This is a genomic window from Ekhidna sp. ABH4_415 (assembly GCF_056161305.1).
The window spans coordinates 230,685-461,370 of record NZ_JBSWYW010000001.1 but is presented as its reverse complement, the minus strand read 5'-3'; the positions used below and the strand labels follow the sequence as shown (position 1 = coordinate 461,370).

Annotated in this window: 203 protein-coding genes and 4 tRNA genes (2 of these 207 only partly in view); 92 read left to right on the top strand and 115 right to left on the bottom strand. The window is 41.6% G+C overall.

Going from position 1 to position 230,686, the window contains the following annotated elements; genetic code table 11:
- A protein-coding gene (locus ACXAH9_RS02050; protein WP_474893220.1) for an SDR family oxidoreductase crosses the window boundary here: on the top strand, window positions 1-708 show its 3' portion. The gene continues 90 nt to the left of window position 1, outside the view; 708 of the gene's 798 nt are visible here — the last part of the coding sequence; its start codon lies beyond the left edge, outside the window; its stop codon occupies window positions 706-708.
- Here ACXAH9_RS02050 and ACXAH9_RS02045 read toward each other — a convergent pair.
- A complete protein-coding gene (locus ACXAH9_RS02045) occupies window positions 701-1,417 on the bottom strand; it encodes an SH3 domain-containing protein (protein ID WP_474893219.1) in 717 nt (238 codons plus the stop codon). The genes ACXAH9_RS02050 and ACXAH9_RS02045 overlap by 8 nt on opposite strands.
- Window positions 1,418-1,512: 95 nt before the next feature.
- Here ACXAH9_RS02045 and ACXAH9_RS02040 point away from each other — a divergent pair.
- Window positions 1,513-1,585 (top strand) — tRNA-Lys (locus tag ACXAH9_RS02040).
- 172 nt (window positions 1,586-1,757) lie between these two features.
- Here ACXAH9_RS02040 and ACXAH9_RS02035 read toward each other — a convergent pair.
- From ACXAH9_RS02035 to ACXAH9_RS02025, 3 genes are all read right to left on the bottom strand, one after another.
- The gene (locus ACXAH9_RS02035) at window positions 1,758-3,404 is read right to left on the bottom strand and encodes a PAS domain-containing sensor histidine kinase (RefSeq protein ID WP_474893218.1); all 1,647 of its coding nucleotides are present in this window, start codon (window positions 3,402-3,404) and stop codon (window positions 1,758-1,760) included.
- Window positions 3,405-3,519: 115 nt separating this feature from the next.
- Window positions 3,520-5,181 carry a sensor histidine kinase gene (locus tag ACXAH9_RS02030; protein ID WP_474893217.1) on the bottom strand — a complete coding sequence of 554 codons (1,662 nt, stop codon included), beginning with the start codon at window positions 5,179-5,181 and terminating at the stop codon, window positions 3,520-3,522.
- 24 nt (window positions 5,182-5,205) lie between these two features.
- Entirely contained in the window at window positions 5,206-5,580 is a 375-nt protein-coding gene (locus ACXAH9_RS02025) for a response regulator (protein ID WP_474893216.1), read from the bottom strand.
- A gap of 130 nt (window positions 5,581-5,710) precedes the next feature.
- On the opposite strand from ACXAH9_RS02025, the gene ACXAH9_RS02020 reads away from it, so the two are divergent.
- A complete protein-coding gene (locus ACXAH9_RS02020; protein ID WP_474893215.1) occupies window positions 5,711-6,178 on the top strand; it encodes a hypothetical protein in 468 nt (155 codons plus the stop codon).
- Here ACXAH9_RS02020 and ACXAH9_RS02015 read toward each other — a convergent pair whose 3' ends face one another.
- The 6 genes from ACXAH9_RS02015 to ACXAH9_RS01990 form a co-directional block, all read right to left on the bottom strand.
- Window positions 6,179-7,285, bottom strand: a complete 1,107-nt coding sequence (locus tag ACXAH9_RS02015; protein WP_474893214.1) for an AI-2E family transporter — start codon at window positions 7,283-7,285, stop codon at window positions 6,179-6,181.
- A 169-nt stretch (window positions 7,286-7,454) separates the two neighbouring features.
- Window positions 7,455-7,536: transfer RNA gene (locus ACXAH9_RS02010), tRNA-Leu, on the bottom strand.
- Between the two features lie 154 nt (window positions 7,537-7,690).
- Window positions 7,691-11,149, bottom strand: a complete 3,459-nt coding sequence (locus tag ACXAH9_RS02005) for a CHAT domain-containing protein (RefSeq protein WP_474893213.1) — start codon at window positions 11,147-11,149, stop codon at window positions 7,691-7,693.
- Window positions 11,133-13,196, bottom strand: coding sequence for a hypothetical protein (locus ACXAH9_RS02000; RefSeq protein ID WP_474893212.1), 2,064 nt, complete (start codon window positions 13,194-13,196; stop codon window positions 11,133-11,135). The genes ACXAH9_RS02005 and ACXAH9_RS02000 overlap by 17 nt, the downstream gene beginning before the upstream one ends.
- A 1-nt stretch (window position 13,197) precedes the next feature.
- Entirely contained in the window at window positions 13,198-15,213 is a 2,016-nt protein-coding gene (locus ACXAH9_RS01995; RefSeq protein WP_474893211.1) for an OmpA family protein, read from the bottom strand.
- 152 nt (window positions 15,214-15,365) lie between these two features.
- Window positions 15,366-16,370 carry an SRPBCC family protein gene (locus ACXAH9_RS01990; protein WP_474893210.1) on the bottom strand — a complete coding sequence of 335 codons (1,005 nt, stop codon included), beginning with the start codon at window positions 16,368-16,370 and terminating at the stop codon, window positions 15,366-15,368.
- A gap of 42 nt (window positions 16,371-16,412) precedes the next feature.
- On the opposite strand from ACXAH9_RS01990, the gene ACXAH9_RS01985 reads away from it, so the two are divergent.
- From ACXAH9_RS01985 to ACXAH9_RS01975, 3 genes are all read left to right on the top strand, one after another.
- A complete protein-coding gene (locus tag ACXAH9_RS01985) occupies window positions 16,413-16,808 on the top strand; it encodes an RDD family protein (protein WP_474893209.1) in 396 nt (131 codons plus the stop codon).
- Window positions 16,809-16,886: 78 nt separating this feature from the next.
- Window positions 16,887-17,480 carry a TIGR00645 family protein gene (locus ACXAH9_RS01980; RefSeq protein WP_474893208.1) on the top strand — a complete coding sequence of 198 codons (594 nt, stop codon included), beginning with the start codon at window positions 16,887-16,889 and terminating at the stop codon, window positions 17,478-17,480.
- Window positions 17,481-17,816: 336 nt separating this feature from the next.
- Window positions 17,817-17,900, top strand: a tRNA-Leu gene (locus ACXAH9_RS01975).
- 4 nt (window positions 17,901-17,904) lie between these two features.
- Here the strand turns inward: ACXAH9_RS01975 and egtD are convergent.
- Together egtD and egtB are read right to left on the bottom strand one after the other, a co-directional pair.
- Window positions 17,905-18,855 (bottom strand): L-histidine N(alpha)-methyltransferase, encoded by a 951-nt coding sequence (gene egtD, locus ACXAH9_RS01970; RefSeq protein ID WP_474893207.1) that lies wholly within the window; start codon window positions 18,853-18,855, stop codon window positions 17,905-17,907.
- Window positions 18,856-18,862: 7 nt separating this feature from the next.
- Entirely contained in the window at window positions 18,863-20,122 is a 1,260-nt protein-coding gene (gene egtB / locus ACXAH9_RS01965; protein ID WP_474893206.1) for an ergothioneine biosynthesis protein EgtB, read from the bottom strand.
- Between the two features lie 227 nt (window positions 20,123-20,349).
- On the opposite strand from egtB, the gene ACXAH9_RS01960 reads away from it, so the two are divergent.
- The 3 genes from ACXAH9_RS01960 to ACXAH9_RS01950 all read left to right on the top strand — a co-directional run bounded on the left by ACXAH9_RS01960 (window position 20,350) and on the right by ACXAH9_RS01950 (window position 22,446).
- The gene (locus ACXAH9_RS01960) at window positions 20,350-21,027 is read left to right on the top strand and encodes a hypothetical protein (RefSeq protein ID WP_474893205.1); all 678 of its coding nucleotides are present in this window, start codon (window positions 20,350-20,352) and stop codon (window positions 21,025-21,027) included.
- Entirely contained in the window at window positions 21,024-21,521 is a 498-nt protein-coding gene (locus tag ACXAH9_RS01955; RefSeq protein ID WP_474893204.1) for a CAP domain-containing protein, read from the top strand. The genes ACXAH9_RS01960 and ACXAH9_RS01955 overlap by 4 nt, the downstream gene beginning before the upstream one ends.
- 235 nt (window positions 21,522-21,756) lie before the next feature.
- Entirely contained in the window at window positions 21,757-22,446 is a 690-nt protein-coding gene (locus ACXAH9_RS01950; protein WP_474893203.1) for a head GIN domain-containing protein, read from the top strand.
- A 57-nt stretch (window positions 22,447-22,503) separates the two neighbouring features.
- Here ACXAH9_RS01950 and ACXAH9_RS01945 read toward each other — a convergent pair whose 3' ends face one another.
- Both ACXAH9_RS01945 and ACXAH9_RS01940 read right to left on the bottom strand, forming a co-directional pair.
- Window positions 22,504-22,947, bottom strand: coding sequence for a hypothetical protein (locus ACXAH9_RS01945; protein ID WP_474893202.1), 444 nt, complete (start codon window positions 22,945-22,947; stop codon window positions 22,504-22,506).
- Window positions 22,944-24,221, bottom strand: coding sequence for a metal-dependent hydrolase family protein (locus ACXAH9_RS01940; protein WP_474893201.1), 1,278 nt, complete (start codon window positions 24,219-24,221; stop codon window positions 22,944-22,946). Before ACXAH9_RS01940 ends, ACXAH9_RS01945 begins: the two co-directional genes overlap by 4 nt.
- A 102-nt stretch (window positions 24,222-24,323) precedes the next feature.
- Here ACXAH9_RS01940 and ACXAH9_RS01935 point away from each other — a divergent pair, with 102 nt between their 5' ends.
- Window positions 24,324-25,061, top strand: a complete 738-nt coding sequence (locus tag ACXAH9_RS01935) for a DUF3667 domain-containing protein (protein ID WP_474893200.1) — start codon at window positions 24,324-24,326, stop codon at window positions 25,059-25,061.
- Here the strand turns inward: ACXAH9_RS01935 and ACXAH9_RS01930 are convergent, their stop codons facing one another.
- Together ACXAH9_RS01930 and ettA are read right to left on the bottom strand one after the other, a co-directional pair.
- Window positions 25,062-25,622 carry a DUF4440 domain-containing protein gene (locus ACXAH9_RS01930; RefSeq protein WP_474893199.1) on the bottom strand — a complete coding sequence of 187 codons (561 nt, stop codon included), beginning with the start codon at window positions 25,620-25,622 and terminating at the stop codon, window positions 25,062-25,064.
- 44 nt (window positions 25,623-25,666) lie between these two features.
- Complete coding sequence (gene ettA, locus ACXAH9_RS01925; protein ID WP_474893198.1) at window positions 25,667-27,349, bottom strand: energy-dependent translational throttle protein EttA; 1,683 nt, start codon at window positions 27,347-27,349, stop codon at window positions 25,667-25,669.
- A gap of 56 nt (window positions 27,350-27,405) precedes the next feature.
- On the opposite strand from ettA, the gene ACXAH9_RS01920 reads away from it, so the two are divergent.
- Complete coding sequence (locus ACXAH9_RS01920; protein ID WP_474893197.1) at window positions 27,406-28,605, top strand: DUF349 domain-containing protein; 1,200 nt, start codon at window positions 27,406-27,408, stop codon at window positions 28,603-28,605.
- Between the two features lie 142 nt (window positions 28,606-28,747).
- Complete coding sequence (locus tag ACXAH9_RS01915; RefSeq protein ID WP_089356648.1) at window positions 28,748-28,969, top strand: DUF2795 domain-containing protein; 222 nt, start codon at window positions 28,748-28,750, stop codon at window positions 28,967-28,969.
- Window positions 28,970-29,071: 102 nt separating this feature from the next.
- Here ACXAH9_RS01915 and ACXAH9_RS01910 read toward each other — a convergent pair whose 3' ends face one another.
- Window positions 29,072-29,713, bottom strand: coding sequence for a 2-C-methyl-D-erythritol 4-phosphate cytidylyltransferase (locus tag ACXAH9_RS01910; protein ID WP_474893196.1), 642 nt, complete (start codon window positions 29,711-29,713; stop codon window positions 29,072-29,074).
- Window positions 29,714-29,717: 4 nt separating this feature from the next.
- Window positions 29,718-30,764 (bottom strand): tRNA preQ1(34) S-adenosylmethionine ribosyltransferase-isomerase QueA, encoded by a 1,047-nt coding sequence (queA, locus tag ACXAH9_RS01905; protein ID WP_474893195.1) that lies wholly within the window; start codon window positions 30,762-30,764, stop codon window positions 29,718-29,720.
- A gap of 196 nt (window positions 30,765-30,960) precedes the next feature.
- Here queA and ACXAH9_RS01900 point away from each other — a divergent pair, with 196 nt between their 5' ends.
- Window positions 30,961-32,217, top strand: a complete 1,257-nt coding sequence (locus tag ACXAH9_RS01900) for an ABC transporter permease (protein ID WP_474893194.1) — start codon at window positions 30,961-30,963, stop codon at window positions 32,215-32,217.
- Between the two features lie 4 nt (window positions 32,218-32,221).
- Here the strand turns inward: ACXAH9_RS01900 and ACXAH9_RS01895 are convergent, their stop codons facing one another.
- The gene (locus ACXAH9_RS01895) at window positions 32,222-32,764 is read right to left on the bottom strand and encodes a dihydrofolate reductase family protein (RefSeq protein ID WP_474893193.1); all 543 of its coding nucleotides are present in this window, start codon (window positions 32,762-32,764) and stop codon (window positions 32,222-32,224) included.
- Window positions 32,765-33,208: 444 nt separating this feature from the next.
- On the bottom strand, window positions 33,209-34,204 hold the full coding sequence (gene recA, locus ACXAH9_RS01890; protein ID WP_474893192.1) for a recombinase RecA: 996 nt from the start codon (window positions 34,202-34,204) through the stop codon (window positions 33,209-33,211).
- Between the two features lie 240 nt (window positions 34,205-34,444).
- Here recA and ACXAH9_RS01885 point away from each other — a divergent pair, with 240 nt between their 5' ends.
- Window positions 34,445-34,669: a hypothetical protein gene (locus ACXAH9_RS01885; RefSeq protein WP_474893191.1), complete on the top strand. Its 225-nt coding sequence runs from the start codon at window positions 34,445-34,447 to the stop codon at window positions 34,667-34,669.
- Between the two features lie 164 nt (window positions 34,670-34,833).
- A complete protein-coding gene (locus ACXAH9_RS01880; protein ID WP_474893190.1) occupies window positions 34,834-35,451 on the top strand; it encodes a SiaB family protein kinase in 618 nt (205 codons plus the stop codon).
- Here ACXAH9_RS01880 and ACXAH9_RS01875 read toward each other — a convergent pair.
- Window positions 35,448-35,861 carry a hypothetical protein gene (locus ACXAH9_RS01875; protein WP_474893189.1) on the bottom strand — a complete coding sequence of 138 codons (414 nt, stop codon included), beginning with the start codon at window positions 35,859-35,861 and terminating at the stop codon, window positions 35,448-35,450. The two genes, ACXAH9_RS01880 and ACXAH9_RS01875, sit on opposite strands and share 4 nt — an antisense overlap.
- A 72-nt stretch (window positions 35,862-35,933) precedes the next feature.
- Between ACXAH9_RS01875 and ACXAH9_RS01870 the strand changes: the two genes are divergently transcribed.
- The gene (locus ACXAH9_RS01870; protein WP_474893188.1) at window positions 35,934-36,950 is read left to right on the top strand and encodes an aminopeptidase; all 1,017 of its coding nucleotides are present in this window, start codon (window positions 35,934-35,936) and stop codon (window positions 36,948-36,950) included.
- 56 nt (window positions 36,951-37,006) lie between these two features.
- On the opposite strand, the gene ACXAH9_RS01865 is transcribed toward ACXAH9_RS01870, so the two are convergent.
- Window positions 37,007-38,530, bottom strand: a complete 1,524-nt coding sequence (locus ACXAH9_RS01865; RefSeq protein ID WP_474893187.1) for a S8 family peptidase — start codon at window positions 38,528-38,530, stop codon at window positions 37,007-37,009.
- Window positions 38,531-38,855: 325 nt separating this feature from the next.
- On the opposite strand from ACXAH9_RS01865, the gene ACXAH9_RS01860 reads away from it, so the two are divergent.
- The 7 genes from ACXAH9_RS01860 (at window position 38,856) to tsf (ending at window position 43,978) form a co-directional block, all read left to right on the top strand.
- Entirely contained in the window at window positions 38,856-39,542 is a 687-nt protein-coding gene (locus ACXAH9_RS01860; protein WP_474893186.1) for a response regulator transcription factor, read from the top strand.
- 14 nt (window positions 39,543-39,556) lie between these two features.
- Window positions 39,557-40,636 carry a sensor histidine kinase gene (locus tag ACXAH9_RS01855; RefSeq protein ID WP_474893185.1) on the top strand — a complete coding sequence of 360 codons (1,080 nt, stop codon included), beginning with the start codon at window positions 39,557-39,559 and terminating at the stop codon, window positions 40,634-40,636.
- The gene (locus ACXAH9_RS01850) at window positions 40,629-41,351 is read left to right on the top strand and encodes an RluA family pseudouridine synthase (protein ID WP_474893184.1); all 723 of its coding nucleotides are present in this window, start codon (window positions 40,629-40,631) and stop codon (window positions 41,349-41,351) included. Before ACXAH9_RS01855 ends, ACXAH9_RS01850 begins: the two co-directional genes overlap by 8 nt.
- 90 nt (window positions 41,352-41,441) lie before the next feature.
- Window positions 41,442-41,885: a 50S ribosomal protein L13 gene (gene rplM, locus ACXAH9_RS01845; RefSeq protein WP_474893183.1), complete on the top strand. Its 444-nt coding sequence runs from the start codon at window positions 41,442-41,444 to the stop codon at window positions 41,883-41,885.
- A 6-nt stretch (window positions 41,886-41,891) separates the two neighbouring features.
- Window positions 41,892-42,278: a 30S ribosomal protein S9 gene (gene rpsI, locus ACXAH9_RS01840; RefSeq protein ID WP_349565033.1), complete on the top strand. Its 387-nt coding sequence runs from the start codon at window positions 41,892-41,894 to the stop codon at window positions 42,276-42,278.
- 7 nt (window positions 42,279-42,285) lie between these two features.
- A complete protein-coding gene (gene rpsB, locus ACXAH9_RS01835; RefSeq protein WP_474893182.1) occupies window positions 42,286-43,053 on the top strand; it encodes a 30S ribosomal protein S2 in 768 nt (255 codons plus the stop codon).
- 94 nt (window positions 43,054-43,147) lie between these two features.
- Window positions 43,148-43,978 (top strand): translation elongation factor Ts, encoded by an 831-nt coding sequence (gene tsf / locus ACXAH9_RS01830; RefSeq protein WP_474893181.1) that lies wholly within the window; start codon window positions 43,148-43,150, stop codon window positions 43,976-43,978.
- A gap of 367 nt (window positions 43,979-44,345) precedes the next feature.
- Here the strand turns inward: tsf and ACXAH9_RS01825 are convergent, their stop codons facing one another.
- Window positions 44,346-45,803, bottom strand: a complete 1,458-nt coding sequence (locus ACXAH9_RS01825) for a hypothetical protein (protein WP_474893180.1) — start codon at window positions 45,801-45,803, stop codon at window positions 44,346-44,348.
- Window positions 45,804-46,035: 232 nt separating this feature from the next.
- Here ACXAH9_RS01825 and ACXAH9_RS01820 point away from each other — a divergent pair, with 232 nt between their 5' ends.
- The 9 genes from ACXAH9_RS01820 (at window position 46,036) to ilvA (ending at window position 56,768) form a co-directional block, all read left to right on the top strand.
- Window positions 46,036-47,190: a 2-isopropylmalate synthase gene (locus ACXAH9_RS01820; protein ID WP_474893179.1), complete on the top strand. Its 1,155-nt coding sequence runs from the start codon at window positions 46,036-46,038 to the stop codon at window positions 47,188-47,190.
- Window positions 47,190-48,554, top strand: a complete 1,365-nt coding sequence (gene leuC / locus ACXAH9_RS01815; RefSeq protein ID WP_474893178.1) for a 3-isopropylmalate dehydratase large subunit — start codon at window positions 47,190-47,192, stop codon at window positions 48,552-48,554. The genes ACXAH9_RS01820 and leuC overlap by 1 nt, the downstream gene beginning before the upstream one ends.
- Window positions 48,554-49,129: a 3-isopropylmalate dehydratase small subunit gene (gene leuD / locus ACXAH9_RS01810; protein WP_350206413.1), complete on the top strand. Its 576-nt coding sequence runs from the start codon at window positions 48,554-48,556 to the stop codon at window positions 49,127-49,129. The genes leuC and leuD overlap by 1 nt, the downstream gene beginning before the upstream one ends.
- Window positions 49,126-50,247 carry a 3-isopropylmalate dehydrogenase gene (gene leuB, locus ACXAH9_RS01805; RefSeq protein WP_474893177.1) on the top strand — a complete coding sequence of 374 codons (1,122 nt, stop codon included), beginning with the start codon at window positions 49,126-49,128 and terminating at the stop codon, window positions 50,245-50,247. The genes leuD and leuB overlap by 4 nt, the downstream gene beginning before the upstream one ends.
- A 175-nt stretch (window positions 50,248-50,422) precedes the next feature.
- A complete protein-coding gene (gene ilvD, locus ACXAH9_RS01800; protein ID WP_474893176.1) occupies window positions 50,423-52,096 on the top strand; it encodes a dihydroxy-acid dehydratase in 1,674 nt (557 codons plus the stop codon).
- A gap of 25 nt (window positions 52,097-52,121) precedes the next feature.
- Window positions 52,122-53,852, top strand: coding sequence for a biosynthetic-type acetolactate synthase large subunit (gene ilvB, locus ACXAH9_RS01795; RefSeq protein ID WP_474893175.1), 1,731 nt, complete (start codon window positions 52,122-52,124; stop codon window positions 53,850-53,852).
- On the top strand, window positions 53,852-54,409 hold the full coding sequence (gene ilvN / locus ACXAH9_RS01790; RefSeq protein ID WP_474893174.1) for an acetolactate synthase small subunit: 558 nt from the start codon (window positions 53,852-53,854) through the stop codon (window positions 54,407-54,409). Before ilvB ends, ilvN begins: the two co-directional genes overlap by 1 nt.
- A 47-nt stretch (window positions 54,410-54,456) precedes the next feature.
- Window positions 54,457-55,503: a ketol-acid reductoisomerase gene (gene ilvC / locus ACXAH9_RS01785; RefSeq protein WP_474893173.1), complete on the top strand. Its 1,047-nt coding sequence runs from the start codon at window positions 54,457-54,459 to the stop codon at window positions 55,501-55,503.
- A gap of 2 nt (window positions 55,504-55,505) precedes the next feature.
- A complete protein-coding gene (gene ilvA / locus ACXAH9_RS01780) occupies window positions 55,506-56,768 on the top strand; it encodes a threonine ammonia-lyase (RefSeq protein WP_474893172.1) in 1,263 nt (420 codons plus the stop codon).
- Between the two features lie 10 nt (window positions 56,769-56,778).
- Here ilvA and ACXAH9_RS01775 read toward each other — a convergent pair whose 3' ends face one another.
- Window positions 56,779-57,729 carry a zinc dependent phospholipase C family protein gene (locus tag ACXAH9_RS01775; protein ID WP_474893171.1) on the bottom strand — a complete coding sequence of 317 codons (951 nt, stop codon included), beginning with the start codon at window positions 57,727-57,729 and terminating at the stop codon, window positions 56,779-56,781.
- Window positions 57,730-57,789: 60 nt separating this feature from the next.
- Between ACXAH9_RS01775 and ACXAH9_RS01770 the strand changes: the two genes are divergently transcribed.
- Complete coding sequence (locus ACXAH9_RS01770) at window positions 57,790-58,512, top strand: hypothetical protein (protein ID WP_474893170.1); 723 nt, start codon at window positions 57,790-57,792, stop codon at window positions 58,510-58,512.
- Here the strand turns inward: ACXAH9_RS01770 and ACXAH9_RS01765 are convergent.
- Together ACXAH9_RS01765 and ACXAH9_RS01760 are read right to left on the bottom strand one after the other, a co-directional pair.
- Window positions 58,509-59,219, bottom strand: coding sequence for a ZIP family metal transporter (locus ACXAH9_RS01765; protein WP_474893169.1), 711 nt, complete (start codon window positions 59,217-59,219; stop codon window positions 58,509-58,511). The two genes, ACXAH9_RS01770 and ACXAH9_RS01765, sit on opposite strands and share 4 nt — an antisense overlap.
- A 50-nt stretch (window positions 59,220-59,269) precedes the next feature.
- Complete coding sequence (locus ACXAH9_RS01760) at window positions 59,270-60,298, bottom strand: FAD:protein FMN transferase (protein ID WP_474893168.1); 1,029 nt, start codon at window positions 60,296-60,298, stop codon at window positions 59,270-59,272.
- A 68-nt stretch (window positions 60,299-60,366) separates the two neighbouring features.
- On the opposite strand from ACXAH9_RS01760, the gene ruvB reads away from it, so the two are divergent.
- The 4 genes from ruvB (at window position 60,367) to ACXAH9_RS01740 (ending at window position 67,680) form a co-directional block, all read left to right on the top strand.
- Window positions 60,367-61,392 (top strand): Holliday junction branch migration DNA helicase RuvB, encoded by a 1,026-nt coding sequence (gene ruvB, locus ACXAH9_RS01755; protein WP_474893167.1) that lies wholly within the window; start codon window positions 60,367-60,369, stop codon window positions 61,390-61,392.
- A gap of 41 nt (window positions 61,393-61,433) precedes the next feature.
- Entirely contained in the window at window positions 61,434-62,021 is a 588-nt protein-coding gene (locus tag ACXAH9_RS01750; protein WP_474893166.1) for a superoxide dismutase family protein, read from the top strand.
- A 237-nt stretch (window positions 62,022-62,258) separates the two neighbouring features.
- Window positions 62,259-65,729 carry a ligand-binding sensor domain-containing protein gene (locus ACXAH9_RS01745; RefSeq protein ID WP_474893165.1) on the top strand — a complete coding sequence of 1,157 codons (3,471 nt, stop codon included), beginning with the start codon at window positions 62,259-62,261 and terminating at the stop codon, window positions 65,727-65,729.
- The gene (locus ACXAH9_RS01740) at window positions 65,716-67,680 is read left to right on the top strand and encodes a response regulator (RefSeq protein WP_474893164.1); all 1,965 of its coding nucleotides are present in this window, start codon (window positions 65,716-65,718) and stop codon (window positions 67,678-67,680) included. Before ACXAH9_RS01745 ends, ACXAH9_RS01740 begins: the two co-directional genes overlap by 14 nt.
- Before the next feature lie 132 nt (window positions 67,681-67,812).
- Here the strand turns inward: ACXAH9_RS01740 and ACXAH9_RS01735 are convergent, their stop codons facing one another.
- Window positions 67,813-67,953 (bottom strand): hypothetical protein, encoded by a 141-nt coding sequence (locus ACXAH9_RS01735; protein WP_474893163.1) that lies wholly within the window; start codon window positions 67,951-67,953, stop codon window positions 67,813-67,815.
- 133 nt (window positions 67,954-68,086) lie between these two features.
- Here ACXAH9_RS01735 and queG point away from each other — a divergent pair, with 133 nt between their 5' ends.
- The 5 genes from queG (at window position 68,087) to ACXAH9_RS01710 (ending at window position 75,052) form a co-directional block, all read left to right on the top strand.
- Entirely contained in the window at window positions 68,087-69,013 is a 927-nt protein-coding gene (gene queG / locus ACXAH9_RS01730) for a tRNA epoxyqueuosine(34) reductase QueG (protein ID WP_474893162.1), read from the top strand.
- A gap of 15 nt (window positions 69,014-69,028) precedes the next feature.
- Entirely contained in the window at window positions 69,029-69,631 is a 603-nt protein-coding gene (locus tag ACXAH9_RS01725; RefSeq protein ID WP_474893161.1) for a trimeric intracellular cation channel family protein, read from the top strand.
- A 46-nt stretch (window positions 69,632-69,677) separates the two neighbouring features.
- Entirely contained in the window at window positions 69,678-71,795 is a 2,118-nt protein-coding gene (locus tag ACXAH9_RS01720) for a M3 family metallopeptidase (protein WP_474893160.1), read from the top strand.
- Between the two features lie 228 nt (window positions 71,796-72,023).
- A complete protein-coding gene (locus ACXAH9_RS01715; RefSeq protein WP_474893159.1) occupies window positions 72,024-74,468 on the top strand; it encodes a zinc-dependent metalloprotease in 2,445 nt (814 codons plus the stop codon).
- Window positions 74,469-74,557: 89 nt separating this feature from the next.
- Window positions 74,558-75,052, top strand: coding sequence for a phosphoglycerate mutase family protein (locus ACXAH9_RS01710; RefSeq protein ID WP_474893158.1), 495 nt, complete (start codon window positions 74,558-74,560; stop codon window positions 75,050-75,052).
- Between the two features lie 65 nt (window positions 75,053-75,117).
- On the opposite strand, the gene ACXAH9_RS01705 is transcribed toward ACXAH9_RS01710, so the two are convergent.
- The gene (locus ACXAH9_RS01705) at window positions 75,118-76,230 is read right to left on the bottom strand and encodes a THUMP domain-containing class I SAM-dependent RNA methyltransferase (RefSeq protein WP_474893157.1); all 1,113 of its coding nucleotides are present in this window, start codon (window positions 76,228-76,230) and stop codon (window positions 75,118-75,120) included.
- A gap of 134 nt (window positions 76,231-76,364) precedes the next feature.
- Between ACXAH9_RS01705 and ACXAH9_RS01700 the strand changes: the two genes are divergently transcribed.
- Complete coding sequence (locus ACXAH9_RS01700; protein WP_474893156.1) at window positions 76,365-78,668, top strand: ATP-binding protein; 2,304 nt, start codon at window positions 76,365-76,367, stop codon at window positions 78,666-78,668.
- A gap of 501 nt (window positions 78,669-79,169) precedes the next feature.
- Here ACXAH9_RS01700 and dnaK read toward each other — a convergent pair.
- The 3 genes from dnaK to ACXAH9_RS01685 all read right to left on the bottom strand — a co-directional run bounded on the left by dnaK (window position 79,170) and on the right by ACXAH9_RS01685 (window position 83,343).
- Complete coding sequence (gene dnaK, locus ACXAH9_RS01695; protein ID WP_474893155.1) at window positions 79,170-81,101, bottom strand: molecular chaperone DnaK; 1,932 nt, start codon at window positions 81,099-81,101, stop codon at window positions 79,170-79,172.
- Window positions 81,102-81,539: 438 nt separating this feature from the next.
- Window positions 81,540-81,734, bottom strand: a complete 195-nt coding sequence (locus tag ACXAH9_RS01690; protein ID WP_474893154.1) for a hypothetical protein — start codon at window positions 81,732-81,734, stop codon at window positions 81,540-81,542.
- Window positions 81,735-81,738: 4 nt separating this feature from the next.
- A complete protein-coding gene (locus tag ACXAH9_RS01685) occupies window positions 81,739-83,343 on the bottom strand; it encodes a class I SAM-dependent methyltransferase (RefSeq protein WP_474893153.1) in 1,605 nt (534 codons plus the stop codon).
- A 113-nt stretch (window positions 83,344-83,456) separates the two neighbouring features.
- Here ACXAH9_RS01685 and ACXAH9_RS01680 point away from each other — a divergent pair, with 113 nt between their 5' ends.
- The 4 genes from ACXAH9_RS01680 to ACXAH9_RS01665 are packed head-to-tail and all read left to right on the top strand — an operon-like array spanning window position 83,457 to window position 87,003.
- Complete coding sequence (locus tag ACXAH9_RS01680; RefSeq protein ID WP_474893152.1) at window positions 83,457-85,037, top strand: peptide chain release factor 3; 1,581 nt, start codon at window positions 83,457-83,459, stop codon at window positions 85,035-85,037.
- A 22-nt stretch (window positions 85,038-85,059) separates the two neighbouring features.
- Complete coding sequence (locus tag ACXAH9_RS01675; protein ID WP_474893151.1) at window positions 85,060-85,743, top strand: RluA family pseudouridine synthase; 684 nt, start codon at window positions 85,060-85,062, stop codon at window positions 85,741-85,743.
- A complete protein-coding gene (locus ACXAH9_RS01670) occupies window positions 85,740-86,051 on the top strand; it encodes a DUF6787 family protein (protein WP_474893150.1) in 312 nt (103 codons plus the stop codon). The genes ACXAH9_RS01675 and ACXAH9_RS01670 overlap by 4 nt, the downstream gene beginning before the upstream one ends.
- Complete coding sequence (locus ACXAH9_RS01665) at window positions 86,035-87,003, top strand: aminodeoxychorismate synthase component I (RefSeq protein WP_474893149.1); 969 nt, start codon at window positions 86,035-86,037, stop codon at window positions 87,001-87,003. Before ACXAH9_RS01670 ends, ACXAH9_RS01665 begins: the two co-directional genes overlap by 17 nt.
- A 69-nt stretch (window positions 87,004-87,072) precedes the next feature.
- Here the strand turns inward: ACXAH9_RS01665 and ACXAH9_RS01660 are convergent, their stop codons facing one another.
- Window positions 87,073-90,327, bottom strand: a complete 3,255-nt coding sequence (locus ACXAH9_RS01660) for a WD40/YVTN/BNR-like repeat-containing protein (protein ID WP_474893148.1) — start codon at window positions 90,325-90,327, stop codon at window positions 87,073-87,075.
- A gap of 242 nt (window positions 90,328-90,569) precedes the next feature.
- On the opposite strand from ACXAH9_RS01660, the gene ACXAH9_RS01655 reads away from it, so the two are divergent.
- On the top strand, window positions 90,570-91,670 hold the full coding sequence (locus ACXAH9_RS01655; protein ID WP_474893147.1) for a fatty acid desaturase family protein: 1,101 nt from the start codon (window positions 90,570-90,572) through the stop codon (window positions 91,668-91,670).
- A gap of 138 nt (window positions 91,671-91,808) precedes the next feature.
- Here ACXAH9_RS01655 and ACXAH9_RS01650 read toward each other — a convergent pair whose 3' ends face one another.
- Window positions 91,809-94,721, bottom strand: coding sequence for a CHAT domain-containing protein (locus tag ACXAH9_RS01650; RefSeq protein ID WP_474893146.1), 2,913 nt, complete (start codon window positions 94,719-94,721; stop codon window positions 91,809-91,811).
- 51 nt (window positions 94,722-94,772) lie between these two features.
- On the opposite strand from ACXAH9_RS01650, the gene ACXAH9_RS01645 reads away from it, so the two are divergent.
- Window positions 94,773-95,384: an aminotransferase class IV gene (locus ACXAH9_RS01645; RefSeq protein WP_474893145.1), complete on the top strand. Its 612-nt coding sequence runs from the start codon at window positions 94,773-94,775 to the stop codon at window positions 95,382-95,384.
- On the opposite strand, the gene ACXAH9_RS01640 is transcribed toward ACXAH9_RS01645, so the two are convergent.
- The 3 genes from ACXAH9_RS01640 to atpD all read right to left on the bottom strand — a co-directional run bounded on the left by ACXAH9_RS01640 (window position 95,356) and on the right by atpD (window position 98,598).
- Complete coding sequence (locus tag ACXAH9_RS01640) at window positions 95,356-96,612, bottom strand: CHASE2 domain-containing protein (protein WP_474893144.1); 1,257 nt, start codon at window positions 96,610-96,612, stop codon at window positions 95,356-95,358. The two genes, ACXAH9_RS01645 and ACXAH9_RS01640, sit on opposite strands and share 29 nt — an antisense overlap.
- Window positions 96,613-96,718: 106 nt before the next feature.
- Window positions 96,719-96,970: an ATP synthase F1 subunit epsilon gene (atpC, locus tag ACXAH9_RS01635; protein WP_474893143.1), complete on the bottom strand. Its 252-nt coding sequence runs from the start codon at window positions 96,968-96,970 to the stop codon at window positions 96,719-96,721.
- 119 nt (window positions 96,971-97,089) lie between these two features.
- Window positions 97,090-98,598: a F0F1 ATP synthase subunit beta gene (atpD, locus tag ACXAH9_RS01630; protein WP_474893142.1), complete on the bottom strand. Its 1,509-nt coding sequence runs from the start codon at window positions 98,596-98,598 to the stop codon at window positions 97,090-97,092.
- A 149-nt stretch (window positions 98,599-98,747) separates the two neighbouring features.
- Here atpD and ACXAH9_RS01625 point away from each other — a divergent pair, with 149 nt between their 5' ends.
- The gene (locus ACXAH9_RS01625) at window positions 98,748-100,751 is read left to right on the top strand and encodes an amidohydrolase family protein (protein ID WP_474893141.1); all 2,004 of its coding nucleotides are present in this window, start codon (window positions 98,748-98,750) and stop codon (window positions 100,749-100,751) included.
- Here the strand turns inward: ACXAH9_RS01625 and ACXAH9_RS01620 are convergent, their stop codons facing one another.
- Genes ACXAH9_RS01620 through ACXAH9_RS01610 form a run of 3 tightly spaced genes read right to left on the bottom strand, consistent with a single transcriptional unit; the run spans window position 100,752 to window position 104,265 of the window.
- On the bottom strand, window positions 100,752-101,960 hold the full coding sequence (locus ACXAH9_RS01620) for a sensor histidine kinase (RefSeq protein ID WP_474893140.1): 1,209 nt from the start codon (window positions 101,958-101,960) through the stop codon (window positions 100,752-100,754).
- A gap of 45 nt (window positions 101,961-102,005) precedes the next feature.
- Entirely contained in the window at window positions 102,006-103,322 is a 1,317-nt protein-coding gene (locus tag ACXAH9_RS01615) for an ABC transporter permease (RefSeq protein WP_474893139.1), read from the bottom strand.
- Window positions 103,323-103,344: 22 nt separating this feature from the next.
- Window positions 103,345-104,265: an ABC transporter ATP-binding protein gene (locus ACXAH9_RS01610; protein ID WP_474893138.1), complete on the bottom strand. Its 921-nt coding sequence runs from the start codon at window positions 104,263-104,265 to the stop codon at window positions 103,345-103,347.
- Between the two features lie 280 nt (window positions 104,266-104,545).
- Between ACXAH9_RS01610 and ACXAH9_RS01605 the strand changes: the two genes are divergently transcribed.
- Genes ACXAH9_RS01605 through ACXAH9_RS01595 form a run of 3 tightly spaced genes read left to right on the top strand, consistent with a single transcriptional unit; the run spans window position 104,546 to window position 108,006 of the window.
- Complete coding sequence (locus ACXAH9_RS01605) at window positions 104,546-105,121, top strand: lysophospholipid acyltransferase family protein (RefSeq protein WP_474893137.1); 576 nt, start codon at window positions 104,546-104,548, stop codon at window positions 105,119-105,121.
- A 12-nt stretch (window positions 105,122-105,133) separates the two neighbouring features.
- Window positions 105,134-105,424, top strand: coding sequence for an Asp-tRNA(Asn)/Glu-tRNA(Gln) amidotransferase subunit GatC (gene gatC, locus ACXAH9_RS01600; protein WP_474893136.1), 291 nt, complete (start codon window positions 105,134-105,136; stop codon window positions 105,422-105,424).
- Window positions 105,425-105,480: 56 nt separating this feature from the next.
- The gene (locus ACXAH9_RS01595; protein ID WP_474893135.1) at window positions 105,481-108,006 is read left to right on the top strand and encodes a hypothetical protein; all 2,526 of its coding nucleotides are present in this window, start codon (window positions 105,481-105,483) and stop codon (window positions 108,004-108,006) included.
- Window positions 108,007-108,088: 82 nt separating this feature from the next.
- Here the strand turns inward: ACXAH9_RS01595 and ACXAH9_RS01590 are convergent, their stop codons facing one another.
- The 16 genes from ACXAH9_RS01590 to ACXAH9_RS01515 form a co-directional block, all read right to left on the bottom strand.
- A complete protein-coding gene (locus ACXAH9_RS01590; RefSeq protein ID WP_474893134.1) occupies window positions 108,089-108,766 on the bottom strand; it encodes an energy transducer TonB in 678 nt (225 codons plus the stop codon).
- Window positions 108,767-108,873: 107 nt separating this feature from the next.
- Window positions 108,874-109,248, bottom strand: a complete 375-nt coding sequence (gene gcvH, locus ACXAH9_RS01585; protein WP_349565147.1) for a glycine cleavage system protein GcvH — start codon at window positions 109,246-109,248, stop codon at window positions 108,874-108,876.
- A 55-nt stretch (window positions 109,249-109,303) separates the two neighbouring features.
- Window positions 109,304-116,401: a T9SS outer membrane translocon Sov/SprA gene (sov, locus tag ACXAH9_RS01580; protein ID WP_474893133.1), complete on the bottom strand. Its 7,098-nt coding sequence runs from the start codon at window positions 116,399-116,401 to the stop codon at window positions 109,304-109,306.
- Between the two features lie 27 nt (window positions 116,402-116,428).
- Complete coding sequence (gene ruvA / locus ACXAH9_RS01575; RefSeq protein WP_474893132.1) at window positions 116,429-117,022, bottom strand: Holliday junction branch migration protein RuvA; 594 nt, start codon at window positions 117,020-117,022, stop codon at window positions 116,429-116,431.
- Window positions 117,019-119,301, bottom strand: coding sequence for an NADP-dependent malic enzyme (locus ACXAH9_RS01570; RefSeq protein WP_474893131.1), 2,283 nt, complete (start codon window positions 119,299-119,301; stop codon window positions 117,019-117,021). The genes ruvA and ACXAH9_RS01570 overlap by 4 nt, the downstream gene beginning before the upstream one ends.
- A gap of 85 nt (window positions 119,302-119,386) precedes the next feature.
- The gene (locus ACXAH9_RS01565) at window positions 119,387-120,475 is read right to left on the bottom strand and encodes a DUF4837 family protein (RefSeq protein WP_474893130.1); all 1,089 of its coding nucleotides are present in this window, start codon (window positions 120,473-120,475) and stop codon (window positions 119,387-119,389) included.
- An 88-nt stretch (window positions 120,476-120,563) separates the two neighbouring features.
- Window positions 120,564-121,925 (bottom strand): lytic transglycosylase domain-containing protein, encoded by a 1,362-nt coding sequence (locus ACXAH9_RS01560; protein ID WP_474893129.1) that lies wholly within the window; start codon window positions 121,923-121,925, stop codon window positions 120,564-120,566.
- Between the two features lie 3 nt (window positions 121,926-121,928).
- Window positions 121,929-123,362, bottom strand: a complete 1,434-nt coding sequence (gene gatA, locus ACXAH9_RS01555; RefSeq protein WP_474893128.1) for an Asp-tRNA(Asn)/Glu-tRNA(Gln) amidotransferase subunit GatA — start codon at window positions 123,360-123,362, stop codon at window positions 121,929-121,931.
- A gap of 2 nt (window positions 123,363-123,364) precedes the next feature.
- Window positions 123,365-123,565, bottom strand: coding sequence for a Sec-independent protein translocase subunit TatA/TatB (locus ACXAH9_RS01550; protein ID WP_349565161.1), 201 nt, complete (start codon window positions 123,563-123,565; stop codon window positions 123,365-123,367).
- 70 nt (window positions 123,566-123,635) lie between these two features.
- Window positions 123,636-124,829, bottom strand: coding sequence for a murein hydrolase activator EnvC family protein (locus ACXAH9_RS01545; protein ID WP_474893127.1), 1,194 nt, complete (start codon window positions 124,827-124,829; stop codon window positions 123,636-123,638).
- Window positions 124,816-125,559 carry a lipoprotein insertase outer membrane protein LolB1 gene (lolB1, locus tag ACXAH9_RS01540; protein ID WP_474893126.1) on the bottom strand — a complete coding sequence of 248 codons (744 nt, stop codon included), beginning with the start codon at window positions 125,557-125,559 and terminating at the stop codon, window positions 124,816-124,818. The genes ACXAH9_RS01545 and lolB1 overlap by 14 nt, the downstream gene beginning before the upstream one ends.
- Window positions 125,552-127,255, bottom strand: coding sequence for a tetratricopeptide repeat protein (locus ACXAH9_RS01535; RefSeq protein ID WP_474893125.1), 1,704 nt, complete (start codon window positions 127,253-127,255; stop codon window positions 125,552-125,554). The genes lolB1 and ACXAH9_RS01535 overlap by 8 nt, the downstream gene beginning before the upstream one ends.
- A gap of 5 nt (window positions 127,256-127,260) precedes the next feature.
- Window positions 127,261-128,259 carry a sugar phosphate nucleotidyltransferase gene (locus ACXAH9_RS01530; RefSeq protein WP_474893124.1) on the bottom strand — a complete coding sequence of 333 codons (999 nt, stop codon included), beginning with the start codon at window positions 128,257-128,259 and terminating at the stop codon, window positions 127,261-127,263.
- 20 nt (window positions 128,260-128,279) lie between these two features.
- Window positions 128,280-129,752: an oligosaccharide flippase family protein gene (locus ACXAH9_RS01525; protein WP_474893123.1), complete on the bottom strand. Its 1,473-nt coding sequence runs from the start codon at window positions 129,750-129,752 to the stop codon at window positions 128,280-128,282.
- Between the two features lie 3 nt (window positions 129,753-129,755).
- Complete coding sequence (locus tag ACXAH9_RS01520) at window positions 129,756-130,544, bottom strand: enoyl-CoA hydratase/isomerase family protein (protein ID WP_474893122.1); 789 nt, start codon at window positions 130,542-130,544, stop codon at window positions 129,756-129,758.
- A gap of 45 nt (window positions 130,545-130,589) precedes the next feature.
- Window positions 130,590-131,540, bottom strand: coding sequence for an NAD-dependent epimerase/dehydratase family protein (locus tag ACXAH9_RS01515; RefSeq protein WP_474893121.1), 951 nt, complete (start codon window positions 131,538-131,540; stop codon window positions 130,590-130,592).
- Window positions 131,541-131,622: 82 nt separating this feature from the next.
- On the opposite strand from ACXAH9_RS01515, the gene ACXAH9_RS01510 reads away from it, so the two are divergent.
- Both ACXAH9_RS01510 and kbl read left to right on the top strand, forming a co-directional pair.
- Window positions 131,623-131,877 (top strand): hypothetical protein, encoded by a 255-nt coding sequence (locus ACXAH9_RS01510; RefSeq protein WP_474893120.1) that lies wholly within the window; start codon window positions 131,623-131,625, stop codon window positions 131,875-131,877.
- A gap of 1 nt (window position 131,878) precedes the next feature.
- Window positions 131,879-133,069: a glycine C-acetyltransferase gene (gene kbl / locus ACXAH9_RS01505; protein WP_474893119.1), complete on the top strand. Its 1,191-nt coding sequence runs from the start codon at window positions 131,879-131,881 to the stop codon at window positions 133,067-133,069.
- Window positions 133,070-133,109: 40 nt separating this feature from the next.
- On the opposite strand, the gene cdaA is transcribed toward kbl, so the two are convergent.
- The gene (cdaA, locus tag ACXAH9_RS01500) at window positions 133,110-133,985 is read right to left on the bottom strand and encodes a diadenylate cyclase CdaA (RefSeq protein WP_474893118.1); all 876 of its coding nucleotides are present in this window, start codon (window positions 133,983-133,985) and stop codon (window positions 133,110-133,112) included.
- The gene (gene folP, locus ACXAH9_RS01495) at window positions 133,982-134,815 is read right to left on the bottom strand and encodes a dihydropteroate synthase (RefSeq protein WP_474893117.1); all 834 of its coding nucleotides are present in this window, start codon (window positions 134,813-134,815) and stop codon (window positions 133,982-133,984) included. Before folP ends, cdaA begins: the two co-directional genes overlap by 4 nt.
- Before the next feature lie 98 nt (window positions 134,816-134,913).
- On the opposite strand from folP, the gene ACXAH9_RS01490 reads away from it, so the two are divergent.
- From ACXAH9_RS01490 to ACXAH9_RS01480, 3 genes are read left to right on the top strand one after another with little or no spacing between them, the layout of a single operon-like run.
- On the top strand, window positions 134,914-135,462 hold the full coding sequence (locus ACXAH9_RS01490; protein ID WP_474893116.1) for a DUF1599 domain-containing protein: 549 nt from the start codon (window positions 134,914-134,916) through the stop codon (window positions 135,460-135,462).
- A complete protein-coding gene (locus ACXAH9_RS01485; protein ID WP_474893115.1) occupies window positions 135,459-136,559 on the top strand; it encodes a BT_3928 family protein in 1,101 nt (366 codons plus the stop codon). The genes ACXAH9_RS01490 and ACXAH9_RS01485 overlap by 4 nt, the downstream gene beginning before the upstream one ends.
- Window positions 136,556-137,023 carry a shikimate kinase gene (locus tag ACXAH9_RS01480; protein ID WP_474893114.1) on the top strand — a complete coding sequence of 156 codons (468 nt, stop codon included), beginning with the start codon at window positions 136,556-136,558 and terminating at the stop codon, window positions 137,021-137,023. The genes ACXAH9_RS01485 and ACXAH9_RS01480 overlap by 4 nt, the downstream gene beginning before the upstream one ends.
- Here ACXAH9_RS01480 and ACXAH9_RS01475 read toward each other — a convergent pair.
- The 3 genes from ACXAH9_RS01475 to ACXAH9_RS01465 are packed head-to-tail and all read right to left on the bottom strand — an operon-like array spanning window position 137,020 to window position 140,204.
- Window positions 137,020-137,400 (bottom strand): hypothetical protein, encoded by a 381-nt coding sequence (locus tag ACXAH9_RS01475; RefSeq protein ID WP_474893113.1) that lies wholly within the window; start codon window positions 137,398-137,400, stop codon window positions 137,020-137,022. The genes ACXAH9_RS01480 and ACXAH9_RS01475 overlap by 4 nt on opposite strands.
- A 55-nt stretch (window positions 137,401-137,455) precedes the next feature.
- Window positions 137,456-138,988 carry an OmpP1/FadL family transporter gene (locus ACXAH9_RS01470; RefSeq protein ID WP_474893112.1) on the bottom strand — a complete coding sequence of 511 codons (1,533 nt, stop codon included), beginning with the start codon at window positions 138,986-138,988 and terminating at the stop codon, window positions 137,456-137,458.
- Window positions 138,989-139,007: 19 nt separating this feature from the next.
- Window positions 139,008-140,204 carry a hypothetical protein gene (locus ACXAH9_RS01465; RefSeq protein ID WP_474893111.1) on the bottom strand — a complete coding sequence of 399 codons (1,197 nt, stop codon included), beginning with the start codon at window positions 140,202-140,204 and terminating at the stop codon, window positions 139,008-139,010.
- 126 nt (window positions 140,205-140,330) lie between these two features.
- Here ACXAH9_RS01465 and proS point away from each other — a divergent pair, with 126 nt between their 5' ends.
- Genes proS through floA form a run of 3 tightly spaced genes read left to right on the top strand, consistent with a single transcriptional unit; the run spans window position 140,331 to window position 143,304 of the window.
- Entirely contained in the window at window positions 140,331-141,800 is a 1,470-nt protein-coding gene (gene proS, locus ACXAH9_RS01460; protein ID WP_474893110.1) for a proline--tRNA ligase, read from the top strand.
- Window positions 141,801-142,271 carry an NfeD family protein gene (locus ACXAH9_RS01455; protein ID WP_474893109.1) on the top strand — a complete coding sequence of 157 codons (471 nt, stop codon included), beginning with the start codon at window positions 141,801-141,803 and terminating at the stop codon, window positions 142,269-142,271.
- Window positions 142,272-142,275: 4 nt separating this feature from the next.
- Window positions 142,276-143,304, top strand: coding sequence for a flotillin-like protein FloA (floA, locus tag ACXAH9_RS01450; protein ID WP_349565199.1), 1,029 nt, complete (start codon window positions 142,276-142,278; stop codon window positions 143,302-143,304).
- Between the two features lie 51 nt (window positions 143,305-143,355).
- Here floA and ACXAH9_RS01445 read toward each other — a convergent pair whose 3' ends face one another.
- The 11 genes from ACXAH9_RS01445 to ACXAH9_RS01395 form a co-directional block, all read right to left on the bottom strand.
- Window positions 143,356-143,910 (bottom strand): YfiT family bacillithiol transferase, encoded by a 555-nt coding sequence (locus tag ACXAH9_RS01445; protein WP_474893108.1) that lies wholly within the window; start codon window positions 143,908-143,910, stop codon window positions 143,356-143,358.
- Between the two features lie 10 nt (window positions 143,911-143,920).
- A complete protein-coding gene (locus ACXAH9_RS01440) occupies window positions 143,921-144,430 on the bottom strand; it encodes a DUF2480 family protein (protein ID WP_474893107.1) in 510 nt (169 codons plus the stop codon).
- Between the two features lie 3 nt (window positions 144,431-144,433).
- Window positions 144,434-145,114, bottom strand: a complete 681-nt coding sequence (tsaB, locus tag ACXAH9_RS01435) for a tRNA (adenosine(37)-N6)-threonylcarbamoyltransferase complex dimerization subunit type 1 TsaB (protein ID WP_474893106.1) — start codon at window positions 145,112-145,114, stop codon at window positions 144,434-144,436.
- Between the two features lies 1 nt (window position 145,115).
- Window positions 145,116-146,774 (bottom strand): S41 family peptidase, encoded by a 1,659-nt coding sequence (locus ACXAH9_RS01430; protein WP_474893105.1) that lies wholly within the window; start codon window positions 146,772-146,774, stop codon window positions 145,116-145,118.
- A 6-nt stretch (window positions 146,775-146,780) separates the two neighbouring features.
- A complete protein-coding gene (gene rnpA / locus ACXAH9_RS01425) occupies window positions 146,781-147,161 on the bottom strand; it encodes a ribonuclease P protein component (RefSeq protein ID WP_474893104.1) in 381 nt (126 codons plus the stop codon).
- Window positions 147,162-147,172: 11 nt separating this feature from the next.
- Window positions 147,173-147,328: a 50S ribosomal protein L34 gene (gene rpmH, locus ACXAH9_RS01420; RefSeq protein WP_349565211.1), complete on the bottom strand. Its 156-nt coding sequence runs from the start codon at window positions 147,326-147,328 to the stop codon at window positions 147,173-147,175.
- Between the two features lie 436 nt (window positions 147,329-147,764).
- Complete coding sequence (locus tag ACXAH9_RS01415) at window positions 147,765-149,840, bottom strand: M16 family metallopeptidase (protein ID WP_474893103.1); 2,076 nt, start codon at window positions 149,838-149,840, stop codon at window positions 147,765-147,767.
- A 21-nt stretch (window positions 149,841-149,861) separates the two neighbouring features.
- Entirely contained in the window at window positions 149,862-151,211 is a 1,350-nt protein-coding gene (locus ACXAH9_RS01410; protein WP_474893102.1) for a M16 family metallopeptidase, read from the bottom strand.
- Window positions 151,212-151,252: 41 nt separating this feature from the next.
- On the bottom strand, window positions 151,253-152,251 hold the full coding sequence (locus tag ACXAH9_RS01405) for an adenosine kinase (RefSeq protein ID WP_474893101.1): 999 nt from the start codon (window positions 152,249-152,251) through the stop codon (window positions 151,253-151,255).
- Window positions 152,248-153,132, bottom strand: a complete 885-nt coding sequence (locus ACXAH9_RS01400) for a glycerophosphodiester phosphodiesterase family protein (protein ID WP_474893100.1) — start codon at window positions 153,130-153,132, stop codon at window positions 152,248-152,250. Before ACXAH9_RS01400 ends, ACXAH9_RS01405 begins: the two co-directional genes overlap by 4 nt.
- Window positions 153,129-154,208, bottom strand: coding sequence for a metallophosphoesterase family protein (locus ACXAH9_RS01395; protein ID WP_474893099.1), 1,080 nt, complete (start codon window positions 154,206-154,208; stop codon window positions 153,129-153,131). Before ACXAH9_RS01395 ends, ACXAH9_RS01400 begins: the two co-directional genes overlap by 4 nt.
- Window positions 154,209-154,364: 156 nt before the next feature.
- On the opposite strand from ACXAH9_RS01395, the gene ACXAH9_RS01390 reads away from it, so the two are divergent.
- A complete protein-coding gene (locus ACXAH9_RS01390) occupies window positions 154,365-154,742 on the top strand; it encodes a hypothetical protein (RefSeq protein WP_474893098.1) in 378 nt (125 codons plus the stop codon).
- A gap of 53 nt (window positions 154,743-154,795) precedes the next feature.
- Here the strand turns inward: ACXAH9_RS01390 and ACXAH9_RS01385 are convergent, their stop codons facing one another.
- The 5 genes from ACXAH9_RS01385 to ACXAH9_RS01365 form a co-directional block, all read right to left on the bottom strand.
- Entirely contained in the window at window positions 154,796-155,491 is a 696-nt protein-coding gene (locus ACXAH9_RS01385; RefSeq protein ID WP_474893097.1) for a hypothetical protein, read from the bottom strand.
- Between the two features lie 287 nt (window positions 155,492-155,778).
- Entirely contained in the window at window positions 155,779-157,578 is a 1,800-nt protein-coding gene (locus ACXAH9_RS01380; protein ID WP_474893096.1) for an OmpL47-type beta-barrel domain-containing protein, read from the bottom strand.
- A gap of 512 nt (window positions 157,579-158,090) precedes the next feature.
- Window positions 158,091-158,165, bottom strand: a tRNA-Val gene (locus tag ACXAH9_RS01375).
- A gap of 66 nt (window positions 158,166-158,231) precedes the next feature.
- Window positions 158,232-158,891: a DUF2461 domain-containing protein gene (locus ACXAH9_RS01370; protein WP_474893095.1), complete on the bottom strand. Its 660-nt coding sequence runs from the start codon at window positions 158,889-158,891 to the stop codon at window positions 158,232-158,234.
- Window positions 158,891-160,153, bottom strand: coding sequence for a UDP-N-acetylmuramoyl-tripeptide--D-alanyl-D-alanine ligase (locus ACXAH9_RS01365; protein WP_474893094.1), 1,263 nt, complete (start codon window positions 160,151-160,153; stop codon window positions 158,891-158,893). Before ACXAH9_RS01365 ends, ACXAH9_RS01370 begins: the two co-directional genes overlap by 1 nt.
- Before the next feature lie 64 nt (window positions 160,154-160,217).
- On the opposite strand from ACXAH9_RS01365, the gene ACXAH9_RS01360 reads away from it, so the two are divergent.
- A complete protein-coding gene (locus ACXAH9_RS01360; RefSeq protein ID WP_474893093.1) occupies window positions 160,218-160,388 on the top strand; it encodes a hypothetical protein in 171 nt (56 codons plus the stop codon).
- Here ACXAH9_RS01360 and recR read toward each other — a convergent pair whose 3' ends face one another.
- Both recR and ACXAH9_RS01350 read right to left on the bottom strand, forming a co-directional pair.
- Window positions 160,389-160,997 (bottom strand): recombination mediator RecR, encoded by a 609-nt coding sequence (recR, locus tag ACXAH9_RS01355; protein WP_474893092.1) that lies wholly within the window; start codon window positions 160,995-160,997, stop codon window positions 160,389-160,391.
- Between the two features lie 3 nt (window positions 160,998-161,000).
- Entirely contained in the window at window positions 161,001-161,288 is a 288-nt protein-coding gene (locus tag ACXAH9_RS01350) for an ATP-dependent Clp protease adaptor ClpS (RefSeq protein WP_474893091.1), read from the bottom strand.
- A gap of 87 nt (window positions 161,289-161,375) precedes the next feature.
- On the opposite strand from ACXAH9_RS01350, the gene ACXAH9_RS01345 reads away from it, so the two are divergent.
- A complete protein-coding gene (locus ACXAH9_RS01345) occupies window positions 161,376-162,818 on the top strand; it encodes a sodium:solute symporter (protein ID WP_474893090.1) in 1,443 nt (480 codons plus the stop codon).
- Here ACXAH9_RS01345 and ACXAH9_RS01340 read toward each other — a convergent pair.
- Window positions 162,807-163,139 carry an MGMT family protein gene (locus ACXAH9_RS01340; protein WP_474893089.1) on the bottom strand — a complete coding sequence of 111 codons (333 nt, stop codon included), beginning with the start codon at window positions 163,137-163,139 and terminating at the stop codon, window positions 162,807-162,809. The two genes, ACXAH9_RS01345 and ACXAH9_RS01340, sit on opposite strands and share 12 nt — an antisense overlap.
- Before the next feature lie 2 nt (window positions 163,140-163,141).
- Window positions 163,142-163,558 (bottom strand): hypothetical protein, encoded by a 417-nt coding sequence (locus ACXAH9_RS01335; protein WP_474893088.1) that lies wholly within the window; start codon window positions 163,556-163,558, stop codon window positions 163,142-163,144.
- Between the two features lie 100 nt (window positions 163,559-163,658).
- Between ACXAH9_RS01335 and ACXAH9_RS01330 the strand changes: the two genes are divergently transcribed.
- From ACXAH9_RS01330 to ACXAH9_RS01305, 6 genes are all read left to right on the top strand, one after another.
- Window positions 163,659-164,372 (top strand): ABC transporter ATP-binding protein, encoded by a 714-nt coding sequence (locus tag ACXAH9_RS01330; protein WP_474893087.1) that lies wholly within the window; start codon window positions 163,659-163,661, stop codon window positions 164,370-164,372.
- Window positions 164,369-164,929 carry a cob(I)yrinic acid a,c-diamide adenosyltransferase gene (locus ACXAH9_RS01325; protein ID WP_474893086.1) on the top strand — a complete coding sequence of 187 codons (561 nt, stop codon included), beginning with the start codon at window positions 164,369-164,371 and terminating at the stop codon, window positions 164,927-164,929. The genes ACXAH9_RS01330 and ACXAH9_RS01325 overlap by 4 nt, the downstream gene beginning before the upstream one ends.
- A gap of 33 nt (window positions 164,930-164,962) precedes the next feature.
- Window positions 164,963-166,030: a branched-chain amino acid aminotransferase gene (locus tag ACXAH9_RS01320; RefSeq protein ID WP_474893085.1), complete on the top strand. Its 1,068-nt coding sequence runs from the start codon at window positions 164,963-164,965 to the stop codon at window positions 166,028-166,030.
- Between the two features lie 229 nt (window positions 166,031-166,259).
- Window positions 166,260-167,340, top strand: a protein-coding gene (prfB, locus tag ACXAH9_RS01315; RefSeq protein ID WP_474893084.1) for a peptide chain release factor 2 whose coding sequence is annotated in 2 segments (ribosomal slippage) — window positions 166,260-166,319 and window positions 166,321-167,340 — 1,080 coding nt in all. Because the reading frame shifts where the segments join, the coding sequence is not laid out codon by codon here.
- A 202-nt stretch (window positions 167,341-167,542) separates the two neighbouring features.
- Window positions 167,543-168,685, top strand: a complete 1,143-nt coding sequence (locus ACXAH9_RS01310) for an MFS transporter (protein WP_474893083.1) — start codon at window positions 167,543-167,545, stop codon at window positions 168,683-168,685.
- Between the two features lies 1 nt (window position 168,686).
- A complete protein-coding gene (locus ACXAH9_RS01305) occupies window positions 168,687-169,340 on the top strand; it encodes a lysoplasmalogenase (RefSeq protein WP_474893082.1) in 654 nt (217 codons plus the stop codon).
- A gap of 183 nt (window positions 169,341-169,523) precedes the next feature.
- Here the strand turns inward: ACXAH9_RS01305 and ACXAH9_RS01300 are convergent, their stop codons facing one another.
- The 5 genes from ACXAH9_RS01300 to ACXAH9_RS01280 form a co-directional block, all read right to left on the bottom strand.
- Entirely contained in the window at window positions 169,524-170,414 is an 891-nt protein-coding gene (locus ACXAH9_RS01300) for a hypothetical protein (RefSeq protein ID WP_474893081.1), read from the bottom strand.
- 190 nt (window positions 170,415-170,604) lie between these two features.
- Window positions 170,605-171,723 carry a molecular chaperone DnaJ gene (gene dnaJ, locus ACXAH9_RS01295; RefSeq protein WP_474893080.1) on the bottom strand — a complete coding sequence of 373 codons (1,119 nt, stop codon included), beginning with the start codon at window positions 171,721-171,723 and terminating at the stop codon, window positions 170,605-170,607.
- Between the two features lies 1 nt (window position 171,724).
- Window positions 171,725-172,309, bottom strand: coding sequence for a nucleotide exchange factor GrpE (locus tag ACXAH9_RS01290; RefSeq protein ID WP_474893079.1), 585 nt, complete (start codon window positions 172,307-172,309; stop codon window positions 171,725-171,727).
- 71 nt (window positions 172,310-172,380) lie between these two features.
- Window positions 172,381-173,367, bottom strand: coding sequence for a GTPase ObgE (gene obgE / locus ACXAH9_RS01285; RefSeq protein ID WP_474893078.1), 987 nt, complete (start codon window positions 173,365-173,367; stop codon window positions 172,381-172,383).
- Between the two features lie 6 nt (window positions 173,368-173,373).
- A complete protein-coding gene (locus tag ACXAH9_RS01280) occupies window positions 173,374-173,949 on the bottom strand; it encodes an adenylate kinase (protein WP_474893077.1) in 576 nt (191 codons plus the stop codon).
- 92 nt (window positions 173,950-174,041) lie between these two features.
- Here ACXAH9_RS01280 and ACXAH9_RS01275 point away from each other — a divergent pair, with 92 nt between their 5' ends.
- Window positions 174,042-174,491: a hypothetical protein gene (locus ACXAH9_RS01275; protein WP_474893076.1), complete on the top strand. Its 450-nt coding sequence runs from the start codon at window positions 174,042-174,044 to the stop codon at window positions 174,489-174,491.
- Here ACXAH9_RS01275 and sdaAA read toward each other — a convergent pair.
- Window positions 174,488-175,396, bottom strand: coding sequence for an L-serine ammonia-lyase, iron-sulfur-dependent, subunit alpha (gene sdaAA / locus ACXAH9_RS01270; protein WP_349565265.1), 909 nt, complete (start codon window positions 175,394-175,396; stop codon window positions 174,488-174,490). The two genes, ACXAH9_RS01275 and sdaAA, sit on opposite strands and share 4 nt — an antisense overlap.
- Window positions 175,397-175,476: 80 nt before the next feature.
- Here sdaAA and hemE point away from each other — a divergent pair, with 80 nt between their 5' ends.
- Window positions 175,477-176,499: a uroporphyrinogen decarboxylase gene (gene hemE, locus ACXAH9_RS01265; RefSeq protein WP_474893075.1), complete on the top strand. Its 1,023-nt coding sequence runs from the start codon at window positions 175,477-175,479 to the stop codon at window positions 176,497-176,499.
- On the opposite strand, the gene ACXAH9_RS01260 is transcribed toward hemE, so the two are convergent.
- The 7 genes from ACXAH9_RS01260 to ACXAH9_RS01230 form a co-directional block, all read right to left on the bottom strand.
- Window positions 176,493-178,832, bottom strand: coding sequence for a response regulator (locus ACXAH9_RS01260; protein ID WP_474893074.1), 2,340 nt, complete (start codon window positions 178,830-178,832; stop codon window positions 176,493-176,495). The genes hemE and ACXAH9_RS01260 overlap by 7 nt on opposite strands.
- A gap of 17 nt (window positions 178,833-178,849) precedes the next feature.
- Window positions 178,850-179,848, bottom strand: coding sequence for a bifunctional heptose 7-phosphate kinase/heptose 1-phosphate adenyltransferase (locus ACXAH9_RS01255; RefSeq protein WP_474893073.1), 999 nt, complete (start codon window positions 179,846-179,848; stop codon window positions 178,850-178,852).
- Window positions 179,849-179,850: 2 nt separating this feature from the next.
- The gene (locus tag ACXAH9_RS01250; RefSeq protein WP_474893072.1) at window positions 179,851-181,047 is read right to left on the bottom strand and encodes a pyridoxal phosphate-dependent aminotransferase; all 1,197 of its coding nucleotides are present in this window, start codon (window positions 181,045-181,047) and stop codon (window positions 179,851-179,853) included.
- 87 nt (window positions 181,048-181,134) lie between these two features.
- Entirely contained in the window at window positions 181,135-182,343 is a 1,209-nt protein-coding gene (gene porV, locus ACXAH9_RS01245; RefSeq protein WP_474893071.1) for a type IX secretion system outer membrane channel protein PorV, read from the bottom strand.
- Window positions 182,344-182,440: 97 nt separating this feature from the next.
- On the bottom strand, window positions 182,441-185,779 hold the full coding sequence (gene porU, locus ACXAH9_RS01240; protein ID WP_474893070.1) for a type IX secretion system sortase PorU: 3,339 nt from the start codon (window positions 185,777-185,779) through the stop codon (window positions 182,441-182,443).
- A 34-nt stretch (window positions 185,780-185,813) separates the two neighbouring features.
- On the bottom strand, window positions 185,814-186,470 hold the full coding sequence (gene pssA / locus ACXAH9_RS01235; protein ID WP_474893069.1) for a CDP-diacylglycerol--serine O-phosphatidyltransferase: 657 nt from the start codon (window positions 186,468-186,470) through the stop codon (window positions 185,814-185,816).
- Window positions 186,467-187,105 (bottom strand): MBL fold metallo-hydrolase, encoded by a 639-nt coding sequence (locus ACXAH9_RS01230; RefSeq protein WP_474893068.1) that lies wholly within the window; start codon window positions 187,103-187,105, stop codon window positions 186,467-186,469. The genes pssA and ACXAH9_RS01230 overlap by 4 nt, the downstream gene beginning before the upstream one ends.
- Before the next feature lie 38 nt (window positions 187,106-187,143).
- Here ACXAH9_RS01230 and ACXAH9_RS01225 point away from each other — a divergent pair, with 38 nt between their 5' ends.
- The 3 genes from ACXAH9_RS01225 to ACXAH9_RS01215 are packed head-to-tail and all read left to right on the top strand — an operon-like array spanning window position 187,144 to window position 192,283.
- Window positions 187,144-188,187: an NAD(P)/FAD-dependent oxidoreductase gene (locus tag ACXAH9_RS01225; protein ID WP_474893067.1), complete on the top strand. Its 1,044-nt coding sequence runs from the start codon at window positions 187,144-187,146 to the stop codon at window positions 188,185-188,187.
- Complete coding sequence (locus ACXAH9_RS01220; protein WP_474893066.1) at window positions 188,168-191,386, top strand: TolB family protein; 3,219 nt, start codon at window positions 188,168-188,170, stop codon at window positions 191,384-191,386. The genes ACXAH9_RS01225 and ACXAH9_RS01220 overlap by 20 nt, the downstream gene beginning before the upstream one ends.
- A 21-nt stretch (window positions 191,387-191,407) precedes the next feature.
- The gene (locus tag ACXAH9_RS01215) at window positions 191,408-192,283 is read left to right on the top strand and encodes a YicC/YloC family endoribonuclease (RefSeq protein ID WP_474893065.1); all 876 of its coding nucleotides are present in this window, start codon (window positions 191,408-191,410) and stop codon (window positions 192,281-192,283) included.
- A gap of 47 nt (window positions 192,284-192,330) precedes the next feature.
- On the opposite strand, the gene ACXAH9_RS01210 is transcribed toward ACXAH9_RS01215, so the two are convergent.
- Window positions 192,331-192,849, bottom strand: a complete 519-nt coding sequence (locus ACXAH9_RS01210; protein WP_474893064.1) for a DUF2911 domain-containing protein — start codon at window positions 192,847-192,849, stop codon at window positions 192,331-192,333.
- A 208-nt stretch (window positions 192,850-193,057) separates the two neighbouring features.
- Here ACXAH9_RS01210 and ACXAH9_RS01205 point away from each other — a divergent pair, with 208 nt between their 5' ends.
- Both ACXAH9_RS01205 and ACXAH9_RS01200 read left to right on the top strand, forming a co-directional pair.
- Entirely contained in the window at window positions 193,058-193,621 is a 564-nt protein-coding gene (locus tag ACXAH9_RS01205) for a hypothetical protein (protein WP_474893063.1), read from the top strand.
- On the top strand, window positions 193,621-193,950 hold the full coding sequence (locus tag ACXAH9_RS01200; protein ID WP_474893062.1) for a nucleotide pyrophosphohydrolase: 330 nt from the start codon (window positions 193,621-193,623) through the stop codon (window positions 193,948-193,950). The genes ACXAH9_RS01205 and ACXAH9_RS01200 overlap by 1 nt, the downstream gene beginning before the upstream one ends.
- 89 nt (window positions 193,951-194,039) lie before the next feature.
- On the opposite strand, the gene ACXAH9_RS01195 is transcribed toward ACXAH9_RS01200, so the two are convergent.
- From ACXAH9_RS01195 to ACXAH9_RS01140, 12 genes are all read right to left on the bottom strand, one after another.
- On the bottom strand, window positions 194,040-194,258 hold the full coding sequence (locus tag ACXAH9_RS01195; protein WP_474893061.1) for a hypothetical protein: 219 nt from the start codon (window positions 194,256-194,258) through the stop codon (window positions 194,040-194,042).
- Window positions 194,255-195,073 (bottom strand): hypothetical protein, encoded by an 819-nt coding sequence (locus ACXAH9_RS01190; RefSeq protein ID WP_474893060.1) that lies wholly within the window; start codon window positions 195,071-195,073, stop codon window positions 194,255-194,257. The genes ACXAH9_RS01195 and ACXAH9_RS01190 overlap by 4 nt, the downstream gene beginning before the upstream one ends.
- 4 nt (window positions 195,074-195,077) lie before the next feature.
- The gene (locus ACXAH9_RS01185) at window positions 195,078-195,779 is read right to left on the bottom strand and encodes a 2-phosphosulfolactate phosphatase (protein WP_474893059.1); all 702 of its coding nucleotides are present in this window, start codon (window positions 195,777-195,779) and stop codon (window positions 195,078-195,080) included.
- Window positions 195,776-196,099 (bottom strand): type II toxin-antitoxin system PemK/MazF family toxin, encoded by a 324-nt coding sequence (locus ACXAH9_RS01180; protein ID WP_474893058.1) that lies wholly within the window; start codon window positions 196,097-196,099, stop codon window positions 195,776-195,778. The genes ACXAH9_RS01185 and ACXAH9_RS01180 overlap by 4 nt, the downstream gene beginning before the upstream one ends.
- A complete protein-coding gene (locus ACXAH9_RS01175; RefSeq protein ID WP_474893057.1) occupies window positions 196,096-196,479 on the bottom strand; it encodes a hypothetical protein in 384 nt (127 codons plus the stop codon). The genes ACXAH9_RS01180 and ACXAH9_RS01175 overlap by 4 nt, the downstream gene beginning before the upstream one ends.
- 61 nt (window positions 196,480-196,540) lie before the next feature.
- Window positions 196,541-197,623, bottom strand: coding sequence for a glycine cleavage system aminomethyltransferase GcvT (gene gcvT, locus ACXAH9_RS01170; protein ID WP_474893056.1), 1,083 nt, complete (start codon window positions 197,621-197,623; stop codon window positions 196,541-196,543).
- 5 nt (window positions 197,624-197,628) lie between these two features.
- Window positions 197,629-198,405, bottom strand: coding sequence for an exodeoxyribonuclease III (locus ACXAH9_RS01165; protein ID WP_474893055.1), 777 nt, complete (start codon window positions 198,403-198,405; stop codon window positions 197,629-197,631).
- 73 nt (window positions 198,406-198,478) lie between these two features.
- Window positions 198,479-198,811 (bottom strand): tRNA-binding protein, encoded by a 333-nt coding sequence (locus tag ACXAH9_RS01160; protein ID WP_474893054.1) that lies wholly within the window; start codon window positions 198,809-198,811, stop codon window positions 198,479-198,481.
- On the bottom strand, window positions 198,808-199,473 hold the full coding sequence (locus ACXAH9_RS01155) for a hypothetical protein (protein WP_474893053.1): 666 nt from the start codon (window positions 199,471-199,473) through the stop codon (window positions 198,808-198,810). The genes ACXAH9_RS01160 and ACXAH9_RS01155 overlap by 4 nt, the downstream gene beginning before the upstream one ends.
- A gap of 37 nt (window positions 199,474-199,510) precedes the next feature.
- On the bottom strand, window positions 199,511-200,383 hold the full coding sequence (locus ACXAH9_RS01150; protein WP_348280047.1) for a sigma-70 family RNA polymerase sigma factor: 873 nt from the start codon (window positions 200,381-200,383) through the stop codon (window positions 199,511-199,513).
- A 174-nt stretch (window positions 200,384-200,557) separates the two neighbouring features.
- A complete protein-coding gene (locus ACXAH9_RS01145; protein WP_474893052.1) occupies window positions 200,558-203,185 on the bottom strand; it encodes an ABC transporter permease in 2,628 nt (875 codons plus the stop codon).
- Window positions 203,185-203,514, bottom strand: a complete 330-nt coding sequence (locus ACXAH9_RS01140; RefSeq protein ID WP_421764160.1) for a PadR family transcriptional regulator — start codon at window positions 203,512-203,514, stop codon at window positions 203,185-203,187. The genes ACXAH9_RS01145 and ACXAH9_RS01140 overlap by 1 nt, the downstream gene beginning before the upstream one ends.
- 128 nt (window positions 203,515-203,642) lie before the next feature.
- Between ACXAH9_RS01140 and ACXAH9_RS01135 the strand changes: the two genes are divergently transcribed.
- The 3 genes from ACXAH9_RS01135 (at window position 203,643) to ACXAH9_RS01125 (ending at window position 207,576) form a co-directional block, all read left to right on the top strand.
- Window positions 203,643-203,987 (top strand): PadR family transcriptional regulator, encoded by a 345-nt coding sequence (locus ACXAH9_RS01135; protein ID WP_474893051.1) that lies wholly within the window; start codon window positions 203,643-203,645, stop codon window positions 203,985-203,987.
- Window positions 203,984-206,590: an ABC transporter permease gene (locus ACXAH9_RS01130; RefSeq protein ID WP_474893050.1), complete on the top strand. Its 2,607-nt coding sequence runs from the start codon at window positions 203,984-203,986 to the stop codon at window positions 206,588-206,590. Before ACXAH9_RS01135 ends, ACXAH9_RS01130 begins: the two co-directional genes overlap by 4 nt.
- 107 nt (window positions 206,591-206,697) lie before the next feature.
- Window positions 206,698-207,576 carry a hypothetical protein gene (locus ACXAH9_RS01125; protein ID WP_474893049.1) on the top strand — a complete coding sequence of 293 codons (879 nt, stop codon included), beginning with the start codon at window positions 206,698-206,700 and terminating at the stop codon, window positions 207,574-207,576.
- Between the two features lie 12 nt (window positions 207,577-207,588).
- Here the strand turns inward: ACXAH9_RS01125 and ACXAH9_RS01120 are convergent, their stop codons facing one another.
- Complete coding sequence (locus tag ACXAH9_RS01120) at window positions 207,589-208,233, bottom strand: DUF6503 family protein (RefSeq protein WP_474893048.1); 645 nt, start codon at window positions 208,231-208,233, stop codon at window positions 207,589-207,591.
- Window positions 208,234-208,427: 194 nt separating this feature from the next.
- Between ACXAH9_RS01120 and ACXAH9_RS01115 the strand changes: the two genes are divergently transcribed.
- The 3 genes from ACXAH9_RS01115 to ACXAH9_RS01105 all read left to right on the top strand — a co-directional run bounded on the left by ACXAH9_RS01115 (window position 208,428) and on the right by ACXAH9_RS01105 (window position 211,948).
- Complete coding sequence (locus tag ACXAH9_RS01115) at window positions 208,428-208,787, top strand: hypothetical protein (RefSeq protein WP_474893047.1); 360 nt, start codon at window positions 208,428-208,430, stop codon at window positions 208,785-208,787.
- 237 nt (window positions 208,788-209,024) lie between these two features.
- A complete protein-coding gene (locus tag ACXAH9_RS01110; protein WP_474893046.1) occupies window positions 209,025-209,351 on the top strand; it encodes a PadR family transcriptional regulator in 327 nt (108 codons plus the stop codon).
- Window positions 209,348-211,948, top strand: a complete 2,601-nt coding sequence (locus tag ACXAH9_RS01105; protein WP_474893045.1) for an ABC transporter permease — start codon at window positions 209,348-209,350, stop codon at window positions 211,946-211,948. The genes ACXAH9_RS01110 and ACXAH9_RS01105 overlap by 4 nt, the downstream gene beginning before the upstream one ends.
- On the opposite strand, the gene ACXAH9_RS01100 is transcribed toward ACXAH9_RS01105, so the two are convergent.
- A complete protein-coding gene (locus ACXAH9_RS01100; RefSeq protein WP_474893044.1) occupies window positions 211,926-213,161 on the bottom strand; it encodes a TCR/Tet family MFS transporter in 1,236 nt (411 codons plus the stop codon). The genes ACXAH9_RS01105 and ACXAH9_RS01100 overlap by 23 nt on opposite strands.
- Before the next feature lie 52 nt (window positions 213,162-213,213).
- Window positions 213,214-214,524 carry an MATE family efflux transporter gene (locus ACXAH9_RS01095; protein ID WP_474893043.1) on the bottom strand — a complete coding sequence of 437 codons (1,311 nt, stop codon included), beginning with the start codon at window positions 214,522-214,524 and terminating at the stop codon, window positions 213,214-213,216.
- 89 nt (window positions 214,525-214,613) lie between these two features.
- Here ACXAH9_RS01095 and ACXAH9_RS01090 point away from each other — a divergent pair, with 89 nt between their 5' ends.
- From ACXAH9_RS01090 to ACXAH9_RS01080, 3 genes are all read left to right on the top strand, one after another.
- Window positions 214,614-215,441 (top strand): polysaccharide deacetylase family protein, encoded by an 828-nt coding sequence (locus tag ACXAH9_RS01090; protein ID WP_474893042.1) that lies wholly within the window; start codon window positions 214,614-214,616, stop codon window positions 215,439-215,441.
- Window positions 215,442-215,567: 126 nt separating this feature from the next.
- Complete coding sequence (locus tag ACXAH9_RS01085; RefSeq protein WP_474893041.1) at window positions 215,568-216,122, top strand: hypothetical protein; 555 nt, start codon at window positions 215,568-215,570, stop codon at window positions 216,120-216,122.
- Between the two features lie 18 nt (window positions 216,123-216,140).
- A complete protein-coding gene (locus ACXAH9_RS01080) occupies window positions 216,141-218,027 on the top strand; it encodes an ATP-binding protein (protein ID WP_474893040.1) in 1,887 nt (628 codons plus the stop codon).
- A gap of 4 nt (window positions 218,028-218,031) precedes the next feature.
- Here the strand turns inward: ACXAH9_RS01080 and ACXAH9_RS01075 are convergent, their stop codons facing one another.
- A complete protein-coding gene (locus ACXAH9_RS01075) occupies window positions 218,032-218,580 on the bottom strand; it encodes an NUDIX domain-containing protein (protein WP_474893039.1) in 549 nt (182 codons plus the stop codon).
- 116 nt (window positions 218,581-218,696) lie between these two features.
- Entirely contained in the window at window positions 218,697-219,632 is a 936-nt protein-coding gene (locus tag ACXAH9_RS01070) for a hypothetical protein (RefSeq protein WP_474893038.1), read from the bottom strand.
- Between the two features lie 61 nt (window positions 219,633-219,693).
- On the opposite strand from ACXAH9_RS01070, the gene ACXAH9_RS01065 reads away from it, so the two are divergent.
- The 3 genes from ACXAH9_RS01065 to ACXAH9_RS01055 all read left to right on the top strand — a co-directional run bounded on the left by ACXAH9_RS01065 (window position 219,694) and on the right by ACXAH9_RS01055 (window position 224,370).
- Window positions 219,694-221,565, top strand: a complete 1,872-nt coding sequence (locus ACXAH9_RS01065; protein ID WP_474893037.1) for an ABC-F family ATP-binding cassette domain-containing protein — start codon at window positions 219,694-219,696, stop codon at window positions 221,563-221,565.
- 236 nt (window positions 221,566-221,801) lie between these two features.
- Window positions 221,802-224,024 carry a TonB-dependent receptor gene (locus ACXAH9_RS01060; protein ID WP_474893036.1) on the top strand — a complete coding sequence of 741 codons (2,223 nt, stop codon included), beginning with the start codon at window positions 221,802-221,804 and terminating at the stop codon, window positions 224,022-224,024.
- A 67-nt stretch (window positions 224,025-224,091) separates the two neighbouring features.
- The gene (locus ACXAH9_RS01055; protein ID WP_349565355.1) at window positions 224,092-224,370 is read left to right on the top strand and encodes a hypothetical protein; all 279 of its coding nucleotides are present in this window, start codon (window positions 224,092-224,094) and stop codon (window positions 224,368-224,370) included.
- Between the two features lie 3 nt (window positions 224,371-224,373).
- On the opposite strand, the gene ACXAH9_RS01050 is transcribed toward ACXAH9_RS01055, so the two are convergent.
- From ACXAH9_RS01050 to ACXAH9_RS01035, 4 genes are all read right to left on the bottom strand, one after another.
- On the bottom strand, window positions 224,374-225,363 hold the full coding sequence (locus ACXAH9_RS01050) for an aldo/keto reductase (protein WP_474893035.1): 990 nt from the start codon (window positions 225,361-225,363) through the stop codon (window positions 224,374-224,376).
- A gap of 1 nt (window position 225,364) precedes the next feature.
- A complete protein-coding gene (locus tag ACXAH9_RS01045; protein WP_474893034.1) occupies window positions 225,365-225,943 on the bottom strand; it encodes a hypothetical protein in 579 nt (192 codons plus the stop codon).
- 191 nt (window positions 225,944-226,134) lie between these two features.
- The gene (locus tag ACXAH9_RS01040) at window positions 226,135-226,752 is read right to left on the bottom strand and encodes a hypothetical protein (RefSeq protein ID WP_474893033.1); all 618 of its coding nucleotides are present in this window, start codon (window positions 226,750-226,752) and stop codon (window positions 226,135-226,137) included.
- A 118-nt stretch (window positions 226,753-226,870) separates the two neighbouring features.
- Window positions 226,871-228,697 (bottom strand): vWA domain-containing protein, encoded by a 1,827-nt coding sequence (locus ACXAH9_RS01035; RefSeq protein WP_474893032.1) that lies wholly within the window; start codon window positions 228,695-228,697, stop codon window positions 226,871-226,873.
- 252 nt (window positions 228,698-228,949) lie between these two features.
- Here ACXAH9_RS01035 and ACXAH9_RS01030 point away from each other — a divergent pair, with 252 nt between their 5' ends.
- The 3 genes in view from ACXAH9_RS01030 to ACXAH9_RS01020 are tightly spaced (at most 12 nt apart) and all read left to right on the top strand, a layout consistent with a single transcriptional unit that may run on beyond the window.
- Window positions 228,950-229,513: an RNA polymerase sigma factor gene (locus ACXAH9_RS01030; RefSeq protein ID WP_474893031.1), complete on the top strand. Its 564-nt coding sequence runs from the start codon at window positions 228,950-228,952 to the stop codon at window positions 229,511-229,513.
- Window positions 229,500-230,579: an energy transducer TonB gene (locus ACXAH9_RS01025; RefSeq protein ID WP_474893030.1), complete on the top strand. Its 1,080-nt coding sequence runs from the start codon at window positions 229,500-229,502 to the stop codon at window positions 230,577-230,579. Before ACXAH9_RS01030 ends, ACXAH9_RS01025 begins: the two co-directional genes overlap by 14 nt.
- A gap of 12 nt (window positions 230,580-230,591) precedes the next feature.
- Window positions 230,592-230,686, top strand: partial view of a hypothetical protein gene (locus ACXAH9_RS01020; RefSeq protein WP_474893029.1) — the 5' portion only. 460 nt of this gene lie beyond the right edge of the window; the window shows 95 of its 555 coding nt (coding positions 1-95); its start codon is at window positions 230,592-230,594; its stop codon lies beyond the right edge, outside the window.

Here is a 230,686-nt window from a genome sequence, read left to right as displayed (position 1 = left end):
TTTACTGGAAGGAATGGAGAACGAATGGCGCAAGTGGCAGAAGAACTTGGTGAACGGCCACACTTGGCATTGGAACTAGACGCTGCAGGAAAAGAGGACAATAAAAAAATGGTGGATGAAACCATCAAAAAATTCGGCCGGATCGATGTGCTCGTTTGTAATGCAGGAATCTCTATGCGGGCCCTTTTCGAAGATGTGGAGCTGGAGGTGTTCGAAAAACTGATGGACATTAATTTTTATGGAGCCATCTACGCTACAAAATTTGCTCTTCCTCACTTGCTCGAAAGCAAAGGAACAATCATAGCTATATCTTCAATTAACGGCTGGCGTTCCACTCCGGCAAGGTCTGCTTATTCCTCATCCAAGTTTGCGATGCAGGGATTTTTTGAAGCACTGAGAACCGAGGTGATGACACGAGGTGTGCATGTGCTTGTGGTATGTCCGGGGTTTACCAGCTCAAACATCCGAAACGCTGCTTTGACGGCAGATGGAAAAGCTCAGGGAGAGTCTCCTCGTAATGAAAAGAAAATGATGACCTCAGAGGAAGTGGCTGAACGAACATTCAAAGCTGCTAAGAAGAAAAAACGTGACTTGATCTTAACGTTTGAAGGAAAAATGGCGGTGTTGCTTAACAAATTTATTCCTTCCAGGCTAGACCGCATGATTTACAACATGATGAAAAAGGAACCGGATAATCCACTTAAATAACCTTTATCCTTCCTCGTCTCACATACGCCTCCTGCCCTTCCCACTGCACCTTGGTCCAGACGTCATTCTGATCAAGCACCTTCACTTTATGGCCCTTTGAAAGGATTTCTAAAGGTTCAGCTCCTGCAGAAGGTCCTGATCTTAATAAGGTGTTATTAGAAACGATAATACCACGTGTCGTTCCAGATATATTATTGATCGCAAAAATCATGACCACAACTATTATTTGAATAATTCCTGCAGCTATCGGCTTTTCATCTTCTTTTGCCTTTCGGATGACGTATGCCAACAGTAGCAGAGAAACTGCTAAGAGAAGTAACGTGAACTGAATGCGGTACTTTTCCAATAGCGACAGGAAATAATGTGTGTCATTGTATTGGTAACCTTTCAGGTCATTTGCCTCTGCAAGCTCCTCAATTTTACCAACTACATTTCGGTCTGCAGATAATTGATAGTATTTATCCAAATAGAAGAGCGCTTCTGCATAATCATTCAGGCCGTCCTGAATAAATGCCATCTTTAACAACATTGCCGGTGAAGCTTGACCTGAGTCATAAATTTTTTCGTAGAGGCTTAAAGCCTCTGTGTATTTCTGCTGACTAAACAGAGAATCTGCCTGATTTAAACGCGGATTTTGAGCATTTAAATCAACAATTGTGCAACAGAATAAAATTCCTAGAAATAATCTCACCTTTATTCGGTTAATCATGTGGTAAAATTGATTAAGATTTCTATTTTTGCATCCGCAATTTAAGGCAAGGGTCTTGAATTGCACTTCTTTTTATACAAAAGGAGAATTAAAATGACTGGCTAGCTCAGTTGGTAGAGCAACGCCCTTTTAAGGCGTGGGTCCTGGGTTCGAGCCCCAGGCCAGTCACTTTAAAAGCCTCAACATATGTTGGGGCTTTTTTTGTTGTATTTTGATTGAAGCGAGAAGCCTGTCCCGAACTTGTTTCAGGAAGCCCTGCCTGTCGGCAGGAAGGCCCAGGCCAGTCAAACGCAAAAACCTATATCATAAAAAAGCCCCAGTAAATACTGAGGCTTCTTATTTAATCCGTAGCTGATTTTGGAATCTTAATCTCTACTGTCGTGCCTTTGTTTGGCTCACTCGTCAAAGACACATCACAATTATTTTTTTCTAAAAGCCCCAGACTTAAACTGAGACCGAGACCGGCACCCATTTCCTGATCTGTGCCAACTTTCGATTTCTGAATTTCTTTATTTATAATCGATTGAATTCGGCCGGAAGACATCCCTACGCCGGAATCCACGATACTGACAATCGTTTCAGTCTCATTCTGATCACTGAAGACTTGCACCTTACCGCCACCATTGGTGTACTTGATCGCATTGTGAATCAAATTTCTAATGGCCACCTTAAAATGGTTCTCATCGATCCAGGCTTCCATATCTTTCGGTGTATCTATTCGAAAATCGATGTTTTTACGCATAATCAACGTGTGAAATAAATCCGCATTTTCCTTAACCACCTCACTTATATTAACTTTAGCTGGGTATGCATTGATACCTCCTAGTTGCATACGTGCCCACTCCAATAGCTCATCTACAGTGCCAGTTAAGCTTTCAAGTCGCTTTTTCAGACTTTCCTGATATTCTAAAAATTGTTCTTTTGAGATTACGTCATCGTGATTCAGATTCAAGATGCTATGAAACAGATTAAGCGGACTTTTAATATCATGAGCTATAATTGAGAATAGCTTATCCTTCGTTTCGTTAGCCACCTTCAGTGCCCGATGTGCCTTTACTAGCTCTGTTACATCGTCCACACAAATTGCTATGGATTCTAACTCTCCGTCAGAATTGAGAATGGGTTCATACTTACCATTTGCTGAGATGGTAGACCCATCAGGAAGATTGGTTTCTTCCAAAAATGAAACCTGCTTTTTTTCAGCTATTGCCTCTTGAAACATCGGTTCATGCTTATCAAAAATTTGCTGAGGTAAAATCTCTGCCCTATTCCTTCCCAGAAGCTCACGACGAGAATACCCAAAGCGTATAGCGTAATTGTGATTAGCCAAAATGAAATTCCCTTCCTTATCAACCAGAGCCATAAGCAGAGGAGCATTATCCAGCAATGACCTGAGTGTCTGCTCATGCTGATCCGATCGATCAAATGCTTTGATCAAAATAGATCGAAAAACATAGAGGAATAAATAAAGTATGGAAGCAACAACCAGATTGTTGACTATTATTAACCCATAGTTGCTGCCAAACTCCATCCCTTGGCTATTAAGAATTATTATTTTAAGGGTAATGAATCCAGCAAAGATGAGCCAGAAAGCCAGATGTTTTTTTACTCCATCTACTAAAAACATGGATATTGCCATTGCAGCAAACAGCATATTTTCTGCATCAACATAGACACCTTCCACCACATATATTAAAACCGCACATATGATCATTACAACACCCACGATTATGAAATAGCCCTTAGAAAATGGAATCTTGCCGTAACTATTAAATACAAGAGAAAGTGAAAGAATAATGCTTGCTATCAGACAAAGCAGCGGCTGAATAACCAATCCAAAGGTCATTGTAATGGCTCCCAGCAACAGGCTTGTACACACACAGAAAACAATGAGATAATTGAAAAGCGCTATTCGACGCTTTTCAAGCGGGGTTTGAGCATAGCTCATACCTATTCTTAATAATTTCTTAAACGAGAAGGGTTCCATGGTGAAATCTGATTGAAAGCTGGCTTCCAGAATAGTAAATAAGAAAAACACCTAAAAGGTAACCACCTATTGGTTGCTTAATAGAATCAATCGATGAGATGGCTATTTTTGTAGTTTAATTCTTGGAAAGGGTTTGTGTACGCTTATCGCTTACCTGCATCTTAATGACAACTTCCGTTCCCTTTCCTGGCTTGCTATCAATCTCTACTTTGCAATTGTTTTTCTCCAGCAATTCCAAACTCAAGCTAAGTCCCAATCCGGTACCCAATTCACCATCTGTTCCACTTCTCGACGGCTGAAGTTCTTTCTCTAGGATAGATTTTACCTGGTCTATATCCATTCCTACTCCTGAATCTTTTATTTTCAAGATGACCGACCCATTTTTTTGACTGCCGATCAAATGAATATTTCCTCCGGAGGGAGTAAATTTCAGCGCATTATGAAGGATGTTTCGCACTCCGATTTTCAAATGATTGCTATCAACCCATGCTTTGATTTCAGGCTCAATTTCTGAGTGAACGGAAATTTTTTTATGATCGATCAGCTCCTTATACAGATCAAGGTTTAACTGCACCACTTCCCCAATGTCAGTAGCAACAGGGAGTGAGTTCACTCCATCTAATTGTGTACGTGCCCAATCTAACAGCGTATTAACAGTTCCTTTTAGTTCAGAAAGTTTCTCTTTAATTCTTTTCTGGTGCTTCTGGAAATCCTGTGGAGACATCTCAATTTGCTGTGAAACGTCCAGAAGACCATCAAATAAGTCAAGTGGTCCACGAATGTCATGCGCAACAATGGAAAATAGCTTATCCTTTGTTGAGTTAGCTGTAGCAAGCTTGATTTTCGCTACCTCCAGTTTAGTTACATCACTTACAAAAACTGATACACCCAATATTTCTCCGCTTTCAGAATAAACTGGCATATATTTCCCGCCGGCATAAAAGGAGCTACCATCTGGCATTTTCGTATGTTCCAAAAATTCGGGACTCTCTCCGTTCAATGCTTGCTCGACAAGTGGTAAATGGGTCTTGAGAATATTAGGTGGAAGTACATCTTTAACGCTGGACCCAATGATCTTTTCTCTATCCATACCAAACGATTTCTCATAATTGAGATTTACCATCCGATAACGCAGATCCGTATCCACTAAGCCAATATAAAGCGGAACATTGTCTATCATGGAGTATAGCAGTTCATCTTTTTCTTTAAGCCGAACGAATGATCGTAAAAGTGATTTTCTAAATGCTTCAGAAAAAAGAAATATTATGAGGCAGAGAATGGAAACATTTTGAATAGTTAGGTAAAAGTTCAAATCGTATGGCTGACCAGAAAAATCCTGCTTCACAAACTTCAACCAAATCAAAAATCCATAAATAAATAAAAAGCCAACGTATCTAAACTTACCATCATACAGTAGATAGTTGACAGCCATAAAAGCAACCAGTATATTCTCAACCTCATTATATCTGCCTTGTTTCAGAGCCACAAATGATGTTATTGTAAGCAATGACACTGTAAGGCCTAAAAAATATGTACGTGCCAGTACATAATATCTGAGATGGTTGAAATAGACAACCAACAGAAATAGAAGACCTCCTGAAAGTGTTATTATAAATTGAGGAAACAGCCCCTCAAAAATGATAAGAACTGTAACGGAAAGTGATATTAAGCTGCTTACCAGTGCAAGACTGTTGACGAACAATACCCGTCTGTAGTCCAGAGGATTCTCCAACCCCTCTAGGCCAGCGTGGTTAATCTTTCTAAAAATGCTCTTCATGCCGCAGGCGCTACCTGCCGGATCCTAATGACCCATTAATTTAATGCATTTATGAATGGCATTTACTAATTGATCGGAGTTTTTGAGTGGCTTTTGTATAAAGGAGACATAATCTACCTCATAATTATCCATTACTTCCTGAGGATGACTGGATATCACAATAGTCTTTGGCTTATGATCACTGATCTCCAGTACTTCCGGTCCCTCTAGCCCGGAAATATTAATATCAAGCAACAAAATGTCTGGCTTATCCATATCGATACGCTTTGCTGCTTCGAGGGTGTTGTCACAGCTGCCAAGCAATTCTACTTCCGCCACTTTTTTAACAACAACTTTTAGTATCTCTACAAAAGCCGGATCATCTTCAATGATTAAGCATGTATACTTCGGGTCGCTCAAGGTTAGATTATTTTTCTTTAATTATAGCGTGATAAAAATAGGGCTTTTTCGCGGACGAAAAAATTGATCAGTGTGATGCAAAGAAAACATCAATACAATTCTTTTTATCTTAAAAGTCTAAATAAGTACCATGGAACAGCCACTTGCCCTGCGGTTTGAAAGAATTGTAAACGAAAACCTCCCTAAGCGCAAAGAAATGATTAGGGTTTTAAAAGAAAACGCCATGCCCGCAGACCTTTTTTATAAAAAAGGTAATGGAGTAAAATCCATACTGGAAAAAACAGGCCGTCTCACAGATTTTAAGGGTATTTACGGATTTTTAGAGGGGGGTAAACTCATATACATAGACGAGTCATCCTATGTAATCAGACGGCTAGTAAGACAATTTAAAGGCAACAGTAAATACCAGCTTAAACTGGCTACACTTATGGTGGCAACTCATCAACCTTCTGATCCCTCCTATTCCACAGCTAGCGCTTTAAAAAAAATGAAGGAAATGAAAATTATCTTTATGGATGTGCCCGATGATCTGGAGCGTCAGATTACAACTTTATATCTTCAGTGCCAGTTTGAATGCAGGTATAACAGGTTTGATTAATTACTTTTTGATCTTACTCAATACCTTTTCAATCACGCCTTTTTCCTCTTCCATTCGCTGCACTTCGGTGATCCGCTCACCAATGAGTGATGCCACAGGTTCCAGTTCTTCATAATGACTGCAAATGACCTTCAGCATTGCCACCATAGGCAGAAAGAGTATCATTCCAGCTATCCCCCAAAGCACACCTCCTGCGAACAAAGAGAAAATTGAGAAAAGTGCATTGATCTGCATATTCCCTCCTACAATCTTGGGGTTTAAAAAATTACCCTCTACAAATTGAATAATCCAAAAAATTAGAATAACCCCCAAAGGATACCAGTAGCTATCAAAAGCAATGAATGCATAGATGGTCGGAATTAGTCCCCCAAGTGTTGTACCTACGTATGGAATAATGGCCAACAATGCTGCCAGAAATCCGAAAAAGAACGCATAGTCCATGCCCAGAATCAAAAGGCCTACGGTATTTAGGATGCCAAGCACCAAGATCAACAATAGCATACCTGTAAAGTATTGCTGACCTACCTGCTGCACCTCCCTCAGCATATTAATATATGATCCACGTTTTTTCTTATGTGCAAATCGAGTAAGTGCTTCCGTAAGGTGCTCACTATAAAAAAGTATAAGAAAGGTGTAGATACTGGCAAGCACCAAAAAAGAAAAAAATGAACCAGTAACGCTCACCGTATCCGAAATGATGAGAAAACTACTGTCTGAAAACAGGTGAGAAAGACGATCGAGGATCGTTTCCGTTTCTATGTCTGGTATAATTTGAACCTTATCATTTAGGAATTTGACAGACGTTTCTAATGTTTCCTTCAGCTTGTCCAGGAAATTGGAATACTGACTGGCCATATTGATGATTTGAGCTGAAAAAAGCACTAAAACCCCTGAAAAAAGAATGAATACACCCGCCATGGTCAGGATAATTCCAAGCACTTTTTTGACCCCTTTTTTGCTCAACCATTTGACCATGGGATAAAGGATAAAAGCAAAGAGCATCGCAAAGCAAATGGGCACCAGAATAACCTTGGCAAAATGCATGATGGCCACAATCCCTACAATGGATGCAATGGCATAAAAGAATTTGCTTAAAGAAATATTCATATCAGGTGATTTGCGCGTTAAAGTTAAGATCGATAGCAAGAAACCGAAGCATGAATGTAGCAAAACAAAAATTTCCTCATCAGTGAATGGTTTCTCTCGACACGGTGAGCAGACTATCGTTGCAGCACACTCACAAAAAAACCCTCCTCTTTACTAGAGAAGGGTTTCGTACCTGAGGCCGGAATCGAACCGGCACTCCTTGCGGAACACGAGTTTGAGTCGTGCGCGTCTACCAGTTCCGCCACTCAGGCATTAATTCCTTAAACGTTTGGTAAACGGTGGGCAAAAGTATTTAAACAATGATAAGATTGCAATAAGAGTTGAACCAATAATCGATCTGCTTACACTTTCATTGCAGCTAATATAATAACCCATCCCTAACCCCTTCCAAAGAGGGGAATTTAGTTATCCACCCAGCATTACGAATGCACCCCAATAAATTGGATCTTTGTATTTCTTTTTGATTTTTCGCTGAGCATCTAAAAATGCCTCGCGTTTATTCCCATTCTTGAGGTAATCCTTATAAAACATTGTCATGAGATCGCGAGTGGCTTCATCATCTACCTTCCAGAGAGACATAACGACCGCTTTCGCACCGCCTACGAAAAAAGCACGCTGCAAACCATATATTCCTTCTCCTGATGCAATTTCTCCAAGGCCTGTTTCACACGCTGAAAGCACGACCATCTCCAAATCGTTCAGTCCAAGGTTCATGATTTCATAAGCTGTGAGAACGCCATCTTCATCACTACTCTGAAGTGCATTACTCACCCCTGCTAGCAGTAACCCTGAACTCAGCATCGGATCTTCACTGGGAGCCTTTTCATCTTCCATAAAAAAACCATGTGTCGCTATGTGTACCAATTCCCGATTCAGGTGTTCTTTAACAGCTCCTTCTTTGGCCTCATCCCTCAGTAATACTTTGCTCTGAGTGCCGGACTTTTCCATCAGTTTGTTGATCTCGTTGATCTCCTCCTCTGTACCCGGTAAATCTGAAACATTAGTAATCATGGAAAAGCCGCGTGTGGTGCCTGTGAATCCATTAGACTCCCCAATCTTGTAAGAGGGACGACCTACAAGCAAAACATTGTTTATCTCATCTACCTGGCTTCCTGAAAAATCAAGATTTAAGATGTCTTTGGTAGAACTTAACTGCACAACTTCTAGCTCATCGATTAGGTACTTTTTCGTGGAAGGATCATAAAGGGTGTTTAAACTGATCTTATGATAAATTCCATCAGGAGCATAGAATATCTTTGCTATTCCCCTGCCAGTGAGGTGACTGTTTATTTTTCTCCAGTACGTATCGAAGGATTTAGGATCATCTACCTTGAACTTGATGGCATTTTTGTATACAGAGAAAGCCTGTTTCTCAAAATCACTGCCTTTACCGAGCACTATTAAATCCGGATAATCAGAATCAGGTGTGCCAATCAACGCAGTGTAAATGCCCTCATCGTTAATTTCGGTACGGATGATTTCTACGGTAGCCTCACCTGGTTGTAATTTTTGTGTGATTTGATCGAATGTGGGAACCGAACCGCCAAAGGAACCGTCAAACTCAGCAGACCTTCTTGAAAGCTCCTTTTCAAGGTCATTGGTTTTTCGTAAAAGGCTATCCAAACGGGTTTTACTTTTTTCTTTCAGATCACTTTTCAAAGACTGTAAATCAGCGATCTGTTTCCTGGCAACAGTCCATTCAGAAAACAAATTGATAAGATTCTGATCTTCACTGTTGAAGATCTGTTCACGTACTTTTTTGGTAGAATTAAGCAACATGCCTTTAGTACTTAGCTCCAGGTTGTACCACTCCTCCACCACGTCTGGCTTAATACTTCCTTCCTCATTTGTAGATCGCGCAACTACATACCCCTTGAAGTTATTCAGCAACTTCTGCTTTTCTTCTACAAAAGTCTTTTTCTCGGATTCTGATAAGTATGTAAAGGACTCGTTAATTTCTTTAACCTGTGCGTCTGCCAGGGAAAGTAAGAGCGGTTCAGCCAGTTCATACTGTTCCGTTTTGGTATACAGATTTGCCAGGTTGTTAACCGTGCGGATGTATCCGGGATGCGATTCAGCGTAATACTTTTCGTAAAAACCCTTAGCCTCAAGCATAGTTGCCATCGCTTCCTCTCTCCGATCCATCAGATCGTACAATAATCCAAGGTTAGATAGCGCTGATAAATACTGCGGATGATCTTCCGGAACAGTATATTTAAAAATGGAGATCGCCTCTTCATAATCTTTCAGGGCAAGATCGAATACTTCGTTTTTTTGATAATAAACCCCTCGATTGCTTAACAAATTGGCATAAGCCGGATGATCCTTACCAGAAGAATTGCTTTGCCATTTAATTGCCTGATTTAATAAGACCAAAATGGAGTCATTTTGAGCATCTGATCTTGTCAGAATATTAGCCAAATTGGTAGCAAGTGCAATTCGCAAGCCTGATTCTTCTTCATACGATATTCGCAGCGCTTTTCGGTAATTGGATTCGGCATTATTATAATTGGCTAGTGCCTCATATAATGCGCCCAGACTATTTAGTATAGACGCATACTCAGTTGTTTTTTGTAAGTCATTTGCAATAAGAAGGTTTCTAGCCTGAGTTAAGTATTTGTCGGCATCTTTGAAGTTTTGAAGCAGGTATCGTTGATTTCCCAAAGACTGATAAGCTACCGCAAGCTTTTCTGGCTCAGTATTTTCATTCGATTCTAAATCAGAGATGTAGTTGCTAAACAATTCATCTGCTCGCTCAAAACGGCCCATTTCGGTGTGAAGATTACCCAACTCTAGCACCGTTTTAGTATAACTCGCGCTATCAGTCATGTTTTGAGAGCGATGGTTTATCAAGGATTTACTTAACGTATTTAGCTGCTTATACTTTTCTCCACTAGCCCCATAAAGTGCAGATTGCTCCAGTAAAATATCAACATATTTTGGAGTTGTTTTAAATGCCTCCTCTGCTTTGGAATAGTATTTTGCTGCATCCTCGTATCTATATAGCAAGACAGCAAGTCTGGCACTATTCAGGTTGAATTCTGACATTTCTATGCCGGTATCGGCACACTTGGAGGGGTTTTGATCACACCAGGAAATCAGCTCACTGGCACTCTCCAGGGCTTTCACGTAATCTTTTTGATGAACAAAAACATTGTAAAAGTCTTTTAAAAAAAATGGGTACTCTTCCTTTTGAGCCATGTATGGCTTCAGATCATTGTAGAAAACTGCAGCTTTTCGATACCTCTCAGAAGTCATTAAAAGCGCGCTGTAATTTTCGATGACATGGAGATAAAAGGATGTTTTATTATCACCCAGCAGGCCAATCAACTCGTCATAGTTTTCAATCGCCTCTTCAATCGCACCTAGTTTCCCCTGAACATAGGCTAGATCATCTAACGACCGTGCATACAGCTCGTCGGGCTGCCCAATCGCTGAACGATGTGTGTTTACCGTCTCCAGCAAGACTTCACGCGAACGTTCAGTCGAATCACAATTGAGATAGTAAATGCCGAGATTCCGTTTCGCAGAAAGAGTAATAGGATCGCCTACACCATAGACCTCCGTTCGAAGCGCAACATCTTCTTTGCTACGCAGAATGGTGTTTTCACAATCGCCAAGCTGTGAGGCAATAAACGCCAGCTTGGAAGAAAAAAAGAGCTGTACCGTGTCCTGTTCTATCAGAGAGGTATTTGCCAGAGACTCCTTTAATTCAATCAGACTACTGCTAGCCACTTCAAAGGCACCATCAGCAATCAGTGCTTCAATACGATCAACCTCTGAATTGAAATCTACCTGTTGCTGGGCCATGACCAAACCAATGCTGATTATTCCAATCAATACCCAACTAAAAAACTTTTTCATATTCAATTTCCCCTTCATAGTTAATCAAAGCATACACAATTTCGTCCTCAGCGAATGCACTTTGAGAAAGTACAGTAATGTACTCATTGTCATTTTTAACGATCGCCGGATCTTCCAGATCATTGCTGAAATTGTATGAGAGTTCTTGTGTAATCGATCCATCTGGTTCACTATAAACTGACGCTAGTAATTGTGAACCCTCAGGTGTCTTTTTAAGCGTAAAAAACCATAAACTCTGTTCCTGACGGAACATCCCTACATACTCTCCTTCTAAGCTGATGGTCGTTGATGACTCAATTTTTCCATTGAAATTCACTTTGGAAAGTGTGTAACCAGCGCCTCCTTTCTGCAAGACAGTAGCTACTCCCTGAAGCTGATTTACAAGTACGTTTTGAATAGGATCGCTACTTCGAAGCGTAGTGGAAAAATAGGGTGTTCCGCTTTTTGACAACTGAGTAAGCCAGCTTCGGCCTTCACTTCCACCGATGATATAGCTGCTATCACCAACAATCTTGAAGAATGAAATCGCTGAGTTTTTGGTCGGCTCGAATTCCCATAATTTTTGATAGTCTTCCTCCATTGGCATGGCTCCCACGAGTAGGTTTTTATCATCCACTTTGCCTAAAAGTAAGTGCAAACTACCATTCAACGGCAAATTCCTTTGCACACAAAAGCCTCCTTCCGGAAGTGACCCGGGAATTAAAAAAACACTGTCTATTTCAAAGCATTCTGTCAGAGAGTCTGTTTTGAATCGTTGTTGATTGATGCTTTTCATGAGCCCATTCAACTCTGCCTTAAAAGACTGAATGTTTTCCTGTTCTTGCTCAGCTGCAAATACATGACTCCCATTCTCTCCAGGGATCATATCATCAAAAAACCATTGGAAGGAGGCCTGCCCATGCCCGGAAGTAACAATAGCGTCATTTAAACTATCCGCCTCATCAAATGAAGTATATAGGTTTTGGTAAATCCTTGCTTTCCTGGAAAGGAAATCATCTGTTGGTGGTTCGTCCAGTGCATTACAAACCCGTTCATAAACAAGCTTATTGCCGTATTCCAATTTTGCTATTAGATATTTGAAGATATCTATCAAAACCGATTCATTATCATACTTAGTGATCAGGTTGATGATGCGCTGAAACTTCAGATCATCAAGCTCTGCCTGTATACAATCCTCTCCACTAATCATCTCCTCATTTGTGGCTATGAAAAATTTGTAGGCAGTAATGATTTCCTCATGCAGCCCATCCACTTCCTCCTTCAAAAGTTCGAGGAATCGATCCGACCACTCTTTGTAATCCCACACTTCAATATCATCCGCAAGGAAATTGGCCGGTGTAATACCATTCATTCGAAAGTGATCGATTTTTAGTTTTATGATATTGACTTTCCGCTTTTTCTTATAAGGAAGCTTTTGATAGATATCCCTGTAGATGTCAATATGATACATGGACGAATCAAAGCTGACACCAACTGCTTTTACTGCTGATTTCAGCGAATCATCCGCTTTTAGAAAAAGCTGTCTCAGATTGTCTGCACTGGTATTAATATCTATAAATCCTTCTCGAGCTTTGAGGTAATGGTAAACAGCACGATCATAGTTCGAAATCAACTCTTCATAGTATTCGGCATAATTCACCACGTCCTCATAACTTTTTTCCACTTTTCTCTTACCCATCACTGTGACGGAATCCTTATCAGGTAAATCCGGAACATCGTACCAGTCTGGAAAACGTGATATTTCTCTTTCGTCGAGGTAATTGCTCGCCAGACCAAAATTTGTTTTAGCATTATAGATTCTCTGTCTTGAGGCCACCCGATCCACTATTGGGTCGAGTGATGAGAAGTTTTCCAACTCCAGCTTAGCTAGTTGGTAGTAGACATTAGCAAACTCTACATTCTCTTGTTGAAATTGAATGAGCTGATCATAGAAAGTTTCACGATCAACCGTCGATTTCTCCTTTATAATTTTTCTAAAAGCACCTGTTTGTCCAATAGAAGAAGCAACTGAAGCTAATAGAAGTATTATCGTTAATGACTTTTTCATATTAGTTCGTTGCTAGAATTTTAAACTCCACACGCCTGTTTTTAGCCATATTTTCCTCCGTATCATTCGGAACTATAGGTTGAGATTCTCCATAGCCAATCGCTACCAACCGATCTTTGCTTATCGCATTATCCTGTAAGTATTGCAACACCGAATTAGCCCTCAAATTAGAAAGCTGAAGGTTGTACTTTTCAGCTCCCGCATTATCCGTATGAGCTGAAATTTCTACTTTATACTGATCGTTCTCCTTTAAATAATCGACAAGCTTGTCCAACTCTTCATACGAATCTGCATTCAACTCATAGGAATTGTAGGCGAAAGTGATATTGTTCAACACAAGTGAGATATTTTCCACAGACTGAAGTGTGGCACTAACTTCTTTCACCTCCTCTTCTTTGGATAGGTCCAATTCTGCTGAATAGTAGCTATACCCCTCGGCAGAAGTACTTATTTCGTAAACTTCTCCATCCCTCAGTTGTAGGGTCACTTTTCCATCTTTTACTGTTCGTTTCGTTTTCTCATTTCTGGTCACATTGTATACGGTAATCTCCAGACCCAAATTATTTCCGGATTCATCTGAAAAGGATAATGAAACGTCCTTAAGCTTTCGTTTCAATTCAATATCAAAATCGAAGAAGTCAAAAATTACCTCTTCATCGAAAGGCAGATTAAGTGTGTCCTGAAAATAGTTTTCAGAGTTGAAAATAATATTGAGCTCTTTTCCCAGTGAAATATCTGTTTCCTCACCTCGTGTTATTTCTATGGTCTCTAAAAAATTAAAGTCCGAGTCATATAAAGAGATTTTGGCTTCTATTGGAAAATAGAACTCTTCATCAAAAACATTGAACGTTACATCCACACTAGGGAATAGCTCAAAATTACTTTCCAGTGTCTCTCCTTTTGTCTCAATTAGCTTTGACTGTGCTGAATACTGATCTTTATAAGCCAGTAAAGAATACTGTTCGTCGGCAGGTACAAATACCTGATAATAGCCACGTTCATCACTTTGTGTTTCCTGATAGATTTTGGTGGTATATGGATTGATCACCTGTATCCCCGCCTCTAGTGAGTTCCCATCCAGGTCCGTTACAATGCCAGATACAATCGTCATCGATGATGGATGAAAGGACCGTGCTATACTTTTGGATAAAACCCTTGATTCTATTCTATCCTGTCCTTTGGTAAAAACACCGGAACTGTAATACAGGGTGCTATCCCTATCCAATGAAGGAGAAACCAGATCTTCGTCTCCAATGACAGAGGTAATTGCTTTAGGATTGTACCGGAATAACCCATCTATACGTGCCCAGAATATTGAAAACTGCTTGCGAGCGATGCGTTTTCCTTCCTCATCCGTAACGTCTTCATACGATGAATAGAAGAATGTTTTATTATCCCGCGAATAATACGGTGTACAAACACACCCAGTATTGTATGAAGGGGGTAAAAGTTCCGGTTCAGACCATGATCCGGACTCTGTAAGCTCCGAATAGAAAAGCTGTCCACAGAACTCATCTGTCTTTGCTTCGGGTGGGAAGGGTCGGGTAAATAAAATTCTTTTCTCATCAGCAGAAAAGGCCGGGCCTAGCTCATCAACTTCTGAGTTTATTCCTATTTCTAACAACTGAGGAGCCGACCATGATCCATTGTCTAGCTCTGAAAAGTAAATATCATAATCAGACTTAGCGGAAGTCTTGGCTGAAAAATAGAGTTTTGTATTGTCAAAGTTCAGTTGTGGATACTGAATATTGAAATCTGCAACGTCTGCATTATCAAATATTTGAGTAGGCTTATCCCAGGCAGATGAATCAGTATTGTATTCAGCTATGTAGGCTTTAAAGCTTCCAAAATAATTAGCCATAAAGACCATTTTGGTGCCATCGTAGCTCACTTTAGCATGTTTTACGACAGCTCCGGTATTGACATTCTTGAACTCTTGACCGTACCCCTGAAAAAGGCATATTGATACTGTCAGGCCAATGAAAGACAATCTCCTAAGAGAATTTTTTGATGGCATGGTTAGCATTAGGTTTCAATCGGAAAGGTAAAAAATTGAATGGCATTTTGCACTACCCCTATTGTGGTATTTTGGTTATTCGTACTTTATAATGCACATAAAAAAAGACCTCCACGAGAGAGGTCAATTTTCTTTTCAGTTAACAAAAACTGCTATTTCACTGGGTAATAGACATTTGTCATCCATTTACTGGTGTCAGGTTCAGACATTGGGTCCGTAATGTATTCCTCCCACGGCTGTCCATTCCTTTCAAACATGTAATAAGATATGTATGTATTAAGGTCTTCATGCGCATCACCAATGTTATCATAATTTCCATAATACACTGTCTTTAATACCTGACCTTCGTAAGTCTGACCGCTCACTAATTCTCCATCAACTTCCATAACCTCAGCTACAGGTATCGCGCAAATCATCTCTGCATTTTGCTCGTCGTAGCTAATATTGATAGATATTGGTGATCCCTGCACCTCTATATTATTTACACTCAAATAAGTCATCACCTTACCGTAGGCTTCACCCATGGCCTCTCCTATTGCAGTTGGGTCAGAAGATGAGGATGCTTCTACACCAATATAAGGTTGAGTTTGCGCTTCTATCTGCTCAATATCATAAGTAAAGTCAGGACGAGATTCTAAACGGTTTTTTAGTTTGAATAGCGTGCGCTCAAACATGGGCCCGAGCATGCTCTCCATCATCAAGGCAAAAAATTTAGAAGTCCCGCTTATTTCTACCCAATCATATGTGTAAGTAAGATATGTAACCCCGTCCTCCTCATTCATTATCCATGAAACTGTAGATTTTGCGGGAAAACCTTCAAATTCCATTTTAGAAGTCACCAGCATGTTTTCGTCCGATTCAATGATCTCAATACTCCCTTTCCCAAGAGACGGATCCTCACTATCCCAATTATATTTCGCACCAACACCAGTGGCAGGCCCTTCAATGATGACCTTAGCTGTGGTGTCTACTTCTGACCATGCGGAGAATTCATCAAAGGTTTGAAAGCTATTTACTTCCCTGAAAACAGCTTCAACGGGAGCGTTTATAGAAACCTTACGTTCCAAATGAATTTCGGATGGACCAAAAACAATAATACCTAATCCAATAACCAGCACTACCAGAAGAATAACGCCAAAAATTTTTAAAATTTTCATAGTTAGATTGTTCAAGTTTGTGATTCAATAAAGATAAATCATTTGAAAGGGATAAATAAATATGCGGGCTTCTGGCCAAGACTCCTTGCTCACAACATCGATTTACTTCCTATTCTACTCCTCTTTTATGGTGTTTCTTTTATTATTCCAAGTTCGGATTACGACTACCTGATCATCAGTGGAATTTATTTTGGATATCATATTTTTTTTGAAGCTTCTGGTATGCAGGCTACACCGGGGAAAAGATGGGTCAAAATTCATGTAGATAGCCTCAAGCCGGGCTCGCCACGTTTCATTCAAACATTGATTCGAAATATTTCGAAGGTGCTCTCGCTTCTACTCTTTTTTGGAGGATTCCTTTTGATCTTTTTTAATAGTGAAAGACGTGCTTTACATGACTATATCGGTGGCACAGTGGTATTATTTGACGAAGATTGACTTAATTTCGCACTGTGAAAGGTCTTCCTTCCAATTATCATTTATATTTCAGGTTAAATTTTAATCGGTCTAAGTACTATGAGTAACGAAAACACCCCAATTAAGCGGTTTGAAAGCTTTTTCGAAGGATTTATCTTCTGGAGCCGATGGGTGCAAGCACCCCTTTACACAGGGCTAATTATTGCTTCCTTCTTTTACTTATACAAGTTTTTTGAGGAGCTACTTTACATGGTGAAATACACAACCATGTGGAATGAAACTAAGATGATGCTTAGTGTACTTGGACTGGTGGATATTTCTATGGTGATGAACCTTGTTGTCATGGTGACGATTGGAGGATATTCCATATTCACTAGTAGAATAGATGTAGACATGCACGATGACAAGCCGTTATGGCTGGAAGGTCTGGATGCGGGTCAGCTGAAAATTAAGCTGGCTACTTCTCTGGCATCTATATCCGGGGTATACCTTTTGAAAACATTCATTGACTACAGAAACGAAGTACAGAAAACATCTCCTGAAGGGATTGTAATCGAGATCGTCATACACATGGTATTCATTGTTTCGGCATTGTTGCTATCTCAAACAGAAAAAATTACGCACAGTTATCATGCTTCTCATGCTCCAAATGCTCATGGAGAAGAGGATAGCCAGGATACACACGACCACTAGGTAGTGGTTAAAAAAATATAGAAGCCGGAAGGTATCTTCCGGCTTTTTTATTTCCTATTGGATTGGTTTTATCGCCAAAAAGTTATTTTTGCGATCCCTTATGTGCACGTGGCGCCCGCCCGCAAGAACTTCCGTTCGGACGGGAATTGGGAGCATCAGTCACATTGAAATAAAGATTTGCCCAGGTGCTGAAACTGGTAGATAGGCATGGGCGGTTCGCCGCTCCGATGAGGGCCATGTGTTCGTATGGACGTGCGGGTTCGCCATTTTCATCAACTCCCACCTAAAATTTAAATTGTAAGTTTGGCCTGAAAGGCTATTTTTGCAGACCCAAATGCGCACGTGGTGGAATTGGTAGACACGCCATCTTGAGGGGGTGGTGGGAGCAATCCCGTGGAAGTTCGAATCTTCTCGTGCGCACTTTTCACTTCTCCCAAAGAACATCCGCAAACCAGTTATCAGAATCGAAGAAAGTCTTTTGGGGGATAAATCCGGCAGCAGAAGCCAATTCCTTTAATTGCTTTTGGTCGTATTTTTTTGATATTTCCATAAAGATCGCTTCCCATGCATTGAAGTGAATTTCTTCATCCATGATGGTTACTGCTTGTTCAACTTTGCTGATCAGGTAGCTTCTGCACTCCCCTGTATGCGGGTTGTAGTATGGATAATGTAAGAATTGATTGCGATCAAAGTTTGCTTCCAGTTCAACATTGATTCGGTCCAGTAAATTAAGATTGAACTCCCGGGTAACTCCCTGCTCATCATTGTAAGCATTCAGAATAATAGCAGGATCTTTTTTAAGATCAACACCCATAAATAAAAGATCTCCTTCTTTTAGGAATTCCTGAAGCTTTGTAAGAAAACTAACGGCCTCCTTTTCACTGAAATTACCCACATTAGATCCGAGAAAGAATACGATATCCTTCTCCGGGCTTTCGGCTATTTCAGCCAAGGCATCAAAGTAGTCCCCTTCATAAGGCTCAATCTTTAACCCAGGTATTTCCGCTTTCAGGTTACCTTCCAAAATCTCCAGCACATTGCCGGAAATGTCCACAGGGGTATAGGTGAAGTCTACTTTTGCTTCCATGAAGTGCTTCAGCAGTACTTTGGTTTTAAGTCCATCACCTGCTCCCAGCTCAATGATGCGAAAAGGTTCAGTTCCATTAATGGCCTCCAAAATTGCTTGTTTGTGTGTTTGGAAAATTTCGAGCTCCTTTCTTGTGAGGTAGTACTCGTCCAGGTGCATGATCTGTTGAAATAGCTCATCCCCTCTTGCATCATAAAAGTACTTTGAAGGTAAATATTTGTTATCAGCCTGCAGTCCTTCGAATACATCCTCTGCCAGGGGTGTTAGGGTCGTTAGTTCTTTAGTCATGTGAGTATCAAATATGCTTTGCTAAACGAATGCCCGAAAACATCCATCGCAGATGTGGATGAAAAAAATTACGATAAGTTGATCTAATATGGTTTTTTGATGTGCCAAAAGAACCTCCTCTTAGCACCATTTGGTTCACCATAAATTTTCCATTGTACTCTCCAAGAGCTCCTTCAGGAGGATTGTAATACGGATAAGCTGTGTATGGACTGGAGGTCCACTCCCAAACATTCCCGAAAAAATCAAAATCAGAAGTTTGGACAGGCCTGAATTGATGAGCATCTACAAAGTTGGTTTCAGGCAAGACATTAGGAGAGTATTTGTTACATGCAACCTCCCACTCCTGCTCTGTTGGTAGCCTACAACCCTTCCATCGGGCAAATGCATCGGCCTCATAATATGAGATATGACAGAGCGGATCACCCTCACCTACACGCTCATAGCCATCCAACGTGTAATGCCACCATTCACCTCCATCTTCCTGATGCCAGTAGCGTGGTGCTTTAATTTCATTTCCATTGACCCAATCCCAGGCCTCAGAAAGCCAAAGCATATGATCCCGATAGCCACCGGCTTTCATAAACTCCATATACTCCCCATTGGTAATCAGACCTGAGGCAATCTGGTACTCATGAAGGAACACGTTATGTCGGCCTTCCTCATTATCGAAATGGAAGCCCTTCCCTTCAAAACCTATCTCATAGAGACCTTCATCCACATTTAACCATTCTTTATGTGCATCGACCGTCTTTACTTTTCTTTCTTTTTTTCTGTATGGCGGATAGAGTGGATTGTCTCCCAATATGCGCTTGATGTCGTATAAAAATAACTCCTGATGCTGTTGTTCATGATTGCATCCAAGCACAATCACCTCACTTACTCCTTTTGAAAGCTCATTCATATCCAGGAACTGGTTCATTGCCTGATCGACATAAGCGCGATACTCAAAGACTTCTTTGACAGTCGGTCGTGTCAGTTGTCCACGGTTGGCCCGGGTCCATCGCTCTCCGGCCGAGATATAGTAGCTATTAAAAAGGAAAGGAAACTTTGGATGGAACTCTTCGTAATCACTCACATTCGGCTTCAAAACAAAGGTTTCGAAAAACCAGGTGGTGTGTCCAAGATGCCATTTAAGAGGACTCACATCCATCACTGGCTGAACCACAAAATCTTCAATCTCTAAAGGTTCGCACAAGTCTTGAGTATGAGCCCTGACGCTCTTATAAAGCTCTGAGAGATCGGTTTTAGTAGAAATTGTCGATTGCAAAACGATTTCGGGATTTTCTTCAATTTATAAATCTTAGTAACACAATCCACGAAAAAAAGTCTTTTCTTAAAAAAAGAAACCCCATCCCGCATTCACGAGACAGGGCCCTCAACTAACCAAAAAAGACTAGAACATGCTGTTCTATTTTGCTACGAAATAAGGGAATCAAAATCCCTGCCAGTTAGTTTATCGTATAGTGTTAAAGAATCTTAAAAAAAGAAGTACGTATGCAAACAATGCTACCAACAGATGGTGGCCCCATTTACGCCGAAACAGATCTTACCGCCTTTATTTCTGAGCCCTGGAATGCCATTTCATCGCTGGCTATTGTTTTGCCAGCCATCTATTGGGCATTTAAACTCAAATGGCGAATAAAAGAATTTTTGTTCCTGTATTACCTCATGCCACTGCTCTTTCTAGGGGGAACGGGAAGCTTACTCTTTCATGCGTTCAGGTCATCACCATTTTTGTTGTGGATGGATGTTTTACCAACAGCCATCGTTACCCTTTCGGTGAGTGTCTACTTCTGGGATAAAATTTTGCCCAGAAGGTGGCAGGTTGCATCGGTAGTCATCCCTTTTACATTCATTCGATTTGCAGTATTCGATTTTTACAGCGGTCAATTCGCTCTAAACCTGAACTATTTAATAACCGGATTTCTGATATTCTTTCCAATCCTTTTTTATCTATCAAAACAGCGATATAACCATTTTTCTTCCATACTTGTCTCAGTCATTTTCCTGTCACTCAGTCTGGTGATGCGACGGGTAGATTATTCTTTTGCCGAATGGATTCCCATGGGCTCGCATTTCTTGTGGCACATCTTTAGTGGCATTGGTGCGTTTTATCTAGCAAAGTACCTGTACCTGATCCGTAAGGATGAACTTGAAACTAAAATTTTATGAAAACATTCTTTCTAATTCTAAGTCTGTTGTGGATTTTTCCAAACCACACCGATGATCAGACAGCACTGACCGGAGAAGAAATCCAGATGATTCTGGACAGGCATAATTACTGGCGTAAAGATGTAGGTGTGACGCAGAAACTGGAATGGTCGGAAGAAATGGCTGCACTGGCTGCTGACTGGGCTAAAAAACTGAAAAGAAAAGGATGCGGCTGGGAACATCGGCCGGATAATAAATTTGGAGAAAACCTATTTAAAGGAACAGCCGGTGCATTTGATGCTGCCTATGTAGTAGATGCCTGGGCCAGTGAAAAAGCGGATTACAATTACAATAAGAACAAGTGTAAATCAGGGAAAATGTGTGGCCACTACACCCAAATCGTATGGAACACTACGAAAAAGGTGGGTTGTGCCAAAATCACCTGTGATGGAATGGATATCTGGGTGTGTAATTATGATCCTCCGGGTAACTGGGTGGGCGAAAAACCGTATTAAGAAAGAGAATTATATACCTAATTCGAACGATTATTAGGTATTTTGATCCTAAAACTATTGTGTTATGATCTCATGTAGATACATTAGTGTATCAGCAATGTAAAATGTTAATCTTCTCATAATAGATATACTGCTGAATAGAGGAAGCCCGATTCATTTCGGGCTTTTTTTTTGAAGTTTGCTCTAGCAAAAAGCAACCATTCAAAGATGATCATGTCTTTAGCTTAAAATACTTATGAAAGCACTACTAACGCTATTCCTGTCATCAACAATCATGTTCACCTCTCTTGGTCAAAAAAGAGAGGTGGATGTCGGGAACTTTTCAGCACTCTCCCTGGGTATTGCAGCCAATCTTTATCTAAAGCAAGGATCAAGCACGCGTGTGGAAATCGAATGCGATGATGACACCTTTGAAGACATTGAATTTGAAGTAAGAGGTGACCGGTTGGTAATCAAAAAGGAAGGAAGCTGGAGCTGGGGCAGTGGATGGAGAAAATCAGAAGTGACCATTTATGTTACGATGGACAAAATTGAGGGCTTGTCCGTAAGTGGAAGTGGAAACATTGAAGGAAAAGGAAAATTACGAACGGAAGATGTCCGACTTTCCGTGAGTGGATCAGGTGATATGGATCTGGAAATGGAGAGCGATGAGTTGGACATGCGCATCTCCGGGTCGGGCAGCATCCGATTGAATGGAACGGCAGAAGAAGCTGAAGCAAGAATCAGTGGATCGGGAAGGATTAAAGCTGAGGATTTAACAGTTAAAACATTTGAGGCTCGGATCAGTGGCTCAGGTAGCTGCTACATCACAGCAATTGACGAAATCGATGCAAGCATTTCTGGAAGTGGAAGTGTGTATTATGCCGGTGATCCAAAAAGAGTAATCAGCAATTCATCCGGAAGTGGGAAGGTGAGGAAGATGTGAGAGATTGAGAATGGATAATTGAAAATGAAGAATCAGAGCCCGGGAAACCGGGCTTTTTTAGTATTCTATAATTTGATTTTTAGTTTTAAAATGTGAAAAAATACGGAGAACCAACAACAGAATTGATACGAAAAGTATAGCAAAATACCACTCCCACCCATCATCTGAAGGGTTTACAATTCTTTTTGGGTCACTATTGTCTACAAAAAAGAGGACTGATTGTCTTTCTCTTAGGTAATTATCTACCTCATCTCTATTTCTTAACGAGATTTCTTCTTTTTTCTGGTATCCCATCCCTCTAACATAGTATGTGTAGTGAAGCTTGATAAAAAGCTCATTTTCTCCTCCTCTAATCCTATCCCATGGCCCCTCATAATTTGTCAGTATACCTTCTACTCTAACCCGATCAGTAAATCTTAATTCAAGGTAATTAGAGCCAGAAAAAAGAATTATAAAGAGTAATCCGATGGTTCTTACTGAAAAGAAAAATCCTATTCTCAATTCTTATAAACCTTCCCCTCTTTCATCACAAACTTCACATCCTTCATTACTTCGATATCTTCCAGTGGATTTCCGGGTACAGCCACAATATCAGCTAAATATCCTGCTTTCAATGTTCCTATTTGATCTCCCATCCCAAGCAATTTTGCTGGCACAGAAGTAGCAGAAATGATCGCTTCCATTGCCGGCATGCCGCCTTCCACCATGTAGGTAAACTCTCTCGCATTTTCTCCATGCTTAAATACACCGGCATCTGTTCCAAACACAATCGGAACGCCTTTTTTATATGCTCTGGAAAATGTGCCCTGAATTTTCGGTCCGATGACCCTGGCCTTTTCTGCAACAACTTTCGGGTAATAGCCAGGCTTTTTGGCGTTTTCTGCAACTTCCATTCCTGCCGTAATCGTAGGCACTAGGTAAGCATTCTTTTGAATCATCAAATCCATCGTCGCGTCACTCATGTAAGTTCCGTGCTCTATGGTTTTTACTCCATTTGCTACAGCCCGCCTCATGCCTTCATCTCCATGTGCATGTGCAGCCACATGAAAGCCTAAATCAGAAGCAGCATCTACGATCGCTTTGATTTCTTCTTCCTGAAAATGAGCACCATCCCCATCTTTTGCCACACTTAGCACGCCTCCGGTTGCAGTGATCTTTATAAGATCAGCACCATTCTTATACCGCTGACGCACGGCTTTTCTGGCGTCTTCCACACTATTGACTACTCCTTCTTTCGGTCCGGGATCACCCATCAGATCATCTCGGTACCCGTTCGTTGGGTCACCATGACCACCCGTTATCGAAAGTCCCTTTTCTGAAGTAAATATCCTTGGCCCATCGATCAATCCCTTAGCGATAGCATCCCTGAGAGAAACATTAACACCACTTCCACCCACATCTCGTACGGTAGTAAAACCTGCCATTAACGTTCTCCTGGCAATATCCACAGATAAGAATGCCTTATCGGCAGGATTGTCAGTAAATACTCTGATGTATCTGTCAGGACTGGTCTCCCCTTCAATATGCACATGCATGTCTATCCATCCGGGCATTACTGTATGACTCTTGAGGTCGATTACCTGATCACCATCGTCAGGATCTGTATAGCCATTTTCAATGGCTGTGATCTGCTTTCCTTCCACGATAATGGACTTTTCGGTCATCACCTTTTTGGACACGCCATCAATGACTTTGCCAGCGTGGAGAATGGTTCGCTGAGCCGGCAAGGTGAGCACTAGCGATAAGAAAAATAAGGTTAGGAATATGTTTTTCATAGCGAAATTTTTTAAGGCACTTTAATTTCCATTAGGCACCAAATAAACCATTTTTATTTAAATTATGTAAAAAGTGTTTTGTCTGCTGACTCAAAATCCAAGTTGCAATGCAAGAATTGCGGTACTGTCGCATCAGGCAAATACTGTCCAAATTGTGGTCAAAAAACCAATACCGATCGGTTTCAATGGAAACACATCGGCCATCAAATTCTAGACTCCATTGACTTTGATCGTGGCTTTGTCTATACGCTTTATTTACTACTTAGAAGGCCCGGAAGCGCAGTTAGAGATTTTATTCATGGAAGTAGAGTCAGATTCGCAAACCCATTTAAATTATTCCTGATAATTGGGGCTTTTACAAATTTTCTTACCTATGAGTTTGATACATTTTCACATTTTATAGTTGATGTATCTGAATTGGAGGATTTGAAAGGATATTATGGCTATTCAACTAAATATTTTTCCTTTTTTACATTCACTGCTATCCCCTTGTTCAGTGTATGTAGTTGGCTGATCTTCTTGAAAAGATCCTACAACCTAATTGAACATTACATCCTCAATTTATACATCGGCGTAGGGCAATTTCTTGTCTTAATTGTGTTCATTCCCGTCATTTATTACTTTCCTTACGATGGAATAATTGTATTTTATGGTTTCGTAAATGCTGCATACAATACATGGGTTCTTATCGTATTCTTTCACGCCTTTAACGTCAGAAGAATAATTAAAATAGTATTCGCCATAGCCATTCCCTCAGTGACTGTCTTTTACTACAACTACTTAATATACAGGCTATCTCCTCAAGCTTTGTGGGAATTTCTGGACAGAATCCTGGCGTAGCTATTTCTTTTTGGTTTTCCTTCCGATGATTAAACCAATCAATAGAAAAACTAAGACACCAACACCTCCTCCGATAAAGAGGAATTTCTTTGGAAGCATTGCTATCTCTTCAGAATAAGGTGAAAAATGTCCGTGTATTACCTGCCAATTGCCATCTTCCTCAGCATATACTTCTGTACAATTCCACTGAAGTGTAATTCCATTAAAATCCTGAACGATTTGATAGGTGAGAACAGAAAGGTTGTCCGAATGCTGAAAAGTTGGATTCATTATTTCGTAGGTAGCTGCGGTGTTTCTATCAGCGAAAACCTTTGCTAATTCATCTTTCGATTCGATCCGTCTTCCATTCGTTCCGGGATCAAAATAGGTGATTTCATCAGCATAAATAGCCACATAACCCTCCGACTTTCCTTCATACCACTCCTTAACTGCATTATCCATAATGGAGAGGATTATTGCTTCACGCTCATCATAACTCACCACTGAAACGACGGCAAGAGAGTCCTGAGCATAAAGAGATGATAGAATAAAGAGAGAAGTGAGGGTTAGGATAGCTTTCATGATGATTAGGGTTTCAATAAAGATAAAACCTAATCCTCAGATTATCAACCCATTAACTTTTTGTACTTGATTCGCTTTGGAGCTTCATCTCCCAGTCGTTTCTTCCTGTTTTCTTCGTATTCGCTGAAATTTCCTTCAAACCAATACGCTTGCGAGTTGCCTTCGAACGCCAATATATGGGTTGCAATACGATCCAGGAACCAACGGTCGTGACTAATGACTACCGCACAGCCTCCAAAGTTTTCCAACGCCTCCTCCAGTGCCCGGAGGGTATTCACATCCAAATCATTCGTTGGCTCATCTAGTAGGATCAGGTTAGCGCCACGCTTCAGAGTCAGAGCTAAATGCACCCTGTTTCGCTCACCTCCTGATAAGGCGCTCACCTTTTTGCCTTGATCCTGACCTGAAAAGTTGAACTTACTCACATAAGCACGTGCATTCATTTCTTTCCCACCCAGATCTATGATTTCATTTCCTTCAGAAATCACTTCGAACACCGACTTGTTGGGATCTAACTGATCATGCTCCTGATCTACATAGCTCATTACTACCGTCTCGCCAACTTCAAACGTTCCCTTATCCGGCTCTTCCTGACCAGTGATCATTTTAAATAAGGTGGACTTACCAGCACCATTTGGTCCGATCACCCCAACGATACCTCCTTGCGGTAGGCTGAAAGAAAGATCTTCATAGAGCAACCTATCCCCATATGCTTTAGAAACCCCTTTAGCTTCAATCACCTTCGATCCCAATCGAGGGCCAGGTGGAATATACAGCTCCAGGTTCTTTTCTTTTTCCTTTGCTTCTTCACCCAATAGCTTATCATATGCACTCAAACGTGCCTTGGCTTTGGCTTGTCTGCCTTTCGGACTCATTCGCACCCATTCTAACTCACGTTGAAGGGTTTTTTGACGTTTGGATTCCTGCTTGTCTTCCTGAGACAGTCTTTTCTCTTTCTGTTCCAGCCAGCTGCTATAGTTTCCTTTCCATGGTATACCTTCCCCACGATCCAGTTCCAAAATCCATCCAGCTACATTATCCAGAAAGTACCTATCGTGAGTAACCGCTATTACCGTACCTTCATATTGCTGCAGGTGTTGCTCCAGCCAAAGCACTGATTCTGCATCCAGATGGTTGGTGGGCTCATCCAAAAGCAAAACATCCGGTTGCTCAAGTAATAGCCGGCAAAGTGCTACCCTTCTTTTCTCCCCTCCTGAAAGATTCTTAATGACTGCATCTTCAGGTGGAGTACGAAGGGCATCCATAGCCCGCTCCAGTTTATGATCTATTTCCCATGCACCAGTAGCATCCAACTTCTCCTGGATCTGTCCCTGCTTCTCGATCAACTTATTCATCTTATCAGGGTCATCCAGTACCTCCTGATCCGTAAACTTGGCGTTCACTTCTTCGTACTGCTTCAGCAGATCATTGATTTCTTTCACGCCCTCACGAACTACTTCAATCACCGTTTTTTCGGGATCAAGTTCCGGCTCCTGCTCCAACATCCCCACCGAATATCCATCTGAAAACGCTACATCACCCTGATAATCTGTGTCTTTTCCTGCAATAATTCGTAACAATGATGATTTTCCTGCGCCATTTAGTCCCAAGACGCCTATTTTAGCACCATAGAAAAATGACAAATAAATATTCTTAAGTACTTGTTTCTGCGGAGGGTAGATTTTGTTTACCCCCGACATTGAGAAGATGATCTTTTCGTCTGACATGCTTAAGTTTGATTAGAAATCGAATATACCACGCAATTTAAGAATTACTCTCACCCTTGGACATCTTAGAGGTACCATTTGGATTTATAAAAGACGACAAAGTTTTTCAGAAGGGCTGGAGCGGAAACGCTGACCGGGAGATCGGAGAAGTTCGTGATGGAGACACTGAAAAGTCCGTGCAGTTTTTTCAGGAAAGATTTGCTGATCTTGAAAAGAAAATCAAGGAGGTGACAGAGAAAATTGACTCGACTGAAAACAAGGGCTCATTCTTAATGAAGCTGGTTCACCTCCGGGAGCACCTTCCCCAGCACGACGGACTGGGTGATTATCAGGTTTTACATGATCTGATTATAAAATATGAAAATCTGGTCAGAGACATCATTCAAAAAAATCGTGTTAGAAATACCGAAATCAAAACAGCGCTGCTGGAAGAGGGTAAAGAGATCGTCGAGATCGTGAATTGGAAAGAGGCAACCGAAAAAGTAAATGACCTGAAAAGTCGTTGGATTAAAACCGGAAGTGCGGAAGAAGATAAAAACGAAGAGCTGGAAGAGGCTTTCTGGGCGCTGGTTAAAGAATTTTTTGACCGAAAGAAGCAATTCTTTGAAGACAAACAAAAACTAATTGAACACCGAAAGAGGCAATACGAGGAGTTAGTAGAGGAAGCAAAGAAGCTGGCTGACCTTCATGGACAGGAGCGCTTTAATAAAGTAAAAGACCTGAAGGAGCGGTGGAAGGAAACCGGTGGAATACCCGCTGAATTTTATAAACCACTTCATACGGAATTCAATAGATGCCTAAAAGGCAAGTCCTTTAGACCCGCATTTGACTATTCCGAAATACTGCAAAAGCTGGAAGCAATCAAGGCAGACAAAGAAGAATTTAACAAGGAGGAGCTTGACAAAATAAAGAAAGGATTATACCTGCAAAAGGGTAGAAACCCAGACAAACAAAAATGCCTCGACCTCATTCAACTACTCAATGAGCGTACATTTGTCATTAAGCTTACACAGAAGAGATTTCCTGATTTTGCAAAGCTGGAAGCTGATAAAAAGAAAAGTATCCGTAAGAGTATCATTAATGACCTGATCTCCCGTGACCAGGAAGATTTGAAGATTTATGAAGAAAATTCAGCTCATTTTTCTTCAACCGATGGTAAAATGAACAAAATAGTTGAAAATAAGATTAGAAGTCAAAAGCGTAAGATTGAGATCAAGTCAAAATTGCTCGACTGGGTCGATTCAGAAGAATTTTAATTTTTTTAGCAACTTTTTCTTGCGTTTTAGTGTAAGAAAATTACCTTTCGATAAAGGAATTTTTTCTTAGGGCTCGTATAAAATATAATAATATATATTTGCGCGCATTATTAGAATAGGACTTATAAACTGAGGCTAGAATATGTACTGGACACTAGAACTTGCATCTTATTTAGAAGACGCCCCATGGCCTGCCACCAAGGATGAACTTATTGATTACTCAATCAGATCCGGAGCGCCGCTGGAAGTAGTAGAAAACTTGCAGGAGCTAGAGGATGATGGACAGCCATTCGAAAACATTGAAGAGATTTGGCCTGACTATCCAACGAAGGAGGATTTCTTCTTCAACGAAGACGAATACTAAAAAGAAAAAACATTGAAAAGAAGAGCCCTGTATTCAGGGCTTTTTTTGTAACTGACAGCAGTTCAATTAGCATTACTGTAACATACCTAAGATTGGAACTGATTATTTGAGATCCTCTGGAGTAGTGATCTTAATGTTTTCGTAACTCCCATTGATAAGGCTTACGACATTTCCTGCTACCTCAAACACACTTGCGTCATCTGTAAATACTCCAACTCCGGCCTTTTTATAGGCATCCTTCAGCCTTTTCACATGGAATGTTTGTGGTGTTTGTACAAGCACATAGTTAGAGCGATCACGTGCTATGGAGGTTGTCCCTTTCAACTCCCTTATGGAGTCCTTTAACGATACCACAGCTACTCCTGACCCATGTTTTTCTGCAGCATCAAAGGAATCTCGAATGGTATCAATAGAGACAAAAGGCCTAACCGCATCATGAATGGCAACCAGTCCATCTTCAGGGATAAGGCCAAGACCTGATAAAACAGAAGCGCTTCGGGTAATTCCTCCGGTAGTAACCTGAATGTTTGCTTCTGGAAAATATTGAAACCGGATGGCTTCCCATTGTTTGATGTGAGCTTCAGGAAGCACTACAATTACACCAATATTTTGGTCGTATGCGAAAAACTTCCGTATGGATTGAACGATTATGGGTATCCCATCAATTGGCAGAAATTGCTTAGGCACATCGCTTTTCATACGTGTGCCCTTGCCTCCAGCCACTATGACGGCATATTTTTTCAAACCATTAAATAATCAGCATCGCATCTCCGTAGCTGAAGAAACGATACTTCTCTTTGATGGCTATTTGGTAAGCCTCCTGAATTAATTCATATCCACCAAAAGCAGATGCCATCATCAAAAGAGTAGATTCCGGCAGATGAAAGTTGGTGATCAGTGCGTCACAGATTTTGAATTCATACGGAGGGAAGATGAACTTGTCTGTCCAGCCAGAATTTTCTTTCAACAATCCATTCGCAGAGACAGATGATTCCAGCGTCTTCATTGCAGTAGTTCCCACTGCACAGATCTTCGATCTTTCGGACAGGGCTCTGTTCACTCTGTCAGCGGTTGGTTTTTCCACCCAGTAATTTTCAGAATCCATTTTGTGCTTGGTCAGATCTTCCACATCCACCGGACGGAAAGTACCTAATCCAACATGAAGGGTAATTGGAGCAATGTCTATCCCAATCAGCTCCAGACGCTTCATCAGCTGAGGAGTAAAATGCATACCGGCTGTTGGAGCCGCTACAGCACCCACATTCTTAGCATAAATCGTCTGAAACCGCTCACGATCTTCAGGCTCTGCAGAACGCTTAATTTCTTTTGGCAGTGGGGTTTCTCCCAAAGCATCGATCATTTTATAAAACTGCTCGTGATCTCCGTCAAACAGGAATCGGATGGTACGACCTCTGCTTGTAGTATTGTCAATCACCTCGGCAACCAACTCTCCATCACCGAAGTAGAGCTTGTTTCCTACTCGGATTTTCCGAGCCGGATCTACCAACACATCCCACAATTTCATTTCGCTGTTTAGCTCGCGAAGCAGGAAAACTTCAATCTTAGCTCCCGTCTTCTCTTTATTTCCATAGAGACGTGCCGGAAATACCTTTGTATCATTTATCACAAAAACATCATCCTCTTTAAAATAGTCGACAACATCTTTAAATGTTTTGTGTTCAATCTCACCCGTGTCCTTGTGGACAACCATTAATCGGGAATCGTCACGGTTTTCAGTTGGATGTAGGGCAATAAGACTTGATGGTAGGTCGAATTTGAATTCGGATAATTTCATTCCCATAGGAAAAAGGATCTATTTTAATGATCAAAAGAGCGCAAAATTAGCAAATATGTTTCACGTTTGTAACGTATCCTGCGTGAAACTCGTCAACTTACCTATTAACCGTTTGGAAAGCGCATTGACCGATCGCTATTTTGTTGAAAAAAGAGGATTCCAATTCGCTACTTTTGTTTTGAGATAATCTACACACGTGAAAGTATTCAAATTAATCATCGAGAGTTTCCGGTTTGCCTGGGGGGCATTGAAACAAAATATCCTGAGAACCACTCTGTCTTTACTGGGAGTAACCATCGGGATATTCGCGATTATCGCGGTATTTACCTTGGTAGATTCCCTCGAGCGAAGCATAAAAGACAGCCTCAGCTTTCTGGATGCCAATAATTTGGATATCGGAAGATTTCCTTACGAATTTGGACCAGACATCCCCTGGTGGGAGTACTTAAAAAGACCATACTCAAATTATGAGGAATATGAGTTTTTAAGAGAAAATCTCAAGAACGCGGAAGCCGCTACCATTTTTGCTAGTGCTCGAACCACTATTAAATATGGGAGCAGTAGCTTTAACGGAGCGGCAATAGTAGGAGTGGCTCATTCACATAACGATGTGTATGATATGAGCGCTGATGTTGAGAAAGGAAGATATTTTACAATGGCTGAATCTTTTACAGCAAAGAATGTAACAATGATTGGCTACACTATTGCCAAGGATCTTTTTCCACGTGGTGATGCAATCGGAAAGAAAATAAAAATTAAAGGCCTTAAGTATGTAGTTATTGCAGTTTTCAAGGAAGAAGGTGAGGGGCTTTTTGGAGATACAGGTAATGATGAAGTGGTTGTGATTCCATTTAAATCATTCCAGAAAATCTACTATATGGGAAGAAATCGCGGAGTGGAACCTCAAATAAGTGTAAAAGGTAAAGACACTGATTTTGGCTTGGTTGAATTGGAGGCTGAAATTACCGGATTAATGCGATCCAAAAGAGGTCTTGGACCAAAGGATAAGAATAATTTCTCAGTGAACCGGCAGGATGCAATTATGAATATCATCGGATCTACGTTCGATGTGATTGGGGTGGCTGGCTGGGCAATCGGAGGCTTTTCCATTCTGGTAGGTGGATTTGGTATTGCCAATATCATGTTCGTGTCCGTTCGGGAGCGAACCAACATTATCGGCATTCAAAAATCACTGGGTGCCAAAAACTACTTTATCCTGTTTCAATTTCTATTTGAAGCCATCTTCCTCAGTCTGATTGGTGGTGGCGTTGGATTATTACTGGTATGGCTACTGTCCCTGGTCAGCTTGGGTAACCTGGACCTGGTCCTGACATTAGGTAATGTAGTGCTGGGGCTTGGGGTAGCAGGCATCATCGGCGTAATCTCCGGAATTGTGCCAGCATTGATGGCTGCCAGAATGGATCCTGTGATTGCGATCCGGACGACCGGGTAATAGTTCAGTCTCTGTCTCTCACATAGTGATTCTGGACCAGATGATTCAGGTGAATTTTAGAATCAACCAGTTTAAATTTCAATTGCTTAGGTAGATCTCCAAAGAGCGGAATACCTCCACCAAGGAGGATGGGTATCTGTGTCAGGATCATTTCATCGACCAGGTCTTTTTTTAGAAACTGCTGCACGGTCATTCCGCCATCAATATACAGGCGATGATAACCCTGCTGGTGAATGGTAGCTAAAACATCAGATAACTCCCCTCTCACTAAAAAAGCTTTTCCATCATATTTCCTGGGCAGCTCCATTAGTGAATTGCTCAAGACAAATACCGGTTTTTGATAGGGCCATTCCACATTAAAACCATCAACCACTTCAAAGGTATTTCTGCCCATCACCAACGCATCAATGCGATCCATGTATTCATAATACCCCATGGCATCCCCATCCGGATTGGGGACCATATCCAGCCAGTCCAGCCCACCGTCTTTATCTGCGATGTAGCCATCCAGGCTGACACCTAAGTAGATGCTGTTTTTGGGATGCATGCGATGCTAAAGCTAAAGAAACCCGCCGCAAATAACACAAAACCGTTTTTTGTATATTTGAAATGAACTTTGTTCAATTTATTAAAACAGAACAGAAAAATGGCAAGATTCTTAAAAGGCAATCAGGTCAATTCAGAACTCGAAAATATTATTGATTTAGCAAATGAATTTTTGGTGATAATCTCACCATTCATAAAACTACATGACCGATTCAGAGATGCACTAAAACCGAAATTGGAAGACCATAACTTCGAAATAGTTATTGTCAGCCCTCGTTGATGTTGTCACCAACGAAATTGTCACTTCATGCGGTTGGTCACAAGACCAACCTAGGCGTGAATGGAGAGCTTATCCCACATGGGATAAATTAAAATAATCCTTCAAATACAAAAAAGGCAAGCCTTCCAGCTCACCTTTTCATTAAAAACGATCAAGGATTGTTTCTTAGCTGTTCAGCTTCTCCTTTATTTTTTGTTCCAGCTCCTCCATGAGCTCCGGGTTGTCTTCTATCAATGCTTTTACAGCATCCCTACCTTGTCCCAGTTTGTTGCCATCATAAGAAAACCACGAGCCTGACTTCTGCACCACGTCCAGCTCTACCCCTATATCGATGATCTCGCCGCTCTTACTGATGCCTTTGCCGTACATGATATCAAATTCCACCATTTTGAATGGAGGAGCCACTTTATTCTTTACCACTTTCACTCGTGTGCGATTACCCATCACATTATCTGCTGATTCTTTGATTTGTCCAATGCGCCTGATATCCAAGCGAACAGATGCATAAAATTTAAGCGCATTACCTCCGGTGGTTGTTTCAGGATTTCCAAACATCACCCCGATCTTCTCACGAAGCTGGTTGATGAAAATACACGAACAGCCGGTCTTATTAATAGTACCTGTCAGTTTTCTCAGCGCCTGTGACATCAATCGTGCCTGCAAGCCCATCTTGCTATCACCCATCTCTCCTTCTAGTTCGCCTCTTGGGACCAATGCTGCCACCGAGTCAATCACAATGATATCCAGTGCGCCTGATCGGATCAGGTGCTCGGCAATCTCCAGCGCCTGCTCCCCATTGTCCGGCTGGGAGATTAAAAGGTTTTCCGTGTCAATACCCAGTTTTTCTGCATAGGTTTTGTCAAACGCATGCTCCGCATCAATGATGGCGGCCATCCCTCCTGCTCGCTGCGCTTCGGCGATACAGTGCATCGCCAACGTGGTTTTACCGGAAGATTCCGGTCCATACACCTCAATGATTCGTCCACGAGGGATACCCCCCACGCCAAGTGCCATATCCAGGCTCAGAGATCCGGTAGAGATGGTCGGAACATCCATTACCTTCTCGTCGCTCAATTTCATCACGGTCCCTTTACCGTAGGTTTTTTCCAGCTTGTCAATGGTGATCTGGAGGGCTTTCAGTTTGTCTTGTGATTCGGCCATATATGCGTTGGGTCTATTTTTAAAATCAGACAAAATTACTCTTTTCACCCCGACCTAAAAAGTATTTTGCTAAAAATATTAGGAAAAAGGAATTCTTTCCAAATTATCAGAAATTAGTCATTATACTTATCCATTCCTACGCACTTACACTGATTATCTAAAAAATCGAGCCATCCATCGAAGGCCCCCAACCCAGATAGATATTTTGAGTTTTATTTAAGCAAATAAACCACCAGATATATGACAAACGCTTTACTCATCAAAAACGAAGGATTAATGTATTCGGTCTCATTCCCGTCCAGGACTTCCCTGATAGATTTCATTGAAACAGACATCCAGCATACCCGATCCTCTTTTGACCACAAGGTGATGATCTATGAAGATCACCTGCACGCATTGAGGGCTTGGGCTGATGCTAAAAACCTGGAGACCTTAGAGTTTACTCCTACTCAAATCAGCGCATAAATATTTAATTACTCTTTACTGCATCCCTCTTATACTGGATAGCTAAAGAGCATTTATTACCAATTCAATCTATTAAGGGTGAATAGATTCAAAAAAATGCGCACCCCTTCCATCTCCAACCCTTCTTCATTATCTTGTCCGCCCATCAACCCAAACATGAATTAATGGACAACACTGGTTATGAAAAAGCCTATAATCAATTAAAGCACATGAAAACCCTCATCTCTTTCAAAAAGATGATGACGGAAAGTGATTTAAATGTGGTTTATATGGGTAACGTGACCCAGTCTACCATTGAGGGTGTTACTGAAATGATCTCTGAGGATTTAAGCGCTCGTAATGAGAATAAGCGGGTAAAAAAGCGGGTATACCATGTAATGATGGAATCTCTACAGAATATTTGCAAACATGCAGATAGCCAGTCGGATGAAGAGTCACATTCATTGGAACAAGGGCTGGTTAAGCAGGGGATTTTCCTGATCGGACATAATGAGCAAGAGCACTTCATTACCACGGGAAATAGTATTGACATGAAAAGTGTCATCCCTCTAAGAGAGATACTTGACAACATCAATTCATTAGATGCCACCGGGATTAAAAAGCTCTATTTTGAGGCCATGGAGAACTCCGAATTGGGAGAAACAGGTGGTGCAGGCCTTGGCTTTATAGATATGGCTAAAAAGACGGGTACGAAATACGAATACTACTTTGAGCCAGAAAATGAAAGTAGCTGCTTTTTTGTTCTGACCATGCGTGTGGCAAAGGATACGGAGAAAGCTTAAGCCGTTTCGTTTCCATTGGCCATCTGCTCTTCTTTCGGTACATAATGAATCGCATAAATCATATACCCGCCTAGTGCCGTTCCAATTGGAAATTTAAATAACAGTAGTACCGCAGGAACAATAGCAAACTTCTTACCCCATGTTTGTTGTGTAGCAAGGCCATAACCGGATATAATAAATACCACTAAAGCAAGCGTTTGGAGGATAGGCAACATGTAAAGCAAATTCTGCGGAGGGTGAATTTCCATAAACATGACATCAAAATGCCTGATCTCGTGCCATAGATCACTGTGACTGATCATATCCACGAAAAAGAAGGTAGATATGGATAATGGCACAAAAATGAGGCCAATGACAATAAATATTTTACCAATGATACGCAGGTTGTTATCGTGATTTTTTAAGTCCATGAGTGAAAGTGGTTAGTTTCATTACTATGCATTACAAGGTATCTTACGATAAACAATAAATAAAGTTGTGGCATGATTAAAAAAGTGAGTTGGGGAGTTCTTATCATGATTATCATACTGATGGTGGTATTTTGGGATACGGTCACCTATGGGTTTCAGCAGGCCAAAGGGCAACTAAGCATCACTTTTAATACAGTTCCTGTAGAAGACGTATTGAATGATACAACTGTTGCTGACAGTATCAAACAGAAAATCACCATTATACAGGAGGCTCGAACATTTGCTTTTGAAGAGTTGGAGCTAGAAAGATCCGAGAATTATACCTCCTTTTATGATCAACATGGTGAGGTAAGCCTTTGGAATCTTTCCGCCTCACAACCCTATGCGTTAGAACCCAAGCTGTGGACGTTCCCATTGCTGGGATCCTTTCCTTACAAAGGATTCTTTGATTTGGATCGGGCAAAAACAGAAATGACTGAACTGAAAGAGGATGAATATGATGTGCGTATTCGTCCTGTCAGTGGCTGGTCTACTTTGGGCTGGACGAATGACCCCATCCTTTCAAATATGCTGGAGCGGCCTGAAGGAGCGCTGGTAGAATTGATTATTCATGAACTCACACATTCAACCATATTTGTCAAAGATCAAATAGAACTCAATGAAAACCTGGCTTCTTTCATTGGTGAACGTGGTGCTGTCTTGTTTCTAAATGAGAAGTATGGTAGAAATTCTGCTCCTTATTTCGATTACATACTGGCCGAAGATGACAGTCGGACCTTCAGAAATCAGATGCTGCTTGCTACTCAAATGCTTGACTCCCTTTATCAATCTCTGGATGGAATGAATGACTCGGTTAAATCAGTTCAAAAGCACATCATGATCGATCGAATCATGGGCTCCATTGACACGCTGCACTTTCACGACCCCAGATACTATAAAATATTCCAAACCGGCAGGCCCAACAATGCCTACTTCATGTCCTATCTCAGATATTACTCCGCCAAGGATTCGTTGGAGAATCTCTTAACCAGGGATTATGCAAACGATCTGAAGTTATTTATTCAGGGAATGAAAGATTATCATGAATAAAAAAACGTCAGAACAAAGTTCTGACGCTTTATTAGGTGAGGGAATTAATAAACTTTTTAGTAATTGACAGCCGCTGCAGCATCCAGTGTACCCCATCCAAAAGATGAACTTCTACTTGGATAAAGGTCAGCCGTTTGTTTCATTTTGTTCAAAACCTGATCGCGGGTCATGCTCGGGTTTTTCGCCCAAACGAGTGCAGCAATCCCTGCTGCAGTGGCAGTTGCCACAGACGACCCTCCTACTGTGGAGGGTTGGTTCCCACTCATCGCAAGGGAAAGTGGATGATTATTTGATCCAGTTCTTTCCATGATCACGGTAAAGTCCACTTTGCTTCCGGAGTGACACACATCACACCGGGTATATCCGCTTTCTTTGATGCCTGTAACCGCTACCGTTTCGCTCATAGATGCCGGGAAGATCACTCCGTACCAATTGGTCCAGCTGGTAGAAGTACCCGCCGCAGCAAAAATCAGTTTGCCTCTTCCATAGGCATACCTTACCGCATCAGCTACTTTGGAGTTTGAAAACACATCTCCAATAGACATACTAATGATTTTTACATCACTCCTGTTACCCAGGTAAACAAGTGCATCTGCTACTCCTGTTTTTTCCTTTCCTCCATTGATTACTACATCTCCGGTTCCTCGTACAGCCACCAGGTTCGAATTATATGCAACACCGACAGATGATCCGTCCGTACTTCTCGGTGCGGCCATCACACCTGCCATAGCAGTTCCGTGTCCACAATCATCATCCGGACCATCAGGACTGGCCCACCACCACCAGGAGCTTACATAAAAGCCGTATTTATGTACATATCGACTACTGGAGTAGCCGGAGTTGAAGTTACTGTTTAGGTTATCCTGATATGGCGAAATACCAGTATCAATCAATCCTATGCCGATACCACTACCTGTGCTCGAACTCCAGGCATTCACCACATTGTTGGCATATAGGTGCCATGAGGCTTTCGACCCTGGAGAAATGTTTACATAATCACTTGAAGGCAACCCATAGTCAGGATCATTGCTGCAGCCTTTGCTGCTCTCTGTCCTTCCCCCATCGGTAGTTGGAAAGTCCACCTCATACCCCAGGGGTTCCACATACCTCACAGTAGGCAAGGATCTCAGGTATTTTACTACCTCCAGGCTGGTAACCTCTACCTCGATGAATGGAAGCACTTCATGCTTTCGAAGGCTTAAGTCTTCTTCATTAAACTCCTGATTTTCTTGTTCCAGAATCCGAACCACATCATTAATGATATCATTCGATGTGGCAACCCATGCTTCTTGTTGAATGTCTATTTCAGAAATTCTACCATTGACATTGGTTTCACCTGCTGGCTGGTATCCGATGGTAAGAATTTTGTCACTGTGAATTAATGCGCTCCAGATCATTTCGTCGGATGCTTCACTCCAGTTAAATTCATCATCATCTTGTAGTGAGCCAATGATGGTGTCGTCAATTTCAGATTTTGCGATGGGGTCTTGTTGTTTGATTGTTGGCTCTATTTCTGATTCATTGTTACATGCCAGCAATAGAAATCCCAGCAACACCAAGCTAATTTTAGTGTGTTTCATTACGATTAGGTTAAAGTTATAAAACATGAAACCCTACAGACAAAATGGTATGCATGCAGAGTATTTATTTTCTAATTTAATTAAAATTTACGATTTACTCATAATCATATTTGGTCTTTAGTGGTAAATACCAAATTCATCTGCCATTTAATTTCAGCTTTACCAAATTGTTACCATTTTAACATACAGTTGATTTCTGAGTAATTTTGAATAATGTTGAATGAGTTGGTTCAAAGCAGCTGAATTCCGGATAGATATAGCTGTGGGGTTACCAAGATGTAAAGAATGATTTAAGTAAAAGTTACCGAGACAACCACTCTAGAAAATGGCTAAAAACAATCAAAAAATTCTTGTAGTAGATGATGAAGCAGACATCCTGGAATTGTTGAAGTATAATCTGAGTAAGGAAGGGTATGATGTTAAAACCGCCAGCGATGGAATCAAAGGCGTAGAGATAGCGAAAAGCTTTGTTCCTGACCTGATACTACTGGACATCATGATGCCCAAGCAAGATGGAGTGGAGACTTGCCGCCAAATCAGGGAGCTACCTGAAATGGCCAACACCTTCGTGATTTTTCTTACGGCCCGGTCCGAAGAGTATTCCGAAGTTGCCGCGTTTGATATGGGTGCCGATGACTACATCACCAAGCCGATCAAGCCTCGTGCACTTGTAAGCAGAATCAACGCACTCTTTAGAAGAGAGTCTAAAAAGAAAAAGGAATCCAATACGATAACTATTGGCGACCTGGTGGTAGACCGAACCAGCTACACCGTGAAGAATGGTGAAGAAAAAATATCACTTCCTAAGAAGGAATTCGAACTGCTCTATTTTCTGGCGCAAAATCCAGGCAAAGTATTCAGCAGGGATGAACTTCTTCAAAACATCTGGGGAACCGATGTGTATGTACTTGCCCGAACCGTAGACGTACACATCAGAAAGGTTCGAGAGAAGATCGGGAACGACCATATTATAACCGTGAAAGGCGTAGGATACAAATTCGACGCTAATTAACTATAATTCGCTTTATGCAATTTAATTCCCGTGCGATAGCGTTATTGTTGGCGTTGTGTGTGGCGACCATTACCACTGCGTTCTTGTATTTGGTGCCAAACACAACTACCACTTCTATAGTGATTGCCTTTCTATTGTCATTTTCTTCAACTTACATTTTAGTTCGCCTCGTTCTTGAGTTTCTTTTTTTCCGTCAGATTGAGACCATTTATGAGTCCTTGAAAAAATTGAAAGAAAGCGAAATCACCTTAAGGGGTCGACTCTCATCGGTGAACCCACTAAAAAGAATTAATAGAGAGATTTCAAGTTTTGCCAAGAGCAAGGAGCGGGAAATTGAAGAGCTAAAGGAACGTGAAAATTTCAGAAGGGAGTTTATTGCTGATGTTTCACACGAACTTAAAACTCCCATTTTCGCAGCACAAGGATTTGTTCATACGCTGTTAGATGGTGCAATCAACGACAAAGAAGTTCGAAAGAAGTTCCTGAAAAAAGCTGCTAAAAGCCTCGATGCGCTTGATTTATTGGTGCAGGATATTCTAACCATTTCACAGATAGAGTCTGGTGAAATTAAAATGCATTTCGAGAATTTTGATATGCGTGGTATGTGTGCTGAAATTCTGGAGCAACTGGAAGATAAGGCAGACAAAAAAGGAGTAGAGTTGAAGATGTCCAAGAAATACAAAGACCCTATCATTGTTAGAGGAGACTACCGTCGCATCTATCAGGTCATGCTCAACCTGATTTCAAATGCAATCAAATACACAAAAAAAGGAGGGCAAGCGAGGATCGGGTTTAAAGAGGTAGATGATAACAAAATTCAAATCATCGTAAATGATACTGGTCGGGGTATCCCGGAATCAGATATTTCGCGTATTTTCGAGCGATTTTATCGGGTGGACAAGAGTAGATCCAGGGAAAAAGGAGGAACAGGCCTGGGATTGTCCATAGTGAAGCACATCCTGGAAAGCCATAAATCGGAAATCTTAGTAGAGAGTGAATACAAAGTGGGTTCCAAATTTTACTTTGAGCTTGAAAAAGCCAATTACATAGACAAGGTGGACGAAGGATGGGAAGAGGAAGAAGACTATGCATAAAAATCTCAAAAACATCTCGTTCAGTGATCTGATCATCACTGAGAATGACAATTACATTCTTGTAAATAAACCCCCATTTATTGCCAGCCTGGACGATCGAGTTGACAGCAAGAACTTACTGAGCCTTGCGAAAGCAGTAAATGAAGATTACCAAATCTGCCATCGACTGGATAAAGAAACCTCTGGCGTAGTTGTTTTTGCTAAAAATGCTGAGGCTTATCGCCACTTTGCCATCCAGCTGGAAAACAGGGAAGTAAAGAAAGTTTATCATGCAGTGATCAATGGGCTTCACAAATTCGAGGATTTTGAAGCTGATGAACCACTTTATACCACCTCTACAAAATCGCGCGTAGATTTTAAAACCGGAAAGCCGGCATTTACTTTGATCACCACATTAGAGGTTTTTAAAAAGCACACCCTGTTAAAATGCTTTCCGGTAACAGGCCGTATGCATCAAATTCGTGCGCATTTGGCCCATCACGAGGCACCCATCGTTAATGATCCTGCCTATGGAGGAGACCCGGCCTACCTGTCTGAGTTGAAAAGAAATTATAATTATAAAAAGTGGGAAGAAGAGAATCCCATGATTAATCGTGTAGCTTTGCATTCACATCAGGTAGCATTTCGGGATTTGGATGAGCAGGTGATTGAGGTAGAAGCGGCATATCCCAAAGATTTCTCCGTGTTAATCAAGCTCTTAAGGAAATTTAATTAGAGAGACGGGTTTGTTTTCTCAAATGAAACTTCTATTTTTGTGTCCCTTTTTCGAGAGGACAGATTTTGACATCATAAAATCAATATAAAATTGGATACTAACAGCTTTAAAACTGTATCATTAAACAGTGCAACTGTAGAGAAGAATTGGGTCATCGTAGACGCTGATTCTCAGATACTTGGAAGAATGGCAAGTGAGGTTGCTAAAATGATTCGAGGCAAGCACAAGCCATCGTACACTCCTCACGTAGATTGTGGAGATAACGTAATTGTGATCAATGCTGACAAAATCAGATTGACCGGAAGTAAGTGGACAGACAAACAATATGTTCGTCACACTGGCTATCCTGGGGGTCAGCGTATCGAAACGCCAAAGAGCATTAAGGCCAAGTCCTCTACTATTTTAATTGAAAAAGCAGTGAAAGGCATGCTACCAATCAACAGATTGGGACGACAGCTTTTCAAGAACTTATATGTATATGAGGGTGCAGAACACCCACATGCAGCTCAAAAACCAAAAGAAGTAAAACTATAAACCTGAATGGACAGAATTAATACCATAGGAAGGAGAAAGACCTCAGTAGCTCGTATTTATATGACGAGTGGGAAAGGTGAAATAACCGTAAACGGCAAGGAGCTTAAAACCTTCTTTCCTTCCGAAATTCTTCAAACCATCGTGAAGCAGCCACTTGCAAAAGTGGAGCAGGATGGAAATTTCGATATTGACATAAACGTAACCGGCGGTGGACCTTCCGGACAAGCGGAAGCCGCCCGATTGGCTATTGCTCGTGCACTTACTGAAGTAGATGCAGAGTTTAGAGGCCCGCTTAAGTCTGAAGGATTCCTTACCAGGGACTCCCGAATGGTGGAACGTAAGAAGCCAGGTCGAAGAAAAGCAAGAAGAAGATTCCAGTTCAGTAAACGATAATTTTGAGATGCAAAAACTAGAACATAAAGATCTATTAGATGCAGGTGTTCACTTCGGACACCTTACCAGAAAGTGGAATCCTGCCATGGCTCCATACATTTTCATGGAGAAAAATGGCATCCACATTATCGACCTTCACAAAACATTGGCTTGCCTTGAAGATGCAACTGAAGCAATGAAAGCAGTAGTACGGTCAGGGCGAAAAGTAATGTTCGTGGCTACTAAAAAGCAGGCTAAAGAGGTAGTGGAGCAAGAAGCACAGCGACTTAACATGCCATACGTGACTGAGAGATGGCAAGGTGGTATGCTTACCAATTTTGCAACGATCAGAAAGTCATTGAAGAAAATGGCAGGTATTGAGAAGTTGATGAAAGAAGAGGCTTACCAAAACATGGCAAAGCGTGAGCGATTGATGGTCAGTCGTGCGAAAGCAAAGCTGGAAAAAGTATTAGGCGGTATCTCTGACCTAAATAGACTTCCTGCAGCACTTTTCGTGATCGACATTAAACGTGAGCACATTGCAGTTGCTGAAGCACAGAAATTAAACATCCCTGTTTTCGGGATTGTTGATACAAACTCTGACCCGACGAAGATCGACTACCCTATTCCAGGCAATGACGATGCATACAAATCAATCAAATTGATCACTAGCTATGTAGGTCAGGCGCTGGAAGAAGGATTGTCCGAGCGTAAGAAAGACAAAGAGGAGCAAGCTCAGGCTGAAGAGCAGGCAGCTAAAAAAGCAGCTGACGAAAAGTCTGAGGTAGCAGAGTAAATCTAAAGACCATAAAATCTTAACATAAAGATTGAACATTGATGGTATCGGTGTTCAATTTTTGTTTGTAGAAAAATTAAAACCAAGAAATAAGATGGCTATTACAGCACAAGACGTAAACAAACTAAGGCAAATGACTGGTGCCGGCATGATGGATTGCAAAAAGGCATTGACAGAAGCAGAGGGCGATTTTGATAAAGCAGTAGAGCTTTTGAGAAAAAAAGGGCAGAAAGTATCTGCTTCCAGAGCAGACAGAGAAACTTCTGAGGGTGTTGTATTTGCCAAAACCAACGACGCTGGAACAGAGGGTGCTTTGATCGCATTCACTTGCGAGACTGATTTCGTTGCTAAAAACGATGAGTTCATTCAGCTAGGAAATCAGATTGCAGAGGCAGCATTCGCAGAGAAGCCAGCAAACGCTGAAGCACTCAATGCACTTAGCCTTGGTGATTTGTCTGTAGGTGAAAAGATTGTTGAACTAACAGGTAAGATTGGAGAAAAGCTTGAAGTGAAAGCTTTTGAAATCCTTACAGGCGAGGCAGTAGTTCCATACATCCACATGAATGGTAAGCTTGGAGTACTGGTAGCATTGAAAAATGCAAACGGCACAGACGTAGAAGAAGCTGGTAAAGATGTAGCAATGCAAATCGCAGCGATGAACCCGGTGGCAGTTGACAAAGATGGCGTAGATCCGGCTATCGTTGAGAAAGAGATTGAAATAGGGAAAGATCAGGCAAGACAGGAAGGTAAGCCAGAAGAAATCATCGAGAAGATTGCATTGGGTAAGCTGAATAAATTCTACAAAGAGAATACGCTTCTTAGTCAGGCATTCGTAAAAGACAATAAGCAATCAATCGCTCAATATTTGGATTCAGTATCCAAAGGATTGACTGTTTCTGAATTCAAGCGAGTTTCTATTGGATAAGTGAGATTTCCATTCGATATAAGAAGCCACCTAGCTGTTTAGGTGGCTTTTTTTGTGCATTAATCCCTATAGTTCATAAGCATTATACCTACGTGTATCTAAGAGTTAGCCCCATTCTTAAATAGACTGGATATTGAGACTTTTACATAAAAGGAATGTTATGGACAAACAGGTGAATTTTATAGATCCGGCCATACTCACCCGCAAATTCGTTAGAACCGGAACATTAGTAAGAATAGCATCGCTTGGGATAGCTTATTTAGCACTCCTAGCAATGTCTCTATAGGGTCTTTTCAACCAGCAAGACCTGACAAGCCAAGGAGAACTATGCCTTGGCTTTTTTTATTTATTTCCCTGAAGGCCATTTTTAGCCCATTTTAGCCAATTTTTTCTCTTTGATTATTTGTTCCACTGGTCTTCCTGTAATCTTACTTTCAAGCCAGGAAATCAAATCCAGATACAATAACGATCTGCGTTCGTATTTGTCTTCAAGAATCTCGAGCAACTCTTCTTTCAATATTTTGAAATCATGCTCAAGCTTTTTTCGGTCCATGAATACTGAGTTCTTTAAGAAATTGAAAATCGCCGAATGCACACGCTGATAATCACTCAGTTTCAACAAGAATCGATAGGTGGACTTAATCTGGAAGTCAATCAAATCATCATTGCCAAGTTCATAATGCGAAATCAAATTCAGAATGCGAGCAAAACATTGAATATCTTCTTTCAATGCAATGCTCGGGTGGTTTATAATAATGTTCAAATGCTTTATTGCACCTGAGAAATCTGCACTTCCAAATTTCAGACTGGCAATCTTATAGTGGAAGACCATGATTCTGTGAATATCTAAGCGGCCCTCAAAAGGCTTCATTTTTTGGAGAAATTCATCCGAATACCTGGCTCCCTCTGTAAACCTTCCTTCTATGATGTACGAATTGAGGTTGGCCGTTTCTAGATAGATGAAAGACTGAATCACCTGATTCTCATTGAATCTATGCTGATGTTTAGAAGTGAATTCCTTAAGTTTTTTATAATTTCCAATGAATCGGTTAACATCGTCACAATAGAAAAGTGCTGCAAGCACATTATGTAAACCTCGAATATACATCTCAGGCTCACTCTCTAACAGGGCTTCATTCTTCTCATAAACCTGACACCATTTTTGAGCATATGCATAGCACCTGACAAAGTCTTGCGATATGTAGTAGAACCAAACGTAACATTGGTATTTGTAAATAGTATCTTCGAATTCAGTATTCGTAGAAACCGGTAAGCTCTCATTGAACATCGCCGCAAGCTTCTTCTGCTGCTCCTCGCTTTTACTATGACCAAACTTCAGGTAATAGTCATATAGCTTGAGCGATAAATCCGACCATGCACCTTCAAAGTAAAACCGACTTCTGAGCAATGAGGATTCATCAGTCAATTCATCGGCTCGTTGAGAGTGACTCCTGGTCACATATCTTCCCTCGATCTTTTTCTCAAATTCTACGATCTCCAGTCTTAGAATGTCCATTTTAAACGTACTGGCGATCTGTTTAGCTTTTGCCAATTGAGCCAGGCTTTGAACATAGAGTCCTTTCTTGTGCAACAACTCAGCATAGCTAATGTGATCCTTAATCCGAATACGTGGATCATCAGATTGTAGCAACCGCAAACTCACCAAAACCTGTTCATACAACCGTGCTTTGTGATTGGAAAGTGTATTGGCTTTCAACTTTGGGAAAGCTTCCTGAATTTTCTCATCATTCCAATGAGAAAGCTTATCGATCACATCAAATAATCTGATGGAGATCAGCTCTTTATCCGTCGTGTTCCTTTTCACATACAGCTTAAAATTTCGTTTTTCAGCCTTTGACAGCCGTTTAATGAGCTCGAATAATTGATATGATAATTGCTTGACCAAGTGAATCTACAAGATATTAAGTGATTGATTTTTAATGTGTTATTACTAAAAAAGCTGACTTGAACAGATGAATAATCAAAATATAAGGTTTCATCAAACCTCTCCTAGCGACCACATTTGTTCACGCACGTAAAAATAGCACTAAGTTGAAATGAGCAAACTTCACATTTTTGATACCACATTAAGAGACGGTGAACAAGTACCGGGCTGCCAGTTAAAAAGTGAAGAAAAGCTTGAAATTGCTTTCCAGCTTGAGAGCCTTGGTGTTGACATTATAGAAGCTGGATTTCCGGTCTCAAGTCCTGAAGATTTTAAGTCTGTGGAGCTCGTATCCCAGCACATCAAAGAATCAACCATCTGTGGACTCACCCGTGCTGTTGAAGAAGATATTGATGTTGCGGCAAGAGCGCTTAAAGATGCTGCCAACCCAAGAATTCACACCGGGATAGGGACTTCAGAATTTCATGTGAAATATAAACTGAACACTACCAACGATGACATCATCAAACGGGGTGCTCATGCTGTGAAATATGCCAGAAACCTGGTTTCAGAGGTTGAGTTTTATGCCGAAGATGCCGGCAGAACAGACAATCAATTCCTTGCTCGGGTAGTTGAAGCGGCAATAGATGCCGGAGCTACTATCATCAACATACCGGATACCACCGGCTACTGCCTGCCGGAGCAATTCGCAGAAAAAATAACCTACCTGGTGAATAATGTTCCAAACATTGATAAAGCCATTCTGTCTACACACTGTCATAACGACCTGGGTTTGGCAACAGCCAACAGCATTGCCGGAGTGATGGCAGGCGCCAGGCAGGTGGAATGCACGATCAACGGAATTGGGGAACGTGCCGGAAACACTTCATTGGAAGAGGTCGTGATGATCATCAACCAGCATCAACACATCAATTTGACACACAAGATCGACACCACGCAAATTACTTCAATGAGTAAAACGGTATCATCCATGATGAATATGCCTGTTCAGCCAAATAAAGCAATCGTTGGATCTAATGCGTTTTCGCACTCTTCCGGAATCCATCAGGACGGGGTGATCAAGAAGCGAGAAACCTATGAAATCATTGATCCGGCTACTGTAGGAGCCGCAGGATCAGAAATAATACTGACTGCCAGAAGCGGTAAGGCAGCATTGAACTACCATGCAAAAAAATTGGGGTACGAATTGGAACCGGAAGGCCTGAAAATTGCCTACAAGGAATTTTTAGAAGTGGCCGATCAGGTCAAAAATGTAGGACCTGGTCATTTGCATAAAATATTCAAAACCATCAAGGCTTACGCATAATGTCAAAGACGCTATTCGATAAAATATGGGATACGCATGTGGTGAAACACATAGCTGATGGTTTGGATGTCCTTTACATTGATCAGCACTTCTTACATGAAGTCACCAGCCCTCAGGCTTTTGATGGTCTTAGAAAAAGAGGAGTCGACGTGTTTCGACCGATGCAGTGTGTAGCCACAGCCGACCACAATGTGCCAACTAAAAATCAAGACCAACCGATCAAAGATCCTTTATCTGCCAATCAGGTAAACTCGTTGATCAAAAACTGTGAGGAGTTTGGAATCGAATTATATGGGATTGGGCATGAAAATCAAGGCATTGTTCACATCATTGGTCCGGATCTTGGCATTACTCAGCCCGGTATGACCATCGTATGTGGCGATAGTCACACTTCTACTCACGGTGCGTTTGGGACGATCGCATTTGGTATCGGCACCTCGCAGGTTGAGCAGGTACTTGCCGCACAGAGTCTGGTACTCTCCCGACCTAAAACCATGAAAATTGAGGTGAATGGGAAACTGAATAAAGGAGTTACTGCAAAAGATGTTGTGTTGTATATCATAGCCCAGCTGGGCACTGAAGGTGCTACCGGCTATTTTGTAGAGTATAGCGGGAATGTTTTTCGAAATTTCACCATGGAAGAACGCATGACCGTTTGCAATATGAGCATCGAAATGGGTGCCAGAGGAGGCCTGGTTGGCATTGATCAAACAACCATTGATTATGTCACCAGCAGGGTCAATATTCCTAAAGAAAAAATATTTACCTGGCTGTCGCTTAACACGGATGAAGATGCAGTCTTCGATAAAACAGTAAAGCTTGATGCCGCAGACATTCATCCATTGGTCACTTGTGGTACAGCTCCTGATACCGGCATCCGATTATCGGATCGAATGAGTGCCTCAAAGCACATTACCAAAAAGGCGCTGGGTTACATGCAATTTGATCAGGATGACCAAATATCTGATCAGTCTGTGGATTATGTATTCATCGGTAGTTGCACGAATGGAAGAATTGAGGACCTACGTGCTGTCGCGAATCTGGTGAAAGGCAGAAAAAAAGCTGATCACGTGAATGTTTGGGTAGTTCCCGGATCGATGAAGGTTCGCTCTCAGGCCATTGAGGAAAACCTGGATAAAATATTTGAAGAATCAGGCTTTGAGTTTCGTGAGCCCGGCTGCAGTGCCTGCCTGGCTATGAATGAAGATAAGATTCCAGCAGGATCGCTCTGTATATCCACGTCTAACAGAAACTTTGAAGGAAGGCAGGGCGAAGGAGCTCGAACAGTATTAGCCAGTCCGCTTACTGCTGCAGCTTCTGCTATTACAGGAAAAATTACTGATCCAACCCTATTTCTAAACTGATGGAGATTCGATCAAAAGCCATACCGCTACCTATTGATAATATTGATACAGATCAGATCATCCCAGCTAAATTTTTGAAGCAAACGGACCGACTCGGGTACGGAAAGAACTTATTTTATGCATGGAGATATCTGGCAGATGGAAGTCCAAATCCGGATTTTGAATTAAACAAACCAGCCAGAAAAGATGCTGAGATCCTTATTGCAGGGAACAACTTCGGATGTGGCTCCAGCAGAGAGCATGCTGCCTGGGCAGTTGCAGGTTTTGGAATCAAAGTGATTTTATCTACGCAATTCGCCGATATTTTTAAAGGCAATGCTTACAACAACGGCATCCTTCCAATTGAGCTGGATGAGCACTCGATAGCTGCGATCACCCAGTTGGTCTTAGATCAGCCGGAAACTGAAATTGAAGTATCCCTCCTGGATCAGTTGGTTAAAGTTTCCACTCTTAATCTGGAAAAGAGCTTTCACATTTCTCCATTTAAAAAAGAGTGTCTGCTGAATGGAGTAGATGAAACTGACTACCTGATAAAGCTTAGAGATCAAGTTGAACAATTTGAACAACAGAGATGAAAAAAAATATAACCATACTACCCGGTGATGGAATCGGTCCTGAGGTCGTTTCACAGGCAACTAAGGTCATACACGCCATCAATGCTTATTTTGGCCATGACTTCATCCTGAAGCACGGACTGATTGGAGCCAATGCCATTGATGAGACGGGCTCTCCCCTTCCTGATGAAACACTTGATTTATGCTTGAATAGTGATGCTATCCTGCTGGGATCCATAGGCGATCCGAAATACGACAATGATCCAAATCTGAAAGTCAGACCGGAACAAGGATTACTCAAATTGCGGAAATCCCTACAGCTTTTTTCGAATATTCGGCCGGTTAAAACCTATGATATCCTAAAAGGGGTTTCTCCGCTTAAGGAGCATTTGCTGGAAAATGTGGACATGGTGATCTATCGGGAACTTACTGGTGGTATTTATTTCGGTGATAAAGTACTGTCAGATGATGGCTCGCATGCACATGATTCGTGTGATTATACGACGCACGAAATCAGTCGAATTGCTTATCAGGCATTTGAAGCTGCCACTCTTAGAAGAAAGAAGCTCACCCTGATTGATAAGGCAAATGTGCTGGAAACATCCAGGTTGTGGAGGCGTGTCATACAGGATATCAGCAAAGAATACCCTGAAGTAGAAGTAGAATATATGTATGTGGATAATGCCGCCATGCAAATGATGCTCAATCCCGGAAACTTTGATGTGGTGTTAACCGAAAATATGTTTGGTGACATCATCTCGGATCTATCAAGTGTGATCACCGGCTCGCTGGGAATGCTACCATCCTCTTCAGTAGGAACTAAATCTGCTCTATTCGAGCCAATTCATGGTTCATATCCACAAGCAAGCGGAAAAGATATCGCAAACCCGATGGCGACCATCCTTTCGGTTGCTATGATGTACGAACACTTCGAGCTTTATGAAGAAGCTAATACGATCCGAAAAGCTGTGGATTGGGCGCTGGAACATAAGGTAGCTACAGAAGACATCTTGAAAGACAAAAATGAAGCAAGCCCATGTTCGAAGGTTGGAGATTCAATTGCGTGGTTTATCGAAGAAGGTGGAAAAATGGAAATGAATAAGGATTCAATAAACCTTTCACTAAATTGCATTATCTAACAACACAATATCGAGGGAGAAACACCGAACGTGCAAAACATCATAGTCAATATCGTCTCTATTCTTAACGTCATTATCATTTACGATATGCGCTGAGGAGACTATTGATAAATAAAAATATTCAAGAACCCTTCTCAGCATCTGAGAGGGGTTTTTTTTATGTCAAAACGGAACAATGTCAGAATTAAATAAATACAGCAAAACGATCACACAGGATCCATCCCAGCCGGGTTCCCAGGCACAGCTATACGCTTTGGGCCTTTCTGAAAAGGATCTTAAAAAAGGACAGGTGGGCATTGTCAGCACTGGATTTGAGGGCAACCCGTGCAATATGCACTTAAACATTCTGGCTCATCAAGTCAAGAAAAGTGTAAATGAGGCTGACCTACTGGGTCTGATTTTTCATACCATCGGAGTGAGTGATGGGATGTCCAACGGAACAGTAGGCATGAAGTATTCATTGGTGTCTAGAGACATTATTGCTGATTCCATTGAAACAGTAGCCAATGCACAGTTTTATGATGCGGTTGTGCCTGTGGTGGGTTGTGATAAAAACATGCCGGGCTCCATCATAGCATTGGGTAGACTAAACAGACCGGGACTGATGGTCTATGGTGGCACGGTAAAACCCGGGAAGTGGAAAGGGAAAAAGCTGAACATCGTCTCTGCTTTCGAGGCGTATGGTCAAAAGCTTGGAAAAAATATTTCCGATGAAGATTATAATGGCATCATAAAAAATGCAATTCCTGGTCCGGGAGCTTGTGGGGGCATGTATACCGCTAATACCATGTCTTCAGCGATTGAGGCACTAGGGATGAGCCTGCCTACATCCTCCTCTAATCCTGCAGTAAGTGACGATAAAAACCGAGAAACGTATCAGGTAGGACTTGCAATCAAACACTTGCTAAAAGAAGATATCCGACCTTCTGATATCATGACCAGGGAGGCATTTGATAACTCCCTCCGTCTGATCATGGTGCTAGGTGGCTCTACCAATGCTGTGTTGCATATGATTGCCATGGCAAAATCCGTTGGTGTTTCTCTAAGCATAGATGATTTTCAAAGGATATCAGATTCCACTCCTTTTCTGGCTGATCTCAAGCCTAGTGGGGAATATCTGATGGAGGATCTGCATGATGTAGGTGGCATTCCGGGTGTAATGAAGATGATGCTGAAAGCAGGTTATCTAAATGGTGACTGTCTCACAGTAACAGGTAAGACCATCGCTGAGAATCTCGAAGGCTTTGGTGAGTTAAAGCCCAATCAAACAATCATCCATGACTTCAGCAATCCGATAAAAAAATCCGGACATCTTCAAATCCTGAAAGGGAACCTGGCACCCCAAGGAGCTGTCGCGAAGATCACTGGTAAAGAAGGAGAATACTTTGAAGGTCCTGCCAGATGCTATGATGATGAGTTTGCTGCTATTGAAGGAATCGGCAAAGAAGTCAAGCCGGGAGAAGTCATTGTCATTCGATACTCCGGCCCGAAAGGTGGTCCCGGAATGCCGGAAATGCTAAAACCAACCGGAGCAGTGATGGGTGCGGGATTGGGAAAAGATGTGGCTTTGATAACCGACGGCAGGTTCTCAGGCGGATCTCATGGGTTTGTGGTGGGGCACATCACCCCGGAAGCTCAGGAAGGAGGTCCACTGGCTTTAATAGAAGACGGGGACATCATCGCCATTGATGCAAAAAAGAATACGATAAGCGTAAAGCTGACGGATGAAGTGCTTGCAAAACGTAAGGCCGCCTGGACTCAACCTGCCTATAAGGCCATAAAAGGCGTGCTAAAAAAATATATCAACTCTGTGAATACAGCCTCCGAAGGTTGCACAACAGATGAATGAATGGTTCAACGATAAATAATGGAGTATGGAAGCTTCGACATTAGAATTTGCAGTAAAATCGAAAGAGACTGAAACGATCCTTGGATCTGAGGCAGTACTAAAGTGCTTGTTAGCTGAAGGAGTTGATACCATTTTTGGATACCCGGGTGGTGCTATCATGCCAATCTATGATTCCCTGTTTGGTTATGATGACCAAATCAAACACTACATGGCAAGGCATGAGCAGGGAGCTATTCATGCTGCACAAGGATATGCCAGAGCTTCTGGAAAAACCGGGGTTTGCTTTGCTACCTCAGGTCCGGGAGCAACCAACCTCATTACCGGTCTCGCCGATGCGCAGATTGACTCAACTCCTCTCGTATGCATTACCGGCCAGGTAGCCAGTCACCTTTTAGGCAGTGACGCATTTCAGGAAACCGATGTAATTGGCATCTCTATGCCAGTGACCAAATGGAATTTTCAGGTGACTAAAGCAAATGAAATTCCAGTGGCACTTGCTCGTGCTTTTTACATTGCTCAGCAAGGAAGACCGGGCCCTGTAGTAATCGACATCACAAAAGATGCCCAACAAGAACTTTTCGAATATTCCTATGAAAAGTGTGCGCACATTAGAAGCTATGCTCCTTATCCAAAGTTGAATCATGAAGCTATCGGAAAAGCTGCTGCATTAATCAACGAAGCAAAAAAACCATTCTTGATTTTTGGGCAAGGTGTGACACTATCCGGTGCTGAAAAGGAACTTAAGAATTTCATTGAAAAAGGACACATACCAGCCGCCTCCACACTGCTGGGGCTTTCTGCATTATCAACTAAACATCCTTTGTACGTGGGATACACTGGTATGCACGGTAACTATGGACCCAATCTCAAGACCAATGAATGTGACGTCCTCATTGCCGTGGGCATGCGTTTCGATGACCGGGTGACAGGAGACCTGGAGACCTACGCCAAAAACTCGAAGGTGATTCACATTGAGCTGGATGAGGCAGAGATAGACAAGAACGTAAAGACAGATGTAGCCATTCACGCAGATGCAAAAGAAGCGCTTGAGGCATTGCTCCCAATGGTAAAACAAGCAGATCATTCTGAATGGCTAGCTGAATTTAAGGCCTGTGAAAAAATCGAAGATGAAAAAGTAGTTGCAAAGGCGATTACTCCCTCGACAGATAAAATGACTATGGCTGAGGTTATCAGTAAACTTTCTGATAAGACCAATGGAAAATCCATGGTTTTGACCGACGTGGGTCAGCATCAGATGATGACCAGCAGGTACTACCGATTTGATCAGGAAAGAAGCCATATCACTTCCGGAGGATTAGGAACCATGGGCTTCTGTCTTCCCGCTGCTATCGGGGCGAAAATAGGTGCGCCGGATCGTGAAGTGATTGCCATCATTGGGGATGGTGGATTCCAGATGACCCTGCAGGAAATGGCACTCATCATGGAGTATCAAATCCCTGTGAAGATCATGATTCTTAATAATGAGTTTTTGGGAATGGTACGACAGTGGCAGCAGCTCTTTTTTGACAAAAGGTATTCATTCACCAAGATGGAAAACCCTGATTTCATCAAGCTATCAGAGGCCTACAATATACCTGCCCAAAAAGTGGTCGATAGGAAGGAGCTTGAACAGGCCTTTGAAAATTGGCTGGGAACTTCGGGCCCTAGCCTGCTGGAAGTGGTGGTAGAAAAAGAAGAAAATGTATTTCCAATGGTTCCCACGGGGAGCTGTGTTTCTAAAATACGCTTAGAGTGATGAGTATGGAAGATTATACGATATCGGTATTGACTGAAGACAAACCCGGCTTGCTAAACAAGCTAACGATCATCTTCAATCGAAGGAAAATAAACATCCAAAGCTTGAATGTATCCACAACTGAAATACCAGGCGTCAGCAGGTACACTCTTGTAGTTCATGGTGAAAAATCTACGCTGGACAAAGTTGTAAGCCAAATCAGAAAATTGATTGACGTGCTGGGCGCATTCATTTATGACAAAAATGAGATCTACTATCAAGAGATAGCGCTCTACAAACTTTCACTGGATTCTTTCAGGGAGAATGCTTCGATTGAACAATTGCTAAGAAAATATGGGGCAAAAATACTCGCGATTGAAGATGATCAGATTGTACTCGAGAAAACGGGGGCGCAAGAGGATACTCATCAATTGTATGAGGCACTCGAACCTTACGGGATATTGGAATTTGTGAGGTCTGGAAGGGTCGCCTTATCTAAGTCAAAAAGAAAGACTGAGGCATTTATCCATGAGCTTGAAACTGCAAAATCCCGAAACCTCAGTATCAAAGAATTTTAGGAAATCTAAAACAGAAACAAAGTACTAACAGAATAAACGTAATTAAAATGGCAAAAATTGATTTTGGAGGAACGATAGAAGAAGTCGTAACCAGAGAAGAATTCCCACTTAGTAAGGCACAAGAAACACTGAAAGATGAAACCATCGCGGTGATCGGATATGGTGTCCAAGGACCGGGTCAGGCATTAAACCTGAAAGACAATGGCTTCAACGTCATAGTCGGTCAGCGGAAAGGAGGCAGCTCTTGGGACAAAGCTGTTTCAGATGGATTTGTAGAAGGAAAGGATCTTTTTGAGATCGAAGAAGCATGTGAGAAAGGTACCATCATCCAATACCTGCTTTCTGATGCCGGACAGATAGCTCAGTGGCCTACCGTTAAAAAACACCTGACACCAGGGAAAGCACTCTACTTTTCGCACGGATTTGGAGTTACCTATCACGATCAAACGGGGATTATACCCCCTGCAGACGTGGATGTAATCCTCGTAGCTCCTAAAGGCTCGGGAACCTCGCTCAGAAGATTATTTGTGGCTGGGAAAGGCCTAAATTCCTCGTTTGCCATCCATCAGGATGCCACAGCAAAAGCAAGAGATCGTGTGATAGCACTGGGTATTGGCGTGGGGTCCGGCTACCTTTTTGAGACAGACTTTAAAAAAGAGGTATACAGTGACCTTACCGGCGAGCGGGGTAGCCTCATGGGAGCGATCCAGGGACTCTTTGCAGCGCAGTATGACCTCCTTAGAAAGAAAGGCCACTCTCCTTCTGAAGCTTTCAATGAAACGGTGGAAGAGGCAACTCAGTCACTTTACCCATTGGTAGCAGAAAATGGCATGGATTGGATGTATGCCAATTGCTCCACCACAGCTCAAAGAGGAGCGCTGGATTGGTGGAAAAAATTCAGAGATGCCGTATCTCCGGTTTTTGAAGACCTCTATGACAGTGTGGCTAGCGCGAATGAAGCTCGCATCACCATTGAAGCAAATGAAAAATCGGATTACCGGAAAGGGCTTGAAAACGAGCTTGATGAATTACGAAAATCTGAAATGTGGCAAGCAGGCGCTGCGGTTAGAAGCCTGCGTCCGGAAAATAGCTAGGTATGCAAGTAAGTCAGCGTTATCATCCATCGGTTGAAAAAGTGAGAGAAGCGGCATCTTCCATTCGGGAGGTGGTTAGCTTCACTCCTTTGATGCCCAACCTCCATCTTTCCTCCGTTTTTGGTGCACACATCCAAATGAAACGGGAAGATCTCCAGTTGGTTCGGTCATATAAAATCAGGGGTGCACTCAACAAAATGAAGTCACTCTCCGCTTCCGAATTAAAAAATGGAGTCGTCTGTGCCAGCGCAGGGAATCACGCGCAGGGAGTCGCTCATTCATGCGCCATCCTTGAATGCAAGGGGGTCATTTACATGCCGGCCACCACACCTCGTCAAAAAATTACACAGGTAAAAATGTTTGGTAAGGAGTTCGTGGACGTGCGACTGGAAGGGGACACTTTTGATAATGCCAAGGCTCATGCGCTGATTTTTGCCCAAACCAATAAAGCCACTTTTATCCATCCGTTTGATGATCCTGAAATCATAGAAGGACAGGCTACCGTAGCGTTGGAACTACTTGAGCAGACAAATGAACCGATCGATTATCTGATCATCCCGGTAGGAGGCGGAGGAATGGCTGCCGGGGTAGGAAGTGTTTTCAAAACCCTTTCTCCAAATACCAGGATAATAGGTGTGGAACCTGCAGGCGCACCCTCAATGACCACCTCACTGAAAGAAGGGAAAAACGTGTCACTTGATTCCATTGAGAAATTTGTGGACGGAGCAGCAGTACAAAAAGTGGGCGATCTCAACTTCGACATCTGCAAGAAAGTAATTGATAAGATGGTGACCGTGCCTGAGGGAAAAGTCTGTGAAACAATCCTTTCATTGTATAATCGCGATGCAATCGTTGTGGAGCCTGCCGGAGCTCTTGCACTTTCAGCACTGGATCAATTGTCGGATGAAATTACTGGCAAGAATGTGGTTTGCATTGTGAGCGGAAGCAACAACGACATCACACGAACGGAAGAGATCAAAGAACGAGCGCTGCTTTATAAGGGGTTGAAACACTACTTTGTGGTTCGTTTTCCTCAAAGAGCCGGAGCACTGAAAGAATTTGTAGCAGAAATCCTGGGACCTTCCGATGACATCACTCACTTTGAGTATACCAAAAAGAATTCCCGGGAGACAGGATCGGCTGTGGTGGGAATTGAACTCAAGGAAAAAAGTAACCTTGATCCTTTAATATGCAGAATGAAAGAACGGAAGTTTTTTGGCGAATACTTGAACCACAAAGAAGATTTGCTCAACATTCTGATTTAACCATCAAGCGCTACTCCCCAATCCCAGCCTCATGGTTGCGAAGCTTCATGTTAGGATCTACCACAAAAGTGGAGTCTGGAAATTCCACATCAGAAAGTATATCTGACAGGTTGGGCTGTCCGGCCTTTACCCAACAGCTAAACCAGAAGTCGCCCACCATTTTAATGGATGCCCGCATACGTCGCTCCACCATTCCATTTAGTTTACGGTGATAGTCTTTGGAAAAATCGTAAGAATACGTTCGAATGGTGGTATTGCCACGCTCCTCATATCCATACTTCTTTGATTCCGGGTATCTTTTTGTCAGTTGCTTCTCAAAAAGCAGAACCGAATCAAGTGCTTCATGCGCCTTAACTACTGCATCCCACGCATAAAGCTGCAAATTCTCAACGTATTCAGCTTTCCCCGTAAGCAGGTCATAATCGTCTGAAAAAAGCTCTGGTAACCGTGACTCCCAGAATCCATGAATGCCGTATTGACCTGTGAATTGGCCGTTGTAGTTTTCAGTGGTATGGAGCGGCACATTAGCATCAGCGATGTAGTGTCCCATATCAGAGGAGAGCCTTAAAATCTGATCTGCATTTTTCTCCTGAAACGCCTTGATCAGCCAGTATGTCATTCGATTGATGTGGTAGGGGACAATGCCGTATGCTTGCAGCGTATCCTCCGTATACATCTCTACCGCCTCGTCCCAATAGCGAGGCATTTTATAAACAGCCGAATCTCCATAAACATCTATGTCAATGTAGTGTCGTGCGGCCTCTTCTTTTACTGCGTACCTCCGCATGTCGGGATTGACCGCTTTCTCGGTGATGTACTGGATGTTTTGCTTGTAAAAACCAATCATTTCGGGCGGAAGCGTAAATACTGCCAATCGGTTAATCTTTCGATGAGCAAAGAATCCCCAGCTTTGAGAAAAGACTGGAAGTATGAATGCAATCGTCAGGAGAAAAATTCTCATGTATTGAAATTAGAAAAAAATGAATAGCTTAAATCGCTAATCAGAAATTAAGTTTTAAAGATGTACAGACTTTTCCTCCTTTTTGTTTTGGTCTTACTTGGTTGCAAATCCGATAGCCCTTTCACCGAAAAAGCATGCAACGAATCAGCTGGATACATGGTTTTCAAACCATGCAGAGAACTTACTTACCTGGCTAAATTCTGGGATAGTGAAAATAATTTAATATCAGAAAGTCGTGTTTGGATCATGGCAACTGGGAATACCTGGGAATTTTCTGACAGACAAAATGAGCTGCTTATCGCCTATGAATTTGATAGCTTGGATGTTGATCGAATCAATGAATATGCTATAAACAAAGGCCTAAATGATCGGTTATGGCAAAAACAAGAGGCGACTGGGGTAATCGAAAATGAAAATCGAATTTGGATGCATCCATTTAGATCAAATCAATTCAGCTTCACCGAAGTAGCACCATTCCCGAGCATAAGATTACCAATAGAGCCCGGCGTACAATGGTCAAGTACTTTAAGCATCCACGATGGCTGGGGGGATTGGTCTAATTCAGTTTTGTCAAATAACTATGAGATTTTGGACTATGAAGAAATTGAAACACCTTATGGTGAGTTGGAAGCATGGCATGTAAGCTCTTACACGTCAGCACCTTTTGGTACTTCAACACATAATTTTTGGTTTCATCCGGATATAGGTTTTGTGAAAATGATGATCCATAACTATGCTGGACAGACTATGCAAATAGAGCTAATCAACGTAAAAGACAGCTAAATCATAAACTCCACCAGGATAGCCAACACTGCTCCCAGCAAGCTGATGAGTATTTTATTCAGGCCGAAGTGGTGGTCAGGGCTGGCCTCCACGAAAATTGTAGTGGAAATGTGCAGGAAACTTCCACAAACGATCGCAAACACAATCAAAAGTGAATCAGCTGAGAGGAGCAAAAGATCACTTAAAAGTAAACCTGCCGGTGATGCCAGACTAAACAATATCAGCAAGTAAATGGCCTTTTTGCCAAGTCCCTGCATGGTGGCCATTAATGCGAAGGCCGCAGGCATTTTATGTAATACAATTCCCAGCAGAAGTGAATAGGATTCATGCTTTTCATGAAAAGGAGAATCATGCGTAAGCAACGTCCCTTCAAGTAAACTATGGACCACCAACGCAATAACGATAGAGGCTCTTCCGCTGGTAGAAACTGCCTTGTGTTTATGCACATGACCATGCTCTACTCCGGAAGAAAAGTATTCCAAAAACTGTTGCAAGAAAAAGCCGATGAGAACATACAAGCCAATCGTAGATGGGTTGCTGCTAATGGAGAACAGCTCCGGAATGATGTGTATAATGGTAATCGCAAAGAGGTAAGAGCCTGCAAAAATGAGCGGCAGACGTAGGTTTTTCTGTACACCTGGAATGAGGTTTAGACTCAGTCCACCCAGTAGCGTACATGCAATAAGAATGATAATGGTTAAAAGCATGAATGATTAGGTTTTGCTTTCATAGGGCTTAAAACTAAATACCCGTTATTTTAATTCCCCTTCGCATTATTCATTTCCAAAAATGGTCGAATCCCTCCTGAAACAAAACTTTCAATCCCGTTTTCTGAACGATAAATAAAAATGGCATCCAGATTCTGAGCCTTCAGAATTTCTTTGGAATATTCCAGCCCAAGTACCATGAAGGCAGTGGCGTACGCATCTGCCGTCATACAATCTGATGCAAATACTGATGCACTTAATAAATTATGTTTCGCCGAGTATCCGGTCCGTGGATCAATGATGTGAGCGAAAATCTGCCCGTCTTTTTCATAATAGTTGCGATAGTTACCGGAGGTAGCAAGCGATAGATCTTTCAATCTTACTATTGCCATAAGCTTTTGTTCGTTGGATTGAACCGTTGGATCCTCAATGCCAAGTGCCCAAGGCTTGTCCTGATCATTTTTACCTCTGCATCTCACCTCTCCACCTATTTCGACCATGTAGTTTTCAATTCCCCTTTCTTCCAGCAATTCAGCCACTACATCCACCGCATAGCCTTTGGCTATGGCGCTAAAATCCAGCTGAAAATTTGACGGAAGTGACACGTTTTCTTCATCAAAGCTCACCTGCCCAAATCCAATCACCCCTTTCAAGGAATCTACTTTTGCAGCGTCCAGATTCGGAATGCTTTTATCCGGACCGAAACCCCAGGCCTGAACCAACGGACCAATGCTTGGGTCAAACGTTCCTCCTGTTTGCTCAAAAACCTTTTTACTGGCCTTCAGTACCGGGTAAAAAAATTTTGATTCGTAAGACAGTGCCCCTGTTTCATTTAACCTTGAAATTTCAGAATCTGAAATGTATGTAGAGAGGCTTTGATTAAAATCCACCAATTCCTGCGAAATCATTGCATCCAGATCTTCCACCGCACTCGCTACATATTTCACATTGTATACGATGGTACCCATGGTTTGCCCCTGAATGTGGTGTAATCTGGGGCTATCCTTTCTTAGGTACGAGAGAAGAACAAAGCCCACCGCCAGGCTTATTCCGAAAATAATGAGACGCTTTTTTTTCATTGCAATAATGTTGAAGGCAAAACTAAATCAATCGGGTTCAATCCCATTGTAGTTTATATTTGAGGTCAATGCGAGAAGACTACTTACAAGCGGATGGTGAGGGGATGGAATCCTCAGAAAAAGAAATAGAAAAGGCACTACGACCCCTCGCCTTTTCTGATTTTACAGGACAGAAAAAAGTAGTAGAAAATCTAAAAATCTTTGTTGAAGCTGCTAAGCAGCGAACCGAGCCCCTGGATCATGTACTGCTTCACGGTCCTCCCGGCCTTGGTAAAACCACGCTTTCTTTCATTATTGCCAATGAGCTGCGATCAAACATCAAGGTCACTTCCGGACCCGTGCTGGACAAGGCAAGTGAATTAGCCGGCCTCCTCACCAACCTTGAGCCTCACGATGTACTGTTCATTGATGAAATCCATCGGCTGAATCCGGTTGTTGAGGAATACCTCTACTCTGCCATGGAGGATTATCGAATTGACATCATGCTGGACTCAGGCCCAAATGCCCGTTCAGTTCAGATTGAGCTGAATCCATTTACATTGATTGGTGCAACCACACGATCAGGCCTGCTCACCTCCCCCCTTCGCGCACGTTTTGGCATCAATGCACGTCTGGAATACTATGATGCAAAACTGCTGACCAAAATTGTGGGACGATCAGCAGATATCCTCAATTCCATCATCGATGAAGAGGCTGCTTTTGAGATTGCACGAAGAAGCCGGGGCACCCCCCGTATTGCTAACAATCTGCTAAGAAGAACCAGGGATTTTGCGCAGATCAAAGGAGATGGAGCCATCACACTGGATATTTCAAAAGTGGCGCTTAAAGCGCTGGATGTGGATGATCATGGATTGGATGAAATGGATAACCGCATTTTATCTACCATCATCAATAAATTTAAAGGTGGCCCAGTGGGTCTGGGCACAATAGCCACCGCCTGTGGCGAAGAGTCCGAGACCATCGAGGAAGTCTACGAACCATTTTTAATCCAGGAAGGATACATCAAACGAACCTCCAGAGGTAGAGAAGCCACTGAGCTTGCCTATAAACATTTAGGAATTTTGCCTCCCTCGCAAACCGGATCATTGTTTTAGTGGTTTAATTTTTGTGGGTTGTTAATTCAAAAACTACTTCAATGAGAGCATTTGCTTTTCTTTTCACTTTGATACTGTTCTCCGGATGTGACAAGGAGAAAGATCCAGGGCCTAAAACATTCGCAGCAGCAGACATTTACTGGGTTAGCTCTGAGAATGGAGAAGTTTATGAAAAGGGAGAATGGATGGGTAATGCCTCTTTTGTCTATCAGGATGGAGTGACCATCTTAGAAGTGCAAGTATCAGGAATGGAGCCCAACACTTCTCATGCTATGCACCTCCATCAGGGAACACTTGAGGAACCCGGAAGGCATTGGAATCAAGGGAAATTTGTTGCTTTCTGCGATACAAAGAGCCTTGGGGAATTTTGGCTAAAACCCTTTGCAGGAGACGTTGGGAATATTTCTGTTGATGAAGACGGAAATGGTATATTCAAATTGAAAACTGATCTCTGGAGCTTAGGAACAGAAAACGAATCCGATATCACAGGAACCATATTATTCATTCATCAAAATTTTGAAGATTTCGGAAACGAATGCGACCCCAATCACGATCATGACCATGGAGGACATATGAATCCAAAGATTGCTGGTGGAGCTATAATTTTAAATGAACAAGTTCTCCAATAGATCAACTGAAAGCGATAATATTGCTCGCCGCAATCAAACCTAAAAGGATTGCATAAAGCACTGCTATCAGAACTTTCCCTAAATACGTTTCATTTTGAGAATTCATAAAACACACTTTTGGCTTTAAATGCAAAAAGGAGTAATACGCTGAATTCATTCTTGCTGAAAGGCTTACATTTTCTGCATTTTTATTAATCTTTTCCAGAACTTGTGTTCGTAATTACGTAAGTCCTACTTATGCACCTTTCTGCAAGGCACATATTGACAGCAATCTTTTACTCAATTTTATCGGGTGTAGCTGCACAGCATGCAAGCGATCTATACTCATTTACATTCGAGACATATCAAAAATCTGACGGACTTAATCAAAGTAGCACCAATGCAATGTTTCAAGACAGTGAGGATATGTTGTGGATTGCTAATTTTGGAGGAGCCAATAACTTCGATGGATATCAGTTTAAATCTTTCGTCAATGTATTTGGGGATTCTACAACCCTCTCGGATGATGTGGTGTGGACTTTTGAAGAAGATGAAAGAAATAATTTATGGTTAGGCACTAAGAATGGAATAAATCTCTTCCACAGAAAAAGTCAAACGTTTAGTGCCTTCAACCCTGTAGACAGGTCATCCATCTTATCTGTAAAAGCTATTAAGTCTATTGGTAACGAACAGCTTCTTGTAGGAACAGAGGGTGAAGGTCTCTTTGTTTTCAATACCAATGATCATTCGTTTGAACCGTTTTCTGAAATCAATAATTCCAAAATCACATCCATAGCTGAATCTACAAAATCATACTGGATAGGAACTGAAAACGATGGGTTGTATGAAATTGATAAAACAACTCATAGACATATAAGTCATTTAGAAAGTGGTGGCCTTGATGCTATTTTCATTCAAACATTGCACGTAGATAATGACAAAACTTTGTGGATAGGTACGGATAAGGACGGACTTTACATGAAAGCTCTTGATTTTGACGAGTTCAAATCTGCTTCAGAGGTATTTGAAACTCATCAATTAGGCAATCGAATTCAAGCAATAGCATCAGATGATGAAGATCGAATTTGGATAGGAAGTGCTACCGAAGGACTGACGATTTATGATAAGGTCAAAAAAATGTGTTATCACTTCAAACATCAGATTGGGAGTTCCAGATCAATTGCTGATAATAACATCAGCAGTATATACATTGGTGCAAACAACGCTGTTTACATTGGGTATTTTCAAAAAGGGTTCGATAAGGTGGTTGAAACGCCATTTAGGATTATTGAGGCCATCCCAATTGACCCAAACACCTTATCACACAACAATGTTTACAGCCTCTTACATGATAGTAAAGGTAGATTTTGGGCGGGAACCTATGGGGGAGGCCTCAACTTACAATCATCAGAAGATCCAGCAAAGTTTACACATTTTAAGCATAACCCAACTGATCCAACATCGATAAGCCATAATTGGATTCGATATATTTATGAGGATTCTAACAATCAAATTTGGATAGGAACCTGGGGTGGTGGTCTAAACCGATTCATTGAAAAAGATCAGACTTTCAGACGATACATGCATAATCCAAAAGACCCTTCTAGCCTCAGCATGAATACGGTAGAGTCCATTTTTGAGGACTCAAACGGAAAAATCTGGATTGCTACATATGGTGAGGGTGTTAATATTTATCAGCCTGAATCTGATAATTTCAAACATATTAATCACCAACCCAATGATCCCAATTCTTTATCAGACGATCATATTACCGCTTTTTTTGAAGATGAATCTGGAAATATTTGGATAAGCACCTACGGAGGGGGATTAAACAAATACAATCCTCAAACCGGCGTTTTTACTCATTTTATCCCCAATCCAAATGATCCGAAAAGTCTCAATGATTTCAAAGTGCTCTTTATTTATAACGACCCGTCAAAAGAATTTTTCTGGCTCACAACTCTTGGCGGGGGGTTAAACAAGGTATACCCCGACAAAGGCGAATTTCACCACTTCACTACTAATGAGGGGCTTCCCAATAATACCACCATTGGCATGCTACAAGCGTCTGATAATAGCTATTGGATTAGCACCAACAATGGCTTGTCCCATTTTTTTCCGAAAGAAGAAAGATTTGTGAACTACTCCTCCGCAAACGGTCTTGGTAGTGACGATTTTAACCTAGCCGGATTTAGTAAAGACACTTCCGGCTACCTGTATTTTGGAGGCAAACAAGGTATAACATACTTTCACCCAGATGAAGTTAGAATTTCCCAGCTATTTCCACGGAATAGTGTTACCTCTGTAAAAATTAATAATCTGCCTGTTGATATCGCTGAGGCGGTGGAAATCAAGTTTAGGGACAGACTAAACGTACAATTTGCGGCAATAAACCCAACATCTGTAAAGAAGATTCAATACGCTTATCAATTCGATGGTGATACCAGCTGGTTTCCTATGGCATCAGATCGAACACTGGAGTTAATTTCTTTGGAACCAGGAGATCATACCTTTAAAATCAGGTCAACCAACAGTGATGGTATATGGAATCCAGAACCACTTATTTTCACAGTCAATGTCATTCCTCCCTGGTATAAGACCTCTACCTTTAAGTTGATTTCATTCATGCTATTAATAGGTGCTATGGTAGGTTATGGTAGGTTTAGAAGTAGAAATTTATACAGGCAACAAAAGGCACTCAAAAGGCTTGTAGATGAGCGAACTAAAACGATTGAAAAGAAGAACCATGATCTTCAAAAAGCATATGATAAGTACAAAGAACTTGAGCAATTCAAGGAATCATTAGTGGGTATGGTAGCACATGACCTAAAAAATCCACTAACGTCCATCATTAGTAGGGTAAACGGTGAAAAAAGTAATGATTTAGAACAAATCAAGCGCTCCGGAAATCACATGCTTACTTTGATCGAAAACATGCTGGATGTCCTTCGTTTTGAGAAATCAAAAATGGTATTGAGCATCAGTGATTTCTCTGTAGCTCAGATAGTTAATGAGGTCATAGAAGAATTAAAACCAATTGCCGATGAGCAGGGCATTCAATTGATCAACAAAATAAATCGTGAATACATTGTACGTGCGGACCAGCAACTCATCCATCGTGTTTTGAACAATCTCATCTCAAATGCCATTAAATATTCTCATTTCAATTGCACCGTTGAAGTTTTAGCAAAACCATCTGATGGCAGACTAAAGGTTTCTGTAAAGGATTACGGGGAAGGAATTCCCCCACAAGATCTCAAGAAGATATTTGAACAATTTGAACAATCTGAAGCTAGATCCTTTGGTGGTGCTACTTCAACCGGGCTGGGATTATCTTTTTGCAAGCTTGCTATTCATGCACATGAACAAAAAATGGAAGTTGAATCCACTAAAGGTGAAGGCAGCATTTTTTCTTTCAAATTACCAATTGTGAGCAAGGGAAAGTCAATTCCACGTGAACAATTAAGCAGTCAATTATACTTTAATTTTAAAGATGCCGATTATCTAGTCTGGAAAGAAGTGGAAGAGAGAATAAACGAATTACAAGTGTATGAGGCAGGGAAGTGGTCTGAATTAGTTGATTTACTAATCGAAAAGAGTAGCAGCACTAAACCAATAGGTGATCAAATAATGCAACTGGTAACTCAATACGATCAAAATGGGATAAATTCATTCAAAGAAGAATTATCAAAATTTCTTGCCTCCACATCAGCACATGAATCAAATTGAGCCAAATACAAGTATTCTGGTCATTGATGACAAACCTGACAATCTTAAGATTATTATCAATGAGCTTAAGGAGTTAGGATTGCATAAGCATGCGCTTACGGCTCCCAATGGCAAGATTGGGCTGGAATTAGCCAAGAAGCACATTCCTCAATTAATCCTTACAGACTGGGAAATGCCTGAGATGGATGGTTATGAGCTGGTAGAAGTCATAAAAGCCGATGAATTACTAGCTCATATTCCAATTATTATGGTCACGGCTGCAATGAAAAACCCAGAAAATTTATCGGAATCTTTTACAGCTGGTGTACACGATTTCCTATCCAAACCATTTAATAAACTGGAATTTCAGGCCCGTATTAAAAATGTCCTTCGTCTGTCAGAAACGGAAAGAAGCTTAAGAGCTAGTTACAAGAAATTATCTGAGCTGGACAAAGCCAAATCCACATTTTTTGCCAACGTTTCGCATGACCTGAAAAACCCCATCGCAATCATATTGGGGTTGACTGACATGCTTTTGGTCGAGCACGAAGATGTACTCCCTCTTGACACCATTGATAAGCTTAGAGCCATTCAACGTTTTAGTAAAACCCTCAATAATCTTTCTACGGAAATTCGTGAATTGATTCGACTGGATGAGGGCCTGCTTAAACTCAACCGTACCAAATGCTATGTCAATGAGTTTATAGCGGATTTTTTTACTATTTACAAACCAATAGCAGAAGCAAAAGACGTATCTCTTAAATTTACGACATCACTCGATGATACCGATTGGGCTTTGATAGACACCTGGCACTTTGAAAAGGTCCTCTATAATCTATTATCCAATGCTTTTGAATATGCTCCAGCTGAAACCACTATTGAAATGGTATGCAATAAAGATGAGCAAAATCTTTACCTGTCCATTTTAGATGAGGGGCCTGGATTAGACCCATCACAACTTGATCAAATGTTTAACCGGTATTATACAAGTGATTCAATTAACAACAAAAGAGAGGGTTTAGGAATTGGACTGGCTATTGCAAAAGAAATTGTAACACTGCATGGAGGATCCATAGCTGTTCAAAACCGGAAAAAACAGGGAGCTAAATTTTCCATTAGCATTCCACTGGTTGCAGACTTACTACCCAAAGAAGGTGAGGCTGTAGAAAGATGGCTGAATGAATCGGTGATAACGCTATCTAAGGAAACCGAATCAGCTGAAACAATGCCCATGGATAAAGATATGAAGTCCGTTTTAATCGTCGACGATAATCCGGATATCAGATTGCTGATTTCAGAACTCTTGAGAAAGGAGTACCGCATTTATGAAGCTCGAAATGGTGCGGAAGCAATGAGCAAGCTTCAAGAGCGTGAAATAGACCTCATCATCACGGACCTTTCCATGCCTGTAATGGATGGGTTTGAATTCATCGAGCAGTTTCATGAGACTCGCTACAAAGACATTCCGTGTCTTATAGTATCAAGTAGAGCTGACAAAGATCAGCTTCATAAAGCCCTGGATCGTGGAGTAGAGTTTGTATTGCCCAAGCCTTTTGATGCAAAAGAGCTTCGAGCACGAGTAAAAAATTTGATTGAAAGATCAGATGGGGGTAGCAGCATTTCCACAACTTTCTCACACTTTGATCCTGAGGCGACACGAAAAGAAATGGTCAGACAACTAGAGACCCTGGTGGTTAAAAATATTGACAATCCGATGTTGGGCATCCAGAATCTTGCCAATGAAATAGCTGTGAGCCAACGGAAATTGTTTAAGGTTTTAAAGGACGCACTGGATATTACCCCTCTTGAGTTTATCAAACAAATAAGGTTCCAATACGCAGAGGAGTTGATAAAGCTGCGAAAAGTAGGATCATTATCTGATGCCGCTAAAGCCATTGGCATGACCAATGTCACCAACTTCAAAAAACAATACGAACGATTCCTAGGCCAAGAACCTAAATTGTCTGAATAAAAAAAGTCCCGACACACCACTGCCGGGACACCATCACGCAAGGCTAGCCTTGCCTATCACCATTGTTTTTAACAACTGGACAATTCCAGTGTCAAGGGAGTATAAACTCCTAACCAACTACTATCCTAAATCTTAATATGCTGCCTGAATCAAGGTATGCAAGCCATAAGTTACAATTGCATAGTAGCCAAGCACAGTAGCTGTTGCAATTACATTGTTCATCTCCTTGATGTTGATTTCTGCTTCCTTTTGTTTAGTATACACTCGATTCATTTTATTTTCTTTTTAATTTCTAATACAAACTTCGAGTAATGGGGTTTTCAAATCCTGCACAGATACTTCTAATTCTTGCACTACACTTTAAGCGCCTTCCATACAACCATTTTTTGCATACTACATTTGCTTTGTGGGTACTTTAAACCGGGAAGAATTTGTAAAGAAACTAGCCTATGATACGGGGTTTTCCTTTTGTGGCATCTCCAAAGCTGAGTTTCTGGAAGAGGAAGCTCCAAAGTTAGAAGAGTGGCTAAGTCGAGGATATCAAGGGAAAATGAGATACCTCGAAAACCATTTTGATAAACGACTGGATCCTACAAAACTGGTACCGGGTGCAAAATCAGTAGTCTCGCTGGTTTACAATTATTATCCCGAAAAAATCCACCAATCGGTGGATAAACCCAAAATTGCAAAGTACGCTTACGGACAGGATTATCACTTTGTAATAAAAGACAAGCTGAAGACCTTCATGAGTCGGATTCAAGAAGAGATAGGTGAGGTAGATGGACGTGTGTTTGTGGATTCTGCTCCTGTACATGAGCGTGCCTGGGCAGCAAAGAGTGGTTTAGGATGGGTTGGTAAAAATACATTGCTTCTTAACCGCGAGATGGGCAGCTTCTTCTTTCTGGCTGAGCTCATCATTGATCTGGAACTAGAACCTGATGGACCCATGAAAGACTATTGCGGAACATGCACAGCTTGCCAGGATGCCTGCCCAACTGGTGCCATCCCCGAACCTTATGTAGTGGATGGAAGTCGTTGCATTTCGTATTTGACCATTGAATTGAAAGATGAAATTCCCTCTGAGTTCAAAGACAACATGGAAGGCTGGGCCTTTGGGTGCGATATCTGCCAGGATGTGTGCCCCTGGAACCGATTCTCAAAATCGCATAATGAACCGGCTTTCAAGCCTCAAGGCTGGGAAGAATTTTCAAATCAGGAATGGCAAGAAATGACGAGAGAGGTATTTCAAAAAGTGTTCAAAAAATCCGCAGTTAAAAGAACCAAGTTTGAGGGACTCACAAGAAATATTCAGTTTCTAAAATCAGACACTTAGAAGTACTTTCGCCTTGTGACTATCCTCTATTTCATCGATATCGTTGGGACGATGGTATTTGCCATCTCAGGGGCACTTGCCGGTCGAGACAAGAAACTGGATTTCTTTGGTATTGCTGCTGTTGGACTTATCACCGCGATTGGTGGTGGGACCGTTCGGGATGTTCTGTTAGGCAGCACTCCTGTTGGCTGGATGAATGACCTCATGTATTTGATCATGATTGGTTCCGGTATTTTGATCTCTCTCCTGTTTGGTAAAGCTGTATTGAAACTACGCAGAACTTTCTTCATGTTCGACACCATTGGTATCGCTGTATTTACAGTCCTCGGGCTTCAAAAAGCACTGACTATTGGGGTACACCCTGTCATCGCAATCATGATGGGAATGGTGTCGGCCGTATTTGGTGGAGTAATACGTGATATTGTCTGCAATGAAATTCCCCTGATTTTTAGAAAGGAAATCTATGCGCTCACCTGTCTGTGCGGTGGCATTCTTTATGTCATACTTCAGCGATCCGGCTTGGAACAAGGCTTGAATATTCTTATCACAGTAATTTTCATTGCTTCATTCAGAATACTGGCCGTGAAATTCAAGTGGAAATTGCCGGACATTTCATGAGAGTAAAGCCTTTCACTAAATTTAACCTTCAACCAAAAACCAAAATATGAAAAAGTTCATTTATGGATTAGCTGGTTTTATTATAATCAGCTGTCAACCTCAATCTGAAAATACAGACATGCAAACAGATAATCCATTCTATCAGGAATGGGATACCCCATATGGTGTACCTCCTTTTGATCAAATCAAGGATGAGCATTACATGCAGGCCTTTGAAGACGGCATGCAGCAACAACTCGAAGAAGTTGCAGCAATTGCCAGTAATGAAGAAGAACCAACATTTGAAAACACCATTGAAGCCTTTGAGAAGTCTGGCGAACTTTTGACCAAAGTAGGTGGCGTATTCTTCAATTTGTCTTCTGCGCACACAAACGACTCCATACAAGGAATATCGCGAGTGATCAGTCCAAAACTCTCAGCTCATAGTGACAATATTTTTCTTAATGGTGATTTCTATGCACGAGTAAAAGCATTATATGACCAGCGTGAAGAACTCGGTCTTACCGTAGAACAAGCCAAACTATTGGAAAACTACCACACCCGATTCGTTCGTGCAGGTGCTGCACTAAGTACAGAAGATCAGTCGAAAATGCGTGAGTTAAACGGGCAGATGTCCTCACTTTCAGTGAAATTCGGCGAGAATGTTCTGAAAGAAGACAACAAGTTTGAGATGCTCATTGAGAATGAGGAAGATCTTGATGGTCTTTCTGATAACATCATTAATGCAGCTCGAGAAGCAGCACAGGAGAGAGGATACAATGAAGGATGGCTTTTTACCCCACACAAGCCGAGCATGATCCCATTCATCACATACTCCAACAACCGCGCACTAAGAAAACAACTAAAAGAAGGGTACATCTATCGCGGCGATAATGACGATGAGCTGGACAATAAAGAGCTGGCACGAAAGCTGTCAAACGTTAGGCTTAAGAAAGCCAACCTGCTAGGCTATGAAACGTGGGCAGATTACATCCTGGCTGAGCGTATGCTCAATTCACCCGATAAGGTTTACAACCTATTAGATAAAGTTTGGCCAGCAGCTCTGGAAGCTGCCAAGAAAGAACGTGATATGATGGCTCAAATGGCCGCCAATGAGGGGCAGAATATTGAGATCGGCCCATGGGACTGGTGGTACTATGCGGAAAAGATCAAAATGGAGCAGTACAACCTTGATGAAAATGAAATCCGTCCCTACCTAAAGGTTGACAATGTGATCAACGGTACGTTTACATTAGCCAATAAGCTTTTCGGATTGACTTTCGAAGAGCAAGATGACATCCCTAAATATCATGAGGATGTACGTACCTACACGGTAAAAAATGAAAACGGAGAATTAATCGGCATCTATCTTTCTGATTGGTTTTATCGTGGAAGCAAACGAGGCGGAGCATGGATGAACACGTTTCGTGATCAAAGCAATATGGGTGGTGAACGAGTTATTCCTATTGTGACAAACGTTGGAAACTTTACCAAACCAACGGGCGATACACCTTCACTTCTGTCTCAGGATGAAGCAAATACGTTATTTCACGAGTTTGGTCATGCATTGCATGGACTGCTTTCTGAATGCACCTACCCATCCATCTCAGGTACATCCACTCCAAGGGACTTTGTAGAGTTTCCTTCTCAGGTGATGGAAAACTGGGTGTTTGAACCGGAGATGTTAGAGTTATATGCTTTCCACTATGAAACTGGGGAAGTGATGCCGACAGAGCTTGTAGAGAAGATAAAAAATGCCGGTAAGTTCAACCAGGGTTTTTCAACAGTTGAGTACATGGCTGCAGCTTATTTAGACATGGCCTACCATACAATCACCAAGCCTATTGAAGGAGATGCTGATGCATTTGAAAAAGCGGCAATGGATGAAATCGGATTAATCGATGCGATTGTACCTCGATATAGAACCGGATATTTCAGACATGCATTCTCCAGTCCGGAAGGATATTCATCCGGATACTACAGTTACCTGAATTCTGAAGTAATGGATGCAGATGCATTCGGGGCATTCAAGGAAAACGGCCTATTCGATAAGGAGACAGCCAATGCCTACAAAGAGCACATCCTATCCAAGGGTGGCACAAGAGACGCCATGGAAATGTATGTAAACTTTAGAGGCAGAGAACCAAAATTTGAAGCAATCCTCGAAAGAAGAGGGTTTAATTAAGCTTTTTTTAACCGCAGAGTAAAACTGAGTTTCACTTATAGAACTCTGTAGTTTTAGCAAGTCGTCCTACCACTATGAGTGGTGAGACGACTTTTTTTATTGATAACGCTCAAAATGGCCTAATTTTCTTGTACTCTTCGTAGTTAAAGCCTACCGCTCAAGTAATAACTTATCCAATTCCTTCGGTTGATAGTTAAGTTGCTATTCGAAAACTAAATCTAAAAGAAGATGAGACAGACACTTGTGCTCTTAACTGCACTTACATTTTTAGGTCTATCCACAGACCTTATCGCACAAAAAAAGAAAAAAAAGAAGGGTGACGATACCGAACAGGAAGCACCTAAGAAGAAAAAGAATGGACTCAAAGACTATAGCGAAGTAATTACAGATGAGGCCATTTCGGATGAAGGTCTGATCACCTCTCATCAGGTAGGTGACGATTTCTACTTTGAAATCGCTGCGAACTTGTTGGAAAAAGAAATCCTGATCGTTTCCCGAATTGCCGGACATGTGAAGGGACTGAATTTTGGTGGAGCAGGGATGAAGTCTCGTCCACAGCAGGTAATTCGCTTTCAGAAAATGGGTGGAAAGATTTTGATGCGCTCAGTTTCTTACAACAATGTAGCAGACGAAAATGAGCCCATTTACACCTCAGTGAAAAACAACAATTTCGAACCTGTCATAGAGTCATTTTCACTCGAGACAATGAAAGAAGATTCTTCAGCATATGTGATAAAAGTAACTGACTTTTTCTCAAGCGACATCCCAATGATTGGAGGGCTGAGAGATTCTGAGCGAAAACGATTCAAAATAAAGGGTATTGACAAGTCGCGATCACTCATTACCTCAGTAAAGTCTTTCCCGGACAATGTTGAGGTTCGGCATATCCTTACTTACAAAGGGGATGAACTCCCTGCTAACGGACTCACAGAAACACTTTCTATTGAAATGAATCAGTCAATGATCTTGCTCCCTGAAGATCCGATGATTCCACGCTATCATGATGAACGTGTTGGCTTCTTTTCACTAAGACAAATAGACTACAGCTCGGACGAGCAAAAAGCAGCACAACGAAGGTTTATCACTAAATGGAGATTAGAGCCAAGCGATTGGGATGCCTACAATAAAGGAGAATTAGTTGAGCCCGTCAAACCAATTGTTTATTACATAGACCCAGCAACACCAGAAAAATGGAGAAAGTATATCAAGCAAGGAGTTGAAGACTGGCAGATAGCTTTTGAAGCAGCAGGATTCAAAAATGCGATCCTTGCTAAGGATCCTCCAAGCAAAGAAGAAGATCCGGAATGGAGTCCGGAAGATGTGAGGTACTCTGTGATTCGGTATATCGCCACAGACATTCAAAACGCCCAAGGACCTCACGTTCATGATCCGCGAACAGGTGAGATTCTAGAAAGTGACATTCTCTGGTATCACAACGTTATGAATCTGCTAAGAAACTGGTACTTCATTCAAACTGCTGCGGTAAATCCTGAAGCTCAAAAAACCAAGTTCGATGATAATTTGATGGGTGAACTCATTCGATTCGTAGCAGCCCATGAGGTGGGACACACTTTGGGATATCCTCATAACATGGGATCATCTCCTGCATACACAGTGGATCAATTGAGAGATAAAGCTTTCACCGACACCCATGGAGTTGCTCCATCCATTATGGATTATGCACGATTTAATTATGTAGCTCAGCCGGAAGACGGGATCACGAACTTTTTCCCAAGGGTTGGTGAGTATGACTTATGGGTTACTCAGTATGGTTATAAGCCAATCCCAAATGTAGACTCTCCGGATGATGAAGAAGACATCCTCAATGCGTGGATTAAGGAGAAAGGCGATGATCCAATTTACCGATATGGCCGTCAACGATGGATACCAGTTGATCCAACTGCCCAAACAGAGGACATTGGGCATGACTCCATGCTTGCAAGCGAACTAGGCATTAGAAATCTAAAGCGAATTGTAGATAAGCTGATGGATTGGACCACCGAAAAGGGTGAAAACTATGAGGAATTAGAGGAATTGTATGGTCAGGTTGTCAATCAATTCAATCGCTATAATGGACATGTGGTCTCAAATGTGGGGGGTGTTTATGAATACTACAAAACCGCCGACCAGGATGGAGCTGTCTATACACATGTGGAGAAAGACAAGCAGGAAAGAGCAGTGAAGTTCCTCAATGAACAACTTTTCGCAACGCCTAACTGGTTGGTAGATGCTGAAATTCTTGGGAGAATTCAGCAAGATGGTCTGGTAGAAAGAATGCGAAGCATCCAGGTCCGAATTCTCAACCGACTGACTATGGAAGACATGCTAATGCGTATGATAGAAAATGAGGCACTCAATGGAAATGATGCGTATTCATTGGCAGGAATGTTTACTGACATGCGACAAGGTATCTGGAGTGAACTGTATAACGGAAGAAAAATTGATACTTACCGTAGAAATCTTCAAAAGGAGCATATCAACAGACTGGGTGAGCTTATGAACCTGGAAGAGGAAAAATACGCCAACTCAGACATCCCTTCCGTAGCAATGGCCACCCTTACCAGATTGGAACGAGATGTGAAAAGTGGACTGGCTCGTCAAAATGATTCAACATCCAGATTCCATTTGCAGGATATTCAAAAACGTATTGATGCGATTTTGAATCCGAAGTAATTGATATTAAAAACTGCAGAGAAAACAGAGAATTCCTCTGAGCTCTCTGTGGTTTTTTCTTTGAGTGCTTTGTGGTTAAATTTCTGCACATGAAAAAGCTCCTCATTACTACCTTCCTTTTTGCGTATGCAATTATTTCTTTCTCGCAAGACCAAACAACGTTCATCCTTGTACGTCACGCAGAAAAAGCTGATGATGGAACCCGCAATCCACCGTTAAATGAAATGGGGAAGGAACGAGCAAACTACCTTTCTGATTTACTGAGCCGACAAGAAATAGATGGGCTCTATTCCACACCATTCAAAAGAACTATGGAAACGCTCCAACCCATTGCTGATCAGCAGGGACTTGAGATAAAGAATTACGATCCATTTGCCAAAGGGGAGTGGCTCCAGACCATTGTTGAAAAACACGGTAATGGAACCGTGATTATCTCTGGTCATTCCAACACTATTCCAGCATTGGCTAATGCACTATTGGGAGAAGAGAAATTTGAGCAATGGGATGAAAGTGATTACTCAAACCTGATCATTATTGTGGCAACCGAAGTAGGGAAAGGGAAGTTGGTGAGGTTGAAATTTTAGACCCTGAATTAAATTCAGGGTGATATATTATAAAACTAGTCATGCTGAACTTGTTTCAGCATCTATCAATACAACTCATATTTACAAAAGTCACATTCCAGCTTTCCATTATAAAGCTTAATACGCTCAGAATCTTTCAAACCAATTTGCTTCAATGCCTGCTTATTTGAGCTGATCAGCCACGCATCATAGCCAACAAAATTTTGCTTGAATGCATCTCCCATCGTTTTATAAAATTCGAGAATATCGTCTCCTATTCTCTCTCCATAGGGAGGATTGGTAATGATCATTCCCTGATCATTGATCGGCTTGAAATCCCGAAAGTCCATCGTTTTGATTTTCACTTCTCTTCTCAAACCGATTTTACCTAGTGCTTTCCTCGCAAGTGTTACCGCGCTATCATCGATATCAATACCTGTGATATCCATGCTGGGCTTTCGCATCTTGTTTTGTTCTTCTGTTTTTACATTATTGAAGAGAATAGGACTGTACTCCGGCCAGGTTCTAAAGCCGAAATCCTTCCTTTTAAGATTAGGTGCCATATTCATGGCAATCATGGCTGCCTCTGTGAGAATGGTACCACTTCCACACATCGGATCAACTAATGGTGATTTCTTATCCCAACCGGATAGCATAATCATTCCAGCTGCCAAAACCTCATTCATAGGTGCTCTGTGACCTTCTTCACGATATCCACGCTGGTTCAATGGTTCACCTGAGCTATCCATGGAAACAGTGAAATAGTCATTCGCACAGTGAATGTTAAAAAGCACATCCGGCTTATCGGTATCAATATTTGGCCGTCTTCGATATTTGTTTCGAAACTGATCCACGATCGCATCCTTGGACTTATAGCCCACATATTTTGAGTGAGTGAATATCTCAGAGAAGACCACCGTATCAATGGCGAATGTTTGATCCACATCTAAAAAATTAGACCAATCAAACTCCATCATTTTATCGTAAAGTTGTTTCTCTGTTTTCGCCTGGAAAGTATGGATAGGTACCAATATTTTCAATGCGGTCCGAAGTGCCAGGTTTGCTCGGTACAAAAAGGCCGGATTGCCCTCGCATTTAACCCCTCGGGTAATCTTTTCGATCTTCTCTCCTCCCAGTGCCTCTACCTCTTTTGCCAGAATATCCTCAAATCCGAAAAGTGTTTTGATGGTTAATTTCATAGGCTGCAAAAATACTTCTTTCAACCTTGTTGATGATCGGTCAGATCACTTCATTTCATCATTATTTCCTTCTGGATGCTAAAGAATATTTACTAAAAAAATGACTAATTCTTCCTATTGGCTTAAATTAAAGTATGCTATGGAGATCAATTGTTTGGTTTTTGATCCTACTTTCCTATGGGTTTACATTTGGCCACAGTCCCGTTTCAGGCCAACTGGATCTTTCCGATCATGATTTTTCAGATGAGCCTTCTATTTCATTAAATGGTGAATGGTTCTTCTACCCGTATCAATTTTTAGACCCTGCTAATCCTCAAGGAAAAGACCCAATAATTCTCAATGTACCTAAGCGATGGGATCAAAGTGGATTATCAGCGATGAGTTATGGCACATATACGCTCACCATATACAAAAACACAGATATCCCCATGGCTCTGAAAGTGCCTGATCTTTTTAGTGCCTACCATCTGTACGTAAATGGCGAGTTGCTAGCCAAAATGGGAACCCCTGGAAAGAATGCAGAGGAGGAAAAACCAGACAGACTCCACAACTTCGTATCGCTTGCTCACATTCAGAGTGACACCCTACAAGTGGTGATTCACATTTCCAACTTTGTTCACAGCAAGGGTGGGCTTGGTTCATCGATTACATTTGGCACACTGGAGCGGTTGATGGATAAAAAATTCATCAACGACGTGTATGATGTTTTTATGGCCGGCTGCCTGATCATGGGTGCATTTTTCTTTTTTGGACTATTCCTCTATGGCCAGCATGAGAAGATGGTACTCTACTTTTCCCTTTTTTGCTTGGTTTATGCGTACAGAATCATCGGCTGGGGTAATTATGTTTTGTATGATCTGGTGGACATGCCCTATCGCTTAGGGATGACCATCGAGTACAGTACGTTTTACCTTACCGCATTCTTCTTTTGCCTATACCTTAAGCATCTTTTTCCAAAAGACACCCCGATAAAAGTCGCCAACTTTTTCATCATGCTCTCTCTGGCTTGGGCACTGATGACATTACTACCAGTTCGCATATTTACCCAGCTAAACGATTCGTTTCTATTGCTCCTTCTTCTTGGGATGGGATTTGCCTTTTTTGTTTTTATCCGTGCCGTTTTAAGAAGAAGACGAGGAGCCGTTTTTTCTCTATACAGTACCATGGGAATCATCGTCGTTTTCTGCATGAAAACACTGGCCTACCTCAATGTGCTTGAAGAAATTTTATGGGTATCAATGCTGGGGCAGTTGGTTTTTTTCCTGTTTCAGGCACTGATACTTTCACAGCATTTTACCGAATCATGGAGACGTTCGAAAAAAGAAGCGGAAAACGCTGCAAAGTTTAAGTCTGATTTCTTGTCTATCATGAGCCATGAGATTCGAACACCGCTGAATTCTGTTATCGGAACAACATACCACCTCATTGGTGAGAAGCCGCGCAAGGATCAGTTGGAAGAACTGAATAACCTAAAAAATTCATCAGAATATCTTCTGACACTGATAAATAATGTCCTGGACTATAGCAAAATAGATGCAGGAAAACTGGAGTTGGAGCTTTCCAATGTGGAGTTAAAAACCTATTGTTTGAATATTTTCAATGTATTTAAACCTATAGCTGAAGAGAAAAAGATTGCATTCATTTTTCATTATGATAAAAAGCTCCCTGATGTTGTTCAGTTGGATAAAACACGTGTAAATCAAATCCTGACCAACCTGCTTGGAAATGCAATAAAATTTACTGAGAAAGGCAGTGTAAATTTCCATGTCTCAAAAGGATTAGCTGAAGGGTCGAAAGTGGAGGTAATCTTTAAAATAGAAGACACAGGCATAGGCATCAGCGATGACCTGATGGGTCGTATTTTCCAATCGTTTCAGCAAGGCAGCACCTCCACGACGCGTAAATATGGAGGCACTGGTCTTGGATTATCTATCACAAAACAGCTTGTAGAGCAGATGGGATCGAACATTCATCTCACCAGTGAACCCGGTAAAGGGTCTGTTTTTTACTTCTCACTGGATCTTGAAGTGAAGAAAAAAGTGGAAAGAATACGAGAAGAGGAAATTCAGAGCTTGAAAGGGTATAAGGTATTGTTAGTAGAGGATAATGAAATGAATGTTTTAATAGCGAAACGTCTATTAGAAAAATGGGAGATGGATGTGACGGTTGCAAAAAATGGAAAAGAAGCGCTCCAAATCATCGATGAGCAACCTTTTGACATAGTGTTGATGGATTTACAGATGCCCGTAATGGATGGATATGAAGCGACTAAACACCTTAGGAAAAAAGGTTTCAAGCCTCCGATTCTTGCTCTGACAGCTTCTGCCATGTTTGAGAAAGCTACCAAAATGAATAAAACAGGGTTGAACGGGGTGGTCACTAAACCATTCAACCCTCATGACCTTTTCGATGCGATTAGTAGTCACTTGAGGAAGTGACGTACGATCTGAGCGAGTGCTGGACTATAGGCTCAGGATACTTCTCTATTCTATGGAATTAGATATTTAGAGCCTCGTCCTATTTTCCATTGTGTCATGCTGACGAAGGAAGCATCTTTACATTTTAGATGTCATTCCTGAGACTGACGAAAGAAGGATTCAGGAATCTTAATTCAAAACTCAAATTGATTCAGGTATTTGTCGTACCTCTAAAACCGAAAGATAGATTTTCATATTATAGTGTTTTCGTGATTACACTTTTAAGACGATGAGATAGCGTATTCCCTTGGAAGGTTAACCGAAGGGAGACCGAGTCATGGGAATCTTGTGTAAGGAGGTGGGTTATGAGATCCCCAAGTCTCACTCCTACATCGCTTTGCAAGGGGATGCGGAAGGTACTCAAAATAAAAAAACCCTCCCCGAATTTTCGAGAAGGGTTTAATCTATATCCAGGGTAAAATCAGAGCCAAAAGCTAATCGCTAAAGGCCAGTAGCCAACAACTACTTCTTCTCCTCTTCTACCTCTTCGAATTCTACGTCAGACACATCGTCTGCAGAACCATTGTCAGCAGCACCTGCATTCGCATCCGTACCTGCAGCGCCAGCGTCAGCTCCTCCGGCTTCTTGCTGTGCGGCGTACATCTCCTGCGAAGCATTCTGCCAAGCATTGTTAAGCTCTTCCATCGCTGCGTCAATTGCAGCAAGGTCTTGCTTACCATGGGCTTCTTTCAATTTGGTCAAGCCACCTTCTATAGCTGTCTTGTTGCCTTCAGAAAGCTTTTCACCAAACTCCTTCAACTGCTTCTCTGTCTGGAAGATCAGTGAGTCAGCCTGGTTGATTTTCTCAACCTTCTCTTTGGCCTGCTTATCCGCCTCAGCATTTGCCTCCGCTTCCTGCTTCATCTTATCAATTTCCTCATCTGTCAATCCAGATGATGCCTCAATTCGGATGTTCTGCTCTTTACCCGTGCCTTTGTCTTTCGCACTTACATTCAGGATACCGTTTGCGTCAATATCGAAGGTCACTTCGATCTGAGGTACACCTCGTGGTGCTGGCGGAATGCCATCCAGGTGAAATTTACCAAGCGACTTGTTGTCTTTCGCCATTGGTCGCTCACCCTGAGTAATGTGGATCTCCACAGACGGCTGGTTGTCAGCAGCTGTCGAGAATACCTCTGACTTTTTGGTTGGTATCGTTGTATTTGCCTCGATCAATTTCGTAGCTACACCACCCATGGTCTCAATACCAAGAGAAAGTGGAGTCACGTCAAGAAGCAATACATCTTTTACCTCCCCGGTCAATACACCACCCTGGATCGCAGCACCAATCGCTACAACCTCATCAGGGTTTACACCTTTAGAAGGCTTCTTACCAAAGAACTTCTCAACTTCCTGCTGGATGATAGGAATTCGTGTAGAACCACCAACCAAGATCACTTCATCAATATCAGAAGTAGCAAGACCAGCATCTTTCAATGCAGCTTCTACCGGCTTCATGGATCGCTTGATCAAGTCATCAGCAAGCTGCTCGAACTTAGATCGAGTCAGTTTTCTCACAAGGTGCTTGGGCACTCCATCTACCGGCATGATATATGGCAAGTTGATCTCAGTCTCAGAAGAACTTGAAAGCTCAATCTTCGCTTTCTCAGCCGCTTCTTTCAGTCTTTGAAGGGCCATTGGATCTTTTCTTAGATCAATGCCTTCATCATTTTTAAATTCATCTGCCAGCCAGTTAATGATCACTGAGTCGAAATCGTCACCACCCAGGTGCACATCTCCATTGGTTGACTTCACTTCGAATACACCGTCACCTAGCTCAAGGATTGAAATATCGAATGTACCACCACCAAGGTCATACACAGCGATCTTCATATCCTGATCTTTCTTGTCAAGACCATAAGCCAAAGCCGCAGCTGTCGGCTCGTTGATGATTCGTTTTACATCGAGACCTGCAATCTGTCCAGCTTCCTTTGTCGCCTGACGCTCAGAGTCGTTGAAGTATGCAGGAACAGTAATTACTGCTTCTTTCACTTCCTGTCCAAGGAAATCTTCAGCAGTAGATTTCATTTTCTGCAAGATCATCGCAGAAATCTCCTGTGGAGTATACTTTCTGTCTCCAATTTTCACTCGCACTGTGTCGTTACTTCCTGATTCCAGACCGTAAGACACATTCTTCATTTCTTCTTTTACCTCAGAATATTTCTTACCCATGAATCGCTTCACGGAGCTCACTGTATTCTGCGGGTTGGTGATCGCCTGTCTTTTGGCTGCATCACCTACTTTTCTTTCACCTTTTCCATCTTCGAGGAATGCCACGATCGATGGTGTTGTTCTTCTTCCTTCACTGTTCTGGATCACCACCGGCTCGTTACCCTCCATCACAGAGACGCAAGAGTTGGTAGTTCCTAAGTCAATACCTATGATTTTTCCCATGTCTATGATTTATTTCTTATTCGTTTTAATTCAAGTTTCACTTTCTTTTAATCAATGGATGTGCCAAAGGAAAAATCGTGACACATTGGCAGAACCACATGGTGGCCTTTTATTATTTTTTGCCAAAATGGTGCATTAATGGCATTAATTCCCCCTTTGAAGGGGGGTGAGGTTGGATTGAGGGATTGGAGGGTGATGTTAGAGAGAACTGGCAGCTTTTCACATCTGCTGATATTCGGGCTGTACGGCTTACGTTGTGCCGCCTTCCATCCCGTCTAGGTAAACAGGTATTCACTTCGTGCTATTTTTCTCCGTATTCCATTGCGAGTGAGGTGCCAAGGAGACTTGGGAATCTTCCTGCAGGATATAACCAGATCTCCAAGTCTTGGACTCCCGTTGGTCGTCCTCCAAAGGGGATAGCGGCTTTATGAATTGAATTCAGTCCTCACCGTTATTATCATATCGCTGCTTAATCACCCGAACAATCAACAGTAATACAAACACAGCAATCATCGCAATGATGAGTGTATTTTTCACCTCCTCATGGGTAAAGCCGGTCTCACCGGAATCGATGACCTGATAGATCAGAAAACCAACCATTAGGTAGAGGACGTAGCGAAAAGATTTTCTCATGCTATTATTTTAAGTAATTAATGCTGACGGTAGCCAGTTCAGAGCTCGGAAACTTAGTGCGATGCTCAAGATCAACAGTAAGCCCCACTTCTTTGATCACTTTATCAAAACTATCTATCTCCAGAATATATTGATCTGAAAATCCGTGAGTCGCTTCATAGGCAGTACTTGCAGTTTTGCCCAGGTTGGCTGCAGTTAGCTTTGGATCCAATCCATGCAGCTCAATAACAATCAGCCCAAACTTATCAATGTAGGGTTTCCATTTATTAAAGTGAGCCTTCAAATTGGCCTCTACTTCATCATTACTGAGTAGGCGTCCTTTCGAAGCAAAGGCACCTGTGGATATACTGGTTTCTGAGATTTGCTCATCAGTGTCTTCCCACATTCTGTTGTGATCGAGGAAGGTTCGAACATTTAATAAATCTGAGAGATCCATCTCATAGTGCTCTTTAAGATCATTTGCGAGCCTTTCCGGATTTCCAATATCTCCCCATATCACCTTCGCCCACACGTCTGCATTTATTAAATTTTCTCGAGTCACTTTTAAAGCAGCCTCATTGTAATCGGCACCTACCAGGAACAACGGATACTCATCGAGCATCCTGCCTCTTTTGGTTTTATGGTATACCACATCAAAAATGTGAATCAAAAAGGCACCATTTCCACATCCCATATCCAAAATGCCTTTTGGCTGCTCATCAATGGGTTTGTTGAAAAGGTTGATTATAATATCATCCACTTTCTCAAAGTAAGCAATATGGGCACCACCACTACCCCAAACATTCATCTCACGATCCACTCCCTTCTCCTTTTCTCCTTCAGCTACTTTCAGCATTTCCGGATTTCCAAAAATCAGCTCGTCCAGATTTCGGAAGGTAGGAATATATGAAACCGTCACCCCGTAGGCAGAAGAACGTTTGGCAAAGAACAGGCCTTTCTCCGTGAATTTGTACGTAGTGTTTTTCTTTTCAAACCAACCCAGGTGCGTAAAGAAGTCGAGGATTTGCTCAAAGCTCTCCGGATCCTGATGATATTCAGCTGGGCTGAAGGACATCTCCATAAAATATTTATGAAACATTCCACCCATTCCTAGTTGAACAGTACTTGGTCCAGCCAATACCCCTTCTATATGCTTTAAGATTTGTTCCTGAACCGCCTTTTCAACAGCATCTTCTGAGAAATGAAAATAGCCATTCATGAATTTTTTCGCTATCCGATTCCATACCTCAAACGGTTCTTTTTCGAACTTGCGAGGGTGATACTGAGCAGAAAGCTTCATCAGCTCCACCACATCTCTGTAATGTAATAAATTCGCAAATGCTTTTTCACTCTTTTCATTTGTAGAAATAGTGATTTTCTGGCTTGCGTTATCCACCTGATATTCCAGCCAGCCCTGGCAGGCAATCAATCTCAAAGCGACGTTCAGATATCCATCATTGGCTTTAAATAGATCACTTAATTCTTCCAGATCGATGCTCGAAGCTTTAACGATTGGATTAAAAACTCCTTTCTGGTAAAGCTCATAAGCTACTGGTGCGATGGCTACTCCATCCAGATGTTGGAAAAGCTCACTTCTATATGCTGCGTTTCTTTTCTTTATTGATTCCATAGTGTTAAGTGGCCTGAAAATTATCTCAATTATTGCTCTTTGCAATGATTCTTTTTTGTCACTCATGACTTGCTCCTACCTATTGCCTAATTTTGCGCCTCAATTTGATCATTATGACGCTGGAGCAGGAAATAGGCAGACGTAGAACTTTTGGAATCATTGCCCACCCCGATGCGGGGAAAACTACCCTCACAGAGAAACTACTTCTATTTGGAGGAGCCATCCAAACCGCAGGAGCTGTGAAGTCTAACAAAATAGATATAGGCACTCGTTCCGACTGGATGGACATTGAGAAACAAAGAGGTATCTCAGTGGCTACTTCCGTAATGGGTTTTGAATACAAGGACTTGAAAATCAATATTCTGGATACGCCCGGTCACAAAGACTTTGCTGAAGATACCTACCGGACATTGACAGCTGTTGACAGTGTGATCATGGTGATCGACTGTGTAAAAGGTGTAGAGGAGCAAACGGAAAAGCTGATGGAAGTATGTCGTATGCGAAATACGCCTGTAATCTGCTTCATCAACAAGCTGGACCGTGAAGGGCAGGATGCTTTTACCTTGCTTGATGAAATCGAAGAAAAACTAGATATCAAAGTTCGTCCGATGAGTTGGCCGATAGGCATGGGCAAAACTTTGAGAGGTGTATATAATATCTATGAAAATAACGTCAACCTCTATGAGCCCAATAAGCAAAAGCGCGTGGATGATGTTGTTAATATCAAAGGTGTTGATGATCCGGAATTAGACAAGCGTCTCCCTGAATCGCTGGTAAAAGAACTAAGAGAAGAAATTGAGTTGGTGAACGGAGTTTATGATGAGTTTGATGAAAAAACTTACCTCAGCGGAGAGGTAGCTCCTGTTTTCTTTGGTAGTGCGGTGAATAATTTCGGGGTTCGTGAGCTCCTGGATTGCTTTACACAAATTGCTCCTCCGCCAAAACCAAGAGAAACGGAAGAACGGGAGATTAAGCCCTCTGAGAAAAAATTCTCCGGATTCATTTTTAAGATCCACGCAAACATGGATCCGAAACACCGAAACCGAATTGCATTCGTTCGGGTGTGTTCTGGAAAATTTGAACGTGGCAGCAATTACTATCATGTAAGAGACGATAAAAAAATTCGCTTTTCAAATGCCACTGCTTTTATGGCTCAGCAAAAAGAAACGGTGGAAGAAGCTTTTCCCGGAGATATAGTAGGACTTTATGATACAGGAAACCTAAAGATCGGAGATACCCTGAGTGAGGGCGAAAAAGGTCTCTATAAAGGTATTCCGTCATTCTCTCCGGAAATGTTCCGAGAGGTGATCAATATGGATGCCATGAAGTCCAAACAGCTGGACAAAGGGTTGAACCAGCTGATGGATGAAGGTTTGGCGCAGCTATTTACATTCGAATTGGGTTCGAGAAAAGTAGTAGGAACTGTGGGTGCACTCCAATTTGAAGTACTTCAACACCGCCTATTGAATGAATACGGTGCAAATGCCAAGTTTGAACCTGTTAATATATATAAAGCGTGTTGGATCAGTTCGAATGATCCTGCAAAGCTGAATGCATTCATCAAAGACAAGCAGCGGCATATTGCTAAAGACAAAGAAGGCAAACTGGTCTTCATGGCTGAATCCAAAGCATGGTTGCAGATGGTGCAGGACAATTTTCCAGATATTGAATTCCATTTTATCAGCGAATTTTAACAAGCGTGCCGCTTGACCCAATATGAATAAACCAATAGTCAAATACGAAGACAACCACCTCCTCATAGTGGAGAAGCCGGCCGGATGGTTGGTGCAGGGAGATGAGACAGGTGATGGTACATTGACCGATTGGGCTACAGAGTACATTCGTAAAAAATATAATAAGCCAGGCAATGTTTTTTGCCAGCCTTGTCACAGACTCGACCGCCCTGTAGGTGGACTAGTAATATTCGCTCGTACTTCAAAAGGGTTAGAGCGGATGAACAAATTGTTTAGGGATCAGGAAATAACAAAAACCTATTTGGCTGTGGTGGATGGTGTGCCTAAAAACCCGGAGCAAGAGCTAGTACACTGGCTGGATAAAGATGGAGGTAAAAACAAGGCGCATGTTCGAAAACCTGGAAAAGGAAATGCAAAAAAAGCTGTGTTGAGTTATTCAATGCTGGCTTCTCTCGGCAAGGTGTCTCTGTTAGAGGTAAAGCCAAAAACCGGACGCCCTCACCAGATTCGAATTCAGATGCGGGAAAATGGTACTTCTATCCGCGGAGATATTAAATATGGCTTCAATAAACCAAACCCGGATAAGAGCATCGATTTACATGCATTTAAACTTGAGTTTGTACACCCGGTAAAAAACGAACCGATTAAAGTGATCTCTAAACCAAAGTGGCCTGATTTTGAGGCGTTTATTAAAGAATTGAAATGAGCTGGATTGAAAAATTAAAAAATAAGTGGGGACTGGAAAGTAACTGGCAGTTTGTGATCATCATGATTGTATTTGCCTGCACCGGAACTACCGTTGTACTAATCAAAAAGCCGCTGATCAACCTACTTTTTGAAGATGGTGTTCGTCCACTATGGTTCCAGATATCCTACTGGGTACTGATCCTACCAATCTATAATGTCATCCTGCTTTTCTACGGATTCCTCTTTCGACAATTCGATTTCTTCTGGAAGTACGAGCAAAAAATGCTTAGGCGCTTTGGAATAAAAGTGAATGCTGACAAAGAATGAAGCGATATCGAAGCTAAATGATCTTGGAGCGGCTGGTCAGCCGTTTTCTTTTTATTGTGATTTTTTTGGGGAGAAATGGTGTATTCAAAGTAGTGATCAGGCAAGCAAATTTTACCTGAATATTGAGAATAAAGTTCAAGGTATAAATCAGTCGACAGTAGACAGTAGACAGGTTAACTTTGAAAAATATCCAGTAAAATATTCAGTATTTAAATCGGCCTTCGATCAGGTGATCCACCAAATCAACATAGGCAATTCATTCCTTACCAACCTCACCTTTGAAACCCCGATAGAAACGAATCTGAGTCTGGAAGAAATCTTTCAGTATTCACAAGCTAAGTACAAACTGCTGGTGCCTGATCAATTTGTGGTCTTCTCTCCTGAGACCTTTGTGAAAATTCAGGATGATCACATCTATTCATATCCAATGAAAGGAACCATCAATGCTTCGATCCAAAATGCTGAGCAGACCATCCTCAATGACCCAAAAGAAACTGCCGAACATGTCACCATTGTGGATTTGATCAGGAATGATCTGAGCCAGGTTGCGGAAAAAGTAGAAGTAACTAAGTTTCGTTACATCGATCGGTTAGAGACGAACGACAAGGAATTGCTTCAAGTTAGTTCAGAGATAAAGGGATACCTCGGCAATGAATGGAAAAGTAAACTCGGGGAGATTCTTTCCAAATTATTGCCAGCGGGCTCTATATCCGGAGCACCCAAACCGGAGACCATCAAAATCATTCAAAAAGCAGAGTCCTATGATCGTGGATTTTATACCGGCATCTGTGGTTATTTTGATGGAGAATCTTTAGATACCGGAGTGATGATTCGCTTCATCAAAAAAGAAAACGATAAGCTGATGTTCTGCAGCGGAGGTGGCATAACCTCATTTAGTAAGGCAGAAAAAGAATACCAGGAGATGGTGGATAAGGTGTATTTGGCTATATAGAACATTAAGAGACCTCCGAAGCTTTGAAAACTTCGGAGGTCTTATTGATGAAGGTAGAAAAAAGTTGATCTACCTCCCCTCTACCCAGGATCCTCCTGCTTCTACTACCCTGTCAGCGATACTTTGGGCTTTGATGCGCTGAGCTTCCAGCCTGGCCAACATATCCGTCCACTGCTCCTTAATAATGCGCATGGTTTCTTCGTGTGTTTCAGTTGGACCATACGTTGAAGTAGTGATTCCTCTATTCAATGCAAATAATCTCGCGCCAATCGTAGGTCTGCTCTTTTCACCAACCTGATTTTTAGCAGGATTCCCATTGAATTCAGTATCCAGTTTTCCTAGCTCGCTTCTAAGAGTTGCAACTTCCGCCATTACTTCACTACCTACATTGGCATGTCCGGCTGCTTTAAAAAGCAAGTCAGCCATTTTCATAGATTTAGACAGCTGTACCCCCAGCTTGCCTACATCTCTGCTCAGATCCTCATATGCTCTCCAGAAGGCAACCACTTCGTCCATTGGGTTTCCTTCCAGTGTACCTTCGTATAATGGCTCTACCACTACATTCACCGGGCCGGCAATCTGACTAAAGTTTCCTCTCTCGTATTTATGCAGAGTAGCTGTGTATGTACCAGGAGCACATAGCAACCCATTAACATTTCCAAAATCACCCTCCAGATCAACTGCTTTCGTGATGCCTACTCTTAGGTTCCAAGCCACACGATTGAAGCCTTTCTTATTAGTCGCTTTTACGCGATTAATGATGTTCCCAGCCTGATCTTTGATCTCGACATAGACAAACGGATCCATTTCTCTGGTCTCATCCTCCAGTGCATCCCATCCTGGGAATGGGATATTACCTGTTTTTCCTTTCTCGCTAGCTTGCCTTTGTTCCTCTAAGCTTTTGTAGCTGTCTTTTAAGTAATAGGTGAACACAGCCCCAAAATCAGGATTAGGAGCTACATAAAGCTGTGATCCTTGAGATCCTCGCTTATCATCAAAACTCAACACCGGACGCTCAACATACCACCATGCTTTTCGGGGTTCAAACAAAGTAGCTTCCTGGCTAATCTGAGTTTGATTGACATTGCGCAACGCTGAGTAATCATCCAGGATATAAAACCCTCTACCGAATGAGGCAGCTACCAGGTCATTTTCTCGTCGCTGAATGGCCAGGTCTCTGAATGAAATTGTTGGGATTCCGCCTTTCAACTCAGTCCAGCTTTGCCCTCCATCTACTGTGAAGTACACGCCAAACTCTGTGGCAGCAAACATCAAGTCATTATTGACATGATCTTGTACAATTCTCCAAACCAGGTTCTTATTTCCCAGTCCATTTTCTATACGTGTCCAGGTTCTGCCTTTGTCGGTACTCTTTACCAGGTATGGACGATAATCTCCCTCCTTGTGGTTGTCCAATGCCACATAGAGCGTGTTTTCATCAAAAAGATCAGCTTTCACATCGTTGACATAGCATCTGGATGGCACACCCATCGCACTCACTTCGACCTTCCTCCAGTTTTGGCCCTCATCTTCGGTCACCTGAATGAGTCCATCGTCTGTACCAATGAAAATGACTTGCTCGTTCTGCGGAGAGACGGCAATAGAAGTGATCGTGTTGAAATTCGACATAGCTCCAATATCCCAAGGAGAATCCCAGCTCTGAGTTCTTCCCATGATTGGTAATGCCAAACGCTCTTGATCTCGAGTCAAATCACCCGATAATGCTGTCCAGCTATCACCACGGTTTGTCGACTTCCACAATCTTTGCGACCCATGATAGATGGTCGCCGGATCGTGTGGTGATACCAAAATAGGTGCATCCCAATTGTATCGCTCAAAGTCTTCGTCCGGGCCAGGTTGAGGCATAATGTCTGTTACTTCACCTGTCTTCAGATCAATTCTGGAAAGCGTGCCTTGCTGACGCTGACCATACATGATGTTTGGATTTCCGGGTTCGGTCGCTGGCTGGTGCCCATCCCAGTTTAAAACAACTTGCCAATCCGCGTTTCGGATGCCGTGCAGATTATCTGTCCGTGACGGACCTCCCTGCGTACTGTTGTCTTGCGTGCCGCCATATACATTGTAAAACGGCTCATCATCATCCACTGCAACTTTGTAAAACTGGGTGATCGGAAGATTTTCCATATACCTCCACGTAGCGCCCAGATCAAAACTTTCATAAACACCACCATCAGTTCCAACTAACAAATAATTCGGATCAGACATTTTGAATGCTACCGCATGATTGTCTCCATGCTTGGCGGTCTCATCCATGTTTTCAAATGTCTTTCCACCATCTTCAGATTTCATCAATCGATTGTTCATCATGTACAATCGATCAAATTTGTGGGGAGATGCATATATTTCCTGGTAATAGTGAGGACCTGTAGCTCCTGCTACTGCATCAGACATTTTAGTCCAGCTGCCACCTCTGTTTTCAGATCTCCACACTCCGCCGGTGGTTCTGTTTAGCTCAATAGCTGCGTACAATACATCCGGGTTGATAGGCGAAATTGCTAAACCTGTTTTTCCCCATTTGCCTTCCGGCAGACCCGTTTTTAGCTGGGTCCAGGTATCTCCTCCATCTTCGCTTAGGTATAAGCGAGATTTCTCTCCTCCGCCCATCCAGGCAGCAATGGTTCTGTGGTGCTCCCAGGTTACTGCATACACTCTGTTAGCATCTCTTGGATCAACAACCATATCTGTCACTCCAGTATACTGATCATCACCTAGTGTCTTTTTCCAGGTTTTGCCACCGTCGGTTGATTTAAAAAATCCACGATCGCCTCCCGGACTCCAAAGTGGTCCTTGTGAAGCGACATAAATGACATCTGAATTATCTGGGTGCACAATAATTTTAGAAATATGTTCGGAGTTTTTTAGCCCCATATTGGTCCAGCTGGCTCCACCATCGGTGCTTCTGTAGATACCGTCACCGAATCCGGCATGCCTGCCTCCTACATTTTCTCCGGTACCTACCCAAATCGTATATGGATTACTCGGATCAATGGTGACACACCCAATAGAATACACGGGCTGATCGTCAAAAATAGGTTCGAATGTGGTGCCTGCATTGACGGTTTTCCAAACTCCGCCCGAGCCAACAGCCACATACCAAACATTTTCATTGGTAGGGTCAATGGCTATGTCAGCAATACGCCCTGACATGAATGCCGGCCCAATGTTTCTGAATTTTAAATTGTTAAATAGCTCAGAGCCTATAGGACTAGTATTGGAACTGGTTGATTTTCTCCGCTGAGCATCTAGATTAAAAACAACTCCTATCAGAAAAGACAGAAGTAAAAGTGAGTATAAACGCTTCATGATATTAAGGTTAAGGTTTCTTCTAAAGATAAGAAGTAATGATTTCAGATTGAATCTCTTATTGATGGACGGTAGGTTAGTTTTTAGAATGGATGTATATCTTCTTATTCCTTTAATCGGCGTAACCAACCTTATGGCCGATGTATCCAATTGGGGCTCAGGGGTTTTGTTTGTAACTTTGCGCTTTCAAACAAAAACATTCCCACATTAGGGGTGTTTGCTTGAAAAAGAAACATATACGCATGATTATCAGATACAAATTTGAGAATAAGTTAGACAGGGAGTTTGCGGCTGCATTACGAACAAGAGTAAATGCATACTTTCAGGATAACCAAATCCAAAGAAATGCAAACAGTCGAATGATCATCAAAACCATTTCTGTGCTCTCCATGTATTTGGTTCCTTATTTTGTTTTGATATTAAGTGGATTTACTAATCTGTGGTTTTTGATGGGGCTTTGGATGCTGATGGGAATTGGCAAAGCGTTTATAGGAACCACCATCATGCACGACTCGATTCATGGATCTTATTTTAAGAATCCTGCCATGAATAACCTGATGACATTTTCAGCCACGATTGTAGGTGTAGATAAACTCATCTGGCACATCCAGCATAATGTGCTTCATCATACGTATACAAATCTTGAGCATGCGGATGAAGATATTTTGCCTCGATTCGTATTTAGATACAATACCAATCAGCCACATAAGTGGTTTCACAGATTCCAGCACATCTATGCACCGATTTTTTATTGCGTGCCACTTTTGGAATGGATCACCACAAAAGACTTTATCAAGGTTTTCGATTACAGACGAGATGGATTGATCAAGAAAAAGGATTTCCCAATGGAACTGACCAAAGTGATCCTTAGAAAGGTGTTCTATTGGGTGGTATTCCTTGTGCTTCCGGTTATGCTTATACCCGTACCGGCCTGGATCACCATACTCATGATTTTCGCTTCTCATTGTATTACCGGAATCATGTTAGCCATGATTTTCCAGACTGCACACGTGGTAGAACCGGCCGAATTCTTTGACGAAGAAGATGAGCGTGTGAAGCACAGCTGGGTGGCTCATCAGTTGAAAACAACTTGTAACTATGGCATGGATGACAAGGTGCTTTCATGGTTTCTGGGAGGACTAAACTTTCAAATTGAACACCATCTATTCCCTGAAATCTGCCATGTCCATTATCCGGCCATATCAAAACTGGTACAGCAGACAGTAAAAGAATTTGAACTTCCTTATTTTGCTTTCCCCTCATTTGGGGCAGCAGTGGCTAGCCATTTCAAGCACATGAAAGAAATGGGTAGTGCTAAAGATTTGAATGTGCAGGTGGCATAACTGCAACATGCATTCCTATATTCTTCAAATGACACCAATAGTCTGCTATTGGGTGTAATTGATGGATTTTCGCTGGTCAATTTGAATAATTAGATGACCTCCAAAAACCCACCCCAAACCCCTCCAAGGAGGTGATTTCTAATTCAACATGACAAAGGCACCCCAATAATATGGCTCAGGGAAAGACTCTCTGAGCATTTTTTGTGCTGTGAAAAAAGCCTGTTCTTTTGGCTTGCCACCCATCCATTCCTTGTAGAAATTGGCCATCAGCTGCATGGTTGCTTCGTCACTCACTTTCCATAGACTCATAATTACTGATTCTGCGCCAGCCACCTGAAAGGCACGTTGAAGTCCGTAAACACCCTCTCCAGATTTAATCTCACCAAGTCCTGTTTCGCAGGCACTTAATACCACCAGATCTGTATTCTTCAAGTCCAATGTGATTACTTCATATGCGGTAAGCACCCCATTGTTTGTACTCTTTACTTCTACTGACTGATCATCACCTTGCATGGTTTGCTCCGCGTTTGCCAACATTAAACCAGATCTCAAAAGGGGGTTCTCTTTCGCCTGGCTGACATCCACACCAAATACTTTTTCACCAGAGGCCTGACTTTCAGGGAGAAAGAAACCGTGTGTAGCCACATGCAGCAAAGCAGGTGAGTGAATGGACTTGAAATTTTCCTCTGTAGCTTGTTTTTGTATAAACGCTTTGGTGTTGAATCCTTTACTTCTGGTCATTTCGCTGATAGCTTCCAGCTCCGCTTTTGTTCCTGGCAGAGGGCTCAATAGTCCTTTGTTTCCAAAATCCGGATAGCCAATCAAAGACACATTTTTAGAAGAAAAACCAGTGTGCTTTTCCTTTACCAGATCACGTGTACTTGTATAAAGATGAAGGTCAAGGTTATCAGAAACGAAAGTACCATCCGGTCGCTTCAAGGCTCCAATATTCAATTGAAAATAAATGCCATCAAGTGATAAATGGATATTCTTAAAACCCACAAGGGCCTCATCTACCGGCTTCCAATATTTATCATAGGATATGCGATCTTGTAACTTCGCCTTTACCATGTTCAAGTAAGCTTTCGCATACTTCCCTTCTAAATCTTCTCCATTTTTAATTTCTACAATTCGTGGGTGGATGGAGTTTAGGTCGGCAATTAAAAAGGCGTACTTCTTTTCCTTCTTAAAGCTTCGGTCAAATTCCGTATAACCAATGATTTCAATCGCCGCATCGCCAGCACTAAGATTCGATTTAACTTCTGCAAGCATTGTTTTTGGTAATTTATTAGATGTAGCGAAAGATGCAGACCTTCGGTTCAGCTCTTTTTCTAATTGATTGGCCTTTTCGTCAGCGCCATCCAAATCAATCTTTAAATCTTTAAGCTGTTCTTTTGAATAAGAGTAATAAAGCAAGAGTTTTTCTTTTGCATCCACCCAATCGGTATAGAGCTTCTTCAGACTTTCATCGTTGCTGTTCAGAATTTCTTCTCGAACCTTGCTGGAGGCACTCAATAAAATCCCTTTTGTTTTCAGGTGCAGATTATACATGTCTGTGAGAAGAGAAGGATCTTCCTTCCCTCTTTCAGAAGCAAAGGCATAGAATTTCAATATCGAAGGACGAACCTTAGCCCAATACTGGCTTTTTTCATACTCACTCATTGCTCCAAAGTACTTCTCAACCAATTCCAGGTTGGTATTCAGCACCTTTTCAAAATTTACTTTGGCCTTAGCAAAATCTCCTTTTTTCCAGAATACCACTGCCAGATCCTCCAAAGAGCTTAGGTAATCCGGATGATATTCATTGAATATCTCTAAATACGATTTACTTACTTCTCCAATGATTCTTTGGGCTTCATCCAAATTACCGGAAGTCAGATGGTATCTACCTTTGTTGTGCTTGGTTTTAATATAAGCTGGGTGCGATTCTGAGTACTTCTTTCTGAAAATATCTAATGAATGAGCCAGTAACTCGAGTACTTCTCCTGGTTTGCCCTGCTCCATAAGCACAGCCGCCAAGTAGTTCTTTACATTACCTACATCAGTCTGATTACTAGCCAGCCGCTTTCTCTTTAGCTCAATAATCTCTCTAAAAACACGTTCCGCTTCAGCATATGAGCCCGCACTGTATTGAATTAATCCTTTATTGATTTGAAAACTCACATTATCTCGACCCTTTTCTCTGAGTGCCCCTTCTGCATACCTTATGGCCTGGTCAATGGTTTCCAATGCCTTATCATACTGACCGACCTCATTATAAAGCAGTGCTTTATTGTTTAATATAATCGCGTGGGAAAGTGAGCCTACACGATCATTTTTCCTGATCACTTCTTCTGCTTCATTGAAAAAGTCTTCTGCTTCCGTGTACCTCCCCTGAGCTTGTGAGATGGTGGCATGATTGCAATAAAGAGAGGCTAGTGCGGCGGTATTCTCACCAATAATTTCTTTGAAATAACGAATGGTTTCTTCAATGAATTTCTCAGAAAGTTTATAGTCCCCCTCTGCATGGATGAGAATAGAAATATTAGCAATGGTCTTACCTAGCGCGTACCTATCTGCGATATTCATGGTATCCATCTTTACTAAATCTTCAATGGTAAATACCTGATTGAAAGATGGGACATCATCCATCATCAGATCCAGGGCATCATTGAAATTTGCAATTGCAGCCTCGGGGTGAATATATATAGAATATTCTGCGGTACGGTTCAGATCAAATACCTGCTCATAAACCTCTAATTTTACAGCGTCAGTATCCTTATCTTCGTAATTCTTCGCAAAAGTGACCAGCAAGTTTTCCTTACTATCACGATTAGCAAAAAAAGAGGCTCTGTTGCCTTGAGAGAAAATATAGTTGTAATAAGAGGTATCCTTCACCAGTTGATCTTCTCTGATCTTTGCCATCCGATCGTCCTTGTTTGCCAGTTCTTGAGGATCAACTTCCTCTTCAACCGCTTTTTTCACACGATCTTTGAGTTTTTTAAAGTTGATTTGTGCCGTTGATTCAATGGTGAAGAATGCAAAAAGAATTATCAGAATGATTCGAAACATGGCTAGGATTATTTTAAGATAAAGTTAGAGTTTTAAGCTAAGACGAAAAACATGCAACTGCTTGAAAGTATTCAAATGAAAGATGGGAAGTACATTAACCTTCCATTGCATCAGGCCAGAGTGGACCTTGCTTTTGAGCGTTTTGCTCCTTCTATTGAATCACATGATTTGAATGAAATACTCCCAAACATAGAGCTGGAAGGAACTTACAAAGTGAGGCTGGTATATGATCTGGATACGGAAGATGCGGAATATGATCTGGAGTATTCTGAATACCATGCACGAAAAATAGAGACACTCGAGGTGGTCCACTCAAAACCGTTTGATTACTCCATGAAGTACGCCGACCGTTCAAAAATCAACAGACTGGTAGAAAAATCAAATGCAGATGACATTATCATAGCCATTGATGGAAAGATAACGGATGGATCATATTTCAATGTCGCTTTTTGGAACGGTGAGGATTGGTTTACTCCAGATAGTAATCTATTAAATGGCGTGCGAAGACAGCAGCTACTGAATGAGGGGAAAATAAAAGAGTCATCTATTCAGGTAGGAGATGTTCACACTTTTGAAAAGGTTAGTTTAATCAACGCAATGCTTGATCTGGGAGATTTAGAACTACCCCTCTCAGCTATTGATATTCCCAAAACCGCCGATTGATCTTAAATACTTCCCTTCTTCTCTCTTTAGAAAACAGATTTTTAACAACACCATGGTACACTTCTAACGAATCCCCTGATAAAGCAATAACTATCATAGCCAGTGTAAAATCAGCTTTATAATTGAAAACTAACAAAAAATAGATCATCAACGTAGCTAGTCCTGCAACTTCGATCAATTGAAAGATTTTAGTAATTCCATCATACCATCTGGGCATAGCTCCATAAATAATTTTGAACAGGAATACATTGAACAGACAGAAAAAAACAGCTAGAGCTATTTGAGCACTTTCAGACATCTGATCAATGGGGTCATCATCGAGAATCTGTGAAATAATGTTCGCGTGAATGACTCCTCCAAACATGTCGTTTTTGGCCTTTCCTACATAGTTTTCATTCATCGGAGTGAAGTAAAAGTCCTCAGTTGTCTCAGTATCTCCAAGGTACTGGCCCATAAAACACATGATCACAATCTTGTCTTCAAACAAATCCGGTGCAAAATTCTCATCGTATACATCATACACATCCAAGGCAAAGTACTTCATACCATATTGTGCAGCGGAGAAACTCATGATATTGCCCTTATAATTGATTACTTCTATATCGTTCTCGCGCGCAAGAAACCTTTCTGTAGCCATTGAATCATAAGCATACGCAAGGCGTACAGGGAATGCGTATCGGGTCTCACCCTCTACTATTTCATCAGGAGTAAACTCACGACACATTTTTAGATCTTCCTGAGTGCGTGCATCAGTGATTAAATTGACGTAACCAAGCTTAGCTTCTTGCACAATATGATCTTCCGGCTTAATCGTCATGGCAAATTGTCCGGTTTCTTCGTCCAACCCAACGAGCTTTTCACCTATTACAATATTAGGTGTCTCAGAAAGCACACGTGTTAATGCACTATCTTCCGGCCATTCCTTAGGTGCATCAAGCATTACATCCAGACCTATTACCCTGGGATTGTATTGATTGATAATTTCAATTTGCCTAGCAATGCCTTCTCGATTCAAAGTCCCAATATTGACCATGACAATCCGCTCATCAGCGATTGGGTCATCTTGTAATTGCGAAAAAACTATGTCAGTTAGTTCAAAGTCTGAGAACATTTCACCGATAGGATCAAAAGCATCAAAAACATTAAGGAAAGTGAGGGACGCAAACGCCCCCATGATTCCAAAAATAAAAGCTGAACAGAGGATGGTGTCAAGAATGAATCGTTTCATAGTGGTGATTGAGTTATAGCTAAAATAGTTTTTAATACGCTATCAAAAAACAAAAAAAGCCACCTGGATTACTCCAGATGGCTTTTCAATTGAACTATTATATCTATTATTCGCTAAATATTTTTTCTACCAGCACATTCACTTTGTTATTCATCACCTCTACAACGCCTCCTTCAACAAGAAGATGTACTTCTTCTTTCTTCTCTGGCTTGTAACGAATGTCGCCTTTACCTAACGTAGAAACCATTGCAGCATGGTTGTTCAATATTTGAAAGGAACCATCGCTACCAGGAAAAGAAGCACTAACCACTTCTCCTTCAAATACTTTCTCGTCTGGTGTTACTATTTCTAGAAACATAATTATTTAAATCTATTTCCTCCCCCTAGCCCCCTCCATGAGGGGGAAATGATTTTAAAGTTGAGATGAAATGTAGGTGGAAAACCAATTCATCTCAATTATTGCCTGTCGTGTTGTGACTAGGCGTTGGCTTCAGCCATTAATTTCTCGCCTTTCTCAATAGCCTGCTCAATTGTGCCTACAAGGTTGAAAGCAGCCTCAGGTAGGTGATCCAACTCACCATCCATGATCATGTTAAAGCCTTTGATGGTATCCTTGATGTCAACAAGAACTCCCTGAAGACCTGTAAATTGCTCTGCTACGTGGAATGGCTGAGAAAGGAATCGTTGCACCCTTCTTGCTCTGTGTACTACTTCCTTATCTTCATCAGAAAGCTCGTCCATACCAAGAATGGCGATGATATCCTGAAGTTCTTTATATCTCTGAAGAATCTCTTTTACTCGCTGCGCACAATCATAGTGCTCATCACCAAGGATGTCTGCACTCAAGATTCGAGAAGTCGAATCCAATGGATCCACAGCTGGGTAAATACCAAGCTCAGCAATCTTTCTTGAAAGTACGGTTGTAGCATCCAAGTGTGAGAATGTGGTAGCTGGTGCAGGGTCAGTTAAGTCATCCGCAGGTACATAAACCGCCTGTACGGAAGTAATTGATCCTCGCTTGGTAGAAGTAATACGCTCCTGCATCAGTCCCATCTCAGTAGCTAGTGTAGGCTGATAACCCACCGCTGATGGCATACGACCAAGAAGTGCCGATACCTCAGAACCAGCCTGGGTAAATCGGAAGATGTTATCAACGAAGAAAAGAATGTCTTTTCCTTTTCCTTCCCCATCTCCATCTCTAAAGTGCTCTGCAACTGTAAGACCAGAAAGTGCAACCCGTGCTCTCGCACCCGGTGGCTCATTCATCTGACCAAATACAAATGTTGCCTTAGAGTCTTTAAGTTTTTCTTTATTCACTTTAGACAGGTCCCATCCACCTGCTTCCATGGATTCTTTGAATTCTTCACCGTAATCAACGATCCCAGCTTCAATCATCTCACGAAGAAGGTCGTTTCCTTCCCTTGTTCTCTCTCCTACACCAGCAAATACAGACAAACCACCGTGTCCTTTTGCGATGTTATTGATAAGCTCCTGGATCAATACGGTTTTACCAACACCCGCACCACCAAATAGACCAATCTTACCTCCTTTTGCATACGGCTCGATCAGATCAATTACTTTAATGCCTGTGAAAAGTACTTCTGTGGAAGTAGAAAGATCCTCGAATGGAGGAGCCTGTCTGTGGATAGGAAGACCGCTCGTGTTATCTACCTCTTCCATTCCGTCGATGGCATCACCTACAACGTTGAAAAGTCGTCCTCTGATCGCATCACCGGTTGGCATTTTGATAGGAGCACCAAGGTCTACCACCTCAGTTCCTCTCTTCAATCCATCGGTTCCTTCCATCGCGATGGTTCGCACCGCTTCTTCGCCCAAGTGCTGTTGTACTTCCAATATTACTTCTGTCCCGTCCGGACGAGTCACTTTACATGCGTCCATGATGTTTGGAAGCTTTGATCCTTCAGCGCTAAAGCTTACGTCTACTACCGGACCAATAACCTGGGTTACTTTACCTGTATTTGCCATTATCTAATGTGGTTATATTAATGGGGTTGTTTGAAATTTGGTGCGAAATTAAAGGAAAATTATATCGCAAAAAAGGAATTCCAAAGGAATAAGATTGGCTGTTGAAGCTCTTTCAAATTTGATTAAATTAGATATAATCTATCCTGATCATGAAAACGTACAACCTAATCTTCTCACTGGCTATTTCTGCCCTTATTAGCTGTTCTCCACTACCCGAAGAAGTCCCTTTTGAATCCATAAAGTACAATATCTACATGGGTGATAATTTGGCTGGGTACCAGCTCGCCTCGAAAGATAGCACGGGAGCCTATTATTATGAATTTGAATTCAACGACAGAGGTAGAGGTCCACATTTTGAGGAAACTTTCCGTCTGAATGAAAACAATGTGATGGAATATTATCAAGTTTCAGGTTACAATTACCTAAAGGATTCCATTAAAGAAACATTTGAAGTTGAGAATGGTACAGCATCCTGGGAAAGTCCATCTGAGTCTGGATCGACAACTTTTGACGGAAATAGCTTCTACTTTAACATCAATGGCTCATTTGCAAGTTTCGAGCATATTCTAAGAAAACTTGAAAGTGATCCTAACCAATCAGCTTCTACTCTTCCAAGTGGTACATGCAGGCTGAATAATGTCTATGAATATACATTAAGGGATACCATAGATCTAAAACTCATGGAGATGACGGGCGCATCATTTACACCTTCCTATTTATGGATGCGGAAAGCTGATAATCGAATGTTTGCGGCAGCAGGATCATGGTTTTCGTGCATAGCCTCCGGATATGATTCATTAAAAAATGAATTGCTGGAAATTCAGGAGGAGCATGAAGAAAACTACCTGAAATCAATTGCTGAAGACCTTTCAGAAAAGTCAGAAAATGGAATTCTAATCAGAAACGTATCAGTTTTTGACACAAAGGATGGCAAACTAAAAAAAAATCAAAATGTGCTCGTAGAAAATGGAAGAATTGCAAAGGTTTCTGAAAATGAAATTGAAGCTTCCAACTATAGAGTAATAGATGGAAATAGAAGGACAATGTTGCCCGGTCTTTTCGATATGCATACCCACGCATCCAAAAATGATGGGATATTACACATTGCAGCAGGTATCACTTCCATTAGGGATTTAGCTAATTCCACAGATCTTCCCGATTTAGCAGAGCAGTTCAACTCAAATAGTCTGATCGGGCCAAGACTGGTAGGGATGGCTGGTTTTATTGATGGAGCCGGACCTTATGCAGGGCCAACAGGAAAAATAATTAACTCTGTTGATGAAGGCATTGAAGCGGTAGAGTTTTACAAAGAATTAGGATACAATCAAATCAAACTTTATAGTTCTATAAAACCTGAATGGGTAAGTCCATTAAGTCAAAAAGCTAAGCAGCTGGGCATGAGAGTGAGTGGGCATATCCCGGCTTATATGATAGCAGAAGAAGCAGTAAATAGCGGCTATGATGAAATTCAACATATCAATATGATTGCTCTAAATTTTATGGGTGATACCCTTGACACCCGGACGCCTTTAAGATTTTCTATGGTGGGTGAGCGTGCAGTGCATATTGATCTTGATGGAGATGCCTTTACTTCTTTTGTGTCCTTACTTAAAGAAAAAAACATCGTGGTAGACCCAACCATTTCTATTTTCGAAGGAATGCTAACCTCTACCCAGAGAGATCCTGATCCGTCTTTCAGTATGATTTTGGAACGTTTGCCGATCAATATTGCACGTGGTTTTTATGGAGCCGGCTTAGCTATCCCAGATAGTCTGCGAGATACTTATAAGCAATCATACCAAAAGCTAATCGATATGGTAGGGGCTCTATATGAAAATGGAATTACTTTGGTGCCTGGAACAGATGCAATGGCTGGGTTTGGTCTCCATAGAGAATTGGAAAATTATGCACGAGCAGGAATACCAAACCATGAGGTGCTGCGGTTAGCAACAATTATTTCAGCCCAGGTTGCTGGCTTAGAGGAAGACCTTGGCTCTATTGAAGAAGGTAAGATTGCAGATTTAGTTCTTGTTAATGGAAATCCATTAGAAAATATTTCTGATGTCAGAAAAGTAGACTTGACAATCAAAGATGGAATTTTATATGATGCAGCCAAGCTTTATAACTCTATTGGAGTGCAACCTTATCAATAATCATCCATTCAGGTAAATTCGGAAAGTTGTGCCCTTGTTGATTTCAGAGTGTTTTACGAAAATTTTTCCTTGATGATATTGTTCAATAATCCGCTTGGCAAGTGTTAACCCAAGTCCCCAGCCTCTTTTTTTGGTAGTATAACCAGGTCGGAAAACATTAACGATCTTTTTTTTAGGAATTCCCTTACCGGTATCCTTCACATCTACTGCAATTCTGCCTTCATTAGCACGCAGGACACTAATATGAATAGACCCTTTACCCTCCATTGCATCCGCTGCATTCTTACATAAATTTTCGATCACCCATGCAAACAACGATTGATGAATCATGGCCTCAATATCCCGGCCCGGAAAAGCAGAGACCGTCATATGAATTTTAGTGGAAAGTCGTTTTTGAAGATAAATGACAATTTCATCAATGGTATCTACAACGTTAAATAAGGCTAGCTGCGGTTCGCTTCCGATGCTTGAGAATCTGTCAGTAATTACTTTTAATCTATCTACGTCTTTATCAATCTCAAGTAATGCTTCTTTCTGATCGGGATATAAATCCTTAAAATACTCGGACCAGGCCATAAGTGAAGAAAGCGGTGTGCCCAGTTGATGGGCTGTTTCCTTTGCTAATCCTACCCAAACATGATCCTGCTCTACCCTTCTCAGGTAATTCAAAATTAAAAAGGTAATCACCCCAAAAAGTGCAATAATGGAAAGTTGAATGTAAGGGTAGTAAGTGAGCTGCCTTAATAAGAATGAATTCTTGTAATAGATGAATTTAGTCCCATACACATTGCCGGCATCATCTGTCAGCGTGACCTCAATGGGCTCTCGTTCTTCTCTCATCCTTTCCATTTCAAGTAACAAATATTCCTTTTTCCCTGCCCCATCAAGCCGATCTGCTTTTGGAATATTTCGGTGGAACTCTGGAGCGCCATTTATATCTGTTAGAATAACAGGTATTGTATGATTTGCTGAGACGATCTCATCAAATATCATCAGGAAGTTATCGCTGGCAGTAGCCAAAAACTCTAGAGATCTGGCATAAATTTCAATCTGACGCTGTTCGCGCTCCCTGATTTGATCTACTAAACTGTTTGTATACCAGATTGACCCTAAGCTGATAACAACAGCAAACCCCACCACAATCCACTTTAAATGCGGACGTAGTGGGGCTAATGTAATGCCTGTGGCTTCTTTAATTTTCTTACTCAATCCGGATTCCTTTGTCTAAAAATAACGAGGAATCTGTGATCTATTTTAATTCTTCTGCATGAGCCACTTGGCAAGGACTTTATAATTCACTTTTGTTCCCTGCATCAGAATACCAATTCGATAGATTCTTCCTGCTAACCAAAGTGTAAAAATGAATCCTCCAACCAGCAACGCCATACTCAATGCAATCTCCCAGGCTGGCACGCCAAATCCTATACGACCCATCATGACAATAGGGGAAGTAAAAGGAATGATTGATAACCAAAAGCTAGCTGAACCGTGGGGGTCATTAAACACAAACATGAATAGTCCCATCAGGCCGATAAGGATCGGAAAAACGATCGGCATCATGAATTGTTGTGCATCTGCAGGGGTATCAACGGCTGAGCCTACCGCAGCGAAAAGTGCTCCATATAACAAATATCCCCCAAGGAAATAGAATACAAACAACAAAACAATTTGAGTAACAGGGATATCTCGAATGATTGACATGATCTCCTGTACCTGCTCATTGGCTTGGGCAGTTGAGGCTTCATTGCCAGCTTGCTGCATCATTTGTGCGGTCTCTGCTGGATCCATGCTCAATCCAAATGCGGCCATCACACCAACAGAAATCACGCTCATCAAAAGCATCCATATCAAAAACTGGAAGATACCTACAGAGGCTACTCCAACGACCTTACCTATCATCATATGAAATGGCCGAACAGTAGAAACAATCACCTCAACGATCTTACTATTCTTCTCTTCGATCACTCCCTGCATTACCTGAGATCCGTAAGCGAACAGGAAGATGTAGATCAAAAAGCCCATTACATAGCCAATCCCAAATGTGAAGCCAGCATCACTTTTCTTCTCATCACCTGTCTCAGTAATATTGAAAGAATCAATACTAACATAGGTTTTCAATTGATCCAGCTGCTCCTCAGTAAGACCTGACCTTGTGAGTTTGATGTCTCTTATTTGCGCTTCAATGTTATTCTCAAACCGGTCTACCAAATTTACTCCAGGACTTGTTTTCGCATAGAATAGAACACCCTCGGGGTTATCAATATCAATATCCGGAATATAGATCAATGCAAAATCATCAGACTTACTAAACCCTTCTTTTGCGGCTTCCAGAGGTCCATCCACAGTTTTGTAGCTATATCTGTCTGTGTCTTCAAAATTTAACAGGCCACTTTCGTCCAGAACCTGGACTACTTCAGTCTCCTTATTTTTCTCATTTTGTATAGCGAGGTAGATCATTCCTCCAATGATGGCTGGAAAAATAAGTGGTACCAGAATAGTGGCAAGCAGGAAAGATTTCTTCTTTACCCTGCTCATGAATTCACGCTGTATTACTAATAATATCTTATTCATTTCAAGTGATTTTTTGGTGATTTTAGGCTTCTACTAATTCAGGGTTCCCTTTTACCAAAGAGATGAAAATATCATTCATGCTTGGAATACGCTCTACAAAGGAGTGAATTTCCACCTGGCCGATCAAGGCCTTTAGAAGTTCATTCGGGTTTCCATTCGCAGAGTACTGGATTAGCGATCTTTTCAATCCACGACCTATTTCTTCGGTATTTAGGACCTCAAAGCCGGCAGGCTTTATCTCACCTTCTTTATACTCTACATAATAGGTTCCATCGCGGAATTGCTCTTTGATCTCAACTTTGGAGCCATCCAGAATTTTTTCTGATTTATTGATCATGGCTACATGATCACATAGCTGCTCCACAGATTCCATTCGGTGAGTAGAGAATATGATCGTTGCTCCTTTATCCCGAAGATCCAAAATTTCATCTTTGATCAGATTCGCATTCACCGGGTCAAATCCTGAAAAAGGCTCATCCAGAATGATCAACTTAGGTTCATGCATCACGGTAGCAATGAATTGAATCTTCTGTGCCATTCCCTTGGAAAGGTCTTCTACTTTCTTACCCCACCAGTCCAGAATATCCAGCTTCTGACACCAGGCCTTACCTCTTTTAGTAGACTCCTTCATGGAAAGCCCCCTAAGCTGTCCAAGATAAACCAGCTGTTCACCCACTTTCATTTTCTTATACAGCCCCCGCTCTTCCGGCAAGTATCCGATCTGCTTAATATGCTCAGCATTGAGCTTTGCTCCATCAAAAAGGATCGATCCCTGATCCGCTTCAATGATTTGGTTAATAATTCGAATAAGGGTTGTTTTCCCTGCTCCATTCGGGCCAAGCAGACCAAAGATGGTTTTTTCAGGAATTTCCATGGTCACATCAGACAAGGCCTGATGCTCGCTATAAGATTTACTTACATTTTCTACTTTTAATAGACTCACAGTGATTTTGGTTTTAAGATCATTAGTGCACGAAAGTATCAAAAAATTACAGAGTGATCCTTTTTTTTCTACCGACTGGATTTTGCGACTAATTTAGTGGCTCAATAGGCACCTAACCGGCAGCATGATTTTTAGACGTTTGTATTCTTTATGGGCCATCTTCTCTATGGTCTTTTTCTTTGCCCTACTCATTATTCCATTACTTATGATGGTGCCTTTTCGGTCATTACATAAAATTGCATTGAAGATTAATTATGTGTGGGCTTGGTGCTTTTTAAAAATGGCGTTCATTCCGGTCCATAGAGAGTATCAATTTGAAATTGATAAAAACCAGCAATACATACTCTGTGCAAACCATTTTTCATATTTGGACATCCCAATCCTCGGCCTTTTCCCTCGCCCTTTCAAATTCGTAGGTAAAAGCTCACTGACTCGAATTCCATTATTTGGATATATGTATCGTACCCTTCATATCACTGTAAACAGAAACAGCCTGAGAAGCAGAGCAAAGAGTTTCATAATGGCTCGTGAAGCCGTAAAGGATGGATTTAATTTGGGTCTATTTCCTGAAGGTGGGATCCTTCTCAAGCATTATCCTAACATGGTTAATTTCAAAGACGGAGCATTCAGGCTGGCTGCCGAAAATAATCTTCCCATCATACCCGTTACACTCCCGGATAATTATTTAATCCTTCCGGATGATGATTTACTTAATATAACAAGAAGACCATGTAGGATCATCTATCATGAACCTATTTGGCCTAAAGGTGATTCTGATAAACATGTGAAGCAACTAAGAGAAGAGGTTTTTCGTGTGATTCAGACTGAGCTCATCAAATACAAGAATGAAGCCTAACTTTGATCTTCCATGAAAATCACAAAAGAGATAGTAAGAAAAACCGCCCACCTTGCCAGACTGCACTTTGATGCAAACAAAGAAGCGGAAATGGTAGATGACTTGCAAAAAATGGTGGATTGGGTGGATAAACTCAAAGAGGTGGACACAAAAAATGTAGAACCTCTCACCGGTATGTCCTTCGAAATCGACCGATACAGGAAGGATTCCATAAAAGATCATTTGCCTAGAGAAAAAGTGTTTAAGAACGCACCTAAACATGATTCTAATTATTTCAGGGTGCCAAAAGTGATCAATCAATAGTGAACGAATCCCTTAAAAAATTTATAACAGGACTTTTTGTTTGTTGTATTATTTCAATGCTATGGTGCTATCAGGCGGGCTATAGCCTTTCCATCGATTGGAAAGTAACAACTACGGGTGAGGTGATTGAATTTCCTGCATGGACCTTGGAAACTGACTTGCTGACCCATGAAATAAAAGGTGAAAAGTATCTGCTTAGTGAAAACTACTCCGGCAGTGAAATTAAACGAGATATTACAAGTGATCAGGCACTCATGGGGCTTATGTGGCTGGGATTGTGCATGGTTATGACAGCCTCAACCTATTTAAAGCGATATGCATTTTTCGTAGCAGCTGCACTTTTTGCACTATTTCTAAATCGACTTAACCTTTTTGAGGTTGGGCTTTTCGGCATCCAAAGCAGATGGGTCATTCTTGTGCCTTTCACACTGCTGATAACACCACTTGTGATCTTTCATGAATACAAAAAATCAACCCCATTTATCGCGCGGATTGGAATAATGATCGCACTGAGTGTAGCTATTCTTTTTGGTGTGGATAAGGCAGAACTATTTACTGATCACCTAATTGCTCATTCTCTTTTTGGGTTTACGATCAGTGGTTTGATTTTCCTATTCATCATTTCAGAAGAAATCATCTTTAGCATTCTATATGTGGTCACATCCGGAAAAGGAGGCCAGAGTAATCATATACACTTTGTGATCCTTTCATTGATATATCTCGGCAATCTGATTCTTTATTATCTGAATAAATCCGGGTTATTCGAAAACAGTTTTTTCTTCTTCGATCCATTTATTTTATTGGCTATTTCCAGTTTGGTAGCGCTTTGGAGTATTAGAAAAAAAAGTGGCTTTTTATCCCAACACGTTGATAATCAAACATTACTCATATTAACACTAAGTTTAGGAGTTGTTACCCTTCTGTTTCTCACCCATCAAATGATCCGGGGAAATGATGCAGTGTACCAGGCCTTCCATTATTTTATTTTGTATTTCCACATCGGGTTCGGCACCTTATTTTTCTTTTACATCATTGGAAACTTTGTAGACCCATTGATTAAAGGCTTTGAAGTACATAAGATCGCCTATAAGGAACGAAATTTTCCTTATGCAAGTGCTCGCCTTGGAGGGGTTTTTACTGTATTGGCCTTCTATTTCCTGGCGAATCAGGAACCATATAATTTACTTAGATCAGGGTATTTTAATTATCTCGCTCAAAAGTCGAAGACAGAAGAGAATATCCTCCTGGCAAGAGAGTATACACTCCAAGCCAGCTACCTGGGCTATAACACGCACATGGCTAATTATAACCTGGGATGGTATGAGTTGGGTAAAGGGGCCGATTTTCCAGCAAAGACTTATTTTCATAGTGCCGCTCAGCGATACCCATCACCATATGCATGGGTCAATTATGGCAACCTGGATGTGGAAGTAAATCCAAATAAAGTTCAAGCCATTTATGAGGAAGCATTGAGAAAACATGGTAGTGGAGAAATGAAGAACAATCTTGGCATTGTTCACATGCAAAAAGAAAATTTTGAACAGGCTTTAACATATTTCCAGGAAGCCTCGCCCTCCAACAACTGGAATGATGCTCCCTTAGTGAATAAATGGAATATCTTCAAGCGATTGGAATTAGTGGATTCATTGGCTATTGAGCTGGATTATGAAAAAGGGAATTTTGGCGTCAGGAGTAATGTGCTTACAACACAAACCAATCAAACATCACTGGATTTTCAGTTCGAAGGTATTGAGAAGGCAGAGCATCTTCACCGGCAGGCATATCTGCTAAATGCTTCTTTTCTCTTTGATCATGATTCGGTAGAGCAACTAGCAAGAAAAGAACTGAAAAATTCATCGGACGGCACTTTCAACTCAAGGCTAAGAAAGGCTCTGGCTATTCACCTATATAACAAAGGTGAAGTGAATGAAGCTTTCATGATTATGGACTTTCTCCAGGCCAATGCTCACCAATATTACAAAGGTGAATATCTCGATGCACTTGGAAAGCTTGCACTTGATCAGCAGGCTTACCAGCTATCAATGGAGTTTTTTGACAAGGCTATTGAGGTTAAACACACAGAATCAATATTTGGGAAAATGGAAGCTATGGCTAGAATGGGACGAAAAGACGAGATTCCTAACATTCTACTCCAAAGTCTTAAAAGAAATCCAGAGCTTACTGATCGGGTAAATCAAGTGCTGTCAAAGCTTGAAAGTTACGAGACTCCAGCTCCCATAAAACAGTCCATTCCGGAATTAAAAATTATGAGTGACTCTGCTCTTGTGGAGTTAGGAAGAATGAATGCTTTCCACGAAGCACAGGTGCTGGCTGTGGTTGAGGAACTCAATAACCGTGGTGCTTCAGGCGCATATGAGTTACTGGTTGATGCCACTGAGATTAATCCATATAGTGCACCTCTCTTAAAAGCATATGCACTCTTTGCTCTTGATTGGAATCTGATAGAATATGCAGATCATGCTGTGAAAAAGCTATCGGAGCTATTATCTACTGATGAGTTTACAGCATTCATACAAGCCTACGAAAAGAAGAAAGAAGCATTAGAAGAGGCTGAATGGTGAGTTTAGCGCGTTCATTAAGACACTGAAATAAAAAAGCCTCTTGATAATCAAGAGGCTTTCTGTTTTATATTATTCGTTATTCTTAGTTCGCAAACTTGAATAGAATGTTCTGAATCATTTTCTGACGAACCGGCTTACCACGCTGTTTTCCAGGCTTCCATTTAGGAGAGTTCTTAAGTACTCTTACTGCCTCTTCATCACATCCTGCACCGATTCCTTTCACCACATGAATATCAGTTAGCTCACCGTTCTTCTCCACAACAAACTGAACGAATACACGTCCTTCAATTCCCATTCGTTGTGCTTGTCTTGGATATTTAAGTTCCTTCTTCAGGTACTCATAGAAAGCAGTAATTCCTCCTGGGAAGGATGCGGACTCTTCCACAATAGTGAAAATCTCATCCACGTTCTCCTCTTCAGGAGCTTCTTCGAATACGATTTCCTCAACCACTGTTTCCTCAGTAACCTCTACGTCAAGTTCAACTTCGATCTCTTCCTCGATTTCTTCTTCATCAGGAACCTCGATGATCTCTGGTACTTGAACTTTTGGAGGTGGTGGAGGTGGTTGCTCCGTTGGTGGAATGTCGATGATGTCTTCAAAATCATCTTGAACATTTCCCAGGTCCATTAGGCCTGAGTCGTCATAGGTCCTCCATTCGAAAGCCACTATCACGAGCAATAAACTTGCAGCCATTCCAATATTCAGGAACATTCCTGACTGTCTGGAAAGGTCTATTTTCGGATTCTTTTTAGGTTCCATATTCCTTCTTTTGTGAAGTTGAACATCAAATATATGCCCTTCAATTTTTATATACCAAAAGGACGATGGTATTTACTAATAACAAACAAAAAACATTCCAAAATTTCCTAACCCCCTACTTCTGCCTTATAATCTTCGGCAGAAATCAGGTGATCTCCCTTGTCAGAAATTTTGATCTTGATCATCCAGCCTTCTCCATAAGGATCTGAATTCACAAGTTCAGGGTTTGACTCTAACTCACCATTGATCTCTAAAACTTCGCCCGAAACAGGCATAAATAAGTCTGAGACAGTCTTTACGGCTTCTACTGTTCCGAAAACATCACCAGCTTCCAGCGATTCGCCCTCGGTTTCAATTTCCACGTAAACGATATCTCCCAACTCACCCTGAGCGAAATCTGTTACACCAACGGTAGCAATATCACCGTCAATTTTCACCCATTCGTGATCTTTGGTATAATGTAAATCTGAAGGAATGTTCATCTGATTATTGAATTTTATAACGGGCGTCAAAAATAAGGTTTTGAAATGAACTGCCCTACTGTGCGAGACCAAATCTTAGCTGAACTCCAAAGGCAGTGGTCGCTCGCTTATACGAACTCAAAACTTTTGGGTCTGTGACATTCCGCTCCATGTAGAATGTGAAATCCAACTGGTTGTTGATTTTGTAGGTTATCGTTGGCCTAACCTGCCACGTCAAATTACCATTGGTAATGGTTGCCCGCTCATTTATTTTTCGTTGTACTGTTTTGCTATCACGCACTGAGGCAGCAACACGCATCGTTAGATCATTCTCCAATGTGAGTGTTCTGCCCTGCCATCTCCACGGAAGCTTGAAACCAACTTTTGAATATCCTATATCAATGGTGACGTCATTATTAGTGGTTTCAGTCACCTGCGCATTGGACATATTTAATGACAGGTTTCTGCTCTTCCTGAATTCCAGCCTTGTTGAAATATTATTTTTCGTTCGGACATTGAAACCAATCAGCGGTACGAACTGCTCAGAAATCATTACCTGATTGATGATATAAACAGGGACTAGTCTTCCCGTGCTGTCATCCTCTGCCAAAGGATAGTTTAAAATATCATTTTGTAAGCCAATGACGTCCTCTCCATAGTTCAGGGAATTAGTAAAGCTGGAAACACTGTAGGTGGAATTGTAGCCATGTGATATCGTGAATGAGGAGAACAAATCAGAGATTGCCGGAATGTTTACCAGTCCTGCATAATCCAACCGCCAGTTTGGAAGAGGTGTTTTGGGGAACGGAGTAAGCTCCATGCTGTTCGCATCCTTCCCTGAATATGCGGCAATAAAAGAAGGGATAAGCACGTCTTGTGATAGCGTATCATAGTTTCCATTTGGGTTCACCCTATTTAATCGTTCTCTTATGTTAATGAGGTTGTTTTCAAACTGAGTAAACGCATCTGAGGTATTATCCGGGCCATCTTTCTGGAAGGCCGTTTTGATGGAAAGAAAAGAAACCGAATAGCTACCACTTCTCGATGGGGTCAATGTCTGGAAAGCTCCTTCATCACCATTGAACCTGAATATTTCCTGATACTGGTTATTTAATCCCCGATTCCATGTCAGCTGAACTCTCAGATCATTGATCGGCTCCAGATCTGCTTGTATATCGATATCCGTACCAAATGTTTGCTGGAAAGGTGAGTTGAGGTTTTCGTTTCTCACCAACCACCCGTTTCTGGCAGCTTTTTGTTTGATCCCCGGATCCTGACTACCGAGGATGAATCCAATCCCCGGGGCATTGAAGCTACTATCCAGTCCAAACAAAAACGCATTCGGTTTGAAGCCCGGCAATGAAGTGCTTTCATTGATCGCGTAAGTGCCATTGATTGACTTCAGCATCATGAAAAATTGAAGCGCTTTATTCCCCGGACTCACCGATTCACCTCTGGCTGGTGGGGTGTTGGCGTTTTTAAGAAAAGTGACTTTGTCATATAGCTTATTCATGTCCACCCTTCCGGTAAATGAAATCGTCCGTTGGTTGTTGATAAAGTTTCCAAAAAAGAGTTCATCATCAGCTAAGCTGACTGTATCACTTTGCGTTCGGTTGATTGCTCCTGCGGTCCATCCATACCCCACCGAGTACCGTGCATCAGAAGACAGCCAGTCGGTAAAAGGAATTTTATCCAGCGGAAGCGAATAATTCAAGGCGATGTTTTGCGAGAAGTTTTTCATCCTGCCAAGCGAGAAAATCTGATCCCAGATAAATTCACGCTCCTGTCTGGTGTTGATATCTCCTTCGATGATCCCTTCCGGCTCATCAATGACTGCATTCGCAGTGGCGTCATAAGTAAGTCCCAGTCCTTTGGTGATATCCCATCTCAGACCGTAGTTTCTGGCAAACGTGAACGTACGCTCATAAAGGGGATCCACGCCTTCAGTTGTCAGGTCGTCATTATAATATTGAGTCAATCGAAAGTCCCTTCTCAAATTCGTGGAAAAAGAAAAATTTGTAGGAAGGGGGGAAAAATTAAAATCTTTAATCAAGGCCAGGTACGGTGAGCTGAGCTTTTCCGATTCACTAAATGGCTCTACGCTGACAGCCACCGGCGAGTAGTTGTAGTTGACCCCTCCACTCACAGTTTTGTTTAGCAGGGTCTGTGTGTTGACATTGCTGGAGACCCGATCGCTATAGGCATAGTTGAATGAAAAGTTCTCAATGTCATACACTCTTTTCCTCGCATCCGGATTCACCTTCTCTTTACGAACATTCGTGAAGTTGATACTCCTTCGGGTGGTCCTATCCTGAACTATCCGTCGGTATCTTTCACGCTCATTGGGATCATCAATCGCCTCGAGGGATGCTTCTAGAGGAACATCAGGATCAAGTGGATCAAATTGTGGCGTTACAGTGGTCTTTTCATAGCTCACAAACATTGGCACCACCAACCCGGTCTTATCCGGCCGCATAAATTTTTCCAAATTCAAATTAGCGGAAACATCATACTGTGTAGTCTCAGCTCGTGACCGCTCTGAGATCCGCTGCTGAATATTTCCAAAACCGATAGATGTGTATCGGGTGGATGCTGATACTGTACCGAGATCTGCAAGTTTGGTACTCACACGGGCATTGGCAGCCCACCCTGCATTACTGTCAAAATCTGTCACTCTGAGTTCATTGGCCCAAATGCAAACGGATTTAGGGGCATTTGATTCATCACCTGGATTTTTTACCCCTATCATTAAGACCTTAATGGCACTGATGTCTGGTCTAGCTCCTTTGACAGTGAAGGTATACTTCCCATCATTCGAAGGCACTGAATATGGAATAGTAGGATCCAAATTTGCCCTGTTTCTTTGAGATTTAATTCCTATCAATTCTTTGATTGAAATATCAATTTCATTTTCCAGTGGCCAAACTTGTCTTCTTATGTCTTCAAGATTTCCTGTGATATCATCAGGTGTAATTACTAAAGGAACCTCAACCTCATAATAATTTTCATCAAAATCAGTTCCAAGACGCATAAATGCAGTGACCTCATTGTCCAATACCATATCATCTTCATAAGCTTCGGCATGAAGGAACATTTTTATCCTCCCGTAATTGATTAGATCGTAGGACACATTTTTATATACTGCTCGCGCATCTTTGTCGTCCAAATCCTCCACACATACCTGCAGGGACTGTTCATTTATTCGTCGATTCTGTGCGGTAGTATTATCAATGTCACGATCTATTCCCGGAGGTAAAACATACCTAACACCACCTGTTGTTGTTGTGCTATTATCCTCAATATTCACGACAGAAACAGAGAAATCCGAAGTTTCTATGTTTGGAATGGCATCCAATCCAGGTTCATTGAGAGCTCGTTCAAACTTTCTCCACTGGCTGCCTACCAACCGCATTTGGGCAAAACGCAAAACAACCGGTTGCTGCCAACCGGTCAGGTACATTCTCACGTATTTGATGTTTTCAAAAGAAGGATTCCCTCTTGGGGTTCCTACATTTTTAATTGGGATTCTAAAAAGGTACCAGTTGGATTCTCCATTTCCACTTTCAATCTGATCTACAATGAAGTCATTCAATTCAAGGTTGCCTCCCTCCGGATTTGAAACACCAGGCTTTGGCCTGAGGTCAATTTCGTATTCAAAATATTCTTCCAGATCTGATATTGTATTATCCTGGTTGATGTCTTCATTGTCAGGTAAGGTCGTTGATGCTGGAATAAATTGACCACCGCCGGAAGCAATCGGTGAGTTTCCGTCCATCCCATTCCAGTTTTTATATCGTTGCACAATGGTGGCATCCTGCTGATCATAAAAGCTATCCAGGATATAGCGAAAGTTGTCTGCCGAGATGTCTTCTTGCACATTAAGTGTAATGCCATTCTCTTGAAGAATGAGCTCTTCATCCTCATCCTTTAGTCCATCAATCCCAACATCCTGATTGTCCCGTGCGCCCGGAGAGTTTTCAAAGAAGTTTGTTAAATACTGATCCTCGGTAATTTGTCCCCAGGTAGTGATTGGGCCAATCTCGCCATCTACGGGTAATCCATTTTCAAAAGCATGCTTATCATCAGGAGCGACATCTTCGGAAACGCTACCCAGGTTAAAGTACAGCTTTCCACCACCCGTTTCTCTCGGGTTGCTATTGATCAGACCATCTTTGACAATACCACGCTCACCATCAATAAAAGGATCCATCAACCAAAATTCGAGGTATTCGATATTGGTCTTATTGAAGTTGACTTCATTCGTAATGGCTCGGGTAATTCCTCCCCAGTTTTGCTCCGAGTTTGGAATCGTATTGTCCGGACTTGTCGCCGGATTATAATTGTACTGACCTCTTTCACCAGGGAAAAAGGCTACATCGAAAATAGGCTCGTTAAAATTGACTAAGGTCTGATCTCTTTGACGGAATATTTCCTGAGGAAGTACCGCTCGTTCGTAATGATTTTCTAAATCGGTATCGGAAATATTGGATGGTCTGGCATTTCCCCCAGCCCGATAGAAAATACTGTTATCAACCGTATACCATGCGATTTTTGCTTTTCTGTAGTTGTAATCCAGGCTGCTGTTACCGCTTTGCGCTTCCGGGAAAACCCGTGGAGTAGATGATAGCTTCCACGCCTGCCACCCCATGATATTGATAGGAGTAATTGCATTTTCAAAATCGTCGATATAGGAGGTGCCTTCTCCATTAACCACATTACTTGTGCCGGGTATTAGCTGCGCAAACTCGGCGTTTACTGTAATGGTCGATGGTTCTTTGGTACTCACTAACGGGAGCTTATCCACCATCTTCGTTAAGAAGCGAGATTCATTCTGATAATTGATGTCAAATCCATACTTCGTATTGCTGGTAGGTTCATTACCCACCGCAAATCGTGAAATACCTCCCGGTCTTTCGTTTAGATGGAGTACGGTAGCTCCAATATTAAAATTCTCATTAAATCGATAATCAAATCGAGCACCAGTAAGCGTACGGGTCTGAAAATTGAAAAGATCCGCTTTTTCATAGGAGACCTGTAGGGTTTTTCCTGAATTGAGAATACCATCATTTAGAATTGTGACCTCACCAAGATTGTAATCTACGGTGTAATCTAAATTTTCTGTCAGCGGTGTATTTCCAGCCATGACAACCACTGACCCTTCAGCAATATTAATTCCTGGGAGTTTAATCTTGCTAGAAGAACCCGCAGTTAATAAACCAGCAATGACAAATTTATTCTGAGTCGCGTTTAGTTCTGCTGTTGCTTTGGGTTCTTCGTACAGCTCATCATAGACATACTTTTCTTTAAGGCTTCCCTCATCATTATCAAATTGTTCTTCCAGGTTTTGACCAAAAGGCTCGAGCACTGGAAAAATGATATTTCCGTTTTGTGGATCAATTGTGATACCTTCAATAAAATCAAAATTACCATCGGGCTGCCTGTCACCGGTAGGGTTTAGCCTGTCCAAATCAAATACCTCAACTAAAGGAATATCTTTTAGCCTCCTCCCTTCATGCAATGAAGGATTGTCCTGACCTGTATTATCATCGCGATAAATGATTCGTAATTGGAACCCTTCCTGACTGATTTGAGCTGCGTTCAGGTTGTAGATATTTTTCATCATCAAATCCCAGGTTGGCACGGTGGTGTTGATCTTATTAGGACGAAGTAACTTTAGGTAGATCACCTTATCGTCCGTTCTGCTTTGATAATCCTCGGTGAGTTCTCCCACTTTATAGGCGGTCCCATTATAGGTATATTCATAGGCTACCGCAAGAATCTCATCACTTGCTAAGCCCCTTGTAAGTGTGATATAACCAAGCTCCCGATTGATTGTGAATTCAGAGTCATCAAGTTTACGGGCAGTAGTCACTTTTACATAATCCGTTGAGCTTTCAAAAGATGGGAATGTGGATTGAATAAATGACTCCACTCCATCGGCCGATTGCACTGTCAAATTGGAGAATAAATCATTTGCTGGATTTCTCGTTGGTCCACCCCTCCCATTGCCTACATCTTCCGGTCGATATATAACATTACCCTCACCCATATCCATGAAACCAACTATGTTTCTGGTGGTCTGCGTATCGTTATTTCTATTGAGCACGTAAACCTCTGCCCGGGTGACGTTCACTCCTGAGGTAATCTGTGGTAGGGCTGAAAGCCACTGTTCATAATTATCTCTAAAGAAGTGCCCTAAAAAGAAATGTCGGTTTTCTTCATAGTCAGAAGCCTGAATTTCAAACTCTCTTCCCTGAAAACCACTCTCGATAGTCAATGTCTCATTTCGTCCTCGCTGTTGAGATAGAATGGTGGTGACATATAGCTTACCAAACTGAAGCTCTGTTTTGATACCAAACAATGATTGGGCTCCTGTCATTAAGGAATTCGTGACAGGCATACTCACGTTACCAATCTCAATTTTCTTGATAATCTCCTCCTCATATCCCGTATAGATCACCTTTAGGTTATTCTGAAAATCGAAGGTGTTGTTGTTATCAAAGTTGGCGGTGATCTCGAGCTTTTCACCCACTTTACCAACCACATTCATACTGATCTGCTGATCGAAGTTAAATGCTCCGTTTCGCTGCTGGCGCAGAGGAATGGCAGGATTGTCAATTCGCTGAAAGCGTGCGCCGAAATCGAGGTTTACGAATCCATTGGGTTGAATATCGACATAGCTGCCGCCAAAAATCCGATCGAAAACAGGACTTATGTAGAGACGTGGGATTAAACTTCGACCACTCACCGCACTCTCCCCATCCAGCCCGGCGGATCGTTCTTTGAAATACTCTCTATTTAGTTGTGAATTGTTATAGCTGTTGAATTCACTGAACGTCATAAAAGAAGCCGGGCGAAAATCAAGTGAACCGATATTTTCATAAACAGAGTACGTAACACCAGCGTCATCAGCTGTGGTGTCGGGATTAAACTGCACCTGCATATCTACCTGTGAAGGATCCCTCAGAAAAAGAGGCGACCTGGAGCTTCTAAAAGAGAATGGATCTCCGAATCTGTAGCTAGGTTGAAAAGTAGGCTTTTGAGTGGGTTCGTAGGGACCTACCGTGTCGTTTTTTACAGTATCCTGCTCCTGAAAGAAACCTGCACGTACTTGAGACCCTATGCACAGAATCAGAAACGCAAAAAGGAATCGTATATGAAGATTTACTTTCAAAAAAAGGCGCTTAGTAATTAGATTAGGTTAAGATCGCTTAAGTGCGTGCTTTATCAATTCTTCAAGTTTAATCTCCTCTCCGTATTCTTTCAAAATCTTATCAACAGTTTTTTCTGCTGCTGACTTATTTATACCCAAAGTAGTCAAGGCTGATAACGCCTCAGAACGCAGTGTATTATCAAATCGAGGCTGAATTTCTATAGATTTGTCGAGTAATCCCTCTTTTTTCATTTTGTCCTTCAGTTCAAGGATGATTCGCTGTGCTGTCTTACCTCCAATTCCCTTCACTGACTGAATGGTTTTTACGTCTTCCTGCACGATGGCAGCCTGCAATTCTTTTGCATCAAGTGATGACAAAATCATCAATGCCGTACTTGGCCCCACTCCATTTATGGACAATAAATCAAGAAATCGTTTTTTCTCTGATTGCTCATAAAAACCAAAGAGGGTGTGGGAGTCCTCTTTGACATGGAGATAGGTCTGGATAAGGATATCCTCTTTATCCTTCACCTGAGAGTAGGTGATCAAACTGATCTTTACTTCATAGCCCACACCTCCTACGTCTATCACCAGGTGAGTTGGGTCTTTAAAGGCCAGGCGCCCTTTCAAGTAAGTAATCATAGACCTTCCCTGTTTGCTACTCCGGCATCTACTACTGCGATGGCCACCATGTTGTAAATTTCTTTTACTGAACTGCCTAATTGTAGCACCTGGACAGACTTTTTCATTCCCATAAGGATTGGGCCAATTACTTCGGCCCCACCTACTTCCATCAGCGTTTTATAAGCGATGTTTCCAGACTGTAAATCAGGGAAAATCAAAGTATTCACGTTATGCCCTTTAAGGTCACTAAACGGATACATTTCGTCTCTAAGGTTACGATTCAATGCTACGTTGGCCTGCAGCTCACCATCAATTATCATGTCCGGCCACTTTTCTTTAGCCATTTTTATCGCTTTGGCCATTTTTTCTGGCACCTGTCCTTTGGCAGAGCCAAAGTTTGAGAAGGAAAGCCCTGCCATTTTAGGCTCATGGTCAAAAAATCGTACCGCTCGATGCGTGAGGCCTATGATCTCTACAAGCTCTTCTGCAGATGGATTCATATTGACAGTAGTGTCCGCAAAGAAGTAGTTACCGCGAGGTGTGTTCATGATATACATACCGGCAACTCGGTTCACGCCCTCTTCCATACCTACAATCTGAAGTGCAGGAAGCACTGTTTTTGGATAATCATTGGAAAGACCTGAGATTAACACATCAGCTTCTCCTTTCTCCACCATCATCATTCCGAAGTATGTACGGCTAGTCATGGCCTTACGGGCAAGGTGCATGGTCATCCCTTTTCTTCGACGCATCCGGGTATACTCTGTAGCAAACTCTTCTACTTTTTCCGGATGTTCATTTGGGTCAATGATATCGCAATCTTTTATTGCCTCAAGTTCATGCTCCTCTATCAGTTCTTTTATGACGTTCTGTTTACCCATTAGGATCGGCGTTCCAATGCCGGAATCCAGCGTCATTTGAGCAGCTTTGAGAATATTCACATGATCCGCCTCGGCAAAAACTACCTTTTTCGGATTTTGTCTTGCCCTGTACACAAAACGTGATATCATTCGCTGATCTAACCCTACCCTTTCCAGAAGCTCATCTTCATATTTCTTCCAGTCTTTGATCTGGATACGAGCCACACCGGTATCCATTGCCGCCTTGGCCACTGCTGGAGAGATGGTGGTGATCAGTCGAGGATCCATTGGTTTAGGAATCAGATACTCGCTTCCAAACTTAATGCTGGATTGACCATATGCCTTCAGCACAATATCAGGAACCTGTTCTTTCGCCAGCTCAGCAATGGCCTTTACAGCTGCCAGTTTCATTTCTTCATTGATAGCAGTTGATCGTACATCCAATGCTCCCCGGAAGATATATGGAAAGCCCAGAACGTTATTCACCTGGTTAGGATGGTCAGAGCGACCGGTAGCCATTATTACATCTTTTCGCGTTTTCATGGCAAGATCATACGCAATTTCCGGGTTCGGATTGGCAAGAGCGAAAACAATCGGATTATTGGCCATCGATTTGAGCATTTTCGGAGTAACCACATCTGCGATAGACAACCCAAGAAACATGTCAGCTCCTTTAAGGGCATCTTCTAATGTGTCCACCTTTTGCTTGGTCACATATTTGGATTTAATCTCATCCAGCCCTTTTCTACTCTCATTCAAGATTCCCTTGCTGTCCGCCATAAGAATGTTCTCCTTTTTGGCACCAAGAGAGACATAAAGATCCGTACAAGCGATTGCTGCCGCGCCTGCTCCACTAACAACGATTTTCAGATCTTCAATTTTTTTGTTGACCACTTCCAGAGCATTGAGGAGTGCAGCACTGGAGATAATTGCAGTACCATGCTGATCATCATGCATGATCGGGATATTCATTTGCTTCCGAAGCGTCTGCTCTATCTTAAAGCTTTCCGGAGCTTTGATATCCTCCAAATTGATACCCCCGAAAGTGGGCTCTAGTGAGCGTACTATTTCTATGAATTTGTCGGGATCTTCTTCATTGATTTCAATATCAAAAACATCAATTCCAGCAAACTTCTTGAATAAGACACCCTTTCCTTCCATCACGGGTTTGGAAGCTGCAGGGCCAATATTTCCCAATCCAAGTACGGCTGTTCCATTGGAGATTACACCTACCAGATTGCCTTTTGCCGTGTATTTGTACACATCCTCCGGATTTTCAGCGATTTCTTTGCAGGGTTCTGCAACGCCCGGAGAATAAGCGAGTGCCAAATCGTGCTGCGAACTCACCGACTTGGTGGAGTTCACTTCTATTTTTCCAGCAGGTTTATTTGAATGATATTCTAATGCCTCCTTCGGCCTAATCTTCGTTGTACTCATTCTTAGTTGGTTAAAGTTGGACGGACATACTTTCCGAACTTCAAAGGTCACCAACTAAAAAGGAATAAGCAATTATTCGAAAAAATTAAGAAGCATCTTCTGCTTCTGGCATGATGTCACCCTTCGTTTTGAAGGTTGACAGGATAGCCTCTAACTCACGAACCAGGTTTTTCTTTCTAGTGCCTGGGGAATCAACATACCCTTCAATGTAATAAATGAGGCCGACCTCCTCATCTACAATGGTATAGCTAATGAATGGCCCTCCACGAGAATTATCACTGATTTTCCATAAGCCACGTGCCTCTACTGCAAAATGGCCATTGAAATTAACCCGCTCAGTAAAGACCGGTATGATATCCTGACGCTTGATGTGAACATCCGGATGCTCCCCATCATACAGATTTCTCTGAGTGATTTTATCTCTGAACTCTCCAATTTCATTAAAAACCCCTCTGTCGGTATATGGCTCATAATAGATGAAAATGCTTTGCTCTGTCTGTGCATCCATCTTCCTTAACCAAACGAAATTTTTCAAATCACGTGCTTTTTCCCAGCCATAAGGTATAGTGAGCTCCACATTGTGGGTCTCTTTAATACGCTGTGCAAGCTGTTTTTTAGAGCTTTTAAAAAGCTTATCCTTAATAGTTTCACGAGCGGAAGCTTCGAAAAATTCTCTTATCTGAGATCGGTTGTAATTGATTTTTTTCGCCAACTGCTCTTCCGTTGCAGAAAACAAAAACAATACAGTTTGACCTTTGGCAAATAAGTCTCTTTGTGTTCGCATGAAAATGGAAGTATCACGCTTGATTTGATTTAAAGACTGATTGGTGAAAAACTGTTGTAAGACCCGGCTATCTGCTGTCTTGCTATCTAACGTCATTACAAAAACCATGTTCTTTGCTGATTTCAAGACAGAGTTTAGCCTTCTAGGATTCACTTTACTGACATTAAACAGCGATTCATCTTGAGGAAGTCCAAGCATTGGAGCCAGGAAAGTTTTGCGAAGCTCTTGACCAAGGCCAACAGTATCGGCCCACTGAGTGGAATCAACAACAAGAATAATTTCATCAGCTTCTCCCCGAGCTGTAGGGAGCATATCTTGTCGATTTTTCTCCCTGGCGCTTTCACTGCAGCCAAAGGTGATCGCCAATAAAAGAATTAGGTATCTGTACATAAAATTTCTTTTTCGCTTTGGTCATACAAATAAGCAAAAACTATTCCGTCCAGCCCAAACTTAGAGCTTAATGAGAAAAGATCATCGATTAATTCGGGATCACCAAAGATTGTCCTGGCTTAATGGTATTGGAGTTGAGCTTATTCGCCTGTTTTAGCTTTTCAATACTTGTGTTGTTGCTTCTGCTGATACTCCAAAGTGAATCACCATACTTTACCGTATACACCTTACCAGTTGAGGTAATAGACGTAGATGTGCTTGAAGTAGGCTTTGATTGAGTAGCAGAAGCAGTGTACAATTTCTTGGTATTTGAATTGTAAGTTGGTAACACCCAAATACTAAGTCGCTGGCCAACTCGAATCAAGTTACCCCTGATGCCATTCCACCTTCTAATATCAGAAACGCGAACGCCATAACGTTGCGCGATTGTGCCAAGTACATCTCCACTTCGAACTCGATAATACAGTCGCTCTCTTCCATAAGTACTTCCAGGTGTATTCCTGGCAAGGTATTCCAGTTGTGCTTTTCCCACTTTCGATGCAGTATCATAGAGCTGGGATCTGTTCGCGACAATTTCTTCTTTCCATTCGGCTGGAACACGTAACGCAAAATTTTTGGTACCCTCAGGTAATGCTCCTCGCTTTATTTGTGGGTTCCACATGAGCATGTCATCCAGGCAGAGATCGAGTTGATTACAAAAGGTTTCAACATGGAAATACTGTGAAATCATGATCGTATCCATTTCCGGATAGAAAAGCTCTGGTTGAGGGTCGAATCCATGCTCCTCCAGGTGATTAAAAAGGTAGGTAATAGCAACAAACTGCGGAACATAGGATCGGGTTTCCCGCGGAAGGTATCGATAGATGTCCCAAAAATCCCTTTTGTATCCGCTTCTACGGATAGCCTTTCGGACATTCCCCGGGCCGCAATTGTAAGCAGCTAATGCCAGCTCCCAGCTATCAAACATGTTATACAAATCCCTAAGATGTCTTGCAGCAGCATCTGTCGCCTCTTCAGGATCCATTCGATCATCTACATACCAGTTGCTATGTAATCCATACATTTTACCAGTAGAAGATATGAATTGCCATAATCCAACTGCGTTGGCTCTGGAAATGGCATTTGGACGCAAACCTGATTCTACAATCGCCAGGTATTTCAGCTCATCCGGCATATTATACCGTTCAAGCGTTTCCGAAAAAAGTGGAAAATAAAGTTCCTTTTTCTTGATTATATCTTTGGTGTATTCCCGATCCTTAATAGCGAAATAGTCAATAAAGGCCATTACGCGCTCATTGAATACCAATGGCACCTCGCCTTCTATGCAGGAAATACGATCAGCAATCTCATCGTATGTATTGTCAGGAATTACTTCCGTGAGCTCAAATTCTTGTCCTTTCCCCACTAATGAAATGAACAAAAGCCCCAAAAGGAACCATTTTCGTGTCATATCCTATCTATTTTGATCTTTGAAAGTAATGATTTGATTTGAAATATCAAGCAAATCTTTCTCATTAAAATGCCTGGTCATTAACTGAACACCAATGGGCAATCCCTGACTGTCAACGTCATAAGGGATAGATATTGCAGGGATTCCAGCAACATTTGCCTGAACGGTGAATAAATCCTCCAGGTACATCTGAAGCGGATCATCCTTTAATTCACCAATCTTAAATGCCGTGGTGGGTGTGGTAGGGGAAAGGATGAAATCATATTGCTCTAGCAATTTATTCGTCTCTTCCATGATCATTCTGCGTACTTTTTGAGCTTTCGTGTAATACGCATCGTAATAGGTTGCACTCAGGACGAATGTTCCTGTCATAATCCTGCGTATTACCTCCTCACCAAAACCTTGAGACCTGGATGACTTATACATCTGCTCCAGATTTTCACTCTCGGCACGCTTACCAAACCGAACGCCATCATATCGTGACAGGTTTGAGCTTGCCTCGGCAGCTGTGAGTACATAATAGGTTGGAAGATTATACTCCAGCATTGAAATGTGTCCTTCCTTAACCTGATGTCCATTGGTTTTCAACTCATCAACTAATTCGAGCGTTTTTTCTTTGATTTCCTTATCCAAGCCCTGATGATCCAAGGTTTCGCTCAAATAGGCAATTTTGAATTTTCGACCGGTAGCAAAAGAAGAATAATCAGGAACCTTGGTTTGAGAAACCGTACTATCATAATCATCCGAACCGGCCATTACCTCCAGCGTCAGCGCTGCGTCATCGATGCTTTTTGAGATAATTCCTACTGTATCGAAGGAACTTGAATAGGCAGCCAAACCATACCTGGATATTCTTGAATAAGTAGGCTTGAGTCCGATTACTCCACAAAAGGCAGCTGGCTGCCGAACGGAACCTCCAGTATCTGAGCCGATGGAAACCTGACACATATTAGCGGCTACTGCTACTGCGGACCCTCCGGATGAGCCCCCTGGCACTCTAGTTTCGTCAGCGGGATGTTTCACAGCACCAAAAGCGGAGTTCTCATTGGATGATCCCATCGCGAACTCATCGCAGTTTTGATGACCGATAATGATCGCATCTTCATCAAGCAGTCGTTGAATGCACGTGGCTGTATATTGGGATTCAAAACCATTCAGGATTTCACTGGCACACTGCAATGGGTGTCCATCGTATGCAAAAACATCTTTGATTCCGACTATCATCCCTGCAAGCTTCCCTGCAGTGCCCTCTTTAATCTTATTGTCGACAATGGCCGCTTGCTGGAGGGCTTCATCTCCATAAACAGAAAGGAAGGCATTGAGCCTTCCATTGTTTTCTTCTATCTGTTTGAGATGGTATTCTACCAATTGGGATACCGTGAGGTTTCCTGACCGGATCTCCGATTTAATTTCAGAGAGAGATTGAAAAGTCCTCAAGGTTAGGCCTTTTTGTCTTCGCTAGAACCTTCGTTGATTTCGTTCTTGATTTCTTTTGTGGCATCCTTAAACTCTCTGATCCCCTTTCCCATGCCGCGTGCTATTTCCGGAATTTTTTTCGCTCCGAAAAAGATGATAATAAACAGAGCGATGATGATCATCTCTGTCCACCCTGGCATTGCAAATAATAATGATGTATGCATCGCTTTAAAATTTAGATTACAAAGATAAGTATTAAACGAAGGAGCTTTCAGAAATATTCACACAATTATTTTATTTCATTGCTAACCAATTTTCAGGGTTTAGCTTGGTAGTTCCCTTGTATATCTGAAATTCTAGTTCAGACTTTCCATCTTTATCTGTAAAAACCTCGCCGATTATATCGTTGGCCTTAACACGCTGACCGTTCTTTACATTGACTGTTTTGAGTCGGGCGTAGATGGTGATATAGTCACCATGACGAATCATTACAATGTTATTTTTTCCGGCTACAGGTGCTATCATCGTCACCTGTCCATCAAACACTGCTTTTACTTTGCTTCCCTTTTCTGTTTGAATGTCCACTCCATCATTGATGATGGTTACCCGTTTCAGTACCGGATGCTGTTGTTTACCAAATGGTGAGGTAATAAATCCGGGAACAGGCCATTCTAAAGCGTTTTTTCTGGATTCAAACAATCGTGTCAGCTCCGCCTCACTGGCTACAACCGCAGAAGATGCAGTGGATGATTTTTTGACCTCATCCTCAATAATTTTTGCAATTAAGGTGTTTAATCTTCTGTTAGCCGCCTTTCGATCTTCTACCTCTTTTCTTAATTGACGTTCCTTTTTAGTCAGTTGGGCCACTAATTCCGATTGCTTTTTCTTGGATCTGGCCAGCTTTCTACTTTCCCTAACCTGTTGATTTAATAAGGTTTGCTGTTCTGCTCTCTTTGCCTCCACTTTACTTCGCTGGTCATCCAGTTCTTTGGTCACCACTTCTATCTGCTCTGCTTGCAATCGACGTGCATCCGAATATTGCTCCAGGTATTTGAGCCGTTGAATCAACTGGTTAAAGTCTTTAGAGGAAAAAAGAAACATAAGTCGGCTATTGCCCCTGTTTGCTTTGTAAGACGAATAAATCTGCTCGGCATATTCGTCTTTCAAGTGTTTTAAGTCATTTTGAAGCGATGAAACGACAATCCGGAGATCATTAATTTCACCGTCTAGAATTCGAATTTCCGAACCAATGGATCGAATCAAAGATTCTCGTGCGTTAATTTGCTGATTCAGAGCCTGCAATTGACCCAGAGTGGCTTTTTTCTCGCTTGTAGTTTCATTTAAAATTCGCTCAGCCTCAGCAATTTTTCTGAGGTTTTCCTTCTTTTCCTGCTCTAGTTGACTTTTAGTTTTCTGTGCCGATAATTCCACAGAAGGCAGAATGAAAGCCACCAAAAAAAGTAAGGCAAGGAAATTATTTCTTTTCATACTTGCTAGGAACAGCATATGGAAAGCTGAGTGGGGTGTCTTCAATGACCATTTTGTTGTAAGAAATTCTAATCTCCGTATTGGGTTTTGTTTCAGCTTCATAATCAATAACTGCCGAGATCTCATTTGGGAAAATCTCCCCGTCTACCAAGATAAAATCGCTGTAATTTACTGAAATCGTGTTTCTTGTGCCCTCATCATACACCTGAACTTTCTCTAATTTCATACTCTTGGCACCAATGAAATTATGAAAAAGATAAACACCCTTGGATGCAGTGTATGAAAAAAAACTGTCGGTTTTTTCAACACGCTGCTTTTTATACGGTTCTACTAGGTTACCAAGGATCACGGACTGGATCATCTGAAAGTTGAAGTCAAAATCGAATTTTTTGGAGAGCTCTTTGAACGTATATTCGTAATAATGTTTGTTCATTTTATCAAGCACATAAACATTATCTGCATTAATGAGGACTCTTGCAACCTCTATGCCCAATCCGGGTGAAATCGAAAGCCAAATAATCGAATCCTTTTTTATCCTAAAGTTAGCAGTGGCTGAAACTTCTTTTTTCCCGTCATCAAATTTGAATTTTGCTCTGGCTGAGAAATAGTCGAATTCCGGGTCTACTACTTCTAGTTTATCTTTCTTTTTCCCGAAGATGGCTCCCATTTTTCTGTTACATGAGGAGAGCACCACCATGCACACTAAACACACTAAAAACAGCTTATTCATAAAGCTTTCTATCTGCAATTTTCTTTTCTATTAAATCTGAGGTATTACCCAGGTCTCTTGCTCTTTCCCACTGCTTAATGGCTTCATCTACCTCGCCCAGTTGAAACAACACATCCCCGTAATGTTCAATGACTGTGCCATCTTCTTCCATGTAAGCTGCTCTTTCAAGGAATTTTTTTGATTCCTTGTAATTACCAACGCTATACAAAACCCAACCGTGTGTATCCAAATAAGTTGGATTATTAGGATGCATCTCTACTAACTGTGTAGACATTTTCAGTGCTTTGTCCAAATTCTTATTTTCCAGTGAGAGGAAATAGCTGTAGTTGTTAAGCACATGATCATTATTCGGACTGTTCTCAAGCGCTTTATCATAGGCACGAAAAGACTTATCGAGCTCTTTCATGCCATTGTATGCGTCTCCAAGCTGTCCGTAAAAAACAGTAAGTAAGTTTGGATCCACCGTGTATTTTCTGCCTTGCTCCAGCATGCGTACCGATTTTTTGTAATCCTGATTGATCAAATGTCCGGTTCCTGCGAAATAATAAAGCAATGCCTGATTTGGGAAATACTCCAATGCCTGCTCTGCATGTTTTACAAGGCTATCATATTGGTTTAGGTCAGCCTCAATATTTAGTATGTTTTGCCATACCGAATAGTTCGCCGGGCTTAAATTAACTGCATTGAGATAATACTTAATTGCTTCCTCGCTTTGGCCGTCCTGATAAAGCAAATCACCCACAAACGCCTGTGCTTTAAATTCATCATCATGCTTATCAGCTAATGAAACCGCAATTTCAGTCAGCTTGCTCTTTTCCTCTGAAGAGGGGTTCATTACCAGGTAATTGGAAAGAATTTGAAACTTCGATTGAAAGTCAATGGATGTAGTCTCAAAAGCTAAGCTAAGCAGTTCCAGAGATTCCTTTCGCTTTCCTTTCATCCAGGCCAATTCACTTTTCATCAGCGTGATTCTTGACGAAGTAGATTCTGTTTCCTCGTAGTTGGCAATTGCTTGTTCTGCCTTATCCAGTTTTCTGTTTTGAATTAGAAAATTGATGAGTTCCGCTTTATAAGAAGACTCGTGCGGGTAAGCGGCTATCAACTTTTCATATTCAGTAATGACTTCATCTACCTTACCCTCCTTCATGTAAATCCGCTGCTTTTCGCGGGTTATTTCTTCTTTCACTCCCAGTTGATCTTCAATCTGATCAAAGATTCGAAACATGTCTTCTCTCCGGCCAGTCAACTGATACAATTCAGCCAGTTCATATAGTGCGTTTTCTTCCGAAGGAAATCGAGCTACCAGATCTTCATACGTTTTTGCCGCATCGATATAAAAGCCAATGGACTGGTAAATTCGAGCCAATCCCAGTCTGTAGTATTTGTTGTCAGGCGCTAGTTCAATTGCTTTTAAACCATATGGAAGAGCCTTTTGACCTTCGTCGCTTTTTGCCAGCACCTCCGCTATTTTGAAATGAATGGCAGCACTCTCCGTATTCATATCAAGCGCTACATGGAAATTTTCCAGTGACTTGGCATAATTTTCAAGAATCAACTGCTTTTCAGCCTCTACTAACACTCCTTCAAGCTTCAATGAATCTTCCTGCGTTTGAGGAATGACAACTTCTTTTTTTCCCTTTTGAGAAAAAGAGGGTATTGACATCAATAAGATTACTGAAAAAAGAAGTGTTCGCATCTGCCTTACCATTCGCTGTAGTCACCCAAACTCACTGATTTTGGTTGACCTTTCAAGTTAACGAAGTTTCCAATCATTGAGTTGGTTAAATCAACGTCCTTCAGGGTCGTGTTATTTTGAATGAGTGATTCACTCAGTCTGGAGTTATTGATTTTGCAATTATTTCCAATAGAAACGTTCGGTCCAATCGTGGAGTTCGAAATTTCAGTTCCTTCCCCAACATACACCGGCTCTATTATTTCACAATTCTCCAATCTCGCATCATTTGAGACCAGATTTTCGCCATTCAAGAAACCCAGGTACTGAGAATTTGATTGCACCGTGATTTCTTTATTTCCACAATCCAGCCAATCATTCACCGTACCGATGGTAAAATTGGTGCCCTTATTTTTCAGGTTCTCTAGTGCCATGGTCAGCTGAAATTCTCCACCGCCCCGTATGTTATTCCTGATCAAGTAATCGATCTCCTCTCTTAAATCTTCCCCCTTTTTGAAATAGTATATTCCGATAATTGCCTGATCAGAGACAAAGTCTTTTGGCTTTTCAATGAAATCCGTGATGATCCCTGCTTCATCGGTTTTTACTACACCAAAAGCACTCGGATCTTCAATTTGCTTAGTCCAGATGATGCCGTCATCTTCCGGATTCAGCGTGAAGTTTGCCCTGAACAAGGTATCAGAGAAAGCTACAGTTACTTTCCCTTCCAAAATTTCATTCGCACAGGCAATGGCATGAGCGGTCCCTTCAGCCGTCTCCTGCACAAAAAAGTGAGCTTCTGCACCCACTTCTTTAGCAACATCTCTTAATTTATCTTTGATCTCCTCGTCAAAATCTCCAATCACAAATCCTATTTTCTCAATCTTTTCAGGCGTAACCTTGGCGATATCTTCAACCAAACGTTGAACAATCGGCTTACCTGCAATTGGAATTAAGGGTTTTGGTGTAGTTAATGTATGTGGCCTCAGGCGCTTTCCCTTCCCGGCCATCGGGATTATTAAGTTCATAAAAGCGTATTGATATTTAGCTAGTTAGCTTTAAGTCGCTGAATTGCTTTTCGTTCAAAAATGATCGGCAAAGTTAGAAAGATTAATACGATCAAAACGGACTTAAAAAATGATTGTTCAGTTAATCCATCGATAACAATTCCCACCCCGGCGAAAAGAATGTATCCAATTGTTTTTAAAACCTGATAGGGTACCGGATAATGCTTCATTCCCCAGAAATAAGAAACAATCACCATCAGCAGATAGGATGTAAAGGTTGCTATCGCACTCCCCATGTAGCCCATTACCGGAATAAGTGACCAATTCAGGATGAATGTAGCAAAGGCTCCTATCAAACTAATGTAAGCACCATAGAGAGTGTTGTCTGTGAGTTTATACCACAAAGAAAGGTTATAAAAAACACCTAGAAACAGTCCTCCGCCCAAAAGCAACGGCACAGCATCCAGCGCCATAAGGTAACTTTCCTGTCTCAAAAAGATGGGCGCATAATAAGGCATAAAAACACAAAGCCCTAACCAACTAAAAGAGGTGAATAGTACAAACCAGGTCATCACCTGACTAAAAACCTGAGGTGAATTTTTCTCCTTGGCCTGAGCAAAAAAGAAGGGCTCAAACGCGTATCGAAAAGCCTGAACAGCCAATGTCATGAAAACAGCCAGCTTATAGCAGGCTCCAAAGATCCCCAGGATTTCCAGATTGGTATAGCCTTCATAAAAGCCCTCGGGTAGCCGGTATTTCAAAATAGCCCGGCTCAACATTTCATTTGTCACCCCGGCAAATCCGATAATCAGTACCGGCCAGGCGTATTTCATCATCCGCTTCCATTCTGCGGTATTAAATGTAAATCTGACCTTAAGCCAGTCTGGTAAAAAGAAAATGAGGTACAGTCCATTGGCGATCAGGTTGGATAAAAACACATACCCAACTCCTATCTCAGGGTCATAGAATGTCCTAACGAAGCTCTCGGGATTATTTTCAAGAATAAGTGGACAAAGTAGAATGAAGAACAGGTTTAAGAAAATATTGATCCCAATATTTGAGAGCTTGAATACAGCAAAATGATACGCCTTACCCTGCTGTCTCAAACGGGCAAATGGAATCGCCACGATAGCATCAATTGCTAAAATAGCTGCCAACCATCGGATGAAATGCGCTTGATTTGGGTATTGAAGTATATCTGCGATGGCCTCCGAAAAAATCCAAATCACACCGGAGAGGAGCACGGAAGAAACCAGGATGCTGGTAAAGGCGAGGTTGAAATAATTATATCCTTTTTCCTGTGAAGAAAACCGAAAATAGGCTGTTTCCAGTCCGTATATATAAAGGATATTGAGAAATGCCACATAGGCATAAAGTTCCGTGACTATCCCGTATTCCGCAGGTACAAAAACGGAAGTATAAAGTGGGACAAGCAGGTAATTGAGCATCCTGCCGAGTACACTACTCAGCCCATAAATTGCGGTTTGACTGGCTAGCTTCCTGAGTATCGACAAGGATTATTCGCCTTTAAAATTGGCTTTTCGCTTTTCAAGGAAAGCAGAAACTCCTTCTTTGAAATCTTCCGTCCCGAAACATCCTGCAAAGGCATTGGCCTCCGTCTGGTATCCTTCCACTCCGGTTTCAAAATAAGCATTTACCGAATCAATCACCAGTCCAATAGCAAGTGGCGCTTTGGAAGCAATTTTTGATAAAATCTCGACTGCTTTCGCATGAGCAGCTTCTTTGTCTATTTCAACATAATTAGCCAGCCCCATTTGCTCAGCACGCTCCGCTGAGATCATATCGGCACTCATCAGAAATTCAAAAGCTCTTCCTTTTCCAATCAATTGAGTTAATCGCTGTGTACCTCCGTATCCCGGAATCAGTCCTAAATTCACTTCAGGCTGACCAAACTTGGCAGACGAGACTGCTATACGCATGTGAGCAGCCATTGCTAACTCACAGCCACCTCCAAGCGCAAATCCATTTACAACAGCAATTACTGGGGTGTGACAGTTTTCGATTTCCTGAAAAATTTCCTGACCTTCTTCAGCAAACTTTCTGGCGTGCATCTCACTCAGTCCACTAAACTCACTGATATCAGCACCAGCCACAAAAGCTTTATCTCCAGCTCCTGTCAAAATAACACCTCGGATGTCTCTTGGATTGTCCTGCACATATTGAAAAGCATCTTTCAACTCAAGCATAGTCGCCCGATTAAGTGCATTCATTTTACTTTCTCTGTTGATGGTAATGGTGAGAATGCCATCAACTAGGTCCAGTCCCAGATTTTCGTATGATTCCATTTGGTTGATCAATTTTTCGTGACGGAAAGAAAAAGGAAAATTGCCTTAATCAAAAACAATTGTGTCTTTCAAATTAGTAATCATCGTCTCTACCAACTCCTTTAAACCATATTCGTGCTGCCATCCCCAATTGTTTCTTGCTGCACTGTCATCAATACTTCCTGGCCAACTATCGGCTATTTTTTGTCTGAAATCAGGCTGATAAGTAATCTCAAAATCCGGATAGTGATTTTTGATCTCCTCGGCAATTTCTTTCGGAGTAAAGCTCATTGCCGCAAGGTTATATGAGCTTCTAACTTTTACATTTTTTGCGTTCGTTTCCATCAATTCAATGGTAGCTTTTACCGCATCATCCATGTACATCATTGGCAGCATGGAGTCTTCTGATAAAAAGCATTCGTATTTTTCTCCTGCGATCGCCTTGTGAAAAATATCAACGGCATAGTCAGTGGTCCCTCCTCCCGGCATGGCCTTATAGCCAATCAATCCGGGATATCGTAAACTTCTGACATCCACCCCATATTTCTCGTGATAGTATTCACACCATCTTTCTCCCGCTAGTTTTGAAATGCCATATACCGTATTAGGACTCATCACCGTGTTTTGAGGTGTGTTTTCTTTGGGAGTGTCCGGACCAAAAACAGCGATAGAGCTCGGCCAATAGATCTTGTTTAATCGGTCCTTCCCTGCGTCCAAGACGGTCAGCAAGCTTTCCATGTTTAGCTGCCAGGCGAAATGTGGGTTTTGCTCCCCTTTTGCAGACAATATTGCTGCCAGGTGATACACCTGATTGATTTGATGCTTTTCGAGAATCATATCAAAGGACTCCTTATTCATGATGTTTAGCTTTTCATAAGGACCGTCCTTGAGCAGGTCTACCGGATCATCCAGTAAATCGGATGCGATCACGTTCTCCACTCCTTTTAATTCTCTTAGTTTAAGCGTGAGCTCAGTTCCAAGCTGTCCACATGCACCAATAATCAGGATTTTATCCATCGGGTTAATTGTTGATTTTTGAAATTTCGGGTTTGCAAATTTACACGCCATAAGAAAACTCGCTTCCATTAAATTTGCCGCGATGGAGTTTAAGAAATACCTGAAAGACAAAAAGATTGATCCTGAGAAATTCAAAGCGGGCGATCCTGCTCAGTATGATGAATTTAAACGGATTTTTGATCAGGTACATCCAAACAGCTTCACTCAACAAAAACTTTTCTTAATAAATAAAATTCGCAGGAGCTACCAACTGAAAGAGCAGCAGGAGGCGAAAAAGCCAGCTGCTGGAAAAGCAATGCGACCGAAAATAAAACCTTTAAAACCCAAAACAAGCTGATATGTATAAATCACTGAAGCCGAGACTAGAGAAAGAAATCGAAGAGATTAAAGAAGCGGGACTTTACAAAAAGGAGCGAATCATTGCCTCACCTCAGGCAGCTGATATTACGCTTGAAGATGGATCGCAAGTGATCAATTTCTGCGCTAACAACTACCTGGGACTTTCATCGCACCCAAAAGTGATTGAAGCAGCTAAAACAACCATCGATTCACATGGATTTGGTATGTCGTCCGTTCGTTTTATCTGCGGTACCCAAGACATTCACAAGGAGCTTGAAAGAAAAATATCCGAGTTTCTAGGGATGGAAGATACCATTTTGTATGCAGCTGCTTTTGATGCGAATGGAGGGGTTTTCGAGCCACTTCTAGGACCAGAAGATGCAATTATCTCTGACTCTCTCAATCACGCGTCGATTATCGATGGCGTCCGTTTGTGCAAAGCAGCCAGATACAGATACAAAAACAATGACATGGCTGATCTGGAGGAGCAACTGAAAGCTGCCTCTGATGCTAAAGTAAAAATCATCGTAACGGATGGCGTTTTCTCCATGGACGGCACCATTGCTCAATTAGATAAAATCTGCGACCTGGCAGATAAGTATGATGCATTGGTAATGACTGACGAATGTCATTCAACTGGATTTATTGGTAAGACCGGGCGAGGAGTACACGAATACAGAAACTGCATGGACCGGGTGGATATCATTACAGGAACACTGGGTAAGGCACTTGGAGGTGCATCCGGAGGGTTCACAGCTGCCAAAAAAGAGATCGTAGATATTCTGCGTCAGCGCTCAAGGCCTTATTTATTTTCCAATACACTTGCACCTTCTATTGTTGGAGCTTCCATCGCTGTGATTGACATGCTGAGTGAGACCACAGAGCTTAGAGACAAGCTTGAGGATAACACCAAATACTTCAGAGAGCAAATGACCGCAGCAGGTTTTGACATCAAGCCGGGTGAACATCCGATCGTACCTGTGATGCTGTATGATGCCAAACTCTCTCAACAGATGGCTGACAAACTACTGGAAAAAGGCATCTATGTCATTGGCTTCTATTACCCGGTGGTACCAAAAGAACAAGCAAGAATTAGAGTTCAGGTATCTGCAGTACATGAACGTGAACACCTGGATAAAGCTATTCAGGCGTTTACTGAGGTGGGTAAGGAATTAGGGGTATTGAAATAAAGAAGTGTAGAATCCTCACTGAAAAGTGGGGATTTTATTTTTAAGCCACCTCTTCCTTCACCTCCACCAATGGCTCCTCTTTTTTCTCTTCTTTTTTCTCCTTCTCTTTCTTTAACTCCTTAGGCTCGTTGAGGTATTTGTTGATCTGTCGTCTAAGCTCCTGTGCGGAAATGTTGTGCATCACTTCACCGTTCTGCATAGCAGAAATCTGACCGGTTTCCTCAGATACCACAATAATGAAGGTTTCTGTGTTTTCTGACATGCCGAGTCCGGCTCTGTGTCGCAACCCATATTGGGCAGGCACATCACGCTCGGTAACAGGCAGGATGCACCTTGCAGCAACAATACGATCTTTATGAATAATCACTGCACCATCATGCAGTGGGCTATACTTATTGAAAACGGCTAGCAATAGCCTTTTCGAAAGCAGACTATCCATCTCATCCCCTGATTCAGCATAAAATTTAAGAGGTGAGTCTTCAGAAAGGACAATCAGTGCACCGGTATTAGATCCCGCCAACGATTTTACTGCTTCCACGATAGGTGTAATATTCGCGCGCTTCGCTTTACCTGTTTGCGTCCAGAACCTTACGTTTTTGAAAAACTTTCCTTCCTCAAAAATATTGGTCCGACCAACCAGCAATAGGAATTTTCTTATTTCCTGCTGGAAGAGAATGATTACTGCCAGTACTCCAACCCCCATAAATTGCCCTAGAATTGTACTCAACAGTTCCATCTGCAGAGCATTTACCACGAGATAAATCAGATAAATGGATAAGAAGCCGACAAATACCTTGATGGCTACACTTCCCTTCATCAACTTATACACCTGGGCCAATAGGAATGTGACCAGAAGTATATCCAGGATATCTTTCCAGCCTATATCTAAAAATCCTATTTGAAATGCTAAAATCAACTCAGTTCATTTACAAGTTTTATCGCCTCCACAGCCTCTTTTACATCATGTACACGCAAAATTTGTGCACCTTTTAACAAAGCTACGGTATTTAATACCGAAGTGCCATTTAAAGCTTCCTCAGCGGTCGAATTAAGTGTTCGGTAGATCATGGACTTGCGTGAAATGCCAACCAGCAATGGCCGATCAAGGTGGTGAAAATGATCCAGCTTGCTTAGCAGATCAAAACTTTGTTCAGCGGTTTTTGCAAATCCAAACCCCGGGTCTATTATGACATCCTTTATTCCCAACTGGTTGCAATCATGAGTAACGGATGAAAAATAGTTCATCGTTTCATGAAGCAGGTCATCATAATTAGTCAACTCCTTCATGTTCTTTGGAGTTCCCTTCATATGCATCGCCACGTAAGGAACATCCAATTCTGCGACCACATCTAACATCTTTGTGTCAAGATGACCTGCAGAAATATCGTTGACAACAGAAGCTCCAGCATCTATGGCAGCCCTTGCTACATCTGACCTAAACGTATCAATAGAGATAATAGCTTCGGGAAATCGATCGATGATCGCTTTGATGGGATCAATCACCCGATCCAATTCCACGTCAACCGAAATATCTGTAGCTCCGGGTCTTGACGAGTACCCTCCAACGTCCAAAAAAGTAGCCCCTTCCTCCAGCATTTTCTCTGCGGTCTGAAGAATTTCATTATCAGCACCCTTTCTGCTTCCTTCAAAAAATGAGTCAGGAGTTACATTGATTATTCCCATCACTTTTGGTGATGAAAGGTCAATCATTTCTCCTCGGATATTGATGCTATGTTTGGGGCTCAATGGATTAGTTTTGTCGTTTCAAGTCTACAGACGACAGTCGATTAGCCGACAGTCACTACAAATCTAATCTGTGGACTATGTACTGACGACTGTTGACTATGAAAATTGAAACCGAACAGCAATACAAGGAGATCATTTCTGAGTGTAAAGAGATTTTTGAGAAAAAAACAAAAGATTATGGCACTGCGTGGAGGATTCTGAGGCTTCCTTCCATCACTGATCAAATTTTCATTAAAGCGCAACGTATCCGATCCATCCAGGAGAAAGGTGAAAACAAAGTTGGCGAAGATATTTCCAACGAATTTATCGGCATCATCAACTATTGCATCATAGCGGTCATTCAGATGAAATTAAATGGAACCGAAGATATGGAAATTCCATTTGACAAACTGGAACCGATGTACGATCAGGTTGCTGATGACACGCGAAATTTACTTTCAGCAAAAAATCACGACTATGGAGAAGCCTGGCGTGATATGCGCGTGAGCTCAATGACCGATATTATCCTGATGAAGTTGATGCGTGTGAAACAAATTGAAGACAATGCAGGTAAAACATTGATCTCAGAAGGCATAGATGCCAACTACCAGGATATGATCAATTATTCTGTTTTTTGTTTGATCAAATTGAAAGAAGGAGAATCATGAACATTATCAAAGAATTTGCCCGGTATGCTGTTGGCGCATTATTCATTTTTTCGGGAATCATCAAAGTGAATGATCCGGTAGGCACTGCGATTAAGCTTGAAGAATATTTCCAGGTTTTTGCTGCAGATATTGCTCCGTTTTTTGAGTGGTTTGTACCGGCTGCACTATTTCTGAGTGTGGTATTGAGCGTATTAGAGGTTGTTCTGGGAGTAGCCTTGATCATTGGCTACCGAATGCGTATCACGGCATGGATTCTACTCGCCATGATTGTATTCTTTACGTTCCTCACCTTCTATTCAGCCTATTTCAATAAAGTGACCGATTGCGGATGCTTTGGTGATGCGATAAAGCTTACGCCATGGCAATCGTTCTATAAGGATATCATACTCCTTGTGTTAATCGGAGTGATTTTCTGGAAGCGAGACGATTACAAGCCTTGGTTGAGCGCCCGTTTTGGTGCTATTAAGGTAATTGGCGTTACTGTCTTCATGACCATCATAGCCATTTACGCGATTCAGCATTTACCGTTCATCGATTTTAGGGCTTACAAAGTAGGAAACCATCTGCCATCGCTGATGAAAAATTCAGAGCCACTGAAGTATGTATACATCATGGAGAAAGATGGAGAAACCTATGAATTTGAGAATTACCCAACTGAAGGAGGATATGAATACGTGGAAGCAAGACTGACCAACCCGGAAGCAGCCGCTAAAATTACTGACCTGAGTATATGGGAAGGAGATAATGATTATACCGATGGTTTACTTTCGTCCCAAAGGCCACATTTACTGATCATTATTCACCAGCTTGAAAAAGTATCGACAGATAATATTGATCGCATTAGAAACCTCACTTACTCGAATCCGAACTTTAGTACCTGGATCGTGACCTCCTCCGGATACGATAAAATTGAAGCTTTCCGACATAAACATCAACTTGCTGCTCCGGTTTTTTTTGCTGATGCAACTGTGTTAAAGACAATGGTAAGATCTAATCCCGGACTATTGTTACTAAAGGAAGGTACGGTTCTGGCAAAATGGCATCATAACGATACGCCACTTGTTGATGATGTTATTGAAATCATCAATCAACAGTGAAAAAAAGGATATTTCTGATTGGCCTGCCAGGTGCAGGTAAAACCACCATGGGTCTTGATCTGGGGGTTGATCTTGGGATTCAGTTTGTGGATTTGGATCAGGACATAGAAAAAGCCTGCAAACAAACCATCAGCGAAATCTTTGAGGAAAAAGGAGAGGCACATTTTCGTCAGTTGGAAAAACTACACCTGGAAAAAGTGCTCCAGGAGTTGGATGAATTTGTGATGGCGACCGGGGGTGGCACACCTTGCTTTTTCAATAATCTGGAAACAATGAAAAAAGCCGGGATTACAGTATTTATTAATACTCCGGTAGATCAGATACAAAAGAGACTGGAGAAAGACACTACCCGTCCACTGATGAAATCCACAACGCTGGAAGAGCTGCTAACTAAAAGAAAAGACTGGTACAGTCAAGCCGACCATACCATTCAGGAATACAAAGAATTGATTAAGCTTTTTTAAGAGGTAATCTCTGGGTTTTCGTTCTTTATTTTCTGAATTCTTTTATTAATGTCTTCAATTTCAGTCTGCCTTTTATTCTCTAAAGCTTTACTAAGCTTTTTATTCTTATAGTCATTTTCCAAGTGATATAGGCTATCCATAAAGTGCTTTAATGCTTCGTTGTAATCCTTTCGAAACTCTGCCTTTTTTCCCAACTCCTTTAACTCTTTATATTTTGGCGCCTTTTTTGAGCCTCCCTCTGATGCCAACACTATTATTAAGCCAATTAAAGGACTCAAAAGTATAGACCAAAAAAATGCCCAACCAAAACCTATGCTTTTGTTATTCCCAAGAAGTCCAACAAGCAAAGCAAATCCAATCCAAGCGATGTAAATCATATCTACCTTTATTTATTGTAAATAACTAATTAAAGGTAGTGCAAACACCATGTTTCTAAAAATTCAATCCGAACGTGACAGAAACCGTAGTGTTTCTCACACCTGATGTAGCTACCGGTTGATCATTGCCTATAAAATAGGGGGCTGCCTGCACCCGATATGCACTGGACACAATCGCGAAATCAAGGAAATAATCAAATGTGCGATAGCCGAATCCAAAAGTCACATTGGTACGATCCTGAAGGCTTGAATCTTTGACCGGGTCTGGAAAAAAGGCATATCCGGCACGTAATCGGAAATTTTCAACCCGATACTCTCCTCCCACACGTACATTCATGACCGATTCATAGGTGTTTTCAATCACGTCATTATCCAATGAAGTAGAAAAGTCGTCTGAATTCAGATTAGCTCTTCCATAATCCACAAACTCAAGATCTCCTGAGAGAAAGCCATTTTTTCCTACAAATAAGGCAGCACCAAGCCCAATCCGTGACGGTGACCGTAACCTGTACTTATTAACGAATAATGCACTCTGATAAGGATCAATGGAGGCAAGGTCATAAGTTACAGGCTCTCCATCCACTTCTTCCGTAACTGTGGTTCCAGCTTCCCATTCAGCATCCAGGTCTATAAAACTCTCCTCATCAATGGAGATGAATGAAGGTGATGTGTAGCTGGCGCCTATGGTCAGGAACTGCACCGGTCTGAATATTGCACCGAAATTGAAGTTTACACCTCTACCTCTAGCCTCTATTTCGTCATCAATAAAAATGGCCATGAGTGAATCCTGTCCATCTCTAAAATTGAATTCCTCATAGGCTCTCTCTTGTTTGTAATTCAATAGCTGCACACCCATGCCACCACCAAAGTAAAAGATATCATCGTAGTTTCCTCCCCATGCCATATTAATTTGGTAGTGTGAACCACGCTGCTTAATCGTTTCGCTCTGATCTGGAAATCCTCCAACATTGGAGGTATAAAAATACCCCTCAGCATCCTCTTCCTGGTTGATCAAAAACTGATCATAAGCTGCAAACTCTAGTTCCGTGAGATCATCAAGGGATTTCAATCCATCATTTGCTCCATTGAAAATATTATCGAGAATGGAATTGGAATCATTACGCCCCTGGTAGGTTCTATTTAAGTGATATGAATTATTTCGGCTAATTGAAATAGCCAATGATCCCCCTTTGAATTTATCGTCTGTAAATCGTCCCTTACCAAAATTGATGACGGCACCAATGTTGGCAAAGTTGAAATTGTTCTTAAAGTTTTCTTCCGATCCAAAGCTTTGAAGACCACCACTACCGAGAATTCCGTATTCGGTATCTGCATTAATAAAATCCAGTGATGGGGTGAAGACAAACACACTTTTATTGAAAAACCCCAATCCGGCAGGGTTAGAAACTGCCGAGCTGATATCTCCTCCCAGAGCTATCTGTGCACCTCCGATGGACTGCATGCGTGCAGTGCTTCCCAGGCTGTAATTGATATTGCTGAACCGATAAGCATCCTCATAATATTGAGCATTGGATATAACTGAATATCCGAAAAATGAAAGTAAGATTATTGTAAGCTTCTTTTTCATTTATTTCAATCCTTTTTTATTAATTACCTCCTCTTCTGCTTGAACTTCTTCCTGAAGAAGACCGTGAACCTGAAGATCGGCTTGATGATGAGCTTCTCGATCTGCTCACTGAACCTGAACTCCTGGATGGGCTCGAAGATCTAACTGACGAACTTCTGCTTCTTGAGGAAGCTGGAGGTGAATACGACCGGGTTCGTGTGTTGCTCGGTCTGGTGTAGTTCGAATTCGAATTTGATCGACTATTGTTATTAAACAAACCTGAGTTCGAATTGCTTGTTCTGGAGTTGATCGTACTTGATCCTCTGGAAGTACCCGAATTGTATCGGTTACTTCTTGACTGATTCAAATAATTCGCCTGTTGTCTGCTGTAGCTTCTTCGGGAATTGACTTCCGCATCTGCTGCCACTGCTGCGCCCCTACCTGATGATGATCGGCTTTCTCTTGATGAGACCGACCCTCTGCTGGCTCGTGAACTTCTCACAACATCTCTTCCACGTCTGTATCCATTATCAACCACGTAAACAGGTCTTCGGTAATAAGGCGGGCACCATACCGAACCAGCACCCCAGCCCCATCCATTCCAGGCCCAGTTATTCCATCCCCAGCCTGCATTCCAGCCCCATCTTGGACCCCAGGCGTTCCATCCCCACCAAGGATCCCAGAAAGGATCATACCAAGGATTGCCCCAGGCATTTCCATAAGAAACGGACCAAAAGCTACCTCCCCAATTATTGAAACCAAAACCAACGTTCCATCTCGGGCGGTTCCAATTGTTCCAATTATCGTTATAGTAATTATTTATAATGACTGGTTGATTATTGTTCGGATTATCATAAATAGTAGCCTGCGGGTTGCTGAAATTAGGATTTCTTTCTGTGCCATTGATATATGCGCTTTGTGATTGTTCAGATATATAGTCCTCCTGTGTTTTGTCAGGAGCATAATAATCCAATGATTCCTCACTCACATCCATTGTAGGATTAGCCTGCTGAAACTGACGCCCCAGAAAACTGGTAGCCTCTACTTCATTTGAAGTTTCCTGATATTGCTCCTCCGACGTAGTTCCGTATGAAGGATTAGTCATTTCTATCTTTTTCTTCTTCTGTTTTTTACGATCTGCTTTGGTGAAGTACAAATCATCGTACTCCTGACCGAACGCGCCGATCATAGAAATGCTAAAAATGGTTACAAGAAAAATGTTCAGATACTGTCTCATGACTCCTCCTTTTTTTATTTAACGATCTCCAGGGGTTCTCTGTTCTACTCCTCCGCTATATTTGCGATCCCTTAGAAAATCTTATTACAAAAGGAGCAAACTCCATACCAAAAGAAATAAAACTACATGGCAAAAGCGATTCCATCACGTTCGGAAGATTACTCTCTATGGTATAATGAATTAGTGAAAAAGGCTGGTCTGGCCGAAAATTCTCCTGTTCGAGGCTGTATGGTGATAAAACCTTATGGTTTTGCTATTTGGGAGAAGATGCAGCAAACGCTGGATCAGATGTTCAAAGATACCGGACATGAAAATGCCTATTTTCCACTATTGATCCCAAAATCCTTCTTAAGTAAGGAAGCTGATCATGTAGAAGGTTTTGCTAAAGAATGTGCGGTAGTTACACATTATCGTCTGAAAAATGATGAAGATGGCAAAGGTGTAATTGTTGATCCTGAGGCACGCCTGGAGGAAGAGTTAATCATTCGACCTACATCTGAAACGGTCATTTGGGATTCATATAAAAACTGGATACAGTCATATAGAGACTTACCGATTTTAGTAAACCAATGGGCAAATGTGATGCGCTGGGAAATGCGTACCCGCTTATTTCTTCGTACGGCAGAATTTCTATGGCAAGAAGGTCACACCGCACATGCTACCAAGCAGGAGGCTATTGACGAAACCCACCAAATGTTAAACGTATATGCCACCTTCGCTGAGGAGTTTATGGCAATGCCGGTGATCAAAGGAGTGAAAACTGAAAGTGAGCGATTTGCAGGAGCAGTAGATACCTATTGCATTGAGGCGATGATGCAGGACGGGAAAGCGTTGCAGGCTGGTACTTCACACTTCCTGGGTCAGAATTTTGCTAAAGCTTTCGATGTAAAGTTTGCGACAAAAGAAGGAAAAGAAGAATTGGTTTGGGGAACGTCCTGGGGTGTAAGCACCCGATTGATGGGCGCTTTGATAATGGCCCATTCTGACGATGATGGATTGGTATTGCCTCCAAAGCTGGCTCCTATCCAGGTGGTCATTGTTCCGATTTACTTTAAGGATGAGGATCTGGCGCGAATTAAGGAAGTTGTCGATCCGATTCTGGCAGACCTAAAAGCAAAAGGAATCTCAGTAAAATTTGATACGCGAGATACGCACAAGCCGGGTTGGAAATTTGCTGAATACGAACTGAAAGGGGTTCCTGTACGATTGGCCATTGGCCCAAAAGATCTGGAGAAAGGGACGGTAGAAATTGCGAGAAGAGACACGAAAGAAAAGTCTTTCCATCCGATTGATGGAGCGGTAGATCATGTAGCTCAGCTACTTGAGGACATTCAGGAGAATATTTACTCCAAGGCGAAGAACTTCCGTGAAGCAAACACTAGAGAGGCAGATACCTATGATGAGTTTAAAAAGCTGGTAGAGGAAGGGTTTGTGTACGCTCACTGGGACGGCACTGCCGAAACGGAAGAAAAAATCAAAGAGGAGACAAAAGCTACAATCCGGTGCATCCCACTGGATCGGCAAAAGGAGGATGGAAAGTGTATCTTTACAGGCAAACCTTCTAAAGGAAAAGTACTATTCGCTAAGGCATATTAAATGGAATGGTTAATCATCATCGGGTTAATGCTTTTGGGCACGTTTTTGATCGTGGCTGAGATCATTTTTGTGCCTGGAACTACCGTCGTAGGAATTCTCGGGTTCGTTTTCTCGGCCTATTGCATTTATTTGGGTTATGATTATTTCGGTCCTACCACTGGAACGCTCATTTTAATCGCAGGTCTTCTGCTTAATATCATTGCCCTGGTAATTGCTTTCAAAGGTCGCTCGTGGGAACGTTTCTCGCTTAAGGGGACGATGACCGGCAAATACAATGATGACTTTAAATTTGATGTAAAAGTTGGTGATAAAGGAACAACGATTTCATCACTAAAACCAATCGGTAAAGCCATCTTCGATGATCATGAAATAGAAGTCAGATCGAATGGTGGTTATGTCGATGAAAATGTAGAAATTGAGGTCCTGAGAGTGGAATCCTCAAAAATTTTTGTACAACCTGTAAAAAACTAAAATCATGGGTAGCAGTGTAATGCTCATCTTACTAGTCGTTGGGGGAATTATCCTCTTTTTTATCTTCCTCTACTTTGTTCCGGTCAATCTCTGGATCACAGCTATTTTCTCCGGTGTTCGTGTAGGATTGTTGGAATTGGTTTTCATGCGAATCAGAAAGGTGCCGCCATCGATCGTGGTAAATTCTTTGATTACAGCGACAAAAGCAGGTCTTACCATACAGGAAACGGATGGAAGCGAACCCAGGCAGTTGAAAACACAAGAGCTGGAAACACACTACCTGGCAGGAGGTAATGTACCTCAGGTGATCAAAGCATTGATCTCTGCTGATAAAGCAAACATCAACCTTACTTTCAAACAAGCTACCGCAATTGACCTTGCAGGAAGAGATGTATTTGAAGCCGTTCAAATCTCTGTAAATCCGAAAGTGATCAACACACCTTCTGTTGCTGCTGTTGCTGCTGATGGTATTCAGCTGGTGGCGAAGGCAAGGGTAACCATTAGAGCCAATATCCAGCAGTTAGTTGGAGGAGCTGGTGAAGAAACCATTCTTGCTCGAGTAGGAGAAGGAATTGTAACCTCTGTAGGTTCGGCCTCTACTCACAAGGAAGTATTAGAAAACCCAGATAAGATTTCGAAGCTGGTGCTACAAAGAGGGTTGGATGCAGGTACCGCATTTGAAATCCTTTCCATTGATATTGCTGATGTAGATGTTGGAGCAAATATTGGTGCGAAACTTCAGACCGATCAGGCGTCTGCCGACTTGAAAGTTGCAGAAGCAAAAGCAGAAGAAAGAAGAGCCATGGCTGTTGCCGAGGAGCAAGAGATGGTGGCTAAAGCACAGGAAGCAAGAGCTAAAGTAATCTTAGCTGAAGCAGAAGTGCCAAAAGCAATTGCCGAAGCATTCAGAAGCGGCAACCTTGGAATTATGGACTACTACAAGTTCCAAAACATTGAAGCGGACACAGACATGAGAAGCTCCATTGCAGGATCCGGAAGCAAGAAAGGCGGATCTACCAAGAAGAAAGACTAAACCATGACTAACCTAAAAAGAGAGCCGCTTGGAGAAATCTGAGTGGCTTTTCTATTTGACTTTTTCGGGAGTGAATTCTCCCTGCATTTCAATGGCTTGTTTGATGTGGGCTAAATGATGCTTACAGTGCCAGTCGTACAATCCTAACATCCATTCCAAGGTGAACTGTTGATCGTAATCGGGGTGGAAATAGGTGAGTTTCTTATGCTCGTCTTTAAGGGACTTCAGTAGCGTGACCCAGCGCTTGTGCAAGCCTTCCAGAATATCTATGGATTCTGTAATCTCTTCATTGTCAGCATCTTCGGTTTTAGCCCAGGCTGCTTCATCGTATGGTTTGATTGTGGGGTTGTCTTCAGTCAAAATCAGCTTAAATCGAATAAAGCTATTCATGTGGCTATCTGCCAGGTGATGTACCACCTGTTTTATATTCCAACTTCCCGGCCGATACTGTAACTCCAATTCATCATAGGAGAGATTACCTACCAGTTTTTTCAATTTCTCTGGTAAGGATTCGATTGTAATAATCCACTGATCGAATGTTTCTTCGGTGATTTCTGCCGGCGAGTCGTATTTGCCAACAGGATATTTTAAAGCATCTAAATCCACAGGTGTTAGGTTATTTTTTTTGTTTAAAGATAGGAACAGTGCTGCAAGGCTCACCATACATGAGGCTGCTTACAATAGGAAAAAGTTTTTCGGTAACCTTTGTGTATGCGTATTCAATGTTTTTTACATCACCACAGCCTTTTATCACCACTTTTTTATCCTTCAAATCGATCGTTGAAACACACTTTTCGATCGCCTGATCTATGAGGGCCTTTTCGATAGCCTCTTCTCCTCCAAAGGTTACAGTATTGGCATGTTCACTAATCTTTGTTACCAACAACATATAGGCCCAGGTGGGGACAATCGCATCAGCAGTGCAGACTAATCCTACATTTTTATCTGCATATGCGGCCCAATCATGCTCTTTCAGGAAGTTTCTAAAATCCTTTTCACGTAAAATCAATCCCTCAAAAAGGGTGTCCTTCACATCAAAAACGGCATACTCCCCTTTGTGGAGATAATCCTCAAGGTCTAAAGAGACCAGCGGACTCTTGGCTACTCTATTTACTATTTCATCCATCGGTTAGAGCAACTGTTTTTTGGGCGTTGTAGTTCGCCATTCCTTCAGATAATTAGGCTCAAAATAGGCGACATCCTCGAAATCTTCATTGTCAAATTTTTCTTGTGCCAGCCTCCCCATGTTTTGCGCCTCAGGAAAAATATCATCAATAAAGATTAGATTATCCTGATTGGCGATCTTTCGGAACTTTGGCATTCCATCACCAAAGAGATATAATGGTTTCTTGAAATCATTGAAGGTGATTTCATCCAAAATTTTTGGTTGAAGGTTCCATATCTTTTTCCCATTTTGATCCTCCATCTGGGTGTAAACCTCCATTCGGCGAGCATCCATCATGGGGCAGAGTAAATGATCTCCAAGAAACTTCCCTCGCACAGCTTCGGTCATGATTTCCAGTGATGGTATAGCTATCAAGGATTTTTTTAAAGTATAGCAGATTCCTTTCGCATTTGAAACTCCAATTCGAAGGCCTGTATATGATCCCGGACCGGATGAAACGGCAACTGCATCCAAATCATTGAAGGTCACATTGGCTTCTTTGCACACATCTAAGCCTATACCCGGCAAAAGAGATGAATGGGACTTCTCTACCTGATGAACCTGATTTGCTAATAGCTCCCCATTATTATGGAGCGCCACCGAGCAAACCATGGTTGAGGTCTCTATGCTGAGAATTAAAGCCAAACTAGTTGGGATTTAGAATGGATTGATATTTCTCAGGATCGTTCAGCACGGTAATGGCTGCCTGCACATCCGGATCCCTTCCGAAGGTGGACTCGATGATCCCTTTTTCATAAAAATACCGACCCGCAATTTCCTGCTCCAGTAGCATTTTGATTTCTTCCTTGAAGGTTTCTAAATCCCTTTCCTTGTTGTGCTTTGTTGCCAGCTCCAACTCGTCAAAGTAGCTCTTCAGTTGACTATATTTCTTCTCCTCCTTTGCAATATCAATGAGCTTTTTGGTTTCCTTCTCTACACGTGTAACATAATCAAAGTCGCGACCTGAAAGCCATTGTTTGAAATCCTCATAGTCTGCATCTGAAAGACGTAACTCATCCGGTGATGCAGGGTTCAAATCCTGATTTTTATAGTAATATTCAGTGGCGTAATAAAAAATATGATCGTTTTTCACGAGACTTTTTGTGATAGGTGCAAACTCTAGCTTTTCTACCTCCACATCCGGGTCTATTCCCCCTCCATCATACACCTTTCTGCCATTCAAGGTATAAAATTCGTTCTTCAGTGAATCTGGAATTTTGCCTACGCTACCATCTTCATTCCTATTGCTGTAATCAATGGCCTGAATACATCTTCCTGTTGGTGTATAGTACTTGGCAGTTGTGATTTTTACAACTGCATCGTAGGATAGTGGGCGTTCAATTTGAACCAACCCCTTGCCGAAAGTCTTTCTGCCGATCAATACCCCACGATCATAATCCTGCATTACACCAGAAACAATCTCTGATGCAGAGGCGCTTCCATTGTCCGTTAGCACCACCACAGGTATATCCGGATCAACCGGGTCATTCAGGGTATTATACGTCCAGTCGTTTGCCCTTACTTTTCCTTTTTGGGTCACGATCTTTCTTCCTTTCTCCACAAAGACATTTGAAACATTGACCGCTTCGTGCAGCAATCCTCCCGGATTTCCTCGAAGATCAAGAATAATGCTTTCGGCTCCCTTCTCCATAAGATCAAGCACTTTAATACCTATCGATCGTCCCACATTCTGGGTGAAACTAGTAAGCCTCACATACCCAATATTGTCTGTGACCATGCCTGCATACGGAACACTATCAACAGCGATTTTCTCCCGCTTGACATTTACATCAAACATTTCATCCTGCCCATATCTTTTTACCGTCAATGTGATTTCAGAATTGGATTGTCCTTTCATCAGAAACCGAACTTCTTCCTGGGTTTTTCCTTCCAGCGGAATACCATTGATCGCATGAATCTCATCTCCTGCTCTAAGGCCTGCATCGTGCGCGGCAAACCCCTCGTAAGGCATCACAATGGTGCTTATACCATTTTTTCGTTCAACAACCGCTCCAATCCCTGAGTACTCACCGGTAGTCATCATCCGGTAGTTCTCAATATCATCAGCCGCTATGTAGTTGGTGTACGGATCAAGTGTTTCTAACATTTCGTCAATCCCAGCCTGCATGAGGGTGGTGGGGTTGATCTCATCAACATAATGCGTGTTTACCTCCTTAAAAAGTGTGGCGAAAATGTCCAGATTCTTCAGTATCTCGAAGTATCTGTCTGTAGGTGGCTTTACTGCTGCAATCAATAAAACCAATGCCAAAATTGAAGGAAGGATAATTTTTACTTTTCTACTCATATCGTATCATTCTGCATAGCTATTACCCAAACGTTCCAAACACTTAATTAGTTGAGCCTGGATGTTATCAAAGGTTAAAATCTGTTTTGAAAGATAAATGAAAGCGATGTAAAGGGCCGGGTCATTATCAGCTTTGTCGATCAAATGTTTGTTTAACCGATAAGCCTCTCGTATTCTTCTCTTGAGCAAATTCCTATCAACGGCTCGCTTGAAGTTACGCTTAGGTACAGAAATAAGAATTTGATTGTGTCCCTCCTCGCCGGATGGCAGGTGTCGTATTTGGAAGTCGTCCAAATAAAAAGAGGAACCTTTTTTAAACAGTCCCTCAATTTTTTTCTTACCGGTAAGTCTTTCCTGTTTGGAAAAACTGTATTTAGAAAGGCCCATAGGCCATGGATTTACTTCTTGTGGAGATCGTCAGAAACAGTAAGTCTCTTACGCCCTTTAGCTCTTCTTCTTGCGATCACAGATTGTCCATTCACACTCTCCATTCTCTTTCTGAATCCGTGCTTGTTTTTCTTCTTTCTTACTGAAGGTTGAAATGTTCTTTTCATGCTTTCAAATATTTATTAGCGGCTGCATGGAACTCGACCCAAGGGTCTCGTTTCATTGTCTTTTTCTTTCTCCCTTAAAAATGGAGGGCAAAGATAGAGATATTAGGTTCTAATTAAAAAATAAGATGAAAAATTTCTCAGTCTTAAAATATTCGACTGAAATAAATAAATCATCAACCAAACAAACTAAATAATTATGAAACATTTAAATGAAAAAGACTTGATTAGGATTGAAGGTGGGACTACTCTGAACTTAATATGTGAAGTTGGGCTCGTAATAATGTTTAACGAAGGCGCAAGCTATGAGACAGTAATAAGTTGGGGTTGGGAGACAGGATGCATATACGTTTGGGCGGCTAGTTGATCAAAAAAAAGCAGTAGCAATTGATGCTACTGCTTTTTTAGACCTATTACTCAATCAAATAGGTGCAATACGCTAATCTATATCAAAGATTGACGCATCCAATTCTGGATTGATCACTATTTCTTCAACCGTAACGTCCATTTTTATTTGAGCATTAATGGGTTGCTTGATCAATCTAGGAAATTTAATTCCTCCATCTATCTCTTGATACTCAATCACATCAGTATTAAGGCTTATAGTTCCGTTTGGGGTTTCCTGAAATGCGGTCTCTCTTACAAATAAACCGCTCTCTTTATCATAATAGCGAATTGCTTTTGTGCCGGAAGGCATTTCAACCTCAACACCGTACGCTTCTTTACCATTGATCTCTTCAATGGATGACAGTTTCACCTTCACATTATTCTCGAGCATTGCAGCCTCAGCAAAGAGTGCATTAGAAATAGCCATATCTTTTGCCTGATCACCTTCTATAGTTTGATTTCCCTGCATACCAGACATTGCACCTTTCTCTCCATCAAAAGTGATTTTCTGCATAACATTTCCACCCACAGAAACTTCTGTATAAGATAAGTTTGGAGACAATTTTGACACCTCCATTTGCATTGATTGTCCCATTACTGAGGCAGACATTTTCATTTTTACTGAATTGATAGCACTCAACTTTTCTTTACCTCCGATAGCCTCAATATGATCATTTAAAACCTTCTCAGCCGTCAACCCATCAGGCAGCTTAGCCAATGAAGGATCCACCTCATTACCATAGGTATCATAGTATTTTAGCTCACCGAACTGCTTTAAGCTTTCAGCTACTTCACTTGCCTTACCTACGATATTGATATAGGCATTGTCAGGCTTCAAGTATTTATTAGCAGTAGCTTTTACATCTTCAATCGTAACTGCCTGCACTTTCTGCAGGTACGTGTTATAGTAGTCTTCAGGCAGATCATAAATTGCTATATTCAATGCGAAATTTGCTACGGTCTGAGGTCTTTCCAATGACTGAGAGAAACTTCCAGAAATCGAATTCTTCGCCAGCTCAAGCTCCTCCTCAGAGACTTCCCCATTTCGCATTTGCTCCATTTCATAGATCATCTGAACGATGGCACTATCTGTTACTTCGTTTCGTACCTCCGCATTTGCAGAGAAACGAGAAACCAACTCGTCAGATGAAAGCGAAGAACGGCTTCCATAGGTATATCCTTTATCCTCCCTCAAGTTCATATTTAGCTTCCCGGAGAATCCACCACCCAAAATTTGGTTCATCACCCTTACTTTGATGGCATCATCTGATCCAACTGGCAGCACTACCGGATATGTGATATTAACAACTGACTGAACCGATGCGGAACGATTTACAAGGTTCACTTTAGTTTTTTCAGGTGATTCTGGTGTTTCATATGTTGGCGCAGGAACTTCTCCTTCTTCCCAGCTTCCAAAATACGTTTTCACCATCTTCTTCATTTGCTTAGGATCAACATCCCCTACAATCGCCAGGTAAGAAATATTCGGCTTGAAGTAAGTTTCATGGTAATTCTTTAAATCAGCAACAGTGATATTATTTGTAGTCTCCTCAGTTTGGATCTCGCCATAAGGATGATCTTTCCCGTATACGATTGCCTGATTTAAATTGCCAGCTATGGCGTTTGGATCATCTTTAGCTGAAGCCAGCCCTGAAAGCGTTTGCTTTCTGATTTTCTCCAGCTCCTCTTCCGGAAAAGTTGGGTTGAAAGCTACATCCGTCATCAACTCAAGGATTTTTTCCTGGTACTTTGACAATCCTGATGCAAAAACATTAGTCGATCCGGCAAAAACAGAAGCACCAATGAAATCAATTTCCTCATCCAACTGCTCTTTAGTTCTAGTTTCCGTTCCGCGCATCATCATCTGACCTACCATACTTAGGTAGCCAACCTTTTCTTCTTCCAAAAGTGGCTCGCGATCAACTAAAAGATTGAAGCTTACTCTGGGAAGTTTATGGTTTTCAATGATGAAGACTTTCAGGCCGTTTTTCAATTCAAAAGTCTCATAGTCACCAATATTGATTGGCCTTGGGGTGGCCGGTTCAGGCAATTTGCTCCGATCCACCTGTGCAAAAGCACCTACCATTCCGATGGCCAGAACGAGGGTTAGTATATTTCTTAAGTTCATAATTTCTTTGCTTTTATAGGTTTATTGATCGTCTAGTTTTTCATCCTCAGGCTTTTGTTGTGCCGATTTCGGAAGGTAATACAAGGTCACTCGATTATCAGGAGTAAGATATTTTTTAGCCACACGCTTAATATCCTCCTTGGTCACCGCCATGTATCGATCGATCTCACTATTGATCAGATTTGCATCTCCGTAGTAGACGTGATAGTCTGCCAGGCTCTCAGCAATTCCTCTAACCGTACTGTTGGAGCTCACAAAATCATTCTCAATTTGATTTTGTAATTTTTTAAATTCCCTGTCACTGATTTCCTCTGTTTTTACACGTTCAATTTCAGCAAGCATTGCTTCCTCCAGCTCCTCGGGAGTATTTCCAACATTTACCAATCCAAGAGATACGAAAAGGCCGCCATCCTCTAATGCAAATGGGAACGATCCTACAAAAGCAGCAATTTCTTTGTTATCCACAATTTCTTTCTGAAATCTTGAGCTTTGACCTCCTGAAAGCAATGTGGTGAGCATCTGCATAGCATAATAGTCGTCTGACCCTTGCTCTGCCATTCTGTAAGCCTGGAATACGCCAGGAAGCTGAACATTGTCAAATACTTCCTCTCTTACTTCCCCTCCTAAGTCCGGAGCTTCGATTTCTGGTCGTGGAATTTCTTTGGTGCCTCGTGGAATTTCACTAAAATACTTCTCTACAAGTTTCTTTGTTTCTTCAATCTGGATATCCCCTGCGATTGCAAGAGTCGCATTATTTGGTACATAGAACGTCTCGAAGAAATCTTTAAAGTCTTCCTCAGTTGCATTGTCTATATCTTCAAATGAACCGATCGGCGTCCATGAATATGGAGTGCCCTCATATGCTTTTCCAAAGATTTTCGCCTGGAATGACATGTATGGTTGGTTGTCGATTCTTGTTCTTTTTTCCTCTTTCACCACTTCTTTCTGAGTAGCTACCCCTGTGCTGTCAATCTTAGCATGAAGCATTCGCTCAGACTCCATATACAGCCCTAACTCAAGCTGGTGTGATGGAAGCGTCTCGTAATAAAAGGTTCTGTCAAAAGAGGTGTTTGCATTCAACTGACCACCGGCGTTTTGAATGATTTTAAAAAACTCTCCTCTTGGAATATTGGGAGACCCCTCAAACATGAGGTGCTCAAAGAAATGAGCAAATCCAGTTCTGCCATCCGGCTCGTTTTTAGAGCCTACATGATAAAGAACTGACACATTAACAATAGGAGTAGAGTTGTCCTGGTGAAGGATCACATGTAATCCATTTTCCAGATCGTACTCCACAAAATCAATTCGCCGCTCCTGAGCAGATGCTCCAATCACAGCGAACATTAGGAATAGGATTAGGGTGTTTCGCATATTTATTTAGGTTTAAAAAACAATATTAAGTATATAAAACATTACCTGCCAATCTTCTTCAATACATCCACCACATGATTCTTACTCAGCCTCGGTCCAAATTTGCTAACGACTGCAGAACTTGCAGCGCTGGCTAGTTTTCCAGCCTCTGCATGAGACTGCCCATTCGTAATGCCATAAAGAAACGCACCTGCAAACATGTCTCCTGCACCTGTAGCGTCCACTGCCTTTGTCGGGAACGGTTCTATTTCATGGTAAGCTGCACCATCAAAAACCACTGCTCCATCTTTTCCTTTAGTAATGACAAATTCTTTAGCCACTTTCTGAATTGCCTCTTTGGATGATTCCATCCCTTCAACTCCAGCAAAAAGCTCGGCCTCATGAATATTGCAGAAAAGCAGATCAACACCATCACCTACCACCTCTTTCATCTGATCGTTGAAGTATTTGACCATTGAGGGATCTGAAAAGGTAAGACCAACTTTCACATCATTTTCCTGTGCGATTCTCTTAGCTTCTTTCATAGCCTCCAGTCCGGTTGGTGAGGACACCAGAAACCCTTCCATGAAGAGATACTTAGCATGCTTTATTGCTTCCGCGCTTAGCTCATTCTTAGAAAAGTCCGTGGTGATACCCAGGCATGTATTCATCGTACGCTCAGCATCAGGCGTGATCATCACAAGACATTTCCCTGTAGTCCCTTCGTACAGGTTGTTTGGATCCAGGTTGGAATCAATCCCTGCCTTTATCAGGTCATTTGCATATAGCTCTCCATCGGAATCATTGGCAACCTTGCAGGTGTAGTACCCTTTGCCACCAAATTCAGCAAGACCAAAAATGGTGTTAGCGGCGGATCCGCCTCCCTGTTTCTTTTTGATTTTTCCTTGCACTCCATCTAGCAACACGCCCTGTCGCTCCTCATCCACTAATGTCATCAACCCTTTTTCTACACCATTTTCCTTGAAAAATTGATCTTCAACTTCAATTTCATAATCTACCAGCGCATTACCTATGGCGCATACATCGTACTTTTTGTTCATTTTTTCTTGGTTATTATCAGTGCCCGATCCGGATAGTCTGTAATGATTCCATCAACCTGCCAGGCTAACACTTTGTTTATATCAAAGAAATCATTCACGGTCCAGGGAATAACTTTCATTCCCGCGTGATGGATTTCTCTGACTTTTTCCTGCGAAAGTAATCGATAATAGGGGGAATAGACTTCCGGCTGAAACCCAAGTGAATCGATATTCGACTTCCAATCAAGTTCATTTTCTATTAGCAATACCAGCTCAACCTCCGGATATGTGCGATTGAAGTATTGCAATGTTCGAAAGTCAAAAGACTGAATCGTAACCCTATCGAGCAGGTTTTTTTCTTTCAACAAATCATAAACCAAATCTGAGAACGCTTGAGGTAACGGGTGGAAAACAGTGTCTGTCTCTTTCGTGGTTTTCAATTCGATGTTGTAGCGAAGTGGTTTTAAACCCTTGTTTTCCGTAAAGGATTCAACGCTATCAATCACATCAGAAAGAAGGGGTTTAAAAGTAGATATGCGCTTTTGCTCAGGAAACCGAGGGTTCCTCGTCGACCCACAATCAAATCGTTTTATCTCTTTATACGTCAGTTGATACATGTTGATAATTGAATCCATTGGAATCACCATTCCCTCACTGTCCAAACAAAAGTCTGATGAGAAATATGGCTCATGGCTCACCACGAGCTGATTGTCTTTGGAAACAACAAGATCCAACTCGAGCGTACTCACACCCATATTAGCTGCCAGAATAAATGCTGGAATACTATTTTCTGGAGCCAACCCTCTTGCTCCCCTGTGCCCCTGAATATCAATAGCATTTGATGATTGATCCTTAGGCGTACAACAGGCCAGGATCAGCCCAATGAGAACAAAATTTTTCATGCTAAAAACCTGATACGTGTGAAAATATAGTCTAGCGATTCTTCATTTATTACCAAGCGATAGAAATCCGAATCTCCAAGCTGTTCAGATTTATATCCACTGCTTTTTAAGTACTTCTTACTGGTCTTTTTATCAAACCAATGCACAAGACGTATTTTTCCGTCTTCTATTTCCAGGCATGTCACTCCTCTTTTGCCCACTACACAGCCGGAATTGAACAGACAGGGTATATGGAAAAGGGTATTATAGACATAGCTCTGAAAGCTATGGTCCTTATTCTCTTTATAATATTTCTTGAGTTCCTTTTTATGAGATTTGATTTCCTTCTTGATTTCATCATGCGTCTCACTATCTGCTTTAGCATAATCTCTGCACAGTTGCTCAATTTTATATTTTAATCGATCCACCTTGTGCAGGGACTCAAATAATGGCCGATGTGTATGACCAATAAGGGATACAACTTTATTGAAGGAGGAAAAGCCATAAACACGCTTCTCGATCTTGTATTGCTTCTTGCTACTGTGCGAAACAGAGTAGCTCTTGATACCTAGAGGATTGGCAAAGTACTTTAAAGTAAACCCAATGAGTTCGTTATGCTCCTGATATTTCTTGCTGGCCTGATGACCATGAAATACGAATAGATTGTGCTCACCAAACACCAGTCGAAGTGACTCGTGGAGCTTATAATCGAATGGCAAATCTTTCATCAATTGTAGTTCAAGATCATGATTGCCAATTGTCTTGAAGAGTGATCCTTTTGCATTGAACGCATCAAAAAGATCATAAACTTTCTTCCACTTTTGAATGATTTTCTTCAATTGAAACCGCTGTAATTCCTCAACATCACCATTTAGAATGAGTGCATGATCTTTCTCCAGGTAGTATTGCTTCAATGCTGTTGAAATAAGGCTGGCGTTTCGCTTAAAGTCATCAGTGGAGCCTCCATCTCCCATATGAAGATCAGAAAAGATCACCCACCTTTTTTTAGAATTGATATCCAGAACTGGGCTGTCTTTATAAAGTTTGTCCAGCTTTCTGTAAAGTGATTTTGTGCTTATCTGATTCTTCCTGGTCATTGATCGATTTCTAATGAAATCAAACTGCCAATTTAGAAATTCTACCCTCAAAAGTGAGAGCTAATCGTTTACTAAATCTAAAAAGATAACATTTAGATAAACTGGCTATTTATTCATCCAAACCTGAAAGGATTTTTTCATAAACTAATTATTTTCGTGCATCACACGTACCTAACTAATATGCCCGGATTACAAAAGATTACTCACAAAGGAAAAGAGATTGTTTACGTTGATTATCGGGGACAGTCTGAAGAGGAAATGCTTAAAACCGCGTCTGATTTAAGGGATTTTCTACTCTCAGATCCAGGTGAGCACCTTAGACTCGTAAACATCACTGACACTCCTGCAACGCGAAAATTCACTGCTTTCATTCGCGAAATGGGAAAGGAAACCAAACATATACCAGTGAAAGGAGCAGTGGTAGGAATTACTGGCGCTAAGAAAGTCCTCCTATCTGGGTATAACCGATTATTGGGTGGAGCTATGCGTCCGTTTGATGATGAGGAAAAGGCGAAGAACTATTTGGTAAGCTAAAAGAAAACCCGATGATTGCTCACCGGGCTCCTTCAAATAATTAATGCTTAAGCCTATCTCACTAATTTAAATTCAATAACCTCTTTCGATATATTGTAAAAAGCATCATAAGCTCTTACTTCGATCTTAATTTTCTTCTCTTCAATTGCTGAAAGTGGTTCAGTCAAATCAATTGTATGCAAGTCACTGCTTTCAACTTTTGGTCCGTCATTGATTTTGTATGTCACTTTTTGCACCTCAACCTTTTTGTCTGCCACTTCTATTAAAAGTTGAACATTCTGAGAAAAAACTGGAGTCCCGTTCTCAAACGAAACTGGAGCTACATTAAAAGATGAATTTATTTCAGGTCCTTTCTTATCCACATAAATCATATCCCAACGGACTTGCTCCTGATTACCCTGCTTGTCTATGCTGTAGTAGAGCATTTTATATTCTCCATCTGCCAAATCATGCGGCATCATTTGACGACCATCAGATTTCATAAATGGAAGATCTGCAACCTTGAAGTAAGTGGTTTCTAAACCTGATTCCTCCTCAATTATTTTGAATTTGATCCGTGTAGCTGGTCCAAAAATAAAATCGCCTGTGTGCGTTCGAAGCAAATCTGTTCTTGGAGGATTTAAATCATTTTTTAGTGTAGATGCAGACAGTGAAGCCGCTGCACTACTTTCAAAAGCTAGCTGAGCTGGTGAGCCAAAGCTGGTAAATAAGAGAATGAGGACAATTAGAATTTTTGGTGAGTTTTCCATACCCGATATTTTAACTGATTGTAATTCGGGCAAAGATGATCAACGAACAAACGAGTGTTTATTGGTATAAAATAGGTATTTGAATTAGGTGATATGATTAGATAATATTTAGCAATTTGCTAATCATAGAAACCATAAAACATTGGTTTTTAGAGACATAACATTGGCCGGCGAAATTAACAGCCGGAATATGTGATGATTTGCTTCCTGACATTAGCTAATAACAAAAAACCCTGACACATTCCTGAGTCAGGGTTTTTATTAAATATGAAGAGGAATTCTAATTTTTAATCTTCGATTTTAAAAGCAATTACTTCTACCGTCTCATTGCTAACTAAATCTGTTGTAGTTATCTGCACATCATACGATTGTCCTCTCTTAAACGCTCGTTTTTCACTGATGTCTATCGTCTTCGGGCTGCTGTAGTGCACCTCTTTCTGATCATTGATTTGATATGATATGGTATTAGTGCCTGACTGATCGTCCGTTGCTCCCAGGAACAAGCGAGTACCCGATGGATAAACAGGAACGCCATTTTCTACCCCAATTGCTCTGTTGCTGAAATTGTAAACAATCTCAGGCCCCTTTACATCAAGATAAAGGTCGATACTTTTTGAGTATTCTACATTTTCCACTCTGTCTACTGACCGGTACATCATTCCATAGTAGCCCTCATTGGTTAGAGCAAATGGGTTTTCGTACCTGGAAAAGTCATTCCCTATACCTGCGTATTCTGTATAATTAAGTCCTGAGTTTTCATCAGATCCCACCAGCTTCAATTTTGTGTTTTCATTCACATAAAAACGATTGGCCACCTCAAAATAATCACCTAGAAACTCGATTTGAGTTGATGGCCTCAAAGTGTCTACAAAAATCTTTTGTTTTTGGGTTTGCTCTACGTTGGCAACTTTATCTTCAGCACTAAAGCTAACCTCAGTATACCCATGATATCTTGGCAATGAAAAAGCATTTTCATACTTAACATTTGAAACGTCTCTTGATGAATAATTTATCGTCTTAACACCAGCTTTGTTGTCTTCAGAAGAAAGGCTGATCTTGGAGCTTCCTGAAACGTAGAGAAGTTCGCCATTATTGTATGAAGAGGTGGCTTCAAGAGAAGTAACAGGAGCTATTTTATCCAGGTAGACATCCATCTCTTTAAGCTCTTCACCATTATTTACATTGTCGACGCTGTAAAAGGTCATTTTGTAATCTCCGTCCTGGAGAGATGCTGGTAGTAGCTGCTTGTTTTGGGTTTTTATATATGACTGATCTCCTAGTTTGAAGTAGGTAGCCTTTACACCCGAATGTTCTTCAGTCACATTAAACTGCACTTCTGATTTAGGACCAAATACATAATTATCATTTTTGGTTTTTATCAGCTGTGTTTTAGGAGCAACATTGTCATAAGTAAAATTGCTTGACTTTGGATCTGAATAGTTGTTGACATTATCTACAGAATAATAGACAAGTGAATAATCACCGGCAGTCCGATCTGAAAAATCAACGTCACCAAGCTCCCAATCATTATTGTTTAAGCTCCAATAGCTATTTTTCACACCTGATTGTTCATCCCAATCTTTAAGTGATATATTCAAATCCTCACCGTAAAAAACCTTTCCAGCATTTCTGTATGTATTTTGTGCGCTGAAATCTGCTTTTACCATAGGAGGCTTGCTATCAGCATACAGCTCCATCTCAACCTCTCGGAGTGGATAGACATATTCTTTTGACTCAGGGTCTACAGCCCATTTTGTTCTGATTAGATTTGGGCCTTCAGTATCTAAATATATCGGTGTTGCATCCTCAGGATGCTTTTGACTCTTAAGATCATAGGTTTTACCATTGGGTGTAGTGGAAAACTTCAAATAAATTGGCAAATTTTTGTTGACAAATACCTTACTGGTTTCGTCAATAAAAACCGTTTCAGCATCTCTCAAAATTTGTGGAGGTGTATCGTTTTTCTTTTTTACCATCTTTTCATTTGATGGCTTGATTTGGCTATCAGCCATCGCAAGTTGGGCGTGAATACTCCCTGTTAAGAAACAGGTTAAAACAGTCAGGAAAATTAATCGGGTGGACTTCATGTGTATTTAAATTTGGTACTTGTAATTATTTACCAAAGATTATATAATATATCACACGCTATAATTAGTAGAAACGACTAATGTTTTTAAGCACAATACTTAATTAGATGTAAGTAAGAATTTTAAAAAAGGGCCACCAGAACTGCTGACTGCACTTTCTATCAACGCATAAGGATAGAACTTAAATTAACCAGATTGTAAAAGTCATATTCAAAGAAGCCAAAATGACCAAACCTCCACACGCCAACCATGCTGCACAGTCCCTCGTGAATTCCCCTGTGCTCTATTTCGAACCTCGGGTTCTCATCCCTCAAATAAAATGCACAAAAAAACCTCAATCAAAAAGATTGAGGTTTGTATGATGTGGGCTCTGAGGGATTACTCATACCCGCAAACCACGCCACACCACCCCTCGTGAATTCCGCTGTGCTCCATTTCGAACCTCGGGTTCTCATCCCTCAAATAAAATGCATAAAAAAACCTCAATCAAAAAGATTGAGGTTTGTATGATGTGGGCTCTGAGGGATTCGAACCCCCGACCCTCTGGGTGTAAACCAGATGCTCTGAACCAACTGAGCTAAGAGCCCCTCCTTAAAAGGACTGCAAATTTAGTACGCTTTATTTTTCGTGCAAGGTCTGAGTGAAAAATAATTTTAATCCAGCGCCTTTGACAGAAATTGATTGAATGGATGTAGCACCTTGAAGTCACTGGCTACTTTATCTGCAAAGTCTTTTGAAGTTACTTCTTTGTCTGTGGCCTTTCGCATAAATACATAATGCTTAAGCTGTAACAGGTCAATATGCTCATGATCCTTTGGGTAGCCTTTGGGGGCTGTTTTCAAACTATCTGCAGTATGCGGTTCAGGGTAAACGTTTTTGAACAACTTACTTTCGATGATCGATTTTAACTCCTTGCCATTATAATCGATCTCCTGCCTTACTTTTTGTAAAGTCTCAGAAGGCGGCTGGTAAATACCTCCACCCAAGAAATTATTACCTGGCTGAATATGAATGTAATATCCAGGGTTCCCGGATTTCTTTCCGCCCTCAACCAGGAAGGCTCCAAAGTTGGTCTTATACGGGTCCTTGTTTTTGCTAAATCGGATATCGCGATTGATTCGAAACAAGCATTTTTTTGGTTCAAGAGTACTGATCCCAGGATCAAAAGCTGACGTTTTATCTATCACCTCACTGACCAGTTCAATTACATTCTCCTTAGCCTTCAGGTATCGTTTCTTGTTAGCATCCATCCACTCTTTGTGATTGTTGCTTGCCAGATCTTTCAGAAAGTCGAGGGTGAATTGTAAGTCCATTATCCAATGCTTTTAAGTATTGTTTCTAATTTGACCGAACGGGATGCCTTTAAAAGGACAGTTGAGTTTTTAAAATCCAAACTTTTTAAGTGCTGCTCCAAATCTTCCTTCGTTTTAAAATGAAATTGTGGATCTGCAACCCAGCCAAATTTCTGACCCACTGTCAATACATGATCTACTCCTACCTTCTTCGCATAGGTAAGCACTTCCATGTGTTGTGAGTTGGAATTTTCAAGTTCATTCATATCTCCCAAAACAGCGATTTTATTACCTTTTTGTTCAACCAAGTTTTCGAGTGCTACCTTCATCGAATCCGGATTAGCATTATACGCATCTAGTATAATAGTAGTCGTTCCTTTTTTGATGATTTGCGAGCGTGCATTATCAGGCTCATAAGCTGCGATTGCATTTAGAATGTCTTCATCAGGCACCTCAAAAAATCGCCCAACGGCCACTGCTGCTGCCATATTGTTAAAATTGTAGCGACCTACCACTTTTGTTTCCATCTCTTTCGCTTCGAGTTGAACCCTGATGAACGGCGATGAGGATATCAGCTTAAAATCCTTTTGAGGAAACTCAACTGGCTCTTCAAATCGCTTAGCCATATTTGAAAGCACAGAATCATTCTTATTGATGAAAGGCGTGCCTGCATGCTTTCTGATAAAGTCAAACAACTCACTTTTCCCTCGAATGACCCCCTCTATCCCACCAAAGGTTTCTGTGTGAGCACGTCCAATATTCGTAATTATTGCATGCGTGGGCCTTGCTATCTCACAGTAGCTGGCTATCTCTCCGATATGATTCGCGCCCATCTCAATGATCGCTATCTCTACCTGCGGATGAATGTGCAGTAATGTCAATGGCACGCCAATATGATTGTTGTAATTACCCTTTGTGGCATGCACAATGTATTTCTCTGAAAGCACACGGGTGATTAATTCTTTGGTGGTGGTTTTTCCATTTGATCCGGTAATTCCTAAAACAGGCCTTTTAAACCTGGCCCGGTGAAATTTCGCCAGGTCCTGCAATGCCTTAAGTCCATCCTCTGCTAAAATGATGCGATCATCGGTGACGTACTGTTCATCATCAACAACAGCATAAGAAGCACCTTTTTCTAGTGCCTCTTCCGCAAATTTGTTTGCGTTGAAGTTTGGTCCGCTGATCGCAAAAAAGAGATTATCCTTTTCTATTGTCCGGGTATCAATCGACACCCCATCGCTTAAAAGAAACCTCGAATAAAGAAATTCAATAAAATCACCCATTGCAGCAAAAATATCCCGAACGGATTGAACAGACCTGTATATTTACCTTATGAATTTGAGAGGCATGAGAATGTTGGCGTTTGCCGGAATTTTGCTTGCGCTTTTTTTAAGCGTATGGTACCTGGTAAAAACCTACAATGAAGGGAATCCGAGATGGATTTACCTGATTCTGACTTTCGGGATTGCTGTGCTTTTATCTCAAAATCTAAGAGGGGGCGGACGCAGAAAAGATTGATTAATCTTCGCTGAACAAAGTTCTGGTAGCAATACTCCTTCCAAGGGTAACTTCATCAGCAAACTCCAATTCACTTCCTACCGGAATTCCACGTGCAATCGTCGTGACCTTAATGCCAAACTCTTTGAGCAACTTGGTAATATAATAGGAGGTAGTATCGCCTTCCATGGTAGCACTTAGGGCAAGTATTACTTCATTGACCTGGTCGTCATTCTTGATTCTATTGATCAGTGAATCAATATTTACATTCTCCGGGCCAATTCCATCCATTGGGGAAATTCTACCTCCAAGCACATGAAAAAGTCCGTTGTATTGCCCCGTATTTCTGATTGCCAGCACGTCAGGGGTGTCTTCCACAACACAAATTACCGACGTATCTCTGTACGCATTTTGGCATGTGCACTCCTCCGTATCCGCAATGATGTGGCACGTATTGCAGTATTTGATATTCTCCCGGAGTTCTTTCAGAGCACTGGACAGCTCAGCTGTTGCATTCTCAGGCTGTTTCAATAAATGCAAAGCAAGACGGAGAGCCGTTTTCTTTCCAATTCCCGGCAATCGGGAAATCTCCTCAACTGCACGCTCTACCAACTGAGATGGATATTCCATGTATTATACGATAGAGGCCTTTATGCCAGCGTCAGTGATTCCTTCTCTCATGGGCTTTAATTCCTCATACGTTCCCTTTTTCACCGAGCATTTACCCTTGTAATGAATAAGGAACGTGCACTGCTCCGCCTGATGGATATCGTGTTTGCAGACCTTCACAAGTGTGTTGATCACATGATCAAACGTGTTAAAATCATCATTATAAACCATGAGATCACGTAAACTCTCGCTACCAATATCTTCACCGGTCTTTACCTCTTCCTCAATCGCTATATCAAAATCAGTACTCATATCTCTTGATTTGAACACAAAATTAATAATTGCATCACAACCGAACTTGATGTGTAATTTGCAACCGCATTTAATACTACTAACACCATGAATCCAATTTTCGTTGGCTCCATCGTGCTGGGATATTTCATTTTGCTTATAGGAATCTCCTGGCTCACCTCAAAAAACGGAAAACCTACCGATTTCTATACAGCAAGCAGGGAGTCCAAATGGTACCTCGTGGCTTTCGGGATGATCGGGGCTTCACTTTCGGGAGTGACATTCATCTCCGTGCCCGGCGAAGTTGCCAATTCAAATTTCTACTACTTCCAGGTAGTGCTTGGGTATCTGGTTGGTTATTTCGTGATCGCCAAGGTTTTGCTTCCTCTTTACTATCGCCTTAATCTTGTCTCCATTTATACATACCTGGAGCAACGATTTGGCTTTTGGTCTTATAAATCTGGGGCCTTTTTCTTTTTGATAAGTCGAATCATCGGTGCGAGTTTTCGGCTATTTCTTGTAGCAGGAGTTTTACAAATTGCTTTCTTCGATGCATATGATTTACCATTTTGGATCTCTGTTCTTACAACCATCCTGCTGATCTGGTTATACACGTTCAAAGGTGGTATCAAAACAATCGTGTGGACCGACACCTTACAAACCACCTTTATGTTAGTGGCGGTAGTTGTGAGTATTCTATTCATTAAAAACGAGCTATCATGGACCTGGACTGAGCTTACTTCCAGCCTTTTTCAGGATAACCGATCCACTATTTTCAACTGGGATTGGCAAAGTGGCAGAAATTTCTTCAAACAATTCTTCAGCGGCGCGTTTATTGCCATTGTGATGACCGGTTTGGATCAGGACATGATGCAGAAAAACCTGACCTGCCGAAATATTGGTGAAGCTCAAAAAAATGTTTTTTGGTTTTGTGTAATACTTGTAATCGTCAATTTCTTATTTCTGAGCCTGGGTGTATTGCTTTATCAATACGCTGAGATTGGTGGCATTGCCATGCCGGAAAGGTCAGATAACCTTTTCCCAATGCTGGCAGTAAACGAGTTTTCTACAATCGGAACGGTGACCTTCCTTCTCGGAATCACCGCTGCTGCCTACTCCAGTGCTGACTCTGCACTTACGGCACTAACAACTTCTTTTTGTGTCGACTTCCTGGGATTCAAAAAAGAAAACTATGACGCCAGGAAAACGCTCAGAAAAGTCGTTCATCTGGGCTTTTCGTTTATCCTTTTCGTTGTTATACTCATCTTCCAGGCCATCAATGATGAGAGTGTGATCAATTCCATTTTCATTGCTGCAGGCTATACCTACGGACCGCTACTAGGGCTTTTTACCTTCGGGATATTTACTAAATGGGATGTGAAAGATCGTTTCGTTCCATTAGTTTGTATTGCCTCCCCGATATTGAGTTACATCATAAATATCAATTCTGAAGCACTGCTCGGTGGCTATAAATTTGGATTTGAGATTTTGATTTTGAATGGACTGATTATGTTCTTTGGACTGATGCTGATAAGAAAGTCAAAGCCCTAACTCCGTCATGGGATCCCAGAAGTGTTTTTCAAAATCGATGATCTGATCATTTTTCACTTTTATTCCCTCAGCCTCCAGCAGCTCTTTCATTCGGGTTGGCGATTGAAAATGATTTTTCCCGGTAAGCAGTCCTATGCGATTCACCACCCGGTGCGCCGGCACATCATGTTTAGCTACCGCTCCGTTCATTGCCCAGCCCACTACTCGCGCTGAACGAGCCACCCCTAAATATTTGGCTATGGCCCCATAACTGGTCACACGGCCTTTGGGAATAAGCCTGGCAACTTCATAGACATCCTGAAAGAAACCCTCCTTGTCCATGATTAGTCCAGCTTTGTCACCTCACAATCTTCGAGGATATAGAAAAGATGAAGGGGATTATCATCATTTAGTCGAAGCTTGCCTGTGACCCGTACACGCTCGTCAGTATATCTAAACTCATGATCGGAATAGACCTCCACAACGGTCTCCGGACCTGCTGCACCGCAGAAAAAGCAACTTTGATATGGAAAACGGGAAAGCACAAAATAGTCTTGATCGGCTTCCTGCTGAAGGGGTATAATAAACCCTTCAAGGGTCAGCTCTTTCCCTTCCCGTAATTTTAGTTGCTCAGAAAATTTAGGTTGCTCAACTTCGGCACCCATAAAGTCATCGTACCCCATTACGATCTCTACTGAGGAAAGTAATTCCCAGCCGGAAAGCTGTGGGGCAAACAAAAGACTTAAAAATATTGTCAACATAGTGTGTAACATTATTCGAACCAAAGCTATCTAAAAAACGTGTTAGTGTCTTGCTAAGGCATCTCCATTATTTTTTACTTTAGCCGAACATAAGAAAAGTATGAGCAGTATTATTTCCACTTCTGAGATTTCGAAAAAATATGTAATGGGCAGTGAGATCATCATGGCCCTGAAATCGATCACCATAAACATTGACCGGGGAGAATATGTTTCCTTCATGGGACCTTCTGGTTCCGGAAAATCTACGCTCATGAATATCATTGGCTGCCTGGACACACCAACCGACGGCACCTATGTGTTGAATGATAATGATGTGAGCGACCTGACTGAAAATGAGCTTGCGGAGATTAGAAATAAAGAAATCGGTTTCGTATTTCAGACATTTAACCTTTTACCCCGTGCGTCGGCATTAGAAAATGTTGCGCTCCCTTTAGTTTACGCTGGATACAATACAGCTGACAGGGAAGAAAAAGCATTGGCAGCTTTAGCGGGTGTTGGCCTGGAAGACAGGGCGTATCACAAGCCAAACGAACTATCAGGAGGTCAAAGACAGAGGGTGGCGATTGCACGAGCTTTGGTAAATGATCCTTCGATTATTCTTGCCGATGAGCCTACGGGTAATCTCGATTCTAAAACTTCTTATGACATCATGGACCTTTTCCAGGATCTTCATGACAAGGGGAACACCATTATCATGGTAACTCACGAAGAAGACATTGCTGAATATTCGCACAGAATTGTTCGTCTGAGAGATGGTTTGATCGAATCAGATGAAGTGAACAAAAATATACGAACTTCAAGAGTGCCAGCATGAGTGCCAAACTCTACACAAAAACCGGTGACAAAGGACAAACTTCACTACTAGGAGGGAAAAAAGTTTCCAAAGCGGATCTTCGCATCGATGCGTACGGAAATGTAGATGAACTCAATGCCTTCATTGGTCATCTTAAGGATCATGAGGCAGTAGAGAATCGTCTTAAACAGCAGCTTTACTGGATTCAGGAACACCTTTTTTCTATTGGTAGTATTTTGGCCACAGAATCCGATTTCAAGGGCTTTGAACTACCAAAAGTAACCCAAACAGAAGTTCAGCAATTGGAAGTCTGGATCGATAAATTTGATGGTGAGGTACCGCCCCTAAAAAACTTCATTTTACCAGGAGGGCACTCGACTGTGTCCCTGGCGCACATCTGCCGTACCGTATGTCGCAGAACCGAAAGGAGTATCATTTCGTTAGCTAACCATGAACCGGTAGATGAGTCAATATTGCAGTTCATGAATAGATTGTCTGATTATTTGTTCATCTTTGCGCGCGCAATCGGCCATATTTTGGGTGTGAAGGAAGTACCCTGGGCACCCGGGACTGATTGAAATAAACCTCATTTCAACCCAAATTATAAATAAATGACTGAGACGTTGGACATCCAAATCACAGAAACAAGCCAATCAAAATTATCCGAAATCGATTTCGACAACCTTGCTTTCGGGAAGACCTTTTCTGACCACATGTTTGTGGCAGATTATAAAAATGGTGAGTGGACAGATTTAAGGATTACTCCGTATCAGAATCTTTCAATTAGTCCGGCGAATGCGACCCTACATTACGCACAAAGTATTTTCGAAGGGCTTAAAGCTCACAAAAGTGAAAATGGCGATATATTGATTTTCCGACCGGAAGCCAATGCTCAGCGTATGATAAAAAGTGCAGAGCGTATGTGCATGCCGCCTGTACCTGAAGAGCTTTTCTTGGAATCCATTGAGGCGTTAGTTTCATTGGATAAAAACTGGGTGCCAAGCAAACCTGGCACTTCACTTTACATCAGACCGTTTCAATTCGCCGATGATCCATTCATAGGAGTTCGCCCTTCAGAGACTTACAAATTTATCGTGTTGACTGGTCCTGTAGGAGGGTACTACTCCGAGCCTGTGAAAGTGAAAATCGAAAAACATTTTACCCGAGCATCTAAAGGAGGTGTAGGAGCAGCAAAAACTGCAGGCAACTACGCTGCATCGCTTTATCCGGCAAAACAAGCACAAGCCCATGGCTATCATCAGCTGGTTTGGACCGATGGAAAAAATCACGAATTCATCGAGGAGTCAGGAACCATGAACATCATGTTCGTAATCAACGACACTCTGATCACTCCTCCTACTTCCGATTCCATCCTGCCGGGCATCACGCGTGAAAGCGCACTGATTCTGGTCAGAGACTGGGGACTGAAAGTGGAAGAGCGACCAATTACCGTAACCGAAGTGATTGAAGCGATCGAAAAAGGAACACTGACTGAGGCATTCGGAATTGGTACAGCAGCAACCGTTTCTCACATTGCTGTGATTGGCTATGAAGGCACAGACTATGAGCTTCCTGCGATCGAATCCCGTACCATCTCCAATCGTATTCTTGATGCCCTGACCGGCATCAAAATGGGTACTGAAGAAGATAAATACGGGTGGATTAAGAAGATTGGGTGATTGATTTCTCACACAAAATTCCCCTCCTTGGAGGGGTTAGGGGTGGGTATCAATGAGTTTCACCTATAATGACCCAAAAACAATGATTTTTAGAAAGCCACCGCAGCGGCGGACCGCCTCTTCTCCTCTGGGGAGGAGACTTTAAGCTATTGTTTTTGGTCATTTCATTATTATTCATTGAATCCTAAAAGACTACCATTATCTTCGCCACTGCAATTTTTAGCATGTTATGACAACAGACGAATTGAAAGATTTAAAGGCTCGTGTTAATGCCTTGAGGGGGTATCTTTGACTATGATGGTCGTAAGAAAAACCTCGAGGAATTAGAACTAGTTACCGCCCAGCCCGACTTCTGGAACAACCCTGATGAAGCGGAAAAAACCATGAAGAAAATCCAGCTCCTTAAAGGCTGGACTGAAAGCTACGAAGAAGTAGAGACTGCTCTAGGTGATGTAGAGACCCTTTTTGAATTTAATCAGGAAGGTGAAGCCTCAGATGAAGAAGTTGCTGAAGCGTATGAAGCAGCCTCTAAACTCCTGGAAGACCTGGAGCTGAAGAAAATGCTTAGTGAAGAAGAAGATCAGCTTTCTGCGATGCTTCAAATCACTCCAGGGGCCGGAGGTACGGAAAGCAACGACTGGGCCGGCATCCTCATGCGGATGTATATCATGTGGGGAGAAGCTAATGGTTACAAAGTACGTGAGGTAGACTATCAAGCAGGTGATGTGGCTGGTGTGAAATCCGTCACGCTCGAATTCGATGGACCCATGGCTTATGGCTATCTCAAGTCCGAGAACGGCGTGCACAGACTGGTGCGAATTTCACCGTTTGATAGTGGCGGAAGGAGACACACGTCATTTGCCTCTGTATATGTGTACCCGGTAGCTGATGACTCCATCGAAATAGATATTAACCCTGCAGACGTAGAGTTGCATACTTCACGATCCGGTGGTGCAGGGGGGCAGAATGTAAACAAGGTAGAGACGAAAGTACAACTGACACACAAGCCAACGGGCATTGTAGTGGTCTGCCAGGTGGAGCGATCACAGCTGGCAAACAGGGAGCGTGCCATGCAGATGCTGAAGTCGCAGCTCTACCAGATGGAGATTGAAAAGCGAAACAAAGCAAGAGATCAGATCGAAGCAGGAAAAAAAGCCATTGATTTTGGATCGCAAATTCGAAATTATGTGTTGCACCCCTATAAACTCATCAAAGACGCCCGAACCGGCTATGAGCGAACGGATGTGCAAAACGTACTGGATGGGGATTTGAATGATTATATCAAGGCTTATTTACTTCACGAAGAGTAGGTCCTTATTCCCCTCCTTGGAGGGGTTAGGGGTGGGTTTTAGAGGTTGTAAATGAAATTTATTCAACTGACGGGTTTGTAAACCCACTTCTTCCTATCTGAGGAATGTGATCGCTCCCAAGAGGAGATGTAGGTGCCATTTGAATTAAATTTTAGTTCTCCTCGATTCCTTTTTAAAAAATGAGAAGCTGCATAACTAACAAATGAAAAAATACTCACTGAACTTCTGGTTGCTCTCCTTAAGTTCTTTCCTGTTTTTTGGATCGTTCAACATGGTTCTGCCAGAACTCCCAGATTTCATGCGGACATTTGGGGGAGAAGATTACATTGGGCTTCATATCACGTTTTTCACACTGACGGCACTGATCTCAAGGCCTTTTAGTGGTAAGCTCACTGACACCTGGGGCCGGCTCCCGGTGATGATTTTTGGATGTGTGGTTACTGCAGTTGTATCCCTGTTCTATCCGTTCTTTTTAAACATCTACGCCTTCCTGTTTATTCGCTTTTTGCATGGATTCTCTACCGGTTTCAAACCGACAGGAACCGCGGCATATGTCGCTGATATTGTTCCGATAGACCGAAGAGGTGAAGGGATGGGTATCCTAAGCTTTTTTGGAATGACTGGTATGGGTATTGGTAACTATGTGGGTGGTGTAATTGCGATCCACTACGACATCAATGTGCTGTTTTATAGTAGCGCCGGAGTGGCCATCCTCTCCGTGCTGACCATCATGGGGATGAAAGAAACCGTGGAAAACAAGCAACGATTCTCTGGTGGGTTGCTAAAGATCACTCGTAAAGATATTTATGAGCCTACCGTTTTAGTTCCATCCATTGTAATGATGCTGGTAACCTTTTCGTTTGGAACAGCCTTAACTTTAATTCCAGACTTTAGTTTGCATGTCGGTGTATTAAACAAGGGGCTTTATATGTTTTATTTCACAATGACATCACTCGTCTCAAGGGTTGTTGGCGGCAGGCTTTCCGACGAATTTGGACGAAGAAGAATTCTTCAGGCTGCTACTCTAATAATTGCAACAGGGTCAGTATATACAGGTTTCTCAGTAAACTCGTTTCACTTCCTAACAGGTGCATTGATTTTTGGTGCGGGTTACGGTCTCTCGTCCCCGGCATTGTTTGCCTGGGCGGCAGACTTAGCTCCGGACAAATTTCGAGGACGTGGATTCTCCACACTCTTTATGGCCCTAGAGATCGGGATAGGCATGGGGGCGATGCTGGCCGGTCAGATCTACAACGGCAACCCCGCCAACTTCCCGATTGTCTTTGGCGGATGTGGAGGGCTGGCGTTTTTGGCGTTTATTTACCTTTTGTTTAAAGGAAAGTAAAATGCCGCGACTAATTATTTATATCTATATCGCCGTATCTATTGCGAATGTGATCGCTAAAGTGATCCCTTCGGAAGAACTTGATCAGTTTACCAAGCCATTGCTGATGCCACTGCTAATGTTTTATGTGTATCGGTCCAGCATAGGCAAGACAACACTAAGAATCCTGCTGCTCAGCGGTGCATTGCTGTTTTCCTGGCTAGGGGATGTGGTGCTTATGTACCAGGTTGACGAGCGGTTTTTCATGGCAGGAATAGGTCTGTTTCTGATCGCACAGGTCATTTATGTGGTGGTGCTTCTAAAATCCTGCTATCAGCAACCTGCTTTCAACCCTTACCGGATATTTCCTTTCTTACTATACGGATTGGCATTGTGGTACCTGCTATTGCCTGCCGGAGGTTTTACTATTCCCATTGTGATATACGGATCGGTGATCATGACCATGGCAATCATGGCACGATTGCGTGAAGGGAATACTTCGCAGGAAAGTTATCGGTTGGCACTCTACGGTAGTCTCCTTTTTGTACTGTCAGATTCCATCCTTTCGATCAATGCGTTTCATACCAGCATTCCTTATGCGGGGGTGTTTATCATGGCAACCTACTGCGCAGCGCAGCTGCTGTTGGTGAAGGGATTACTGGCGCATATGGATTGATTATTAACCGCAGAGAAACCAAAGGAACAACCACAGAGAGTGCAAAGATCAATCGCAGAGAATTGGAGCATTCTTTTTAACCTGAGAATAAGAAAGTAACCATAGAGAAAACTGAGACATTCATCATTGAAAAATTAGGAGAGTTCCAAAATCCTCCCCCTAACCCCCTCCAGAGGGGGAAATTTAATCGGTGTATTTGAAGCGTACCATACCGAGGGCGACATCTACATCGAAAGTGAGAAGGTTATCCGCTTTTGCGTTGTAGCTCATATTTACGAATACATTCTTTTCTACTTCCTCAAATCCTTCTGCGATTTTCACTGCACATAGTGGCGAGTCTTTAATCACAATTCGAACGGGTGTGCCTCCTCTTGGAAGAAGGATTTCCAAGTTGCCAGCACCTACTGAAGCATCAATGCTGCACCTTTCTTTCATCTCACGATCAAAATCCAGTAGCACATTCCCAAAGCCAATTTTTGTGATCACCTTATCTGCTCGTGTCAGGTCCATTCGCTTGGCCACAATAGAACCAAAATCAGCCTTGACAAAAAAGGTATCCATGCGGATAGGATTCATATTCCCATCGTCATACCCAACTACAATATCCGCACTTCCGGATTTGATCTTCAATCGCTGAACGGAAGAACCTGTCAAGTTCACATCGGCATTACCAAACCCATAGATCAAGTTTAGCCGATAGATTTCCTCATTATTGAGGTTTACTTTCCAGAAATCATTGTCTTTGTCACTACGAGAAACCGCCATTGAGAAGCTATCTCCAAAGCCTGATGAATTGTACTCATCCAGGACCAGCTTCGCGTAGCAGGTCTTGTTTTTAATCTTACTAGCAAACGTAGGATTGATCTTTTCAAGATCCGGATTGCCGTAGATAGTTAATGGATTGCCGTCTGAATCGGCTTGTTTGAGCAAGCAGTTGGTGGCGGTGGCTTTTAGGTAGAAGTCAACGGTATCAAACTCTGAAGATTCCTTTATTGTATAAAATTTCTTAAGCTGTGCAAACGCACTCTGACTCATTAGCAAGATCGTGCCTGCTATCAATACCAACCGCAACATGGATTCTTATTACGATAAGGCTACCTGTAGGTTACGTTTCTTAAGGTGAATTAGATAAAAACTTTAGGATTTAAGATTTAACTGCAGAGAGCGATGAGAAGATTCACGGAGAGAATAGAGAAAATGCAAATCCATGTATTCTCTATGCTCTCTTTGAAATCCTCCGTTATCTCTGTGGTTACAAGAAATTCTAAAAGAATTCCTTCATCCGCTCGAAAAAGCTCTTATCTGACTTGCCCGGATCCGGCTGGAAGTTTGGAGATTCTCTCAATGCCTCTAATGCTTCTTTCTCTTCTGCACTCAATTTTTTAGGGGTCCAAACGTTCACGTGCACCAGCTGGTCCCCTTGGCCATAACCTTCAACTGATTTTATTCCCTTGCCTCTTAGTCGAAGGATTTTTCCACTCTGGGTTCCCGGATCAATCTTGATTTTTACTTTCCCATCTATGGTCGGTACTTCAATGGAGGTACCTAGTGCTGCATCTATGAAATTGATATACAAATCATAGATCACATTGTTTCCATCTCTTTTAAGGATGTCGTGCTCTACCTCCTCGACAAGAATTAGTAGGTCTCCAGGTATTCCTCCGGCTACCTCATTTCCTTTTCCTGACATGGAAAGCTGCATACCGTCTGTTACACCTGCAGGAATCTTAATTGGAATAACTTCCTCCTGGCGTTTCAGCCCGGAACTGTCCACTCCTGCCGCCCGACTTTCAACGGTCTGCCCACTACCGCCACACGCAGGACAAGTAGAGGTGCTCATCATCTGACCCAGCATGGTATTCATCACCTTCCGTACCTGGCCTGTACCATTACAGCTCGAACAAGTTTGGAATTTGGTGTCCGGATCGACAACCAGTCTATTTACTTTAATTTTTTTCTCCACCCCATGAGCTACCTCCTCCAGGGTTAGTTTGAGCTTAATACGAAGGTTAGTTCCTTTTCGGGTTCTTCGACCACCGCGACTTCCGCCTCCACCAAAGAAGCTTTCAAACGGGCTGCCGCCACCAAAAATATCCCCAAACTGAGAGAAGATATCGTCCATGTTCATGCCGCCACCGCTGAAACCGCCACCGGCTCCACCGACTCCCTGATGACCAAACTGATCATACCGTTGACGCTTTTCATCGTTGCTCAGCACCTCATAGGCCTCAGCTGCTTCTTTAAACTTCTCTTCTGCCTCTTTATCGTCAGGGTTTTTGTCCGGGTGATATTTGATTGCAATCTTCCGATAAGCCTTTTTCAGCTCATCCTTGCTAGCCGAACGATCAACTCCTAATATTTCGTAATAATCTCTTTTTGCCATGTTATTGTTTCGCTCCTACAACCACTTTTGCAAATCGTACCACTGTTTCTCCCAGCGTGTATCCATTCTCCACCACGTCTACAATCTTACCTTCCAGCTTTTTCTCTGCCGGTATCTGCGTGATTGCTTCGTGCTTTTCATCGTCAAACTCATCCCCTTTCTTCACCTCCATTTTCTTCAAACCTCGATTTTGAAGAGATTTGTTGAGTTTATTCTGGATGAGCTCCATGCCCTCTCTCAGTGCCTTGATATCTTCACTGCCTTCAGATGCTTTCATCGCACGTTCGAAATCATCAAGCACTGGCAATAGATCTGCCATCAAATCTTTGTTGGCTGTGCTAATCAAATCCAGTTTTTCCTTTGATGTTCTTCTTCTGAAGTTCTCGAATTCAGAGTACAAACGTAGGTACTTGTCTTTGGCCTCACCAAGCTGCTCTTCCAGTGTTGGCTCAGCAGAAGTTTCTTCCTTTGCTTCCGCTTTGCTTTCCTGCTCCTCAGTCTCCTCCACTTGCTCGTCCTTTACCTGAGCTTCCTGTTCCTCTGATACTTCCTGCTCTTTATTCACTTTTTCTTTTGTTTCCTTCATTCTTTCAACATGCTTAAAGACGCTCTCAAATTGACAATTTCTTTGCCAATGATCACAGGTGTGCCAATATGTCAGTTATTTAAAAAATGCCAGATTTTGTCCTTCAGCTCCTGTATGCCTAATCCAGTGACACTGGAGATAAACAGGGTTTCTATCTCAGGCAGTTCCTCTTTCAACTCCGTCATTAATTCCTCATCCAGCAGATCAGATTTTGAGATGGCCAACAGGCGGTCTTTGTCCATCAATTCGGGGTTGTGTTTTTTTAGCTCTCCATTGAGGATGTCATATTCCTTTCGGATGTCAGAAGCATCGGCAGGGATCATGAAAAGCAAGATGGAATTCCGCTCAATATGCCGTAGAAACCTATTGCCTAAGCCTTTCCCTTCTGCTGCACCTTCAATGATTCCGGGGATATCAGCCATCACAAAAGACTTATAATCCCGATAAGGAACAACGCCCAGATTTGGAACGAGTGTGGTGAACGGGTAATCTGCAATTTCAGGTTTTGCTTCAGACACTACTGAAAGCAGTGTGGACTTGCCCGCATTTGGAAAACCTACCAGACCTACATCGGCCAAAATTTTTAACTCAAGGATAATCCAGGCTTCTTTTCCTTCGATCCCTGGCTGTGCGTAACGTGGGGTCTGGTTAGTGGGTGTCTTATAATGCACGTTTCCCTGTCCGCCTTTCCCTCCGGGAAGCAATACTTTTTCTTCTCCGTCCTCCATGATCTCGAGGATCTTCTCGCCCGTCTCTGAATCTTTAGCTAAGGTGCCAACAGGAACTTCAAGAATGATGTCTTCACCGTCTTTGCCAAACTTACGATTACCCTCACCATGACCACCATTCTCTGCAGTGATGTGCTTGCGATATTTTAAATGGAGTAGTGTCCAAAGCTGACTGTTGCCACGTAAAATGATATTGCCTCCATGGCCACCATCTCCGCCATCTGGTCCACCTTTGGGCACATGCTTTTCTCGTCGGAAGTGTACAGACCCAGCTCCGCCATCACCGGATTTGGCATAGAACTTTACGTAATCAATGAAATTGGATTCCATAGGTCTTTAGACCTCCAGTGCAGATACGGTTTTGTCGATCTCTTTGGAAATATCGTCAATGTCTCCGATACCGTTTACCGTAGAGAGCCTTCCCTGCTCTTCGTAATAAGGAAGGGCGTGAACGGTCTTATTGAAGTACTCACCTATACGTCTATCCAGCTTATCAGACGCATCATCTACTCTATTTTCGAGCTCTTTTCGTTTGGCGATCCTTTGTCTTACTTCCTCTTCGGTCACCTTCAATTCAATAACAGAATGAATCTTGGTCCCCATAGATTCCATAAGATTGTCCAGTGCTTTGGCCTGATCGACCGTACGAGGGAAGCCATCAAATAAAAACCCTTTTGCATCGGGATTTTTTTCCACCTCTTCTTTGAGCATGGCAATGGTAATGTCGTCGGAAACCAGCTGACCACTATCCATTATCTCTTTGACTTTCTGTCCAAGCTCCGTATCGTTCTTTGTATGCCACCTGAATAGATCACCGGTTGAGATGTGACACAGACCATAATTCTCTATTAGTCGCTCACTTTGAGTTCCTTTTCCCGCTCCCGGAGGACCAAATATTATAAGATTTAGCATACCTTCAATTTGTAAAAAGCGACAAAGATAAGGGCTAAATATTTTTCGAGCGGTCTGTTTTTAAACTAGTCTCATTAAGTTAGCCAACTATTATGGCTACAGCCCTAAAATATTTCACAGTTTACTTTCTGAGCGGACTCAAATTCGTATTTGGGCCTGCCTTCGGTGTGGCCAACGACCTGCCCATCGTACCAATTATTGTGCTCACGGCATTAGGGATGATGACCACTATCTACCTGTTCACTTTTTTTGGGAACGAGATTCGACAATTCTTTGGTAGGTTCAGAAAAAACAAAAGAGTGTTCTCAAAAAAGAGTAGACGATTCGTTCGAATGTGGAGAAAGTTTGGGTTAAAAGGCATGTGCCTCCTAACGCCCCTTATATTGACTCCTCCTGGTGGTGGACTGCTCGTCAACCTTTTGGGATCCAAGAAAAAGCTCATCTTAAAATGGATGTGGATCAGTGCTATTCTCTGGAGCACTGTCATTACACTTGTTGTTAAATATGCTTTCTGGCTGATTGAGGACTTTGTGTCTTTTTAACCCTCCTCCGGCTCATCATCCATCACCTCGATATCCTGAATAAGGACACGTTTGGAAATGGCTCGTCCTGTAGGTGTGGCTGCCAGACCACCTTCTGCAGTTTCTTTGTATCGGGCTTCCATACTTTGCCCCACTTCACCCATTGCATCCACACATTCATCTACAGGGATTACCGGACTTACGTCTGCCAGTGCAATTTGTGCAGATGAGTTAGCAATAGCTGCGGCGCTTGCATTTCTTACAACACACGGAATTTCTACCAAGCCTGCCACAGGATCGCAAACCAATCCGAGCATACACTGAATGGTAATGGCTACAGCATTGAAAATCTGATCATTATTCCCCTCCAGGCAATATGTGATTCCGGCAGAGGCCATGGCTGCTGCCGCACCCGTTTCTGCCTGGCAACCCCCCACTGCTCCTGCGATGGAAGCTCTTTTTTCCAGAATCAAAGCTACCCCTGCCCCAATAAGTAGCGCTTCATATATCTTTCGGTCAGGGATATTGTGAATTTCCTGCAGAGTTACCAGGGTACCCGGAAGTATTCCGCTCGCTCCAGCTGTGGGTGCTGCCACTACCCGGCCCATGCAAGAGTTGACCTCTTTGGCAGCCAGTGCTCGTGCCACCAGTTTTTGGAATTCCGGTGAGAGTACCGTCTTCGGAAAGTTCATCACCTTTTTTGCTCCGTTGTTGATCATCCCGGAGTAAGAGCTCATCTCTTCCTCTAGCCCGGACTTTACTGCCTCTTTCATCACCTGGTAGGCCTGATCGATTCCAGTCCAGATGTCCTCTTCTTTCTTTCCTTTTTGATTGATTTCAAAATCAAGAACAGGCTTATACAACGGAAGATCTTTGTCTTCGCACTCCTTTTTCCACTCTTCGAAACTGTTAAACAAAACGCCCATACTCAAAGATACAATATGTTTAGCCCATTAACTGAAGCTTTGCCTCCTGAGTTTCTTTAGGGATGCCTATTTTTGCTGCCATGCTAAAAAATGACCTTATTTTAAGAGCTGCCAGAGGTGAGAAGACGGAACGCACTCCCGTTTGGCTGATGAGACAGGCTGGTAGAATACTTCCGGAATATCGTGCGGTGAGAAATAGCTTATCCGGATTTAAAGAGTTGGTAGAAACTCCTGAATTGGCGGCAGAGGTCACCATTCAGCCGGTGGATTTACTGGGCGTAGATGCAGCAATTATCTTCTCGGATATTTTGGTCATTCCTGAGGCCATGGGGCTGACTTATGAAATGGTGGAGAAAAAAGGTCCTCATTTTCCTAAAACTGTAAAAGAAGCCTCAGATATTGACACGCTAAAGGTGGCTGACCCTTCAGATCTTGGGTATGTATATGAAGCGATCAAAATCACCAAGAAAGAACTGGATGGTAGAGTTCCATTGATTGGATTCGCCGGTGCTCCCTGGACCATCTTTTCTTACATGATCGAAGGGGGTGGAAGTAAAACTTTCTCTCAGGCTAGAAGGCTACTGTATTCTGAACCTGCCATGGCCGACAGGTTATTGAATATGATCACAGAATCCACCATCGGGTATCTCAAACAACAGGTACAAGCTGGTGCGGATATGCTTCAGGTTTTTGACTCCTGGGCAGGTGTGCTCCCTGCTGAACACTATTCTCGTTTCTCACTTAAATACATCTCTAAAATTTGCGATGCAATCACTGAAGTGCCAATTACTGTGTTTGCCAAAGGAGCTTGGTGGGCACTAGAGGAGATGAAAGATATTAATTGCAGAACGGTAGGGCTGGATTGGAACATGGATCCAAAAGAGGCCCGCGAAATACTACCAAACAAAACGCTACAAGGTAATCTGGATCCATGTGCACTCTATGGAAGTAATGAACTGATCAAGGAGGAAACAAAGAAAATGTTAGCTTCTTTTGGTGATCATCCACACATTGCGAATTTGGGCCATGGCGTTTATCCGGACACTGATCCTGAAAAAGTAAAATACTTCATTCAGTCAGTGAAGGAGCTGTCTGCTCACTGATACTTAATATAAAGCGCAATCTTTCTTCTTAGCTCATTCGGATCGAATGGCTTGGTGATGTAATCATTCATGCCTGCGGCAATCACATCCTGCCGTACCTTTAATAAGGCTGAGGCTGTCAATGCAATGATTGGTGTTTTCTCATCAAACGTCCTGATTTTTCGGGTGGCCTTATATCCATCCATAATCGGCATTTGAAGATCCATCAATACCAGGTCGTACTTGTTTTCTCTCATCATTTCTACACCCTCTTGGCCATTGTGGGCTACCTCCACTCGCAGTTCCCATTTCTTGAGGAATTTTTCCGCTACCATGATATTCATCTGGTTGTCCTCTACCAGCAGTACTTTCTTTCCTGTGATAATATTGGAATCTTCAACCTCCTGAACTGCCTCATCCACCTCTTCATGAAGCACCTTTTTAAAGGCCAAATCAAACCAAAATATGGTGCCAGAGTCTGGTTCACTTTTTACATATATCTCCGACCCCACCATGTTGAGGATTTTTTTAATGATCGCCAGACCAAGTCCGGTACCTCCATATTCTCGCGTTGTGGAAGATCCTGCCTGTGTAAATCGCTCAAAAATGACTTTTTGCTTGTCATACGGAATGCCAATTCCTGAATCCAGTACTTCAATGCGAAGGTTCTGAATTCGATCATCCGCGTCTAATACAGTCGTTTTCAACTTTACATACCCCTTCGACGTAAACTTCAATGCATTGTTTATCAGATTATTGAGCACCTGATAAATTCGTGTCTGATCAGCCAGTACCAGCGGATGCATATTTTCATCCAGCTCCAAGACCAGGCTCAATCCTTTTTCCTTCGCCAGTGCCGTGTGTGCCTTTATAATTTTAGCCGCGAGGGTTTCAAGATTTACTTCCGTAAATTCAAACTCAATAGCTCCAGACTCCAGCTTATTATAGTCAAGGATATCATTGATCAACGCGGTAAGGTGTTCAGCAGAGAATTGCAGCGATTCCAGGCTTTCCTTTTGATCATCCCTTGGCTCTTCATTCATGAGGAAATGAGATATCCCAACCACTGCATTCAATGGCGTTCTGATCTCATGAGAGATTGTACTCAAAAAGTCAGTCTTTGCTTTAGAAGCATCTTCTGCAGCGTCTTTAGCTTTTTTAAGTGAATGAGCAAAACGATACGAAAGGATCAGTGACTGGAAAAAGAAGAATAAGATAAACCCAATAAAAGTCAGAAATGTATTTTCTTGTACGGGTGTGAGGTAGACTGAGATAAGGTAAACCGCCACCATAAATACAATTCCTGTACTTGCAAACGCATACTGTGCTCCTGTTCGGTTCCTTTTATATGCAATCCAATACACATAGATCAGGTAGAAGATCGCAACGATGACCAAAATAAAAAACGGCTCCACCAATCTTGTAAACACAATTGTGGGGGCAAAAAGTGAGAGGAGTGAAAATAGGGCCGAAACCACGGAAAATCCGAGCAATATGGCCTTCTTGCTGTCCTCAGGATAGAGAGAATAGCTGTACATCGTGAAAATTCCACAGGGTATGAATAGTGCCAGATACTCCGCCCTTATGATCAAATCCCACGACATGTTGGGATACAATGCATGGATGGCATACTCCCCGCTACCAATCATACGGTAGCTGAAGGTAAGACAGAATAACGCAAAGAAAAGTACTGATTTTTCGTGTTGACCGAACATAAATAGCCCTAGGAAGAACAGCCCTCCCATGATCAAACTACCACTCAACAAAAAGTCATAGCTAAAATCAAAATCACGTTTTGCATTGAGCACTTTTCTGTCACCAATCATGATTGGCTCCCGAACTCCACCTTTGGTGTGGCGGAAGTTGGAAACCTGGAGCACAAACTCCAGTGTATTTTGATACCGTGCCAGCGAAAGCACCTTCGGCATCCAATCCGGTATTGATTCTTCTTTGCTCTTGCCTACTTTCCCATTCTTTCCGAATTCAAAGCCATCGTAATACAAAAGGTAAGAGTTGTAAGATTCACCCAATGAAATAGCCAATTCCGGCGTTTTTGGAGGAAGAATAACCCTGACCCTGTAAGTTGCATAGCCCGTATTCGTTAACTCTTTCCCATTTCTGGTAGTCCCACCATTCCACAATTTGGGAAAGCTGTAGTAATCAGGTTCATAATACTTGATAGAATCAGGCTTTAAGAGCTTCTTCCAATAAAACTCCCATTCGCCATTTAGCGGTACTGCATTATTCTTAAGGTCGGTTTTGGATAGATCGATGACGCCTTCTACTACCTCCTGACTGTTGGAGTTGAATGGCATCCACAAAAGGATGATGAGTGCTATTCCGAATCTTTTCATGGCTGTCACCAGCCAAATTAAAGATATTTTTTGAGTATAGGATTTTCTTTCGCTTCCTGAAATAATTTTTCCTTGTCGATTGGAACTACACCGGGCATTTCACAGACCATTCCGCCACCAATATTAGCAAGCTCTGCAATGAACTCCAGTGGCAAACCAAGTGTCAAACAAAGGCCTGCGATGCTTATTACAGTGTCTCCAGCTCCAAGTACCTCCACAATCTGTCTCGGATGAGAATCCAGCTTCCCTGACTCCTTACCAGAATCATAAAAAATTCCATTCTTAGAGAGTGTGATAAAATAATTATCCGCTGCTACACTTTCTTTTAGCTGAGTGGCTGCATTGGCCAGTTGTTTCTCGTCCAATGCGTCAAATTCAATTTCTAATCCATCCTGAAGATCCGCCACATTTACTTTAAAAAGAGATACCCCCTGATATTTGGTGAAGTTTCTTCGTTTTGGATCTACTGCTATAGGAATGTTTTTATCCTTTGCCAGTTTAATCGTTTGCTTGATCACTTCCGGGTTAATCGTGCCCTTATCATAGTCTTCGAATATAACCAGGTCACATTCATCCAACAAATTCTTTATATGATGAAGAAGGGACTTCTGATCCAGTTCAATCAACGGATGAACATCTTCGTTATCTACCCGAATGAGGTGCTGTAGTCCGGAGGTAATTCTAAGTTTCGTAGTGGTTACCCTGTTCTGGCTTCTAATGATCCCTTTGTTGGGCATTTTTTCATAATCCAGCAACTGCTCGAAGGTTTCTCCATCAGGATCATCACCCACTACAGAACATAGAATAGGAGTAGCTCCCAGTGCTCTGAGGTTCATGGCCACATTGGCAGCACCTCCAAGTCTGCTTTCCCTCTTCTCCAGGTTGAGAACTGGTACTGGAGCCTCCTTAGAAATTTTACTTGCCTTACCCCTCATGTAGTAATCAACTACAACATCTCCTACTACAAGTACCGTTTTGTTTTTAAAAGCCTCAAATACTTCATCAATTGACTTCATGACTAGGATAATTTAGCTAAAGAAACGGTCATTTTAGCGATTGCCTTCTTCAAATCTTCTTCAGATGCCGCATAGGAAAGCCTCAAGCATTCGGGATCGCCAAACGCTTCACCTGTCACAAGTGACACATGCGCATCTTCTAGCAGGAACATGCATAGATCATTTACCGTCTCAATTCTGGTATCACCATGTGATTTTCCCAGGTAATGCCTGACATTTGGGAAGAAGTAGAATGCTCCCTGAGGCATATTCACTTCAAAACCAGGAATTTCTTTTAGCAGGTTGTAAACCAATGATCGCCTTTGCTCATAAGCTTTCGCCATCTCATTTGATGGTTCCATTGGCCCTGTTAGTGCAGTTAATGCTGCTCGTTGAGCTATGGAACAGTTTCCTGAAGTGTATTGCCCTTGCATTTTGTTTGCAGCTTTTGCAATCCAAAGAGGAGCTCCGATGTATCCCACTCTCCAGCCCGTCATAGCGAACCCTTTAGAAAACCCATTCACTGTTACGGTTCGTTCCAGCATGCCGTCAAGGGTTCCAATGCTTTCGTGCTTGGCTCCAAAGTTGATTAGCTCGTAGATCTCATCGGAAATAATCGTTATCTCCTCTCTGTCTCTGAGCACATTTGCAATTCCCTCCAGTTCATCTCTGGTAAAAACAGAACCCGTAGGGTTACACGGGGATGAGAAAATGATAGCCTTTGTTTTGCCTGTAATCGCTTCTTTGATCTGATCGGCAGTGGCCTTAAAATCATTTTCAATAGTACCGCGAACAAACACCGGTTTTCCTTCAGCTAAAAGAATCATAGCCGAATAACTGACCCAATATGGGGTCAGTACTATTACTTCATCCCCTGGATTAAGGATTGCCATGAAAACATTGGCAATGGACTGCTTCGCCCCATTGGAAACCACGATTTGATCCGGCCCGTAATCCAGGCCATTGTCTCGCTGAAATTTTTCTGAGATCGCTTTTCTCAAATCCAAGTAGCCATTTACCGGAGGATAGGCAAAATAATTTTCAGACTTAATCGCCTCCATCGCACCTTCCTGGATATGCTTAGGTGTCTTAAAATCCGGCTCACCTAAACTAAGGCTAATGACCTCCACTCCTCTTTCTTTCATTTCCCTGGCCTTGGCAGCCATGGCAAGTGTCGCGGATTCAGGAATGCTTTTAATGCGATTGGAAAGTGCGTTCATATAAAATATTTTTTGGCAAAAATAGAAAGGAAGAGTCAACTCCACATGGTCAACTCTTCCTGTTAAAAATGTCTTTAATGTAACTCTCTAGCCTTCTCCGTCCTGACTCTTATCTAAATTGAAAAGTAAGGAAATTCGTAAGGTATCCGCCAGTGGGTGATTCTGTCCTTTTGGAATCAGGTAAGAGAAATCAAATCCAAAAATCTGATACCTGAATCCGGCTCCAACAGTAAAATATTTTCTATCCCCTTTATTCTCATGTTCTGCGAAATATCCTGCTCTTGCAGCGAAAATATCCCGATACCAGTACTCTGCTCCAACAGAATATGTCAACTCCTGAAGCTCTTCCTTAAACCCTCGGGGCGCATCACCAAATGACCCAAATGTTCCTGAAAGAAGTGGTCTGTCAGGATCTTTTCCTTTAGCAATGATTTTATTTCCATCACTGTCTGTCTCAATCATTCCATTATCATCCGTTTGGTAGATCGGTGGTGTTGGAACCATCAGTTTATTTATATCAAACGCGAGCGTGATTGTATTGTATGGATCCAGATTTGTTTTAAATGCAGATCCTAACCTGAAATTGGCTGGAATAAAGTTTTCATTGCTCTCTGCACTATAGGTGATCTTTTGCCCGATGTTAGACATATGAACTCCTAGGGATAACTCGGAATTTTTTCCTGACAACATGAAGGGCTTGGTGTAAAACCATCCCAAATCGACAGCTACAGAGGTTCCCGCTTTTGCATCCGGTGCTCCTGTGATGTTGCCGGCTAGATTCGACCAAATAAACCTTAAAGTAACACCAACACTCATCCGCTCCGAAAGCTTTCTGGAATACGTTCCATCAAAAGCTAGCTCACTTGGATTCTCTACGCCATTTGGATTGGCAAACTCATCATAGAGAGCTATTTCTCCCAGATCAAAATACCTGAAAGAGGCACCAAACGTCTGTGTCTGATCAATTTTTTTATAAAATGACAGATAGTTCAAAGACATATCGTCCACAATGTTTCCTAACCATGGAGAGTATGAAAACGAAAATCCCATATCCGTTTCTATGAAAGCCAGTTTTGCATTATTCCAATGTACACTATTGGCATCCGGTGAAGTGGCCACTCCTGCATCACCCATGGCGGATGCCCGGCTGTCTGGTGCAAAACCTAAGAATGGAACTGCAACGGTAATAGGATTGCGCAAACTGTCTTGTCCGGAAATGAAGGACGACTGACCATAGGTCTGAACAGCTGTAAAAATTAGAAGGGTTGCGAATATCTTCTTCTCAAGATGATTCATTCGAATGATTTTATAAAAGGATGCCAAACTTAACATTATCAGGTGAATACCAATTAATATTTTGAATAAAACTGCTGATTTTCAAATAACTAAAGCACTAATAATCTACAATAACGAGCTTTTGGGTGATTTCTTTCGTTGCACCATCCAATTTGCTTTGAATAATCAATTTCGCATAATAAATACCTTGAATCAACTCTTGTCCAGAATCTGTTTGCGAATTCCACGGTATTTCTACCATTCGTTGGCTATTCTCAAAAAGTAGCTGCTTTTTGCACACTACATCCCCTCCTGAGCTATAAATCAGCATAGTTACATTCAGATCTTCATCTTCTCGATCATGCTCAAAAGAGAAGGTAGCTGCATCTCTAACCGGATTGGGATAGGTGATCGGATTGTAAACAAACAGGACTGGCTGGTCTGTAACCTCAAAAGAAATTGTCGATACGGATGCATTGTTATGCGTGTCCCAAACCTTCAGCGTTACACTATATCGCCCAGGCTCCAGGTTTTGTAGTGGATAAACCACCACCCCTCGGGTATAATTATCTGCTTCAGCAGTATAAAAATCATTGAGATTGAACGTTTCACCTCCTATAGTGAGAGTAATGCCCTGAACAACACCTGACTGAGTCGTAGTAATCCCGCTTTCATCTTCAAGGTTTGCGATCAATAGTGGTGAATCTCCAACAATATCTCCATCATTAAATGATTCATCATTCATGAAAGAGGTAATAACCGGTGCTTCATCGTCCTCAGAAGGATTTTCATTGGTACCACCAATCACAAACTCACGCGATGAACCTCCCGCATCTACATTGTTTTCCTCATCCCATGCGTATAGGCTCAGTTTGCCTTTTTGATATTTGTAAGAAATATTTTTTGGCACAATGAAAGTGAATGAAAACGTGCCACTTGTTACCGTCGCTTCTCCTCGAAAAAGCGCATTGCTCCTTAATTGATATGTATAGGGTGTACTTTCCTGACCTTTGGTCTTAAATGCCTGTTTCACATCAAAAACACCTACCATGAGTCGGCCGTTAAAGTCAGTTCTCAACGATCCATTTTCCTCAACCTGACCTGTAAAAGTGATTTCTTCCAGTGCGCTCAGTGTATCCAATTCATTACCAATCTCATTGATCACAATGTCTAGTTTCGGGTATGCTGGCATCATCATGGGATCGCCAAGCAGTGTGAAATTTCGATTGACAGGCCCCTCTAGTCCTTCATTTTTTGTCAGGCGAATCACATCACCTAATCTAAGGTTTTGATTGCCCTCTTTTCTGAATATGTTTTCGTGGAATGCTTGATTCAAACTAAAGTTGGTACTGGCGAAAACCGGCCGACTTGTTGTTAGAAGTGCAATTCCACCTCCTTGCTCCGATAAAAGCAATTCCTCAGCTCCGGAAACGCGGATCGGATCATCATAGCGACCAAACTCACACGTCGCTGTTACAAAAATCGGCAGCTTGTTTCGGTTGGTAAGCTGCTCAATATCTGAACGAGTAAGGATTTCCTCTTCCGTCCACAACCTCTCGTTTCCATGTCCGATAAAATTGACTGTGAAGGTTCCGTTTTTAATCCCTGTTTTCAATGCTGCATTGGCTTGCGGAGACTTCTCAGATGACCCGGATGCTTCCTGTACAAAAGCATCCAGCAAAACTTTGTTGATATTGTACTGGGCATAGGTTGTGTCTACCAACTCTGACAGTTCTTCCACATGCCTGGCATGAATATTTCCGTCACCATCGTCACCCACATAGGTGATTTCACTTCGCCATTTACCAAGCGTGTTAGGGCTGGTGTTGTAGTAGATAATCTTATCCACCATGGCCTGCGCCTCTTCTTTTGATTTTGCCGGCAGTCGCCCAACGCCTATTTCAAGTGTATGATCACCAGCTACAGACTCTATCCATTCTCCTTCACCATCTTCCAAGAACCCAAAGTAGTCGTCTGAAGAATAACTGAAGATCGGGTGAAAGCTTTCCCTGGACTCGTAGGTAGGGACATAGTTTGTGTTATTGTTGATTCGGTCTTTGAAGTCATAGGAGCAATCACCTAATAACAGGAGATACTTGAGCTGGCCTCCACTATCGTAGACATATTTTGCATAATCCCTGATCGCTGTAACATCCTGACGACCGGAGGAAAACTCATTGTAAACTTCAGTGGTTGTAGCTACTTGTACATTTAATCCGTCATGTGTTTGGTGAAATTGAGCCAGTTGAAGTGCCTCCTCTTCAAAGTTTGGATGTGTGATAATGATACCATCGAGGCTGATATTCGCTCTCAGGTTTTGATTGGGAACTGAGCCGAAAATGAAAGGTGTCGGAAAATCGCTCCCTTCAAAAATAACATACTCTTCTACCTTTAAATTTTGGCTTTTAAATACTGCCTTATTGCCGGACACATTAAATTGTTGTTCTTTGACGTTTGTTGGGTCAGTTACATCCCAAATGGTAGACCCGGCCCCATTACTAACCTCATATTGCAAAAGCTCCCCTACATTTTCAATCCATCGGAAGTGTGTCTCAGCGTTGTATAATCGTAAACTTCTCTCATAGGTAAGTTTATAAAAGTCTATATACCCACGCTCACCGGTAGCGTTACCGTCAAAACTGATTTCTAAATCGAATTCAGAATTGGATGGAAAAGTAAATGTGCCTGTTTCCTGTCTTGCTTTCAGGCTGTAGGTAGTGCCCGGTCCGTCAGGTACTGATGCAATAGAGACTGTGCCAATTGAACCTGATCCTGTTGAAATATCAAACGAGCCACCCTCAGATGACTGGCTCACGCCACTGAAGGTAATGGTGAGATCCGAAGAAAGACCATCGATGAGATGCGAAAATGATTGTGATTCACCGCTATTTAGCGTCTCTCCATACCACCCTCTTCCAGAGGAAATCAGATTATTTGCATCTTCTTCAAAGACCGTGTGATCATTAAAGGTCGTAACTGTGGTGGTGGCAGTCCCAGTCAAGTTTGCTTTCTCGGAAACTCTTTTCCCGTTCACACCGTCGATTCGAAGAAAGTAATAGGAGGTATCTGAGTATATATTCTTTTCATATATAAGGCCGGTCTCGGACCAGATTTCCCTATCTGGACCAACTCCATAGAAAAGGATGTAATCGTCAGAGTCAAAAGATCCATCCGATTCTCCTGAAACGTAAATGGCGTTCTCCAGCAGGTCTGTAGGTCTGGATTCACTATTGGCCTGAGGTAGAATCCCACCTACGCCATTTCCATACAGTTTGATTTTCTGCGGATTGATTGATGATGGTACACCAAGGACATCCAAAGTATTTCGATCGATTTTATAAAGACCTGTTTCAGTGATACCCACCTTAAACCAGGTTCCACTTGATAAAACGGAAGACTGTGCCTTCACAAAATGAAAACAGAATATGCATACAATTAGGAGTGCACTTTTCTTCATCCTTATGTTAAACGTACACTTCAAACCAAAAATTCTATCGGACAGACCTTGCAACATAAGATATGGCAGACACCATTATGTAAAATGGAATAATGTACGGGAATGATGACCATCTGAAGACAGCCAAAAGAATCAGAATCCCAATGATCAAGATCCATCGTTCTTTATTGCCTTTCCATCCGGAAGATGAAAATTTTAGTGCAATGAGTCGGATCGGTGAGACAAGCATTATGGCTGAAAAAATACAAATACTGATCAGCGTGTATTCATACATCTCAAAAGGCAGGAAAATAAGAGATGTAAGCATGATCGCATTAGCTGGGGTAGGTAACCCTTTAAAGCTATCTGACTGAGACTCGTCCAGATTAAAAACTGCCAGACGTATGGCTGAAAAAACCGCAATGATTATTGCAACCCAGAAATATGCTGATGATTCTTGAAGCCACTGTAGCATAAAGAAAGAAGGTAGCAAACCAAAAGAAACAAGATCTGAAAGGGAATCGAGTTGCTTACCTATTTCTGACTGAACTTTCAACATCCGCGCTGAAAACCCATCCAGAAAATCAAACAATCCTGCAGCGATCACAAAGTAAAAAGCCTCTGGTCCATCTGCTCGCAATGTGTAATAGATTCCTACACATCCAATGGCAAGGTTTAGACAGGTCAGAAGATTTGGAATGTGTTTTTTCATCCTTTCACAAATGGATTATTTCTTTTTTCGTGTCCAATACTGGTGGCAGGTCCATGTCCGGGGAGTACCTGCACCTCCTCAGGCAAGGTATATACTTTCTCCTGGATGTTTCTTAAAAGATCCTCGTGGTTACCTCCCGGCAAATCTGTCCTGCCGATGCTTTCACGAAAGAGCACATCCCCACCGATCATAAATTTTTCATCCTCGATGTAAAACATCAGATGACCTGGAGAGTGGCCCGGCACCTCAATCATTTTCAGCTGCACTTCATCAAGCGTCAATGTATCTCCGCCTTTTAGTAATTCATCAACCTCTGCATGTCTGTAACCTGCCATGCCCCATTGCGGTGCATAGGCAGGAACCGAGTCAAATACTTCTTTCTCGTTTTCAGGAATTTTCAAAGGCACCTTATAGTATGCTTTTAACTCATCATTACCGAGCACATGATCGATGTGACAATGAGTGTTTATGATTGCAACAACATTCAAATCATTCATATGAATGTATTCCTTCAACTCTTTCACCTCATAGTCCTCGTAGCATCCGGGATCAAAGATCAGGCAGTTGCCTTTATCTGAGGAAACCACATACGTATTCTCATAGAACGGATTAAAAACGAATGATTTTATCTTCATCTGATATAGTTTTATGCCTTTGAGAATACAAAAGTAAAGTGCCAAAAATTAAGGTTGACTATATCATCGTGGGGCAAGGACTAGCAGGATCATGGCTGGCACATGAAATGCTCGAAAGAGACCTTTCAATACTGGTAATAGATAAGGATATTGAAGCGACTTCCTCAAAAAAAGCGGCAGGCATATACAACCCGATTACCGGGAGAAAAATGGTAAAAACCTGGCGCGCTGACGATCTTTTCCCAAAACTGGAAAGTCGCTACCGTCTGCTGGAAAAAAATCTTCACACTACCTTTTTACATCCAACTCCCATCTATCGTCCTTTTAAGAATACTGAAGATCAAAACGACTGGGATGGTAAGATTGCTGATGAAGGATATGCAGACTTTGTGAAGGAGTTTAAGAAGGACAGCATCGGATACCCTGATGTTCGGGACGAGCTTGGAGGTATTATTGTTAACTATTCTGGTTATGTGAATCTTCCAGAAATGCTAGCAGCAATGAAGACTTTCTTACAACATAAGGGAGTTTACCGTCATGAAGTGTTTGATTATAATAAGCTAATCATGGAGGAACACCACGTTCAGTATGAGGACATTTCAGCTAGCAGGATCATTTTTTGTGAGGGTTCGCTTCCAGATAATCCATACTGGAATTTGCCTTTCAGACCAGTGAGAGGGGAGATTATGGACATTAAAATCGATTTGAAATCGGATTATATTATCAATCAGGGTGTTTTTATGATTCCAAAAGGCGATCGATTTACCGTGGGGTCAACCTATGATCACAATAATCTCACGTACGAACCGCAAGCGTCAGGAATCAAATCGTTGGAGGAGCGGTTAAATAAATTGTATGCTGGTGATTACGAGATAATTGATAAAAGAGCGGGGGTGAGGCCTGCCACTCATGACAGAAAGCCGTATATTGGTTTGCATGAAACGTATAAAACATTAGGAATTTTTAATGGTTTTGGCACGAAAGGTGTTTCTTTAACACCGTATTTTGCAAAACATTTCGTTGACGTTTTGCAGGGCAAAAGTGAGATAGACGAAGAAGTACATGTTCAAAGGGTTTCTTAAATACATCATCCCATATTTTTTTAGTGTAGGTGTGGCTGTAGGCCAGCACTACACAACCCCCTTTGGGCAAAACCGAATTCAGTATAAAAACTTCGACTGGTACTACTATAGCACCAATAATTTTGATATATACTATTACCCCGGCGGGCAGGAGTATGCCTTGGAGGCCATCGATTTTCTGGAGGATGAATTTGTAGATCTGACAGACAAGCTGGGTTATGCCCCGTACAGCAAAACGAAAATTTTTATTTACAACTCCATTCATGATTTGCAGCAAAGCAATGTGGGAATTGATGGAGCCGTCTACACTATCGGAGGAAGAACGGAGTTTGTGAAACTTCAACTGGAGGTGGCCTATCCCGGCAAGGCCAATCAGTTTAAAGAGGACTTGATTTATCAGCTGGCCAGTACTCTGATCAACGATATGATGTACGGTGGTAGTCTTGCTGAGATTTTTCAAAACAGCTATCTGCTTACTCTTCCTGATTGGTTTATCGACGGAGCTGCCAGATACATAGCCTACGGTTGGTCAAGAGAAATGGACGACTTCCTTCGAGATTACATGGGGAGAAAGAAAATCAAAAAACTTAAACGCATTGATGGAGAATCGGCAAGGGTCATCGGCCAAAGCATCTGGAATTATATAGCCGTGAAATACGGAGAGGGGAATATCTCCAATATTCTCAACCTCACACGGATTATCCGAAAAGAAGAAAACAGTATTGCTAATACGCTGGGAGTTTCATTCAAAACCTTTCTGGACGACTGGCAGAATTACTACCTGCTTCAGCGATTGGAAGTAGAAGAAAACTACACCACTGTCGGTGAAGATCGTTTACTTGAAGACATTAGAAACTCAAAAGAGCTGATCACCACCTCCATCAGCTTTAATAAGGACGCTGACAAAGTTGCCTATGCCATGCTGAAGAATGGAAAATATCAGTTGTATGTGACCGATCTTCAGACGGGTAACTCCAAAAAAATTGCTACCGGGGGCTATCGCATCAACGGACAGGATGTTGATAAACATTTGCCACTTTTGGACTGGCAGGATAACAGCACACTTGGTGTAGTTTTATTCAAAAGGGGCTTCTTGTATCTCAATACATTTAATATCGATACTGGAGAAAAAGGCCAAAAACCACTGAACCGCTTCAGACAAGTAGAAAGCTTTTCCTTTAATGATAATGGGAGGCTGGCGGTCATTTCCGGGGATATTGATGGTCAAAATGACATATTTCTGATAGCCATGAATAGGAATGCTCTCCGAAGGATCACGCGAGATATTTATGATGACCTGGATCCGGTATTTGTGCCAGGAACAGCGGCAATAGTATTTAGCTCTAATCGTGAAAGCGATTCAGTCAATGTAAGTGACGTTCCATTAGAAACACTGGATAACAACTTCAATCTATTTGTGTATGATCTGGACACCACAACTATCAACTTTTTCCGTTTAACAAATTCCTTTGCAGAGGACCGAAAGCCGTATGCTAAAAATGTGAATGAAGTCTATTATTTGAGTGATCAACAAGGCATATCAAATTTGTATAGATATAATCTATATGACTCTATAACCACACAGATAACGAATTTTGACAAGAGCATCATCAGCTATGACATCCACTTTGATCCTGATCGACTAACGTATTCCATGTTAGGTGAAGGAGAAAAGCGTGTATACTATGATACAATTACTGATCTGAGTACAAGCAAGTTCACAACAGAAACGCCAAGAAAGCGCCGTGAAAATGCAATCAGGGTAGTCACCAGGGTTTTGCGGAATGCTGAGAAAAAAGAGGAACAGGAAGCAGAAGTCACACCTAAAGATGAATTTGATACAGATGACTTCCAATTTGAAGAGGACACCACCGAAGACAGTACATCAGTAGAAGATGATCCAAACTGGATTGACACGGATAATTATGTTTTTGAAGATGAAAGTGAAACTTCATTCCAGCCTGAATCTTTCTTTAGCAAGTATCAAAGCTTTGAGCAGGAAAATGAGCGCGTGGGTCCTATACCATATAATCCTCGATTCCAGTTCAATAATGTAATCACATCCTTTCTTTGGGATCCTTACAGAAACTTCATGATGTTCATGGAGACGGAGATCAACGATGTGCTGGAAAACTACAAAATCAAAGGGGGTGCACTTCTGAAAACTGACTTCAAACAAGGTGATTTATTTGCAGAACTGCACTACCTCAAATACTGGATGGACTTTAAAGTTCGTCTTGACAGGAAAACCTATATTCTGGAAAATCAGGACAATAGTTTCCGTCACAAGTACAAACTGAACCGATTTAAATTGACTGCTTCTTTGCCAGTCACTCACACCTTCCGGGCGGAGGCTTCTCCATTCTACACCGAAACCTCATTTACTAATCTGAATTATCTAAGTGTGACCAATCAATCGAACGAACTGGCTGAGAATAGCAGGGAAAGATACGCGGGGGGCAGTATCGCCTTTATATTTGATAATACTGTAGAGCGCTCTTTTAATCTATATCAGGGGACAAGGGCTTTGCTGGAATACACCACGCACTTCCATACACAGAATTCTAATTTAAACTTCAGCAACCTGAGGTTTGATTTCAGGCATTACCAAAAAATACACCGTGAAATCACATGGGCCAATCGCATCCTGTATGGAAAGCAAATGGGGCCAGCCCGAAAGGTCTATATGCTTGGAGGTATGGATAATTGGCTCTTTGCTGATGCTGATATTCAAGGTGAACAGGACCCACTGGCGATCGTAGAAGGTCAGGATAATAGCGACATCCTTTTCAATGAATTTGTAACTAACCTGAGAGGATTAGACTATAACGAAGCGTACGGTTCGGATGTCCTGGTATTCAATAGTGAACTACGTATTCCATTGTTTCAATACCTAACCAATGGTCCTATAAAATCTAACTTCTTGAGAAACTTCCAGATTATCGGTTTTGGAGATATCGGTTCCGTCTGGACGGGCTCACCTCCATTCAAAGATGGCCGACCTATCACGAGAAAATTCGAAGGAAATCCATTCTCTGCTGAGATCGTGAAATTTCAAAATCCATGGCTAGGTGGATTTGGTTTTGGTCTTAGAACCGTACTCTTTGGCTATTACATCAAATTTGATGCGGCAAGACCTTATCTTGATGGAGAAGTCAAAGACTATCGCTTTTATTTCACTCTAGGCTTGGACTTTTAGTCCAAAGATTACCTTTGCACCATGCAGCACTCCATGACAGGCTATGGACGAGATGAGCGTACCAGCCAAAATCTATTGATCAAAACAGAGATCAAAGCACTTAACAGTAAATTTTTGGATTTTTCTCCCCGTCTTCCTAAAGAGCTTTCCGCTCAGGAGGCAGATATCAGGAATGTCATTACAGATAAACTGAAAAGGGGAAAGGTGATGCTCACCATGGAATTGGAAATGGCTGGTGATGAGCTACAAGATGTTCAAGTGGATGAAGCCAGGTTCAAAGCCTACTACGAAAAATTTAATCAACTAACTAAATCCGTAGATGGTCATAGTTCAGAGCTCGTAAAACTGGCTTTTCAGGCCCCTGACGTTATTCAGCAGCAGGAGTTAGACCCTGAATCTTTGCCCGTAAAGGACATCATGGCCAGCTTAAATGCCGCAGTAGATAAATGCATTGCTTTTCGAAAAAAAGAGGGAGAAGCGTTGACTCAAAAGCTGTCCGAATATATTTCTAACATCAGACAAGGCTTAAAAAGTGTAGAAGAAAACGATGAAAGCCGATCAGAAAATATCCGAACCAGAATACAAAAAAATCTGGATGAAATCAGGGATCGGGTGCAGGTAGATGAAAATCGCTTTGAGCAGGAATTGATATTTTACATGGAGCGACTGGATATTTCTGAAGAAAAAGTGCGGTTAAAACAGCATCTGGACTTTTTCGAGGAGGTGATCAAAAAAGAGGAATGTGCAGGTAAAAAACTCGGGTTTATCGCTCAGGAAATAGGGCGAGAGATCAATACGATCGGTTCAAAGGCAAATCATGCAGAAATCCAACGTACGGTGGTGATGATGAAAGACGAGCTGGAGAAAGTCAAAGAGCAGAACTTGAATATCGTCTAAAAAATAAACCGATTACTTTGGAGTAATCGGTTTATTGTCAATGCTCTTTATCTGATTGAAAATGTGATCTGGGTCTGATCCCATGCCAGGCTCACATCGCCATTGTTATCGATATCAATCGTAAACATCTCCACTACTCCATCAACGCTGGTTGGTTTTACTTTCACACGTAGTACATCGTCTTCCTCTTTGTACTCATAAGCTCCCCAACCATCCCACTTTTTATTGAAAATAATTGTCCATTCATCCTCTCCAGGGATTGTAAACAAGCCATATTTTCCGGCAGCCAATGGTTTACCTTCTACCTTCACATCGCTAGACACCTCGATCCAGGTAGATTCATTTGCTCCGGTACGCCACACTTTTCCATAATCTTCCAATCCTCCAAAAATTTCTCTACCACGCTTAGAAGGACGGCTATAGTCAATCGTGATTTTAGTGCCATCTACCTCCTGGGACACTTGTCCGGGAGGGCTAGGACGTTTGCTTTTATCTTTTTGTGCTGATACAGAAAATGCGAGCAACAAACTCATTGCGAAAAGCGACGCGATCTTTAAGGTTTTCATCATTCTTAATTTAATGGTTTTCAATTAGCATCTAATTGGTTTTTCATTGCACGCAAACCACGTTTTTTTGTTTACCACCTTACATAATTTTATTTACCAAAGGTGCTATATGTCGGGCTTGATACATCGAATAATTCAGTGCGTCGATGGAACACCAACATAATAAAAGACGGAATTCATTAACTTTCTTAAAAAACCAACCTTCGTTATGAAAAATCTAGCCCTGATTATAGCCATCAGTTTCGTTTGGGCATGTGGCTCAGAAGTAAAAAAAGAAAACCGTCCACTCGTAAAAGCAGTGGATTACAAAGTGAAACATATCGATCAAAATCACCGCGTGAGTATTGTTGAGGATGATTTCGTAAAAGCAGACTCGGTCTTTAAGGTTCGGGGCTATTTCAATGAAGGCCGGCTGATGAAACTTGTAGGTATCATCAAAACCCCTCATTATGAGCGAGATGATTATTTCTACTTTGAGAACGAAAAACCTATCTTTTCCGGTCACATGATGAATTTTATGGATGATCGATTGGCAGAGGAATTCAAGTATTATTACAAGGATGGGATGATTGTAGAATCCCTCTTTTGGAAAGATCATTACGAGCCGGGTAAGCGCTTTCCACATGAGACTTTTAAAGAGTTTGAACCAGACATGGATAGCCTGATGAAAGAAGAAAGAGGCCGAATGGCTTTCTTCCTTTCTAAGTTGGAAGAAGAGGGCTATGAGCTTAAACACATCAACGAACACCTGGAAGCTAACAGCAATAATTAATGACCATAGAAGAAGCGCAAAAGGTGGTTGACGAATGGATAAAAACAAAAGGCGTACGCTACTTCAATGAGCTCACCAACATGGCGATACTGACCGAAGAGGTGGGTGAGCTCGCTCGATTGATGGCGCGCACGTATGGCGAGCAATCCTTCAAAGAATCAGACAAAAACCGTGACCTTGGTGATGAGATGGCTGATGTACTGTGGGTGCTCATCTGCCTAGCTAACCAAACAGGGGTAGATCTTACTGAAGCACTTAAGAAAAACCTGGATAAGAAGAATTCACGGGATGGAACCAGGCATCAGGAGAATGAGAAGTTGAGGAAATAATCCTTGGTATTTAACCCTGACAGGTTTTAGTGGCTCAAAATGATTATTATTAATCTGTAGCTTTAATTGAATTAAACCTGTCAGGGTTTCTAATCAGCTTGCTCATAATATTCTCTTATCTTTTCTTTATCCTCCTTCGGAATAGATTGATCAGCCAGTAGCTGCCAGGCTCGCTGACGAGAGTTGATGTCATATTTTAGAAGGACGTTATTTTCCTTTTCACGCTTACGAATGCGACGAGCCATGACAAATATGGCGATCTGGATGATTGCTACAATGGCAAGAAGGACGTAGAGTCCAGCGCTCATTCTACTGTGATTTCTTCCAAAGTAACTAAACCTGAAGAGGCGATATTGCTTTCGTTGAGTTCTCGGTCATTCAATTGAAATTGAATCTCAAACAAAGTATTTTGAAGAGCAACATTCAATCCTATAGTTTTTATATTATAAGTGATTTCCCATGCATATCTATTAACCCTGTTAATCTTAAATATTTCAGGATGGTTTAATTTCTTCTCAATAGATAAATCAAATAACGTAGCATTGAAATCTCCAATTCCGCATAATTCTGAATTAAAAATCTCATTAAAATTGACTTTAGTTCCATCCTCTTGATAGAAAAGTACATCAAGATTTCTATAAAACTTATTTTCATGTCCAAAGAGAGTATCATAAGGATTGTTATGCCCATCCATGAGAATAACATTTTCATCACATGAAAATTCTTGACCTCTGTCAATCACATCAGAATAAAAAGATTTGTTTTGAAAATCATATTGGCTAATTAACTCACCTATATCTGGATTAAAAACAATATTCATTGGGCTGATATAAAAAGGAGGAAAAATATCATTCTCGAACTTAACAGGCCCATTTTTTGAATCTACAATTATATTATACAGGTGATAAGGATAATCAACGTCATTTTCGATATACCCAATATCACCTTCTCTATCCCATACAATAAATGAAAGTTCCATAACGTCTGGCTCTCCTGTATTATCACTAAAAACTAAATCCTCAAACTCAATATATGGTGATTGATCAAAAGGGTACTCCTCTTCTTTATCGCTGCATGATAGAAGGAGAATCGAGATAACAAATACAAATAAAAGCTTTCTCACAACGCTAAGATACCAACTCCCCATCAATAAACTTAGGGACCACCTGGTACTTGCTTTGTTCCATACAAAACTCCAGATCTTTTTCAATACCAAACCCTTTGAGTCGTTCGGCATGGCTTGAAGTTAAAGCCAGTCCTAATAAGTTCTCATGATTGGCAATGAATAGCTGGTGCGCCAGCAAAGCAGAATCTCCAACAGGCTCCATCTCCTCGGCACATTCATCGATCAGTGCACCTGCAAATAGGGTGTCTTCTAAGTTTGGTGTGCCTTTCCATCCCGCACAGTGAACAACCACTCCAATAGGTAGCTGTAGAATATATTCAGTAAGTGCCTCCAGGTTCAGAAATGAGCCAATCAAAATGGCATCTGCTCCTTCAGATTTCAGAATGGCCTGAGAGCCGTTTGTAGTAGAAATGGCTACTTTTTTTCCTTTGACATTGTCCTTCAGATATTCAAAAGGAGAATTTCCCATATCAAAGCCTTCCACTTTCTGACCTCCTCGTTCGCCAGCCATCAGGTAGCCCTCCTTTCCAAGTGCTTTGCATTCCTCTACTTCTCCAACAGGCTTAATTGATTCTACACCATTGGCTAGTCCGGTTACAATACAGGAAGTAGCGCGAAAAATATCGACTACTACAACGATCTTACCAGAAAGGTCATGCTGATGTATGAGGTCGGGGGTTAGACAAACTTCTATGGTTTTCATTTGAAGAGATCTCTTAAGGTCTTTAAAAGTAGTTTTAGTTGAGTGTCAGAAAGACTTCCTATTTTTTCGATTGCCCTTTCTTCTCTCAGCGTTGCGATTCGCTCCACTCTGATTATCGATTCGACTCTCAATCCATTGTTTGGATTTGGTTTGATCAAAATTTCATAATCTCCTAATGATTTCGGAACTACAGAGCTAATAGCACATAGAATAATATCATTGTACTTTTCAGTTCTATGGATGACCACAGATGGCCTTACTTTTTGAACATCTAAATCTGCAAAAGGAAATGGTACAAGAATCAAATCTCCCGGATTCATTTTTTAGGTAGATAATCCTGATAAATATCTTCTCGGGGATCGTTCCAAAAATCCCATTGAGCTAAATACCCAAAATCACGAATCATATCATCGTCATTTGATATTTGATGAATTTTTTCGATTATTTGATGGATAAGAATTTTTTGCTTCTCCTCAGTAAAATTCTTCAATGCATTTTTGAGGCTCTCAAAATCCTTCGTTGTATTTCCAGGCTGATAATCTTCTGAAGCTTCCTTGGCCAGGCTCTTAAGCTCACCTTGAGAAGATTCAAACTTCGAAGACCATTTTATCTCGTCCAACCAATTATCCACCCATTCTTTCTGTTGTGCTTTTGGGAGCTTTTCAAGCTCTTTTTTCAAGTCATCAAATCCCTTAACCATACTTAAAAGTACGTAAATGTTTCAAAATTGATCCTTCGCTGCTCTCAGGATAACACTTCTGTCATTTCAAAAATGGCGGCTTCACCACCTTCGCTTTCAAACTTTTATTCCGAACCTGCACGTAGATTTCAGTATCGGGAGCACTGTGTTCTTTCGTCACATACCCCATCCCTATTCCCAGATTTAGAGATGGCGACATAGTACCAGAGGTCACCTTGCCAATGATATTTCCATCTGCATCTGCCAGCTCATAATCATGACGTGGAATCCCTCGATCAATCATTTCAAATCCAACCAACTTACGAGTCACGCCGGCTTCTTTTTGTGCTTTCAGGTTTTCACTATTCACAAAGTCCTTCGTGAACTTGGTCACCCATCCTAAGCCTGCTTCCAAAGGAGAGGTTTCATCCGTAATGTCATTGCCATAGAGGCAGAATCCTTTCTCCAGTCGCAATGTATCTCGAGCGCCTAGGCCGATTGGCTTAATACCAAATTCCTTGCCAGCTTCAAAAATCTTGTGCCATACTTCTTCCGCATCGTTCTTATTGATATATAGCTCAAATCCACCGGAACCGGTATATCCGGTAGCTGAAATGATCATTTCTTTACCCGCTAATTTATCCTGCACAAATCGGTAAAACTTCACCTCCGAAAGATCAACTTCAGTCAGCTTTTGCAACGTCTCAACTGCCTTTGGCCCTTGAACCGCAAGTAGTACAATGTCATCTGAGATGTTCTCCATCTCCACACCCCATTTATCCTGACCTTTGATCCAGTTCCAGTCTTTTTCAATGTTGGATGCATTTACAACCAACATGTACTCCTCCTCATTCATTCGATAAATTAAAAGGTCATCAACGATCCCGCCTTTATCATTTGGCAGGCAAGAATACTGTGCTTGCCCATCCACAATCTTAGACGCATCATTGCTGCTCACCCACTGGATCAGGTCCAGGGCATGAGGCCCACGAAGCATGAACTCACCCATGTGAGAAACATCAAATACACCGACCGATTCACGAACAGTCATATGTTCTTCTTTATCTGAGGAGTATCGAACAGGCATATTGTAACCTGCGAAGGGCACCATTTTGCCACCTAGTTTTTCATGCAGGTCATTCAAAGGGATTTGTTTCGTTTCCATGCTTCTTAGTTATTAAGTTTTAGTCCGACCGGACAGTGATCCGATCCCATGTATTCATTGTAAATGTGTGCCTCTGCCACTTGATCTTTTAGCTTCTCGCTGACTAGAAAATAATCGATTCGCCAGCCCACATTTCGCTCACGTGCCCGGTACTTGTAGTTCCACCACGAGTATTTTACCTCTTCCGGATGCTTTAATCGGAAGGTATCAATGTAACCCTCATTTAAAAGAGCCTCCAACCCATCTATTTCTGTCTGCGTGTATCCGGAAGCTTTATTATAATTTTCTTTTGCTCTGGCGATATCTATTTCAGTGTGAGCTACATTCAGATCCCCGCAAATAATGACCGGTTTCTTCTCCTCCAAACTAATGATATACTCTCTGAAAGCTTCGTCCCATGATGATCGATAATCCAGTCTTTTCATTCCTTCACCGGAATTAGGGGTGTAAACAGTAACTACAAAGTAATTTTCAAACTCTGCCGCAATGACTCTTCCCTCCTGATCATGCTCTTCAATGCCCATATCATAAAAAACCTCCAGAGGTTTTTCTTTGGATAGAATGGCAGTTCCTGAATATCCTTTTCGTGCTTTTGAAGAGTTCACTGACACTTCATATTGAGGCAGGAGTTGCAAGGCAGTCTTTACATCCTCCGGTTGCCCTTTGGTTTCCTGCAAACACAATACATCCGGATCCATCTCCTTTACGTCTTTGATGAAATCTTTTTTGATCATGGCACGGATGCCATTGACGTTCCAGGAAACGAGGTGTGTTTGAGACATATAAATTTGAGGATTGTAGAATTATTGATTTACGATTCAATTTGAATGCGCAAAGAAACATCAGACCATTACATTATCCAACCTTACATCCATTCATCACTTCTCGCTGAGGACGCAGTAGAACAACATCGTTTTGTTCATTGTAAATGCCCATCACCAGGCACTCACTGATAAATGGTCCGATTTGTTTAGGGGGAAAATTCACTACTGCGATCACCTGCTCGCCCTTCAGTCTTTTCTTATTATATAGAGTTGTTATCTGAGCTGAACTCTTCTTGATGCCAATCTCAGGTCCGAAATCAATGGTCAGTATATATGCAGGTTTATGTGCTTCAGGGAATTCCTCTGCTTTTTTTATAGTCCCCACTCGCATATCAATTTTTTCAAAATCATTCCAACTTATCATAATTGTTTATAAAGCTTTTTAAGGTTCTTATTTAATCTTTTAATATGATATTCATTCGTGATGTCCGCGCTACGTTCTTCCAATGTTTCAATTAGGGGCTGCAAATGATTTTCATTCAAAACTTGAATCAATCGCTCTGTATACTGCCCCAATTGATTGGGAGGAGCTTTCATTAATTGCTCCTGAATGAGAAGAAACATGTCTTCCTGAAATTGCTCATCACCATAGAGTGTGACCATAATTCGAAATCCATGGTCTCTGGTCACCACTGTTCCACCATCCATTGCCTCAATAATCAGTGGAAGTGCATCATATAGCTTTTCCTTCTTTATATGCGCAACGTGGGCCAACCCAATCATACTTCCAAAAATCACCCGATTGATCGAGCTATTCAATTGGCTAATCAAAAAAGGTGCTTCATCTGCGAGTAAGTCTGGGGCTAACTCACCAACATAAGCCAATGCCAGGATAGCATCCGATTTAGCTCTTTGCTTGGGGTTTTTTTTTATAAAAGAAATCAGTTCTTTTACTTCTTTTATACCTCCAGCATTTGCAATCTGTTTAGCCACCAGCTTATTTGGCTCCTGGTCATTTCGATCTAAGGCAAATGCAAGTTGGTCCTGAATGGGCATTTCAAATTTGGGCAAAAAAAATCCTGACACGATAGTCAGGATTTAAATTTATGCTTTTCCCAGATTATTAGCTTGCGCAGAATTCTTTTAGTCTTCTGTTTTTGCCCGGCTCTCTTAATTTCTGAAGTGCCTTTTCTCTGATCTGTCTTACTCTTTCTCTGGTAAGCCCCATTGCATCACCAATCTCTTCCAGTGTGAACGGGTTGTCGCAACCAATGCCGAAGCTCATCATCACCACTTCTCTTTCACGAGCTGTAAGCGTAGATAGTGCTCTCATCGTTTCAACCTTCAATGAATCATTGAATACAAGGTTGCCATCTGTAGGTCCAGTGGTGACATTTTCAAGAACGTCAAGTAATGAACCACTCTCATCTTCACCAAAAGGTGCGTCCATTGACATTTGCTTTACTTCAGCTCCAAGCGTATTTCTTACTTCACTCGGCTTCATGTCTAGAATGTCAGCCAATTCTTCTTCTGTCGGCTCACGCTCAAACTGCTGCTCTAGCTCTGCATATGCTCTTCTAATCTGGTTGATTGCACCAGACTTGTTCATCGGTAGACGAACAATTCGAGACTGCTCAGCAAGTGCCTGCATAATGGACTGACGAATCCACCATACCGCATACGAGATGAACTTAAATCCTTTTGTCTCGTCAAATTTCTTTGCTGCTTTGATCAATCCAAGGTTTCCTTCATTGATCAAATCATTTAGTGGTAAACTTCTGTTCTGGTACTGCTTTGCTACAGATACTACGAACCTCAAGTTTGCTTTTACGAGTTTTTCCAATGCAAGATCATCGCCCTCTTTGATGCGCTTGGCCAGCGTCACCTCCTCGTCCGGAGTAATCATTGGAACGTTACTTACCTCAGTAAAATATTTCTCCAGGGTGTGGCTCTCTCTCCTGTTGGTAATTGACTGGGTAATCTTTAACTGTCGCATATTATCTCTTTAAAACTAAATTGTTACGGGTATAAAAAAGCAATCTGCAAAGATAGGCTTTTGGCCCATGTATTTGCAATAGTTTGCCTTATAATATACGATAAAACAACCAGAAATTGTGTGTCTTAGTTTCAGCTTTCTTCCAAATGGTAAAAAAAGGCCATGAGATTTTAGTTATTCGTATCGAATGGAATGTACCGGGTTGGCCTTAGCTATCTTATAAATCCTGGCTAAAACTGTTGTGAATGAAATGATGAGGACAAGCACAAATGCAATCACAAACAGATCCAAACTCATATTGATTCGGTAGGCAAAATCAGCCAGCCAATCTCCAAATAGCCACCAGGATACCGGTGCAGCAATCACCAGCGAAATGACGAGCAGAATTAAATAGTCTTTAAGTATCAAGGTGGTAATGTTTTGAACATTCGCTCCCATCACCTTTCGAATACCAATTTCTTTGGTTTTTCGCTCTACTGTGAAGTTGATCAAACCAAATAAGCCAAATGCAGAAATGATGATTGAGACAATAGATGCAATCAAAATAATAGTCGCTCTACTTTCCTCTGCCTGATAGTAACGCTTCCATTGCTCGTTCAAAAAATTGATCTCTGCAGGAGTCTCAGGGTCGAATGTAGCATTGACCTCCTCAATATGTGCGATTGTTTCTTTGGGGTTTGCTCTGTAGCGAATGGTGAAATAATCTATGGTTCTAATATGATTACTCCAACTTGTAAGTAAAACCGGGCCTATTGGCTTATAAAGAGACTCAAAATGAAAATCCTCAACAAGTCCGATAATTTCCATCTGAACCGAATCATCCTGACTCATCACCCAAATGGTTTTACCAATTGGATCTTCAAGGTTGAGCATCGTAGCGGTTTCCGCATTTACTATAATATCAAGACTATCAGACTGATCACTTCCTGAAAAGTTTCTCCCTTCTTTCAATTCCATGTTGTAGGTGTCTAACCAACGGTGATCAATCCCATAGTGACTTGCCTCTATTGCATTATCTGTTAAATTGGTTGCCAATCTTGCTGTTGGTAGATTTTTCCACTCTCCTGGCACACGCGACGAAGTAGACACGTTGACTACATTGGCATGCTGCTGTATTCCATTAATTATTTCCTTAAAACTGCTCCTAGCTTTACCTGAATTAATGTCTAAAACGATCAGGTTTTCATTATCAAAACCGAGATCTTTTTGTTGTACATAATTGAGCTGACGATAAATGACCATTGAGCCAATAATAAGAAAGATGGAAAGTGCATATTGAACACCAACCAAACCTTTCCGCAAAAAATCTCCTTTTCCTGAAAAGGCATTTTTTAATATCATTAGTGATCGCTTGAGTTTTGAATAGTATATGGCTGGTAGCATGGCCGATACCATCCAAATAATTAGAATTGAAACTAAATGGTAAGGAATGAAATCGATAGTAAATAGTAGTGAAACCGTGAATTCTTTATTTGCAATCTGTTGGAAAAATGGAAATAAGAATACCACTAAAAGAAGTGCAATCGAATACGCAATCAATACGGTCAATAGTGTTTCAAAAAAAAGTTGTAAAAGTAAATGCTTATTGTTCGCTCCATTGATCTTCCTCATGCTAGCTTCAAGTGTCCGCTTTAATGCCTGAACTGAGGAAAGATTTATGTAGTTAAGTGCGGCAATTAAGATCACCAGAAGGCCCATTATCATGATCATACTTACAAATTTCTGATCACTAATAGGAATCGCCAACTCAGGATTCATACCGCCCCTTTCAATATCATTTGAAAGTAGATGAATGTCCTTGATACTTTGTAATTGAAATCCTTTGATTTCATGATCTGAAGCAAGATATTTTGACAAAAACTGATCCTGAGAAGATGTAATTTCTACCGGACTAGCACCTTCCTTTAAAAGAACCCATGTCATCGCCAACCTACCATCCCAGGAATTGACAAATCTCTGCCAGCCCTCACTCCACTGATCATAATTGGCGATGTAGATATTGCTGAATTGGTAGGTGGAATTTTTTGGCATTTCATTCATCACAGCCAAAATCTCAGTAGGTCCGAAATTGGTGTCATCAATTACCTCACCAACCACATCCGTACTATTGAAAAGACGCATGGCTAATTCCTCTGTGACCACCATCGCCGCAGTACCATTAAATGTTTTGAGTGGGTCTCCTTCGACTATCTCAAAATCCAGAATTTCAAATATGTTTCTTGTGGCGATCGCCCAATCCCGCTCGGCAATTCTTTTATCTCCTTCAACCAACACCTGTGAGCCCATGTATGTGAGATGTGCGGTTTCTTCAATAGCCGGGAATTCTGACTTCAAAGCATCAGCAAGTGGGCCGGGCACAGAGAGATACTGATGCATGCCATCATCTTCCTTGACCTCACTGATAACCCGATAGATCCGATCCTTTTTGCTATGGTAGTGATCAATATTTTGCTCATCATATACATACATGAGGATGAAAAATAGGATGGCAAATCCCATACTGAGTCCTAAAATATTCACCAGATAGTGCACCGTCTCTTTTCTGAATCTTCGAAAATAGATCTTAGTGTAATTCTTAAACATATCCATAGTCCAGTTATTTATTTGAGTTTTTTTAAGATTGATTAGTCGAAATGTGCGAAGCACATTCCATACAAAAAACAGGTTAGCTGATCGCTTGGAGGTTTGGGTTCTGAGATAATAAAACTCGAAAAGATCGCCTTCGATCTCATCAAGATACTCTTCCCGACAATACAGGCGCAGAAAGCGTACTGCCCATTTTGGTGGTTGATTTTGTGACATCAGATTTTAGCAAATTGTAGTTGTGGTATTTTCTGATAGATGCTTGTTCGCAAATCATGCGAAGCATCCAAAACTTTCTTTCCTAGTGCTGTCACGATGTAGAATTTCTTCCTTCTCCCTCCTCGTTCTTCGGTAATACCGCCGAAACGAGAGTCAACAAAACCTTTCTTTTCCAATCGTTTCAATGCGACATGAATCGCGCTGATATTGATTTTCTTTTTGGTTTCCTCGGTTAAAAATTCATGAATCGAAACTCCATATGCTTCATTATGCTGAGCAGCCACTGTCAATAAGACAAGCTCTTCAAATTCACCTAATTGATATTCCATGGATCAAAATATTTACTTAACAAACGTGAATGTAATATATAAGTTTCACATTTGTTAAGTAAATAATGACTTGTTAAATAAATCGTAACATTTAACATATTTTCTACATATACGTATTTAATCATTCTATGAAAGGAACACATCTTGGAGAATTTGAAGAATTGGTGCTTTTGGCCGTTTGCACGACCCATCCGGACACTTACGGCAATACGGTAAAAGATGAAATCAATCAAACAGCAAAGCGAAATATCAACTTGAGCACAGCCCATGGGGCTTTGGCCAGACTGGAAGACAAAGGGCTGCTGAAAAGTTACCTGGGTGAGGCTACCTCAGTGAGAGGTGGTAAGCGAAAACGAATTTTCGAAATCACAGCATTGGGGTTGAAAAAGCTGGAGGAGGCCAAAAATCTTCGAGCAAAATTTTGGGATAAAATCCCAGAAAAAGTGCTGCAAACGCAATTCATCACCACATGAATGAGCTTCCAAGAAGTGTGAAGTTTTTGTGTCGTGCACTCTTTAATGAAAGAGTGAGAGAAGAAATAATTGGTGACCTGAACGAAGAGATGGAGGTATTTCAAAAGAAGCATGGAATGTTTCGAACCAAGCTTCATCTCATCATAACCACGCTCCTTTTCACTCGCTATCGATACACCTGGAAAAACAATAATCAACTCAATACCTCTACTATGTTTATCAAACACACACTTAGACCGGCTTGGAGAAATCTCAAAAAAGATAAGATGAGTACCCTCTTGAATGGCGTTGGTCTCACCATCGGATTCACACTTAGTTTGATCATTGCACTAATGGTTACCAGAGAGCTGAGTTACGATCAGTGGCATCAAAAGTCTGATCACATATTCAAGGTAACTCATGATGAACGCAGCACAGGAAGAAGTGATCGCCATTTAGCAACAGTAGGACCTCCGGTTGGCCCTGCATTGGTGGAAGCGTATGACGAAATTGAAAACTACATGCGTGTGAGAGACACACCTACACAACCGGTAAAAGTTGGTAACAAAAACTTCTATGAAGACGGGATTTTCTACATTGACAGCACCTTGTTCAATATGTTCGATTACTCACTTGCCAAAGGTGACGAAAGAACCGCTCTAAAGAACACCAATTCCGTGGTTTTATCAGCTGATATGGCTGAAAAATACTTTGGCTCTTCGTCGGCAGTGGGTCAACGAATCGAAATATCCGAAACACCCTATACTGTGACTGGCGTATTGAATCCCTATCCGTCCACCAGTCACTTCACATTTGATTTTATCATTCCTTTTCATGCATTTAGGGTTCCTTTTGGATATCCGGTCACTTTGAATTCCTGGGGGTGGATTTCCTTTCACACGTATGTGCTATTGAAAGACCCTTCAATGGAAAAGCAGCTGGAAGAGCAATTGGTTGATTTTATTCATACGCATTGGTCTGAAGATCGCTGGGATCTCTTTCGCTTCGATCTGCAGCCACTAGAAGATATATATCTGGGTGACATCAAGAATGACATTGTTGCATCCGGCAGCTGGAATAATATTTACGCATTAAGTATAACCGGAGCATTGCTCCTGTTCCTGATCATTTTCAATTACACCAACTTGACTGTAGCACAATCACTCACCCGAACGAAAGAGGTGGGCGTTCGTAAAGCACTTGGAGCGAGTAAACGAATGGTGGTTTTTCAATTTGCCATTGAATCTGTCATTCTTTCATTGATTTCCTTCATCATTTCCATTGCTCTTATTCTTCCAGCTATCAATTTTCTGGAGTCCTACTTAGGCATCAATATATATGCGATGGAGGTGTGGCAATCGAACCAATGGCTTGCATTTGCAGCAATTATTTTAGCCTCGATGGTCGGAATATTAGGTGGCGCTTATCCTGCATTTATTATGTCTAAAACTAAAGCCATTGCTGCGCTGGCGAGAACGATCTCAGGAGGTCAATTGGGGATCAACTTGCGAAAGGTGCTTGTGACCATGCAGTTTATCATCACCATAGGTTTACTGGCCGGAAGCATTATTATCTATCAGCAAATCTCCTACATTCAGGAGAAGGATCTGGGGTATGATAAATCTGCCTTAGCGGTACTTAGGGTACCCGGTCAGTCGCTTCTACAGAAAGCTGACGTGTTGAAAAATCAGTTGAACTCCATACAGAGAGTATTTGGAGTCGCCATCGGTGGGGGAAGAATGGATGGTGACAATGGGAATGTGCCGGTGAAAACACCTGACATGGAGGAATCAAAACCCATATTTATCGATGGAGTTGACTATGGCTATTTTGAAATGTTGGGGATTCCAATGGTTGCAGGTAGAGAATTTGACAAATCGTATCCTACCGATAGTGCCGGAGCGGTCATCATAAACGAGAAAGCGGTTGGGTATATGGGCTACTCGTCACCGGAAGAAGCGATTGGACGACCGATTCAGGTGGGACAGATTCGTACAGGCAATATTGTTGGTGTAGTTGCCGATTATCATTTCTCCTCACTACACAACGATATTGGTCCATTGGCTATCATGTATCCAAGAACCTTGCAAGAAGACGTTTACATAAGAGTGGAACCGGGGAATATGCTCGAACTGGTTGAAAACATTGAAGCTAAATGGAGCAGCATTTTTCCTGATCTCCCATTTGATTTGATCTTTTTAGAAAACCATCTCAATTCATTGTATCAGGAAGATGTGGCATTCGCCAAGATGTTTCAGGCCTTGACCATTGTTACGTTAATAATTGCCTGTTTGGGCCTTTATGGATTGATATCACTGATAGCCACACAGAAAACCAAAGAGATCAGCGTGAGAAAAGTGTTGGGAGCCAACCTGAAAGACCTGATGGGGAATCTGTTCAGACCATTCGCACTGCGAATTGTAATTGCCATGTTGATTGTTTCTCCGATTGCCTATGTGCTGCTCTCTGGCTGGCTGGATAACTATGCCTATAAAATCGACATTAGCTGGTGGCTGTTTCTAGCAGCAGGCTTGGTGGTCTTAATAACAGCTTTAGTAGCTACCGTTTTGCACTCTTTGAAAGTGTATCGGATCAATCCGGCAAGGACGTTGAAGGATGAGTGATTGATATAACTAATCTTTTCTGCATCACTTCCTTTATTTAAAGCATGGAGAGAGTAAATCTTTTTTGTTAGATCATTAAATTGGGTCAGAAATGTGAACCAAGTAAGATGATAGAAGCCAAGAGTTTTTATGAAGGTTTTCAAATCAACCACTACGACTTTAAACAATTAACCAATAAGAAATTATTGGAGATGTCTGATGATGAGATTGAATCAGTCACTAAAAAAGTTATAAACGGAAGTAAAAAAGAGTTTCTGAGATCTGTTAAAATGGATATTCGGTTCACTTATCTGCTCGCAATTGAAACCTTGTTTGAAATTGTTTTCTCTTTAATTCCAGAAAATGAGAATCAATCAAACGACCATCAAATTTTAAAGTTTTTAACAAAAAGAAAGAATCATTTTAAGGAAATTAGAAAGTTAGCTGATGGCAAACACTCCGAGCTTGATAAGCTTGACAAAAAAGCTTTGCTAAGAAACGGTATGGAAAGCGACTTATGGAGATACATGTTCTTTTTGGGATTAGAAGAAGAAAAACATAAAAAATCCATTCAAGATAGCATTGACACTATCAGAGAATCATTAAAATGCTTTGCTAAAGATTTGTCTAATCGAGATGAAATTAATAGTTATAAACATGGTCTTAGAGGAATACGTCATCTAGTTTCATTCCAATTTGGGCCAAAAGAAAAAATCAACAAACCCTACATGAAGTTTAATACTGAGGATGCTCTTTCATTTTATTCCTTTGACAAGAAAACAAATGAGCATGTGATTAACTCAATGGAATTTGATCCATATAGAGATATAAAAATGACACATCTAGCCTCCAATATTCTTTATAATATTATTGAACCAAGAAAATATCTATTCAGCAATAAGATCGGAGAAACTATCCATTTTAAATTTTTCAACAAAGACCAATTTAAAGAAGCTGATAGAAAAAATGTCAAATTTCAGAATCTGACTTTCAAGTATAAATTGTAATTCCTTGATTTTTTAATCCACCCCCTCCAAAATATCCGTCCCTAAATACTCCATCTCAGGCAAAGTATACCAGCTGCGCTTCTGTGGGATTTTGATTCCATCCACCATCATTTCGTCTTCAAGCGTGATGAGTTCACCTTTACCAGTTGCTTCGTCTTTGTAGAACTTGTACTGCAACATCCGCCCGGAAAAATCATCGATGTAGAAATACCAGGTATCCTCCTCATATCCTACACGAAGCACCTTACACAATATATCGCCTACTTTTTCATCTTCTGCAAGTGTAATCTCCGGTGTGGATTTATCGTAAAGCTTCATAGGCAAGCCCCATAGATATAGGTAATAATTTCGAAGAACGAGTGCTCGCGCTTTGTCTTTATCACCCTTAAGTACTTCAGCTACTTCCCCATTCACTTCATACACCTCCTCATCATTCCGGTTAATTTTCATATAGCTTTCAGTATTATCAAGTGCAATGATCGTCGATCGATCCAGGCCGGAAGGACGGGTTTCCTTAAACTGCAAAGTTGCTTGTAGCGAAGACCAATTGTCCTGAGGATCGTGATATGAAACTGCCTTGGCCAGTACTTGTTCTGCAGAAGTTTGTGCACTTAGAAGCAGCGGACACACAAATAGGAAGGTGAGTAGTTTTCGCATAGTTTCAGTAGATTGAATCGGAATTTATACAATGGAAATATATTCAAAATGAATGTTAGTCTCCTCTTGGGAGGAGAGAAAGAGGTGGGTCAGTAAGATTAAAGTCATTTTTGCATGAAATTTGAAAATAGTAAATTATAACACCCACCCCTAACCCAGAAACGTCTGACCGCTCCAAGGAGGGGAATAATATTATGAATAAGCCAGCGAAAACTGTTTGGTTTTTTGGAATCTACTTACTGGTGGAAGGGCTCTTCCTCATGTTTGCTCCTGCTTCAATCTTATCAGCCATCGGCATTCCTGACCCAGAAAGTGTTTGGAGAATCGTTCTTGGATTTGTGGTGGCAGTGTTAGGCTATTACTACATCCGAAATGCTAAAGAAAACCTCACTCCATTTTTTGGTTTCACAGTTCAGGTACGGATCATTCAGTTTGTCTTCTTCATCTGGCTCTATGTCTTTGAGCGTGGAACACTTGCTTTGGTGGCTTTTTCATTTGTTGAGTTTGTAGCAGGTATGTGGACGTGGAGGGTGTTGAAAGTGGCGGGCCAATAAGAGGGATAGATTCTGAAAAAAGTTCAGAATGACCTTCAGAAAAGAAAATCTATTTAAATACAGAACGTCACCCTGAACTTGTTTCAGGGTCTTTCCATCCTTTCCTGACCAGCAATGTGTTTCATTTTTTAAACAAAAATTAACTTTATCCGTATCTATATTTTAAACAAAAATTAATTTAATTGATTTTTCGGTGCAACTTTTATGAGTTGTCACCATCCTATAAACCAAACACTAATGAATCTTCAACTTGGAACACTGGAAGAAATGATCTTAATCATCCTACTCATGAAGGAAGAAACCTACGGAGTTGAAATTGCCAAGGAGTATAAAAATCAGCTTTCACAGACGATTTCACTCCCTGCCATTCATGTGGTATTAAAGCGCCTCGAAAAGAAAGGGTTTGTGGAGTCCCGACTTGGTGAGCCTACACCTGAGCGGGGAGGAAAAGGCAAAAGACTCTATCGAGCAACAAATCAAGGGTATGAAACTGCACAAGATCTACAGCATCGAAGAAATGAAATTTGGAAAACTATCCCTAAAATGAATTTTAATCTGATATGAAGCATCAGCCACCAAAATGGGCTTTAAGATTTCTCGAGTTCTTTCTTCGAGCAGACTTTTCGGATGAAATACAAGGGGATATCACCGAAGCATTTTACTGGCGTGTACAGGAAGAAGGGCTATTTAAAGCACGATTCAAATTTATATTGGAAGTATTCCGCTCTCTAAAACCCACCAACTTAAAATCTTTTTATCACTTATCTCTTAATACAATGATTTTCCGAAACTATCTCAAAGTCGCTTTTCGAACACTACTTAAAAGGAAGTCGACCTCATTTATCAACATCTTCGGACTTTCAATTGGAGTTGCAGCCTTCGTTTTCATTTTTCTATACACCTATCAGATTTTCACTTTCGATGACCACCATCAGAAAAAAGATCGGATATTCATGGCTTACAAAGAGCGTATCACACCTGATGGAACACAGGCCACTTATGATACCTGGGTACCCTTAAAAGATCGGCTAATAAGTGACTATAACCAGATCGAAGAATCATCCAGGTACTATACTTCCAGTGCCAGTATCAAAAAAAATAATCGATATCTGGAAGAAGATATTGTCTATACTGATCCATCCTTATTCAAAATTTTCACCTTTCCGGTGGTCCATGGGAATCAAGCTAGACTCTTTCCGACTAAAAATTCGATTGTAATAAATGAAAAAACGGCGATTAAATACTTCGACACAAGCAATGCGGTTGGCAACTACATAGAAGTATTCTTGCAAGAAGAGGATACGACACTTAGGTATCAAGTATCTGCTGTTATCAGAAATCATCCTGAAAATGCTTCTCTGCAGCCGACGATGATGATTCCAATGGAAAGTATCCCGATATATTCTGAACTTGCCAATAGCTGGAATGGGTCTTTCTTAGAAACGTATGTTTTACTGAGAGATCCGAGTGATGCCCTTCAACTTGAAGCAGATTTTCCAAATCTCATTGAATCGATTTGGGATAAACAAGTAAGAGAAAACACCAACTTCAGGTTGCTTCCATTAGAGGAAGTCTATGACACTTTTTTTGGTGATTCTGCAAATGTCCGAACACTTCTGGCTATTGGGATTGCTATTTTACTTATTGCAATCATCAATTTCATGAACCTCTCTACTGCCCAGGCTACACAACGGGCAAAAGAAGTTGGTTTAAGGAAGGTATTAGGTGCATTTCAAGGGCAACTTCGTACACAATTCATCACTGAATCATTTGTCATGTCATTTATTGCAACAATCCTTGGTTTGCTGATTGTTGTTTTCACGATCGCCCCATTTAATCAGTTCTTTGATTTGAATATTGCGCTTTCCCAGTTTTCCGGATTGGAAATAATGGCAGCCAGTATGGTACTAATCATTTCGTTGGGAATTTTAAGCGGCAGCTACCCGGCATTCTACCTTTCTTCAATTGGAGCTATCGAAGTTTTAAGACAAAAATTAGGAATGAATGCATCGACTTCATTTAGAAATGTTTTGGTTGTCCTTCAGTTTGCCATAGCTCTTTTTCTAATTACCAGCACCATCATTGTGAGCCGTCAGATCAATTACATGGCTAACAAAAACATGGGATTTGAGTCTAAAGGAATCCTCATAATAAATGCTTCACCCAGAAGTTTTACCGACCGGGAGCTGGCTCAAACACGGCTTAAATCTTTTAAAGCAGAACTATCAAATAAGTCATACATCAATGACATTTCATCAAGTCGATCAGTACCTACCTCATGGACCAGAAGTTTTGTGTTTGTAAGACCCAATGACTGGGAAGGAGATCCACTTAGAATGAGGTATACGTATGTGGACGCCAACTTTTTTGACATCTATGGAATACCGGTAAAGTATGGAAGAAACTTTTTACCTGATTCGGAAGGAGATCAACGTGGTTCGGTAATATTAAATGAAGCTGCGATGAGGGCTTTTGAGTTTTCTTCTGCAGAAGCAAATACAATCAGAATCGGAGATAATGAAATCAGCGTGGCGGGGATCGTTGAAGATTTTCATTTTGAAACGCTTCAAAACGAAGTAGCTCCGACATTGATTTTCCATCGGGTCTCTGATAACCTGGCGGCTCACAATACCATTACTTTAAAAATGGAGGTGAGCAATCTGATCGAGCGCATTGAAGAAATAGAAACAATGTGGAATGAGTTAGGATCTACTCAAGAATTCTCTTATTCTTTCATGGATGACCGGGTTGCTAATCTGTATGAGGAAGAAAACAGATACCTGGGAATGGTTGGGTTATTCTCTGCTGTGTCAATAATCATTGCCTGTCTCGGCCTTTATGGGCTTACGCTTTTTATTATTGAGAAGCGAAGAAAAGAGATCAGCATCAGAAAAGTTCTTGGCGCAGAGATCAACACCATTTTACGATTGATTTTTACCGATTTTACCAAATGGGTGGCCATCGCGTTTATTATTGCAGTTCCCTTTGCTGTTTACTTTTTAGGCGAATGGCTGGAGTCCTACCATTACAGAATCGATATCAATTGGATCACTTTTGCAGTTGCACTTTTGATTGTTCTGGGATTGGTCATCTTAACGGTGGGCTATCAGTCTTTAAGAGCAGCCTCCTCCAATCCAGTTAAGTACCTGAAGGACGACTAGCTAGTTGCTTGATCTTTACCAGTGAGGTTCTAGCTATAAAGATGCTCAAGATTGCAATGGCTGTTCCAAGTATAAAAGGAGCGCCAGGAAAATAGATTTCATTTTCCTGATTGGTATAATACCTGAAAATCCCAGTCATCAGCAGTGGCCCTACTATGGAAGTTAGGGTCATGATGCTGGTAATCCCACCCTGCAACTCGCCTTGTGCATTTTTAGGAACCTCACTAGTCATGATCGATTGTAAGGAGGGACCTGCTAAACCACCAAAAGCATAAGGGATAATGACCAGATAAACCATCCAACCATATGGTACGAGTCCCATCATTAGCAGGCCAAGTGCATTGAACACAAATCCGGTATACACTGCATTCACCTCTCCTATTCTTTTAACAATAGGCCCCACCAGACCTCCCTGGACAATGGAAACCATGATTCCTACAAACCCAAGTGACAAGCCAATATCCAATGGTGTCCACCCGAATTTTTCATCTGTAAAATATGCCCAGTTGGTGTGCGTAGCATGCGCCGCAACATATATGAAGAATAGGCTAATTACCAATCCTACAATCTTTTTGTAGCTAAAAATTTGCTTCAATGTACCAAATGGATTCGCTCGTTTCCAGGTAAATACTCGTCTATCCTCCTGATGAAGGGATTCTGGAATAGCAATCATTCCGTAGAACATGTTTAAAAATGCCAGTCCGGCAGCTATCATGAATGGTATGCGTGTTCCAATTTCACCCAGAAACCCACCTAGCGTAGGCCCAATTACAAAGCCCAACCCAAATGCAGCTCCAATCATTCCGAAGTTCTTGGCTTTGTTTTCTGGCGTACTTATATCTGCGATATAGGCATTTGCCACCGTAATACTACTACCACAGATTCCGGAAATGACTCGCGCGACATAGAGCCACAGCAGATTAGGTGCAAACACAATAATCAAATAATCTAACCCCAGACCGAAGAGTGCCATTAGCAAAAGTGGTCGTCTACCAAACTGATCACTAAGCCCTCCAAGCACTGGCGCAAAGAAAAATTGCATCACTGCGTAGGTAGCAATTAGTGTCCCTCCAATGATCGAGCTTTCACTGGTATTCAATCCGGAAACCTCCATCAATAATTGTGGCAATACTGGGATGATTAGCCCGATTCCTATGATATCAATCAGGACGGTTGCAAAAATGAAGATGAGGGCGGCTTGTTTTTTTCTCACTATTGATTCTTAAGAGGCCGCCAAATATCGGAAATTATTAAATGCACTGCCGTTACACAAATTTGATTTTCTTCGATAACCTGTTAAATCGCCAAATATGCAATACTCCGGAAATAGTAAGTCCGATGGATAACCCATACCATACTCCCTGTACACCATGACCACCATGAAAAGCCAGCCAATACCCTACGGGTATAGCAATTAACCAATAAGCAACAAATGTGACAATGGTCGGGACTCTTACGTCAGTCAACCCTCGAAGTACACCCAGCCCAACTGCCTGAATACCATCCGAAATTTGGAAAGCTGCAGCAATAATCAAAAGAGATGCCGCTGTAGTTCGAACCACTTGATCTTCAATGTAAAGTGCTGGCAGAGCGTTTCTCAGCAAAATAAAAGTCAGCCCACACATGGCCATAAATATGGTCACCAATCCAAAAGATGAAAATCCTGCGATCCGAAGATTTCTTCGATCTTTCAGTCTCATCTGATTACCAATACGGATGGTGGAAGCCGCTGCAAGTCCAGTTGCCGCCATATAGCTAATGGCTGCAAGATTCAATGCAATATTATGTGCCGCTAATGCTTCCGCTCCAATCCAGCCAACCATAATAGCAGCAGTTGCAAATGCACCTACTTCAAACACATACTGCAATCCCGATGGAAGTCCGATTCGAAGCAATTCTCTTATTCCTGACCATGTGTATTTCCACTCAAAGCCCCGAACCTTGTTTCTCACCCACCAGATCATCAACGAAAACATAATAACCCGTGCAAGAAGTGTTGCATACCCGGCACCATTTAATCCCAGTGCTGGTGCTCCTAATTTTCCATAAATGAGCATGTAATTGAAAAACACATTCAAAAGATTTGCAAAAACAGAAACCGCCATTGGGCTAAACGTATCTGAAAGACCTTCAGCATATTGACGATAGGTTTGAAAGATCATCAGCGGAATCAGGGAACCACACATAATGATGAGGTAAGGCCTTGCTGCCTCAGCAACAGGAGTCTCCTGGCCAAAATATTGCAAGAAACGACTGGCCACCAACCCAAGTCCAAATAGCAAAATACCTAGCCCCAGATTCATAAAGAACCCGTTTTGCAGAAACCCTAGCAACTTAGATTTATTGTGGATATCTGTGGCCGCAACCTTTGGGGTGATGGCATAACTCACCCCGATTCCAAAGAGCATGAGGATATGATAGATCGTACCTGCAAAAGTTGCTGCCGCAAGGGGAATGACACCCAAACGTCCCACCATTACACTATCAGCTACACCGACCATAATGTGACCTAATTGGCCAATTACCACAGGCAGTGCAAGCACAATGTTTTTTCGTAAATGTTCTTTAAGGGTCATGCTGTATTTACATTGAAGTCGCAAGGTAGTATCTTCGATTCTCAACAAGTAACTCTTCCTATTCCAGTCTACTCATTGTCCACTTAAAAATGAAATTTCTTGCACTTTTAGCATCATTACTTCCACATTTATGCTTTGCGCAACAGGTTGCAGTCACCTTTGATGACCTTCCATTTGGCTATTCTGCCGGTATGACGGACAGCATGAAGATAGTCTCGACAAAAAGAATCCTTTCCACCCTTGACAAATTTGATGTAAAAGCCACAGGGTTTGTGACTTCCAGTAACATGTCAGAAGATAATGAGATGATCCTGGATTTGTGGCTAGAAAATGGACATGACCTGGGTAATCACACCCATCGTCACTACAATTTCAATGAAGTGTCGGCTGCTAAATACATAGCTGATATCGATTCATGTCAATTGCTTGCAGGTAAATGGTTCACAACGAATTACTTCAGATACAGCATGCTGCGAAGAGGCAATACCGTAGATAAACGAGATTCGGTTTATGCATTTCTCGAAAAAGAGGGCTACACCATAGCGCCCGTTTCTATTGATAACAATGAATGGATTTATAATCGGGATTACAGTCGTGCACTTAGAGAAGATGACACGGAGAAGATGATCCAATTCGGAAATGAATACATCGAACACATGAAAGAGATTTCCCTCAAATATGAAAAAATGGGGGTAGAATTAACTGGAAGTAGTGTAAAACACATTCTATTACTCCATGCAAACCCAATCAATTCCAAATATCTTCATGCACTGCTGGGATGGTACAAAAGCAAAGGCTGGGAATTTATAACACTTAAAGAGGCCATGAAAGATTCTATTTATGCCACCAATCGCGGTTTCGTGAGTGACCAAGGATGGTCACAAATTGATAGACTTCTAAAGAGAGATCAGAAATAAGTTTTTTTAAATCTCATTGTCTATTCTGTCGGAGTTTTCAATGAGTTCATCTAATGATCAGTAAAAAACATTATCAATTGATAAAGTATGTAATATATTGTTTCTCTTAATTTAAACCACCATTATATGAAGACCTTAAAGGTTAGGCAACTTCCGCTAATATTTTCACTTCTATTTATTGCTTGTCAGGAAGATTCAATTATTGAATCTGACGAACTAGACCGAGATATGCTGGCAGCATCTGAGCTGGCAGATGAATACCTAAAATCTGAAAAAGGCAGATTTGAAGATTCTGATAAGTCAATTACGGTTCTAAAATACACAGATGGCAAATTGATGTTTGACACAAACACCGATGATCATATTGGTTATCAGGAAGTAGAAGAAACCTCAGTTACGGCTATCGTAGAACCGGGAGATTATATTTTCTGGTTTGCCGGTGTTGGATTGTCAGAGGTTGATGAAATTGATTTTGATGAACCTTCCCAAGAAATTCTAGGGGATTTACCAGTAGACTTCATTCCACAAAAAATGTGGATAATCCGCATACCACCAAATACCACCAAAAACTCACTGAAGTATGATATTGTTTATGTACCTGAGGGTTCAAACATGGGCATCAGACTTGATCCAAAAATTACTGTAGGCGGACAGTCCGACACTCCTGATGAAGGTGAATAAATTGGTTAATAACCAAACATGAAAACACACAAACCATTACTATCATTATCCTTCAGCTTACTGATTTGCTTCTGTGGTTTTTCTCAAAACCAAGTGAAGGCCGACAGTATAATAAATGAAATAGAAAAGGGAATAATGACTCCAAGTCAGGAAATGGAGGCCTATTATCGTTTGTCCACCCATACCATTTCCCCTGACGAAAGACTTAGACACGCAGAATATTTATTAGAGCTGGCAGAAAAGGCAAATAGCCTGGATTACCGCATCAAAGCATACATGCAGATAGGCATTGCCCATCGATTCATGGGTAATCTGGAACGAGCAATTGAATCGCTATTCAAAGGCGCTGACGATGCAGCAGGAAAAGAACAATACATAAGGACATTAGGAGAAATTTACGCAGAAATATCAACATGCTATACCCAAAATGGGGATTCTGAAAATGCCCTTTATTATGGATCCAAAACCATAGATTTACTGAGAGAACTAGGTCAAAAGCAACCACTTGCTCTTAGCCTGTTGAATTATGGGTATGATTACTATTTGACAGGTAATTATGACTCAGCAATGGCCTATTACAATGAAGCTGAACCGATTCTGGAGCAGCTAAAATTTGAATTGGGGGTTGCCTATATCATCGGAAATCGTGCGTTGGTTTATTGGAAGCAGGGGAATAGAAATAAAGCTAAAGAGGATTTGTTCACTGCAATTGATATGCTGAAGCCAATGGGTGATAAGTATGGAATGGCTGATTATTATAATCAGCTTGGTACTATTTATCTGGAAGAAGGGCAGGAAGAAGATGCTATAAAATATACGTTAACAGGCCTTGATATGGCTCAAAGTGTAGGACTTAAAGAGCAAGTTAGAGACGCTTCAAACCTCCTATTTAAATTGTACAATAAACGAGGAAATCTGGAGGAAGCCATCAAGTATCAAACCCAGTATTATGCATACAAAGACAGCATTCAGAATTTAGAAACTACTCAAAGGCTTGGGGACATGCGGACAGAGTATGAGGTTGGCCTCAAACAGGCAGAGGTAGATCTTTTATTGGAACAAAAAAGAAATAACCGAATTATCATCATCACAGGAGGTATTTTACTGGTTGCTTTTATCTGCCTGGCTATTATCGTTTTCATGTCGTTTAAGTCAAAAAACAGACTCAGCAAGCAGCTGGCAAAGCAGAAAGATGATCTCGAAGTGTTGAATCATACTAAAGACAAGTTCTTTTCTATCATTTCGCATGATCTGAGAGGGCCTGTAAATACACTTGGTGGATTGGTCACGGTTTCTCAAATGTATTTGAAAGGGGGTAACCCAGAAGGTGTCAAAGGAATGGTAGATCAAATGAGTGATTCTGTGGATCGTATCACAAAATTGCTTGATACACTTCTCAAATGGGCTCTTCAGCAAAAAGGACATTTCCCATATGTGCCGGAAAAGTTAGATTTAGATACGCTTGTCAAAGACGTTATTGAAATGTTTCAGGATAATGCCAAATCCAAAGACATTGAATTAACCTATGAAGCCAATGAAGCCAGTGAATTGTTAGTAGACAAAAACACCACTTCAACAATTCTTAGGAATTTGGTCAATAATGCCGTCAAGTTCACCCATAAAGGGGGCCATGTGAAAGTTGCAGCTGAACCAGATGAAGATCGAAAGTATTGTGAAATAAAGGTTTCTGACAATGGAGTAGGAATACCAAAAGAAAAGCTGGAAAGACTATTTAATCTTGACGACTCCATCTCTACAAAAGGTACCTCAGGAGAAAGGGGACTTGGACTAGGATTACAACTTGTTAAAGAGTTCGTGCAACTCAATAAAGGTGAAATTGAAGTTGAAAGCAGTCCTGATAAAGGAACAACTTTCAAGATCAAACTACCATTATTTAAGGAGTAACCAATTATGAATTAAGCATCCGTCTAAGTCGATAGATTGCAGCTACACTAAGGCTATCTGTAATTTCACCTTTATCGCACATGGCAAGAGCCTCTGAAAAAGGAAGTTTCTTGATTTCTAAGTCTTCGGTTTCTTCGAATTCAGTTTCTCCCTCGTTTAAGCCTTCTGCGAGAAAAGCTATTCCTGTTTCATCTGTGACGGAATTAGAAGTATGAATTCTGCAGATCTCCGTCCATTTCTCAGCTGTGAGCCCTGTTTCCTCTTTGAGTTCCCTTTTGGCTGACTCTATGATAGGAATATCGAGCGGTCCACCACCCATTGGTATTTCCCAGGAATACGCGTTGAGCGTATATCGATATTGTCCAACTAACCAGGTATATTGATTTTCATCAAGCGGAATAATTCCCAGTGCCCAGTTTTTATAATGCACCTTCCCATAGAGACTTTTTCCTCCACCGGGATTGGTCACATCATGCTCTGTCAACGTGATCCATGGGTTGTCATAAATGATTTTGGAAGAATGGGTGATCCAGGGGTTTTTGTTTTCATTCATATTATCAAAAGTAAACACCCCTGTAGTCCCCTCAAGGGGACATTTATAAAATAAATGTGAGAAGTAATCCCCCTTTGAATGGGGGCAAGCGAAAGAAAAGTGCGGCTGGGGGGGGGTTAATCCACTCCCAGTCCCAACTCCTTCCTAATCGCTCGATCCTCATTGCTGTTTTTGCTCCAATAGGCTGATTTGATGGTATTGATCCGTTTTGCCTTAGTAGTAAGCATCTCAGATTCTCCAAAACCACTCATGTAGGTTTCTTCCCATCCCAAAATGGTGAAAGGAAACTCCTTCTCATAGTAAATGGAAAATTTCCGGTTTTTATACTCAAGGATATAAATACTATGCGGATCATCCGAGTACTCTGACGTGTGTACATCAAGTCTGGAAGCATTCGCCATCTGCGGCTTAGTTTCCTGATGTCTTAACCGCAAGTAAAAAGTGGATGGAAAAACTTCTACATTTCCCAATGGCAAATTTTCTGGATTAAAACGCAGACGGGTCCATAGCTCATCTTCCAAAATGGTATTGGACACAGTTTTATCTATATCGCCCTCCGATTCAAAGTAAGAAAACCCTCTCAAGCGATAACTGTCATCTTGTAAATTCAGCTGCATCCAGGTATGTCCGCACCATTCCTGAGACGAGGTAGTTGCTTTAAACAGATCTGGATATTTATCATATGAAACAGGCGTGAACGTACTCATCATCATGGAGTATGGATAAATGCCTGTTAGAAATTTTTTGGTCATATTCAGCTTCATCACGCTCACATTATCATCACTTGCATCCCTCCAATCATCCAGCTTCACATGTTTGCTTTTTGAAAAGGGTTCAGTAACGAATACTAAGACAGCCTCTCCGGAATGAATCTCACCATATCGTGCCTGCTCCAGTTTGTAACTAGTGATTTCAGCCTCTCCAGCGTACCAGTAGTCATTGAAATCACTCGGTTTTTCAACACCCTGCTTATTTATTTTTGTTTCTTGTGAGTTTGATGGAGCACACGCTACCAGTGAAAGAATCAGTACGGATAATATTAATTGCTTCATAACCTATATAAAACCAAAGGCCGTTGATTTGTTCCAATGATGGAGTGGCTACTTTTGCTTCATGAACTATCTATCGGTTGAGGAGCTAAGCAAGAGCTACGATGAAAAGAAGCTCTTTGAAAATATTACATTTGGACTAGACCAGGGACAAAAAGCTGCTTTGGTTGGCGTGAATGGCACAGGGAAGTCCACACTAATGAAAGTGATAGCCGGCATTGAACTGCCCGATAAAGGAATCGTCTCTTTCCGAAAAGGACTCACTGTTTCCATGCTGCGTCAGCACCCGGATTTTAATCCTGAAGATACCATCCTGGAGGCGGTCTTTTCTGAAGACAAAGAAGAGCTAAATGTCATCCGTGACTATGAGTTGGCGATGTACAAAACCGAAACCGACCCAGAAAATGCACCTGACCTATCTCCAATCCTGGAAAAGATGGATGCACTCAATGCTTGGGAATATGAGCATCAAATCAAAGGGCTTCTTGGGAAACTAGGCATCCACAATCTGGATCAGAAAATGAAAGACCTGTCCGGAGGTCAGAAGAAACGTGTAGCATTAGCTCAGGCACTGGTTGTAAATCCTGACTTCCTAATTCTAGATGAACCTACCAACCACCTGGATTTGGCCTTGATTGAGTGGCTGGAAAACTACCTGGCAACTGTCAACCTTACACTCCTGATGGTGACTCATGATCGTTATTTTTTAGATCGAGTAACCAACGAAATACTGGAGATCGATCAAGGGAAAATCTTTCGATACAAAGGCAATTACAGCCAGTTTTTGGAGAAGAAAGCAGAGCGTATGGAAATGGAGGCTGCCAGCATCGATAAAGCCAAAAATCTATTCAAAACAGAGCTGGAATGGATGCGACGGCAACCAAAGGCTCGAGGAACCAAAGCTAAATATCGGGTTGATGCTTTTCAGGATGTAAAAGCTAAAGCACACAGCGCAGTGCAAACTCAAAAGATGGAGGTGAACCTCAAAGGTGAACGGCAAGGAAAAAAGATTCTAGAGCTTGAGCATGTAAATAAAACATACAGTGACCTAAAACTCATCAGAGATTTTAGCTATGTGTTTAAGCGCAGAGAAAAAATTGGCATTATTGGGCCAAATGGGGTAGGCAAATCCACTTTCCTCAACATCCTTTCCCAGCAAATCAAACCTGACTCAGGAAAGATCGATGTAGGTCAAACCACCAAATTTGGATACTATACACAGGACGAAACCATCTTTGATCCTTCTAAAAAGGTCCTGGATATTGTAAAAGAAGTAGCCGAATACATTCAACTGGATAATGGTAGTCAGGTTACTGCCTCTCAACTTTTAAATCAATTTCTTTTTCCTCCGAAGATGCAGCACAACTTTGTTGGCAAGCTGAGTGGTGGAGAGAAACGAAGACTACAGCTTCTTAGGGTCTTAATGGCTAATCCGAACTTCCTAATCCTGGATGAGCCGACCAATGATCTGGACATTACCACATTGAATGTGTTGGAAGATTACCTTCAAAATTTTGCCGGCTGCCTCATGATTGTATCTCACGATCGGTACTTCATGGACCGCCTGGTGGATCACCTGTTTGTATTCGAGGGCAATGGCAAGATCAGGGATTTCCCCGGCAACTACACTGACTACCGGGAGAAAGAAGGTGTGCCTGTAGCAGAACTAACCCCTGAGAAAAAAGCCGAACCAAAAGCTGAACCGATAGAAGAAAAGGAAAAGAGTACACGTAAGCTTAGTTACAATGAGCAGCGTGAACTGGACCAGTTAGACAAGGAGATTCCTGCACTTGAGCAAAAGAAAAAGGAGCTTCAAGATGCAATGAATACCGAAACCGAATACGAAAAACTGCAGGAATTAAGCATCCAAATCAAATCAATTGAAGAGGAGCTGGAAGAGAAAGAGATGCGATGGTTGGAGTTGAGTGAAATTTAATAGATTCTGGAATTTTAATTGCGGATTTAGGAATTGACCGACTTCACTAGCTACCTTTGCGCCACAATTAAGGGGTGCCGATTGCCAAGACGCTAAAGATCTTGACAGGGCTGAGATCATACCCATGACCTGATCCGGGTAATGCCGGCGTAGGGAGAGGCTTTACGGCCAGTATGATAACCAATGGAGGGGAGTCCCCGCTTCCCGTATGGTTAAATGTTTAATTTTTTATCAACATGAGAGCTTTGTTAATGTTAGCGGCAGTTCTGCTGACAGGTTTTGCGTACTCGCAAGACAGTTTGAAAACACAGGAATTAGACGATGTGATTGTTTACGCCACACGTGCCAATGAAAACACACCAACTACCTATTCTGAAATTTCGAAAAAGGAGATCGAGAATGTAAACCTGGGACAGGATTTACCCATCCTTTTAAACCTTTCACCGTCTCTGGTCACCACCTCCGACGCTGGCGCTGGTGTAGGATACACCGGCCTAAGAATTCGCGGTAGTGATGCCACACGAATCAACGTGACCATCAATGGCATCCCCGTGAATGACTCAGAATCACATGGTGTTTTTTGGGTGAATATGCCCGATTTTGCTTCATCGGTTGACAACATCCAAATTCAACGAGGAGTTGGTACATCGACCAATGGAGCAGCAGCATTTGGTGCTACGGTAAATCTCCAAACCAATGTGCCATCGAGAGAAGCTTATGCCGAGGTGAATAACAGCTTCGGTTCTTTCAACACTAGAAAACACACCCTGATGTACAACACAGGGTTGCTAAAGAATAAGTGGTCGTTTGAATCCAGACTATCGAAAATTGCCTCGGATGGATACATCGATCGCGCAGAATCTGACCTGCAATCATATTTCTTATCAGGTGGATATTATGGCGATAAGACGATCATCAAAGCTTTGGTTTTCGGGGGTCATGAGATCACCTACCAAAGCTGGTGGGGAACTCCACAAGCAGTATTGGAAAACGATCGGGATGGCATAGAAGAAGTGATTTCCAACAATGGATACACGTCAGAACAAGCAGAAAACATCCGCACATCGGGGCGAACATTTAATTATTACCTCTATGAAAATGAGGTGGACAATTACAAACAGGATCATTACCAGCTGCACTTATCACATCAGCTGAACGATGCTTTATCAGTAAATGTAGCTGGCCACTACACCTATGGACGAGGGTACTTTGAGCAATACAGAAATAATGATGATTTTGCTGATTATAATTTGAATGATGTCATCATCGGCAATGATACGATCACTTCTACTGATCTGATACGTAGAAGGTGGCTGGATAACGACTTCTACGGTACCACTTTCTCCTTCAACTACCTCAAGGATGATATGGATATTACCTTAGGAGGAGCCTGGAACAAATACGATGGCGATCATTTTGGAGAAATCATTTGGGCACAATATGCCAGCAACAGCGACATTCGAGAACGATATTATGACAATTTTGGGCTAAAAACGGACTTCAATGTTTATCTAAAAACCAATTATCAGCTGAATGATGTCAATCTGTTTGCAGACTTACAGGTAAGAAAGATTGACTATGAAACAGTAGGCATTGATAGTGATTTAAGAGCTATCAATACCGGCGATGATTACACATTTTTCAATCCTAAAGTGGGGGCAACTTATACCTTAAACGAAAGCTCCAATGTATATGCCTCATTTGCGATTGCTAATCGAGAGCCGGTACGCAACGATTTTGTGGATGCGCCCGGTGGTGTAACTCCTAAGCATGAGACATTAAAAAATCTGGAAGTAGGTTATCGAAAGTTTGGACAGGATTTTAGCTTCCAGGCGAATTACTACCTGATGGATTACGAAAATCAGTTGGTATTGACAGGAGAGCTAAATGATGTGGGCTCTAGCATCCGTCAAAATGTTCCGGATAGTTACCGAATGGGAATTGAATTAGTAGGCGCCTATCAATTTACCGACCAATTGCGATGGGATGCAAATTTGACATTAAGTAGGAACAAGATCGAGAATTTCACTGAGGTGCTATATAACTATGGTCCTGCTTGGGATGAGTTCAATATAGAAGAAACGCAGTATAAAGACACAGACATTTCTTTCTCCCCAAATGTCATTGGAGGTAGCCAATTGACCTATACTCCTTTTGATGGGTTTGAAGCTGCACTGCGAAGCAAGTACGTTGGTAAGCAATTCCTGGACAACACTAGCAATGATCAGCGAAGCATTGATCCATACTTTATCAATGACCTGAGGCTGAGCTATGATTTCTCTGCTTCTTCAATTGAAAATGTAAATATTAGCATATTAGTCAACAACATTTTGGATGTTGAGTACTCATCGAATGGATACACTTTTGGCTATGCTGCCGGTAGCTTTGTTGTACGAGAGAATTACCTCTACCCACAAGCCGGACGAAACTTTCTTGTGGCTTTGAATCTAAGATTCTAAAAAAAATCATACGGTGCGATGCTTAATATCATAGGTATCGTACCGTATGAAATCTTACTTTGATTACATGAAAAAGTTATCGGTACTCAAGGTTGTTTCCATCATCCATCTTTTGTTGACTATAACCTGGACTATATGGTATTACGGTGAATTGAATGACGGTAAGGGCTGGGGGTTATTATTCAGCTTGGGGCTGGCATCATTCGGAATAATAGGACTGATTGTTAGCTGGATCGTGGGATACATTTGTAAAAAAACAATACAAGAACAGCCTCTACGGATTCAAAACACCATTGAAGCGGCTCTTGTTGTTGGATTTCTCGTTTTTATAGGTCTCTATTACTAGCGACTAAACATCATGATCAATCACCACCTTCTCCATCTCAGAATTGATTGTGTTGATTTCTTCCTTTGTAAGCCTAAAACTTAATGATTTCGCATTTTCTTCCGCCTGCTTCGCATTTCGTGCGCCAACCAAAGCTGCCGTAATGCCTTCACGTTGCACCGTCCAGTTAATCACTAGCTGTGCTAACGTTACATTATGTTCTTCTGCTATTGGTTTGATTTCTTCTAGGAATGCATTGGTTCTGGATCGGTTCGGTTCTTTGAAAAACTTATTATCTGCCCGATGATCATCTCCCTTAAATTCATGATCTGACTTGATCTTACCTGTCAGCAAACCACGCTGCAAAGGACTGTAAGCTAGAATTCCAACATTTTCTTCGAGACAATGAGGAATGATATCTTTCTCGATTTTTCGATACACCATGCTGTATGGTGATTGTGTAGATGCCAAATCAATTACTTGTTCCGCTCGCTTCATCAATGCTACCGTATGATTGGAGACACCAATTGCCCGTATTTTTCCCTCCGCCTGTAGATCTTTTAATGTATCCATCGTTTCTTCGATGGGCGTGGTGGCATCCGGTCGGTGGATTTGGTATAGGTCAATATAGTCTGTTCCTAAGCGTTGAAGACTGTCTTCTACCTCTTGAATAATTCCATCCCGTCCAGCGTAGGCATAAGTTTTACCACCATCGGTAGTCGGAAATTGATATTCTCCTTTTTCTGTTTTCCAATTGAATCCAAACTTGGTTAAAATCTCCAGATTGTCCCTTCCGATTTCCTTTATAGCTTTTCCTACCAGTGACTCGCTGTGGCCAAACCCATATACTGGTGCGGTATCAATGGAAGTAATCCCCAAATCATAGCTGACTTTTATCGCTTCCAGGGCATCTCTATCATCATTGCCACCCCATGCTGCGCCACCTATAGCCCAGGCACCAAAGACGATGGGAGATATTTTTAAATCAGATTTTCCAAGTATTACTTTTTCCAAATCATTCGTTGTTTAAATTCAACCGTATTCCAAAAAACACATTTGATGCATTAAGGTTCGCGGAGAAATTTTGTGTATAATTCACATAGTCATCATTCAGTATTTCTCTTTGATATTCAATGGCTCCCACACTTGCAACCACTGACCATTTAGCATTAATAAAATAATGCAGTCTTGGCCTTAAACTCACAGTAAATGCTTTTAAGTCATTTGAGAGGTCGTAATCTTTCTGAGATCCCACCCCAACAGTTCCTGAGAGAAAAGGAGAGAAATAAATTTTAGAATTTAGTTCAAATAATCGTTCATAACCAAGCACTAGAGAAGTAAGATTCTTTTCTGAAATTGAGCCGGAAAAATCATATTTCCGCTTTTCATACCGGATACCAAGGTAGAGTAACTGATTCTCTGACCTTGAAAATCCCACTAACGGCTGCATAAAAACGTTAGACAACATTTGATTGCTAGCAAAGTCAGATTTATTGTATGCGATGCTTAAGTCAATGACTTTGGCTCCTTTTTTTATTTGACCTTTTAGGACAAAACAGCCAATAACAAAAACAATGGCAAAAAGATATCTCATAAGGGTTTTTATTACAAGAATAATAAAAAAGGCGAGGAATAATTCCTCGCCTTTAACATTTACATCCCCGGGAAATTGTCCCCTTAAGGGGACTACAGGGGTGTTGCTACTGCTAATAACTCATACTCTTCGCTAAATCCACCAACTCAATGAACTCTGCCCGATACCCGAACTTTCCTTGCTTTAGTTAACTATTGTTCTTTTTTCCTTAAAAAATATTGAAATCCTACACGAAAAGAATTTACGTCCAAAGCGATATTCGTATTTTTAGTTATATATTCAGTATCACTGCTTCGGTTAGATTCTTTTCTTCGCGTATAACTAATGGATCCAATCAGTGCATTAATAGCCCACTTTTCATTGAGGAAATATTGTAGAGAAGGAACAAACCCTACAAAAATCTCTCTGTTGTCAAAATCATTCTCATTTCCATAGGTGTCACTGAATGAACTGGATCCAAAGCCAAAGCTTAATTCCATTCGTGGAGCAAAATAGAAACCATCTGACATCTTGTAAAACTTCTGATATATACCTCCTACTCTTGTTAATTTAAAATCTACAGATGAGTCTTTAGTTTCACTTCGACCAATGAACATTCCTAATGCTGTTTTCTCATTGGTTGTAAAACCCATTCCCAAAAAAACATTAAAGCTTTTTTCATTTCCTGAAAATGAACCAGTGCTTGAATTAGCCTCTAGTTTAATACTTGAGGAATTAAAACTACCTTCTACAAAAGAGGTGTTATTTGTGATTTGAGAGAAAACAACAGAAGTGGATATCACAAACGTTATGAGTAAAATTATTTTCATTTTTTTTAAGACTAATAAATATATTCTAATTATCAAGTCAAAATCATAAATTCCTCACCTTAGGACTAAGTCATACCTTAAAGCCCTGTCATACCGCTAGCAGGCTCAAGATGACATGCTATTGTGGACTCATGCTTTTCGCCAAATCCACCAACTCAATTAACTCTGCACGATAGCCAAACTCATCTTTGCCTCTGGATGATTTAGCTAAACTTATTACATCGTTATAAGTCAAATCATTTTTATACTCTGAATCTCTCAACAGCATCCCAAAACCTGCTACCGCCATGGACCAGTCCAGATTATTGCTGGACTTTCTAATTTCGTTTTCAACCACTTTGGTAATCAGTTTACTCTTCGTTCCATCAGGCTCCTTATATCGAAATTTCACAGTTAGCAATTCATCTGTTGAGCTAGTCAACTTCTGATTATTGGATTGATATTTCAAAGGATCAATGTCTTTCACAAATTCGCTTTCTACTCCAACAGGAATGATTTCATAAAGTGCCGTCACGGTATGTCCACTTCCCAGCTCGCCCGCATCCTTTTTATCGTCATTAAAATCTTCGTCATTTAGCAATCGGTTTTCATATCCGATCAATCTGTACGCCTGCACAACAGCAGGGTTAAATTCTACCTGGATTTTTACGTCCTTGGCTATGGTAAACATGGTGCCACCAAACTCATTCACCAGTACCTTTTTTGCCTCTTTCATGGTATCGATATAAGCATAGTTGCCATTGCCTTTATCTGCCAGAATTTCCATTTTGGAATCTTTATAGTTGCCCATTCCAAATCCAAGGACAGTCAGGAATATTCCGTCTATTCTTTTTTCTTCGATCAATCGCTCCATTGAAGCATTGCTGCTCGCCCCAACATTAAAGTCCCCATCAGTTGCCAAGACTACCCGGTTATTTCCACCTTCTACAAATTGCTCTTTTGCAAGCTTGTATGCCAGATTGATCCCGGCTCCTCCTGCAGTAGAGCCTCCGGCTTGCAGTTGATCCAGTGCTTCCATGATCTTCTTTTTGTCATTCCCATCGGTTGGTTCAAGGACTACCCCTGCTGCTCCGGCATAAACTACTATTGAAACTTTATCCTGCGGACGTAGCTCATTTACCAACAGTTTGAAAGCAGACTTCAACAGTGGAAGTTTATTCGGTGCGCTCATCGAACCCGATACATCTAGCAAGAAAACAATGTTTGATGCAGGTAGATTTTCTAACTCAATCTTCTTGCCCTGCAATCCGATCTGCGCAATTAAATGCTGCTCATTCCACGGTGCTCTTGCCACTTCTGTATTTATTGAGAATGGATCTTTTCCCGTTGGATTCTGATAATCGTAGTTGAAATAGTTGACCATTTCTTCTATTCGTACTGCATCTTTAGGTGGCAGCTGGCCATTATTGATAAACCTACGCATGTTACTGTAGGAAGCTGCGTCTACATCAATGGAGAAAGTAGATAAAGCATTATCCAAAACTTTTCTGAATCCATTTTCATGGATAGTGGCGTATTCTTCGGTATTGTGGTATTGTCCCTGATTGTAATAAGCCGGAGCGTAACTCATCGACATGTTACCTGCACCTTTTGCCAGCTTGCTTCGCTGTATCATGGGCCTGCTCACCGCATCTTCAGCCACTACCACCTCCTGCAGCTCTAGCTTCGCCACTTCAAGTATTACGTCCAGCACTTTGCTCCTGCCAACTTTTATCTCTTTGGTTTCATAACCGAGGAACGAAAACACGAGAACAGACTTTTCGCTTTCCACCTCAATCGAGTAAAAGCCATTTAAGTCAGTTGTGGTGCCTGTGCTTGTGCCCTTGATAATCACATTTACTCCAGAGAGTGTCTGCCCGCTTTCATCATACACGGTTCCGTTTACATACCTGGCATTAACATTGAGTGCCAGTATTATTGATAAGATCATTACTAGAAATTTCATGTCATTTTTCATTTGATTTGACATTGGGATGCAAGCATTAATTAGATTCCATAAAAAAGTTTGATTTTTTTCTGAGCCTACCCTCAACTGTCTAGAACAACTATGAGAGATGTTTGCATTGGTTTCAATAAGTAAAGATTTCTCGCTGCGCTCGAAATGACAGAGAGGGCAAACTATACTTGTCATCTCGACCAAAGGGAGAGATATTTACCATAATGCACTAAAAAAGTCAGCAAATATTTTTCTTCCGTAATGACAAAAAGGGGAGACATATCGCCCACAGACGAATTACAACTTCGGTTTTATCGCAACACTGGCAACCAGGAAGTACTGGGTGAGCTGTTTAATAAATATATGCACCTGGTCTATGGCCTTTGCCTGAAGTATCTAAAGAATCGAGATGATGCACAAGATGAAGTAATGTCAATTTATGAGCAAATAAGTGAAAAGTTGCTCTCCACCGAGGTTGCACACTTTAAAAGCTGGCTGTACATGGTGAGCAAGAATCATTGTCTAATGACGCTCCGTAAAAACAATCCGGAAATTCATACAGAAGTTTTTATGGAATCTGGTGAGGAAATGCATCTCAATGAAGAAAAGGTAGTACTCGAGAGAGATTTGGAAGCTCTGGAAGCTTGCATCGAAGAATTAAAAGCAGAGCAACGTCGATGTGTAAAACTCTTTTTCCTTGAAAAGAAAAGCTACCAGCAGGTGAATGAAGAAACAGGACTTAAGCTTAAAAAAGTAAAAAGTCACATCCAGAATGGAAAACGTAACTTAAAAATGTGTTTGGAAAGCAAGAATGTCAAACGATAAAAACCATAGCGAGCAGTTTGAACGGTATCTGAAAGGTCAGATGAATCCGGAAGAAGCACATGCTTTTGAGCGTGAAGCTTTGGATGATCCTTTTGCTCAGGAAGCGCTTGAAGGTTTATCTGTCAACGATCCTAGAGTAGTTATTGAAGACATCAAGTCTCTTAAAAGTCGTGTATTAAGAAAGAAAAAAGGTGGTCCTGTTTGGTTGCGAATTGCTGCAATGATAGCCATGCTTATTGTCGGCACGATAGCTGTTTTCTACCTGTTTAGCGATGTTGAACAATCTCAGCTTGCATCAGAAGACGCATTACCAATGGATTCGGGTTCACTGGAAGCTTACATTGAACAAGAAACTATTGCAGAAGTGACCAATGAAGTCAAAACTGATTTTGACTCGGATGGATTAAAAGTAAAGGATAAGGATGAAGATGTAGTTGAGAGCAATCTGGCTGAAAATGGGATTGCATTACCTATAGAAGAGTCCGAAATCAACGCTGATACAGAATTAGCACTATCGCAATCAGAGAATATTAAAAACAATGACCAGCTTGAAGGAAAAAGAGAAGTTATCCAACTTGCTGATGTAGAAGCTAGGGAAGAAGTGGTGATTGAACCAACTACAGATGAAATGATTGTAATGGAAGAGGTAGCTGTACCTGCGCAAGCCTTTTCTGCGAAAAAGAAAGTGGCTAAGAAAGCTGAAGCTGACAAGGCTATTGCTCGATCTGCTGCAAGAAGTGGTGGTGCTTTTGAAATGAATAATCAAATGAATGTCCCACCCAAACCATCAATTGGTGACAGCCTATATCAGCAGTACTTGAAAGAAGAATTAATATATCCTGATGCAGCACAAGAAAATGAGATTGAAGGGAAGGTAATTCTAAAATTGACCATTAGTGCTTCAGGTGAAATTATCAATATCAAAATCGAGAAAAGCCTGGGATATGGATGTGATGAAGAAGCTATTCGGTTGATTGAAGAAGGACCAGGCTGGGTGCCTGGCAACAAAGATGGCTCCAATGTTGAGAGCACAATAACAGTTCTTGTGAATTTTCGATTAGATTGATATTTTTATTCCATGAGCGATCTGGTTCAACAACGAAAGAATATCATTGAGTCCTACAATTGGGCTGGGGATGTCAAGAAAAAAACAAAGTGGAAAGATTTTGAGAA

Bases quoted from the DNA above. Each gene is read 5' to 3' on its own strand.
- ACXAH9_RS01870 (WP_474893188.1), top strand. From the start codon at position 35,934: ATGATTAAAAAAGTGAGTTGGGGAGTTCTTATCATGATTATCATACTG.
- ACXAH9_RS01700 (WP_474893156.1), top strand. From the start codon at position 76,365: ATGCTATGGAGATCAATTGTTTGGTTTTTGATCCTACTTTCCTATGGG.
- recA (WP_474893192.1), bottom strand. From the start codon at position 34,204: ATGGCCGAATCACAAGACAAACTGAAAGCCCTCCAGATCACCATTGAC.
- ACXAH9_RS01615 (WP_474893139.1), bottom strand. From the start codon at position 103,322: ATGAATAAGATATTATTAGTAATACAGCGTGAATTCATGAGCAGGGTA.
- ACXAH9_RS01410 (WP_474893102.1), bottom strand. From the start codon at position 151,211: ATGCGAAACACCCTAATCCTATTCCTAATGTTCGCTGTGATTGGAGCA.
- ACXAH9_RS01115 (WP_474893047.1), top strand. From the start codon at position 208,428: ATGAATAAGCCAGCGAAAACTGTTTGGTTTTTTGGAATCTACTTACTG.
- ACXAH9_RS01930 (WP_474893199.1), bottom strand. From the start codon at position 25,622: ATGAAAGCTATCCTAACCCTCACTTCTCTCTTTATTCTATCATCTCTT.
- ACXAH9_RS01135 (WP_474893051.1), top strand. From the start codon at position 203,643: ATGAAAGGAACACATCTTGGAGAATTTGAAGAATTGGTGCTTTTGGCC.
- ACXAH9_RS01470 (WP_474893112.1), bottom strand. From the start codon at position 138,988: ATGAAAAAGAAGCTTACAATAATCTTACTTTCATTTTTCGGATATTCA.
- ACXAH9_RS01150 (WP_348280047.1), bottom strand. From the start codon at position 200,383: ATGCGACAGTTAAAGATTACCCAGTCAATTACCAACAGGAGAGAGAGC.
- porU (WP_474893070.1), bottom strand. From the start codon at position 185,779: ATGAAGAAAAGTGCACTCCTAATTGTATGCATATTCTGTTTTCATTTT.
- ACXAH9_RS01220 (WP_474893066.1), top strand. From the start codon at position 188,168: ATGTTCAAAGGGTTTCTTAAATACATCATCCCATATTTTTTTAGTGTA.
- gcvH (WP_349565147.1), bottom strand. From the start codon at position 109,248: ATGAACATTCCTTCAGATTTACATTATACCAAAGATCACGAATGGGTG.
- ACXAH9_RS01175 (WP_474893057.1), bottom strand. From the start codon at position 196,479: ATGGTTAAGGGATTTGATGACTTGAAAAAAGAGCTTGAAAAGCTCCCA.
- ACXAH9_RS01085 (WP_474893041.1), top strand. From the start codon at position 215,568: ATGAAGACCTTAAAGGTTAGGCAACTTCCGCTAATATTTTCACTTCTA.
- hemE (WP_474893075.1), top strand. From the start codon at position 175,477: ATGCTAAAAAATGACCTTATTTTAAGAGCTGCCAGAGGTGAGAAGACG.
- leuC (WP_474893178.1), top strand. From the start codon at position 47,190: ATGTCAAAGACGCTATTCGATAAAATATGGGATACGCATGTGGTGAAA.
- ACXAH9_RS01745 (WP_474893165.1), top strand. From the start codon at position 62,259: ATGCACCTTTCTGCAAGGCACATATTGACAGCAATCTTTTACTCAATT.
- ACXAH9_RS01345 (WP_474893090.1), top strand. From the start codon at position 161,376: ATGAATCCAATTTTCGTTGGCTCCATCGTGCTGGGATATTTCATTTTG.
- ACXAH9_RS02030 (WP_474893217.1), bottom strand. From the start codon at position 5,181: ATGAAGAGCATTTTTAGAAAGATTAACCACGCTGGCCTAGAGGGGTTG.
- ACXAH9_RS01180 (WP_474893058.1), bottom strand. From the start codon at position 196,099: ATGAATCCGGGAGATTTGATTCTTGTACCATTTCCTTTTGCAGATTTA.
- atpD (WP_474893142.1), bottom strand. From the start codon at position 98,598: ATGGCAAATACAGGTAAAGTAACCCAGGTTATTGGTCCGGTAGTAGAC.
- ACXAH9_RS01030 (WP_474893031.1), top strand. From the start codon at position 228,950: ATGACAAAAAGGGGAGACATATCGCCCACAGACGAATTACAACTTCGG.
- ACXAH9_RS01080 (WP_474893040.1), top strand. From the start codon at position 216,141: ATGAAAACACACAAACCATTACTATCATTATCCTTCAGCTTACTGATT.
- dnaK (WP_474893155.1), bottom strand. From the start codon at position 81,101: ATGGGAAAAATCATAGGTATTGACTTAGGAACTACCAACTCTTGCGTC.
- ACXAH9_RS01960 (WP_474893205.1), top strand. From the start codon at position 20,350: ATGCAAACAATGCTACCAACAGATGGTGGCCCCATTTACGCCGAAACA.
- ACXAH9_RS01820 (WP_474893179.1), top strand. From the start codon at position 46,036: ATGAGCAAACTTCACATTTTTGATACCACATTAAGAGACGGTGAACAA.
- ACXAH9_RS01665 (WP_474893149.1), top strand. From the start codon at position 86,035: ATGCTGACAAAGAATGAAGCGATATCGAAGCTAAATGATCTTGGAGCG.
- ACXAH9_RS01400 (WP_474893100.1), bottom strand. From the start codon at position 153,132: ATGAAAAATTTTGTTCTCATTGGGCTGATCCTGGCCTGTTGTACGCCT.
- rnpA (WP_474893104.1), bottom strand. From the start codon at position 147,161: ATGGGCCTTTCTAAATACAGTTTTTCCAAACAGGAAAGACTTACCGGT.
- ACXAH9_RS01570 (WP_474893131.1), bottom strand. From the start codon at position 119,301: ATGAGTACAACGAAGATTAGGCCGAAGGAGGCATTAGAATATCATTCA.
- ACXAH9_RS02045 (WP_474893219.1), bottom strand. From the start codon at position 1,417: ATGATTAACCGAATAAAGGTGAGATTATTTCTAGGAATTTTATTCTGT.
- egtD (WP_474893207.1), bottom strand. From the start codon at position 18,855: ATGACTAAAGAACTAACGACCCTAACACCCCTGGCAGAGGATGTATTC.
- ACXAH9_RS01590 (WP_474893134.1), bottom strand. From the start codon at position 108,766: ATGGAACCTAAAAAGAATCCGAAAATAGACCTTTCCAGACAGTCAGGA.
- ACXAH9_RS01310 (WP_474893083.1), top strand. From the start codon at position 167,543: ATGAAAAAATACTCACTGAACTTCTGGTTGCTCTCCTTAAGTTCTTTC.
- ACXAH9_RS01415 (WP_474893103.1), bottom strand. From the start codon at position 149,840: ATGAACTTAAGAAATATACTAACCCTCGTTCTGGCCATCGGAATGGTA.
- rpsI (WP_349565033.1), top strand. From the start codon at position 41,892: ATGGACAGAATTAATACCATAGGAAGGAGAAAGACCTCAGTAGCTCGT.
- ACXAH9_RS01055 (WP_349565355.1), top strand. From the start codon at position 224,092: ATGAAAAAGTTATCGGTACTCAAGGTTGTTTCCATCATCCATCTTTTG.
- ACXAH9_RS01720 (WP_474893160.1), top strand. From the start codon at position 69,678: ATGAAAAAGTTCATTTATGGATTAGCTGGTTTTATTATAATCAGCTGT.
- ACXAH9_RS01860 (WP_474893186.1), top strand. From the start codon at position 38,856: ATGGCTAAAAACAATCAAAAAATTCTTGTAGTAGATGATGAAGCAGAC.
- ACXAH9_RS01040 (WP_474893033.1), bottom strand. From the start codon at position 226,752: ATGAAAATAATTTTACTCATAACGTTTGTGATATCCACTTCTGTTGTT.
- ACXAH9_RS01850 (WP_474893184.1), top strand. From the start codon at position 40,629: ATGCATAAAAATCTCAAAAACATCTCGTTCAGTGATCTGATCATCACT.
- ACXAH9_RS01405 (WP_474893101.1), bottom strand. From the start codon at position 152,251: ATGAACAAAAAGTACGATGTATGCGCCATAGGTAATGCGCTGGTAGAT.
- ACXAH9_RS01670 (WP_474893150.1), top strand. From the start codon at position 85,740: ATGAGCTGGATTGAAAAATTAAAAAATAAGTGGGGACTGGAAAGTAAC.
- ACXAH9_RS01530 (WP_474893124.1), bottom strand. From the start codon at position 128,259: ATGAACTTAATAATCCCGATGGCCGGGAAGGGAAAGCGCCTGAGGCCA.
- ACXAH9_RS02005 (WP_474893213.1), bottom strand. From the start codon at position 11,149: ATGAAAAAGTTTTTTAGTTGGGTATTGATTGGAATAATCAGCATTGGT.
- ACXAH9_RS01625 (WP_474893141.1), top strand. From the start codon at position 98,748: ATGAAAACGTACAACCTAATCTTCTCACTGGCTATTTCTGCCCTTATT.
- ACXAH9_RS01655 (WP_474893147.1), top strand. From the start codon at position 90,570: ATGATTATCAGATACAAATTTGAGAATAAGTTAGACAGGGAGTTTGCG.
- ACXAH9_RS01160 (WP_474893054.1), bottom strand. From the start codon at position 198,811: ATGATAAGTTGGAATGATTTTGAAAAAATTGATATGCGAGTGGGGACT.
- ACXAH9_RS01440 (WP_474893107.1), bottom strand. From the start codon at position 144,430: ATGGATGAAATAGTAAATAGAGTAGCCAAGAGTCCGCTGGTCTCTTTA.
- dnaJ (WP_474893080.1), bottom strand. From the start codon at position 171,723: ATGGCAAAAAGAGATTATTACGAAATATTAGGAGTTGATCGTTCGGCT.
- leuD (WP_350206413.1), top strand. From the start codon at position 48,554: ATGGAGATTCGATCAAAAGCCATACCGCTACCTATTGATAATATTGAT.
- ilvC (WP_474893173.1), top strand. From the start codon at position 54,457: ATGGCAAAAATTGATTTTGGAGGAACGATAGAAGAAGTCGTAACCAGA.
- recR (WP_474893092.1), bottom strand. From the start codon at position 160,997: ATGGAATATCCATCTCAGTTGGTAGAGCGTGCAGTTGAGGAGATTTCC.
- porV (WP_474893071.1), bottom strand. From the start codon at position 182,343: ATGAATCATCTTGAGAAGAAGATATTCGCAACCCTTCTAATTTTTACA.
- ACXAH9_RS01210 (WP_474893064.1), bottom strand. From the start codon at position 192,849: ATGAAAACCTTAAAGATCGCGTCGCTTTTCGCAATGAGTTTGTTGCTC.
- ACXAH9_RS01875 (WP_474893189.1), bottom strand. From the start codon at position 35,861: ATGGACTTAAAAAATCACGATAACAACCTGCGTATCATTGGTAAAATA.
- ACXAH9_RS01110 (WP_474893046.1), top strand. From the start codon at position 209,025: ATGAATCTTCAACTTGGAACACTGGAAGAAATGATCTTAATCATCCTA.
- ACXAH9_RS01950 (WP_474893203.1), top strand. From the start codon at position 21,757: ATGAAAGCACTACTAACGCTATTCCTGTCATCAACAATCATGTTCACC.
- ACXAH9_RS01595 (WP_474893135.1), top strand. From the start codon at position 105,481: ATGCTATGGTGCTATCAGGCGGGCTATAGCCTTTCCATCGATTGGAAA.
- ACXAH9_RS01465 (WP_474893111.1), bottom strand. From the start codon at position 140,204: ATGAGACAGTATCTGAACATTTTTCTTGTAACCATTTTTAGCATTTCT.
- ACXAH9_RS01350 (WP_474893091.1), bottom strand. From the start codon at position 161,288: ATGAGTACTGATTTTGATATAGCGATTGAGGAAGAGGTAAAGACCGGT.
- ACXAH9_RS01255 (WP_474893073.1), bottom strand. From the start codon at position 179,848: ATGAAGTCAATTGATGAAGTATTTGAGGCTTTTAAAAACAAAACGGTA.
- ACXAH9_RS01145 (WP_474893052.1), bottom strand. From the start codon at position 203,185: ATGTCACAAAATCAACCACCAAAATGGGCAGTACGCTTTCTGCGCCTG.
- ACXAH9_RS01250 (WP_474893072.1), bottom strand. From the start codon at position 181,047: ATGAACGCACTTTCCAATCGCATTAAAAGCATTCCTGAATCCGCGACA.
- ACXAH9_RS01735 (WP_474893163.1), bottom strand. From the start codon at position 67,953: ATGAATCGAGTGTATACTAAACAAAAGGAAGCAGAAATCAACATCAAG.
- ACXAH9_RS01915 (WP_089356648.1), top strand. From the start codon at position 28,748: ATGTACTGGACACTAGAACTTGCATCTTATTTAGAAGACGCCCCATGG.
- rpmH (WP_349565211.1), bottom strand. From the start codon at position 147,328: ATGAAAAGAACATTTCAACCTTCAGTAAGAAAGAAGAAAAACAAGCAC.
- ettA (WP_474893198.1), bottom strand. From the start codon at position 27,349: ATGTCAGACGAAAAGATCATCTTCTCAATGTCGGGGGTAAACAAAATC.
- ACXAH9_RS01770 (WP_474893170.1), top strand. From the start codon at position 57,790: ATGTACAGACTTTTCCTCCTTTTTGTTTTGGTCTTACTTGGTTGCAAA.
- ilvN (WP_474893174.1), top strand. From the start codon at position 53,852: ATGAGTATGGAAGATTATACGATATCGGTATTGACTGAAGACAAACCC.
- ACXAH9_RS01070 (WP_474893038.1), bottom strand. From the start codon at position 219,632: ATGAAGCAATTAATATTATCCGTACTGATTCTTTCACTGGTAGCGTGT.
- ACXAH9_RS01370 (WP_474893095.1), bottom strand. From the start codon at position 158,891: ATGGACTTACAATTCACCCTCGACTTTCTGAAAGATCTGGCAAGCAAC.
- ACXAH9_RS02035 (WP_474893218.1), bottom strand. From the start codon at position 3,404: ATGGAACCCTTCTCGTTTAAGAAATTATTAAGAATAGGTATGAGCTAT.
- sdaAA (WP_349565265.1), bottom strand. From the start codon at position 175,396: ATGGGCGTTTTGTTTAACAGTTTCGAAGAGTGGAAAAAGGAGTGCGAA.
- ilvD (WP_474893176.1), top strand. From the start codon at position 50,423: ATGTCAGAATTAAATAAATACAGCAAAACGATCACACAGGATCCATCC.
- ACXAH9_RS01120 (WP_474893048.1), bottom strand. From the start codon at position 208,233: ATGCGAAAACTACTCACCTTCCTATTTGTGTGTCCGCTGCTTCTAAGT.
- ACXAH9_RS01980 (WP_474893208.1), top strand. From the start codon at position 16,887: ATGAGTAACGAAAACACCCCAATTAAGCGGTTTGAAAGCTTTTTCGAA.
- ACXAH9_RS01280 (WP_474893077.1), bottom strand. From the start codon at position 173,949: ATGCTAAATCTTATAATATTTGGTCCTCCGGGAGCGGGAAAAGGAACT.
- ACXAH9_RS01065 (WP_474893037.1), top strand. From the start codon at position 219,694: ATGAACTATCTATCGGTTGAGGAGCTAAGCAAGAGCTACGATGAAAAG.
- ACXAH9_RS01200 (WP_474893062.1), top strand. From the start codon at position 193,621: ATGACCATAGAAGAAGCGCAAAAGGTGGTTGACGAATGGATAAAAACA.
- ACXAH9_RS01510 (WP_474893120.1), top strand. From the start codon at position 131,623: ATGGAGTTTAAGAAATACCTGAAAGACAAAAAGATTGATCCTGAGAAA.
- ACXAH9_RS01545 (WP_474893127.1), bottom strand. From the start codon at position 124,829: ATGAAAAGAAATAATTTCCTTGCCTTACTTTTTTTGGTGGCTTTCATT.
- ACXAH9_RS01680 (WP_474893152.1), top strand. From the start codon at position 83,457: ATGACGCTGGAGCAGGAAATAGGCAGACGTAGAACTTTTGGAATCATT.
- ACXAH9_RS01060 (WP_474893036.1), top strand. From the start codon at position 221,802: ATGAGAGCTTTGTTAATGTTAGCGGCAGTTCTGCTGACAGGTTTTGCG.
- ACXAH9_RS01290 (WP_474893079.1), bottom strand. From the start codon at position 172,309: ATGAAGGAAACAAAAGAAAAAGTGAATAAAGAGCAGGAAGTATCAGAG.
- ACXAH9_RS01605 (WP_474893137.1), top strand. From the start codon at position 104,546: ATGGCGTTCATTCCGGTCCATAGAGAGTATCAATTTGAAATTGATAAA.
- ACXAH9_RS01865 (WP_474893187.1), bottom strand. From the start codon at position 38,530: ATGAAACACACTAAAATTAGCTTGGTGTTGCTGGGATTTCTATTGCTG.
- ACXAH9_RS01130 (WP_474893050.1), top strand. From the start codon at position 203,984: ATGAATGAGCTTCCAAGAAGTGTGAAGTTTTTGTGTCGTGCACTCTTT.
- ACXAH9_RS01675 (WP_474893151.1), top strand. From the start codon at position 85,060: ATGAATAAACCAATAGTCAAATACGAAGACAACCACCTCCTCATAGTG.
- ACXAH9_RS01750 (WP_474893166.1), top strand. From the start codon at position 61,434: ATGAGAGCATTTGCTTTTCTTTTCACTTTGATACTGTTCTCCGGATGT.
- ACXAH9_RS01515 (WP_474893121.1), bottom strand. From the start codon at position 131,540: ATGGATAAAATCCTGATTATTGGTGCATGTGGACAGCTTGGAACTGAG.
- ilvB (WP_474893175.1), top strand. From the start codon at position 52,122: ATGGAAGCTTCGACATTAGAATTTGCAGTAAAATCGAAAGAGACTGAA.
- ACXAH9_RS02020 (WP_474893215.1), top strand. From the start codon at position 5,711: ATGGAACAGCCACTTGCCCTGCGGTTTGAAAGAATTGTAAACGAAAAC.
- ACXAH9_RS01125 (WP_474893049.1), top strand. From the start codon at position 206,698: ATGATAGAAGCCAAGAGTTTTTATGAAGGTTTTCAAATCAACCACTAC.
- obgE (WP_474893078.1), bottom strand. From the start codon at position 173,367: ATGGAATCCAATTTCATTGATTACGTAAAGTTCTATGCCAAATCCGGT.
- proS (WP_474893110.1), top strand. From the start codon at position 140,331: ATGGCAAAAGCGATTCCATCACGTTCGGAAGATTACTCTCTATGGTAT.
- queA (WP_474893195.1), bottom strand. From the start codon at position 30,764: ATGAAATTATCCGAATTCAAATTCGACCTACCATCAAGTCTTATTGCC.
- gcvT (WP_474893056.1), bottom strand. From the start codon at position 197,623: ATGGAAACGAAACAAATCCCTTTGAATGACCTGCATGAAAAACTAGGT.
- ACXAH9_RS01185 (WP_474893059.1), bottom strand. From the start codon at position 195,779: ATGAAAACCATAGAAGTTTGTCTAACCCCCGACCTCATACATCAGCAT.
- rpsB (WP_474893182.1), top strand. From the start codon at position 42,286: ATGCAAAAACTAGAACATAAAGATCTATTAGATGCAGGTGTTCACTTC.
- ACXAH9_RS01305 (WP_474893082.1), top strand. From the start codon at position 168,687: ATGCCGCGACTAATTATTTATATCTATATCGCCGTATCTATTGCGAAT.
- ACXAH9_RS01690 (WP_474893154.1), bottom strand. From the start codon at position 81,734: ATGAGAAAATCTTTTCGCTACGTCCTCTACCTAATGGTTGGTTTTCTG.
- ACXAH9_RS01165 (WP_474893055.1), bottom strand. From the start codon at position 198,405: ATGTCTCAAACACACCTCGTTTCCTGGAACGTCAATGGCATCCGTGCC.
- ACXAH9_RS01430 (WP_474893105.1), bottom strand. From the start codon at position 146,774: ATGAGTAGAAAAGTAAAAATTATCCTTCCTTCAATTTTGGCATTGGTT.
- pssA (WP_474893069.1), bottom strand. From the start codon at position 186,470: ATGAAAAAACACATTCCAAATCTTCTGACCTGTCTAAACCTTGCCATT.
- ACXAH9_RS01455 (WP_474893109.1), top strand. From the start codon at position 141,801: ATGGAATGGTTAATCATCATCGGGTTAATGCTTTTGGGCACGTTTTTG.
- ACXAH9_RS01340 (WP_474893089.1), bottom strand. From the start codon at position 163,139: ATGGACAAGGAGGGTTTCTTTCAGGATGTCTATGAAGTTGCCAGGCTT.
- ACXAH9_RS01365 (WP_474893094.1), bottom strand. From the start codon at position 160,153: ATGGGTGATTTTATTGAATTTCTTTATTCGAGGTTTCTTTTAAGCGAT.
- ACXAH9_RS01090 (WP_474893042.1), top strand. From the start codon at position 214,614: ATGAAATTTCTTGCACTTTTAGCATCATTACTTCCACATTTATGCTTT.
- ACXAH9_RS01045 (WP_474893034.1), bottom strand. From the start codon at position 225,943: ATGAGATATCTTTTTGCCATTGTTTTTGTTATTGGCTGTTTTGTCCTA.
- ACXAH9_RS01380 (WP_474893096.1), bottom strand. From the start codon at position 157,578: ATGAAGTCCACCCGATTAATTTTCCTGACTGTTTTAACCTGTTTCTTA.
- ACXAH9_RS02000 (WP_474893212.1), bottom strand. From the start codon at position 13,196: ATGAAAAAGTCATTAACGATAATACTTCTATTAGCTTCAGTTGCTTCT.
- ACXAH9_RS01025 (WP_474893030.1), top strand. From the start codon at position 229,500: ATGTCAAACGATAAAAACCATAGCGAGCAGTTTGAACGGTATCTGAAA.
- kbl (WP_474893119.1), top strand. From the start codon at position 131,879: ATGTATAAATCACTGAAGCCGAGACTAGAGAAAGAAATCGAAGAGATT.
- ACXAH9_RS01880 (WP_474893190.1), top strand. From the start codon at position 34,834: ATGGACAACACTGGTTATGAAAAAGCCTATAATCAATTAAAGCACATG.
- ACXAH9_RS01535 (WP_474893125.1), bottom strand. From the start codon at position 127,255: ATGCGAACACTTCTTTTTTCAGTAATCTTATTGATGTCAATACCCTCT.
- ACXAH9_RS01320 (WP_474893085.1), top strand. From the start codon at position 164,963: ATGACTGAGACGTTGGACATCCAAATCACAGAAACAAGCCAATCAAAA.
- ACXAH9_RS01095 (WP_474893043.1), bottom strand. From the start codon at position 214,524: ATGACCCTTAAAGAACATTTACGAAAAAACATTGTGCTTGCACTGCCT.
- ACXAH9_RS01740 (WP_474893164.1), top strand. From the start codon at position 65,716: ATGAATCAAATTGAGCCAAATACAAGTATTCTGGTCATTGATGACAAA.
- ACXAH9_RS01300 (WP_474893081.1), bottom strand. From the start codon at position 170,414: ATGTTGCGGTTGGTATTGATAGCAGGCACGATCTTGCTAATGAGTCAG.
- ACXAH9_RS01715 (WP_474893159.1), top strand. From the start codon at position 72,024: ATGAGACAGACACTTGTGCTCTTAACTGCACTTACATTTTTAGGTCTA.
- ACXAH9_RS01855 (WP_474893185.1), top strand. From the start codon at position 39,557: ATGCAATTTAATTCCCGTGCGATAGCGTTATTGTTGGCGTTGTGTGTG.
- ACXAH9_RS01760 (WP_474893168.1), bottom strand. From the start codon at position 60,298: ATGAAAAAAAAGCGTCTCATTATTTTCGGAATAAGCCTGGCGGTGGGC.
- ACXAH9_RS01330 (WP_474893087.1), top strand. From the start codon at position 163,659: ATGAGCAGTATTATTTCCACTTCTGAGATTTCGAAAAAATATGTAATG.
- ACXAH9_RS01520 (WP_474893122.1), bottom strand. From the start codon at position 130,544: ATGGAATCATACGAAAATCTGGGACTGGACCTAGTTGATGGCATTCTC.
- ACXAH9_RS01490 (WP_474893116.1), top strand. From the start codon at position 134,914: ATGAAAATTGAAACCGAACAGCAATACAAGGAGATCATTTCTGAGTGT.
- ACXAH9_RS01475 (WP_474893113.1), bottom strand. From the start codon at position 137,400: ATGATTTACATCGCTTGGATTGGATTTGCTTTGCTTGTTGGACTTCTT.
- ACXAH9_RS01215 (WP_474893065.1), top strand. From the start codon at position 191,408: ATGCAGCACTCCATGACAGGCTATGGACGAGATGAGCGTACCAGCCAA.
- tsf (WP_474893181.1), top strand. From the start codon at position 43,148: ATGGCTATTACAGCACAAGACGTAAACAAACTAAGGCAAATGACTGGT.
- ACXAH9_RS01105 (WP_474893045.1), top strand. From the start codon at position 209,348: ATGAAGCATCAGCCACCAAAATGGGCTTTAAGATTTCTCGAGTTCTTT.
- ruvB (WP_474893167.1), top strand. From the start codon at position 60,367: ATGCGAGAAGACTACTTACAAGCGGATGGTGAGGGGATGGAATCCTCA.
- ACXAH9_RS01275 (WP_474893076.1), top strand. From the start codon at position 174,042: ATGGCTACAGCCCTAAAATATTTCACAGTTTACTTTCTGAGCGGACTC.
- ACXAH9_RS01895 (WP_474893193.1), bottom strand. From the start codon at position 32,764: ATGCATCCCAAAAACAGCATCTACTTAGGTGTCAGCCTGGATGGCTAC.
- ACXAH9_RS01035 (WP_474893032.1), bottom strand. From the start codon at position 228,697: ATGAAATTTCTAGTAATGATCTTATCAATAATACTGGCACTCAATGTT.
- ACXAH9_RS01650 (WP_474893146.1), bottom strand. From the start codon at position 94,721: ATGTTTCGAATCATTCTGATAATTCTTTTTGCATTCTTCACCATTGAA.
- ilvA (WP_474893172.1), top strand. From the start codon at position 55,506: ATGCAAGTAAGTCAGCGTTATCATCCATCGGTTGAAAAAGTGAGAGAA.
- ACXAH9_RS01140 (WP_421764160.1), bottom strand. From the start codon at position 203,514: ATGGAATATCAATTAGGTGAATTTGAAGAGCTTGTCTTATTGACAGTG.
- leuB (WP_474893177.1), top strand. From the start codon at position 49,126: ATGAAAAAAAATATAACCATACTACCCGGTGATGGAATCGGTCCTGAG.
- ACXAH9_RS01955 (WP_474893204.1), top strand. From the start codon at position 21,024: ATGAAAACATTCTTTCTAATTCTAAGTCTGTTGTGGATTTTTCCAAAC.
- ACXAH9_RS01640 (WP_474893144.1), bottom strand. From the start codon at position 96,612: ATGAAACGATTCATTCTTGACACCATCCTCTGTTCAGCTTTTATTTTT.
- atpC (WP_474893143.1), bottom strand. From the start codon at position 96,970: ATGTTTCTAGAAATAGTAACACCAGACGAGAAAGTATTTGAAGGAGAA.
- ACXAH9_RS01705 (WP_474893157.1), bottom strand. From the start codon at position 76,230: ATGAAATTAACCATCAAAACACTTTTCGGATTTGAGGATATTCTGGCA.
- ACXAH9_RS01565 (WP_474893130.1), bottom strand. From the start codon at position 120,475: ATGTACAGATACCTAATTCTTTTATTGGCGATCACCTTTGGCTGCAGT.
- ACXAH9_RS01195 (WP_474893061.1), bottom strand. From the start codon at position 194,258: ATGAGCGCTGGACTCTACGTCCTTCTTGCCATTGTAGCAATCATCCAG.
- floA (WP_349565199.1), top strand. From the start codon at position 142,276: ATGGGTAGCAGTGTAATGCTCATCTTACTAGTCGTTGGGGGAATTATC.
- ACXAH9_RS01885 (WP_474893191.1), top strand. From the start codon at position 34,445: ATGACAAACGCTTTACTCATCAAAAACGAAGGATTAATGTATTCGGTC.
- lolB1 (WP_474893126.1), bottom strand. From the start codon at position 125,559: ATGAATAAGCTGTTTTTAGTGTGTTTAGTGTGCATGGTGGTGCTCTCC.
- ACXAH9_RS01645 (WP_474893145.1), top strand. From the start codon at position 94,773: ATGCAACTGCTTGAAAGTATTCAAATGAAAGATGGGAAGTACATTAAC.
- ACXAH9_RS01230 (WP_474893068.1), bottom strand. From the start codon at position 187,105: ATGAAGATAAAATCATTCGTTTTTAATCCGTTCTATGAGAATACGTAT.
- ACXAH9_RS01775 (WP_474893171.1), bottom strand. From the start codon at position 57,729: ATGAGAATTTTTCTCCTGACGATTGCATTCATACTTCCAGTCTTTTCT.
- ACXAH9_RS01360 (WP_474893093.1), top strand. From the start codon at position 160,218: ATGAGAATGTTGGCGTTTGCCGGAATTTTGCTTGCGCTTTTTTTAAGC.
- ACXAH9_RS01335 (WP_474893088.1), bottom strand. From the start codon at position 163,558: ATGTTGACAATATTTTTAAGTCTTTTGTTTGCCCCACAGCTTTCCGGC.
- ACXAH9_RS01995 (WP_474893211.1), bottom strand. From the start codon at position 15,213: ATGCCATCAAAAAATTCTCTTAGGAGATTGTCTTTCATTGGCCTGACA.
- ACXAH9_RS01395 (WP_474893099.1), bottom strand. From the start codon at position 154,208: ATGACCAGGAAGAATCAGATAAGCACAAAATCACTTTACAGAAAGCTG.
- ACXAH9_RS01710 (WP_474893158.1), top strand. From the start codon at position 74,558: ATGAAAAAGCTCCTCATTACTACCTTCCTTTTTGCGTATGCAATTATT.
- ruvA (WP_474893132.1), bottom strand. From the start codon at position 117,022: ATGATTACTTACTTGAAAGGGCGCCTGGCCTTTAAAGACCCAACTCAC.
- ACXAH9_RS01990 (WP_474893210.1), bottom strand. From the start codon at position 16,370: ATGAAAATTTTAAAAATTTTTGGCGTTATTCTTCTGGTAGTGCTGGTT.
- ACXAH9_RS01765 (WP_474893169.1), bottom strand. From the start codon at position 59,219: ATGCTTTTAACCATTATCATTCTTATTGCATGTACGCTACTGGGTGGA.
- ACXAH9_RS01205 (WP_474893063.1), top strand. From the start codon at position 193,058: ATGAAAAATCTAGCCCTGATTATAGCCATCAGTTTCGTTTGGGCATGT.
- ACXAH9_RS01550 (WP_349565161.1), bottom strand. From the start codon at position 123,565: ATGCATACATCATTATTATTTGCAATGCCAGGGTGGACAGAGATGATC.
- ACXAH9_RS01260 (WP_474893074.1), bottom strand. From the start codon at position 178,832: ATGAAAAGATTCGGAATAGCACTCATCATCCTTTTGTGGATGCCATTC.
- ACXAH9_RS01560 (WP_474893129.1), bottom strand. From the start codon at position 121,925: ATGACACGAAAATGGTTCCTTTTGGGGCTTTTGTTCATTTCATTAGTG.
- ACXAH9_RS01485 (WP_474893115.1), top strand. From the start codon at position 135,459: ATGAACATTATCAAAGAATTTGCCCGGTATGCTGTTGGCGCATTATTC.
- ACXAH9_RS01660 (WP_474893148.1), bottom strand. From the start codon at position 90,327: ATGAAGCGTTTATACTCACTTTTACTTCTGTCTTTTCTGATAGGAGTT.
- ACXAH9_RS02015 (WP_474893214.1), bottom strand. From the start codon at position 7,285: ATGAATATTTCTTTAAGCAAATTCTTTTATGCCATTGCATCCATTGTA.
- ACXAH9_RS01075 (WP_474893039.1), bottom strand. From the start codon at position 218,580: ATGAATGAAAACAAAAACCCCTGGATCACCCATTCTTCCAAAATCATT.
- ACXAH9_RS01385 (WP_474893097.1), bottom strand. From the start codon at position 155,491: ATGGAAAACTCACCAAAAATTCTAATTGTCCTCATTCTCTTATTTACC.
- ACXAH9_RS01940 (WP_474893201.1), bottom strand. From the start codon at position 24,221: ATGAAAAACATATTCCTAACCTTATTTTTCTTATCGCTAGTGCTCACC.
- ACXAH9_RS01325 (WP_474893086.1), top strand. From the start codon at position 164,369: ATGAGTGCCAAACTCTACACAAAAACCGGTGACAAAGGACAAACTTCA.
- gatC (WP_474893136.1), top strand. From the start codon at position 105,134: ATGAAAATCACAAAAGAGATAGTAAGAAAAACCGCCCACCTTGCCAGA.
- ACXAH9_RS01685 (WP_474893153.1), bottom strand. From the start codon at position 83,343: ATGGAATCAATAAAGAAAAGAAACGCAGCATATAGAAGTGAGCTTTTC.